The organism is Streptomyces sp. NPDC107517, assembly GCF_055582645.1.
On record NZ_JBVJPM010000002.1, the window covers coordinates 206,022 to 431,116 of the forward strand.

The window sequence follows — 225,095 nt, forward strand, 5'->3', positions numbered from 1 at the left end:
GAGAAGTACGGCCTCGAAGGCGCCGTGTCCTTCGTCAAGGGCATCACCGACGCCGAACTCGTCGACCTCGTACGGTCGGCGGAGGTCGCCTGCGTGCCCTCCCTGTACGAGGGCTTCTCGCTGCCCGCGGCGGAGGCCATGGCCACCGGCACCCCCCTGGTCGCCACCACCGGCGGAGCGATCCCCGAGGTCGCCGGGCCCGACGGGGAGACCTGCCTCGCGGTGCCCACCGGCGACGCGGGCGCCCTGGCCGCCGCGCTCGGCAGACTCCTGGACGACCCGCGGCTGCGGGCGCGGCTCGGCGCAGCCGGACGCCAACGAGTACTGCGGAACTTCACCTGGGCCCGCGCGGCGCTCGGCACCGCCGAGCTCTACCGCGAGTCCATCGCCCGCTCGGCCGGCCGGACCACCGGCGCCGCGGCCACCACCCCTCTCGAACGTGCAGGATCCGACCGCGAAAGCAGGGCCACGTGCTGACCGTCGACTTCACCCGCTTCCCGCTCGCCGCAGGCGACCGCGTCCTCGACCTCGGCTGCGGAGCCGGGCGGCACGCGTTCGAGTGCTACCGGCGCGGGGCCCAGGTGGTCGCCCTCGACCAGAACGGCGAGGAGATCCGCGAGGTCGCCAAGTGGTTCGCCGCGATGAAGGAGGCGGGTGAGGCCCCCGCGGGCGCCACGGCCACCGCCATGGAGGGCGACGCCCTCAACCTCCCCTTCCCGGACGCCTCGTTCGACGTCGTGATCATCTCCGAGGTGATGGAGCACATCCCCGACGACAAGGGCGTGCTCGCCGAGATGGTCCGCGTCCTCAAGCCGGGCGGCCGCATCGCCGTGACCGTGCCCCGCTACGGCCCCGAGAAGATCTGCTGGACCCTCAGCGACGCCTACCACGAGGTCGAGGGCGGCCACATCCGCATCTACAAGGCGGACGAACTCCTCGGCAAGATGCGCGAGGCGGGCCTCAAGCCGTACGGCACCCACCACGCGCACGCCCTGCACGCGCCGTACTGGTGGCTGAAGTGCGCGTTCGGCGTCGACAACGACAAGGCGCTGCCCGTGCGGGCGTACCACAAGCTCCTGGTCTGGGACATCATGAAGAAGCCGGCGCTCACCCGGGTGACCGAGCAGCTCCTCAACCCGGTCGTCGGCAAGAGCTTCGTCGCGTACGCCACCAAGCCGCACCTGCCCAAGGCCGAGGCGTGACGAGCCCGGAGAAGACCGAACACCTCGTCCTGCCCGGCGTACTGACCGCGGAGCAGGCCGCCGCGACCGTCCGCGGGCTCCTCGCCGTGCAGCGCGAGGACGGCGCCATACCGTGGTTCCGCGGCCACCACCTCGACCCGTGGGACCACACCGAGGCCGCCATGGCCCTCGACGCGGCCGGCGAGCACGACGCCGCCGAGCGCGCCTACGACTGGCTCGCCCGCCACCAGAACGAGGACGGCTCGTGGTACGCGGCCTACGCCGACGGCGACGCCGGTGACATCACCGACCACGGCCGCGAGACGAACTTCGTCGCCTACGTCGCCGTGGGCGCCTGGCACCACTACCTCTCCACCGGCGACGACGCCTTCCTCGACCGCATCTGGCCCACCGTGTACGCGGCCATGGAGTTCGTCCTGCGGCTCCAGCAGCCCGGCGGGCAGATCGGCTGGAAGCGCGAGCCGGACGGGACACCCGTCGACGAGGCGCTCCTGACCGGCAGTTCGTCAGTGCACCACGCGCTGCGGTGCGCTCTCGCCATCGCCGAACAGCGCGAAGAGCCCCAGCCCGACTGGGAGTTGGCGGTCGGCAGCCTGCGGCACGCGATCCGCCGCCACCCCGAGCGGTTCCTCGACAAGGACCGCTACTCGATGGACTGGTACTACCCCGTCCTCGGCGGCGCCCTCACCGGCTCGGAGGCCGAGGAGCGCATCCAGGAGTCCTGGGACCGCTTCGTCGTCCCCGGGCTCGGCGTGCGCTGCGTCGTCCCCAACCCGTGGGTCACCGGCGGTGAGAGCGCCGAACTCGCCCTCGCCCTGTGGGCGGTGGGCGAGTCCGACCGCGCTCTGGAGATCCTCCAGTCGATCCAGCACCTGCGCGACCCGGAGTCGGGCCTGTACTGGACCGGCTACGTCTTCGACGACCGGGCGGTCTGGCCGAGGGAACTGACCGCGTGGACAGCCGGTTCGGTGCTGCTCGCCGTCGCCGCGCTCGGCGGTGACGAGGCCACCTGCTCGGTGTTCGGCGGCCGCCTCCCGGCGGGCTTCGAACCGGAGTGCTGCGAGGAGAGCCCCGCTCAGTAACGGCGCAGCCGGCCGGCGACGACGTGCCCGACGAACAGGTACACCACCGCCGCCAGGCCGTAGCCCGCGACCACCCGCGCCCATTCGTCGTCGAACGTGAACAGGTCGTGCGACCAGCCGGCGAGCCACCGGGCCGCGTCGTGGATGAACTGCACGAGATCGTTGCCGCGGTTGGCTTCCAGCAGGTACATCAGGATCCACAGGCCGAGGATGGCGGCCAGGATGTCTGCGACGACCATCACGATCGTCGCGGCTTGGTTGGTGCCTCGCGTTGCTTGGCTGGGAGACATGAAGCACTGGTTACCGTTCCACGGCGGGTGAAACCCGTACGGGCTCGCCCGGGTCGCGCAGCCGTAGGGGCCGGGGGACGCTGCCAGGGAGCAGAAGCACTGTGCCCTGGAGGTTTGTCGTGACCGGTTCCACCCTGCCCATACGCCGCGCTGTCGTGGCGCTCACCGTCAGCGCCGCGCTCCTCGTGGGCGGGACGGCGTGCAGCGGCAACGACACGACGAAGCCCAAGAAGTCGGCCACCGTGGCCGCGGATGTGGCGGAACCGACCCCCACCACCTCCGCCGAGAAGCAGAAGTTCGCCAAGACGCGCTTCGTCGCCAACGCGGGGCTCGCGGCCGGCGCGACCTACCAGTGGATCGTGAAGCCGTACCGCAAGGGCAAGTTCAAGAAGGGCGCCCATGGGCGCAAGCTCGCCCTCGTCAAGGCGGGTGTCGCGGGCGCGTTCGCGTACAACCGGTTGAAGGCGGCCTTGAAGAACGCGAAGGGCGACCCGCTCCTGTCCAAGGCCGTCGCGCCGCTCGCCGTGGGCATCGACAAGCTGAAGGACCTGCCGTCCAAGCTGCGCAAGGGCGACGGTGCCGCCGTCAACTCCTTCGACGATGTCATCAACTCGGTGAAGGACGCGGGCAAGAGCGCGGGCGCCGAGGTCAAGGACAAGGTGCCGTCGGCCAAGGAACTGTCCTCGGGCTCCTAGCGTCCGCCCTCCAACCCAGCTCCTCGGACTACGAGTTGAGCTCGGCCAGGACCCGCAGTGTGTGCGGGTCCGGAGCCAGGACGAGCAGGTCGGTGACCGGGCCCTTGCGCCACAGCTCAAGACGTTCGGCGATGCGCCCCCGCGGGCCGACCAGCGAGATCTCGTCGGCGAAGGCGTCCGGCACGGCCAGCACGGCCTCCTCGCGCCGTCCCGCGAGGAAGAGCTCCTGCACCCGGCGGGCCTCGTCCGCGTACCCCATGCGCGCCATCAGGTCGGCATGGAAGTTGCGCTTGGCGTGGCCCATGCCGCCGATGTAGAAGCCCAGCATCGCCTTCACCGGCAGCAGCCCCTCCGCGACGTCGTCGCAGACCGTGACGCGGGCCATCGGCGCGATCACGAAGCCCTCGGGGAGGTCCCTGAGGGAGGCCTCGTACGCGTCCGTGCGCGTAGGCGACCAGTACAGCGGGAGCCAGCCGTCCGCGATGCGGGTCGTCTGCGCGATGTTCTTCGGGCCCTCGGCGCCGAGCAGGATCGGCAGGCCGGCGCGCAGAGGATGCGTGATCGGCTTCAGCGGCTTGCCGAGGCCGGTGGCGTCCTCGCCGCGGTACGGGTGGGCGTGGAAGCGGCCGTCCGTCTCGACCGGGCCCTCGCGCCGCAGGACCTGCCGCACCACGTCCACGTACTCGCGGGTCGCCGTGAGCGGGGACTTCGGGAACGGCCGCCCGTACCAGCCCTCCACCACCTGCGGCCCCGACAGGCCGAGCCCCAGCATCATGCGGCCGCCGGACAGATGGTCGAGGGTGAGCGCGTGCATCGCCGTCGTCGTGGGGGAGCGGGCCGCCATCTGCGCGATCGCCGTGCCCAGGCGGATGCGCGAGGTGTGCGCCGCGATCCACGTCAGCGGCGTGAAAGCGTCGCTGCCCCAGGACTCGGCGGTCCACACCGAGTCGTAGCCCAACCGCTCGGCCTCCTGGGCGAGTTCGAGGTGGCGCGGGTCGGGACCGCGGCCCCAGTAGCCGAGCGCGAGTCCGAGTCGCATGGCCGCTCCCATTTCTGACGCACTGTCAGTTCGTGGTTCCGGGGCGACTGTACGACAACGGCCCCCCACCCGGAAGACGGGCGAGGGGCCGTGACGCGGAAGCCGGGGCGACGTCAGCCGCGCTGGATCCCGGTCGTGTCCTGGAGGACGCCGCGACGGCCGTCCTGCGTCTGGGCCACCAGGCCCGGGCCGCGCTGCTCGACGGCCAGGTACCACGTGCCGGGCGCCAGCTCGGCGATCGGCGTCGGGGAGCCGTCCTCGGCGTACAGCGGACGCGGCACCGGCACCGCGAACCAGAACGGCGAGAAGTCGCCGGCCGGGGCCTGTGCGGCGGCCTGCGGCGCGGGCGCCGCCGCCTGCTGCTGCGGCTGGGCGGCACCGTAGGGCTGACCCGGCTGACCGGGCTGGGCGCCGTAGGGCTGGCCCGGCTGCTGGGCACCCGGGTAGCCGTAGCCACCGGCGGGCTGCGCGCCGTACGGCTGCGGGGCCTGCGGACGCGGGGCGCCGACGAGGGCACCCTTCAGCGCGGGCACGAGCGGCGTCGCGACAGCGGCACCCGCGAGCACGAGAGCGGCGATCAGGCCGAGGATGATGCCGGTACCGGCACTCGGCCCGTTGTCCGTGGTGCTGCCGGCGTTGTTGAAGCCACCCGCCGGGTCGAAGATGTTCCCGAGCGCGCTCCACGCCGAGAAGACGGCGAGGGCGATGCCGAACTGGCCGAGGTCGAGACCTGCGACCTTCGGCACGGTGGGCAGCCCCCGGGCGACGACGATCAGCACCGCGGCGATGACGCCCGCGAGGAAGACGCTGAACAGGAGCGGCGCGCTCTCCCAGGCGTTCGGAAGGTCGGCGCTGCTGGAGATCCCGTCGATCGAATAGATGTCGAGGAACGAGGCGATGAACAGCAACACCGCTGCTCCGATCACCACGCCGTCGCCTCGAGTGAGGGAGCGGATATTCACTTCAGGTCCTTCGTCAGTCGTCCGGTCGTCGGCGGCGGAGGCGTCGCTGTCGCTGCTGTGCCGTGCGAAGCGCGGGGGTGGCCCCACATCGTAGGGAGACACTATCGTCCGTGCGGCGGGGGTGTCTGCCGAGATCCGCAGGGTGAGAACTACCCGCGCAGGAAACTCACGATTCCGTCAGACATGCCCTGCGCCGCCTTCTGCCGCCATGTGCCGCTCGTCAACAGGGCCGCGTCCTTCGCGTCACGCATGTTGCCGCACTCGATGAACACCTTCGGCACCGTCGAGAGGTTGAGGCCTCCCAGGTCCTTGCGCACGTCGAGGCCGGTGCCGCCGCCGATGTAGTTGGAGGGGGCCGAGCCCGTGGCGCGCAGGAAGTTGCCCGCGACGCGTTCGCCGAGATCGCGCGAGGGGCCCGCGATCGCGGTGGTGTCGGCGGAACCGGATTTCACGGATGCGGGAAGGATCACATGGAAGCCGCGGTTGCCCGCCGCGGAACCGTCGGCGTGCACGGAGATCACCGCGTCCGCGTGCGCCTTGTTGCCGATCCGGGCGCGCTCGTCCACGCACGGGCCCCAGGAGCGGTCGCCGTTCTGGGTCAACTCGACGGTGGCGCCCTGCTGTTGGAGCAGGGTGCGCAGTCGGCGCGAGACGTCGAGGGTGAACTGGGCCTCGGTGTAACCGGCGTTGGTCGACGTGCCCGTCGTATCGCATTCCTTGCGGTTCGTTCCGATGTCGACGAGCCGGTTGATCTCGGCGGTGTGCCGGAAGTTGCCCGGGTTGTGACCCGGGTCGATGACGACGACCTTGCCCTTGAGAGGGCCGGACCCGGCGGGCTCGGCCGGGGAGGCGGGCTGCTTCGACTTCGACGGGGTGGTGCTCGGCGACCTTTCGCCCTTCTTGCCGTCGTCGGACTTCGACGGGGAGGGGGACGGGGTGCCCGTCCCGGCCGTCGACGACTGGCTCGCGGCGGGCAGCGTCTTCGCGGGCTCGCCCTCGCCCGGGCCGCCCACCACCTGCCAGATCAGCCACCCGGCGAGAGCCGTGGGCACGAGCGCGGCGAGCGTCACGGTCAGCGGACCGCCGCTGAACCGGCGCGGCCGCCGGGGGCCGTCCCCGTCGCCGTCGAAGAAACCGTCGCTGTCCGGACCTACGTATGACACGTGAGTGAGCCTAGCGGTCGGAGCCTGTGGCCGGGTCCCGGACACAGGCTCCTGTCAGATCCCGGGGCCTGTTCGGCGCAGGACGCGCAGGGAGTCCGTGGCCGAGACCTCGGTGAACGCGCCGGATTCCAGAGCCCTGAGGTAGATGCGGTACGGGGCCTGGCCCGTCCACTCGTCGATCTTGACCGGGAACACGTCGTGGATGAGGAGCAGGCCGCCCTCGGCGACGTGCGGGGCCCAGCCCTCGTAGTCGGCTGTGGCGTGCTCGTCGGTGTGGCCGCCGTCGATGAAGACGAGGCCGAGCTTGCCGCCCCAGACGGCGGCCACCTGCGGGGAGCGGCCCACCAGGGCCACGACGTGGTCCTCCAGGCCGGCCGCGTGCAGCGTGCGCCGGAACGTGGGGAGGGTGTCCATGCGGCCGACGACCGGGTCGACGGTCTCCGGGTCGTGGTAGTCCCAGCCCGGCTGCTGCTCCTCGCTGCCGCGGTGGTGGTCCACGGTGAGCGCGCTCACGCCGGCCCCTCGGGCCGCGTCGGCGAGCAGGATCGTGGAGCGCCCGCAGTACGTGCCGACCTCCAGGAGCGGGAGCCCGAGCGTGGCGGCCTCGGCGGCGGCCGCGTGGAGCGCCAGCCCTTCGCCGAGCGGCATGAACCCCTTGGCGGCCTCGAAGGCGGCGAGGATCTCCGGCTTGGGTGCCGCGCTCATGGTGGTTCCCCTGTCCTAGGCATGTTGTACAAGGCCGCTCATGCTGCCGTACGCCCCCGCCGCCGGGTGCGGCGGGGGCGTACGGGGGGTGAGCCCGGGTCAGGGGCGATCGGGGGAGCCGCGGGTCAGCAGCTCTGCCAGAGGCGGGTCATGACGCGGACGCCGAACCGCAGGCCCTCCAGCGGGACGCGCTCGTCGACGCCGTGGAAGAGGCGGCCGTAGTCCAGGTCGTGCGGCAGCTTGAGGCCCTTGAAGCCGAAGCAGCGGATGTCCAGCTTGGTGAAGGCCTTGGCGTCGGTGCCGCCCGGGTTGCAGTACGGGACCGGGTGGCCGTCGGGGTCCTCGGCGCGCACGGCCTCGCACATGGCGGCGACGAGCGGGCCGTCGAACGTCGTCTCCATGGCGATGTCGTGGTTGACCCACTCGCGCCGCACGGACGGCAGGAGCAACTCGTCGATGGTGTCCACGAGTTCCTGCTCGTGGCCGGGCAGGAAGCGGCCGTCGACGCGGGCGGTGGCCCTGCCGGGGATGACGTTGGTCTGGTAGCCGGCCGTGAACATGGTGGGGTTCGCGGAGTTGCGGAGCACCACCTGCATGAAGTCGGCGACCGGGCCCAGCCTGGCGAGTTCGGCGTCGAGGTCCTCGGCCTCGAAGTCGATCTTCACGCCCTTGAGTGCGGCGGCCTCCGCCAGCAGCGCCCGTACGGGCTCGATCAGGCGGATCGGGAACGTGTGGCGGCCGATGCGGGTGAGGGACTCGGCCAGGTCGGTGACCGCGTTCTCGTCGTTGGGGGACGAGCCGTGGCCGGCGCGGCCGGTCGCCGTGAGCTCCATCCAGGCCATGCCGCGCTGGGCGTTCTCGATGGGGTAGAGGCGCTGGGTGTCGTCGATCGCGTACGAGAATCCGCCGCCCTCGCCGATCGCCTCGGTGACGCCCGCGAAGAGTTCCGGGTGGTGCTCGACGAGCCAGTGCGCGCCGAACCTGCCGCCCGCCTCCTCGTCGGCGAGGAACGCGAGGACGATCTCCCGCGAGGGGCGGGTGCCGGTGCGGGCGAAGTGGCGGGCGGTGGCCAGCATGACGGCCACCGTGTCCTTCATGTCGATCGCGCCGCGGCCCCACAGATAGCCGTCGCGGATCTCGCCGGAGAAGGGCGGCACCTGCCACTCGGCGGCGTCGGCGGGCACGACGTCGAGGTGGCCGTGCACGAGGAGGGCGCCGCGGGTGCTGTCCGCGCCGGGGATGCGGGCGATGACGTTCGCCCGGCCCGGCGCGCTCTCGACGAGGGTCGAGTCGATGCCGGCCTCGGCGAGGCGGGCCACGACCCAGTCGGCGCAGGCGCGCTCGTCGCTCGTCGGGTTGGACGTGTCGAAGCGGATCAGCTCCGCGCACAGCCCGACGACCTCGGCCTGGGCCTCCTCGGATGCGGGGGTCAGGGCGCTGGGGGTGTTCATGCCGCTCCCACGGGGGTCGCTTCGGGGGCGGCGGGGACGGTGGTGTCCTCGTCGTCCAGGGCGGAGGTGCCGTACGGCCGCACGAGGCCGAGGAGGCCGAGGACGGCGTACAGGACGAAGGCGGTGGCCAGCGAGTTGAGCGCCGGGATGCCGACCGTCACGTACTTGCCGACGCAGAACGCGGCGATCCAGATCACGATCGACAGGGGCACCCAGGTCGGTGAGGACGCGGGCAGCGTCCCGGCCTCGCGGGTCTCGTCGAGCGGCTTGCGCATGCGGCGTACGACCCAGTACTCGGCCACGATGATGCCGCCGATGGGCGGGATGGCGACGCCGAGCACGGACAGGAACTCAGTGAAGTGGGTCATGATCCCGACGGCCGAGAGCAGGGTGCCCGCGAGGCCGAGCGCGACGGTGACGGCGCCGCGGTGCAGGCGCTTGCCGAAGACGACCTGGAAGAAGTTGACGACGCCGAGCGAGGAGCCGTACAGGTTCCAGTCGTTGATCTTCGCGGTGGACATCAGGACCACGATCACACCGAAGGCCCCGGAGGTGGAGAGCACGATGTGCGACACCTCGCTGGACTTCACCAGGTGGCCGAGCAGCACGCCCGTGAGGCCGACGATGTACTCGGAGAGGATCATCGACGAGGCGCTCTGCAGGAAGACGTGCGAGCCCTTGCGGTTGTAGCGGGTCATCTCGGGGGAGACGATCGCGCCGGTCATGTAGCCGCCCGCGATGGCGGTGGCCGCGACGGCGAGCGGGATCGTCTGCCCCGGCGCCGGCGAGCTGATCAGGTCGCCGATGGAGTGGTCCATCAGGGCGTCCGTGACCGACCAGGCGACCATGGCGAAGAACAGCGGGGTGACGATCTTCGCGAAGAGCGCCATGTAGCGGAAGCCGAAGATGACCAGGACGGTGATGGCGAGGCCCGCGGCCACGCACCACATCCAGGACGGTCCGCCGACGAGCGCGGACACGCTGTTGCCGAAGATCGTGTTCTGCACCCCGAACCAGCCGACGAGGCTGACCGCGATGACGAAGCTGACCAGCGCGGAGCCGTTGCGGCCGAAGCCGATCCAGCGGGTGAGCATCGGGGTCGCGAGGCCCTCGCGCATGCCGGCCAGGCCGATCGCGAAGATCACCACTTCGAGGATGACCGCGCCGAGCGTGAAGGCGAGGAACGCGTTCCCGAACGTCATGCCGACGCCGATGGTGGCGCCCAGCGTGAACTGCGAGATGGAGCCCGACTGGGCGAGCCACTGGAGCAGCATCGTCCAGAAGCCGAGACGCTGGTCGCGCGGGACGCGGGTCAGCGAGTAGTCGTCGCTGCCGAGCCGCTTGGTCTCGGTGTCTGTGGCGGTCATGAGGACTCCCGGGGCTCACGGCTCTCATGGCCGAGGGTCTGAAGGTGGGACAGGGAGCCGTAGCGGCTCACGAGGTTGTCGAACTCGGCCTCGTCGTGGAAGTCGAGGCGCCCGCCCCCGTACGCCTTGGCCGTCTCGACGGCGAAGCGCGCGGCACTGGCGATGTCGGTCTCATGGCTCGCGCCGGTCTGGCAGCCGGGGACCGCGGCGGCCGAGGTGACCGCGAGGCCGACGACCGGAGCGGGGGTCGCCGTGGCCGGCTGGAGGATCGAATTGATGTGATGTGCACCGTTACCGTACGGCGTGATGTCCTGCGTGGTCACCGGGTATGTGACCAAGGGCTCACCCGTGACGACCGCGAGCAGCTCGCCGAGCGCCTCGCTGACCCGCAGGACCCACCCCTCCTTGACGGTGGGGGACAGGGCGAGGCCCTTGTGGTTGATGATCCGGTTGCCCTTGGTGGTGTCGATGGAGAGCACGGCCTCCATCTCGCCGGTGACCTCGTGCCGGTTCATCGTGGCGATGTCGACCGGGGAGTCCATGAAGGGGACCGGGTCGTGCGGGGCGGTGGGCGCGTCCGGGCAGATGTGCGTGGCGACGATGACGTCGCCCGGCAGCACGTCGCCCTTGCGGCGCATGTCGAGCAGCTTGGCCGCGGTGGCGAGCGCGGCGGCGGCGCCGTCCGCGTCGGAGACCAGGCCCGTCATCTCGGGCCGGGCGCCGACACCGCCGAGGCGGCCGACCACGCCGAGCGTGCGGGACGCGCCGCCGCTCGTACGCCCCGTGCTGCCCGGGATGCGTACCAGCAGGAAGTCGGTCGAGCCGCGCTCGCCGGTGACGGTGGTGACCTCGGCGCCGCAGCCACCGGGGCCCGCGACCGAGTCGAGGTACTCCACGGCGCGTTTGCCGTCGGCGTTCGGGTCGTCGAGGAGTTCGACGACATCAAGGACGTACTTCAGCATTGGGCGGCCTCTCTCGCTCCCGACACTCACTCCAGGTCGGGTGGTGCTGACAGCAGATTCGGGATCGGTTAGCGTTGTCGGCAACTGTTTCCCGTTATCTGCAATTCAGGTCTGAATGGTGAGATGCCTTGAGTGAGATCCCGTTGGACCGCAAGACGCCCGCGGGTGCGCTGCAGACCGTCGACCGCGCCCTGCTGGTGCTGCTCGCCTTCGAGCGGACGCGGCCCGACTGGGGCGTGACCGAGGTGGCGGCCGAGTTCGGCTGGGACACCTCGGTCGCCCAGCGGCTGCTCTCGACACTCGCGGGCCGCGGTTTCCTGGTCTCCGACCCGGCCACCCGGCGCTACCGCATCGGGCCCGCCGTGCTCCGCCTCGGCCGGCTCTGGGAGCGCTCGGGCTCGCTCGAACTGCTCGCCGCGCCCGTCCTGGAGGAACTGGGCCGGGCGACCGGCGACACCGTCCTGTTCTGTCTGCCGGACAGCTTCCACATGCGCTGTGTCGCGGCCGTCGAGGGCGAGTCCGGGCCGCTGCGCTACTACCCGCTGGTCGGAGAGCTGTACCCGGCGCACGCCGGAGCCACGGCCAAGTCGTTCTACGCGTTCCTGCCCGACGAGCAGCGCCACCGGCTCTTCCGGGGCCGCCCCATGGCCCGCTTCACCGACCGCACGGTCACCGACCCGGACGAGCTGGAGCGGGAGCTGGTGCAGGTGCGCGCCCAGGGGTACGCCTGGACGGTCGGTGAGTACGACGCCGGGATCGCGACGGTCGCCGTGCCGGTCTTCCTGGGCCGCGAGCCCTACGGAAGCCTCAGCCTCGGCGGCGCCAAGGAGCGTTTCGCGGACGGGCCCGAGGACCGGCTCGACGCCCTGCGCAAGGCCGCGAGCCTCCTGGAGAAGCGGCTCACGCACCCTCCGCAGCGCACGCGCAAACCGCGCGCGCCCCGGTCCTGAAGCCCGAAGTCCTGAAGCCCGAAGTCCTGCAGCCCTGAAGTCCCGAAGTCCTGAACCACCCCTGAGGAGTCACCCCCTTGAATCTGCTGCTGCTCTCCAACTCCACCCAGTACGGCCGCGGTTACCTCGCCCACGCCCTGGACACCGTCACCGGCTTCCTCCCCCCGAAGGCCCGTCTCGCGTTCGTGCCGTACGCGCTGGCGGACCACGACACGTACACGGACCGGGTGCGCGGCGCGCTCGAAGGCGCCGGGATCGGCGTGCGCGGTGTCCACGAGGGCGACGACCCGGTGGCCGAACTCGCCGCGGCCGACGCCGTGTTCATCGGGGGCGGGAACTCCTTCCGGCTGCTGAGCGCGCTCTACCGCACCGGCCTGCGCGACGCCCTGATCAAGGCGGTCGGCGGCGGCCTGCCCTACATGGGCGCGAGCGCCGGCACGAACATGGCGGCGCCCAGCCTGCGCACGAGCAACGACATGCCGATCGTGCAGCCCCCGTCGTTCGAGGCGCTCGGCCTCGTCCCGTTCCAGATCAACCCGCACTACCTGGACCCGGACCCGGCGTCCACGCACAAGGGCGAGACCCGCGAGGAGCGCCTCACGGAGTTCCTCGAGGAGAACGACGTGCCGGTGCTCGGCCTGCGCGAGGGGTCCTGGCTGCGGGTGAACGGCGAACGCGCCGCGGTTCAGGGCGAGCGTGCTGCCCGCCTCTTCACCCGCGACGCGTCCCCGAAGGAGCTGCCGGTCGGTTCCGATGTCTCCGAACTGCTCAGCTGTGAGCCGCGGTTCGACTCTCCTGCGCGATGAGCTCCAGGGCCAGGTCGACGTCGACCGGCCGGTCCTCGCCGTGGTGCGTCGCCGCGGAGGCCCGCGGCGCGTGCCCGGCGGCGGTGGCGGCCAGCACGTACGAGCCGCCGGCCGGGACCTCCAGGGCGTAACGGCCCGTGTGGTCGGTCAGCGCGGCGCCCGCCTGGCGGCCGCGCCGGTCGATGAGCGTGACCTTGGCCCGGGAGACCGGCAGGCCCGCCGCGTCGAGCACCTGGCCGCGGAAGCCTCCGAGGATCTCCTCGGCGCGCTCCAGTGCCGCGTCCTCCTCGCTGCTGGCGCGCAGCTGCGGCTTGGTCGCCTGGCGCTGCTTCGGCAGGAAGACGGCGAGCAGGACGCCCATGGCGACCGCGCCGGTGGCGATCAGGAACGAGATGCGGAAGCCGTGCATGGTGGGCACGGCCGCGCCGCCGACGTGGTTCGCCGTGTTGGCGAGGACCATGCCGATCACGGCGCTCGACACCGAGGTGCCGATGGACCGCATCAGGGTGTTGAGACCGTTGGCCGCACCCGTCTCGGACGCGTCGACGGCGCCGATGATCAGGGCGGGCAGCGAGGAGTAGGCGAGTCCGATGCCGGCGCCCACGACCACCGAGATGACGATGGTCTGCCAGGCGGCGCTCATCAGGCCGAGGCCGGCGCCGTAGCCGATCGCGATGATCAGCATGCCGAGGATCAGCGTGGTCTTCGGGCCGTACTTCGCCGACAGGCGGGCGTACACGGGGGCCGTGAACATCATCGTGAGGCCGAGCGGCGCCACGCACAGGCCCGCGACGACCATCGACCGGCCGAGGCCGTAGCCGGTCGCCTCCGGCAGCTGGAGGAGCTGCGGCAGGACGAGCGAGATCGCGTAGAACGCGACACCGACCATGATCGAGGCGAGGTTGGTGAGGAGCACCTCGCGCCGGGCCGTGGTGCGCAGGTCCACGAGCGGGGCCTTGAGCTTCAGCTCCAGCACGCCCCACAGCACGAGCACGACGAAGGCCGCGCCGAACAGGCCGAGCGTCATCGGGTCGGTCCAGCCCCAGTCACTGCCCTTGGTGATCGGCAGCAGGAAGAGGACGAGTCCGGCCGACAGGCCGAGCGCGCCGAGGACGTCGAAGCTGCCCTCGGCCTTGACGGAGCTCTCCGGGACGAAGATCAGGGTGAGCAGGATCGCGACGACACCGAGGCCCGCCGCGCCGAAGAAGAGGGCGTGCCAGTCGGCGTGCTGGGCCACGAGGGCCGCCAGCGGGAGCGCGAGTCCGCCGCCGACACCGATGGAGGAGCTCATCAGGGCCATCGCGGACCCGAGCTTCTCGCGCGGCAGCTCGTCGCGCATCAGGCCGATGCCGAGAGGGATGGCTCCCATGGCGAAGCCCTGGAGGGCGCGGCCCACGATCATCACGAGGAGATCGCTGGTGAAGCCCGCGACGAGCGAGCCGACGACCATGATCGCGAGGCTCGTGAGGAGCATCCGGCGCTTGCCGTAGAGGTCGCCGAGGCGGCCCATGATCGGAGTGGAGACGGCGCCCGCGAGGAGGGTCGAGGTCATGACCCAGGTCGCGTTGGAGGGGGCGGTGCCGAGCAGGACCGGGAGGTCCTTGATGACCGGAACGAGAAGTGTCTGCATCACCGCGACGGTGATACCGGCGAAGGCGAGTACGGGGACGACTCCGCGTATTCCGCGTTGCGCGGTCGGCCGTTGGGTCGTCTGCGTCATTACGTAGTGCCTCCGGAGGCAGAGAGTTCAGGCGTCGCGCGGCGGCGGGCTTCGCGCGTCGGGTACGTGAATCCGAACCCGTTACCTCGGGCGACTATTCCGACGGGTGTCGTACAAGGGGAAGTCTTGAAGGTCTTTACCTTTTGATTACATGCCTCGCTCGGTATCTGACCTTCCGTCAGATTGGAACGTGTTCTACCGTGCGCCGCATGGGCATCGCGATCACGCAGGAGCAAGAGGAGCTGTCGGACGCCGTGCGCGGCTGGCTCGCACGCGCCGTACCGCCCGAGGAAGTGCGCAAACTGCTCGACGCCCCCGCAGCCCCCGCGGGCCGCCCCGCCCACTGGGACGGACTCGCCGGACAGGGGCTGCTCGGCCTCCATCTGCCCGAGGAGTACGGCGGGGGCGGCGGCGACCTCGTCGACCTCGCGGTCGTCCTCGAAGAGGCGGGGCGGGCCGCGCTGCCCGGCCCCTTCGCGGCCAACGCCGCCGCCTCGCTGGTCCTGTGCCACGCGGGGGCCTTCGGCCTCGCCGCGTCCCTCGCCTCCGGCGACCGCATCGGCGCCGTCGCCCTCGGCACGGGAACGCTGACCGCCGTCACTGTGTCCGACGGGCTCGTCCTCGACGGGGTGGCGCCGCCCGTCCTGTCCGGGGGCGAGGCCGACCTGCTCCTCCTGGCCGCCGAGTCCGCGACCGGAACCGTCTGGGTCGCCGTCGACGCGGACACCGCGGGAATCGGCGTCCGCGTCCACGAGAGCGCCGACCCCACGCGCCCCACCGCGGAGATCACCGCCCGGGGCGCCCTGGTGCCGGCCCCCCGGATCCTCGCCGTCGACACGGCCACCGTGCGCGACCTCGCCTCCGTCGTCCTCGCGGCCGACGCGTGCGGCGTCGCGGCGTGGGCGCTGCACACGGCTGCCGAGTACGCGAAGGTGCGGGAGCAGTTCGGGCGGCCGATCGGACAGTTCCAGGGCGTCAAGCATCTGTGCGCGGACATGCTGGTCCGGGTCGAGCAGGCGCGGGCACTGGTGTGGGACGCGGCACGGGCGGCGGGCGAGGGCGTCCAGGCGTCGGACGGTGGCGCGGCGCGTGAGCTGGTCGCCGCTCTCGCCGCAGGGGCCGCGCTCGATGCCGCGTACTCCTGCGCCAAGGACTGTGTGCAGATCCTCGGCGGGATCGGGTTCACCTGGGAGCACGACGCGCATCTCTATCTGCGGCGGGCCGTCGTCGCACGGCAGCTGCTCGGCGCGGGGGACGCGCACCGGCTGCGGGCGGTGCGGCTCGCGGAGGGCGGGGCGCGGCGCGAGCTGCGCCTCGAGCTGCCCGCGGAGGCGGAGGTGTTCCGGGCGCGGGCCCGTGAGGCCGTCGAGGGGATGTCCGGCCTCGACCCGGCCGCCGCCCGCCGCGCCCTCGCGCCCACCGGGTACGCGGCGCCGCACCTGCCCGAGCCGTACGGCCTCGGCGCGGGCCCCCTCCAGCAGCTCGCCGTACAGCAGGAACTCGCCGCCGCGGGCGTCCGTGTCAGCGACCTAGGCATCGGGACCTGGGTCGTCCCCTCACTCCTCGCCTATGGCACCGAGGAGCAGCGGGACCGCTACCTCCTGCCCACCCTCCTGGGCGAGGTCATGTGGTGCCAGCTGTTCTCCGAACCCGGCGCCGGCTCCGACCTGGCCTCGCTGCGGACGAAGGCCGAGCGCACCGAGGACGGGCGCTGGCGCGTCAACGGGCAGAAGGTGTGGACGAGTGCCGCCCAGTGGGCCGACCGCGGGATCCTGCTCGCCCGCACCGACCCGGACGCCCCCAAGCACAAGGGCCTCACCTACTTCCTCGTCGACATGAAGCGGACCGAGGGCATCGACGTACGGCCCCTGAAGGAGATCACCGGGGACTCGCTCTTCAACGAGGTGTACTTCGACGACGTGCTGCTCCCCGAGGACGCCGTGGTGGGGCAGGTGGACGACGGCTGGCGCGTCGCCCGGAACACGCTCGGCAACGAACGGGTCCACATGGCCGACCAGTTGACCTTCGACACGGGCCTGGAGGCGCTGATCGCCCGCGCCGGAACGCTCGACGGCGCGTACCGGGCGCGGATCGGCGCGCTCGCCACGGAGGCGCACGCCCTGGCCTGCATCGGGCTGCGCACGACGATGCGGCAGGTGGCCGGCGCGGAGCCGGGCCCGGGGGCGTCCGTACGGAAGCTCGTGCAGACGCCGCACCAGCAGAAGGTCGCCGAACTCGCCCTGGAGCTGCTCGGTCCCGAGGGCGCCCTGGGGGAGGGAGCGGGGGAGCGGGCGCTGCACGGGTTCCTGATGTCGCGCTGCCTGACGATCGCCGGCGGCACGACGCAGGTGCAGCTGAACGTCGTGGCGGAACGGATCCTGGGGCTGCCTCGGGACTGAGGAGTGGGTGCACGGGGGGTCCGGGCTCGCCGGCGTCCGGGCCGCCCACGGGCCGTACGGTCGCCGCGTGGAGCTCGGACCACGGGCCGTATGGTCGCCGCGTGGAGCTCAGACACCTCTCAGGATTCGTCGCCGTCGCCGAGGAACTGCACTTCGGGCGGGCCGCCGAGCGGCTGCACATCGCGCAGTCGCCGCTCAGCCAGCAGATCAAGCTGCTCGAGCGGGATCTGGGCGTCAAGCTGTTCGACCGGACGACCCGGACCGTGCGGCTCACCGCGGCCGGGCACGCGCTGCTCGGGCCCGCCCGGCATCTGCTCGCCGAGGCGTCGGCGGTGCGCAGGACCGTGCAGGCCGCGCACCTCGGGGAGGTGGGGCGGGTCACCGTCGGGTTCGCCGGGGCGAGCAGCTACTCCGCGCTGCCGCTGCTCACCCGCGCCGTCAACTCCGAACTCCCCGGTATCGAGCTGGTGCTGGAGGGCCAGACCTACACCGGTGAGGCGCTCGGGAGGATCGCGGACGGGTCCCTCGACGTGGGGTTCGTGGCGCTCCCGGTGCGGCGCGGCATCACGGCGCGCGTCGTGCGGATGGAGCGGCTCGTGCTCGCGCTGCCCGACAGCCATCCGCTCGCCCGGCAGGACGAGGTCCACTTCGCCGAGCTGGCGCACGAGCCGTTCGTCACGTTCCCCGTCGCCCGTGGCTCGGCCGTGCGCGAGGCCATGGTGCAGGCCTGTCACGACGCCGGGTTCGCCCCGCGGATCGCCCAGGAGGCGCCGGACTCGTACAACATGCTCGCCCTCGTCGGCGCGGGTGTCGGGCTCGCCGTCGTCGTCGCGTCCGCGCGCGCCATCCATCTCGAACACGTCGTGTTCCGCCCGTTGGTCGGGGACGACGTGCCGGTGCTCCCCATCGCCCTCGGCTGGCGCACCGGAAACCGCTCGGCGCCCCTCCAGGCGGTCCTGCGCGTGGCGGAGGACGTCCTGCCGACGCCACCGGACGCCCCCGACGCCGGCGTGTGACGGCTCCTTTTCTGACGGATGACGTCTGACTGGAGCCCGGTATTGGTCTTGGACACATCCTAATGAGCGGGTGCAGAGTGATCCACGTCTCGCGACGGAGCGATGAGCGCCGGGCGTGGAGCGTGGACGGGCACCGGCCGCTCGGTGGCCCCGCCCCCTCCGGCCCGTCCCCTCCCAGCGGGATGCCGCTACGAGAGGACGCTCGTCATGCAGCACGACGCCCCAGTCCCCGGGGTCAGCGCAACCCAGGCCCGTGACGCCCGCCGCGCCGGTGTCACCGCCTTCGTCGGCACCACCATCGAGTGGTTCGACTTCTACATCTACGGCTCCGCATCCGCTCTGGTCCTCGGCAAGATCTTCTTCGCCGAGGCCTCGCCGGCCGTAGGTACTCTCGCCGCCTTCGCCACTTTCTGGGTCGGCTTCCTGGCCCGCCCCCTCGGCGGCCTGATCTTCGGCCACTTCGGCGACCGCTACGGCCGCAAGAAGGCCCTCGTCACCACGCTCACCATGATGGGCGCCGCCACCTTCTGCGTCGGGCTGCTCCCGGGCTACGCCCAGATAGGCGCCGCCGCGCCCGTCCTCCTCGTGCTGCTGCGCATGATCCAGGGCGTCGCGATGGGTGGCGAGTGGGGCGGCGCCGTCCTCATCGCCACCGAGTACGCCCCGCCCAGGCGCAAGCTTTTGTACGGGGCGTTCGCCCAGCAGGGCTCGCCCGTCGGCAACCTTCTCGCCACGCTCGCCTTCCTCGGCATCGCCCAGCTCCCCGACGCCGCCTTCGAGTCCTGGGGCTGGCGCGTCCCGTTCCTCTTCTCCGCCGTACTCGTCGCCGTCGGCCTGTTCATCCGCCTGCGGCTCGCCGAGACCCCCGAGATGGCCGCGGCCCTGGAGCGCAAGCAGACGTCCAAGCTGCCGATCAAGGACGTCCTGACCCGCTCGCCGATGCTGGTCCTGCTCGGTGTGCTCGCCGGCACGGCCGGGGTCGCCATCACCTACGTCAAGACGACCTTCGCCCTGTCCTGGGCCACCTCCGACCTCGGCTTCGACCGCACGTCGTTCCTGACCGTCATCTCGCTCGCGCTGGTCGTCCAGGTCGTCGTGCAGCCCTTCGGCGCGGTCCTCGCGAGCAAGTGGCCCGTGCGCAAGGCCGTGTTGTGGATGCTGCTGCCCGAATTCGTCGTGCTGCCACTGATGTTCGTCCTCGTCGGGACCGGGAACTTCTGGCTGGCAGTCCTCGGCATGGGCCTCGCCACCTTCCCGCACGCCATGTACTACGCGGCGCTCGCCGGCATCCTCGCCCGGGTCTTCCCCGTCGAGGTCCGCTACACCGGCATGTCCCTCTCGTACCAGCTGTGCACGACGCTGTTCGCCGGGACCGCGCCGATCGTCTCCCAGTACCTGCTCAACTCCACCGGCTCGATCTGGCCCGTCGTCGCGCTCGGCCTCGGCTACACCCTCGTGACCCTCGTCGGTGTCCTGCCGCTGCTCGCCCGTACCGCCGCTGCGCCGGAGCCGGCCGCCGTCACCACCCGCACCGCCTCCCACGCCTGACCCGGAGTGATCCCCCGATGAACTACGCCGACCGCGACCCCGCGCTGCGCCCCTTTCTCGACCGTGTCCTGTCCGCCGACGACCGGGCCCGTGTCGAGCCGCTCCTGACCGAACTCGGCGCGCTCGCGGCCGGCGACCTCGACCGACAGGCCGCGCTCGCCGACGCCAACCCGCCCCGCCTGGTCCAGTACGCGCCCGGCGGTGAACGCGTCGACGAGATCGCGTACCACCCGGCCCACGACCGCGCCGCCGCCATCGCCTACGAGGAGTTCGGGCTCGCCGCGATGTCGCACCGCCCCGGCGTCCACGGCTGGCCGTCCAAGGTCCCGCACACCGTCAAGTACGCCCTGTCCTACCTTTATGTGCAGTCCGAGTTCGGCATGGCCTGCCCGCTGTCCATGACGGACTCGGCCGCCCGCATCCTGCGCCTGTTCGACCCCGAGCGGTACGCGGCCGAGATCGCCGCGCTCTCCTCCACCGACCCGGAACTGCGGGCCACCGGCGCGATGTTCATGACGGAGAGGCAGGGCGGCACGGACGTCGGCCTGACGGAGACCGTGGCCACCGACCGGGGCGCGCACTGGACGCTCACCGGCAAGAAGTGGTTCGCCTCCAACCCGGGCGCCGACGTGATCCTCACCCTCGCTCGCGTCCCCGGCCAGGGCGACGGCACCCGCGGCCTCGGCATGTTCCTCGTCCCGCGCCTGCGCCCCGACGGCACCCGCAACGCGATCCGCATCGACCGCCTCAAGGACAAGCTCGGCTCGAAGTCCATCGCGAGCGGCGAGGTCACCCTCGAAGAGGCGTACGCGACGCCGGTCGGCCAACTCGCCGACGGATTCCGGCAGATGGCCGAGATGCTCAACGTCTCCCGCCTGTCCAACGCCATGCGCGCCACGGCCCTGATGCGCCGCGCCGTCCGCGAGTCCGTCGACCACACCCGCGTACGCCACGTCTTCGGCAAGCCGCTCTTCGAACAGCCCCTGATGCGGGCCACGCTCCTGCCGATGATCATCGACACGGAGGGGGCGCTCGCGCTCGTCCTGGAGGCGGCCGCCCGTCTGACGGCCGCCGACGAAGAGGCCGCCCGTGGTGAAGAAGGGGTGGCCCGCGAGCTCGTCCGCGTCCTCACCCCGCTCGCCAAGTACACCCTGTGCAAGCGCGCCCGGACCGTCACCGGTGAGGCCATGGAGATCCGCGGCGGCAACGGCTACATCGAGGACTGGGTCAACCCCCGGCTCGTGCGCGACGCGCACCTCGGCTCCATCTGGGAGGGCTCCTCGAACGTCATCGCGCTCGACGTGCTGCGCTGCATGCGCCGCCAGGGCGCCCACCGCACCCTCGCCGGCGCGTACGGCGGACGCGCCGAGACGCGGGACCGCTGGGAGCTGCTGCGCAGGAAGGGCGACGCGCTCCTCGAACTCCCCGCCGACGAACAGGAGATGAGGATCGGCCGGTACGCCGACGAGCTCACGCGCGCCGTCATGGAGACCCTCCTGTACGACCAGGCCTCCCACGAGGCGGAGGCCACGGGCAACGGCCGCGCGCTCCTCGTCGCCCGCACCTGCACCGCGCTCCTCGACGACCCGGACACCCCGCCCCGCGCCGCACTGGACCGCCTGGCCGAACTGGCCGAGGGTGGACAGGTCCCGCTCTCTTCGGCCGAGGAGACCCCGGCGGAGGAGAACACCGTGAAGGAGCCCGCCGCACATGCCTGAGCAGCCCCGCCCCGCCGCCCCGCTGGCCGGAATGAAGGTCGTGGACCTGTCCAAGATCCTCGCCGGGCCCTACGTCACGATGTCGCTCGCCGACCTCGGAGCCGACGTCATCAAGGTCGAGCACCCCGACGGCGGCGACCCGACGCGCGCCTGGGGCCCGCCGTTCAACGGCCCCGACGCGACCTACTACCTGGCCGCGAACCGCAACAAGCGCTCCGTCACCCTCGACCTCAAGTCTCCCGAGGGACAGGAGGCCGTCCACCGCATGCTCGCCGACGCGGACGTGATGGTGGAGAACTTCCGCCCCGGAAGCTCGCTCGCCCGCGTCTTCGACTACCGCGAACTCAGCGAGCGCTACCCCCGGCTGGTCATCCTCCACATCTCCGCGTTCGGCGACACGGGCCCGCTGCGCGACGAGCCCGGCTACGACATGGTGGCGCAGGCGTCGGCCGGCCTGATGTCCCTGACCGGCGAACCCGACGGGCCGCCCGTGAAGGCCGGTTACGCGATGGGTGACCTGGGCGCCGCCCTCTTCGGCCTCATCGGCGTCAACGCGGCACTCGTCGAACGCGAGCGCACGGGCATCGGCCAGTACGTCACGACCTCCCTGTACGAGTCCCAGCTCGCCCTGCACATCAACTGGGCGACCGGCTACTTCGCCACCGGGGAGCGCCCCACCCGCCTCGGCTCCGGCCACCCGAGCCTCGTCCCGTACCAGGCCTACCCGGCGTCCGACGGGCACTTCGTGATCGCCGTCGGCAGCGACGGCCTCTTCCGCAGGCTGAGCGAGGCGCTCGGCCACCCGGAGTGGGCCGACGACCCGCGCTTCGCCACCAACCGGGACCGTGTCACGCACCGCACGGCCCTCAACGCCAAGCTGGAGTCCGTCCTCGTCGACGACACCGTGGCCAACTGGTGCGCCCTGCTGAAGCCGCGCGGCGTCCCCGTCGCACCGATCCGCACCCTCGACGAGGTCTACGACTGCCCGCAGACCGAGGCGCTCGGCATGGTCCAGAAGGTCGACCACCCCGACGTGGGCCCGCTCCAGCAGGTCGCCTTCCCCGTCACCTTCCGCGGCGAGCGCCCGGCGGTGCGCACCGCCCCGCCCACCCTCGGCCTGCACAGCCGGGACATACTCACCGAACTCGGCTACGACGAGTCCGCCATCGACCGCCTGCTCGACCACCCTCAAGGAGCCTGATCATGCCGTTCGCCGCCCTCGACCCCGTCGACCCGCTGAACCTCGAAGCGCTCCTCACCGACGAGGAGCGGGCCGTGCGCGACACGGTCCGTCAGTACCTCGACGACAAGGTCGAGCCGCACATCGCCGAGTGGTTCGAGAGCGGGGAGCTGCCCGCCCTGCCCGAACTCGCCCGCGAATTCGGCAAGATGGGCCTGCTCGGCATGCACCTGGAGGGCTACGGGTGCGCGGGCATGTCCGCCCGCGCGTACGGCATCGCGTGCCGCGAGCTGGAGGCGACGGACTCGGGCCTGCGCTCCTTCGTGTCCGTGCAGGGTTCCCTGGCCATGTTCGCGATCCACCGCTTCGGCTCCGAGGAGCAGAAGCAGGAGTGGCTGCCGCGCATGGCGGCGGGCGAGGCCATCGGCTGCTTCGGTCTGACCGAGCCCGACCACGGCTCCGACCCGTCGTCCATGACGACGCGTGCGCGGCGTGACGGCGACGACTGGATCCTGGACGGCCGCAAGATGTGGATCACGAACGGCTCGGTCGCGGCCGTCGCCGTCGTCTGGGCGCAGACCGAGGACGGCGTGCGCGGCTTCGTCGTGCCCACCGACACCCCCGGCTTCTCGGCGCCGCTGATCAAGCACAAGATGTCGCTGCGGGCGAGCGTGACCAGCGAGCTGGTCCTCGACGGCGTACGCCTGCCCGCGTCCGCCCGGCTCCCCGAGGCGCGCGGCGTGGGCGCGCCGCTGACCTGCCTGAACGAGGCGCGCTACGGCATCGTGTGGGGCGTCACCGGCGCCGCGCGCTCGGCCTGGCAGGCGGCCGCCGACTACGCGGGCCAGCGCGAGCAGTTCGGCAAGCCGATCGCCGCGTTCCAGCTCACGCAGCAAAAGCTCGTCGACATGGCGCTCGAACTCCACAAGGCGACGCTGACGGCGCTGCGCCTGGCCGACCTGAAGGACTCGCCCGCCGGTGTCCACCCGGCGCAGATCAGCTTCGGCAAGCTGAACAACGTGCGTGAGGCCATCGAGATCTGCCGCACCGCCCGCACGATCCTCGGCGCCAACGGCATCTCGCTGGAGTACCCGGTGATCCGTCACGCCAACAACCTCGAGTCCGTGCTCACTTACGAGGGCACGACGGAGATGCACACACTGGCGCTCGGCCAGGCGCTCACGGGTCACGCGGCCTTCCGCTAGGCGCCCGGCCGTCCCGGAAGCCGGGGAAGCCCTTCCCTCGGCGGCCCGCTCCTGCCAGTATCTGACGACTCGTCAGATACTGGCAGGAGGCCGTTTCCATGGGCAAGGCGTACATAGTCGGCGTCGGGATGACCAGGTTCGAGAAGCCCGAGAGCCGCGACTGGCAGTACTGGGACATGGCGAAAGAGGCCGGGACCAAGGCCCTCGACGACGCCGGGATCTCTTACGAGGACGTGGAGCAGGTCCCCGTCGGCTACTGCTTCCAGGCCTCGACCGCCGGGCAGCGCGCGGTCTACGAACTCGGCCTGACCGGCGTCCCCGTCTACAACGTCAACAACAACTGCGCGACGGGTTCGAGCGCGCTGATGCTCGCCCGCCAGTTCGTCGAGGGCGGCCTCAACGACTGCGTGCTGGCGCTCGGCTTCGAGAAGATGCAGCGCGGCGCGCTCGGCGGGGGAGCCGACGGCGGCGACTTCAAGACCTCACCGGTCGCCCGGCACTACGGCATCATGGCCGCGAAGCACGGCTTCGAGATGTCCCCGCCCACCGCCCAGATCTTCGGCGACGCGGCCCGCGAGCACATGGAGAAGTACGGCACGACCGAGGCCCAGCTCGCCGCCGTCGGGGCCAAGAACCACCGGCACTCCGTGAACAACCCGTACGCCCAGTTCCAGGACCCGTACACCGTCGACGAGATCCTCGCCGCGAAGACCATCCACGCGCCGCTCACCAAGCTCCAGTGCTCGCCCACCTCGGACGGCGCGGCGGCGGCCGTCGTCGTGTCGGAGCGGTTCGTCGAACTCCACGACCTCGGCGACAAGGCCGTGGAGATCGCCGCGCAGGCCATGACGACCGACACGGGGGAGTCCTTCGCCTCCGGCTCCTGCATCGACGTCGTCGGACAGCCCATGTCACGCGCCGCCGCCACCCGCGTCTACGAGGCGTCCGGACTCGGCATCGAGGACGTCGACGTGATCGAGCTGCACGACTGCTTCTCCGTCAACGAACTGCTCACCTACGAGGCGCTCGGCATGTGCGCTCCGGGCGCCTCCGGCAAGCTCGTCGAGGAGGGTGCGACGACGTACGGCGGACGCTGGGTCGTGAACCCCTCCGGCGGCCTCATCTCCAAGGGCCACCCGCTCGGCGCGACCGGTATCGCGCAGGCGGCCGAGCTGACCTGGCAGCTGAGGGGCGAGGCCGGCGCGCGCCAGGTCGCGGACGCCCGCGTCGGACTCGCCCACAACATTGGACTCGGCGGCGCCGCCGTCGTGACCATGCTGCGCAGGTCCTAGTCCCGTCGTAGTCCCAGGGGACCAGTACCGGGTGCGCCGAAATCCTGATGTACGGACCGACAGCGGGCTGAGACCATGACACTCATGCTTGAAGCCCCTGCCGACATCGCGATATCCCGCGAGGCCGCGCCGCCCACCTGGCTCATTGTGGCGGCCGCCTGCGCCGGACAGTTCCTCGTCGTCCTCGACGTCTCCGTCGTCAACGTCGCCCTGCCGTCCATGCGCGCGGACCTGGGGCTCAGCGCCACCGGGCTGCAATGGGTGGTCAACGCCTACTCGATCGCGTTCGCCGGGTTCCTGCTGCTCGGCGGGCGGGCCGGCGACCTGTTCGGGCGCAAGCGGATGTTCCTCGTGGGGCTCGGGCTCTTCACGCTCGCCTCTCTCGTGGGCGGCCTCGCCCAGGAGGGCTGGCAGCTCCTCGCCGCCCGCGCCGTCCAGGGACTCGGCGCCGCGGTCCTCGCGCCGTCCACGCTCACCATCCTGACGTCCGCCGTCCCCGAGGGCGCCGCCCGCGCCCGGGCCATCGCGACCTGGACCGCCGTCGGCGCGGGCGGCGGCGCGGCCGGCGGCCTCGTCGGCGGCGTGCTCACCGAGGGCCTCGACTGGCGCTGGGTGCTGCTGATCAACGTCCCCCTGGGCGCCCTGGTGTTCATGGCCGCCGCCCGCTGGATCCAGGAGTCGAAGGCCGGCGGCGAGCGGCGCCTCGACCTGCCGGGCGCCGTCCTCGTCACGGCGGGCACCGCGACCCTCGCGTACGGGGTCGTGCAGACCGAGGCCGAGGGCTGGAGCTCCGCCGCGACCCTGGTGCCGCTCGGCGTCGCCCTCGCGCTGATCGTGACGTTCCTCGCCGTCGAGGCACGCACGCGGCTCCCGCTGATGCCGCTCGGCCTGTTCCGGGTCCGCGCGGTCGCGGCGGCCAACGCGGCGATGTTCGTGTGCGGGATGGGCAGCTTCGCGATGTGGTTCTTCATGACCCTGTACGCGCAGAACGTCCTCGGCTACACCCCGATCGAGGCCGGCCTCGCCCTCGTGCCCAGCTCGCTCGCCGTCGTCGCCGGATCCAAGATCGCCCCGCGCCTGATGCGCCGCGCCGGCGCGCGGGCCGTCGCCGTGTCCGGCGTCCTCATCACGGCCGCCGGGTTCACCTGGCAGTCGACGATGGGGCCGCACGGCGGTTACGTCACCGGGATCATGCTGCCGGGCATGGTGATGATGGCGGGCGCCGGACTCGCGATGACCCCCCTGGCCTCGCTCGCCACCTCGGGCGCCGCGCCCGGGGACGCCGGTCTGGTGTCCGGACTCGTCAACACCTCGCGGACGCTGGGCGGTTCGCTCGGCCTCGCGATCCTGTCCACCGTGGCGGCCGACCGCTCCGCCGGGGGAACCGGGCCCGAGGACCTCACCGACGGGTACGCGGCCGCGTTCCGGTGGGGTGCGGGAATCCTGCTGGTCGCGGTGGTGCTGCTGGTGACGTGGATGCCGCGCGCGAAGGAGGCCCGGCAGCCCGCGAGTTGAGAGGGCCACAGGCCGTCACAGCCACCCCTGCTGACGCGCCTCCCGCAACGCCTCCATGCGGTTACGGGTGCCTGTCTTGCCGATGGCCGAGGACAGATAGTTGCGCACGGTCGACTCCGACAGATGCAGCCTGCCCGCGATGTCGGAGACCGTCGCACCGTCCACCGACGCCTTCAGGACATCGCACTCGCGGGCCGTCAGCGGGTTTGGGCCCGCGCTCAGCGCCGCCGCCGCGAGCGCCGGGTCGATGACCGTCTCGCCGCGCAGGACCCGCCGGACGGCCTCCGCGAGATCCTCCACCGGCCCGTCCTTGACCAGGAATCCGGCCGCGCCCGCCTCCATCGCCCGGCGCAGATAGCCCGGCCTGCCGAACGTCGTCAGGATCAGGACCCGGCAGTCCGGGCACTCCTCGCGCAGGTCGGCCGCCGCGTCCAGACCGCTGCGGCCCGGCAGTTCGATGTCGAGCAGCGCCACATCGGGCCGCGTCTCCAGCGCCCTGTCGACGATCGCGTCACCCGTCGCCACCTGCGCGACGACCTCGATGTCCTCCTCCAGGCCGAGCAGCAGCGCGAGAGCGCCCCGCATCATGCCCTGGTCCTCGGCGAGGAGTACTCGTACGGACTTCGCGGGCCGGTGATCCCGGGGCATCTCGTTCACGGGCCCAGGGTAGAGCGCCCCGCACGCCGTCACCCGGCGCGTTCCGGCTCCAGCATCGCGTCCGCCTCCGCGCCGCCCGGCAGGACGGGGAGTTCCGCCGCGACCGTGAAGCCGCGCGCGGCCGGGCCCGCCTCCAGCGAGCCGCCCGCAGCGCCGAGCCGCTCGGCCAGGCCCCGCAGGCCAGTGCCGCCGATGCCGGGCTCCGGCGGCTCGGCGGCGGCGCCGCGCCCGTTGTCGTGGACCCTGAGCCGCACACGCTCCGGGGTGCCGTCGACGGAGATCTCGCAGCGCGCCGCCCCGCTGTGGCGCACCGCGTTCGTGACGGCCTCCCGCACCACCCAGCCGAGCAGCGCCTCCGTCTGCGCGGCGAGCGGTGGGCCCGACTGGCGCACGACGGGCTCGATCCCGGCCGCCGTGAGCGCCGAGCGGGCCCGGTCGAGCTCGGTGGTGAGACTGCCCTCGCGGTAGCCGGTGACGGCCTCACGGATCTCGGTCAGCGCCTGCCGGCCGACGGACTCGATGTCGGACACCTGCGTGAGCGCGGCGTCGAGGTCGCGGTGGGCGAGCCGGCGGGCCGCCTCCGACTTCACGACGATCACGGACAGCGTGTGCCCGAGCAGGTCGTGCAGATCGCGGGAGAACCGCAGCCGCTCCCGCTCCACCGCGCGGTGCGCCAACTCCTCGCGGGCGGCGCGCAGTTCACGTACGGCCTCGGCCAGGGAGAGGATCGCGGCGGTCACCATCGTGGACAGGAACGTGCCGTACGCGATGTTGAGCGCGTCCCAGCCCTCCTTGATTCCGCCGATGGTCCCGGCGAGCGCGCTCAGGCCGAGGGCGACCTGGCCGAGGCGGCGGCCCCGCACGACGGCGCCCGTCGCCAGACCGAGCAGCGGGAAGAACATCAGCCAGCTGCCGCCGTAGGTGATCGCGAGCCCGCAGGTGAGCAGGCCCATCGCGATCAGCGCCAGGAGCGTGTAGCGGGCCTCGCGCCGCCTCTTGTCGAATGCCTGGAACACGACCGAGATGTACAGGCTGTTGAAGACGAACAGGCCGATGCCGCCGATCCAGGGGTTGGCCGTCTTGCCCTGGAGGAGGTTCGAGAAGGCGCCGAGCCCCATCAGGAGCCAGGGCAGCAGCGCGAATCCGTTCGGCGGCGGACCCATGGGCCCGCCCTGAGGCGCCCCGCCGTTCTTCGCGTCCCTGTCCCGGGCCCGCCACTCCGCCTTCCAGACGTCCCGGTCCGCCTTCCACTCCCGGCGGGCGTCCCGCAGCTCGAACATCCGGCAGGTGACTCGGTGCTTCCAGGCCATGGATCCCCAGCTCCCCGTTCAGACGGTCCGCGCGGCCCTGCGGTACGACACCACAGCGTACGAACCGAAGGCCAGCAGCCAGGCGACGAGGACCGCGACAGCGGCGGCCGACGGCGCGTGACCGTCGGCGACGGCCGTGCCGAGCTGCGCGAACCGGTTCGTCGGCGTGTACGACGACACGGACCGCAGCCACCCGGGGAAGAGCGCGACCGGGAACCACAGGCCGCCGAGTACGGAGAGCCCCAGGTTGCACACCATGTTCGCGACACCCGTGGTCTGCGCGGTCAGCCGGTAGCCGTTGCCGAGCCCGAGCAGGGTGAAGGGGATCGAGCCGAGCCACAGCAGCAGCGCGATGACCGCCCACTGCCACACGTCCAGCCGCACCCCGTTGACCAGGCCGCCCGCGAGGAGCACCGCCGCGATCGACGGCAGCACCGTCACCGACCCCGTCAGGGCACGGCCCGCCACCACCTGGCGCGGCGTCATCGGGGTGACCCGCAGCTGCCGCAGCCACCCGATCGTCTTGTCCTCGGCGACCCCGCCGCCGGTGTTGAGGGCCGAGCCCACCGCGCCGTAGGCGGCCATGCCGACCATGGAGACCGTCCTCCACTCGGGGTCGTTCTCGCCGAGGTTGGTGAACAGCAGGTACATCAGCACCGGCATCCCGACGCCGAAGATCACGAACATGGTGTCGCGCAGGGTCCTGCGCACTTCGAGCCTGATGTAGTCGATCACCGAACCGTCTCCAGATCCGTGTCGGAACCACTGCCGGGACGGTGGTCCGAACCGCTGTCGGCAGCGCTGCCCGAGCGGCCGACCGAACCGCTCGTCAGCGCCATGAACGCGTCGTCGAGCGAGGCCGGGGCGACCTCGAGACCCCGGATCGCGTTCATTCCGGCCAGCGCGATCACCGTCGCGTCCGAGTCGTCCGTACGCAGCCTGGCCCGGTCCCCCCGGACCTCCACGGCCGTCACGCCCGGCAGCAGCGACAGGCCCTTTGTGCCGCGCCCGGCCAGGTCGAACGAGACGAGGCTGCCGCCCGCGGCCCGCTTCAGCTCCTCGCCGCTGCCGACCGCGACGACCTTGCCGTGGTCGATGACCACGATGCGGTCGGCGTGCGCGTCGGCCTCCTCCAGGTAGTGCGTGGAGAAGAGCACCGTGTGGCCACGCCGCGCGTAGGCCCGCATCGACTCCCAGAACGCGTGCCGTGCCTCCACGTCGAGGGCGGCCGTCGGTTCGTCGAGCACGAGCAGGGCCGGGTTTCCGGCCAGGGCCACGGCGAACCGCACCCGCTGGGTCTGGCCGCCGGACAGCTTGTCGACGCGCCGCTGCGCGAGCTCCTCGATGCCGGCCAGCGCGAGCGCGTCGGCGACGGGCATCGGCGCCGGGTAGCGGCCCGCCACGAAGGAGACCAGCTCACGGACCGTGACCCGGGGGACCGCGCGGCCCTCCTGGAGCATCGCGCCGACCTGCCCCGCGCGCACCGCCTCCTCCGGCGTGGTGCCGAAGAGCGAGACCGTGCCCTCGTCCGGGGTGTCGAGGCCCAGCAGGAGGGCGATCGTGGAGGACTTGCCCGCGCCGTTGCGGCCGAGCAGGGCGACGGTCTCGCCGCGCCGGATCTCCAGATCGACCCCGTCGACGGCGCGCACCGCGCCGAATGTCTTGACCGCCCCCGCGAAGGACACGGCCACCGGTGTCCCGTCTGTCGTCGTCATGGCAAGGACGCTACGGGCCGGGGGCCTTGCGCGGCAGATGCCGGTTGTACGGAGCCGGGCAGTACAAATGTCACGGCCGTCCGGCCCGGCCGCCCGCCGACCGGATCTGACATGGCGTCAGGAGTCTTCCCAACTGTCGTGGTCTTGGCTATACATGGGATCGCCGGACTGGAACGCGTTCTAGAACGGGCGCGTGGCGTTCCACCAGAGTTCCTCCGGCCCAGCAACGACCTCGGTGCGACCGACGGTGCGGACGGCCGCACCGAGGTCTTCCCCGCACAAGGAGTCTCTGTCTGATGCCGATCGACGCCGCCAAGGCCGTAGCCGCCGAACCCCGGTCCGGCGAGATCACCTGGGACCACAAGGACATCCAGCTCTACCACCTCGGCCTCGGCGCGGGCACCCCCGCCACCGACCCCGACGAGCTGCGCTACACCCTCGAGTCCCGGCTGCACGTCCTGCCCAGCTTCGCCACCGTCGCAGGCGCCGGAATGGGCGTCGTCGGCGGCCTCTCGGCGCCCGGCATCGAGGTCAACCTCGCCCACGTCCTGCACGGCGGCCAGAGCGTCGAACTGCACCGCCCCATCCCCGTGAAGGGCGGCGCGACCTCCACCTCACGCGTCGCCGCCGTCTACGACAAGGGCAAGGCCGCCATCCTCGTCCTGCGCACCGAGGTCGCCGACGCGGACGGTCCCCTGTGGACCAGCGACGCGCAGATCTTCGTCCGCGGCGAGGGCGGCTTCGGCGGCGACCGCGGACCCTCCGCCCGCGTCGAGGCACCCACCGGCGAACCCGACCGCACCGTCGACCGCCCCGTCCGCGAGGACCAGGCGCTCCTGTACCGGCTCTCCGGGGACTGGAACCCCCTGCACGCCGACCCGGAGTTCGCCAAGCTCGCCGGCTTCGACCGGCCCATCCTGCACGGCCTGTGCTCGTACGGCATGACGCTCAAGGCCGTCGTCGACACGCTCCTCGACGGCGATGTGTCCCGCGTGCGGTCCTACGCGACGCGGTTCACCGGGGTCGTCTTCCCGGGCGAGACGCTGCGGATGAGGATGTGGCGCTCCGAGGGCCGGATCCAGGTCACGGTCACCGCCGTCGAACGGGACGAGGCGCCCGTACTCGCCGACACCATCGTCGAACACGCCTGACCCCATCGGGACCCTTCGGGAGAGGAGCCGCACGCCATGCGCGCAGCCGTACTGCACGAGATAGGCCAGGACAAACTCGAGGTACTCGACGACGTCGAGGCGGTGGGCTTCGGCCCCGGCAAGGTGAAGATCAGGGTCAGGGCCACCGGCCTGTGCCACTCCGACGTGTCCGCGATGAACGGCGTGCTGCCGCAGCCCGCCCCCTTCATCCCCGGCCACGAGGGCGCGGGCGAGATCCTCGACGTCGGCGACGGAGTCACGAACGTCAAGCCCGGCGACCGCGTCCTGGTGTGCTGGCTCCCGGCCTGCGGCGCCTGTCCGGCGTGCAAGCGCGGCCAGACCCAGCTCTGCCTCGCCGGGTTCATGAACGCGGGCACCCCCAACTTCAAGCGCCCCGGCGGAGACGTCTTCGGCTTCGCGGGCACCGGCACCTTCACCGAGGAGGTCGTCGTCGACGCGGGCTGCGCCGTGCCCATCCCCGACGACGTGCCCTTCGACATCGCGGCCCTCATCGGCTGCGGCGTCACCACCGGGCTCGGCGCCGCCATCAACACCGCGGACGTGGCCGCCGGTTCGTCCGTCGCCGTCATCGGCTGCGGCGGCGTCGGCATCTCCGCGATCCAGGGCGCCCGGCTCAAGGGCGCCGCGCAGATCATCGCCGTGGACCCCGTCGAGTCGCGCCGCGAGGCCGCCCTCAAGTTCGGCGCCACCGAGGCCGTCGCGCCCGACGCCCTCGGCGACGCCAAGCAGCGCATCACCGCGGGCGAGGGCTTCGACTACGTCTTCGAGGTCGTCGGCAAGTCCGCCACGGCCCGCACCGCCTACGAGACGACGCGGCGCGGCGGCACCCTGTGCATCGTCGGCGCGGGCGCCCTCGACGACTTCCTCCAGCTCAACATGTTCGAGCTGTTCTTCGACGAGAAGAAGATCCTGCCGTCCATGTACGGCGGCGGCGACGTCCTGACCTCGTACGAGCGGGCCATCGCCCTGTGGCGGGCCGGCCGCATCGACCTGGAGAGCCTCATCACGCACCGCGTGCAGCTCGCCGAGATCAACGAAGCCCTCGACCAGATGCGGACGGGCACCGCGCTGCGCACCTGCATCGAAATCTGAGAGAGGACCCCGATCCCCGATGGCATCAGAGTCACTGCCGCTTCAGGGCCTGTCCGCGATCGTCACCGGCGCGGGCCGCGGCCTCGGCCGGGCGGAGGCGCTCGAACTGGCCAGGCTCGGCGCGAGCGTCGTCGTGAACGACTTCGGACAGCCGGGCCGCGACGGCTCCGGCAGCGCCGACGCCACCCCGGCCGAGGAGGTCGCCGCCGAGATCAGGGCCGCGGGCGGGCAGGCCGTCGCCCACCTCGGCGACGTCGCCGACCACGAACAGGCCCGCGCACTCGTCCAGTTGGCCGTCGACACGTACGGAAAACTCGACATCCTCGTCAACAACGCGGGCATCCTGCGCGACCGCATGATCTTCTCGATGAGCGAGGACGAGTGGGACTCGGTCATCCGCGTCCACCTCAAGGGCCACTTCAACACGAGCCACTTCGCGTCCGTCCACTGGCGCGCACGCTCCAAGGCGGCGGGCGCGCCGGTCTACGGCCGCATCGTCAACACCTCGTCCGAGGCGTTCCTCGCCGGCTCGGCCGGACAGCCCAACTACGCGGCGGCCAAGGGCGGCATCGTCGGCCTGACGACCTCCTCGGCCCTCGCCCTCGGCAAGTACGGCGTCACCGCCAACGTCATCTGCCCCCGCGCCCGCACCCGTATGACCGAGGACGTCTTCGCCGGCTTCGCGGAGCCCGGCGCCGGCGAACTCGACCCGCTGGCCCCCGAACACGTGGCTCCGCTCGTCGGCTACCTCGCGTCCCCGGCCGCCGGGAACGTCAACGGCCAGCTGCTCGTCGTGCACGGCGGCATGGTCGCCGTCGTCGAACGCCCCAAGGTCTCCGCCAAGTTCGACACCGAGAAGGACGCGTTCAGTTACGAGGAGCTGGACGCGCTGCTCACCCCGCACTACGCGGACCGGCCGCCGAACGAGACATTCGCCGCGGCCGAGGTGCTCGGCCTCAAACACGCCTGACCCCATGGCGGAGGGGCCCGGAACCATACGGTTCCGGGCCCCTCCGTCACGCCGTTTCAGCCCTGTTCGGACTGCACCTTGCGGTGCCGGCCGTGCGGCGCCGCGTTCTCGTCCCGCGAGGACACGCCACCACGGTGCCGGCCGGGACCGGCGGACCTGTCCGCCGCCTCCCTGGACTCCGCCGTGGTCATCTCCGCGTTCATCGTCTCGGCCATCGAACAACTCACCCCGTAACAAGATCCTTCAAACAGCCGGGCGAGTCTAACCGGCGGGTGCCGTCCTTGTCCCGGCGGCCGGCGCGCGTCGCATGAGACCGGCTAGAGGAGCCTCCTGCAGCGGGACCGGACGGGCCGCCGCGGGCGGCTCGGGCACCGTCCGCGGAACCTGTTCCCCCCCTTCCTCCACGGGTTCCGGCACCGACGTGCGCGCGATCCCGCAGGGCACCGACGCGGTGGCGTAAGGGAGTTGCAGCTCGCCTTCACGTGTCCAGGAGCCCGAGCCCGCCAGCCAGCCCTGTGGCGCCGGGAGTTGATGCATCTGGCGCTCGGCGGGCCGCCACAGACCCAGCCAGGTGCCCGCGGCGCCGTCGATCCGCAGCGCCACCGCACAGCTCTCCGGCATCAGTGTCTGACCCGGCTGGATCGCGAAGGGCGTCACCGCGCAGTCGGTCAGACGCAGGCACTCCGGGAAGCGAACCGGCAGCGTCGAGCCCAGCACGCCCCAGCCCAGGCGTTCTCGGCCCGGCGACGGCGCGTCCGAACGGATCAGGAGCAGCCCGCTGTCCGGATCGGCCAGCACCAGGCGGTCCGCGCTGGACTCCGCGATCTGGAGCAGCGGCGTGACCTCGCCGCCCCGCCCCAGGTCCACCGCGACCGTCTTGACGGGACCCCCGTCGAGGGACCGGTCGAGGGCCAGCATCCGGCCCGAGCGGTCCAGCCACACCCCGCCCGAACAGTGCCCCGGGATCTCGGCCACGAACTCGGGCCCGAACGCCCCGCCCGCGACCATCCACACGGCCGTCGACCGTTCGCCGACGGCGATGGCGTACGCGCATCTGCCGCCCGGCGCCGGCGGAAGCAGCGTCAACTCCCCACCGCTCACGGCACCGAGAGGCACCTCGCCCGTTCTCGGCCCCGTCGGATACAGCAGGGAGAAGGAGTGCCGGCCGTCCACCACACGCCGGATGAGCACGCGTCCGTCGCCCATCGGCGCGACCTCGGTCCCGGGCTCCTCCGGCTGATTCGCCGGCAACGGCACCGCGTACGGCTCGGGCCCGTCCAGCGTCCACCGCTCGGGAAACCAGGACGTACCGTCACACGCGAGCCGCGCGGCGTAGGCCCCGTCGGCGGTGATGACACAGGCGGGACGGGGGACGGGGGGAGCGAGGCCGGGGGCGCGCCCGGGTCGCGGGGAGCTGTCCGGGGCTTGGGCGTTCGCCGGTTCCGGGCGGGGGGTCGAGGGTTGCGCGGTCGCCGGTCCTGGGAGATGGGTCGAGGCTTGCGCGGTCGCCGGTCCTGCGCCGGGGTCCGGGGCCCGCCCGTACTCCGCTCCTGGGATGCCGTCCTGTCGGGGACCGGCGTTTTGGGCTTGCCCGTATTCCGGGGCGGGCTGGTTCTGGGGCGGGTCTCCGTACTCCGGGGCGGGCTCGCTCTCTGACGCACGCTCATAGTCCGGGACGGGGCCGCTCTCCGGCGCACGCTCGTACTCCGAGGCGCGCTCACGCTCCGGTGCCTGCCCGGGCTCCCGGTCCGGGGCCGCGCCCGGCTCGGGGTCCGGGTCCTGTCCGTTCTCCGGCTCGTGTCCGCTGTCCGGGGCCGGTCCGCGCGCCGGGCCCGGTCCGCTCTCCGGCTCCGTCGTGGGCTCGATCGCCAAGGCCGTCATGGGGATCACTCACCTCCGGTTCGTCCGAGCCGAAGCTAGTTTTCGCACGCGCTGCCGTGGCACTCGCGGCTCAGGCTTCACACCAAAGGGTGGCCATGTCCGTATCTGCCTGAAAAGGGTGGGTCGGATGTGCTGGCACACCCGGAAGTGTCTGATGTTAGGTTTGCCTAACCATATTTAGGCGGCCTGACGCCACGAAAGTTCGGAGCTGGAACACCCATGGTCCTGCGATCACGCCCTCGCACCCGCGGCACCGCCGCCGTAGCCCTCGCCGTGGCCGCCGCCCTGTCGCTCGCGGCCTGCGGGTCGGGCAACTCGGACTCCGGCTCCTCCGCCGGCTCCGGCAAGTCCGACAACGGCAGCGGCTCCAAGGCCGTCGCCCAGGGCGGCGAGGACTTCGCCAAGGCGGCCTCGCGGACCGCGAAGATGGGCACGACCGCCAAGGCCGGACAGTTCCCGCGCACCATCGAGCACGCCATGGGCAAGACCGAGCTCAAGGCGCGGCCCGAGCGGGTCGTCGTCCTCGACGTCGGCGAGCTCGACAACGTCGCGTCGCTCGGCGTCAAGCCCGTCGGCTACGCCCCCACCGAGGGCGACGACGGCGTCCCCTCCTACCTGAAGAAGGCGGCGGGCACCCCCAAGGACGTCGGCACGATCAACTCCCTCAACCTGGAGGCGATCGCCAATCTCCACCCCGACCTGATCCTCGGCAGCGAGCTGCGCGCCGCCAAGCTCTATCCGCAGCTCTCCAAGATCGCCCCGACGGTCTTCTCCATCCGCCCCGGCTTCACGTGGAAGGAGAACTACCTCCTCAACGCGTCGGCCCTCGACAAGACCGCCGAGGCCAAGGCGAACCTCGCCGCGTACGAGAAGAAGGCACAGAAGCTCGGCGAGGACATCGGCGAGAAGAAGCCCACCGTCACGATGCTGCGCTACATGCCCGGCATGATCCGCCTCTACGCGAAGGCGTCCTTCATCGGCACGATCCTCGACGACGCCGGCATCCCGCGCCCCAAGAACCAGCAGGTCGTGGACCTCGCCACCGAGATCAGCCCGGAGAAGATCGACCAGGCCGACGCCGACTGGATCTTCACCGGTGTCTACGGCGACGCGAAGAAGACCGACCGCGCCACCGCCGAGGGCAACCCGCTGTGGAAGAAGCTCGGCGCCGTGAAGAGCGGACAGGCCAAGGACGTCCCGGACGAGACCTGGTACCTGGGGCTCGGCGTCACGGCCGCGAACCAGGTCCTCGGCGACCTGCGCGGTTACCTCGTCAAGTAGTCCGCGGTTCACCACGCCAAGTAGCCGACTGTCCGTGGCCGGTAGCGGTACGTGAGCCCGTACCGCCCCCCGGCCGCGGCCGAATGTGCGCCAGGGCCGACGGGGCATGGAGGGAAGGTAGCCTTTTACCGTGCCCCGTCTGTCTGAAGTCATCGCCGCACTCGAGAAGCTGTGGCCCCCCGAGCGGGCCGAGTCGTGGGACGCGGTCGGCACCGTCGCCGGCGACCCCGACGCGGAGGTCTCCCGGGTCCTGTTCGCCGTGGACCCCGTCCAGGAGACCGTCGACGAGGCGGTGAAGCTGGGGGCAGACCTGCTGGTCACGCACCACCCGCTCTATCTGCGCGGCACGACGACCGTCGCCGCCACCACCTTCAAGGGCCGCGTCGTCCACACGCTGATCAAGAACGATGTCGCTCTGCACGTCGCGCACACCAACGCCGACCGTGCCGACCCGGGCGTCTCCGACGCGCTCGCGGGCGCCCTCGACCTCCGCGTCTCCGGCCCCCTCGTACCGGACCCGACCGACCCCGCGGGCCGCCGTGGTCTCGGCCGGATCTGCGAACTCGAACACCCCCTCACCCTGCGCGAACTCGTGGGCCTGGCGGCCGACCGGCTGCCCGCCACCGCGCAGGGCATCCGCGTCAGTGGCGACCTCGACGCGACGATCCGCACGATCGCCGTCAGCGGCGGCTCGGGCGACAGCCTCTTCGCCGACGTGCGCGCCGCGGGCGTCGACGCGTTCCTCACCGCGGACCTGCGCCACCACCCCGCGTCCGAGGCGCGCGAGCAGAGCCCGCTGGCGCTGCTCGACGCGGCCCACTGGGCCACCGAGCAGCCCTGGTGCGAGCTGGCCGCAGCCCAGCTCGACGAGATCTCCGACCGCAACGGATGGGGACTTCGCGTCCACGTCTCGACGACGGTCACCGACCCCTGGACCGCCCACGCGGCGTCCAACGCCACACCGATCCCAACTGGAGCCCCCAACTGAACGCCGCGCCCGCCGACCAGATCCGACTTCTCGACGTCCAGGCCCTGGACGTACGCCTGTCGCAGCTCGCGCACAAGCGCAAGTCGCTGCCCGAGCACGCCGAGATCGAGTCGCTGAACAAGGACCTCACGCAGCTGCGCGACCTGCACGTCGCCGCGCAGACGGAGGAGAGTGACTGCGCCCGCGAGCAGACCAAGGCCGAGCAGGACGTCGACCAGGTCCGCCAGCGCGCCGCCCGTGACCAGCAGCGCCTGGACTCCGGCGCCGTCACGTCCCCCAAGGACCTGGAGAACCTCCAGCGCGAGATCGCCTCGCTCGCCAAGCGCCAGGGCGACCTGGAGGACGTCGTCCTCGAGGTCATGGAGCGCCGCGAGTCCGCGCAGGAGCGCTTCGAGGAGCTGACCGGCCGGGTCGCCTCCGTCCAGGGCAAGATCGACGACGCGACGGCCCGCCGCGACGCCTCCTTCGAGGAGTTCGACGGCGAGACGGCCACGGTCACGAAGGAGCGCGGGATCGTCGCCGGCTCCGTCCCCGAGGACCTGCTGAAGCTCTACGACAAGCTGCGCGTCAAGGAGGGCGGCGTCGGTGCGGCCCGCCTCTACCAGCGCCGCTGCGAGGGCTGCCAGCTGGAGCTGAACATCACCGAGCTGAACGAGGTGCGGGCCGCGGCGCCCGACTCCGTGGTGCGCTGCGAGAACTGCCACCGGATCCTGGTGCGCACGTCCGAGTCCGGCCTGTAGGAGCCTTCGTGGTGCGGGAGTTCATCGTCGAGGCCGACGGCGGTTCCCGGGGTAACCCGGGGCCCGCGGGCTATGGCTCGGTCGTCATCGACGCGGCGACGGGGGAGACCCTGGCGGAGGCCGCCGAGTACATCGGCATCGCCACGAACAACGTCGCCGAGTACCGGGGGCTCGTCGCCGGCCTGCGCGCCGCGCACGCCCTCGACCCGCAGGCGTCGGTGCACGTCCGGATGGACTCCAAGCTCGTCGTCGAGCAGATGTCGGGCCGCTGGAAGATCAAGCACCCCGACATGCGGCCCCTCGCCGCACAGGCGGCCACGGTGCTGCCGGCGTCGCAGGTGACGTACGAGTGGATCCCGCGCGAGCGGAACAAGCACGCGGACCGGCTCGCCAACGAGGCGATGGACGCGGGCAAGCGAGGCAAGCAGTGGGAGCCCGCGCGCTCGACCGCCGAGCTCGATACACCGCGTCCCCAGACGGACCGGGGGGCTCCGCCCGGGGACGCGGCGGCCGGGGCAGCGAAGGCGCGGGCCGCGCTCGCGGGGACGCGGGGCACCGCGGACGCCCGGGCCGCGGGGAACGTGGCGGGCACCGCGTCCCAGGGCTGGTCGGCGGCCCCCGATCTCGGGGCGCCCGCCACCTTCGTGCTCCTGCGGCACGGCGAGACCGCGCTCACGCCCGAGAAGCGGTTCTCCGGATCCGGCGGCAGTGACCCCGAACTGTCGGCGGCCGGGCGCTCGCAGGCCGAGCGGGTCGCCGCCGCGCTCGCCGCGCGCGGCACCGTCCAGGCGATCGTGTCGTCGCCGCTCAAGCGGTGCCAGGAGACGGCGCGGACCGTCGCGGCCCGCCTCGGGCTCGACGTCCACATCGAAGAGGGCCTGCGCGAGACGGACTTCGGGGCGTGGGAGGGACTGACCTTCGGGGAGGTCCGCGAGCGCTACCCGGACGACATGAACGCCTGGCTGGCCTCGTCGAAGGCCGAACCGACCGGCGGCGGCGAGAGCTTCGCGGCGGTCGCCCGCCGGGTCGCCGCGACGCGGGACCGGCTCGTCGAGCGGTACGCGGGCCGCACGGTCCTCCTGGTCACGCACGTCACGCCGATCAAGACGTTCGTACGGCTCGCGCTCGGCGCGCCGCCGGATTCCCTGTTCCGGATGGAGCTCTCGGCGGCGTCGCTGTCGGCGGTCGCGTACTACGGGGACGGCAACGCGAGCGTGCGCCTGCTCAACGAGACGGCGCACCTGCGCTGACGTCCGCGCTGCGTGAGAGCCGCGCTGCTTGAGGCCCGTACTGCTTGAGGTCCGCGCTACTTGAGGCCGGCCGCTTCGCGGGCCAGCGTCTCGATCCGCGCCCAGTCCTTCGACGCCACCGCGTCCGCGGGAAGCATCCAACTGCCGCCCACACAGCCGACGTTCTTGAGTGCCAGGTACGAGGGCGCCGAGCTGAGGGAGACTCCGCCGGTCGGGCAGAACCGCGCCTGCGGCAGCGGACCGGCCAGCGACTTCAGATACGGCACACCGCCCGCGGCCTCCGCGGGGAAGAACTTCATCTCGCTCACTCCGCGCTCCAGGAGCGCCACGACCTCCGAGGTCGTGGAGACGCCCGGCAGGAACGGCACGCCGGACTTCTTCATCGCGTCGAGCAGTGCGTCCGTCCAGCCGGGGCTGACCAGGAAGCGCGCACCGGCGGCGACGGAGTCGGCGACGTTCTGCGGCGAGATGACCGTGCCCGCGCCGACGACGGCGTCCGGCACCTCGTCCGCGATGGCGCGGATCGCGTCGAGCGCGGCCGGTGTCCGCAGCGTCACCTCGATCGCCCGCAGGCCGCCCGCGACGAGCGCCCGTGCGAGGGGCACGGCGTCGGCGGCATCCTCCACGACGACGACGGGTACGACGGGGGCGAGATCGAGCACGGAGGAATCAGTCATGGGGCCATCCTGCCCCGCGTTGTGCAGCATGCGCAAAGGGCGTTGCGCATGCTGCAATGCATTGAGGTCGGCGCTCAGTGGATCTTGCTCAGTGGATCTGGGTCACCACGACGTCGAGCGCCCACGCCGTCCCCGCCTTCGCGGGCGCCTGCGCCTCCACCACATGACCGAGATCCCGCAGCGCCTCGACCAGCTCGGCCGGGCCCGCGGGCGTGGTTCCGGTCTCCAGGAGCGTGCGCACGATCCGGCCCTTCGTCGCCTTGTTGAAGTGCGACACGACCGAACGCTTCTCCACGCCGGTCACCGGATCCGTCTGCGCGTGCAGCACCCGCACCGTCGCGGTACGCCCCGCGACCTCCCCCTTCGGCTTCCACGCACTCGTGTACGCGGACGACCTCAGGTCGAGCACGAGCCCGTCCCCGGCCGCCTCCGGAAGGGCCTCGGCCATCGGCCTGCGCCAGTGTGCGCCGAGCGCCCCGAGCCCCGGCAGCTTCACGCCCATCGAGCAGCGGTACGAAGGAATCCGGTCGCTCACCCGCACCGCGCCCCACAGACCGGAGAAGACCAGCAGCGAACGCGTCGCCCGGCGCTTCGCCGCCGCGTCCAGGGTGGCGAGACCGAGCGCGTCGTAGAGGACGCCCGTGTAGATCTCACCGGCGGGCCGCGCGCCCGCGGTGCGCAGCTCCACGTTCTTCGCGATCTCGCCGCGCAGCCCCTCGCTGAGGCCGAGCACCTCGCGCGCCTTGTCCTCGTCGGCGGCACACAGCTCGACCAGCTCGTCGAGCACGGCCTGCCGCGCCCCGGCGAGCCCCGGCAGGGACAGCGACTCAGGCTTCAGCGGGGCGCCGCGGCCCGACGGGGCCTTGCCTTCGGACGGCGGCAGCAGCACGAGCACGATCGGACTCCTCGGGACAGTGATGCGGATCAGGGGGTGCGGCCCCAGCGAAAGCGTACGGAAGGGAAGGGGGTGCCGGGGAACGCGGGGCGCGGCCGATCATGGGGTGGCCAGGTCGTGGGGTGCCCGCGGTTGCGGGACGCCGGGGAGCGGGGGGCGGGGATCACGGGTGCCCGCGGACCATGTGGCGCCGCGGTCCTGGGGTGCCGGGGATCACGGTGCCCGCGGATCGCGGGGCACCGCGGTCAGGGGGCACCGCGGTCATGGGACGCCGGGTAGCGCGGGGCGCCGCGGTCACTGGGCGCCGCGCCCATGAAGTGCCGCGGTCCCGGCGCGCCGCGATCACCGGGTGCCGACACCCCCGCCCCGTCCTACGCTCGGTGCATGCCCCGCCGTCATCTCCGTGTGACCGGCGCAGCCGAGGCCGCGCTGCGTGCCGCGCTGTGTGAACTGCGTACGACCCTGGACGTCCCCGGGGCCTTCCCGGCCGACGCCCTCGCGGAGGCGGAGCGGGCCGCGGCTGCCCCGCACCCGCCGGAATCCGGCGGCAAGGACGCCATCGACATCCCCTTCTTCACGATCGACCCGCCGACCTCCGTCGACCTCGACCAGGCGATGCACCTCGCGCGCCGCGACGGCGGCTACCGGGTCCGCTACGCCATCGCCGACGTCGCCGCCTACGTCACCCCCGGCGGCCGGCTCGACACCGAGGCCCACCGCCGCGTCACCACGCTCTACTTCCCCGACGAGAAGGTCCCCCTGCACCCCACCGTGCTCGGCGAGGGCGCCGCCAGCCTGCTCCCCGGCCAGACCTGCCCCGCGGTCCTGTGGACGCTCGACCTCGACGCAGAGGGGCGCACCGTCGCCACCGACGTGGCCCGCACCACCGTCCGCAGCCGCGCGAAGCTCGACTACGAGGGCGTGCAGAAGGCCATCGACGACGGCACCGCCGAGGAACCCGTAGCGCTGCTGCGCGACATCGGGCGCCTGCGCGAACAGCTGGAGACCGAGCGCGGCGGCATCTCCCTCAACGTCCCGGAACAGGAGATCACCGAACGGGACGGCCGCTACGAGCTCGGCTACCGCGCCCCCCTGCCCGCCGACGGCTGGAACGCCCAGATCTCCCTGCTCACCGGCATGGCCGCCGCCGACCTCATGCTCGCCGCGGGCACCGGCATCCTGCGTACCCTGCCCGCCGCCCCCGACGGCGCCGTCGGCCGGCTGCACCGCACGGCCCGCGCCCTGCACATCGACTGGCCGCACCACGTCCCGTACGCCCGGCTCGTCCGTTCGCTCGACCCGAGGAAGCCGCACCACGCGGCCTTCCTCCAGGAGTGCACGACGCTCCTGCGCGGTGCCGGCTACACCGTGTTCAGCGGCGGCACGCTCCCCGACTTCACCGTCCACGCAGCCGTCGCCGCGCCCTACGCCCACTGCACGGCCCCGCTGCGCCGCCTCGCCGACCGCTACGCCTCGGAACTGTGCCTGGCGGCCTGCGCGGGCACCCCGCCCCCGGAGTGGGTGCTCGCCGCGCTGCCCGGCCTGCCGAAGGAGATGGCGGAGGGCACCCGACGGGCCAACGCCGTCGAGCGCGGCTGCGTCGACATCGTCGAGGCGGCGCTGCTCAAGGACCGGATCGGCGACGTCTTCGAGGCGTGCGTCGTCGACGTGAAGGACCACGAACCGGCCGTCGGGACCGTTCAGTTGGCCGATCCCGCGGTCGTCGCCCGCATCGAGGGCGGTACGGCTCCGCTGCCGCTGGGGGAGCGGCTGCGGGTGCGGCTGACGCAGGCCGACCCCGGGGCGGCGAAGGTTCAGTTCGCTCCCGCCTGAGCGCCGGGTAGCATGGTCGGCACGGCAGACGAGCCGGGCGGACGGCCGCGTGAGGACCCTTTCACCAGGGTTTTCCCGAGGAACGTCCGGGCTCCACAGGGCAAGGTGGTGGCTAACGGCCACCCGGGGTGACCCGCGGGACAGTGCCACAGAAAACAGACCGCCGGGGACCGCAAGGCCCTCGGTAAGGGTGAAACGGTGGTGTAAGAGACCACCAGCGCCTGAGGTGACTCAGGCGGCTAGGTAAACCCCACCTGGAGCAAGGTCAAAAGGAGTCACCTCCTCGCAAGAAGAGGCGGCTCTGCGCGGACGTTCGAGGGCTGCCCGCCCGAGTCCGCGGGTAGACCGCACGAGACCGGCGGCAACGCCGGTCCTAGATGGATGGCCGTCTCCTCGGCCGCCGCGAGGCGACCGAGTGACAAAACCCGGCGTACAGCCCGACTCGTCTGCCGTCAAGAGCCCCGACCGGCGCACATCTTGCCGGGGAGCGGCCGGTCGGCCCGTCCGGCCCGCCGTGAGGCCGCCGGCCGGCTCAGCGCATGGCTTAGGGGTGGCCGAGGGGCTACATCCCCATGAATCGTGGCACCTGCAGATTGTTTTCCCACGCACCTTTCCCGGTCGTCTCAGTAGATTGCTGCTGTCGCTCCAGCGGGTTCATACCTGCGGCTTTTACTCCTTCTTGGGGCGGCAGGGGTGGGGATCATGGAACAGCCGAAGGAGGCGGCAAGACCTGCCGTCAGCGTGGTGGGCTTGCGATGCCAGATCGACATCGATGTCGGAGGCGGGTACGGCTGGCGCCTGGTGGCTCCCAACGGCCGGCCCGTAGCGGTCTCCCACAGCGCCTTTGCGTCGCACGAACTGTGCCGCGAGGCGTTCACCGCACTGTGCCTGCGGCGCGACCGGCCGGCCGGCGGGATCCAGCACAGCGCGGACGGCGGTGGCTGGGTGTGGGCCGTGTGGGAGAGCACGGGGCAGCGGCTCGCCGCGTCCGCGCGAACCTACGAGCGGCATGCCACGTGCCGCACCTCGTTCGAGCGCTTCCGCGCCGTACTGCTCGAACTCGACCCGGAGCGGCCCGAGTTGTGGGGTGACTCATGAGCGGCTGATGTTGCCCCCGGGGCACCCCTCGTTCACCCTTCGGGATGGGCATGTCAATCAGGGGACCCGAGCGTCGAACTCGTGCCCGAGCTGACGATCCCTGATCCGAGCCTGCCCGCATCCGACCCGAGCCCGCCCGACGTGCGGGACGCCGACGCGCCCCGCCGCCTCTACGCCGACCCCGGCCTGCCCGACCGCGTCTTCCGCGGCGTGGCCCGGGGCGGCGGAACGCTCGTCCTCGGCATCATGCTGCTCGTCGGCGGGTTCCTGCTGTACCGGGCCTGGCTGGCGCTCGACAGAGCGGGCTGGAGCTTCCTGACGATCGCGGACTGGGCGCCGGACCAAGGCCGGTTCGGCATCGCCGCCGTCATCGTCGGCACCATTCTGATCGCGATCGTCGCGGTCTGTGTGGCCGTGCCGCTGGCCACCGGCGCCGCGCTCTACATCTCCGAGTACGCGCCGCCGAGGCTCAGGCAGACCCTCATCAGCACCGTCGACCTGATGGCCGCCGTGCCGAGTGTCGTGTACGGCCTGTGGGGGGTCTTCTTCCTCCAGGACAAGATCATCCCCACCGCCCGCTGGATCGCCACCTACTTCGGCTGGATCCCGGTCTTCTCCATCAAGGGCGCGAAGACCGACGACCCGCTGGCGCCGCCCAGCGTGTACACCTCCTCGACCTTCATCGCGGGGCTCGTCGTCGGCATGATGATCGCGCCCATCGTGTGCTCGATCATGCGCGAGGTCTTCTCGCAGACCCCGGCGGGCGAGAAGGAGGGCGCGTACGCGCTCGGCGCCACCCGCTGGGGCATGATCCGCAGCGTCGTCCTGCCGTTCGGCAAGGGCGGCATGATCGGCGGCACGATGCTCGGCCTCGGCCGCGCGCTCGGCGAGACCATCGCCGTCTACATGATCATTTCGCTGGTCTTCAACATCCAGTGGCACGTCCTGATGTCCGGCACCAGCTCCGTCTCCTCGCTCATCGCCCTGCGCTACGGCGAGGCCAGCGAGTTCGGCATGTCCGCCCTGATGGCCGCCGGCTTCGCGCTCTTCGTGATGACCCTGATCGTCAACTTCGCCGCCTCCACGATCGTCGCCCGCAGCCGTTCCGGCGCGTCCAGCGACGCCTGACGCGAAAGAGCCCGCTCATGACCGCAGCACCCGAAGCGCCCCCGGAGGCGCCTGCCTCGGAGCCGCCGCGCACCACCCTGCCCGGGCCGCCGCGCACCACCGACCCGGCGGGGGAGCGGCGCCGCGCGCTCGCGCCGCTGCGCGCCACCGATGTGTACGCGATGGCGGGTGCCCTGGCCGCGGGGCTCGCCCTGACCTGGCTGCTGTTCTCGTGGCTGCTGCCCTGGAACGGCGCGGTCGGCTTCGTCGTCGTCGCGTATCTCGTCTTCCTCGCCCTGTACGCGCTGCTGGTGTCCTTCGACGAGTCGGGACCCGCGGTCGTCGACCGGATCGCGGCGGCACTGGTGCGGTCGATGTGTCTGCTGCTCGTCACGATCCTGGTCTTCGTGGTCGCCTACGCCCTGTTCGAGGGCCGCAGGGCGTTCCCGCACCTCAACTTCTTCACGCAGGACATGTCGGACGCGGGCCCGCTCCAGCCACTGACCGTCGGCGGTGCGCTGCACGCCGCCGCGGGCACTCTCATCATGATCACCATCGCGCTCGTCGTGACCGTCCCCATCGGCCTGGTCTGCGCGGTGTTCCTGACCGAAGTGCCCGGCCCCTACGCCCGGTTCGTGCGCACCGTCGTCGAGGCGATGACCGCGCTGCCGTCGATCGTCGCGGGCCTGTTCATCTACGCGACGTTCATCCTCGCCCTGGGGTTCGAGCGCTCCGGGCTTGCGGCGGCGCTCGCGCTCGGCGTGATGATGCTGCCGATCATCATCCGTGCCGCGGATGTCGTGATCCGGCTGGTCCCCGGCACGCTGCGGGAGGCCTCGTACGCGATGGGGACGTCGCGGTGGCGGACCGTGTGGCATGTGGTCCTGCCCACCTGCCGGTCGGGGCTGACCACGGCGGTGATCCTCGGTACCGCGCGTGGCATCGGCGAGACGTCGCCGGTGCTCCTGACGGCCGGCTTCACCGCCGAGATGAACCTCGACCCGCTGCACGGGCCGATGGTGTCGCTGCCCCTCGCGACCTTCCAGTTCGTCAAGTCGCCCGAACCCAACATGGTTTCGCGCGGGTTCGGCACGGCCGCCCTGCTGATGGTGACGGTGCTCGCCCTGTTCGTCGTCGCGCGGATCCTCGGCGGCCGCGGCCCCGGTCAGCTCACCAGGGGCCAGGAGCACCGCCGGGTCAAGGCCTCGCGCCAGGACGCCCGGCGGTTCGCCGAGCGGGAGCGCCGGCGTGCCACGGCCCCCAGGACGCCTTCGGCCCCCGTCACCGCTTTCCGTGGCACGGGCCGTCTCCTCAAGTCCCGTACGCAATCAAGGAGTTCGACGTGAGACCCGCCAACCGTTTCCGGCTGGGGGCGACGCTGCTGTCAGTGTTGTGTGCCCTGCTCGCCGTCCTCGCAGTGCCGCCCGCACAGGCGGCGACCTACATCAAGATCACTGGCTCCGGTTCGACCTGGAGCTCCAACGCCCTGTTCCAGTGGACCCGCAACATCAAGAACAACATCGGGCTGACGGTGAACTTCACCGACAACGGCTCGTCGCAGGGCCGTGAGCAGTTCAAGCAGGGCATCGTCGACTTCGCCGTCTCCGAGATCCCGTACGGCCTGAAGGAGCAAGGCGTCACCGACATCCCGCCCAGGCGCGGCTACGCGTACATGCCGATCGTGGCCGGCGGCACGGCCTTCATGTACAACCTCAAGATCAACGGCAAGATGGTCACCAACCTGCGCCTGTCGGGCCCGGTGATCGCCAAGATCTTCACCGGGAAGATCACCCGCTGGAACGACCGGGCCATCAAGGCCGACAACCCGGGCCTCAATCTCCCCGCCCGCACGATCGTCCCGGTCGTCCGCTCCGACGGCTCAGGTACCAGCGCCCAGTTCACCACGTGGATGGCCAGGACGCAGTCGGGTGTCTGGAACGACTACTGCAGGGCCACGCAGCGCGGCAGCAACTGCGGCATGACCTCCAACTACCCGGTTCTGGGCGGTTCATCGATGATCTCCAAGAACGGCTCCCTCGGTGTGTCCGGGCATGTGCGGCAGCCGTCCGGTGAGGGCGCGATCACGTACGTCGAGTACTCGTACGCCATCAAGACCGGGTTCCCGGTGGCGAAGGTGCTCAACAGCTCGGGCTACTACGTCGAGCCGACGGCATCGAGCGTCGCGGTGGCTCTGACGAAGGCGGAGATCGACGACAGGAACCCGAACTCCGCGACGTATCTGACGCAGAAGCTCGACAAGGTCTACAGCTACGGGGACAAGCGCACGTACCCGCTGTCCAGCTACAGCTACATGATCCTGCCGACGAAGACGGAGAACGGATTCACCACCGCCAAGGGCAACTCCCTGGGAACGTTCGGCCGATACTTCCTCTGCGACGGTCAGGCGCAGGCCGACGAACTGGGCTATTCGCCGCTGCCGAAGAACCTCGTCGAGAAGGGGATGGACCAGCTCAAGCGGATCCCGGGCTCGCCGACGTCCAGCATCGACATCAACAGTTGCCGCAACCCCACGTTCTCCGGTGGTCGCAACACCCTTCTGGAGAACGCCCCTTACCCCAAGGACTGCGACAAGCAGGGCCCGAAGCAGTGTGCCGACGGCACAGCGGGCGCCAAGCAGACGAAGACCCAGGTGAACCCCGCCGCGCAGGGCACGTCGGGCGGCACGTCGGGCGCCGGCGGCACGGGCGCCACCGGCGGTTCCTCCGGCGGGACCGGCGGCGACGGCAAGGGCACGCCGAGCGCGCAGGCATCCGCAGCGGCGGCGGCCGGCGCGAGCGGTGGCGCGATCGACCCCGACACGGGGCTGCCCAGCAGCGGTGACGGCGCGGCGGCAGGCGGTGAGTCCTCGGTGTCCGCGACGCCGGTGAGCCTCGCCTCCAGTGCGTTCGGACTGCGCGGAGCGCTCATGGCGCTGTCGGCGGTCCTGCTTCTCGCGGTGGTCGTGGGGCCGCCGCTCACGGCCCGGGCGCTGGCCTCGCGGGCTCGGCGCAGGGGAGATGCGGCATGAAGCGGCGCGGATTCGGTACGTGGGTGCGGGGACGTACCCGTGGGGGTACGCGGCGGGTGGCGGCCGGGGTCGCCGCGCTGGCCGCGGCCCTGGTGCTGGCGCTGGTGCCGCTTCCGCAAGGGGCGCAGCAGGCGCGGGCGGCGGAGAGCCCGGAGGGGTCGGCGGTCACGCTGACCGGCACGAAGGGGGCGTACGACGACTTCTCCGCGCTGAAGGTGACCGTGCATCAGACGAAGGACATGCGGGCCCAGGGGGTTCGGGTCAGCTGGACGGGAGGGCCGCCCAATACCGCCGCCGCGAAGCCGTGGAACTTCATGTCGATCATGCAGTGCTGGGGCGACGACGCGGCGAGGGGGCCGGACCGGGAGCAGTGCGAGTACGGACGCTCGGCCGGTGTGCCCCCCGGCAATCTGCGCTCGATCATGCCCGGCGACCCGCGGGAGGACCTCGGGGCCTTGCCCACGGACGCGGTCACCCAGCAGCAGTTCGTCCCCTTCCGCCCGGTGGAGGGGGTGGGCGAGCCCACCACGAGCGCCCTGGACACGACGTACTTCACCACCGAGGACAGCAACGCTCAGCCCTGGGTGCCCGACCGTTCGGACGGGTCCGGCGACACCATCTTCCAGGTGACGACGTCGGCCGAGTCGGGACACATGGGCTGCGGCGCCCGCAAGGACGGGGCGGGAAAGATCCGGCCCTGCTGGCTGGTGGTCGTACCTCGGGGGGAGCACAACGCCGATGGGACCGTCCCTCAGAGCAATGACAACGCGTCGTCCTCCCTGGCGCAGTCACTGTGGGACCAGCGTCTGGTGTTCCGCCTCGACTTCCTGTCGGTGGGCGACAACTGTGCGGCCGACAAGGCCGAGCGTCCCCTCTTCGGCTCGGAACTGATCACGGATGCCGTGTCGTCCTGGCAGAGCGAACTGTGCAAGAGCGGAGACTTCCGGTTCAGGTTCACCCAGAAGGGAGAGGGGGAGGCGCGGGACGCCATCACCGCGCCGAAGGATGACGCCCCCGGGCTCGGCTTCACCGTTCAGCCGGTCGGGAGTGAGAACGGTGATCCGCCCGTTGTGCACGCGCCGGTGGCCGTCAGCGGCCTGACGGTCGGTCTGTACTGGAAGTACGACGGCCAGGACTCCCAGGGAAAGGCCCTGGTCAAGCAGGTGAGGGAGGTGCGACTCAACCAGCGCTTGCTGGCGAAGATCCTCACCCAGTCCTACCCGCGCAGCCTGCGCTATCTGACGGGAGGGCTCGGCGCGCCCGAGAGCGTCCAGGGGAATCCCGAGTCGCTCGCGCTCGACCCGGAGTTCCATGAACTCAATCCCGGTTTCTCCGACATGAGGGTCTTCTCGGGTTCCCCGTTCGGGCTTCTCGTGTCGACCGACATCTCCGATACGGCGACCATGGTGTGGCGCTACATCGCTCAGAACAAGGACGCGAGGGAGTTCTTGCAGGGGCGGCCCGACCCCTGGGGGATGAAGGTCAACTCGAACTATCCGCAGCTGAAGCTCGAGGACGGTACGACAGACTTCTTCCCGAAGGCCGACGACACCGTCACTCAAGCGGTGTGCGGTAACGGTACGTCGCTGCCGTATTCGGGGATCGACGTGGTGCCGTACGCCAACGACATGCACAGCGCCGCTCTCAAAGTGCGCCGTGGGTACGGTGGCGCTGCCTACTTCTGCCGCCAGGGGGATCAGGTCTACAAACTGGCCGGCGACCCTCCCGGCCCGAACGGCGTCCGAGAGTTCGGACTGGTCGACAACGCCTCGGCCAACCGCTATCTCCTCGACACCGCATCGCTGCCCAACGCCGACGGCGATTATGTGAAGCCCACGACGGACTCCCTGCTCAAGGCCGTACAGCAGATGCCCGACTCGTCCGTGAAGGGGGTCAAGGCCCCCGACCCGGCAAAGGCGAAGGGCGGGGCCTACCCCCTGACAGCCGTTGCCTACGCCGTGGCCAGGACCGACCAGGCCAAGGACGCCCGCCAGGACTACGCCAAGCTGATCCGTTACGCGGCCGGCGCCGGTCAGACGCCCGGCACGGCTCAGGGCGACCTTCCCCTTGGGTACGCCCCGTTGCCGCAGGCCATGCGCTCCCAGGCGCTCGACGCGGCCACGGCTCTGGAGAAGGGCATACCGAACCCGGATCCGGACGGCACCCCAGGCGCCGGAACCGGTTCCGGCGCCGGTTCCGGCGGCGGATCCGACTCGGAGAGCGGAGGGCTGAACGGCGGCTCGACCGCGGCGTCCTCCGGTGGCGGTGAATCGGCCGACCCGGACTCCTCGGACACGTCGTCCCCGTCCGCGGCGCCCCAGGATCCGGCCAAGGTGAACGTCGCCAAGTCGGGCGGCATCACGCCCGCCACGGTCCTCGGCCTCATCCGCTGGGTCCTGCTCGGTGTCCTCGTCGCCGGCGGTGTCGCGGCACTGGCGGGACCCGTGATGCTGCGGTTCTCGGCCCGCCGGGCGGCGGTGACGGGCGGCGCCGACTGATCCGACCGACCCGGAAAATGCGCGGCACGGTGCATTCCGTCTTCCCCCGCCGGGGCGCGCTTTCCGGCACTCTCCACCGAATTCCCTAGGTGTCACCTAGGAAATAATCCATTAACCCACCCTGCGACTGGAGTTGGTGGCCGGAGAGATCGCCGCACGGAATTGTTCTCACTGCCGGCCGACGGGTCGGCGGGAAAAGAATCCGGATTCTGCTTGCACGTCCATTGCGTACAACTCCCTTGATTCCGCGCCCTGCGGAGTCGCGAAATGCGCTGAGGAGAAACAAGTGAACGTCAAGTCCCGTGCCCGTCTTGGTGCCGTCGTCGGTGCCGCCGCCCTGGGCCTCGGCATTCTGACCGCCCCCTCCGCCACGGCCGACCCGGCCGCCGGTACCTTCCCGACGCTGGCCGGTGTCGGTTCGGACACCACGCAGGAGGTCATGAACGGCGTCGCCACGGGCGTCGGTGGCAACCTCATCGGTTCCTGGGACGCGGTCCCGCAGCCGTCGACCATCAAGACCCGCGCCAACGGCTGTGAGATCTCCCGCCCGAACGGTTCCTCGGCCGGTATCGACGCCCTGCGCGCCGACCTGGACGACACGAGCGTCGACTGCCTGGACTTCGCACGCTCCTCGCGTGGCATCGCTCAGACCGGCAACCGCCTGACCTGGATCCCGTTCGCCAAGGACGCGGTGACCTTCGCGACCCGCGAGGACAGCGCGATCAACAGCCTGGACCTGACCAAGGAGCAGCTGAAGAGCGTCTTCAACTGCACCACCACCAGCCTCAACGGCGTGACCCTGCACCCGATCCTGCCGCAGGCCAACTCCGGCACCCGTAGCTTCTTCCTCGGCCAGATCGAACTGCCCGAGGCGGAGGTCGGTTCCTGCGTCGGCACGATGCAGGAGCACGACGGCACGGCCCTCACCGGCGCCGGTGACATCGCTCCGTACTCGGTCGCGAAGTGGATCTCGCAGGTCACCGCGACCGTCCCGGACATCCACGGCGCCACGGTCCTGAACAAGGTCAGCGGTGCCGAGCCGATCGTCAACGACGCGCTCAACACGTCGTTCCCGTTCGCCCGTGACGTCTACAACGTCGTCCCGACCGCCGATGTGAACGTGGACGCCGACATCACCAGCGCGTTCGTCGGCAAGGGCTCCAAGGTCTGCCTGCAGACCGCGGAGATCACCAAGTACGGCTTCGGCCTCCTGGGCGACGCCTGCGGCGCCACGGCCATCAAGGGTGAGCGCTGATCAGCGCCCACCTGTAACCGCACCGAGCCGGGCGTCCCTCGGGCGCCCGGCCCCACGGTGTTTCTGCCGACGGTCCGCTCAGCGGACCCATCCATCACCCATCTCCTCCGGGGGGGACGAACGATGAACCGCCTGGCACCACTGAGATCACCCTCCGCACTCCTACTGAGCTGTGCCCTCCTGTTGTCCGCGCTCGCCGGCGTACTCGCCCTCTCCGGCCCGGCGCACGCCATCACTCCGGTCGGGAAATTCACGCTGACGCCCGACAACGGGAGCCTGACGGCCGCCCCCATCGCCGCGTCCGCGCAGACCGACTCCGGCTGCCCGGCCGAGGCGGGCCTGCAGGTGGACCCCATCATCTTCATGGTCAACCCCGACAATCCGGCGTTTCTGAGCGCCAAGAACCTCGGGCGGGCGGCAGCGAAGCCTGCGGCGCCCCAAGCGCCCTTCTCCGTGGACCTCGTGAAGGGGCCACTGGGCAGTACGCCGTCCCTGGAGACGGTCCTGCGCTCGTTCAAGCCGGAGGGCCCCCTCGACGGGAAGTACACCCTGGCCCTGCTCTGCCGGGGCGGCAGTGACGCGCCGGCCCACACGGCGACGATCCAGGTCACCGGCAGCACCTGGGCTCAGACCACCAGCCAGACGACACAGATCGCGCCGACCACACCTCCGACAGCCGTCAAGGGCACCACGTACAAGGTCACCGCGAACCTCCAGCCCCCCACTGCCGCCGGCTCCGTGGCCGTGGAGACCGGGGCCGCCGCGGACGGTCCCTGGACCCCCGCGGGCACGGCCACCGTGGCGAACGGCAAGGCGGACTTCGACATCACGGCCCCCGCCGCCGCGGGCCAGCAGCACATCCACTTCGTCTTCACCCCGGCGGATCCCGACGCGTTCAGCGGATCGGAGGTGTCCCGCATCGTCACGATCAACGACAGGGCCGACACCTCCAGCCCGCCCCCCACCTCGGACGACCCCACCGACGACCCCACCGAAGACCCCGACCTCGACGTGACCGACGCCGACGGCACGGCCCTCGACGCCAACCCGAACCTCGAGGCCGAGCAGGTCGTGAAGATCACGGCCCGCGGCTACTCCAAGGACGCCAAGGTCAAGGTCACTCTCGCCGACAGCGAGGCGAAGTTCACCGACGCCACCGCGGACGCGGACGGCACCGTCAAGGCCTACTCGTTCACCGTGCCGAAGGACATCGCCGACGGCGACCACGTCCTGACCCTCGCCGAGGACAAGGCGGACGGGCACAAGGTCGAGTTCCAGTTCAACACCGGTGACGTGCCGACGGACGAGCCCAGCGACACCGGCGGCCCGACCGACACCGCCTCCCCGACCGACGGCACCGACACGGGCGGGAGCACCGGCGGTGACACCGGCGGCTCCGGCACCTCGGGCGGCTCCGGCGGGTCCGGTGGCGGCGGTTCCATGGCCGCGACCGGCACGCAGGTGGGCGCCATCGGCCTGGGCGCGCTCGCCCTGGTCACCGGTGGTGCCGCGCTTGTCGTCCACGTACGCCGCAAGGGCCTGCTGGCCTTCGGCTCCGGCAGCGGCGGGCACACCCCGCAGCACTGACCGATCGCACGCCCCCCGGGCCGGGTCCGGAGGCGCCCGCCTCCGGACCCGGCCGGGCCCGTGCCCGTCCCGCGAGCCGCCCGCGTCCGACGACCGATCCGAGAGGCGCCAGCCATGTCCGTCCTCGCCCCGCCCGCGACCCCGCCGTCCCCTTCCGGCCCCGTCGAGCCGCCCGTCGAAACCCCACCCGGGCCGCCCGGCAAACCCCCTGCGCCCCCGCGCGGCCGGCCGCCGGCCCGCCCCGGACTCGCCCTCGCCGGAGCCGCGTTCTGCGTGCTCGCCGCCGTGCTGTTCGGGTTCGCCGCCAATCTCACGATCGTCGGGCACCTCAAGCACGCCCGCGACCAGCAGGTCGCGTACGCCGAGCTGCGCGACCAACTCGCCCAGGGCACCGCCCCCGTGGGGCAGCGCGGCTACGAGGGCAAGCTCCTCGGGCAGGGGGATCCGGTCGGGCTCCTGAGCATCCCCGTACTGGGGGTGAAGGAGGTCGTGGCCGAGGGCACGGCGTCGAGCACGCTCATGTCCGGACCCGGACACCGCCGCGACACCCCGCTGCCCGGGCAGGCGGGCACGAGCGTCATCATGGGCCGCCAGTGGGGGTACGGCTCCCCGTTCAACGCCCTGCACAACATCCCGGTCGGCACCGTCATCGAGATCACCACCGGGCAGGGCAAGGCCGGTTACCGGGTCACCGGGATCCGGCGCGCGGGCGACGAGCTGCCCGCCGTGCTCGGCCAGGGACAGGGCCGGCTCACGCTGATCACCGCGACCGGCGCCCCGTACACGCCCTCCGGGGTGCTGCGTGTCGACGCCACGCTGACCACGGACGTGCAGCCCAACCCGCCCCGCGAGATCACCTCCCAGTGGATCAGCCCGGCGGAGGAGGCACTCGGCACCGACGCGGACGCGTGGCTCGCGGTGTTCCTGTGGACGCAGGCCCTGCTGATCGCCGCGCTCGCCGCCGTGTGGCTGCACCGCGTCTGGGGCCGCTGGCAGACCTGGATCTGCGCGCTGCCGGTGCTCGGCGTCCTCGGTCTCGCCGACGCGGGCGCGCTCACCGCGCTGCTGCCCAACCTGCTGTGAACGCGCCCCGACACCCCCTTCACGTACCGGAGTTGAACCCATGACCGCCGAGACCAGCACCGAGCAGATGTCGGAGGCTGCCGACACCGTCGTCCAGCCGCGCATCATCCCCGGCCCCGCGTCCGGTCCCGCCACCCTCGAGGCCGAGGCCGTCTCCGCCTGGTTCGCCGACCACAAAGTCCTCGACCGGGTGTCGCTGACCATGCCCGCGCAAGGAGTCACCGCGCTCATCGGCCCCTCCGGCTGCGGCAAGTCGACCTTCCTGCGCATCCTCAACCGCATGCACGAGCTGATCGGTTCGGCCTCCCTCGCCGGGCGGGTGCTGCTCGACGGCGACGACATCTACGACCGGGGCCGCCGCATCACCCAGGCCCGCCGGAACATCGGCATGGTCTTCCAGAAGCCCAACCCCTTTCCCGCCATGTCCCTCTACGACAACGTCCTCGCCGGCCTCAAGCTCAACGCCATCAAGGCGAGCAAGGGCGCCCGCGACGACCTCGTGGAGGAGTGCCTGACGAAGGCCGGACTGTGGAAGGAGGTCAGGGACCGGCTGCGGCAGCCCGGCGGTGCGCTCTCCGGCGGTCAGCAGCAACGCCTGTGCATAGCAAGGTCGTTGGCCGTGCGTCCCCGGGTCCTGCTCATGGACGAGCCCTGCTCCGCGCTCGACCCGACCTCCACCCGCCGCATCGAGGAGACCATCCACGAGCTGAAGGAGGAGGTGACCATCGTCATCGTCACCCACAACATGCAGCAGGCCGCCCGCGTCTCCGACACCTGCGCCTTCTTCCTCGCCTCCCACGGCACGCCCGGCGTCATCGTCGAGCACGGCGACACCCACGCCATGTTCAACGCGCCCCAGGACGAACGGACTTCGGACTACGTGAACGGGCGGTTCGGGTGACTCGGCAAGGGTGGCCGGTCGCGGTGGCGGGGGTTCTCGTGGCGCTCGCCGCTGTTGCCGGCTGCGATCCGGGCAGGCCGCGCGCCACGCCCACCACGACGCGCACGGCGCAGGCTCCGGACGCGGTGCACGGCCGGCAGGCGCCGACCGTCACAGTCACGCCGCCGCGCGCCTTCGCGCCGCCCACCTCCGCCAAGCCCAAGTCGCCTTCCCGGACGCCGGGTCCGGCCACCGCCGACGCCCGCGTCCCCGGCCCCGACCTCTCCCGCCCGTCCCCGCAGGCGACAACGAAGCAGCCGTACCCCACCGCTTCCACCGCCAGGACCGGCTTCCCGGCACCGGCCCCCGGCCTCTCCGTCCTCACCATCGACGGCTGGGACGCGTACGTACGCCGCGGAGGTCAGGAAGAGGTCGACGCCTGCAGGGACGCCGTGCAGTGGGCGGGTCCCGACATCGGCCGGGAGGACGGCTACAACATGCACACCGTCGTCATCGTCGGCCACGACTACTGCCGCGGCTTCGACCGGTTCGCGCTGCTGAAGCCCGGCTCGCGCGTCACCCTGCGCACGACCCGCGGCTCATGGACGTACGAGGTGTACGCGAACCACGTGACACCCGGCCGCGGCGCCCCCGCCGCAGGCCTCTACTGGGGCGATCTGACGCTGCAGTCCTGCATCGGCCCCGACACCGGATTCAGCTACCTGAAGCGGGTGTGACCCACCGCCCGCCCCCTTGACGCCGATCCCTTACGGAGAACTGCCATGCCCCGCGTGCCCCAGCTCCCCAGACCTGTACGCCGCGTCGCCGTCCGGCTGCGCAGCCGGCGCGGGCTCGGCGCCACCGCCGTGGCCGCCGTCGCCACAGCCCTGCTCACGGCCTCGCAGGCGCCGGGGCTCACCCCGCACTCCCCGCCGCACGACACCCCGTCCGTACCCGGCGGCTTCGTGGACGACGACGCCCCGCTGCCGGACGTCCCGACCCAGGGCGACGACTCGTACCACGTCGAACTGCCGCCCCTGAAGGGCCTGTCCGTCGCCGACAAGCTGTGGGGCGACGGCGCCACCGACCCCACCCGGCAACGGATCTCCGCCGAGTCAGGGCTGCCCGCCAGTGTGTTCGCGGCGTACACCGGAGCCGAGACGGCCGTCGCCCGCACCGACCCGGGCTGCCACCTGAAGTGGGAACTGCTCGCCGGCATCGGCAAGGTCGAGTCGGGCAACGCCCGCGGCGGCGACGTCGACGCGAACGGCGACACCGTCACCCGCATCACCGGGCCCGCCCTCGACGGCAACGGCTTCGCGCTCATCCGCGACACCGAGGGCGGGGTGTGGGACGGCGACGCCGTCTACGACCGGGCCGTCGGGCCCATGCAGTTCCTGCCGGGCACGTGGAAGCGCTGGGGCGCCGACGGCAACGGCGACGGCGTCTCCGACCCCAACAACATCTACGACGCCGCACTCGGCGCCGGCCACTATCTGTGCGCGGGCAGCCGGGACCTGGGCACGGGCGCAGGCCTGGACCGGGCGATCCTCAGCTACAACTACTCGCGCGACTACCTCAACCTGGTGCTCGGCTGGATGGAGTTCTACCTGCGCGGCGTGCACGCCGTGCCCGACGGCAAGGGCGTCGTGCCGCGCAGCCCCGGCGCCGGCGGCTCCCGCCAGGCCACCGAGCCGGTCCCCGAGGGCGGCGTCGGACGGCCCGGATCCGGCGGCGGCGCACCCGGCGGGCCCGGCACCCCGGGCCACCCCGCACCGGCCGTCACCCCGCCTCCGGCCCCGGCCCCGTCGTCCTCCGGCCCCACGCGCCCCTCGCCCACGGCGCAGCCGACGCCGACCACCAGCGACGTCCCGCACCCTGGGGACACCGGCGCGGCCTCGCCGGACCCGACGCCCGGCGACAGCGACGACCCGACCGCCTCGCCCACCCCGGACTCCTCGCCGCCGGACACCGGCACCTGCCCCGACCCGACCGCGACCCCGTCGCCGACCGAGACCCCGTCGCCGGCCGAGACCCCCGAGCCGACCCCGACGGACACCGGCTGTCCCTCCCCGAGCCCGTCGGGCGACACCTCGCCGGACCCTGCCGTCACCGGCTGACCCGGAACGTGAAGAGACCGGCCGGCGCACACCCCGTCGGGTGGGCGCCGGCCGGCCGTGTGGCGCCCGCGCAAGGGGGGCAGGCGGGCCGCCGGGTGCCCTGGTGGAGTTCCGCTGGGGGGCAGCGGTCCTCGGACACCAGTTTCATAATGCGGCGTGGCGCGACGAGAGAGAAGACCGGTGCGCGTATGCCGCCCCAACTCCTGGTGAATCAGGGGCAAGTGCGGGACGGTGAGAACCCGGCAAGAGGCAGGATGCGTCCAGCCGGATCCGCCCGGCGTACAGCGCTCCTCGGCTGCCCGCCGGGTCACCGGTCCGCGCGCAACCGCTCACTCACCGCAACATGTGCGACGTACGCCCCGACGCCTCGTCGATCTCGCCGTGCGCCTTGGTCAGCATCTTCATCGCCAGCTCGTTGAGCGCCCTCGCTCCCGCGACCTCCTCGCCGACCCGCGGCTGGTTCGTGTCGGAGGGGTGGCGGCTCGCGTAGCCATGGGCCCGTACCTCGCTCCCGTCGGGGAGCCGGACGAGCGCGGCGGCACGCGTGCGATGTGTGTCTTCCTCGAATTCCAGCTCGACATGCCATCCGACAGTGGTCTGTGCCGACATCGGGATCACCTCCGGGACTGCTATTACCAGGGTGCGCCTGTCGGCCCCGCCCCGCACCACGTCCCGCCTGGGGCCGTCCGGGCCGCTCAGTCCTCCGGTTCCGGCGTCCACCCCGTTCCGGCCGCCCACGTCTCGGCGACCGCCACCACCAGGTCGACCACCGGGTCCTTCACATCGGCGTAGGTGCCGGTGTCGGAGACCCGGGAGGCGAGGGCGTACTTGAAGTGGGTGTAGGCCGGGACCGCCTCCGGGTGACTGCGGAACCAGTCGCGGAAGAGCAGGGCCAGGCGTTCGTTGGGGGAGCCGGCGAGCCGCACGTGCAGGTTGACCGGCTCGGCGTCCGTGCCGCGGCGGGACCAGAAGCGCTTGGCCCAGTGGGACGGTACGTCGTCCAGGCCCGCCGGGACATGGTCCCGGCGGTAGTGGCGGAGCCGGAAGCCGAGGTCGGTGAGGGGGCCCGCGAACGCGGCCTCCGCCTCGTCCAGGTCGGCGACGCTCACCTGGAGGTCGTAGACCGGCTTCGCCGCCATCCCCGGGATCGACGTGCCGCCGATGTGTTCCGCCCGCAGGGCCACCGGCCCGAGCGCGGCGCCGAGCTCGGCGCACAGCGCGCGGCCCCGCTCCGGCCAGAGCGCGTCGTACGGGACGACGAGGGGGGTCTGCGACTCGGGCAGCATCAGACGGCTTCCAGCGCGACGTGCGGCTCGGCCGGCAGGACCACGCGGATCGCGTCGCCGGGGCGCACCACGCCGCCGGTCCGCACCACGCTCATGATCCCGCCCTTGCGGACGATCGCCCCGTCCTCGTCGCGCCCGACGACCCGCTTGAGCAGCCCGTCCTGGAAGTGATCGATCTGCAGGCACGGGTTGCGCAGGCCCGTGACCTCGACGACCGCGCCGCCCTCGCCCAGCTGCAGGAGCGTGCCGGCGGGCAGCGCGAGCAGGTCGATGCCGGTCGTCGTGACGTTCTCCCCGAGGTCGCCCGGAGCGACGTCGTGGCCCTGCTCGGCGACCTCGGAGAACAGCTCCTCGTGGATGAGGTGGACCTGCCGCAGGTTCGGCTGCGTCGGGTCCTTCGCGACGCGGGAACGGTGCTTGACCGTGACGCCCGCGTGCACGTCGCCCTCGACGCCGAGCCCGGCGAGCAGCGTGATGCTCTCCCGGTTCGGCTTCGTGAAGGAGTACGTCTCGTTGCTGCTGACCGCGATGACCGTGCCGCCGTCGAACCTGCCCATGCCAGGGCCCCCGTTTCCGCGCCGGTGATCGGTGCCTCCGGCCGCCTGCTCCGCGATCCCGGCCGTCCGGACCGGGATCCGTACCGAGCCTAACCCCGCTCCTGCGGCACCATCGCGGCATGGCACGGCAAGAGACCGAGCAGTCCGTGATCACCGTCGTGGCCGCGGCCTTCGTCGAGAACGGGCGGCTGCTCGTGGTCGGCAAGAAGGCCGCTCCCGAGGTGTTTTGCCTGCCGGGTGGGAAACCGGAGCCGGGGGAGAGCCCCGAGCGGACGCTGCTGAGGGAGCTGGACGAGGAGCTCGGCGTCGTCCCGTACGGCCTCGAACCGCTCGCCGAGGTCGAGGACGTCGCCGCGCTCGAAGGGGTGCCGCTGCGGATGACGGTGTACGCCGCCACACTCGACCGCCGCCCGGAGCCCGCCGCCGAACTCGCCGGGATGCGCTGGACGGACGGCGAGGACTCCCCGGGCGTCCGCCTCGCCCCGGCGGTACGCCGTCAAGTGGTGCCATTGGTCAGGGAGTCGGGGCTGCTCGGCCGCTGAGCGCGGGGGCTTCGGCCGCGGCCCACGGCCCGGCGATCTGCTGCCGTTCAGCCGGACGCTCACGAGGTGAGCGACCTCTGCGCCACCCGGCGCAGATGCGCCGCGAGCACCTCCGGGGCGTCCGGGGTCAGCGTGCGCAGGGCGACCAGGGCCGTCACCACCACGTCGCAGAGTTCCGACTCGACGTCCTGCCAGGAGTGGCTCTCGCCCTTGCGCGGGTTCTGCCCCGTCGCACCGATGACCGCCTGGGCGACCTCACCGACCTCCTCCGACAGCTTCAGCACCCTCAGGAGCAGGGCCTCGTCCGCGGTGCGTCGATTGTGCGAGTCGAGCCAGGCGTGCAGCCCGTCGACGGTCTCCCACACGCTGTCGTACGTGGGCGGGGCGGGGTCGTGCCGGGCGCTGGGAGGCGTGGTGTCAGGCATGCCCGCAGCCTGCCACGGACGGGCTACTCGTCGGTGCTGTCCAGGGAAACCTCCTCCGGACCCGGCTGCGGACCCGGCCCGCGCACCCGCTTGCTGCGCGACGCCACGACCGCGAGCGCCGCGGCGGCGCTGCCCACGAGAGCGGCCGGGACCATCCAGTGCCGGTCCAGGGCGTGGCCGAGCGCCTGGTCGAGGGAGTAGCGGCCCGCGCCGGTCACCGCGAGTCCGGCCGCGACGAAGCCGAGGAAGGCCGGGTACTCGTAGCCGCCGCCCTGGGCGAAGAAGCCGTTGGGCGCGTGCACCGCGACGGCGCCGGCCATCGTGCCCGCGGCGGCGGCCCCGGCGACGGGCGTGGCGAGGCCGAGGGCGAGCAGGACGCCGCCGCCCGCCTCGCCGGCACCGGCGGCCAGGGCGCTCGCCTTCGGCGGGGCGAAGCCCATGGCCTCCATCCCGGCGGTCGTGGCGCGCAGGCCACCGCCGCCGAACCAGCCGAGCAGTTTCTGCGCTCCGTGCGCGGCGAGCACACCGCCCGTGCCCACGCGCAGCACGAGCAGTCCCAGGTCTGTGCGGTCCAGGCAAGGCTTGTGACAGGTCATGGTCCTACGGTCCGGCAGGCCGGGCCCCGGCACCCGGTGCGCGGGCCCGTTCGGGTGGCGTGTCCCGGGCCGCGGTGTGAGTCTGGGCCGGGGGCCCGGGCCCCGAGCGGCCGGGGTCCCGGACCGGCGACGAACGACCGGAAGGTCCGGCACCGTAGCGCCGGAAGGAGAGGCAGGAGACGGCGTCATGGCCATCCAGACAACGAAGCTCAGCGACCCGGCCGTCCGGGCCTTCGTCACCGCGGTGAACTCCCACGACCGGGAGGCATTCCGCGCCGCCCTCGCGCCCGGCGCGACGATGTCGGACGACGGGTCCGACCGGGACATCGACGAGTGGACCGGCCGCGAGATCTTCGAATCCAACGGGCACATGGAGATCGAGAAGGAGTCCGCGGGCGGCCTGGCCCTCACGGCCCTCTACCGCAACGACGCCTGGGGCGAGATGCGGACGAAGTGGCAGTTCGTCGTGGCGGGCGGCAAGGTGACCCGCTTCGAGACCGGCCAGGCGTAGCTCCCCGGTCAGCGCTCCCGGCCGGCCCTCGCGGTCAGCCGGGAATCCGCACCGCCGCGCCGCTCACCCGGACCCGCGGGTCGCCCTCGTGCAGTGTCACCGTCAGCTCGCCCGGGCGGCCCATGTCCTCCCCCTGGTGAAGGGTGAGGACCGCCTCGGAGGGGACGAGTCCGAGTGTGCGCGCGTACGCGCCGAACGCGGCCGCGGCGGCGCCCGTCGCCGGGTCCTCCACGACACCGCCGACCGGGAACGGGTCGCGGGCGTGGAAGACGAACTCCGAGGCGCGCCACACCAGTTGGACCGTGGTGAGGTCGAGGCGGTGCATCAGGGCCTCGAGGCGCGCGAAGTCGTAGGAGAGGTCCGCGAGCCGCGCGCGCGTGGCGGCCGCGAGGACGAGGTGGCGGGCGCCCGCGTAGGCGATGCGCGGCGGGAACGCCGGGTCGAGGTCGGTGGCCGGCCAGTCGAGCGCGGCGAGCGCCTCGGCCAGGTCGTCCGGCGCCACCTCGGTGATGTGCGGCGCGACGCTGGTGAGCGTCGCGCGCAGGGTGCCGTCGGCGTCCCGGGTGACGGTCACCGGCACCTCGCCGGCCTGCGTCGCGAAGACGTAGTCGCCGGGCCCGTGGATCTCGCCGAGCGCCACGGCCGTCGCCACCGTGGCGTGTCCGCAGAACGGGACCTCGGCCTTGGGGCTGAAGTAGCGCGCGGTGTACGAGCGCTGCGCGCTGCCGGGCGGCGGGGTGCTGTCGGACGCGGAGGCGCCGCCGGGCGCCGGTGTCAGGAACGCCGACTCGCTGTATCCGAGCCGCGCCGCGACGGCGAGCATCTCCTCGTCGTCGAGCGCATGCGCGTCGAGCACGACACCGGCGGGGTTGCCGCCCGCGGGGTCCGTGGTGAAGGCGGTGTAGCGCAGCACATCGGAGTCGGTGTTCATGGCAGGGGAGCGTAGCGCGGGCAGCCGCAGCGCGGCCCGGGTTCTCCTGCGGTCCCGTCGGCAGGTCCCCCCGCCCCCGGGCCGCGGCACGGCTGCCCGTCTTCCCCCTCGGAAGTGGCTCAGTGGCAGCTGATCCCGCCGGGCCCGTCGCCCCACGAGCAGGAGTCGAGCTGGGTGCCGCTCGGCTTGATGAGGCGGGCCTTGTCGCCGGTGTTGTTCCAGACGTACGAGCCCCGGCCCCAGTAGCGCACGCCGGAGGCGTTGGTGCCCTTGCCGGTGCGGACCTTGACGGTCTTGCCGGCGCCGATGTTGTAGCTGCCGAACGTGTACGTGTAGCCGGTGTTGTCCTTGAGCTTGTAGCCCTTGAGCTGGATCGCGGAACGGGTGTTGTTGTGGATGTTCACCCACTCCGCGTTCAGCGAGGAGTTCGACCGGTTGTCGCTGCCGGGGCTGTCGTACTGGATGTAGCCCAGGTGCAGACCGCCCTGGTGGGCGGCCGCGGAGGCCGGGGACGCGGCGAGCAGGGAGACCGACAGGACGCCGGCCGCCAGGGCGGCCGAGGCCGTGGAACGTATGCGCAAGGTGTGCTCCGAATGTGAAGTTCTCATGGAGAGATCCCGAGCATACGGGCCGCGCTGCCCTGAATTAGTGCGGTAGGTCCCATTCCGCTTGTGGAGATTCGTTTCTCAACCGCGCCCGACGTACGGCATGTTGGTCGCCAGGACCGTCGCGAACTGCACGTTCGCCTCCAGGGGCAGCTCGGCCATGTGCCGCACCGTGCGCGCCACGTCCGCGACATCCATCACCGGCTCCGGCGCCAGCGTTCCGTTCGCCTGGAGGGTCCCGGTCTGCATGCGCTCCGTCATGTCGGTCGCCGCGTTGCCGATGTCGATCTGGCCGCAGGCGATCCGGTACGGACGCCCGTCCAGGGACAGTGACTTCGTCAGCCCGGTCAGCGCGTGCTTCGTCGTCGTGTACGCGGTCGAGCGCGGCCGCGGCGTGTGCGCCGAGATGGAGCCGTTGTTGATGATCCGGCCGCCCTGCGGGTCCTGCTCCTTCATCTGCCGGAACGCCGCCTGGGCGCACAGGAACGCGCCGTTGAGGTTCGTGTCGACGACATGGCGCCAGGCGTCGTACTCCAGGTCCTCGACCGGGACCGCCGGCCCGAACGTGCCCGCGTTGTTGAAGAGCAGGTCGAGGCGGCCGAACCGGTCGCGTACGGCGGCGAAGAGCGCGGCCACGTCGTCGGGGCTGGAGACGTCGGTCCGTACGGGGAGCGACCTGGCCGCGGCCTCGGGCGCGAGGGCCGCCGTCGCGTCGAGCGTCTCGGTGCGGCGGCCCGCGAGGGCCACCCGCCAGCCCGCGCGCAGCAGTTCGACGGCTACGGCCCGGCCGATGCCGGAGCCCGCGCCGGTCACCACGGCGGTGGGTGCGGCGGTCGGTTCGTGCGGTTCCGGGGCGTTGTTCTGAGCGTTCATGGCCCCGGAGCGTACGGCAGGAGGGGTCATGCGGAGATCACTCATCCGCCATGTGGCGGCCGTGCGCATGACAGGCCACGGTCGTCCCCCGGCACTCCAATTTCCTCTGACAACAACCGTCAGGGGAGGGCCACATGACAGCCGAAGGACGCCAGCCGAGCCAGCACTCGCCCGAAATGCGCGCCGTGGCGGGCCACCTGGGCCGCCGCCGCTTCCTCACCGTCACGGGCGCCGCCGCCGCGCTCGCCTTCGCCACGAACCTGCCGGCCGCGGGCACCGCGAGCGCCGCCGAGTTCGACGCGCGGAAGATCACCGCCGACCCGTTCACGCTCGGCGTGGCCTCCGGCGACCCGCTGCCCGGCTCCGTCCTGCTGTGGACGCGACTGGCCCCCTCCCCGTACGAGGCGGACAGCGGTCTGCCCGCCCAGCGCATCGCCGTCGAGTGGGAGCTCGCGCACGACGAGCGCTTCCGGCGCGTCGTGCGGCGCGGCACGGCCACCGCGCACCCGGAGTTCCACCACTCCGTCCACGTCGAGGTCGAACACCTCGCGCCGGGCAGCGTCTACTACTACCGCTTCCGCACCGGCAAGTGGGTCAGCGGCACCGGCCGGACACGCACCGCGCCCTCCGCCCACGCCCGTACCTCGGCCCTCACGCTCGCCGCGGTCTCCTGCCAGGCCTACCACGACGGCTACTTCACGGCCTACAAGCACCTCGCCGCCGACGCCTCCGTGGACGTCGTCTTCCACCTCGGCGACTACCTCTACGAGTACGCCGTGAACTCCGCCGGCGGCGTCCGCGGCTACACGGGCGGCGACGTACTGCCCGCCCACTTCAACCGCGAGACCGTGACGCTGGAGGACTACCGGCTGCGGTACGCGCTCTACAAGTCCGACCCGGACCTGCGGGCCGCGCACGCCGCGCACCCCTTCGTCGTCACGTGGGACGACCACGAGACCGAGAACAACTACGCGGACGACATCGACGAGCAGGACGGCCCGCCCGCCGAGTTCCTGCTCCGCCGCGCCTCCGCGTACCGCGCCTACTGGGAGAACCAGCCCCTGCGCCGCCCGCAGCTCCCGCAGGGCCCCGACGCCCAGATGTACCGGCGCCTGATCTGGGGGAAGCTCGCCCAGTTCGACATCCTCGACACCCGCCAGTACCGCTCCAACCAGGCGTACGGCGACGGGTCCCACGTCCCCGGTCCCGAGTCGGACGACCCGGCGCGCACCATCACCGGCGCCACACAGGAGCGGTGGCTCATCGACGGCTGGCGCCGCTCGAACGCCCTGTGGAACGTCGTCCCGCAGCAGGTCACCTTCTCGCAGCGCAAGCTCGACCTGAACGCGGCCGCGAAGGTGTCCATGGACGCGTGGGACGGTTACCGCGCCTCGCGTCAACGCGTCCTCGCCGGGGCCAGGGCGGCCCGCGTCGAGAACCTGATGGTGCTCACCGGTGACGTGCACGTCGGCTACGCCTTCGACATCAAGGACGACTTCGACGACCCGTCGTCGAAGACCCTCGGCACGGAGATCGTCGCCACGTCCGTCAGCAGCGGCAAGGACGGCGCGGACAAGCCGGCGAACTGGGGCACGTACACCCAGGCCAACCCGCACCTGAAGTTCTACAACGGACGCCGCGGCTACGTGACGGTCGCCCTCGGCGAGCACGAGGCCCGAGCCGACTTCAAGACGGTTCCTGCGGTGACGACGCCGGGGGCCCCCGTCTCCACGGCGGCGTCGTTCGTCACGGCGGTGGGCAACCAGGGCCTGCGCCCGGCGTAACGGGGCCGGCTGCCCCGCGCCCCCTGATCGCTTTCCGGGGGCGCGGGAGTCGCTTCTCCGGCGCGGACAGCTGCCGTTCAAGCGCGCCCGGGGACCGCCTTCTCGGGGCGCCCGGGGACTGCTTTCCCGGGGCGCCCGGGGTCCGCCTTCCAGGGGGCGCAGGTATCTGTCTTCAGGGGCGCGGGGAACTGCGCGACCAGCCCCCACCGGACCGTCACCCGGCAGCGAAACCGCTACGCACCGGCCGGACGCCGCTACCCCTCCGACGGATACCGCACCCCGATCCGCTCCCGGACGGAGTCCAGCGTGCGCATCACCGCCAGGGAACCGGCGAGCGGCACGAGCGGCGACTCCGTGTCCCCGGCCCGCAGCCGGTGCATCACCTCACCCGCCTCGTGCCGGAGGCTGTCGCGAGGCCCGTCCCCCGCCTGAGCCGTGAACTCCTGCGGCTCCCGCCCGTCCCGGTGCAGCACGAACCGGTCCGGGTAGAAGAAGCCGTGCGGAATGTCGATACGGCCCTGGGAGCCGGTGATCGACGCGGTGACCGGGGTGCCCGCGTCGATCGAGCAGTCGAGCAGCGCGTGAGCACCGCTCTCCCACGAGAGCAGCATCCCCGTACGGAGATCGACGCCCTCGTCCGAGAGCACCGCTCTCGCAGTGACCTCCGACGGCTCACCGAGGATCAGGTGAGCGAAAGACACCGGGTACACGCCGAGATCGAGCAGCGCGCCCCCGCCCTGCGCCGGATCGCGCAGCCGGTGCGCGGGAGGGAAGGGTCCGGCCAGCCCGAAGTCGGCCCGCACCGTGCGGACTTCACCGACCGCGCCGTCGTCGACCAGCGCCTTCAGCCTCCTGATCAGCGGATGGCAGTACATCCACATGGCCTCCATCAGGAAGAGGCCGCGGCTGCGGGCGAGCGTCACCAGCTCCTCCGCCTCGCGCGAGTTCAGCGTGAACGCCTTCTCGCACAGGACCGCCCGTCCCGCCTCCAGGCACAGCCCGGCGGCCGCGCGGTGCGCCGAGTGCGGGGTCGCGACGTACACGACATCCACGTCCTCGTCCTCGGCGAGCGAGGACCAGTCCCCGTACGCCCGCGGGATCCCGAACCGCTCGGCGAACGCCTTCGCCGAGGCGTCGGAGCGGGACGCCACGGCGACGACCTCCGCGTCCGGCATGTCGAGAAGGTTCGCCGTGAAGGACGCGGCGATGCCCCCGGTCGCCAGGACGCCCCACCGCACACGCTCACGTTCCACCACTGAAGGCCCCCTGCCAGGTTCCGGCCACTGCCCCTGCCGGCACGTCACGAAATGTGGTCTCAACCAATGCACCTGAGCTGAGAGCATAGGTAATCGAATGAACGACCGGGAGGGGAACCGCATGCCGGACCACGGCCGCCAGCACACGTCCGCGCGCGAAGCGCAGCGCATACCCGAGGCGCCACCCGTCGCCGGCCCCACGCTCGCCGCCCGCCGCCGCACCGGCTTCCTGGTCACCCTCGTACTCGGCGGACTCACCGCCGTACCGCCGCTGTCCATGGACATGTACCTCCCGGCACTTCCGGAGGTCACCGGCGCCCTGCACACCTCGGCCGCCACCGCCCAGCTCACCCTCACCGCCTGCCTCACCGGCATGGCGCTCGGGCAGCTCGCGGTCGGCCCGATGAGCGACAAGTGGGGCCGCAGGCGCCCCCTCCTCATCGGCCTCCTTCTCTACATCGCCGCCACCGCGGTCTGCGCCCTCGCCCCCACGGCCCCGCTCCTCATCGGCTTCCGCCTGGTGCAGGGCCTCGCCGGGGCCGCCGGCATCGTGATCGCCCGGGCGGTCGTGCGCGACCTGTACGACGGCGTCGAGATGGCGCGCTTCTTCTCCACCCTCATGCTGATCTCCGGCGTCGCCCCGATCGTCGCGCCCCTCATCGGCGGCCAGGTCCTGCGGATCACGGACTGGCGCGGCATCTTCGTCGTCCTCACCGCCGTCGGCATCGCGCTGACCGCCCTCGTCTGGAAGGGCCTGCCCGAGACGCTCGCCCCCGAACGGCGGCACAGCGGCGGCACGGCCGAGGCACTGCGCACCATGCGCGGCCTCCTCGCCGACCGCGTCTTCACCGGCTACATGATCGCGGGCGGCTTCGTCTTCGCCGCCCTCTTCGCCTACATCAGCGCATCCCCGTTCGTGGTCCAGGAGATCTACGGCGCCTCGCCCCAGACCTTCAGCCTCCTGTTCGGCATCAACTCCGTCGGCCTGATCGCCGTGGGCCAGATCAACGGCAAGCTCCTCGTCGGCCGCGTCAGCCTCGACAAGGCGCTCGCCGTCGGCCTCGGCGTCATCACGCTCGCCTCCGCCGCGCTCCTGCTCATGGCGAGCGGCGTCTTCGGCGACGTGGGACTCGTACCGATCGCGGCGGGACTGTTCGTCCTCATGTCCGCGATGGGCCTCGGCATGCCCAACACCAACGCCCTCGCCCTGATGCGCACCCCGCACGCCGCGGGCTCCGCCTCCGCGCTCCTCGGCACCACCTCCTTCCTGGTCGGCGCCGTCGCCTCACCGCTCGTGGGCATCGCGGGAGAGGGCACCGCCGTCCCGATGGCCGTCGTCCAGCTGGCCTGCGCCCTGGCGGCCGTCGCATGCTTCTTGGGACTGTGCCGCCCCTGGCAGCGCGGGACCGGGCCGACGCGGGAGGCGGAGCACTGAGTACGCCAAGACTGCGCCCCGGCACCCCCGAACGCGCCGGGCTCGACCCCGACGGGCTGCGCCGCCTCGTCCAGGACGTGCGCGAACTGCCCCGAGGGGCGCGCCCCTGGTGCGCGGGCGCCGTCGTCCTCGCGGGCCGCGGCCCGGTAGTCGCCGCGCACGAGGCGGCGGGCTGGGCGACGCGGTACCTCGCCTACGACGAGACGGCCGACCGGGGCGTCGAGCTCCCGCCCGCGTCGCGCGTCCCCATGCGCCCCGACACCGTCTTCGACCTCGCCTCCCTCACCAAGCTCTTCACCACCGTCGCCGCGGTGCAGCAGCTGGAGCGCGGCACCCTCGGCATCGACGCCCGGGTGGGTGCCTACGTCCCCGAGTTCACCGCCGCCGCCGAGCACGACGTCACGATCCGCCAGCTCCTCACCCACACCTCGGGCCTGCGCCCCGAACTCCCGCTCTACGACTGCCCGGACGACGCGGCGCGCCTGACGGCCCTGCGCGCCGAGGCCCCGTCGTCCCCGCCCGGCGCCTACCTCTACTCCGACCTCAACATGCTGCTGCTCCAGCAGGTCCTGGAGCGCATCGCGCGGCGCCCCCTCGACGTCCTCGTGCGCGACGGCATCACCCGGCCCCTCGGCATGACGGCGACGGGCTTCGGCCCGCACCCCGGCGCCGCCGCCACCGAGGACCAGCGCCGGCCCTGGGCCAAGGCCGACCGGGGCCTGCTGCGCGGCATCGTCCACGACGAGAACGCCTGGGCGCTGGGCGGCGTCGCCGGTCACGCGGGCCTCTTCTCCACGGCGTACGACCTCGCGGTCCTGTGCCGCACCCTGCTCAACGGCGGCTCGTACGGCACCGCCCGCATCCTCGGCCCCGACCACGTCGAGCTGATGCTGACGGCGCCCGGCCTCGGCTTCCAGCTCGACCAGCCCTGGTTCATGGGCGAGCTCGCGGGCCGCGGCGCGGCCGGACACTGCGGCTTCACCGGCACCTCGCTCGTCCTCGACCGCGCCACGGACACGTTCCTGATCCTCCTCGCGAACACGGTCCACCCGCGCCGCAGGCCCCCGCAGAACGGGCCGCGCGCCTCGGCGGCGACGCGTCTCGCGCGGGCCGTGGGCGCGTAGGCGGCCCCCGCCGCGACCGTAGAATCAGGGGGTGAACGCCCCCCTGACCCCTTACTCGCCCGCCTCCCCGGCCGACACCCTGCGCGCGGCCCTCGCCGGGCTGCTCGACGGGCTGCCGCCCACGCAGGCGGCGCGCGCCGTCGAACGGCTGATCGCGAGCTACCGGGGGAGCACCCCGACGGACGCGCCGATCCTGCGGGACCGCGCCGACGTCGCCGCCTACGCCGCGTACCGGATGCCGGCCACCTTCGAGGCGGTCCGCTCGGCGCTCGGCGCGCTCGCCGACGCGGCGCCCGAGGGCTGGGCGCCCGGCAGTCAGGTCGACGTGGGCGGCGGGACGGGCGCCGCGGTCTGGGCCGCCGCCGACACCTGGGCCGGCGAGCGTCCGGTCACCGTCCTCGACTGGGCCGAGCCCGCGCTCGCCCTCGGACGTGAACTGGCCGGTTCCTGCGACCGGTTGACGTCCGCGCGGTGGCAGCGCTCCCGCATCGGAGCGGCGCTCACCATCGAGAGCACCGATCTGGTGACGGTCTCGTACGTCCTCAAGGAGCTGACCGCCGACGACCGCCGCGCCGTGGTCGACGCAGCGGCCGCCGCCGCGAGCCCCGACGGGGCCGTGGTCGTCGTCGAGCCCGGCACCCCCGACGGCTACGAGCGGATCATCGAGGCACGCCGGCGCCTGATCGACGCCGGATTCCACGTCGCCGCGCCCTGCCCCCACAGCGCGGCCTGCCCCATCGTGCCCGGCACCGACTGGTGCCACTTCTCGGCCCGGGTCAGCCGGTCGTCGCTGCACCGCCAGGTCAAGGGCGGATCGCTCGCGTACGAGGACGAGAAGTTCAGCTACGTGGCCGCGACCCGTTTCGCCCCCGAGCGCCCCGCGGCCCGGATCACCCGCCGCCCCCAGATCCGCAAGGGCCAGGTACTCCTGGACCTGTGCGAGGCGGAGGGCGCGCTGGGCCGCGAAACGGTGACGAAGCGGCACGGGCCCCTGTACCGGGCGGCCCGCGACGCCGACTGGGGCGACGCCTGGCCTCCGGCCCCGTAGGGGTGCCGCTCCCGCACCCGGCAGACAGGATCGGGCCCCGGGCTCCCGGCCGCGAAGCTCCGACGTGCGGCACCTGACCGCTGCCGCCCCCGCCCCCGCTGCCGCCCCCCCGTCACACCCCGCCCCGTCACGCCCCCCCCGCGCCGTCACGACCCCTCGCGGGTGACGCGTTCCTCCCTCAGCCTGCGCAGCAACTCCCGCTTCTGTGCTTGCGGGTCGAGCCCGCCGCCGACCCGGCCGTCGCGGCCGCCGCCGCGCAGGGTCTTGCGGGAGAGGTTGCTGCGGGTGCCGCCGACACCCAGCATGTTCCCGGATCCGCCTCGGCTCATCGTGGTCTCCCTTCGATCTTCGAACGGCGCTGTCCCGGGCGGGAGTTGAACCGCCCAGAGCGAGACGATGCGTCTCGCCAACGACGTCCACTGTCCGCGAGACGGATCGTCCAGTCAAGGGAATTGAGACGGTACGTCTCGCCTCGCCCGCTGATACATTCGAGCCATGGCCCAGAAGACCGCTCCCGACTCCAACCGCCGCAGCGAGCGCTCACGCCGCGCGATCTACGACGCCGCCCTCACTCTCGTCGCCGAGATCGGCTATCCCAAGACCACGATCGAGGGCATCGCCGCCCGCGCGGGCGTCGGCAAGCAGACGATCTACCGCTGGTGGTCCTCCAAGGCGGAGGTCCTCATGGAGGCCTTCATCGACCTCGGCGTCCAGGCGGCGGAGGCGGCCGGAGCGGGCGACTGGGCGGAGGCGGACGGCATCCCGGACACCGGCGACATCGAGACCGACCTCAAGGTGGTCCTGCGCGCCACCGTCGACGAGCTGCTCGACCCCCGCTACGACGCCCCGGCCCGCGCCCTCGCCGCCGAGGGCGTCGCCAACCCGGCCTTCGGCGAGGAGTTCGTCGGCCGCCTCCTGATGCCCTCGCTGGAGCTGTACGCGCGCCGCCTGCGCGCCGCCCAGGACGCCGGCCAGATCCGCGCCGACGTGGACCCGTACATCGCCCGTGACCTGTTCTCCGCGCCACTCGCCCAGCGCTGGCTCCAGGGCACGGGCCCCCTGGACCACGCCTACGCCGACGCCCTCGTCGAGTACGCCCTCTACGGACTCAGCCCCCGCTGACCCGCGCCCGCACGGCCGACGGGGTGCGGGCCAGCAGGCCCGGCGCGTCCGAGATCACGCCGTTGCAGCCCAGCCGCAGCACGCGGTCCCGCTGGCGCGGTGTGTCCACCGTGTGCGCCCACACCCGCGGGATCCCGGACCGCACGGCCCGTACGAGATCGGCGTCGCGCGCCTTGTAGTCCACGTCGAGCAGGTCGACGAACCGGGCCCAGCGCGCCGGGCGGTCCGTGCGCATCTGGACCCGCGAGCGCCACAGTTGCGACGTGAGGCCCATGTCGTGGGCGCGCAGGGCGACGGCCGGGTCGTTGGAGTTCACGAACACCGACCGGGTGAGGCCCCGGCGCCGGATCATCGCGGCGATCCCGCCCAGGCTCTTCGGGTCCTTCGCCTCCAGCATCAGCACGGTGCGGCCGCCGAGCCGGTCGAGGACCTCGGCGGCCGTCGGCAGCGGCTCCACGCGCCAGTGGCCCGGCAGCGAGGCTTTCGGACGCATCCGCACGCGCGCCCACTGCCGAGCGTCGATCCGGTTCACCGGGCCCGACGTGTCCGTCGTGCGGTCCAGGGTCGGGTCGTGCATGACCACGATCGTGCCGTCGCGAAGCATCCGGGTGTCGAAGTCGAGTACCTGCGCGGTGCCGCGCCCGAAGGCGGCCGTCAGGCCCGACATGCTGTTCTCCGGGACTTCCAGGGCGCCGCCGCGGTGAGCCGTGTAGACGATGCGCGGGAGGCTGTCGACGGTCAGGGGGCCGGTGCCCCACTCGACGGGGGAGATGGCCGGCGGGGCGAGAACCAGGAGCCCGCCGAGGCCCGTCAGCGCAGTCCGTGTGACCATGCCGACCACGGTAGGCGGGCAAATCCCAGTAAAGCCGGTAATGACACCCGATTATCTTCCGCGCCTCGTATCGCTCGGCATCGCCCCGGGTACCCCGGATGTGGACTGTGGCCACCCGCGGCGCAGGATGGTGCGACCATGGGACATGCTTCTCGGTACTACGGCGAGGTGAGGGGATTGATGGGCGCGGGGTACGGCCGCCGGTCCGGCGGACAGGGCAGGATCTCCCAGTGGCTGCGCGCCAGGCGTCCCAAGGAGGCCGAGGGCGACGACGGCCGCGAGGCCCTTCTCCTGGCCGCCGCGGACGCGGGACTGCCGCTCGCACCCGCCGCGTACCCGACCGACTACCGGTGTTCGTGCAGCCGCATCGGCTGTCCCACGCCCGGCAGGCACCCCGTCTCGTTCGCCTGGCAGACGCAGTCCACGACGGACCGCGGCCAGATCGAGCGCTGGGCCCGGCATCAGCCGCAGGCCAACTTCATCACCGCGACCGGTATGGTCCACGACGTCCTCGACGTCCCCCTGGAGGCCGGCAAGGAGGCCCTCGGACGCCTTCTCGCGGCCGGCATCGACGTGGGCCCCGTCGCCGAGTCCGGCGGCGACCGCATGCTCTTCTTCACCGCCACCCGCGGCACTCCCGAGGACGAGGACGAGTGGTGGCCCTGCGAGCTGGACTGCCACCCCGAGACGATGGACGAGCACCCCGGCCTGCGCTGGCACTGCCGCGGCTCGTACGTGCCCGTGCCGCCCGCCCGGCTCCCCGGTGACCTGACCGTCGACTGGCTGCGCGGCCTCGAACACCCGCTGCCGGACCCGCTCACCCTGCTCGAAGTCCTCACCGACGCCTGCGCACGCTACGTGGGCGAGGAAAAGGACTTCACGGCAGCCTGGCCCTCACGCGGCTGACGGGCGAGGGCCGGCCGCTCACGGAGAGCGTCAGCTGCCCTTGGCGCCCGTCAGTCCCTCGAGCCGCGTCAGTATCTCGACGTCACCGCCCTTGGCCGGGTCGACGGCGACCTGGTTCGAGATGCGCTCCAGCGTCAGCGACTGCTTGACGTCGCCCGTCATGAGCGCCTTCACGTTCTCGTTGTCGACCGTGATGCTCAGGCCCTTGGACGCCGTCTGCTTCTCGTAGTGGTGCGTGGCGAAGAACACGATCGCACCGCCGTCCGCGGTCCGCAGACCGACCGGCGCGTAGTCGCCCGACGTCATCGGCTCGTCGACGTACTGGCGGGCGAGACCCGGGCGGCTCGCGTTCTTCTCCCGCGTGGTCCGCCACAGCGACGTGTGCCGGCCCGGCGCGAAACCGTCGCCGCCGTCCTCCAGATACGTCGCGTACCGCCGGCTCATGTCCTGCGGCGCCACCGCGAGCCCCGCGGCGTCCGCCGTCACGGGCTGCGCCCAGCCGTCCTTGTCCTTCTTGAACTCGGGGACGTCACCGGGCGACATGAGCGTCAGATACGACACCTGCCACGGCCGGTTCACATCGTCGCGGGTGAAGACCAGCATCCACCGGAAGTCGCCGCCCCGGTTGGCCTTGGTGTTCGCGACGAACCAGCGGGGCCAGCCCGCCTTCTTCGGGATGGTGAACTCGGCGTCGGACAGTTCGAGCGCCGAGTGGTTCGGGTTGCCGTCGGGGTGATTGACGTGCCCGGCCTTCAGTTTGGCCGCGTCGATCGCGCCGAGCGCGCCCGTCACATGGTCCTCGTCGAGGGACCCGTCGTACGCCTTGTCGGCCGTGTTGTACGCGGCGGTGAAATCCTTCAGGGCGCGGGCGGCCTCGGCCTTGGTGGCCGCCGGGAGGACCTCCCGCTCCCCGTGCACCGTCACACACCCGCTCGCCGTCAGCGCCACGGCGGTCGCGAGGGCCACCGCCGTCACCGGCTTCCTGAGACCACGAGGCCTGCGGAGGAGCTTGCTCATCGGTTCTCTTCACCTTCCCCTTCCCGGGCCCGAACCCTATCGGGGAGGGGAGCGGCGCGAGCGTCCGGATCAGGCTTTGGCGGACTCGCGAGGAGACTGCGCCCCGGGCTTCGGCTTCCGGGACAGGAAACCGGCGGGCGCGAGGAACACCGCGAGCGTCGGGATCAAGTACAGGAGCCAGACGGCGACTTGGAGGACCGTCGGATCGGGCTGGAAGTTGAACACGCCCTTGAGGAGCGTGCCGTACCAGCTGTCCGGCGGAATCGTCTCGCTGATGTCGAACGCCTTGCTGGACAGACCGCCCAGGAACTGCGCCTCCTGAAGGTCGTGCACGCCGTACGCGAGGACGCCCGCCGCCACGATCACCAGCATGCCGCCGGTCCAGGTGAAGAACTTCGCCAGGTTGATCCGCAGGGCGCCGCGGTAGAACGCCCAGCCGAGAGCGACGGCGGTCAGCAGACCCAGCAGGACACCGATCAGGGGCCCGTGCGTGCCGTCGTTCGACGCGCGCACCGAAGCCCACACGAACAGGGCGGTCTCGAGTCCCTCACGGCCGACCGCGAGGAACGCCGTCGCCACCAGCGCCGCCGTACCCATCTGCAGCGCGGCGTCCAGCTTGCCGTGCAGCTCGGCCTTCAGATGCCGCGCCGTGCGCCGCATCCAGAAGACCATCCACGTCACCAGGCCCACGGCGACGATCGACAACGAACCGCCGAGCGCCTCCTGCGCCTCGAACGTCAGCTCCTGCGAGCCGAAGGTCAGCGCGAAACCGAAGCCGAGGGCCACCGCGACGGCGATGGCGATGCCGATCCAGATGGGACGCAGCGCGTCACGCCGCTCCGTCTTCACCAGATACGCGATGAGGATGCAGACGACGAGGCTGGCCTCGAGCCCTTCGCGCAGACCGATCAGATAGTTGCCGAACATCGTGTCCTCATGCCTCCTTGGAGAACAGCGCCCGGCCCCACCAGTCGCCGGAGTCCCGGACGCCCGACGGGACGGCGAAGACGGCCGAACCCACGTGCTGGATGTACTCGTTGAGCGCGTCGCTGCGCGACAGGTTGCGCTGCACGCGGATGAACCCCTTGCGCACGTCCTTCTGGTAGGCCAGGAAGAACAGGCCGGCCTCCAGACGGCCGAGGCCGTCCGTGCCGTCGGTGAAGGAGTAGCCGCGGCGCAGGATGGTCGCCCCCGCGTTGGAGTCGGGGTGCGCGAGCCGCACGTGCGCGTCCGGCTTCATGGCCTTCAGGAACGGCTCGTCGCGCTCCTTGGCCTTGCCGACCGGGGCGCCCTCGCCCTTGTCGCGGCCGAAGACGTCCTCCTGCTCCTGGAGCGACGTACGGTCCCACGTCTCGATGTTCATCCGGATGCGCCGCGCGACGAGGTACGAACCCCCGGTCATCCAGGCCGAGTCGGCGTCCGTGTCCTTGGAGCCGACCCACACGTGCTCGTCCAGGCGGGCGGTCTCGGTGCCGGCGATGTTGCGGGTGCCGTCCTTGAAGCCCATCAGGTTGCGCGGGGTCTGCGCGTCCGGGGTCGTCGACGAGGTCTTGCCGAAGCCGAGCTGGGACCAGCGGATGGCGACCTTGCCGAAGCCGATCCGGGCGAGGTTGCGGATGGCGTGCACGGCGATCTGCGGATCGTCGGCGCAGGCCTGGATGCACAGGTCGCCGTCACTGCGGGCCTTGTCGAGATTGTCGCCGGGGAACTTCGGCAGGTCGACCAGGGCCTCGGGCCGCCGGTCCGCGAGCCCGAACTTCTCGAAGAGGGAAGGGCCGAAGCCGATGGTGAGGGTGAGCCGGGACGGCTTGAGGCCGAGGGCCTCGCCCGTGTCGTCCGGCGGCGCCTCGGGCAGCCCTCCGTACGCGCCCTCGCCGACCGCGTGCCCCTCCGTCATGCGGGACGCGGCCTTCGTCCAGTCCTTCAGGAGCTGCACGAACTCGTCGCGGTCGTCGGTCTTCACGTCGAACGACGCGAAGTGCAGACGGTCCTGCACGGCGGTGGCGATTCCGGCCTGGTGCGCGCCGTGGAACGACACGGCGCCGCCCGAGTCGGCGACCGGCTGCGGATCGTCACCGGTCCGCGTCATGGCGACGGCGCCCCCCGCGGCGGCGGCACCGAGCGCGAGCCCGGCCCCGCCCACCGCGAGCAGTGAACGACGCGACGGCGTACGGGAGTTGTCCGATCCGACCGAGACGTCGGCGGTGGTGTCCGTCATCCCTGACCCCTTACCTGAGTACCCGGGAGGGCTACTTGACGACCGCGGCGGCGAGCTTGGACAGCGGCTCCGCGAGCGCGTTCACCGCGTCCGAGAGCTCCTTGCGGTCCGCCTTGCCGACCTTGTCGTAGGAGGTGAACTCGTAGGAGGTCTTGTCCTTGCGGTACTTGTCGAGCAGCGTGTCCAGGGCCGCGAACTGCTTGTCGAGCTCCTTCGTCAGTGCGGTGTCGTTCTCCGCGGCGACGGGCTTGAGCAGGTCGTACGCCTTCTCGGCACCTTCGACGTTGGCCTTGAAGTCGACGAGGTCGGTGTGCGAGTAGCGCTCCTCCTCGCCGGTGACCTTGCCGGTGGCGACCTCGTCGAGGAGCTCCTTGGCGCCGTTGGCCATGGAGGTCGGCGTGATGTCCGCCTTGCCGACGCGGGTCTGCCAGTCCTTGAGGTCCTTGTCGAGCTGCGTCGCCAGCTCCTTCTCCCGCGAGCCGATCTTCTTGTCCTGCCACAGCGCCTTCTCCAGGCGGTGCCAGCCGGTCCAGTCCGTCTTCGGGTCCTGCCCCTCCTCCAGGCCGTCCGCGCGGACGTCGACCTTCGGGTCGATGTCACCGAAGGACTCGGCGACGGGCTCGGTGCGCTCCCAGCCGATACGGGACGGGGCGTACGCGGCCTGCGCGGCCTTCAGATCACCCTTGCGCACGGCGTCCGTGAACGTCGTGACCTTGGGCAGCGTCTCGTCGGCCTGCTCCTGCGCGTACGTCCGGTAGGCGGCGACGGCCTTGTCCAGACGGGCGTCACGCTTGACGGCCTTGCCGCCGGTGACGGTCACCTTCTGCCGGATGCCGTCGCCCTTCATGCCGGGCTTGCAGGCGATCTCGTACGTGCCGGCCTTCACCTCGGCGGTGAGCTTCTGCTTGGTTCCGGGGCCGATGTTCTCGCGCTCACTGACGATCCGGTCGTCCGGGAACAGGACGTAGACCTCGGTGACCTTGGAGCCCTTGTTCTCTATGGAGAGCTCGACATGGCCGGCCGGGAACTCGCTCTTGGAGACGTCGCACTTGTCGTCCGTGGCGGTGACCTCGACGACGCGGTCGCCACCGGACTTGGCGTCGCTCTTCTCGGTGCAGCCCGTGACGGCGGCCAGGGTCGCCGCGGTGGCGGCGGCAGTGACAACAGTGAGTCGGACGGCTCGCATGCGGGCTCCAAGACGGTGAGGCACAGTGAGTGAGGCGAACCTAACTTAACCGAGGCTTACCTCAGTGCTACCCGGGGGTCCAGTGATTCAGCTCTCACGAAATGACACCGATCGCGCCCCGGACACGAGCGACCCATGGGCGACCCGTGAATCGGCAAACGAAAGGCAAAGAACCTCCCGCCCCCCTCCGAATGATTGACTGTCCAGGTGACGGACTACGACGTGCTCCGGGTCTTCTGCGGCCCCCATGGCGACCACGGCAACGAGCTGGGGGTCGTACGCGAAGGGAGCGACGTCCCGGACAGGGGTGACCGACAGGCACTGGCCGCGAAACTGGGCTTCAGCGAGACGGTGTTCGTGGACGACCCCGAGCGCGGCGTCATCGACATCTACGCACCGGCCACCCGCCTCCCCTTCGCCGGACACCCCTGCGTCGGCACCGCCTGGCTCCTGGACGTACCCGAACTGGTCACGCCCGCGGGCGTGGTGGGAACGCGGCTGGAGGGGGAGTTCACCTGGATCGAGGCGCGACCGGAGTGGGCACCGCCCCGAACGCTGCGCCAGTACGACTCGGCGGCAGAGGTGGATGGGCTCCGGGTTCCCCCGCCGGGGGAGTGGGTCTACGCCTGGGCGTGGGAGGACGTGGCGGCAGGAAAGGTGAGGGCCCGAGGGTTCCCGGGCAGGAACGACGGAATCGACGAGGACGAGGCGACGGGAGCGGCGGCGCTACTGCTCACGGCGCACCTGCACAGAGCCCTGAACATCACGCAGGGCAAGGGCTCTCAGATCCTCACGGCTCCCCAGCCGGAAGGCCTGATCGAGGTGGGCGGCAGGGTTCGCCTCGTCTGATCAGGCGGCGCTGCTGAATTCCTCGCCAAGAGCCTTGAAGACGGCGGTGTTGAGAGCGAACGCCCGCTTGCACTCGGCGACGATGCGCTGCTTCTCCAGCTCATCCACCCGAACGCCGTCCAGCAGGGCGCGATAACTGCGCTTGAAGGCGGCCGGGTTCGGAACCTGCTCGAACACATAGAACCGCACGCCATCACCCTTGCGGGCGAAACCCCAGTTCTTCTCGGCCTTGTCGCGGATGATCTGCCCGCCGGACAGATCCCCCAGGTACCGGGTGTAGTGATGGGCGACGTAGCCCCCCGGCCACTCCTGGGCACACTCGGCAACGCGCGAGGCGTAGGCCTGTGTGGCCGGCAGCGCGGAAACGCCGTCGCGCCAGCCGTCCCCCCGGAGATGGGCCAGATCCCGCTCGATGGCAGAAACCCGGAACAACTCGGGCTGTATGAAAGGCCCGGCGACGGTGGACCCCTCCAGTCGTCCCGCGGCCCCCTCCAGCGCCCGGTAGACGAACCACAGTTGCTCGGTGTAGCGGGCGTAGGCGTCGACGCCGAGGGCTCCGCCGAGAAGGTCGCTCATGAACGTGGTGCTCTCGGCCTCTGTGTGCTGCTCGTGAGAGGCGGTGCGGATCAGGGTGGAGAACGGCGTGTCCATGAGACCTCCAGATCGCTAAGTTTAGGCTTGCCTAACTTATCATTTTCCCGACGCTCTGTCGGTAAAAACGCTACCCCGATCGGCCGCCACGGCAACGCAAAAGGCCCGCCCCACCAACGGGACGGGCCTGCGGACGAATCCACGACGTCAGGGCAGAGTGAGAATCTCCGCACCGGTTTCGGTCACGACCAGGGTGTGCTCGAACTGAGCGGTCCGCTTGCGGTCCTTGGTCACGACGGTCCACCCGTCGTCCCACATGTCGTACTCATGGGTGCCGAGCGTCAGCATGGGCTCGATGGTGAAGGTCATCCCGGGCTGGATGACGGTGGTGGCGTGCGGGCTGTCGTAGTGCGGAATGATCAGGCCGGAGTGGAACGACGAGTTGATCCCGTGCCCGGTGAAGTCCCGCACGACGCCGTAACCGAAGCGCTTGGCGTACGACTCGATGACGCGGCCGATGATGTTGATCTGCCGCCCCGGCCGGACGGCCTTGATGGCGCGGTTGAGGGACTCACGGGTCCGCTCGACGAGAAGCCGGGACTCCTCGTCGACATCACCGACCAGATAGGTGGCGTTGTTGTCGCCGTGCACACCGCCGATGTAGGCGGTCACGTCGAGGTTGACGATGTCTCCGTCGTTCAGGACGGTGGAATCGGGGATCCCGTGGCAGATGACCTCGTTGACGGAGGTGCACAGCGACTTCGGGAAGTTGCGGTAGCCGAGGGTCGACGGGTACGCGCCGTGGTCGATCATGTACTCGTGCGCGATGCGGTCGAGTTCGTCCGTGGTCACGCCGGGCGCGATGGCCTTGGCGGCCTCCTCCATCGCCTGCGCGGCGATCCGGCCGGCGCGGCGCATGGCCTCGACCGTCTCCGGGGTCTGGGTCTCGGGACCGGTGTACGGCGTGGGCGCGGGCTTGCCCACGTACTCGGGACGCCGGATGTTTCCGGGTACGGAACGAGTGGGAGAGAGCTCCCCTGGTACGAGCAGCGACTGGCCAGACATGCCAGCGAGTGTATCGAGCGGCTGTGGGGGACCATGGTCATGGCGAGAGGAGCCGAGGATGGCCCTGTTCAAGAGGCGGACCGTCGGGAAGCCCGGCGAGTGGTACTACTGCCTGGAGCACCAGAAGGTCGAGGAGGGGCCCGAGTGCCCCAACAAGGACCGTTTCGGCCCGTACGCGTCGCGCGCCGAGGCGGAACACGCGATGGAGACGGCGCGTGAACGAAACCTCGAATGGGAGACGGACCCCAAGTGGCACGACGCCACGGCCAAGGACGAGGACGACAAGGCCTGACGGCCCCCGCCGTGTAGGAGACGCCGCGTAGGAGACGGGGAACAGGAGCCCACCGGGCGTCCCCCGCGTACGAGACAGTCCGGAGACAGCAAAGCCCCACCGGACGGCCAGGCGGCCGCGTACGAGACAGGGCCGGAGACGGCGATGCCCCACCGGGCGGGCAGTCGCGTACGAGACGGGAGGGGACGTGGGGGCATGTGCGCGCGGAGCCACCAGCACCACGTTCCGGCAACTAACTGGCTGACGTGCACCGATAGAACAGCGAGCACGTACATGCCCCCGCGGCCCCGCACCCAAAAACGCACCTGACGCGCCCGCACCCGCCGGCGCACCACCACCCCTCAAGCGCAGACCCCACCCCTCAAGCGCAGCCCCCACCCCTCAAGCGCAGCCCCCACCCCTCAAGCGCAGCCCCCACCCCTCAAGCGCAGCCCCCACCCCTCAAGCGCAGCCCCCCACCCCTACCACCCCGCAGGCGGCGGCGAGGTCAGGTGATCCGCGAGGCGGGACAGCCGATCACGGAAGCGCCGACGAGGCCCCCGCGCCGGGCCGCCGACGGGATTCTCGCCCGCGGCCGCGCTGACCAGGTGCTGCGCCGTGTCGAGGTCGAGATCGGGCCCAGGCGTGAGCGCCTCATGGGCCATGGCGTGCAGATCACGGTCACCCGAGTCGATGGCCAGAACCGTGGCCCCCGCCCGCCGGGCGTCATGCACCCGCTCCAGCAACGCCTCCCCCGGCGCCCCAGGCGCCACAACGAGCAGAGTCTCGCCCCGCCGAGCCGCCTCGATGCGCCCGAGCCCCACCGCGAGATGGGCCGGATCCCCGCCCCCCGCCCGGTGCCGCACGAGCGTGGGCGACAGCTCGGGCATCCCGGACCAGGCGGCCTCGTCCACAAGATGCGCCGCGAGATGCCACGGTTCGTACTCGGGCGTGCCGACGAGAAGCAGCCCGCCTCCATGCGGCACGACAGAGGTCCGCAGCGCACCCGCGAAGCGGCGCGCGGCCCCCAGCCACTCGGTTCCGGCGAGCACTTCCCGCAGCAGTGCGACCCGTACGGCGTCCATGCCTGCGCATACTGCCTCAACAGTTCACTCGTCAGACCGAGTTCACCGGGAATTCCCTCTGGGTGGGGAGGGATGGGGGGTGCTGACTGAGACGTCTGTTCCCTTCCGCGCGGGGCGTGAGGGATATGCGAGCTTCCGGATCCCCGCAGCTGTCACGGCACACTCCGGCGTGCTGCTCGCGTTCTGCGAGGGACGAGTGGGATCGAGTCAGGACCACGGGAACATCGACGTGGTCCTGAAGAGATCCACGGACGGCGGCCGCACCTGGGGCCCGCTCCAGGTGGTGGCGGCGAACGGCAACGACCTGGCGGGAAACCCGGCGCCGGTGGTCCTGGACACGGGACGGGTCCTGATCGTCCACGTGAGGAACGCGGCAGGGGCGACAGAGACGGCGATCAGGCGGGGCGAGGTCGAGCCCGAGGACGGACGCCGAGTCTGGGTGCAGCACAGCGACGACGAGGGCCTGACCTGGTCGGCACCCAGGGAGATCACGGCACAGGCGAAGGACAGGAACTGGCGCTGGTACGCCACGGGCCCGGGCCACGCGATCCAGACGCGCAGCGGGCGAGTGGTGGTACCGGCCAACCACTCCCTCCCGCCCGCCGGAGGCGACACCGGCACGGAGGGCAAGTACGACGGGGGCCACTGCCTGCTGAGCGACGACAGGGGCAGGACCTGGCGGCTCGGTTACGTGGACGACCACCCGGACGGCTATGTGAACGTGAACGAGACGACCGCGGTCGAACTGCCGGACGGGCGGCTGTACTTCAACGCCCGCAACGACTCGCCCGCGCCGGGCACGAGGGCGGACGCGACGTCGGAGGACGGCGGGGAGAGCCTGGTCAAGGCATTCCGCCCGCAGGCGGGCCTGGTGGGCCCGGTGGTGGAGGGCAGCCTGCTGAGGCTGGGGGAGGTGCTGCTGTTCGCGGGCCCGGCGGACCCCGGGTTCAGGGCGCTGATGAGCGTGCGGGCGAGCGAGGACGGAGGTGTGACCTGGCGGGTGGCCCACACGGTGGACGGCCTGCCGGCGGCCTACTCCGACCTGGTGCAGGCCGACCCCGAGACGGTCGGACTGCTCTACGAGACGGGAGACTTCAGCGCGTACGAGACGATCACGTTCAGGCGGGTCCCGGTCGCCGCGCTGCTGGGCCGTACGCCTGAGTAAGGTCACCGTATGACCTCTACGGACAGTGTGCAGAAGGCGCCCGCGAAGGACCCCTGGGACCTCCCCGACGTGTCGGGGCTGGTGGTAGGCGTGCTGGGAGGCACGGGCGACCAGGGCCGCGGGCTCGCCTACCGGCTGGCGAGGGCCGGCCAGAAGGTGATCATCGGATCCCGCGCGGCGGAGCGCGCGCAGGCGGCAGCGGACGGGCTGGGCCTGGGCGTCGAGGGCGCGGACAACGCGGAGTGTGCGCGCCGCAGCGACATCGTGATCGTGGCGGTGCCGTGGGAGGGCCACGGCAGGACGCTGGAATCGCTGCGCGAGGACCTCGCGGGCAAGCTCGTGGTCGACTGCGTCAACCCGCTGGGCTTCGACAAGAAGGGCGCGTACGCGCTGAAGCCCGAGGAGGGCAGCGCGGCGGAGCAGGCCGCGGCGCTGCTGCCGGACTCGCGGGTGACGGCGGCGTTCCACCACCTGTCGGCCGTGCTCCTCCAGGACGAGGCGATCGAGGAGATCGACACGGACGTGATGGTGCTGGGCGAGGAGCGGGCGGACACGGAGATCGTCCAGGCGCTGGCGGGCCGCATTCCGGGCATGCGGGGAGTCTTCGCGGGCCGGCTGCGCAACGCGCACCAGGTGGAGTCGCTGGTCGCGAACCTGATCTCGGTGAACCGCCGCTACAAGGCACACGCGGGCCTGCGGGTCACCGACGTCTGACCGGCGCGCGTCACCGCGGTGCGACCGTGGAAGGGCATGGGGGACACTGGGCGGCGTACAACTCTCCGTCCGACAGGAGCCGACCCTCATGCCCCGCCTCGCTCTGTACGCCCTGGTCGTCTGCGCCCTCGCTACGGCCGCAGCCGTGGTCGCCTTCGTGCAGGGCAGCCTGCTCGGCATCGTCTGGGTCCTGCTCGCGGGCCTCACCTCGAACATGGCCTGGTACTACGCGCGCCGGGCCAAGGCCGAGAAGCAGGCGAAGGCGGCGGTCGCGCCTACTGCGTGACGATGGGGATGTCAGGGGTGCCCTGCCAGAAGCGGTAGAACGCCTGACCCCAGTAGGTGTCCCACTCGGTGACACCGAGGGAGCGCATGATCGCGTCGATGGCGTCGAAGAACGCGTGGTTCACCTCCGGGATCCACAGGATGCCGAACACGGCGAGCAGCCCGAACGGAGCGAACGGCTCCACCTGCCGCCGGAAGCTCTGGGACAGCCACGGCTCGATGACGCCGTAGCCGTCCAGGCCGGGGATCGGCAGGAAGTTCAAGATCGCCGCGGTCACCTGGAGCAGGGCCAGGAAGCCGAGCGCGTAGCGGAACGTGTCCGGTACCCCGTTCAGCGTGTCCAGCCAGAACGGCGCCGTGCACACGACGGCGAACAGGACGTTGGCCAGCGGGCCCGCCGCCGAGATGAGGCTGTGCCGCCAGCGGCCCCGGATCCGGCCCCGCTCGATGAAGACGGCGCCGCCGGGCAGACCGATCCCGCCCATGATCACGAAGATGACGGGCAGCACGATGCTGAGCAGGGCGTGCGTGTACTTCAGCGGGTTCAGGGTCAGATAGCCCTTCGCGCCGATGGAGATGTCGCCGCTGTGCAGGGCCGTGCGCGCGTGGGCGTACTCGTGCAGACAGAGCGAGACGATCCAGGCGCCCGTCACGAACAGGAAGACGGCGATGCCGGGCTGCGTGGCGAAGTCCGTCCACACGGCCCAGCCGGCGACGGTGGTGACGGCGGCGATACCGAGGAAGACAGGGCTGATCCTGCGATCGCTGCGACGGGTGGCGGCGGTGGTCATGGAGGAGGGCTCCCGGGGTGCGTGTCGTGCGGCCTGGTGCGGTGCTGGGGCGACGGGCTGACGGTATCGGTGGTGCGGTGTCGGGGGAACGTGCCAGGGCGGTCCGCAGGTTCCGCGTCACCGGCGAGGACGCGTCCGTCGCCCCGCCCTGACGGGTATCTGCCCGACGCCGGACGACCCGCTCCGCACCCCGGACCGCCCTCCCGCCGAAACCCGGGCGCGGACCGGCGGCCGGTTTGGGGACAATGGGCCGGTGCGCTACCGCATTCTCGGCTCCACGCAGGCACTCCGCGACGACGGCACGGCCGTCCCCGTAGGCGGGGCGCGCCTGCGTGCCCTGCTGACCGTGCTCGCGCTGCGCCCCGGCCGTACCGTCCCTCCGCAGGTGCTCACCGACGAAGTCTGGGGCGCCGACCCGCCCGCGGACGCGTCCGGCGCGCTCCAGGCGCTCGTGGGCCGGCTGCGCAGGGCGATCGGCGCCGACGCGGTGCACTCGCTCGACGGCGGCTACCGGCTGGCCGCCACCGCCGAGGACATCGACCTGTTCCGCTTCGAGCGGCTCGTGAGGGACGGCGCACAGGCGCTGGCCGACGGCGACCCCGGCAAGTCGGCGGCCGTCCTCGACGACGCCCTCTCCCTGTGGCGCGGCCCCGCGCTGGCCGATCTGCCGGACCGCTCGGCGGACGCCGCCCGCTGGGAGGCGCTCCACCTCGAATCCCGGCGCACGCGGCTCTCCGCTTCGCTCGCGCTCGGCAGAGCCGAGTCCGTACTGCCCGAACTGACCGCGCTGTGCGACGCGCATCCGCTCGACGAGCCGCTCCAGGCGCTGCGGCTGCGCGCCCTGCGCGACGCCGGCCGCACCGCCGAGGCGCTGGCGGCCTACGAGGGGGTACGCGTCGAGCTCGCGGAGCGGCTGGGAACGGACCCGGGCCCGGAACTGCGCGCACTGCACGCCGACCTGCTGACGCCGCGCGCCTCCGCCCCCGCTCCCGCCGCCCCCGCCGAAAGACCCGCCGCCCCGGTCAGGGCACCCGCCCACACAGGCAACCTCCGCGCCCGGCTCACCTCCTTCGTGGGGCGCACCGGCGACATCGGGGCGATCCGTGAGGACCTCGGGCGGGTGCGGCTCGTGACGCTGCTCGGGCCCGGCGGCGCCGGGAAGACCCGGCTGTCCCAGGAGACCGCCGACAGCATGGATCTGCCGGACGGCGTATGGCTGGCCGAGCTCGCGCCCGTCGAGGACCCGGACGCCGTCCCGGAGGCCGTCGTCACGGCGCTCGGGGCCCGCGAGACCGTACTGCGCGGCGCCGGCGCCGAGGAGCTGCGGGTCGCGTCCGACCGGCACGGCGAGGATCCCCTCGTACGCCTCACCGAGCACTGCGCGCACCGCCGGATGCTGCTGATCCTCGACAACTGCGAGCACGTGATCGAGGCCGCCGCCCGCCTCGCCGAGGAGCTGCTCAGACAGTGCCCCGGCGTGACGGTTCTCGCCACGAGCCGCGAACCCCTCGGCGTACCGGGCGAGTTGCTGCACCCGGTGGAGCCGCTGCCGGAGCCGTTCGCCCTGCGCCTGTTCGGCGAGCGGGGCGCCGCCGTGCGGCCCGGGTTCCGGGTCGAGGACGACGAGCGGGCCGCCGCCGAGATCTGCCGGCGGCTCGACGGACTGCCCCTCGCCATCGAGCTCGCCGCGGCCCGGCTGCGGATGCTCACGCCTCGCCAGATCGCCGACCGGCTCGACGACCGCTTCCGCCTGCTCACCTCGGGCGCCCGCACCGTCCTGCCCCGCCAGCAGACGCTGCGGGCCGTCGTCGACTGGTCCTGGGACCTCCTCGACGAGGAGGAGCGGACCGTCCTGCGCCGGCTGTCGGTCTTCAGCGGCGGCTGCGACCTCGCCGCCGCCGAGGCGGTGTGCGGCCCCGGCGCCCTCGACGCGATCGGCTCGCTCGTGGACAAGTCCCTCGTCGTGGCGGCCCCTTGGGGCGGCGACGAGCCTGAGAGGGAAGGCGAGGCGGACGACGCACCCGCCGCTGACGACACCTGCGACCGGGCCGGCGCCATGCGCTACCGCCTCCTGGAGACCGTCGCCGAGTACGCGGGCGACCGGCTCGACGAGGCCGGTGACCGGGCGGACGCCGAGCGCGCGCACCTCACGTACTACCGCGAACTGGCCCGCACCACCGACCCGCAGCTGCGCGGCCACGGACAGCGCGCCGCCGCCGCCCGCCTGGAACGCGAATACGAGAACCTGCGCACCGCCCTGCGGCACGCCGTCGCCGCGCGGGACGAGCAGGAGACGCTCTCCCTGGTGCTCTCGCTGGCCTGGTTCTGGCAGATGCGCGACCTGCGCCTCGACGCCCGCAACTGGTCGCGCGAGGCCAGCGAGCTCGGCCCCGACCCGTTCACCCCGCCCGCCGACCCCGCGCCCCCGCTCTACGAGCGCTGCACCGACACCCCGCCGCCGCTCGGCCCCGAACTCCTCGTGGAGGCACGGCGCGGGGTGCATCTGCTCCGCCTCGCCTACATGGACATGGAGCTGGAGACCTGGCAGACCGAGGAGGGCGGCGCGAAGCTGCGCGCGATCGCGCAGGCGTACCGCCCGGGCCTCCCGCAGACCTGCCGCCCGCCGGGCAACCTCTGGTTCTACGCGGTGATGATGAGCGGCGACATGGAGGCGCTGTGGAACCTCGCCGACGTCACCGTGCAGACCTGCCGCGAACTCGGCTACACCTGGGAGCTCGCCCTCACCCTCCAGCTGCGGGCCAACATCCTCGCCAACCGCAGCGACTGGGCGGGCGACGCGGTCAGGGACGCGGACGAGTCCCTCGAACTGTTCACCCGGCTCGGCGACCAGTGGGGCGTCGCCGAGGCGCTGTCCGCGCGCGGCGAGGCCCATGAGCGCAGCGGCGCGTACGCCGCGGCGGCCGAGGACTACACCGCCGCCATCGAGGGCGCCGAACGCCTCGGCGCGCAGGCACAGGTGGCCATCCTGAACGCGCGGCTCGGGCAGGCCCTCATCGAGGGCGGTGACGGCGAGCGCGGCGAGGAACTGCTGCGCGGCATCCTCGACCCCGGCAGGCGCCACACGAACGAGGCCTGGCCCGCCGCCCGCATGTTCCTGTCCGGGCGGTACGGGTCCACCGGCCGCGTCGCCGAGGCGCGCGAGCAACTGCGGCTCCTCGAGGACGAGTTCAAGGCGACGAGCTTCGTCGTCTTCCGGGGATTCGTCGTCGGGATGTACGCCTGGCTCGACTCGCAGGACGGCCTCGCGGAGAAAGCCCTCGCCGGCGTCGTCGAGGCCCTGGAGCTGGCGACCGACCCGCTGGCCCTGGTGATCGCCCCGCACATGCCCGCCATGCATCTGGTGACCGGCGCCCGCGCCCTGAACCTGAGCGAAGACCCGGCCGACGCCCGCGACGCGGCCCGCCTCCTGGGCGCCGCCGACGGACAGCTGCCGTCCCGGCACGTGCGGTCCTACCTGGAGCGCGACGCCCACGCGTCCGCCGAGGCCGCGATCCGTGAGGTCATCGGCGACCGCGCGTACGAGGCCGCGTACGCCGAAGGCGGCGACCTGTCTCTCGACGAGGCCGCCGCCCTCCTGCGACGCGAACGCGGTTGAACCGTCTGTCCGGGTGAACGTCAGTTCTTGGTACGGAACTTGTGGATCGCGATCGGAGCCATCACGAGCGTGAGGACCGCGGACCAGATCACCGTCACCCACACGTCGTGCGCCACCGGGCCGCCCACCATCAGGCCGCGCGCGGAGTCCGCGAGCGAGGAGAGCGGGTTGTAGTCGGTGAAGGCCTGGAGCCAGCCCGGCATCGACTGAGTCGGCGCGAAGATCGACGAGCCGAACTGCAGCGGCATCAGGACCAGGAAGCCCATGCCCTGCACGGCCTGGGCACTCTTCATCACGACGCCCAGTACCAGGAAGATCCACATGATGGACGTGCCGAAGAGGGCGGTGAGGCCCACGGCGGCGAACAGGCCGGGCCAGTTCGTGATGTCGAAGCCCACCAGGAGGCCGACGATCATCATGATCGTCGTCGCGATGAGGAGCCGCATCAGCTCCACCACGATCTTGGCGAAGAGGACCGAGCCCTGACCGATCGGCAGAGTCCGGAAACGGTCCATGATGCCGTTCTGGAAGTCCTGGTTGAACCCCGTGCCCACCGCCATGGCGATGTTCATGCTCATCATCGCCATCATGCCCGGGACCACGTACTGCACGTACTGGTCCTGGCCGCCGCCGAGTGCCTGGCCGATGGAGCCGCCGAAGACGTACACGAACAGGAGCGTGAAGACGATCGGCATCAGGACCGCGTCGAACATCGACTCGGGGTCCTGGCGGATCCACAGCAGATTGCGGCGGACCAGCGCGCCGGTGTGACGGATGTGGGAGCGCAGGGAGATGCGCGAGTCGGCCTCGAGGTTCAGGGGAGGCGTCAGCGTGGTGGCGCTCATACGGCGGCCCCTTCGAGCTCGGAGGTACGGGTGTCGTCCTGCGGGGCACTGGCCTTCTGGCCGGTGATGGACAGGAACACCTCGTCCAGACTGGGCAGTTCGGTGGCGATCGAGCCGATCGTGATGCCGCGCGCGGTGACCGCGCCGACCACGGCGGTGAGCTGCTCGTCGCTGAGGATCGGGACCAGGACGGTGCCGGCCTCGGTGTCCACCGTCGACGTGGCGAGGCCCGTGAGGCCCATGTCGTCGAGGGCGGCGGCCAGCGGGCGCAGCTCCAGCGGGTCGGCCGGGCGGATGCGCAGGGTGCGGCCGCCGACCTTCGCCTTGAGCTCGTCGATGGCGCCGCCCGCGATGACCTTCCCGCGGTCGATGACCGTCAGCTCGTTGGCGAGCTGCTCGGCCTCCTCCATGTACTGGGTGGTGAGGAGCACCGTGACGCCGTCGTTGACCATGCGCTTGACCTCGGCCCACACCTCGTTGCGCGTGCGGGGGTCGAGGCCGGTCGTCGGCTCGTCCAGGTAGAGGACGGCCGGGCTGCCGATCATCGACGCGGCGAGGTCGAGCCTGCGGCGCATGCCGCCGGAGTACGTCTTCGCCGGGCGCGTGGCGGCCTCGGTGAGGGAGAACCGCTCCAGGAGCGCGTCGGCGCGGGAGCGGGACTCCTTGCGGGACAGGTCGAGGAGGCGGCCGATCATGTACAGGTTCTCGCGGCCGGAGAGCTTCTCGTCGACCGCGGCGTACTGGCCGGTGAGACCTATCACGCGGCGCAGCTGGCGGGGCTGCTTCGCCACGTCGTACCCGGCGACGAAGGCCGAGCCCGAGTCGGGGGTGACGAGGGTGGACAGGCAGCGGACCAGCGTGGTCTTGCCGGCGCCGTTCGGACCGAGCACGCCCATGACCGTGCCCTCGTGCACGTCCAGGTCCACGCCGTCCAGCGCCTTGGTCTCGCCGTAGTGCTTGACCAGCCCCCGCACGGTGACGGAGGCCGTCCGGCCACCGTCGTCACTGTGTGGGGGGTTCTTGTCGATTCGCGTCATGACGTACAAGGTGCCAGGTGCCACCGACAATCCACCGACAGGCGGCCGACAGCCCCGTGTACGGCACCTACAGAACGGCGACAGACGGGCAGTACGGGTAGTACGGGCAGTACGGGTAGTACGGGCAGTACGGGTAGTACGGGTAGTACGGGCAGTACGGGCTGTGCGGAAGGAGGGCGGAACGGCAGCAGCCCGCCGACGGGGGAAGATCGGCGAGCCGCTGTGGTGCCACTTTGGTTCAGGTGGTGGTCCGGGTCAGTGGACCGAGTGCTCCTCCTGGGGGAACGTTCCGCCGACCACGTCCTGTGCGAACGCCTTCGCCGCCTCGCCCATGACGCCGCGCAGATCCGCGTACTGCTTCACGAAGCGCGGCATCTTGCCGCCGGTGAGGCCGAGCATGTCGGTCCACACGAGGACCTGGGCGTCGCACTCGGGGCCCGCGCCGATGCCGACGGTCGGGATGTTCAGGGACCGGGTGACCTCGGCGGCCAGCTCGGCCGGGACCAGTTCGAGGACGACGGCGAACGCGCCGGCGTCCTGGGCGGCCTTGGCGTCACGCAGCAGTCGGTGCGCGTCCTCGTCGCCGCGGCCCTGGACGCGGTACCCCATGGTGTTCACAGACTGCGGTGTGAGGCCCAGGTGGGACATGACCGGGATGCCGGACTGCACGAGCAGCTCGGTCTGGGCCAGCGAGCGCTCGCCGCCCTCCAGCTTCACCGCGCCGACCCCGGCCTCCTTGACCAGGCGCGTCGCGGACCGCAGGGCCTGTACGGGGCCCTCCTGGTACGAGCCGAAGGGGAGGTCACCGACGATGAGGGCGCGCTTGGTGCCCCGTACGACGGCGGCCGAGAGCATCGTCATCTCGTCGAGGGTGACGGGCACGGTGGTCTCGTACCCGAGGTGACAGTTGCCCGCGGAGTCGCCGACGAGCATGACCGGGATGCCGGCCTCGTCGAAGACGGACGCGGTCATCGCGTCGTAGGCCGTGAGCATGGGCCACTTCTCGCCGCGTTCCTTGGCGAGCATGATGTCGCGCACCGTGATGCGCCGGTTGCTCTTGCCCCCGTACAGCGCCTTGTTGCCGCTGTTGCTGCTGTCGGGGTTGTTCTGGGCAGCCGAAAGCTGCGTCATCGCAACGGCTCCTTCTGTTGTCTCGAGGCGCCCTTACGGCGTCCCCGGATCCCCTCCATGGTGGCACCGCGTGCCGAGGAATGGCTAGGGGGGTGTGCGCCGGTCGGGTCACTCCGCGAGCGGGTCTCCCTTCTGGTTCGTAAAGTCTTCCTAAGGACTTCCAATACGAGACGGTCTCGTATCGAAACTGCCCCTAGGGTGAGTCCCATGACCACTCCTGCCGTTCCCGAATCGCCGCGCATACCGGAGGCTGTGCACCGCCGCCGATGGGCGATCCTCGGCGTGCTGATGCTCAGCCTGCTGATAGTCGTGCTCGACAACTCCATCCTGAACGTCGCGATCAAGACGATCTCGACCCCGCCCCCCGTGGGCCTCGGAGCCACACAGGGCGAGCTGGAGTGGGCCATCAACGCCTACACGCTGGTCTTCGCCGGCCTGCTCTTCACCGCGGGTCTGCTCGGTGACCGGCTCGGGCGCAAGAAGGTGCTCGTCGGCGGCCTCGTGGTGTTCGGCCTCGGCTCCGCCCTGGCCGCCGAGTCCGGCTCGCCGGTCCAGCTCATCATCTTCCGGGCGATCATGGGTATCGGCGCCGCCTTCGTGATGCCCGCGACGCTCGCCGTCCTCATGAACGTCTTCGAGCGCGACGAGCAGCCCAAGGCCATCGGCATCTGGGCGGGCGGCGTCGGCATCGCCATCGCCATCGGCCCCATCACCGGCGGCCTGCTCCTCGACCACTTCTGGTGGGGCTCGGTCTTCCTGGTCAACGTGCCGATCGTGATCATCGCGGTCGTTCTGATGCTGGCCCTCGTGCCGGACTCCCGCGACCCCAACCCCGGCCGTATCGACCTGGTGGGCGTCGGCCTCTCCGTCGTCGGACTCGTCCTGCTCGTCTACGGCATCATCAAGGGCGGCCAGCTCGCCGACTTCGCGGACCCCGTGGTCCTGTTGACCATCGCGGCCGGACTCGTCGTCCTCATCGGCTTCGTCCTGTACGAGAAGCGCAGCGACCACCCGTCCATCGACATCAAGTACTTCAAGAACAAGGTGTTCTCCGCGGCCATCGCCGCCATCGCGCTCGTCTTCTTCGCGCTGATGGGCGTCACCTTCTTCTCGGTCTTCTACACCCAGAGCGTGCGCGGCTACTCGCCGCTGCAGACCGGCCTCCTGATGCTGCCGCTCGCCGCTGCCCAGCTGATCTTCGCGCCGCGCGCCCGGCTCGTCGTCGACCGCTTCGGAGTGCGCGCCACGACGACCGGCGGCCTGGTGATCCTCGCCGCGATGCTCGCCGCGTTCACGATCCTCGACGCGGACACGCCCATCTGGATCCTGGAAGTCGTCTTCTTCCTCATGGGTACGGGCATGGCGCACGTCATGACCCCCACCAGCGTCGTCATCATGCAGGCCCTGCCGCGCGAGAAGGCGGGCTCCGCGTCCGCCCTGAGCAACACGTTCCGGCAGGTCGGCGGCGCCCTGGGCATCGCCGTACTCGGTTCCGTGCTGTCCACCGCGTACCGCAGCGGCATCGAGGACAAGCTCGGCCTGCTGCCCGCCGGGCTGCGGCACACGGCGGGCGAGTCCATCGAGGCCACCCTCGGCGTGGCGGCGAAGCTCGGCCCGCGCGGCGACGCGCTGGTCGGCGCGGCCAATGACTCCTTCCTGCACGCCATGCACGTGACCGCCTTGTGCGGGTCCGGCATCGCGCTGGTCAGCGCCGTCGTCACCGTCCTGTTCCTGCCGGGGCGCCCGCCGAGGACCACGGCCCGGCAGAGCGAGGAGGAGACCGTCGGGGCGGGTCGCTGACCTGCACCCGTCGTGGCAGGGCAGCGACCGGCTGAGACAATCGCCGGTACGCAAGGCTGCGGGAAGGCGGAGAGGCGGAGTGGTCGTGGACGTGGATGCGGGGCGCGCGGTGCGGGGGCGCCCGCGCAGCGAGGCCGTCGAACGGGCCATCGTCGAGGGCGTCCTCAAGCTGATCGAGGACGGCGTCCCGCTCACCGAACTGTCCATCGAGCGGATCGCCCGCACCGCCGGCGTCGGCAAGGCGACCATCTACCGGCGCTGGTCCGGCAAGGAGGAGCTCTTCGTCGAGGTCCTGCGCATCATGGAGGAGCCCGACCCCGAGCTCCCGGGCACCTCCATGCGCGACGACCTGATCGGCCTCCTGGAGCACCTGCGCAGGCGCGGCGTCTCCCTGCGGTCCTCGGCCCTGCTGCACAACGTCTTCGCGCAGATGAAGAGCCTGCCGAAGCTCTGGGAGGCGTACCACGACACCGTGATCGAGCCGCGCCGCCGCGTCATGTTCGACGTGCTGCGGCGCGGCGTCGAGAACGGTGAGCTGCGCGCCGACGTCGACATAGAGCTCATCAACGACTTCATCGTCGGGCCGATGCTGCTGCGCACGATCATCCGGCCCGACGCGCCGCTCGCCGACGACCTCTCCGAGCAGATCGTCGACTGCGCACTCGCCGGGCTGCGGCCACAGGACTGAAGCCGCGGGGCCAGCGGACTGAATATGCGCGTTTCGTCACAGAGGCCCCATGCGTGCCGTCGATCCGGAACCCCGGGCGCCGCTGCGCTCGTCCTCGTGCCCGTACGGCCGTCGTGGACGGCGAGGAGGGCGCCGATCATCCCCTAGGGTTTCAGGGCGAGGTCGGTGTGCACGGCAGGGCAGTGAGGCGACGACGGTATGGCGCAGGGGTTCAGGACGGAAACGGGTGGCGGCGGCTCGGGGCACCAGCGTTCCAGAGACCCGCTGCGCCGCCTGACCGGCGGGTGGCGCGGTGACCGGGGGATCTGGCGGCGCGGGGTGGTCCTCGCGGCACTGGCCGTTCTGGTCGCGCTCGTCATGCTCTTCCACGCGCAGATCCCCAACACCCTCGGAAACCTGGGCTCCCTCACCGAGACCTTCCTTCCCTGGCTCGGTGTGTTCGTGCCCGTCCTGCTCGTCCTGGCCGTCGTGCGGAAGTCCGCGACGGCCCTGATCGCGGTCCTGGTCCCGGCCGTCGTCTGGCTCAACCTCTTCGGCGGGCTCCTCACCGACAAGACCGCCGGCGGTGGCGACCTCACCGTCGCCACCCACAACGTCAACGCGGAGAACCCCGACCCGACCGGCACCGCCGACGCGATCGCCGCCTCCGGGGCGCAGGTCGTCGCCCTGGAAGAGCTGACGGCCGACGCCGTTCCCGTCTACGAGAAGGCGCTCGCGCAGACGTATCCGTACCACTCCGTCGCCGGCACCGTCGGGCTGTGGAGCAAGTACCCGCTGAGCGGGACGCGGCCCGTCGACATCCAGCTCGGCTGGACGCGCGCCATGCGCACCACCGTCGCCACGCCCCAGGGCGACGTCGCCGTGTTCGTCGCGCACCTGCCGTCGGTCCGGGTCAAGATGCACGCCGGATTCACCGCCAGCCAGCGCGACACCTCCGCCGACGCGCTCGGCGAGGCCATCTCCGACGAGACGCTCGGGAAGGTCATCCTGCTGGGCGACCTCAACGGCACGATGAACGACCGTGCGCTGAACGGCGTGACGTCCCAGATGCGGTCCACACAGGGTGCCGCCGGCAGTGGGTTCGGGTTCAGCTGGCCGGCCTCGTTCCCCATGGCCCGTATCGACCAGATCATGGTCAAGGGTGTGGAGCCGGTCACGTCGTGGACCCTGCCCGAGACCGGCAGCGATCATCTGCCGATCGCGGCGAAGGTCGATCTCACCCGGTCCTGACGTCCGCGTTCGTTCCTCACACCCGTTGTTGACTCGGTGGAAACCGGGGCCTCACCTCACGGAATACTTGGCGCGGGAGAGTTTGTTCCGGACGTAAACTTACGGATTCCCGCGTCTCCCGCCCGTCTTCCCGTGGAAGGTCCCCTTTTTCATGCCCCTGGCCCTGCTCGCCCTCGCCGTGGGCGCCTTCGGCATCGGCACCACCGAGTTCGTGATGATGGGCCTCCTGCCCAACGTCGCCGACGATCTGCACATCTCCATCCCCTCCGCCGGTCACCTCGTCTCCGCGTACGCCCTCGGCGTCGTCATCGGCGCCCCGCTCCTCGCCGCCCTCACCGCGCGCATGCCCCGCCGACGCGTTCTCGTCGCGCTCATGGTGCTCTTCGTCGCCGGCAACGCCGTGTCCGCCGCCGCGCCCGACTATCACCTGCTCATGGCCGCGCGCTTCGTCAGCGGGCTGCCGCACGGCGCCTTCTTCGGCGTCGGCGCCGTCGTCGCCACCTCGCTCGTCGCGCCCGAGCGCAAGGCCCGCTCGGTGTCCCTGATGTTCCTCGGCCTCACCGTCGCCAACGTCATCGGCGTCCCCATCGCCACGCTCATGGGCCAGCAGCTCGGCTGGCGCGCCACGTTCCTCGCCGTCAGCGCCATCGGGCTCGTCGCGATCACCGCGCTCCTGCTCCTCGTCCCCGCCGACCACGGCCACGGCGAGAGCGGCGGGCTGCGCGGTGAGCTCAAGGCCCTCGGCTCCCTGCCCGTGTGGCTCTCCCTCGGCACCACCGTCGCCGGGTTCGGCGCGCTCTTCGCCGCGTACAGCTATGTGACGCCGATGCTCACCGGCACCGCCGGGTTCGCCGAGGCGAGCGTCACGCTGCTGCTCGCCCTGTTCGGCGTCGGCGCCACCGCGGGGAATCTGCTCGGCGGGCGGCTTGCCGATCGCTCCCTGCGCGGGACCCTGTTCGGGGGGCTGGTCTCGCTCGGTGTGGTCCTTGCCCTGTTCCCTGTCCTGATGCGGGCCGAGTGGAGCGCCGCGGTCGCTGTGGTGCTGCTCGGTACGGCCGCCTTCATCACCGGGTCGCCGCTCCAGCTCATGGTCATGGAGAAGGCCTCGGCCGCACCCTCCCTCGCCTCCTCCGCCAACCAGGCCGCCTTCAACCTCGCCAACGCCGGCGGCGCCTGGATCGGCGGGCTCGCCCTCGCCGCCGGGTTCGGGCTCACGTCCCCCGCGGTCGCCGGGGCCGCGCTCGCCGTCCTCGGGATCGGGGTGGCCGGGGTTGCCTACGGGGTCGACCTGCGTCGGTCCCGGCTCGTTGCCCCTTTTGCCACGGCGGGGCACGGGCTCCTCGTGGCCTCGCATCTGCCCGATGCCGCTTCTTCGGCTCCGGAAGCGGGGGAGCCCACCCGTCGCCGGTGATGCGACGGGTGGGCTCCGGGGTCCGGGCTCGGGGCCGGGGAGTTGGGGCTGCGGATCGAAGGGCTGCGATCGAAGGGCTGGGGATCGGAGGGCTGGAGGGCGGTGGCTGTTACGCCGACTCCCGCCAGCTGTTCGTGATGGGCAGGCGGCGGTCCTTGCCGAAGCCCTTTGCCGAGATCTTCGTGCCCGGCGGGTACTGGCGCCTCTTGTACTCCGCCGTGTCCACCATCCGCAGGGTCCTCGTCACCAGGTCCGCGTCGAACCCGGCCGCCACGATCGCGTCCGCGCCCCTGTCCCGGTCCACGTACATCGCCAGGATCGCGTCCAGCACCGGGTAGTCCGGCAGCGAGTCCGTGTCCACCTGGCCCGGGCGCAGCTCCGCGCTCGGCGGCTTCGTGATCGAGTTCTCCGGGATCGGGGGAGTCTGCCCGCGCTCGGCCGCCGCCCGGTTGCGCCACTCGGCCAGCCGGAAGACCGACGTCTTGTACACGTCCTTGATCGGGCCGTACGCGCCGACCGAGTCGCCGTACAGCGTCGAATAGCCCACCGCCAGCTCGGACTTGTTGCCCGGCGCGAGCACGATGTGGCCCTCCTGGTTGGACACCGCCATCAGCATCGTGCCGCGCAGCCTCGACTGCAGGTTCTCCTCCGCGAGGCCCGTCAGGCCCAGCGACCCCATGTACGCGTCGAACATCGGCTCGATCGGCACCGTACGGAAGTTGAGGCCCGTACGCTCGGCCAGCTCCGCCGCGTCGCCCTTCGAGTGGTCCGAGGAGTACTTCGACGGCATCGCGATGCCGTACACGTTCTGCGCGCCCAGCGCGTCGCACGCGATCGCCGCCGTCAGCGCCGAGTCGATGCCGCCCGACAGGCCGATCAGTACCGAGCGGAAGCCGTTCTTCGCGGCGTAGGCGCGCAGGCCCACGACCAGCGCCGAGTAGACCTCCTCGTCGTCGTCCAGGCGGTCCGCGTAGCCGCCGGTCAGCTCCGGCTCGTACGCCGGGACGTGGTCCTCGGAGATCGTCAGGTGGTCGATGCGCAGGCCGTCGTCGACCGTCCCCGTCGGGGCCTCCGGCTTCGCCGCCGGGAGGTCCAGGTCCAGGACCACGCAGCCCTCCGCGAACTGGGGTGCCCTGGCCACGACTTCGCCCGCCGCGTCCACCACGATCGAGTCGCCGTCGAAGACGAGCTCGTCCTGGCCGCCGATCGTGGCGACGTACGCCAGCGTGCAGCCCGCCTCCTGGGCGCGCCCCCGCACCAGGTCCAGGCGGGTGTCGTCCTTGTTCTGCTCGTACGGCGAGGCGTTGATCGAGATCAGGAGGCCGGCGCCGACGCTTCGGGTGGCCGGGACGCGGCCGCCGTCCTGCCAGAGGTCCTCGCAGATGGCGAGCGCCACGTCGATTCCGCGTACGCGGATCACGGGCATCGTGTCGCCCGGCACGAAGTAGCGGAACTCGTCGAAGACGCCGTAGTTCGGGAGGTGGTGCTTGGCGAATGTCAGGGCGACCCGGCCGTCGTGCAGGACCGCGGCGGCGTTCTGGGGGGCGCCCGCGGGCTGGCCGTACTTGGGCTGGGCCTTCTCCGAGCGGTCCAGATAGCCGACGATCACGGGGAGGTCGCCGTGGCCCTCGTCGGCGAGGCGCCTGGCCAGGGCGGTCAGTCCCCGGCGGGACGCCTCGACGAAGGACTCGCGCAGGGCGAGGTCCTCCACCGGGTAGCCGGTCAGGGCCATCTCGGGGAACGTGACCAGGTGCGCTCCCTGTTCGGCGGAGTGCTTGGTCCAGCGGATGATCGCCTCGGCGTTCCCGGCGAGATCTCCGACGGTCGAGTCGATCTGATTCAGAGCGAGACGTAGTTGAGGCACTAGGTCAGTTTAATCGTCTGACTGACGCGATGTCCTCTCGGGCCGGGGAGTGGAGGGGGTGGGTCCGGCTCGGTCTTCGGGGGTCGGCTTTCGGCGGCCGGTGTGTTGGTGGGTGCGGGTGCGGGTGCGGGTGCGGGTTTCGGGTTCGGTGTGGGTGTGGGTGTGGGTTCGGGCGCGGGCTCGGTGCGGGGGCGGCAGGTGCGTTTTTGGGTGCGGGGCCGCGGGGGCATGTACGTGCTCGCTGTTCTATCGGTGCACGTCAGCCAGTTGATTGCCGGTACGTGGTGCTGGTGGCTCCGCGCGCACATGCCCCCACGTCCCCTCCCGTTTCGTACGCGACTGGCCGCCCGGTGGGGCTTCGCCGTCTCCGGCGCTGTCTCGTATGCGGCCGACCGGTCGGTGGGACTGCGTGTCTTCGTACGGCGCTCAGTGGCGGTGGGGGCGGACGCTGTCTCTGATCACTATGTGCGTGCCCAGGAGGTGGCGTTGCTGGCCGGGGCGGGTCGTGCCTGTCAGGGCCAGTCTTACGGCCGTGCGGCCCATTTCCGCTGCCGGGATGTGCACCGTGGTGAGGCCGGGGGTGATGTCTTCTGCCACCGGGTCGTCGTTGTAGCCGACCACCGAGATGTCCTCGGGGACTCGTAGGCCCGCCTCCGCCAGTGCGCGGATCGCCGCTGCCGCCACGCGGTCGTCGCCCGCGAAGACCGCAGTGAAGTCCGGCTTGCCGTTGCACTTGTCCAGCAGATCGCGCATCGCCTCGTAGCCGTGGTGCTGGCCGAAGCCGATGCCGTGCAGGATCGCGTCCGAGCGGGGGACGCCGTGGTCGTCCAGGGCTCTGAGGTATCCCGTTACGCGGTCCTCGCCCGTGGTGTTGCCCGGCTGGTAGCCGATCATCGCGATCTTCCGGTGGCCGGCGCCCAGGAGGTGGCTCGTTATCGCGTGGGCGCCCGCGCCGTTGTCGTACTCCACCACGAGTGCGGGGACGTCGGGTGCCGGTGCCGGTCTGCCGCACAGGACCAGGCGCGAGCCCGCCGCCGCGAGTGCCTCCGCGTAGTGCGCCATCCGCTCGCGGTACTCGTCGTCCTCGATGACTCCGCCGACCAGAACCACGGCCTCCGCCGCCTGTTCCCGCATCATCTGGACCAGCGCCAGTTCGCGGGCCGGGTCGCCGCCCGTCGAGCAGACCAGGGTGAGTCTGTTGTGCTGGGCCGCTTCCATCTCCACGCCCTGCGCCACGGCCGCGTAGAACGAGCTGACCACGTCGAACATCAGGACCGCGATCGTCTTGCGTCCGGTGCCGGCGAGGGCTCGGGCGTGCGCGTTGACCACATAGTCCAGGTCCTTGACCGCTCTTTGGACCTTGGCGCGCGAAGCCGCCGACGTCGGGTAGTTGCCCGCCAGGACCCGCGAAACAGTCGCGACGGAGACGCCCGCGCGCGCGGCCACGTCACGGATGGTGACCCGCTCACCCACTGTTGTCTCTCCTCAACTTGCCTGTCCGGGGCGGGCGATGCCGCCCCGGACCATCATGGACGATGCCGTGGGTTCAGTGCGCCGCCTCGTACTCTTCGGCGAATTCCTCCAGCGCCTGCTGCCCGCCCTGGCTGAGCCACTTCTTGTATACGGCGTCCCAGTCGGAGACCTTCCGGCGGCCCGTGACCGTGGCCGTCACGCCGTCGCTGATGATCTGGTCGAGCGTCGCGCCCTGCTTGTTGTACGTGTCCGACTGCAGGCCCCAGCGGTCGTTCGGCACCATCATCGGGACGACCTTCTGCTGCCACGAGTGCAGGCGCTCGACGATCTCCCCGTAGCCCGGCGCGTACAGGACCTGGGGCGCGTCGCTGAGGTACACGAACGGCAGGTTCACCTTCGACTCGACCAGGCCGAGCGGTGTCGCTATCGGGTTGTTGTCCTTGTCCCGCTTGAAGTGTGTTCCCTCCAGGCCGAAGTGCACCAGCTCGTACTCCTCGGTCCCGAACGGTGAGGCCAGGTAGTCGAGGATCCGCAGCATCAGCTTGACGCGGTCCTTCGACGCCTTCTTGATCACCGTGTAGCCGAAGATGCCCTGCGACTGCTGGTAGCCCGGTGTGGCGCCTTCGGGGGTGTAGGGGATCAGCGCGTCCAGGTCGAAGGCGTTCTTGATGCCTTGTGCCGAGCCGGGGTAGGAGAGGAAGCCGTCCGTCATGGAGAGGACCGTGCCGTTCCAGAACTGCGTCTTCAGATCCACCTGCGAGACGGATGTCGCTTCCGGGTAGTACGCGCCGGCCTTGCGCAGGTTCGACATGAAGTCGAGTGCGGTCTTGAACTCGTCCGTGCTCGCGAAGAACGTCGCCTTGTCGTCCTTGATGCGCCACTGGTTCGGCGCCCCGTGCCACGTGGCGTGCGTCTTGAAGCCGAAGTACGCGGTTGCCGAGGATCCCAGCGCCCACTTCTTGGCCGTTGTCGCCTCCTTGGCCAGCGTGGCGAAGTCCTCGGCGGACATGCCCGGCCGGTAGCCCGCCTTCGTGAACGCCTGGCTGTTGAAGTACAGCGTGTCCTGCGGCTTCGGGCGCTCCACCGGGACTCCGAAGATCCGGCCCGAGATCCGGCCCATGCCCTGCCACGCGTACGTCGGGATGCCCGCCAGGTTCGGGTAGTCCTTCACCGCGTCGCCCGACAGGTACTCGGTGAGGTCCGCGCAGCGGGACTTCACGAACTGCGCCTCGCGCGGCAGTACGTAGCCGCCGCCGATGTTGATGATGTCCGGCAGGTCGTCGCCCACGAACAGCGTCGCCATCTTCGTGCGGAAGTCCGCGTCCGGGACCACGGTGAACTCGACGTCCACGCCCAGAGCTTCGTTGATCGCCGCCCACAGCTTGTTCTGCGCCGCCGGCTTCGGGGGCGTGCCGTAGGTGATGGAGAGGACCTTGATCTTCTCCTTGCCCGTACCGGGCTTCTCCGCGACGGCCTTGACCAGCTTCGCGGGGTACGTGGTGTAGCCCGCCTGGACGCCCTGCGCGGTGGCCGCCAGGTCCGGCTTCGCGCCGGTGGCGGGGGTGAACGTCGGCCACGCGGCCGCCTTCTTGCCCGCGTTGGAGACCGAACCGCCGCCACCCGAGTCGGTGGAGCAGGCGGTGAGGAAGGGCGGGGCGGCCAGGGCGGCGCCGCCGACGGCTATGGAACGCAGCAGGGTGCGACGAGACATCGAGGAACCGGACACGTGAGTGGACCCCTTCGGGAAGGTGGGCAACTGGCTAGCTCTTGACGGCGCCGGTGAGCACGCCCTTGGTGAAGTACTTCTGGAGGAACGGGTAGACGAGGAGGATCGGGACGGTGGCGATCACCAGGACCGCCATCTGCGTCGTCTGCGGGGCCGAGACCATGCCGGCCTCACTGAGGCCCGTGTCGGAGATCTGCGCGCCGCCGATCACGTAGGTGCGCAGGACCTGCGAGAGCGGCCAGTGGTCGGACTCCAGGTAGATCGAGGCGTTGAACCAGGCGTTCCAGTAGCTCACCGCGTAGAACAGGCCGACCACCGCCAGGGCCGCCTTGGACAGGGGGAGCACGATCCGCCAGAACACGGTCCAGTCGCCCGCCCCGTCCAGTCGCGCCGCCTCGTACAGCTCCTCCGGTATTCCCTGGAAGAAGCCTCGAAGGACCACCAGGTTGAAGACGTTGATCAGGACGGGGGCTATCAGGGCCGCGTACATGTTCTGCAGGCCCAGGCCCTTGACCAGGAGGAACGCCGGGATCATGCCCGGAGGGAAGAGGAACGTGAAGAGGATGACGAGGAGGACCGGCTTGCCTCCCAGCACTCCTGGGCGGCTGAGTGCGTAGGCCAGGAACGATGTGCATGCCAGGGACGCCAGGGTGCCTGTCAGCGTCACGCCGATGCTCACGCCCAGCGCCTTGGTGACGATCCCGCCGCTGAGGATGTTGCGGTACGCCCGCAAGGTCGGGTCCGTGGGCCACAGGACCCAGCCGCCGTTGGCCACCACCTCCTTGTTCGACGCCAGTGACGTGGAGATGATCACCAGGAACGGGATCAGGACCAGGGCCAGGACGACCGTTATCGCTACCGCTTTGGCTGCTTGGGTGACCGGTTTAGGGCTTTCCTTCCACGCCGGGCGCGTGGGGTTCCTGGTGTTCATGACTGTGGTCATTTGTAGATCCCCTGTTCGCCCAGCTTGTGCGCCACCCGGTTCGCCGTGAAGACGAGCACCGCGCCCACCACGCCCTTGAACAGGCCCGCCGCTGCCGCGTATCCGGTGTCCCCGCCGACAATTCCCTGCCAGAACACGAAGGTGTCCAGGACCTCGCCCACCTCGGGTCCCACCGACTGGCGCTGGAGCAGCATCTGTTCGAAGCCGACCGACAGGATGTCGCCGAGCCGCATGATCAGGAGCAGCACGATGATCGGGCGGATGGACGGCAGCGTGACGTGCCAGAAGCGCCGCCAGGGGCCCGCGCCGTCGATCGCCGCCGCCTCGTAGTGCTGCTCGTCGACCTGCATCAGCGCCGCGAGGAAGATGATCGTGCCCCAGCCGGCGTCCTTCCAGACCACCTCGGCGACCACCAGCGGGCGGTACGCGTCAGGGTTGCCGATGATGTCGACCGTGTGGATCCCCGAGTCGCCCAGGAACGAGTTCAACAAACCCGTGTCGGACAGGACTTGCTGGAACAGCGCCACCACGATCACCCAGGACAGGAAGTGCGGCAGGTAGACCACCGACTGCACGAAGCGGCGCAGGAGGTCCGACGTGAGGCTGTGGAGGAGGAGGGCGATCGCCAGGGGGACGGGGAAGAAGAAGGTCAGCTGGAGCACCGCTATGTAGAAGGTGTTCCACGTCGCGTGCCAGAAGTCGGCGTCGCCGAACATCCGGGTGAAGTTCTCGAAGCCCACCCAGGGGCTCGCCCAGAGGCCGTCGAACGGGACGTACTCCTTGAACGCCACGGCGTTGCCGACGAAGGCGCCGTAGTGGAACAGCAGGAAGTAGGCCACGCCCGGAAGCATGAGCAGCAGGAAGGTGCGGCTGCTCCGAAACCGTTTCCAGAAGCTGTTCTGTCTGGGTTTATACATCTTTGGCCCGCTGCCCGGGGTGCCGGGGGGCTTCACCGCCTCGGTCTCGGGCCTGTCCTTCGCCACCGTGGGCACGGAAACCCCTCCGTCGTTGGAACAAGGTGAGCGGGAATCTAAAACGGTTACTACGCCGGGTCAACCCCCTTGTCTCCGAGATCTATTGACCAGTCTTCAGGGTTGGGCCTAGCCTCCTGACATCTTGAGGTAACCGGTTACTACAGATCTGCAGCTGGAGGGTGGTAGCGCGTGGCAGCACACCGACCGATCGCGGCACTGGCCATGGACGCCGAGGTGCTCGACCGGGTCATCCCGTCGGACCTGCGGCAACGGCTCGGGCGGTGCGCCGACCTCGCGCCCGTTGCGCTGACCGGGCCGCTCGGCACCCCCGAGGCCCGCGCGGTCCTCTCCGGAGTCGAGGTGCTGATCACCGGCTGGGGCTGCCCGCAGCTCACCTCGGACGTCCTGGCGCACGCGCCCCGGCTCCGCGCCGTCGTGCACGCCGCCGGATCGGTCAAGCCCGTCGTCTCGGACGCCCTGTGGGAGCGGCCCGGCATCACCGTGTCCTCCGCCGCCGACGCCAACGCGGGCCCCGTCGTCGCCTTCACGCTCGCCGCGATCACCTTCGCCGCGAAGAAGGCACTGCCCGTCGCCGCCCGCTACTCCGGCGGCTGGCCCGGCTTCACCGCCCGCGAGGGCGCCGACGGCCGCGTCGTCGGGATCATCGGCGCCTCCCGCATCGGCCGGCGCGTGATTGCCGGGCTGCGCGCCTCGGATGCGGGGTATCGGATCCTGCTCACCGATCCCTACGTCGGTGAAGGCGAGGCCGCCGCGCTCGGCGTCGAACTCGTCGAGCTGTCCGAGCTCTGCAGGCGCAGCTCCATCGTGAGCGTGCACGCCCCTCAACTGCCCGAGACGCGTGGGTTGCTGGGGGAGGAGATGCTGAAACTTGTGGCTGACGGCGGTGTCGTTGTGAACACCGCTCGGGGGTCGCTCGTCGACACCGAGGCGCTCGCTCGTGAGTGCGCCTCGGGCCGGCTCGACGCGTTTCTCGATGTCACCGACCCCGAACCGCTGCCCGCCGGGCACCCGTTGCTCACCCTTCCCAACGTCCTGGTCACCCCGCACATGGCGGGCGCGCAGGGCAGCGAGGTGCGCCGGCTGGGGCTGTACGCGGTGGAGGAGGCCGAGCGGTTCGCGCGCGGTGAGGAGTTGCTCGGGCGGCTTTCGCGGGGGGATCTCTCGCGGCTCGCCTGAGGGGCGGCGGCCGGGGTGCCGGGAGTGGGGCGGGGGTGTCCGGGGCGGGGTGACCGGTTCCACCACGTCGGTCGTGGAGAGCAGCGGTGGCGCGTCCACCACGCTGTGGAGCAACAACGTCTTCTACAACCTCGGCACCGGCCGATACGGCGGCAAGCCCGCCGAACACACCTGGCGCAACAACGTCATGTACGGCAACCACCCGGCGTCCGAGCCCGCCGACCCCGGCAAGGTGACCGCCGACCCGCTCCTCGCCGACCCGGGCTCCGCCGATCCCGCGGGGTACAGGCTGAAGGCGGGTTCCCCGGCGCGCGGCGCCGGGCAGGTCACCACCGGCTCCGGCGGCAAGGACTACTTCGGCTCTCCCGTGCCCGTCGCCTGTCGTCCCGACATCGGCGCCCACCAGGTCTCCGCGTTCGACGCCGCCGCCTGTGCGGGCGGGACCGACCTGGTCGCCAACCCCGGCTTCGAGACGGGCGTCCCGCCCTGGGCGCCCTCGGGGGCCGTCGCGGCCGACACCGCGAATCCGCACGGGGGCGGCTCCAGCCTGCGTGTCTCGGGGACCCCGAGCACGGCCGAGCAGAAGATCACCGTCGCGCCGAACACCACGTACACGCTCTCCGGCTGGGGGCGCGTCGACGCGTACGACACCCAACTCGCCGTGGGAGTGAAGAACTTCGGCGGGGCCGAGACCCGGATTCCCGCCTTCAGCGCGTTCGGCTGGCGCACCGGCAGCACCACCTTCACCACGGGCGCCACCAATACCTCGACGACCCTCTACTGCTACACCCGCACCGGTAAGGGCAGCGGCTGGTGCGACGACCTGAGGGTCGTCAAGCAGTAGCGCGTGGCAGGGAAATGAGGGCGGCGCCCGTCCCGGGGATGTCCCGGGACGGGCGCCGCTCTTCTCGGGTCAGCGACGGCCGAAGGACGTCACATAGCCCGGCGCCGGCGAGCCGACACCCGTCACGTCGTCGTAGCCGCGGACCGCCTTGAGCGAGCTGTCCTTGCCGAGGCTGCGCACGGAGGTCAGCAGGCCGTCGGCCGCGTCGAACCCGTTCGCGTAGTCGACGCGGACCACCGCGAGGTCACGGCCGGTCGGCCGGTCCGTCACGTCGTGGTAGATCTTCGAGCCGGAGCGGTCGTAGATCGCCGGGTTGGCGAAGCCGAGCGCGTGCCCGCCGCGGGCCTCCTGGACCAGCGCCTGCACACCCGCGATGACGGGCGCCGCCAGCGACGTGCCGCCGATACGGTACTCGTCGTACTTGAGCGAGCCGTCGGGGAACGTCTGCGACTGGCCGACGAGGAAGCCGGTGTTCGGGTCGGCCACCGCGGAGATGTCCGGCACCGTACGCATCTTCTGCGAGCCGCCGTTGGCGCGCGCCAACGAGTTCGGGACGACACCCTTCTGGTAGGACGGCTGCTTCACCGTCTTGCTGGTGCCGCCGCCCGCACCCGAGGTGTACGCCCCGGGGAAGGCGTCCCAGCTCTTGCCGTCGGCCGACAGGTTGGCCTTCAGCGTGCCCCAGCCGGTCTCGAACTGGTACTTGTCGCCCTTGCCGACGGCCAGCGACGTACCGCCGACGGACGTCACCCACGCCGAGTTGGCGGGCACGTCCACCTGCTTCGTGCCGGTGTGTGCCACCTCGTCGCCGTTGTCGCCGGACGAGAAGTAGAAGCCGATGCCCTCGATCGCGCCGTACTGGAAGATCTGGTCGTACGCGGCGGCGAGGTCGGGCGTCTGGTTGGCCTCGATGTCGCCCCACGAGTTCGACACGATGTCGGCGAGGTGGCCGTCGACGATCTTGCCGAGCGAGTCGAGCAACGCGTCGTCGTAGCAGGACGCGGCGCCGACGTAGGTGATGTCGGCCGCGGGAGCCACGGCGTGCACGGCCTCGACGTCGAGGGTCTCCTCGCCGTACCAGCCGGACGCCCCGCACTCGTCGGTCTTCGTGTAGTCCGCGGGCAGGACCTGCTTCAACTGGCCGCTGCGGTAGGCCGCGTCACCGTTGCGCTTGGCGTAGGTGGCCGCGTCCTTGGCGATGGTCGGCGAGGCGTACGCGTCGGTGATCGCGACACGGACCCCCTTGCCGGTCTTCGTGCCGGCGCCGTAGGCCGCCCGCAGCTGCTTGCCGGTGTAGCCCTTCACGGCGTACGGGGCCTTCTGGCCGTACGCGGACGGCGCGGTGCTCGCCGTCTTCGAGCCGAAGTACGACGAGAAGGGGCCGGCGTTGTGGAACACGGCGTCCGGCGGCGGCAGCGTCTCGTCGTGGTCCGCCTTGTGCGGCGCGCTGTCCAGGCCGGTCACGGTGAGGACCGCGCCGTTCAGGGACGCGGGCACCGTCGCGGCGGCCGTGGGCGCGCGGTAGGTGTGCTTGCCCTTGGCGTAGTTGTGCAGCTGGGCGCCGAACGCCTTCTCGGCGGCGGCGACCTCGCCCGATACGGAGATGTAGTGCTTGCTGACGTCGGTCACGGTGAGGCCCGAGGACTCGAGCCACTTCGTGACCTCGGCTATCTGGGCCTTGGTCGCGCCGAAGCGGGCCTGCGCCTGCTTGGCGCTGAGGTACTTGCCGTACGAAGCCGACTGCGGGTCGGACACGGCCTTCGCGTACGCCGCGAGGCCCGCCGCGTCGCGCCCTGCGAGGTAGACGCGGGCGTGCACGGTGGAGCTGTTCGACGTGGCACCCTGATCGGCCTTGGCCGTGGCCCAGAGCGGCTTGGTGCCGGTCAGTGCGTCGCGGGCACCCGGGTTCGGGTCGGCCTGGGCGACGGGTGCTGCGATGGCGAGCGCGCCGGCGAGCAGTGGCAGTGTCGCTGCCAGGCTGAGCCCGGCGCGGGCCGCGGCACGGGTGGATCTCATACAACCCCCTGCGATGTGGTTCGTCGCGTGTGGCGACTGTGATGCGCGTGCACTGTTCGAGCTGCGCACGCAACTGATCACTGTTGCGCCGAACCGTTCATGCAAGGGGAATGGAAGCGCCAAGAAGAGCCCAAGGAACGCCATCCGAGGGCGATTTGGGGCGGTACGTAATCGGGGAGGGGGTTTCCCTCAGGTGTTCCTGAGGTTTTCCTTCCTACGACCGGTCTTTCAACATCCCCGCCATCAGGTCGATTTCCGACTTCTGCGAGGCGACCATGCCCGCGGCGAGCCGCTTCTCCACCCCGACCTCACAGCGCTCGACGCACCCCTCGGCCATGTGGACGCCGCCCTTGTGGTGCGCGGTCATCAGCTGGAGGTACAGCACCTCGGCCCGCTCGCCGTCCGCCTTGCGGAGCTCATCGAGCTGGGTGTTGGTGGCCATGCCCGGCATCAGTGCGCCGTCCTGCCCCGCCGGCATGTCGCCCATGCCCATCCAGGACATCGGCGGCTTCGTGGACACCTTGGGCAGCCCCCACAGGTCGAGCCAGCCGAGCAGCATGCCCCGCTGGTTGGCCTGCGTCTGCGCGATGTCGTAGGCGAGGCGGCGCACCTCCTCGTCCTTCGTGCGGTCGCGCACGATGTACGACATCTCGACGGCCTGCTGATGGTGGACCGCCATGTCCCGCGCGAACCCGGCGTCGGCGGACTCGGCGCCCGGCACCCGCACGGACGCCGAACCGCTGTCGTCCCCGTCCGCGACCGCGTACGTGACCGCCCCGCCCGCGACGAGCACCGCCGCCACGGCCGGCGCGATCCAGGCCGCGCGCCTCACTGGGACAGGCCGTTGGTGCAGGCGGCACCCGGCTCAGGGGTCTGCTTGCCCTGGACGAACGCCGAGAAGAACGAGGCCACGTCCGGGTCGGTGGCGCTCTTCACGGTCCGCTGGTGGCCCCAGGCGCTCAGCATGATCGGGTCCTTCTGGTCCTGGTCCGGGCTCATCAGCGAGTACGGCGTCTGGCGGACCTTCGCCGCGAGCTTCTGCACGTCACCCGGGTCGGCCTTGTCCGTGTACGTCACCCAGACCGCGCCGTGCTCCAGGGCGTGCACCGCGTTCTCGTTCGGGATCGCCTTCTTGTAGACGTCGCCGTTGCAGTTCATCCAGACCTGGTTGTGGTCCCCGCCCACCGGCGGCGTCATCGGGTACGTCACCTTCTTCGCGACGTGGTTGCGGGTCAGCTTCCCCGTCCAGGTCTTCACGCCGTCCGAGCCGGTCTTGAACGAACCGGCCGACGACTTCGCGTCCGCGCCGTCCTTCGGCGAGTCGTCCCCCTTCGTGACGGCCCACGCCCCGACGCCGGCGAGAGCGAGGACGACGACGCCGCTCACCGCGATGGTGAGGACACGGCCGCGGCGCTCGCGGGAGCGCTCGGCGCGGCGCATCTCCTCTATCCGGGCCTTGCGCGTCGCGGAGCCGGTGTTCTTGGCGGAACCCATGGTGAGTCCTTCTGGGAAAGGGACGGGACGGCTGAACGGGTCCGCTGATCGTAGTGGGGAGCGGGGGGCGGTTGCCATGCCGTGTAGCCGGTGCCGCGGACGGCAGGGACTATGGGACGAGGGGCCCCAGCAGGCACTATGGGCACGGAGTCGTATACATCTGCCGTTCGCGCGATGTTCGGGCCCGGGTCGACCAGTCGATCAAGGTCGGCAACGCGCACGAAACGGTGATGTGGTGGGATGCTCAGGAGCCTGCCGACGGTGTCCCGCAGGGCGCGGACGCAGGCGGCCTGACCAGCAAGGATGGGTGGAAGCGGAAGATGGACAAGCAGCAGGAATTCGTGCTCCGGACGCTCGAGGAGCGGGATATCCGGTTCGTCCGCCTGTGGTTCACGGATGTCCTCGGCTTCCTGAAGTCGGTGGCCGTGGCCCCGGCGGAGCTGGAGCAGGCCTTCGACGAGGGCATCGGCTTCGACGGCTCCGCGATCGAGGGCTTCGCCCGCGTGTACGAGTCGGACATGATCGCCAAGCCCGACCCGTCGACCTTCCAGGTGCTGCCCTGGCGCGCCGAGGCCCCCGGCACCGCGCGGATGTTCTGCGACATCCTGATGCCCGACGGCTCCCCGTCGTTCGCGGACCCGCGCTACGTGCTGAAGCGGGCCCTGGCCAAGACCTCCGACCTGGGCTTCACCTTCTACACGCACCCCGAGATCGAGTTCTTCCTCCTCAAGGACAAGCCGCTCGACGGGTCCCGCCCCACCCCGGCCGACAACTCCGGCTACTTCGACCACACCCCGCAGAACGTCGGCATGGACTTCCGCCGCCAGGCGATCACCATGCTCGAATCCATGGGCATCTCGGTCGAGTTCAGCCACCACGAGGGCGCCCCCGGCCAGCAGGAGATCGACCTGCGGTACGCCGACGCGCTGTCCACGGCCGACAACATCATGACGTTCCGCCTCGTCATGAAGCAGGTGGCGCTGGAGCAGGGCGTGCAGGCGACCTTCATGCCGAAGCCGTTCTCGGACCACCCCGGCTCCGGCATGCACACGCACCTGTCCCTCTTCGAGGGCGACCGCAACGCGTTCTACGAGTCCGGCTCCGAGTACCAGCTGTCCAAGGTCGGCCGCTCCTTCATCGCGGGCCTGCTCAAGCACGCCGCCGAGATCTCCGCCGTCACCAACCAGTGGGTCAACTCCTACAAGCGCATCTGGGGCGGCGGCGGCCGCACCGCCGGCGCCGGCGGCGAGGCGCCCTCGTACATCTGCTGGGGCCACAACAACCGCTCGGCCCTGATCCGCGTCCCGATGTACAAGCCCGGCAAGACCGGCTCCGCGCGCGTCGAGGTCCGCTCGATCGACTCGGGCGCGAACCCGTACCTGACGTACGCCGTGCTGCTCGCCGCCGGACTCAAGGGCATCGAGGAGGGCTACGAGCTCCCGCCGGGCGCCGACGACGACGTGTGGGCCCTGTCCGACGCCGAGCGCCGCGCCATGGGCATCGAGCCGCTCCCGCAGAACCTCGGCGAGGCGATCGCCCTCATGGAGCGCAGCGAACTCGTCGCCGAGACGCTGGGCGAGCACGTGTACGACTTCTTCCTGCGCAACAAGAAGCAGGAGTGGGAGGAGTACCGCTCCGAGGTCACCGCGTTCGAGCTGCGGAAGAACCTGCCGGTGCTGTAGGGCACTTGCGAGGGCTTCGGGCGAAGGGGCGGGACGCGTGACGCGTCTCGCCCCTTCGGCGTTGTGCCGGTCGATAACGTGATCGGTGAGCGAGAAGGGAGCGCATCATGGCCGAGCCGCTCAGGACCCTCGTCGACGGGGTCGAGGTCGAGGTGCCCAACAGCATCCCCGCCATCCGCGACGCCCTGCCGGAGGACCGGCGCGAGGAGTTCGACCGGGAGATCAACGCGGCCGGGGTGCACGAGATCCACGCCGTGATGCGGCACTGGATGCTGGAGGCCGTGCCCGACCCGGCCGCCGACGCCATCATGGACCGGCTCGCCCGCGAGGAAGCGGAGAGGGCCGGAGCCGCGTGAGCCAACGTCATCGCCGCCGCCACCGCATCTCGTACGCGCCGCCCGCCGACGACACCCTCGCGAAGATGGCGGGACCCGTGCCGTTCAGGGCGGAGCTGGAACGCACGCTCGGCGTCGACCCGTACGGGCACGGGTCCCTCCCCATCGGCCGGTGGGCGGACCGCAGGGAGGCGACCGTGCGCGGCGTCATCGTCCGGTACTACGTCTCCGGGTCGATCCTGGTGGTGACGGTGGTGCGGCTGATCCCGGAGCCGTGAGCCGGGTCAGCCCCGGTGCTGTTCGCGCAGCAGCTCGCGCAGCAGCTCGCGCAGCGGCTGCGTGGCGCGCTTGCGGTACTCCTGGATCGCCCAGCCTCCCCCAAGTTCTCGGCTTCGCTCGAACAGGGGACCCCCATCGTCCGGGTCGGCGAAGTACATGAACGTGCCGCCGTCGTCCGGGGCGTACGGCTGGGGCTCCGAGACGTCGAGGCCGCGCGCCGTCAGCTCCCCGTGGGCCGCCTTGATGTCCGCGACCACGAGCTGCAGACCGTGGTAAGTGCCGGGCTGCGGCGTGCCCGTGGGGTTCGGGACGCCCTCGGCGAGCGTCACCGAACAGCCGGAACCGGGCGGGGTGAGCTGGACGATCCGGACTCCAGGCATCACCTGGGTGGCGGGCACGTCTGCCACCTGTATGCGCGGTTCCGGATCGCGGCCCGTCACAGGTACGCCGGAGACACCGCGGCCTTCGTGAGGCGGTGCGGGGCTCCCGTGCCGTCCGCCGGGACGGTGTAGAGGTCCGCGCCGTAGTCGCCCGGCAGCGCGTACGTGAGCGTGTGCGCGTCGCTCCAGACCGCCTGGTCGTCCACGCTGCGCGTCTCCGCCAGGGGCGTCTCGCGGAGCGTGCGCAGGTCGAGTACGTACAGCCGCCAAGGGGCGTCCGCCGAAAGGCCCTTCACGCGCTTCTTGTACGCGACGCGGGTGCCGTCGGGGGAGAGGGACGGGCACTCGACGTTCTCGTGGACGGTGGTCAGCGTGCGGGTGCGCAGATCACCCCGTACGAGGTAGGTCTTGCCGTGCGTCGCGAGCGTCGCGTAGAAGTGGCGGTCGTCCGCCGCGAACGTGATGCCCCAGAAGTTGACGTCCGCCGCGCGGTAGGTCCGGCCGTCCTTGACGACCCGGAAGTCCTCGAGCGTCGGCGTGAGGTGACCCGTGCGGGTGTCCACGATCGCCGCCCGCGTCGAGAAGTTCGTGCCCGCGTAGCTGTCGCCGCCCACGAACACCGTCCACGCCGCGTACCGCCCGCTCGGCGAGACACGGGCGCGGGACGGGATGCCCGGCAGCGCGTAGTGGGCCTTCTCCTTGAGCTTCGAGTCCAGGACGCGCGCCGTGTACGTGTCCTGCATCGCGCCCCGCTCGGCCCGCAGACAGATGGCCGTGCCCGAAGAGGCGTAGAAGCGAAGGCACTTGACGCCCGACGCGGTGCGGGGCGAGTCCGGGCGGCCCGCCGGGACCGTGGTGAGCTCGTCGCGGTGGGGGCCCCACGCCATGTTGCGGAAGACGAGGCGGCGGGGAGCCTCGGCGGCCCCGGCCGGCAGGGTCACCCGGCCCGCAGTGACCCTCGGGCCGCCCGCGTGCGCCTCGTTCCTGCGGTCGGCGCGCGCCGCCGCGTGCAGGACCGAGGCCGTCGCGACGGCCGCCAGAGCGACGACCGCGGCGACGAGGACGAGCAGTCTGTTACGTGTCGTCATGCGGGTACTGCCTCCGCGGGGGTGGGGGTTTCGGGCCGGAAGGCGTACGCCACCGCCGCGCCCGCCGCCAGCGCCACCGTGGCCGCGCCCAGAGCCGTGCGGTCGCCCCACGCCGTCCAGGCGGCGCCGAAGCCGATCGAGCAGACGAAGCGCGCCAGCGCCTGGCCCGTCTGGACGACGGCGAGCCCCGACGAGCGCAGCTCCTGGGGGATGGCGGTGGAGGCGGCGGCCATCAGGACGCCGTCCGTCGCCGCGTAGAAGCAGCCGTGCAGCGCCAGGACCGCGTACGGCAGGGCGGAGCCGTGCCACGGCGAGAGCAACAGGCCGTACGCGGCGAGGAGCGCGGCGTGGCCGGCGAGGAACACGCGCCAGCTGCCGACGCGGTCCGCGAGCCGGCCCAGGGGCGCGGCCAGGAGCAGGAAGGCGGCCGCCGTGCCCAGGGGGAGCAGCGCGAACCACTGGTCGGGGACGCCGAGGCGGCGCTGGAGGAGCAGGTAGATGAAGGAGTCGCTGACCGTGGCGAGGCCGAGGAGCAGGGCGCAGACCGTGGTGCGGCGCACCTCGCGGCGGCGCAGGAGCGCCAGCGCGGACCGGAAGGTGGGGCGCGGGGGTGATGGGCGGCTGTGCTTGGCGGTCTCCTGTGCGGGTGCGGGTGCGGGTGCGGGTGCGGGTGCCGGGCGGCTGTCCTCGGCGGTCACCTGTTCGGCTTCGTGCCGGCGGGGGACGAAGAGCAGCAGGACCAGTACGCCCAGTGCCGCGACGCAGAAACTGACGGTGAAGACCGCGTCGTAGCCGTCCGTCGTCGCGCGCAGGATCAGGAAGGCCGCGAGAGGGCCGAGGAGGGCGCCCGTCGTGTCCATCGCCCGGTGCACGCCGAAGGCTCTGCCGCGGGTGGCCGGGGTGCTGCTCAGGGAGATCAGGGCGTCCCGCGGCGCCGTGCGCAGGCCCTTGCCCGTGCGGTCGGCCGCCAGGACCATGCCGATCGTGGGGAGGGTGGCGGCCAGCAGGAGCAGGGGTTTGCAGAGCGCCGAGAGTCCGTAGCCGAACAGGGCGACCGTTTTGTGGCGGCCGCCTCCCCGGTCCGCGAAGTGTCCGCCGACGAGACGGACCAGCGCCGAGAAGCCGTTGTAGACGCCGTCCAGGAGGCCGAAGCCGAGGGGCGAGAGGCCGAGTCCCGCGACGAGGTAGAGCGGCAGGACCGCCGTGACCATCTCGGACGAGACGTCGGTGATGAGGCTGACCGAGCCGAGGGCCAGGACCGTGGGGGCGATCGCGGTGCCGCGCCGCCCGGCCGGTGGCCGGGCGGCGGGTTCCGCGGACGCAGTGCCGGAGGTTCCCCCTGCGCGAGCGGAGTCGCGAGCTCGGGGGCGGCTGTCCGCTACGTACATGTCAGGACGTCCAGATGCCCGTGATGTCCTTGCCGGACGCCGCGTTGCCCGCGTGCGGGAGGCCGTGCATGTCCTCGATGGTGCGCAGGACGTCGTAGTGGTTGTAGGTGGTCGCCGAGGTGGCGCCCGGGGTGACCTGCTGGCCGTAGAGGACCGTCGGGATCTTGTTGCCGGCCAGGCGGTTGTCCTCGTCGAAGGTGACGACGAGGAGGCTGTTGTGCGCCTTCGCCCAGGTCGCGTAGGCGGACAGGTTGTTCTTCAGCCAGGTGTCACCGGTAGACACCGAGCAGTCGTGCATGTCGCTGCACAGGTCGGGGACCACGAAGGAGACCTGGGGGAGCGTCGAGTAGTCCGAGGGGAACTGCGCGAACGTCTTCGCCGTGGAGGTGGGGACGTTGCTGAACCCGAACCACGGGTTGTGCTTGCGGGCGTAGTCGCCGGACGAGCAGGTGGTCGAACCCTGGCTCGGCAGGCCCTCGTTGTAGCTGCCCCAGGTCTTGCCGGCGGCGATCAGCTCGGAGGCCAGGTTGGGCTGGGAGGAGAAGCCCGGCGTGTAGCAGCTGTCGTCCGTGATGCCCTGCGTGGCGCCCGAGAACAGCGCGAAGTAGTTCGGCTGGCTCGGGTGCGTCAGCGCGTACGACGCCGAGAGGCTCGCGCCGTTCGTCTTCAGGCTGTTGATGTACGGGGCGCTGGAGGAGCCGATCACCTGGTTGTAGGCGTGGTTCTCGAAGACCACGACCACGGTGTGGTCCGGGGTGGGAACGCCCGCCGCGGCCTGCGCGGACGAGCCGCCCACGCCGGACCAGAGCGCGACCGCGGTGGCGGTCAGGGCGAAGGCCGAAGCGAGCGCCGCGGTGCGGCCGCGTCGGAACAGTGATCTGCCGGGCACGTGAGACCTCCGGTGGGGGGAGAGACGGCGGCGGTGCGGCTAGAGCATGCACACGCCAAAATGCCCCCGTCCCACGCGCATGTGAAGAGGCGGTGAACCCTCAGCGCTCCGACAGCGGGGCCGGCGCCTGCTGCACCGTCCAGCCGTTGCCGTCCGGGTCGGCGAAGAACAGGAACGAGTTCCAGACGTCGCCGGGCCCGTCCTCCCAGCCCTCGGCCCCCACGTGCTGCACCGGGCTCACGTCCACGCCCCGCTCGAGCAGCTCGACCCGCGCCGCGTCGATGTCCGTCACGCACATCTGGACACCGGTCAGCGATCCCGGCCGCATCGCCCGCTGCCCCGGCGCGCCCGGCAGGCCCTGCTCCAGGGCGATCGAGCAGCGCGACCCGGGCGGCGTCAGCTGGACGATGCGGACGCCCTCCGTGACGACCTGGTCGACGTCGACCTTGAAGCCGACCCGGTTCTCGTAGAAGTCCTTCGCCCGGTCGACGTCCGACACGGGTACGACGATCACCTCGAGGGTCCAGTCCATGGGTGCGCCCTTTCCGGCTGCGGTTCTCGGCTGCGTTCTTCGACGTGGGGATGTGCCGGCCGCGCGAAGCGCCGACGCCCGTACGGCCGTACCGTGTACCCGCCGTACGCTCGGGCCAGGGGTTCCGTATGCGTCACGATCCGCCTCCCGCTCTCCCGATGCTCCCGTCAAAGGGCAGACCCCGCACGCGGGCGGAACTCACCGGCGAAGCCTTAGGCTCTGGACCAGTGCGTGATCGAACAGGAGGCCGTGCGATGTCGGTGCCGCAAGGGCGCAGGAGCAGTACGTTCACGCGGCTGCTGCGGCACGGTTTCACGGATCCCTCCGCCGCCGAGCGGCTCCTGGACGCGCCGGGCCTGTCGGCCGTGCGCTCCGACCCGATGCTTCTCGACGCCCTCGGCGCCACCGCCGACCCCGATCTGGCCCTCCTCGGTCTGGTCCGGCTCGTCGAGGCGCAGGCCGGCGACCCCGAGCGCCGGGAGCTCCTCGACACGCTCATCACGGCCAAGCCGCTGCGCGACCGGCTCCTCGGTGTCCTCGGCGCGTCCGAGGCGCTCGCCGACCATCTGGCCCGGCATCCGCTGGACTGGCAGGCCCTCGTCACCTACGAGCCGTCCGACCTGCACCCGGGTGTGGAGGAGTTCGAGCGGGGCCTCGCGGACGCCGTCGACCCGAACGCCCTGCGGGTCGGCTACCGGCGCTGCCTCCTGTCGATCGCCGCCCGTGACGTGTGCGGGACGACCGACGTCGCGCAGACCGCCGCCGAACTCGCCGACCTGGCCACGGCCACCCTGCGCGCGGCCCTCGCCATGGCGGAGGCGGACGCGCCCGGGGACGCCGCGCTGTGCCGGCTCGCCGTCATCGCGATGGGCAAGTGCGGCGGACACGAACTCAACTACGTGTCCGACGTGGACGTCATCTTCGTCGGCGAGGCCGTCGAGGGCGCCGACGAGGGCAAGGCGATCCAGGCCGCCACCCGGCTCGCCTCGCACATGATGCGGATCTGCTCCGACACGACCGTCGAGGGCACGATCTGGCCCGTCGACGCCAACCTGCGCCCCGAGGGGCGCAACGGCCCCCTCGTGCGGACGCTCTCCTCGCATCTCGCCTACTACCAGCGCTGGGCCAAGACCTGGGAGTTCCAGGCGCTGCTCAAGGCGCGGCCCGTCGCCGGCGACCTCGAACTCGGCGACGCGTACATCAGGACGCTCTCGCCCCTCGTCTGGCAGGCCGCCGAGCGCGAGAACTTCGTGCCCGACGTGCAGAAGATGCGCAAGCGCGTCGTCGAGAACATCCCCGCCGGCGAGGTCGACCGGGAGCTGAAGCTGGGGCCCGGCGGGCTCCGGGACGTCGAATTCGCCGTACAGCTCCTGCAGTTGGTGCACGGCAGGGCGGACCTCTCGCTGCGCAGCGGCACCACCCTGGACGCGCTGGCCGCACTCGCCGACGGCGGATACGTGGGGCGGGTCGACGCCGTCCAGCTCGACGACGCCTACCGCTTCCTGCGCACCCTCGAACACCGCATCCAGCTCTACCGGCTGAGGCGTACGCACCTGGTCCCCGAGGGCGACGCGGACCTGCGGCGCACCGGGCGCTCCATGGGCATGCGGACCGAGCCGATCACCGAACTCCACCGCGCCTGGCGCCGCCACACCTCGGTCGTGCGCCGTCTGCACGAGAAGCTCTTCTACCGGCCGCTGCTCGACGCCGTGGCCCAACTCGCCTCCGGCGAGACCAGGTTGAGCGCCGAGGCCGCGCGTGAACGGCTCGTCGCCCTCGGCTACCACGACCCGAGCGCCGCGCTGCGCCATCTGGAGGCGCTGGCCTCCGGCGTGACCCGCAAGGCGGCGATCCAGCGGACGCTGCTCCCGGTGCTCCTCGGCTGGTTCGCCGACTCCGCCGACCCGGACGCCGGACTGCTCAACTTCCGCAAGGTGTCCGACGCGCTCGGCAAGACGCCCTGGTACCTGCGGCTGCTGCGGGACGAGGGCGCGGCCGCGGAGAACCTCGCGCGCGTCCTCTCGGCCGGCCGGCTCGCGCCCGATCTGCTGATGCGCGCGCCGGAGGCCGTCGCCCTGCTCGGCGACCAGCAGGGCCTCGAACCGCGCGGGCACGCCCAGTTGGAGCAGGAGGTGCTCGCCGCGGTCGGCCGCGCGAGCGGCGCCGAGCAGGCCGTCGCCGCGGCCCGTGGTGTACGGCGGCGCGAGCTGTTCCGCACGTCGGCCGCCGACATCATCGCCTCGTACGGCACCGAGGACACACCTGCCGAGGCCGACCAGGGCGCGCTGGTGGACCGCGTCGGCGGGGCGGTCTCCGACATCACGGCCGCGACCCTCGCCGGGACGCTGCGGGCCGTCGTGCGCGAGGGATGGGGCGACGAGCTGCCCACCCGGTTCGCCGTCATCGCCATGGGGCGGTTCGGCGGGCACGAGCTCGGCTACGGGTCGGACGCCGATGTGCTGTTCGTGCACGAGCCGCGCGAGGGCGTAGGCGACCAGGAGGCGGCGAAGGCCGCGAACCGCGTCGTGTCCGAGATGCAGCGGCTGCTCGCCCTGCCGAGCGCGGATCCGCCGCTCCTCATCGACGCGGACCTGCGGCCCGAGGGCAAGACGGGGCCGCTCGTGCGCACCCTCAAGTCCTATGAGGCGTACTACCGCAGGTGGTCCCTGGTGTGGGAGTCGCAGGCACTCCTGCGGGCCGAACCGGTCGCGGGCGACCTGGACCTGGGGCGGCGCTTCATCGATCTCATCGACCCGCTGCGGTTCCCCGCGGAGGGCCTCGGCGAGGACGCCGTGCGTGAGATCCGGCGGCTCAAGGCGCGCATGGAGTCCGAGCGGCTGCCGCGCGGCGCCGATCCGACGCTGCACACGAAGCTGGGCCGCGGCGGGCTGTCCGACGTCGAGTGGACCGTCCAGCTCCTCCAGCTCCAGCACGGGTGGGCGGAGCCGGGGCTGCGCACGACCCGTACGCGGGAGGCGCTCGCCGCGGCGTGCGCGGCGGAGCTGATCCCGGGCGAGGAGGCGGCGATCCTCGACGAGGCGTGGATCCTCGCGTCCCGCGTGCGCGGCGCGGTCATGCTGGTCCGCGGCCGCCCGGGCGACACGTTCCCGTCCGACGGGCGCGAACTGGCGGCGGTGGGGCGGTACTTGGGTTACGACCCCGGCCACGTCGGCGACATGCTGGAGGACTACCGCCGCATGACGCGCCGGGCGCGCGCGGTGATGGAGGAGCGCTTCTACGGGGCGTAGGCCCGGAGGGCCATCGGGCGTGGGCCCGGAGGGTCACCCGGCCATCGCGGACACGTGGGCGAGGAACCCGGTCAGGGCCAGTTCGAAGGCCGCGTCGGCGCGGTCCGTGCCCATCGCGGCCAGGGCCGCCGCCAGGCGCGGCGTCGCCGTCTCGTCGGTCAGTTCCCACATCGCCTGCGGCGCCGCCATGTCCAGGGCGGAGCCCAGTACGACGTTCTCCAGGCCGATGATCACCGGCATCACGTCCGGCAGGGCGAACCCGGCGTCGAGCAGGAGCCCGGCCGCGAGCTCGTACTGGTCGAGGACGCGCTGGGCCCGCACGGGTGACGTGGTGAGCAGCGGGATCGCCTTGGGGTGGGCGGCGAAGGCGGCCCGGTAGGAGCGGGCCCAGTCCGCGAGCGCCCCGTCCCACGGCCGCTCGTCGCGGGCGAGCGTCGTGGGGTCGATCGCGGCGGCGACCCGCTCGCGCAGCAGCTCCACGATCCCGTCCCGGCCGTCCACATGGTGATACACGGATCCCGTCTGGACCCCGAGCCGCCTGGCGATCCGCGGCACGCTGAAGTCGCCCTGCTCGTCGACGAGTTCGAGTGCGGTCGTGGTGATCCGCTCCCTGTCCAGCAGCGGCTTGCTCGGCCGTCCCATCGCGCGCTCCCCGAATCTGAGGTCTTCCCGAATGCCCAGAGGGAGGCTACATTGCCGAAACCGAAAGCCTTTAGGTTTCGCTTCCCGGTCACCGGGACGACGCCTCCGGGACCCCCGTCCCCCGCTGCCAGAAGGGCTTCCTTCCCCATGCCCGTGACCTCACCGCAGACGCAGGACAGCGCGACCGCCACCGTCGCGGAACCCACCCTGCGCGCCGGCACCCTCGGCACCGCCGACATCGCCTTCTTCGTCGTCTCCGCCGCCGCCCCGCTCACCGTCATGGCGGGCGTCGCCCCGTTCGCCATCGCGCTCGGCGGCATCGGCGCCCCCGTCGGCTATCTCCTCGCCGGTCTGACGCTCGCCGTCTTCGCCGTCGGCTTCACCACGATGAGCCGCCACGTCCGCAGCGCGGGCGCCTTCTACGCGTACATCACACGCGGCCTCGGACGCTCCGTCGGCATCGGCGCCGCCCTGCTGGCCATGGTCGGCTACAACGGCATGGAGATCGGCGTCTACGGCCTGCTGGGCACCGCCACGCAGGACACCCTGCACGCCCTCTTCGGCATCGACATCCCCTGGCTGCCCGTGTCCCTCGCGGGGCTCGTGCTCATCTGGTACGGCGGTTTCCGGTCCATCGACTTCGGAGCCAAACTCCTCGGCGTCCTGCTCTGCGCCGAGACCGGCATCCTCGTCCTGCTCGCGGGCGGCGTGCTCCTCAAGGGCGGCGCGCACGGCCTGTCCGCCGCGTCCTTCGCGCCGGGCAACGTGCTCGTGCCCGGCACCGCCGCAGTACTCGCCTTCGCCTTCGCCGCGTTCACCGGCTTCGAGTCGACCGTCATCTACCGCCGTGAGGCCCGCGACCCCGGCCGCACGGTGCGCCGCGCGACCTACATCGCGGTCGCCTTCCTCGGCCTGTTCTACGCGTTCATCGTCTGGACCGTCATCCAGGCCTTCGGCGACGCCCACGTCGTCGAGGCGGCCGGCAGCGACCCGGCCGGCCTGTTCTTCTCCGCCATCACCACCTTCGTGGGCGGCTGGGCGGCCGACCTGATGCACATCCTCATCGTCACCAGCGTCCTCGCCTCGCTCCTCGCCTTCCACAACGCGATCAACCGCTACGGGCTCGCGCTCGCCGAGGAGGGCGTCCTGCCGAAGGCCTTCGGCACGGTCCACGCCAAGCACCGCTCCCCGTACGTCGCGGGCGTCGCGCAGACCGTGCTCGGCGCGGCCGTCGTCCTCGCCTTCTGGGCCGCGGGCGCCGACCCGTACGCGCAGCTGCTCCTGTGGGTGAACACCCCCGGCATGATCGGCCTGATGGCGCTCCAGCTGCTCGCCGCGATCGCCGTGCCGTTCTACTTCCGCCGCATCACCCACGAGGAGGGCGTGCTGCGCACGGTCGTCGCGCCGATCGCGGCGACGGTGCTCCTCAGCATCGCGATCGTGCTGGTCTGCACCCACCTCGACCTGTTCACGGGCGCGTCCTCCCTGGTCAACATGGTTCTCATGGCCGTGGCCCCCGCCGTCTTCGTCCTCGGCATCGCCCTCGCCCGCCGTCTGCGCCGCACCAAGCCCGACGTGTACGAACGCTTCGCGGCGGAGCCGTCCGCCGACGCCTAGGCACGTCCCTACGGAACACAGCCCCACCCCGAACGGAGTTCACCCCATGCCCGCAGCCGACCTCCTCCTCACCGGCGCCCGCGTCCGCACCCTCGACCCCGCGCACCCCGAGGCGACCGCCGTGGCCGTCCGCGACGGTCTGATCGCCGCCGTGGGCGCCACCGAGGACGTCGTACGCGACTGGAGCGGACCGGGCACGGAACGCGTCGACCTCACCGGCGCGACCCTCGTGCCCGGCCTGGTCGACGCGCACAGCCACCCGGTGTGGGGCCTGGAGATGGCGACCGGGACCGACCTGTCCGGCGTACGGAACCCGGACGAGCTGCGGGCTGCCCTGCGCTCGGCGCCCCGCGCCGACGGCTGGGTCGTGGCCTGGGGGCTCGACCACAACGCGTTCGGCGGCCGTCCCGTCGACCGCGCCCTGATCGAGGACGTACTCGACGGCGCGCCCGCCTTCGTCCGCCTCTACGACGGGCACTCCGCGCTGGCCAGCGGGGCCGCGCTCGCGGCGGCCGGGATCACCGGGCCGCGCGAGTTCGTCCAGCGCGCGAAGATCGTCTGTGACGCGGACGGCCGCCCGACCGGGCACCTGGTCGAGCACGCGGCGATGGACCTGATGCTCGCCGTCATGCCGAGGCCCTCGTTCGCCGAGCGCCGCGCCGGGCTGCTCGCCCTGCTGTCCGACATGGCAGCCACGGGCCTGACCGGAGCCCACGTCATGGACCTCGGCCACGGCGACGTACCGCAGCTGCTGGCCTCGGTCGAGGAGGAGGCCGTGCTGCCGCTGCGGCTGCGGCTCGCGCCCTGGTGCATGCCGGGCGTCGACCGGGCCGGCCTGGACGAGCTGATCGCCGTCCAGCGCGAGGCCGGGCGGCACTGGCGGGTCGGCGGGGTCAAGTTCTTCATGGACGGCACCGTCGAGGGCGGCACCGCGTGGCTGGAGCACGCGGACTGCCACGGCCAGGGCACCGACGCGTTCTGGCCGGACCCGAAGGCGTACGCGGACGCCGTGCGCCACCTGCACGCGGCGGGCGTCGGCACCGCGACCCACGCGATCGGGGACGCTGCCGTGCGGCACGTCCTGGACACCGTCGAGTCCCTGGGCGCGAGCGGCCGGGGCGTGCACCGGATCGAGCACATCGAGACGGTGCCCGACGACACGATCCCGCGGTTCGCCGCGCTCGGCGTCGCCGCGTCGATGCAGCCGCCGCACACCGCGTACACCCGCGGTGACCACGGCGACGAGTGGTCGAAGCGGCTCGGCGCGGACCGGGCCTCGCGCGCCTGGCGCATCCGGGACCTGCGGGACGCCGGCGCGGTTCTGGCACTGGGCTCGGACTGGCCGATCGCGCACTACGACGTGCGCCGGGTCCTGTCCATGGCTCGCGTCCCCGAGGGCGCCGCCGGGCCCGCGCAGGGGCTGACGGGGCTCATGGCGCTGGAGGGCTGCACGTCACACGCGGCGCTCGCCGCCGGTGAGGACGCCGGGCGTATCGCCCCCGGTCTGCGGGCCGACCTCACGGCGTTCGGCCTCGACCCGGTCGAGGCCCCGGCCGACGAGGTGGCGCAGGCGCCGGTCCGCCTGACGGCGGTCGGTGGTCACCTCACGTACCGGGGGGCGTGACCCCGGACGTGGCGGGCGCGGGCACGAGGCGCGGCATGGTGTGCGGGAGCGCCCCGTACCAGATCCGCGCCATCGTGAAGCCGAACGCGAGGCACACCATGCCGCCCACCGCGTCCAGCCAGAAGTGGTTCGCGGTCGAGACGATGACGACCAGGGTCAGTGCCGGGTACAGGAGTCCGAGGATCCGTACCCACGGCGCCGAGGCCAGGGCGAAGATCGTCAGGCCGCACCACAGGGACCAGCCGATGTGCATGGACGGCATCGCCGCGTACTGGTTCGACATGTGTTTCAGGTCGCCGGACGCCATCGAGCCCCAGGTGTGGTGGACCGCGACCGTGTCGACGAAGTGGCCGCCGTTCATCAGGCGGGGCGGGGCGAGCGGGTACAGGTAGTAGCCGACCAGGGCGACCGCCGTCGTCGCGAAGAGCGCGAGCCGGGCCGCCGCGTAGCGGCCGGGATGGTAGCGGAAGAGCCAGACGAGCACACTGAGCGTGACGATGAAGTGCAGTGTCGCGTAGTAGTAGTTCATGCCGACGATGAGCCATGTCACCGAATTCACGGCGTGGTTGACGTTCTCCTCGACGGCGATGGAGAGGTGGTGCTCCATCCGCCAGATCCAGTCGGCGTTGCTCAGGGCCTGCGAACGCTGCTCCGGAACGGCGTTGCGGATCAGGGAGTATGTCCAGTAGCTCACCGCGATCAGCAGGATCTCGAACCAGAGCCTGGGGCGACGCGGTGCGCGTATACGGCCCAGGAGTCCCCGCCCATCGCGGCGGTTGTCCGCCATGGGTGATGTGGTGGGCCCCTGCCGGCCTTCCAGTGTCGTCACGGTCGATTCACCCATAGGGACAGAGTCTGCCAGATTCTGTTCCCCCGCTCGATCATCCCCCGGGTGGGTCATTCGCGCATGCTCTACGTCCTGCGGAGGACTGATTACCTAGGGGCGCGGCAGGCGGTCCCCTGGGGCCGAAGCGGTTGAACCGCGGACCACCAGTTCGGGCATGAAGACGAATTCGCTGTGCGGCGCCGGCGTCCCGCCGATCTCCTCGAGGAGCGTGCGGACGGCGGCCTGGCCCATCGCCGGGACCGGCTTGCGCACCGTGGTCAGGGGCGGGTCGGTGAAGGCGATCAGCGGGGAGTCGTCGAAGCCGACCACCGAGACGTCGGACGGGACGTCGAGGCCTCGCTGCCGCGCCGCCCTGATGGCGCCGAGGGCCATCATGTCGCTGGCGCACACGACCGCCGTGCAGCCCCGGTCGATGAGCGCCGTGGCCGCCGCCTGCCCGCCCTCCAGCGTGTACAGCGAATGCTGCACCAGATCCCGCTCGATCTCCTCGGGGGGCAGGGGCAGGAGGTCCTGCATCGTGCGTACGAAGCCCTCGATCTTCCGCTGGACCGGCACGAACCGCTTCGGGCCCAGGGCGAGTCCGATCCTTGTATGACCCAGCGAGACGAGGTGGGTGACGGCGAGCTTCATCGCGGCCCGGTCGTCCGGGGAGATGAAAGGTGCCTGCACCTTCGGCGAGAACCCGTCCACCAGCACGAACGGCACGCCCTGCGCACGCAGTTGCTCGTAGCGCTGCATGTCCGCCGAGGTGTCGGCGTGCAGCCCGGAGACGAAGATGATGCCGGAGACGCCCCGGTCGACGAGCATCTCCGTGAGCTCGTCCTCGGTGGAGCCGCCGGGGGTCTGGGTGGCGAGGACCGGCGTGTAGCCCTGGCGGGTCAGGGCCTGGCCGATGACCTGGGCGAGCGCCGGGAATATGGGGTTCTCCAGCTCCGGCGTGATCAGGCCGACCAGTCCGGCGGAGCGCTGGCGCAGCCGCACGGGCCGCTCGTAGCCGAGGACGTCGAGCGCGGCGAGCACGGACTGGCGGGTGGCCGCGGCCACCCCCGGCTTGCCGTTGAGCACCCGGCTGACCGTCGCCTCGCTGACCCCCGCCTGCGCTGCGATGTCGGCCAGTCGCGCGGTCACGGGATGGGACTGTACCGGTCGCGTGCCGGACTGCCCACCGTCAACCGGTCGCCGCGTGCGGGCAGTTGAACGGCCCGCTGCGGACTGCTGCGTCATGGCGCTCCCTCGTGTGACTGGCATGTGGCTCGCGTGGGGCCCATGGGGTTCCGATGATCCCCGCGCCGGCCCGGTGTAGCAAGAGCTTGCAGATTCTTGCACAAGGCATCCATGGCTTGTCAGGCCCGGCGATGTGCCGGTTGCACCGGAGCGCAGGTCACGGACCGATAACCGACTGGATCTCCTTGCAATATTTTTCTGCAAGGTCTTTCGCCGTGCTTGCAACGCTGTTACGTTCACGTCGCCCGGCGGCGGCAACGGTGCGGTCGGCGAGTCGGCAGGGGTACGGACGGGACCGTCTCCCACCACTTCGGGCTTTCACCCTCTAGGAGATCTCATGCGGCGTGGCATAGCGGCCACCGCGCTGGTGGCGTCCCTCGCCCTCGCGGCGACGGCCTGCGGCGGAAGCGACAGCGGCAGTGACAAGGCGTCGGGGCCCGTCACCATCACGTGGTGGGACACGTCCAACGCCACCAACGAGGCGCCGACGTACAAGGCCCTGGTCAAGGAGTTCGAGAAGGCGAACTCCGGCATCAAGGTCAACTACGTCAACGTCCCCTTCGACCAGGCGCAGAACAAGTTCGACACCGCCGCGGGCTCCAAGGGCGCCCCCGACGTGCTGCGCGCCGAGGTCGGCTGGACGCCCGCCTTCGCGAAGAAGAGCTACCTCCTGCCCCTCGACGGCACCGAGGCCCTCGCCGAGAAGGACAAGTTCCAGCCGAGCCTGATCAAGCAGGCCCAGTTCGACGGCAAGACCTACGGCACGCCGCTGGTCACCGACACCCTGGCCCTCGTCTACAACAAGGACCTCTTCAAGAAGGCCGGCATCGACCTGCCGCCCGCCGACTGGGCCGACCTGAAGGCCGATGCGGCCAAGATCAAGTCGAAGACGGGCGTCGACGGCTACTGGGGCTCCACGCAGGGCTACTACTCGATGCCGTTCCTGTACGGCGAGGGCAGCGACACCGTCGACGCCACCGCGAAGAAGATCACCATCGGTTCGCCCGAGGCCAAGAAGGGCCTCACCACCTGGCAGGGCCTCTTCGACGGCAAGGGCCTGCACAAGGCCGACGCCACCGCCGACGCGTACGCCCACATCCAGGACGCGTTCGTGAACGGCAAGGTCGCCGCGATCATCCAGGGCCCGTGGGAGATCACCAACTTCTACAAGGGCTCCGCGTTCAAGGACAAGGAGAACCTGGGCATCGCGACCGTCCCGGCCGGCTCCACCGGCAAGGCGGGCGCCCCCACCGGCGGCCACAACCTCTCGGTCTACGCCGGCTCGGACAAGGCCCACCAGGAGGCCTCGCTCAAGTTCGTGAAGTGGATGACCTCCGCGGCCACGCAGGAGCAGATCGCCCTCAAGAACTCGACGCTGCCCACGCGCCAGGACGCGTACACCACGAAGGTCGTCACCGACCCGGGCATCGCCGGTTTCCAGAAGGTCCTCACCGCCGCGCAGCCGCGCCCCGAACTGCCCGAGTACAGCTCGCTGTGGGCCCCGCTCGACACCGAGTGGCCCAAGGTCGCCACCGGCAAGGAGTCCCTGGACAAGGGCATCGGCAACGCGCAGAACGCGTACGTGAAGCTGGTCCCCGACTTCAGCAAGTGACCCCTCTTCGACGGCTGCCGCCGGTTCCGCCCGCGAGGGGGCGGGCGGAACCGGCGGCGCCGCGCCGCACGCACTGAGCAGCCGACCCCCAGAAGGTGCCGAACCATGACAGTCGCCGTCGACAGCACGGCCGCCCAGACGCGCGGCGGCCGCGCGCCGCGCCCCGGCCCGCTCGAGCGCCTGCGGCGCTCGTACCAGAAACACTGGTACGCGTACGCGATGATCGCGCCGGTCGTCCTCGTGCTCGGGGTCCTCGTGATCTATCCCCTGGTACGCGGCTTCTACTTGACGCTCACCGACGCCGACAGCCTCAACTCGGCCCGCACGATCGGCGTCAACCACATCGACGCCACGTACCGGTTCATCGGGTTCGACAACTATGCCGACATCCTGTGGGGTCCGACCTCCTACGACCGGTTCTGGTCGCACTTCATCTGGACGATCGTGTGGACGGCGCTCTGCGTCGCCCTGCACTACGTCATCGGGCTCGGCCTCGCGATGCTCCTCAACCAGAAGATGCGCGGGCGCACCTTCTACCGGCTGCTGCTCATCCTGCCGTGGGCCGTACCGACGTTCGTCACCGTGTTCTCGTGGCGGATCATGCTGTCCGACTCGGGGATCATCAACTCCGTGCTCGGCTCACTGCATCTGCCGCAGCCGCAGTGGCTGGAGGACACCTTCTTCCAGCGCGCGGCCGCCATCCTGGTCAACACCTGGTGCGGCGTGCCGTTCATGATGGTGTCGCTGCTCGGCGGCCTCCAGTCGATCGACCCGGTGCTCTACGAGGCCGCGGAGATGGACGGCGCGAGCCCCTGGCAGCGCTTCTGGAACGTCACACTGCCCGGCCTCAGGTCGGTCAGTTCCACCGTCGTACTGCTCGGCGTCATCTGGACGTTCAACCAGTTCAACGTCGTCTTCCTGCTGTTCGGCAACACCGCGCCCGACGCCCAGATCCTCGTCACCTGGGCCTACTACCTGGGCTTCGGCCAGCAGCCGCGCGACTACGCCCAGTCCGCCGCGTACGGCGTGCTGCTCCTGTCGCTCCTCGCCGTCTTCACGTCCTTCTACTACCGCTGGCTGAACCGCAATGAGCAGCTCGCCTGACGCCGCAGGAGCCGCCCCCATGAGCACCACGACCGTCGACACCCCGGCGGCCGGCGCGCAGCCGGTCACCGAAGCCGTCCGCCCGCGCAGGATGCGCCGGCGCGGCGAGCGCAGCCGCCTCGCGACGTTCCTGTCGCACGGCGTGCTGAGCGTCGCGAGCCTGACAGCCCTCTTCCCGATCGCCTGGCTGGTCTATCTGTCGCTCGGCCCGGACAAGGACGACTACCTCCACCCCGGGCGCATCCTCGACAAGGCGACCTTCTCGAACTACTCGTTCGTCCTGGAGCACACCAACTTCTTCAAGTGGCTCCAGTCCACGCTGATCGTGTCCCTGGGCACGACGGTCGTGGGCGTCCTGTTCGCCGCCACCACCGGCTACGCCGTCTCGCGCATGCGCTTCCCCGGCCACCGCAAGCTGATGTGGATCCTGCTGCTCACGCAGGCGTTCCCGATCGCCGTCCTGATCGTGCCGATGTACGAGATCCTCGGCGACCTCGGCCTGATCGACACGTACGGCGGCCTCATCCTCGTGTACTGCTCGACCGCGGTGCCGTACTGCGCGTGGCTCCTCAAGGGCTACTTCGACACCATCCCGTACGAGATCGACGAGGCCGGCCGCATCGACGGGCTCTCACCGTTCGGCACCTTCGCCCGGCTGATCGTCCCGCTGGCCAAGCCGGGCCTCGCGGTCGCCGCGTTCTACAGCTTCATCACCGCGTTCGGTGAGGTCGCCTTCGCCTCCACGTTCATGCTCGACGACGAGAAGTACACCTTCGCCGTGGGCCTGCGCAGCTTCGTCAGCGAGCACGACGCGCAGTGGAACTACATGGCGGCGACCGCGGTGTTGATCGCCATTCCGGTGTCCGCGTTCTTCTACCTTGTCCAGAGGAACCTGGTCACCGGCCTCACGGCGGGCGGCACCAAGGGCTGAGTCCCGCCGCTTCGCCCGCCCGCACGCAAACCCCTGACGCAGCAAGGACACCATGAGTCAGCACACTGCCGACACGGCGCAGGCCGGCGCGGCCCCCGCCTCGACCTCCGTTCCCGCGCAGGCGTCCACCGGATGGTGGCGCGACGCGGTGATCTACCAGGTCTATCCGCGCAGCTTCGCCGACAGCAACGCCGACGGCATGGGCGACCTCGAAGGCATCCGCGCCCGGCTCCCGCACCTCAGAGCCCTCGGCGTGGACGCGGTGTGGCTCAGCCCGTTCTATGCGTCCCCGCAGGCGGACGCCGGCTACGACGTCGCCGACTACCGTGCCGTGGACCCCATGTTCGGCTCCCTCCTCGACGCGGACGCCGTGATCCGCGACGCGCACGGACTGGGCCTGCGCGTCATCGTCGACCTGGTGCCCAACCACTCGTCCGACCAGCACGAGTGGTTCAAGCGGGCACTCGCCGAAGGGCCCGGATCGCCGCTGCGCGAGCGCTACCACTTCCGGGCGGGCAAGGGTGCGAGCGGTGAACTGCCGCCCAACGACTGGGAGTCCATCTTCGGCGGCCCCGCCTGGACCCGCGTCGCCGACGGCGAGTGGTACCTCCACCTCTTCGCGCCCGAGCAGCCCGACCTCAACTGGGAACACCCCGCCGTCGGCGACGAGTTCCGCTCCATCCTGCGGTTCTGGCTCGACATGGGCGTCGACGGCTTCCGCATCGACGTCGCGCACGGCCTCGTCAAGGCCGAGGGCCTGCCCGACCTCGGCGCGCACGAACAGCTGAAGCTGCTCGGCAATGACGTCATGCCGTTCTTCGACCAGGACGGCGTGCACGACATCTACCGCGCCTGGCGTCTGATCCTCGACGAGTACGCGGGAATTGAACTGGGGACCGCAGGGCCTTCCGCGGACGGGCGGGGGCGGGAGACGGGCGGGCGCATCTTCGTCGCCGAGGCGTGGACCCCGACCGTCGAGCGCACCGCGAACTATGTACGCCCCGACGAGCTGCACCAGGCCTTCAACTTCCAGTACCTGTCCTCCTATTGGGAGGCGACGGAGCTGCGCGACATCATCGACCGCTCCCTCGACTCGATGCGTCCCGTCGGCGCCCCCGCCACCTGGGTCCTGTCCAACCACGACGTCACCCGGCACACCACGCGCTACGCCAACCCGCCCGGACTCGGTACCCAGCAGCGCGTCGCCGGCGACCCGGCGCTCGGCCTGCGCCGCGCCCGCGCCGCGACCCTGCTCATGCTGGCCCTGCCCGGCTCCGCCTACGTCTACCAGGGCGAGGAGCTCGGCCTGCCCGACGTCGTCGACCTGCCGGACGAGGTGCGCCAGGACCCCTCGTTCTTCCGCGCGGCCGGGCAGGACGGCTTCCGCGACGGATGCCGGGTGCCGATCCCGTGGACCGTCGACGGGCCCTCGTACGGCTTCGGGGCGGGCGGCTCGTGGCTGCCGCAGCCCGCGGGCTGGGGCGCGCTGAGCGTGGAGGCGCAGACCGGGGTGCCCGGCTCGACCCTGGAGATGTACCGCTCGGCGCTGGCCGTGCGGCGCGCGCACCCGGCGCTGGGCGCGGGTGACTGCGTCGAGTGGCTGAAGGCGCCCGAGGGTGTGCTCGCCTTCCGGCGGGAGCCGCGCGACGGCGGCGAGGCGTTCGTGTGCGTCGCGAACACGACGGGCGCCGCGGTGCGCATGACCGTGTCGGGCCGGGTCCTGCTGACCAGCTCGGCCGCCGACGACATCGAGAAGGGCGACGGTCACACGCTGGTCCCCGCCGACACGACCGTGTGGTGGACCGTCTGACGTTCTGAACCGCTCTCCCCGGCCCCCGCGCGGCCGGGGAGGGCATCCCCCCACAGCCCCCTGCGATTTGGCAGGGACACCTCATCGGCACACCGACGTGCAGGAGGAAACATGGCTATCAGATCGCGGGCGGCCGCTCTCGCCCTCGCGGCCGGCACCCTCATAGGAGCCGCCGGATCCGCCGGGACGGCCCAGGCGGCCCCGCCCGGCGCCAAGGACGTCACCGCCGTCCTCTTCGAGTGGCGGTTCGACTCGGTGGCGAAGGAGTGCACCGCCCGGCTCGGCCCCGCGGGCTACGGATACGTCCAGGTCTCGCCGCCCCAGGAGCACATCCAGGGCTCCCAGTGGTGGACCTCGTACCAGCCCGTCAGCTACAAGATCGCGGGCAGGCTCGGGGACCGTACGGCCTTCAAGAACATGGTCGACACCTGCCACGCGGCCGGCGTCAAGGTCGTCACGGACACCGTGATCAACCACATGGCGGCCGGATCGGGCACCGGCACCGGCGGCTCGGCGTACTCCAAGTACGACTACCCCGGCACCTACTCGGCCGCCGACATGGACAACTGCACCGCGCAGGTCAGCAACTACCAGGACCGGTTCAACGTCCAGGAATGCGAGCTCGTCGGCCTCGCCGACCTCGACACCGGTGAGGAGTACGTGCGCGGCCGCATCGCCGCGTACATGAACGACCTCCTCTCGCTCGGCGTCGACGGGTTCCGGATCGACGCCGCCAAGCACATCGCCGCCGCCGACCTCGCCGACATCAAGTCGCGGCTCAGCAACCCGAACGCCTACTGGAAGCAGGAGGCGATCTACGGAGCCGGCGAGGCGGTCTCGCCCAGCGAGTACCTCGGCACCGGCGACGTCCAGGAGTTCCGCTACGCCCGCGACCTCAAGCGCGTCTTCCAGAACGAGAACCTCGCCTACCTCAAGAACTACGGCGAGGGCTGGGGCTACATGGCCTCCGGGCAGTCCGCCGTCTTCGTCGACAACCACGACACCGAGCGCGGCGGCGACACCCTCAACTACAAGGACGGCGCCGACTACACCCTGGCGAACGTCTTCATGCTGGCCTGGCCCTACGGATCGCCGGACATCAACTCCGGCTACGAATGGACCGACAAGGACGCCGGACCGCCCAACGGCGGCACGGTGAACGCCTGCTGGCAGGACGGCTGGAAGTGCCAGCACGCCTGGCCCGAGATCCAGTCCATGGTCGCCTTCCGCAACGTCACCCGCGGCCAGTCCGTCACCGACTGGTGGGACGACGGCGCCGACGCGATCGCCTTCGGCCGCGGTGGCAGGGGCTACGTCGCGATCAACCACGAGTCCTCCGCGCTCACCCGCACCTACCAGACGTCGCTCGCCGCGGGCACGTATTGCGACGTGCAGAGCAACAAGACGGTGAGCGTGAACAGTTCGGGCCAGTTCACGGCGACGCTCGGGTCGAACACGGCCCTCGCCCTGTACGCCGGCAAGTCCGGCTGCTGACCCGGATCCCGGCCCCGCCCCTTTTTCGATCACCCCCCGTTCCGGCTGCCCGGCGCGTCCTCCCCGCTCGCGCCGGGCGGCCCTGTCCGCGCACCCCCGTGTCCCGCCCGTTGCCCTCCCGCCGAGGAGTTCCCGTGATACGCCCCGCCCTGCCGCGAAGAACAGCGGCCGTCCTCGCCGTCGCCCTGTGCGCGGCCCTGGCCCCGGCCCTGCCCCTGGCGGCGGCCGCCGAGAAGCCGCCCGCGCCCCCGTCCGACGCCCGGCTCGCCGCCGCGCCCGCGCGGCACGACCTCACGCGCGAGCAGTTCTACTTCGTCATGCCGGACCGCTTCGCGAACGGCGACACCTCCAACGACCGCGGCGGGCTGACCGGTTCACGCTCGGCCACCGGCTACGACCCCACGGACAAGGGCTTCTACCAGGGCGGCGACCTCAAGGGCCTGACCGAGCGGCTCGACTACATCAAGGGCCTCGGCACCACCGCCATCTGGCTCGCCCCGATCTTCAAGAACCGGCCCGTCCAGGGCGAGGGCAAGGACGCCTCAGCCGGCTACCACGGCTACTGGATCACCGACTTCACGCAGGTCGACCCGCACTTCGGCACCAACGCGGACCTCACGAAGCTGATCGCCCGCGCGCACGCCAAGGGCATGAAGGTCTTCTTCGACGTCATCACCAACCACACCGCCGACACCGTCGACTACGCCGAGAAGGAGTACGGCTACCGCCCCAAGGGCGCCTACCCCTACCTCGACACCCAGGGACGCCCCTTCGACGACCGGGACGGCGTGCGCAAGGTCGACGCCGACTCGTTCCCGTACACCCCGAAGAACACCGGGCAGAAGGTGCCCGCGTGGCTCAACGACCCGGCGATGTACCACAACCGGGGCGACTCCACCTTCGCCGGGGAGAGCGCCGAGTACGGCGACTTCGGCGGGCTCGACGACCTGTGGACCGAGCGGCCCGAGGTCGTCTCCGGCATGGAGAAGATCTACGAGCGGTGGGTGCGGGACTTCGACATCGACGGGTTCCGCATCGACACCGTCAAACACGTCGACCTGGACTTCTGGACCCAGTGGGCCACCGCCCTCGACGCGTACGCGAAGAAGCACGGCAGGCCCGACTTCTTCATGTTCGGCGAGGTGTACTCCGCCGACACCGACGTCACCTCCCCGTACGTCACCCGAGGCCGCCTCGACGCCACCCTCGACTTCCCCTTCCAGGACGCGGCCCGCGCCTACGCCTCCCAGGGCGCCTCCGCCGACCGGCTCGCCAAGGTCTTCGCCGACGACTACAAGTACGCCTCCGACAAGGCGAACGCGTACGAGCAGGTCACGTTCCTCGGCAACCACGACATGGGCCGCATCGGCTCCTTCCTCGAGGCCGACGACGCGAAGGCGTCCGACGCCGAACTCGTGCGCCGCGACAAGCTCGCCAACGCCGTGATGTTCCTGTCGCGCGGCAACCCCGTCGTCTACTACGGCGACGAGCAGGGCTTCACCGGCTCCGGCGGCGACAAGGACGCCCGGCAGACCATGTTCGCCTCCAAGGTCGACGACTACCTCGACGACGACGAACTGGGCACCGACCGCACCCACGCGGAGGACTCCTACGACACGAGCGCACCGCTCTACAAGGAGATCGCCGCACTCGGAAAGCTCCGCAAGGACAACCCGGCCCTGGCCGACGGCGTCCAGACCGAGCGCTACGCCAAGGGCTCCGTGTACGCCTTCTCGCGCACGGACGCGAAGACCGGCACCGAGTACGTCGTGGCGCTCAACAACGCCGCCGAGGCCGAGGACGCCACCTTCACGACGGGCTCGGCCGGCACCCGCTTCGAGGGCATCTACGGCACCGACAAGCCCGTGACCAGCGGCTCCGGCAAGGACATCACCGTCACCGTGCCGGCCGGGTCCGCCGTCGTCTACCGGGCCGCCAAGCCGCTGCCCGCCCCCGCCGCCAAGCCCTCGGTCACCCTCCACGCCCCCGCCGCCGGGGCCACCGGCACCGTGACCCTCCAGGCCGACACCGACGGCGGACAACTCAACCGCGTCGTCTTCGCCGCCCAGACAGGCAACGGCGCCTGGCACACCCTCGGCTCCGTCGACCACGCGCCGTACCGGATCACCCAGCACATCCCCGCGACCGTGGCCGCCGGAACGCCCCTGCGGTACAAAGCAGTTGTGGCCGACCGCGCCGGGCGCACCGCCAGTGACCTCACCGCGACGACGGCGGGGAAGGCGCCCGCGCCCGCGAAGCCCAGCGCCGTCGACCGCGCCTACGCCGTCGTCCACTACAGGCGGACCGACGGCGACTACGACGGCTGGCAGCTCAAGTCGCCTGCCGGAACAGGGGACTTCACAGGGCGTGACGCATACGGCGCCTTCGCCTGGGTGAAGCTCGCCGACGATGCCGGCTCCGGCAGCCTCACCTACACCGTCGAGAGGAACGGCACCGCCGACGGGCCGCAACGCACCGTCGACCTCGGCGAGACCGGCGAGGTCTGGGTCGAGCAGGGCAAGGACGGCCAGGCTGCGACCGCCCCCGACGGCACCTACCCGCCGCAGGACAAGACCAAGGCCGTCCTGCACTACCAGCGCGCCGACGGCGACTACGACGGCTGGGGGCTGCACACCTGGACCGGTGCCAAGAACCCCACCGACTGGTCCAAGCCGCTCGCGCCGGTGAAGAAGGACGCGTACGGCGTCACCTTCGAGGTGCCGCTCGCCGACGGCGCGACGTCACTGAGCTACATCCTCCACAAGGGCGACGAGAAGGACCTGCCCACCGACCAGTCCCTCGACATCGCCGCCAACGGCAACGAGGTGTGGCTGCTCGCCGGACAGCCCCGCCCCGTCCTGCCGCAGACCGGAGGAGCGCCCGACCTCGACCTCGCGAAGTCCGAGGCGCAGTGGATCGACCGCGACACGGTCGCCCTGCCGTCGGACGGTGCGGCGGCCCTGTCCGCCCAGCTCGTCTACGCCCGGGACGGCGGCATCACCGTCAAGGACGGAGCGCTCAGCAGCGAAGGGCGGTGGCTGCGCCTGAACAAGGCCGCGGGCGGGCTCACCGACGCCCAGCTCGCCCGCTTCCCGCAGCTGAAGAAGTACGACGCCTACACCGTCGACCCCCGCGACCGCGACCGGATCGGCGACGCCCTGAAGAGCCAGCTGATCCTCACCCGGCGCATCGCCAACGGCGCACTCGTCACGGCAACGGGCGTACAGACAGCGGGAGTGCTGGACGACCTGTACGCGCAGAAGGCCGGCAAGGCGGCACTCGGACCCGTCTTCACCAAGGACGCAGTCACGCTGTCCGTCTGGGCGCCCACCGCGCAGTCGGTGGCCCTCGACCTCGACGGGCGCTCCGTCGCCATGCGCCGTGACGACGCGACCGGCGTCTGGTCCGTGCGGGGCCCGCGTTCCTGGCAGGGAAAGCAGTACCGCTACGCCGTGAAGGTGTGGGCGCCCAGCGTCCGGAAGGTCGTCACGAACGAGGTCACCGACCCGTACTCCACCGCCCTCACCGCCGACTCGGAACGCAGCCTCGTCGTCGACCTCGACGCGAAGGACCTCGCCCCGTCCGGCTGGTCGGCGCTGAAGAAGCCGAAGGCCGTGCCGCTGCGCGACGCGCAGATCCAGGAACTCCACATCCGCGACTTCTCCGTCGAGGACCGCACCGCGAAACACCCCGGCACCTACCTCGCCTTCACCGACAAGGACAGCAAGGGCAGCGAGCACCTGCGCGAACTGGCGAAGGCCGGCACCTCGTACGTGCATCTCCTGCCCGCGTTCGACATCGCCACGATCCCCGAGAAGAAGTCCGAACAGACCGTCCCCGACTGCGACCTGGGCTCCTTCGGTGCCGCCTCGGAGCGGCAGCAGGAGTGCGTCGCCAAGAGCGCCGCCAAGGACGCCTACAACTGGGGCTACGACCCGTACCACTACACCGTCCCCGAAGGCTCCTACGCCAGTGACCCGGACGGCACCGCACGCACCGTCGAGTTCCGCCAGATGGTCGAGTCCCTGAACACGGACGGGCTGCGGGTCGTCATGGACGTCGTCTACAACCACACCGCCGCGAGCGGCCAGGCGAAGACATCGGTGCTCGACCGCATCGTGCCCGGCTACTACCAGCGCCTGCTGGCGGACGGCTCCGTCGCCACCTCCACGTGCTGCGCGAACACCGCCCCGGAGAACGCGATGATGGGCAAGCTCGTCGTCGACTCGATCGTCACCTGGGCCAAGGAGTACAAGGTCGACGGCTTCCGCTTCGACCTGATGGGACACCACCCCAAGGCCAACATCCTCGCCGTCAGGAAGGCCCTCGACGCGCTCACCGTCGAGAAGGACGGCGTCGACGGCAAGAAGATCATCCTCTACGGGGAGGGCTGGAACTTCGGCGAGGTCGCCGACGACGCCCGCTTCGTGCAGGCCACGCAGAAGAACATGGCGGGCACCGGCATCGCCACCTTCTCCGACCGCGCCCGTGACGCCGTGCGCGGCGGCAGCCCCTTCGACGCCGACCCCGGCGTCCAGGGCTTCGCCTCCGGCCTGTACACCGACCCCAACTCCTCGAAGGCGAACGGCACCGAGGCCGAGCAGAAGGCCCGCCTCCTGCACTACCAGGACCTGATCAAGGTCGGCCTGACGGGGAACCTCGCCGCCTACACCTTCACCGCCCACGACGGCCGCACGGTCAAGGGCGCGGACGTCGACTACAACGGCGCACCCGCCGGATACGCAGACGCCCCGGGCGACGCACTCGCTTACGCCGACGCCCACGACAACGAGTCCCTCTACGACGCGCTCACCTACAAACTGCCCGCCTCCACCGCCCCCGCGGACCGCTCGCGCATGCAGGTCCTCGCCCTCGCGACGGCCGCGCTCTCCCAGGGCCCCGCGCTCTCCCAGGCCGGCACCGACCTGCTGCGGTCCAAGTCCCTCGACCGCAACTCCTTCGACAGCGGCGACTGGTTCAACGCCATCCACTGGGACTGCCGCGACGGCAACGGCTTCGGGCGCGGACTGCCCCCGGCCGCCGACAACAAGGACAAGTGGCCCTACGCCACCCCCTTGCTGACCTCGGTGCCCGCCGCGAAGTGCGCGGACATCGAAGGGACGTCGGCGGCGTACCGGGACCTGCTGAAGATCCGCACCACGGAGCCGGCGTTCGGCCTGGCCACGGCCGGGCAGGTGCAGGAGAAGCTGTCCTTCCCGCTCTCCGGCAAGGACGAGACGCCCGGGGTGATCACCATGAGCCTCGGTGACCTCGTCGTCGTCTTCAACGCCACGCCGCGCACGCAGGAGCAGCGCGTGGGCGCGGTGGCGGGCACCTCGTACCGGCTGCATCCGGTGCAGGCGGCGGGCGCCGACTCCACGGTGAAGTCGGCCGCGTACGACGCCGGTTCGGGAACGTTCACGGTCCCGGCGCGCACGGTGGCGGTGTTCACGCGCTGACCGGAAGGAAAGCCGGACGCCCGGCACGGCAGGGGTCACCGCTCCTGTCGTGCCGGGCGTTCGCGTCAGGCGACCCGCTTCTCCATGAGCGTCACCGCGTACTTGCTGCCGCCCGCTCCCGGCTTGAACGGCTGCTCGCCCACCACCGCGTAGCCCGCGCGCTCGTAGTAGGCCCGCAGCCGGGGGTTCGTCGACACACAGTCCAGGCGGCACAGGTCACGGCCCGCGGCGGCGACCCGCTCCTCGGCGTGCGCGAGCAGCGCGCGGCCCGTACCGGCCGGAGCGCCGCGCCGCACCATGAGGCGGTGCACATAGCCGGCCTCGGGCGGCCGGGCACCCCACGCGGGCTCGTCGTCCCACCACAGCTCGTACGCGCCGACCGCTTCGGAAAGCGCGTCGCCGGCGAACCAGACCTCGCCCTCCTTGATCCGGAGGCGGAAGTGGTCCTCGGTCTTCTCACCGGGCCGCCACTGGTCGATGCCCTGCTCCACCATCCAGCGCGCCGCCCCGTCGTACAGGGCGACGAGCGCGGCGAGGTCGTCGGGTCCGTCGGCTGCCCTGCGGAACGTGAGTCGCGGCGTCATGGAGTCAGGATCCCGAAGGGGCGGGAACGGGCGCGAGCACGACGAGACGGGCGATGAGGTCGCCGAACGTCCCGTCGGCGGGCTCGTCCGCCAGGATGTGGCGCAGCAGGCCCGCCATCTCCTCGTCGTACGCGGCGCTCACCGCGGCGAGCGCCGCGAAGTCGTGCACGAGCTGCGCCTCCAGTTCACGGCGCGGGATGCGCCGCCCGTCCAGCCAGATGAGCGCCGTGGACTCGGCGAGCGAGATCCACGAGCGCACCACCAGCTCGAGGCGGGGCGGCGGGTCGGTGATGCCGAGGTGCGTCAGGATCTGGACGTACGCTGCCTGCCGGACCGAGTCGATGAGCGCGTTCGTCGTCGACGAGCCGACGGCGGGGCCGCCCCGCATCAGCGCCGAGAAGCCGGGCCCGTGCTCGTCCACGAAGTCGAAGAACCGGCCCATGACCCGGATGAGCCGGGCCCCGAGCGGACCTTCCTGCGGCTCCACGAAGCGCTGCCCGAGATCGTCAGCCGCGCGCCTCAACGCCGCCTCGTACAGACTGAGTTTGCCCGGGAAGTAGTGGTAGACCAGCGGCCGGGAAATGCCCGCGGCCGCGGCTATCTCGTCGATGGAGACGTCGTCGGGGGAGCGGTGGCTGAACAGTTCGAGTGCGACCCCGATCAACTGCTGCCGGCGCTCCTCGACTCCCATCCTGCGGCGCACCCCGGTTGTCATACGAACACCCTACCGAGCAATTCCGGACCCGTGCGGAGCCGGTCCGCGCGAGCCGGTCACAGGTCGAGCACGAGCCGCTCCCCGCGCGCCCGGGAGACACAGATCAGCATCGAGCCGTCACGCTCCGAGTCCGTGAGCAGCTCGTCCCTGTGGTCGATCTCGCCCCCCAGGACCCGCTGTTGGCACGTCCCGCAGAACCCCTGCTCGCAGGAGTACGGCACACTCGGCACCTCGGCGCGCACCGCCGCGAGCACCGAAGTGCCCGCCGGTACGGGGACGGTGCGGCCGGAGCGCCGCAGTTCGACCTCGAACGGCCCGTTGCCGTCGGCCGACGTGTGCGGCGCGAACCGTTCCAGATGCAGCTCGCAGTGGCCGGGAAGCGCCGCGGCCACGGCCTCCATCAGCCCCTGCGGCCCGCAGCAGTAGACCGCGGTGTCCGGTGCCGACCGTGCGAGCAGGCCCGCCAGATCGGGGCGCCCCTCCTCGTCCTCGGCGACGACGCGCACCCTGCCCCGCTCGCCGCCGAGCTTCTCCGCCTCCTCCAGGAACGGCATCGACGCGCGCGTGCGGCCCGCGTACAACAGCCGCCAGTCCGCGCCCCGGGCTTCGAGGGCCCGCAGCATCGGCAGGACCGGCGTGATGCCGATGCCGCCCGCGACGAACACGTACGACGGGGCGCCGGCGGTGAGGGGGAAGCGGTTGCGCGGGCCGCGCACCTCGACCTCCGACCCCTCCCGCAGCTGCTCGTGCACCTCGCGCGAGCCGCCCCTGCCGTCCTCGATGAGCCGCGTCGCCACGGTGTACGACGAAGTGTCCTCGGGGTCACCGCACAGCGAGTACTGCCGGACCAGCCCCGACGGCAGGACGAGGTCGAGATGCGCGCCCGGCTCCCAGGCGGGCAGGTCCTGCCCCTCGAGGCGCAGTTGGACGACACCGTCGGCGACCGACTCGTGCCGCGTGACGAGGAGCCGCAGGGCACGCGCGCGCGGACGGCCCGAGACCGGCTCGTCGAGCGCGGGCATCGGCCACAGCGGGGACGCCTGGATGCGGCGGCGCAGGGCGCGGCGCGCGAGCAGGGCGGAGCCGGTGACGAGCAGAACGGTACGCAGCCGTGGGGTGCGGAGGCGGGGCATGGTCAGACGGCTCCGTTCGAGGTCCGGGCCTGCGCCGCCGTCGCGGCGGGGGAGGTGGCCAGATAGGCGACCGCCTGCGCGGTGCTGCCCTCCTGGGAGGGGTGGTACGAGCGGCTGAGATAGCGCGGGACGGACTTCACCATGGCGCCCGTGGACGGCAGGACGCCCCGCTTCCCGCCCTGGTGGAACGCCTTGAACGACGCCTTGCCGTCGAGCACCGTCGGGTCGTTCTCCATGAAGAAGCGCGCCCCGCGCTGCCACAGGAACATCAGCGCCGAGAACGCGAGCGCCCAGGTCCGCACCCGGCGCCGGTAGCTGCCGTCGACGTGCTCGAACAGCTCGAAGGCGACCGAGCGGTGCTCGACCTCCTCCGCGCCGTGCCAGCGCAGCAGGTCCAGCATCGTGGGGTCCGCGCCCTTGCGGTCCAGCTCGTCCGCGTTGAGCACCCAGTCGCCGAGGAACGCCGTGTAGTGCTCGATCGCGGCGATGAGCGCGACCCGCTCCATCAGCCACCACTCGCGCGCCCGCCCCGGCGGCAGCGTCCGGTCACCGAGCAGCTTCTCGAAGAACCAGTCCACCTGCGCGGTGTACGGGGTCGGGTCGAGCCCCTGCTCCTTGAGGTGCGGCAGCACCTCGTCGTGGGCCTGGGAGTGCATGGCCTCCTGGCCGATGAACCCGATCACGTCCTCGCGGAGCCGGTCGTCGCGGATGTACGGCAGGACCTGCTTGTAGACGTGCACGAACCAGCGCTCTCCGGCGGGCAGCAGGAGATGCAGCACGTTGATCGTGTGCGTGGTGAACGGGTCGTCCGGGATCCAGTGCAGCGGGGTCCTGTCCCAGGAGAAGGAGACCCTGCGTGCCTTGAGCGCGACGCGCTCGTCAGCGACGGGCCGCGGAGCCCGGCTCTGCGTATTAGACATGGCGTCAATGTACTGACGGGTAGGGAGCGGGTACACCCCTCGTGCGCCGTTTTCTTTACGGAAGTGTCAGCAAGGGGTGTCCGCCGGGGCGCCGTGGGTTCAGCGCAGAGCGCCCACCTCGCGGCCCGTCGCCGTGTGGCCCGTCAGCTCCGTCCTGGCCCCCTGCCGGGTGGGAGCGGCGAGGACGTTGTCCGCGGCCCGGGCGCCGCCCGACGCAGCGATCGACGTGACCTGCTTGCTCGCGGCGGCCACCACGTACCAGGTGCCGCCCCGCGACTTCCACAGCACGCCCGCGAGGACCAGCGGGTCCCGGCTGCCGCAGGCCGGGGTCCCCTCCGACTTCGCGGCGACCGCCGCCGTCGTCCCGCCGGGCGCCGTGAACAGGGCCAGCGTCCGCGCTCCGCCGCCCCGCCAGGTGTCGGCCCGCGCACACGCCCAGTCCGCCGTGCCGCTGCCCTCGGGGAGCTGCTGGCGCGCGTACGCCCAGGAGTTGACGGTGCGCACGCCGTGCGAGCGCACGGAGGCGAGGGAGCACGCCGAGTGCCGCCAGTCGGCCGCGACCGCCTCGTGCGGTGCGCCGGGACGGCCCGCCGTGAGATGCGCGGGCACGAGCTCGCCGAGGTCGGTGGAGAGACGGGTGCCCGCGTCGTCCCGCAGGGCGAGCACGTTCCACGACGTGCAGTCGCGGGCGAGCGCGGGGCTGGCGAACGGGGCCGTCACGCCGTCGGGGCCGCGGCCGAGCGCCATCGGTGCCGCCGACGGACGCAGCAGGTTCCGCACGGTGGCGCTGCGCACCCAGGGCGCGGTCAGATAGCGGACGTTGCCGTCGGCCCGGTCCACGACCAGGGCGCCGGCCTCCGGGCCCGTGGCGCCGTCCGCCCGCGCGAAGTCGAGCGCGGCGCCGCTCGTGCCGTCCCCCGGCTCCGCGTACCGCACGATACGAAGACCGTCGTAGAACAGCACGATCCGCGCCTGGTCGACCTCGCCCGCGTACAGCAGCTGCGGGGGTCCGGGCGGGGCGCCGGCCTGGGTGCCCGGTGTCGCGGAGACCTGGACGGTGCCGCCGGGCCGCGCCCAGACCGCGAGGGCGCGCCGCAGCAGCGGCCGGTCGCCGGTCAGGGAGCCGCGCGCGGGCCACACCGAGAAGTCCGTACGGGCCGATGTCTGCCACGCCGTGGCCGGGACCCTCGTCAACTTGCCGGGATCCAGGGCGGCCAGGCCCGCCGGGTTCTGCGCGTACGAGGGCGCCGCGGCCCCCTCGGGGCCCCAGCCGCCGCCCGGCAGGCCGAGCAGGGCCCCGCACACCAGCGTCGCCGCGGCTGCCGCGATCGCGGCCTTCACATGCTGCCTGCGCCGCATCAGATCGGGCGGCCTGGCCTGGAGCGAGCACGGGTCGAACTCCGTCGACTCCAGGAGCGTGAGCGCGTCCTTCCCTGCCGGCAGGGTCACGCCGTCCGCCTCGGCGAGCGCCGCGTCCGGGTCCTCGGCGCCGGCCGCGCCCAGCATGTTCCGTACGGCGCTGTCGTCGAGCCGTTCGAGGCCGCGCAGGACGAAAGCGGCGCGGCCAGGGCCGCTGAGCGCGGACAGCGCCTGGTCCAGGGCCAGTTCATCGGCACCGCCCGAGCGCGGGAAGAGCCGCAGGCCCCACACCTGGGGAAGCAGCGGAGGCAGTTGGGAGCGCCGGGGCCAGGCCCTGCGCCGCAGCGGGCGGCCGGCGTCGAGCGCGGTGCGCAGGACCCGGAGCCGTACGAAGCCGTAGCCCGGATCACCGTTGCGCCCTTCGGCGGTGCGGGGCGCCGGGACGGCCGCGGCGTCGGCCGAGGTGCGGGCCCGCGGCAGGGCGCGCTGGGTCAGGGAGTGCGCCGTGAGCACCCGGCGGTTGCGGCCGAGGCTCGGCGGGAGCACCAGATAGGCGAGCCGGACGAGCCGCGGGTAGTGCTCGACGAGAGCGGCCTCGGCCTGCTCCACGTCGACGACCGGACCGGGACGGGGGACGACATCCTGTGACTGCACCTTCGACTGCACGTTCAGCTGAACGAGCGAATCGTCGGATGGTCACTTCACGGTGTCACCCCGGTTCCGGCTCCGGTTCGACCAGCAGGCGGGCGTAATTCGCCATCGACCTCTGGTACCGGGGCAGATGGGGCGCCAGCGCGCCGATCACGAGCGACAGGCCCTCGCGGTCGCGGCCCAGGCTGGACAGGCACAGCGCCAGCGTGGCGCGCACGGCGTCGTCCAACTCGTCGGAGGGCGCGTCGAGTTCGGGCGTGAGAAGGGCCACACCTTCCTCGGGCCGGCCGATGTTGCGCAGGGAGCTGGAGAGCTGGATCTTCGCGCGGCGGCCCCGGTAACCGGACAGGCCGAGCTTCAGGGCCTCCTGGTACAGCGGCACGGCCCGGTCCGAGTGGCCCGTGGAGTCGAAGGCGCAGGCGCGCTCGAAGGGGGCGACCGGGCTGTCGTCCGGCAGTTCGGCGACGAGGTCGTCGACGGCGGCGCGGAAGTCGCCCGCGGTGGACTCGTCGTAGCCGTCGATGCCCGCCCACACCGCGGCCAGGCGTGCTTCCCAGTCTTCGCTGCTCATCGGGTCACCTTGGCACGGATGTGCCCACGTGGCACAGGGGTTCCGCCGAGACCCCGCACCTGCGAGCTTCCGCGTCCCCCGCACCCCCGACCCCTCGCACCCCCGTGTCACCCGGCCGTCAGTCGCTGCCGGATCCGCTCCACCGCCTCGTCCGGCACCTCGAGCCCCTCGCGCACGTACGTCTCGAAGTCCCCGAACTGCACTGCCACCTCGTCCTGCGCGGCGTGCAGGTACGACGCCCGTACGCCGATCAGCGCGAGCGCGATCTCCGGGTCGCCGCCCTGCGCGGTGAACCCCTCGACGAGCGGCGCGAAGGCCTCCCGTACCGCCGAGTTGACCGACAGGTACTCCGTCTCCAGGGCCTCCTGGTCCGCGCCGAGGAGCGTCAGGACGACCGTCGCGGCCCAGCCGGTGCGGTCCTTGCCCGCGGTGCAGTGGAAGAGCAGCGGGCCCGCGTCGGGGTCGGCCAGTTCGGTCAGGAGCGTGCGGCAGGCGGCCCGCGCGGACTTCGTGGAGACGAGGGCGCGGTAGGTGTCGGCGAAGAGCGACTCGGCGCGCCCGCCGCCGAGCTTCTCGTCGGCGAGCGCCGGGTCGGACAGGACATGCTTGAGCTGCGCGGCGGCCGGTGCGGCCCCGGTCTGGGCGATCTTGTCGGCGAGCGCGTCCGCGACCAGGACATGGACGCCGTCGGGGACGTGGTCGGGGTAGGAGGCGCGCTCGGCATTGGTGCGGAAGTCGACGATCGTGCGGATGCCGAGCGCGGCGAACGCCGGATCGGTTGCGGGGTCGAGCCGGTCGAGCTGCCCGGACCGCAGGGCGAGGCCCGGGCGTACGGCGCGTCCGCCGGGCAGCGGGATCCCGCCGAGGTCACGGAGGTTGGCGACGGTGGTGGAGGGGATCGCGGGCATGGGCGGGACTCCCGAGGTCGCAGCCGTGACCGGATTCACGGCTTTTGTCCCGCCCATTGTGGCCCAGGCCCGCCGCTACCCGAGCCGCCAGCCCTCGAACTCCACGGTGCCGCGCGCCCCGCCGCCCCCGTTCGTCGCCGTCATGAACAGCCCCACGTCCTGCGCCGTCGCCGCCCCCGGCACCGTCACGGTCGCGACGGTCCGCCAGGTCGCCCCGTCGTCCGTCGAGCACTCACCCGTGTACGAGCCGCCGGACCGGGTCAGCCTCAGCGTCACCGGCGCCTTGATCCCGGTGATGCGCCGGTACGTGTCGAGCGTGCCGTCCCCGTTCGTGTCGTACGACAGCACGACCCCGTTGGACGGCGTCCCGGAGAGGTTCAGGAAGCCCGGGGAGCCGGGCGTCGCCAGGGAGTTGCGGACGATGAGGCCGGCCCGCGCCCACGGGCCGGTGGTGGTCTGCGCGGTCACTGTGACCTCGGCCGACGACCCGTCCGTGAAGGCGCCCTCGCGGTACGCCGAGCCGAACTCCGTGGTTCCCTTCCACAGGTCGGCGCCCGCCCCGTCGATCGCGTACCGGTCACCCAACTGCCCGAAGACGGCGGCATTGGTGGTGACGGTCCGCCAGGCGCCGTCGAGCGGCCCGGCCTCGAAGAGCGTCCCCGCGTGGACCGACGTCACCCGGCCCTCACCCTGCGGCCCGTACCGCACGGTGAGCTCGTACGGCAGCGGGCGCAGCGGCCGGTCCAGGGGCGTGCCGGGAGCGCTCGCCTGCCAGCGGACCGTGCCCGTGCCGGCGGGCGCGACGCTCGCCAGGGACGTGGAGCCCTCGGGCGCGGCATCGATGCCGGACAGCGTGAAGTCCACGCGCCCGGTCGCCCGCAGCCCGTTGACGTTGCGGAAGGCGGCCTGCACGCGCGCGTGCCCGCCGGGCGGGAACACGGTCGGCTGCGCGGTGACGGTCAGAGAGCCCTGGTAGGGAGCCCGCGCCAGCACGTCACGCACGCGCGCGGCCGTCCTGTACGCGTCCCCGACGGGCCGCAGCGGATAGTCCTTGCGCTCCGCGGTCCACGGCTCCTCGAACGCGAACCAGTCGACGGCCGCGGGCGCCGACCCCGTGGCCAGCGCGTCCTCCAGCGCGTCCAGCCACTTCTGCCAGCGCGGCACGTAGAAGTCGGACATCAGGCCGTGCCACTCGCGGTTGGCGTACTCGTGCAGGCTGCCCGGGTCGGACGTGGCGCGGTCGCCCCACACCGTGATGAGCACCTTCGCCGTGCGCTCGAACTCGGCGCGCTCGCCGTCGTTCGTCGCGAGCCGCCGGGCGTCGTCGATCCACGGCCCGAGCAGGAACGCCGGATGCGTCCCCGTCACGTCGTCGGACAGCCGCATCAGCTTCAGCCACAGCGTCGCCAGGCTCCGGAAGACGTCCCGGTCCTTCCTCGCGTACGCGGCCCGCAGCTGCGGCAGGAGCTGACGCGAGCGGTGAGCGAGCGCCTGCCGCGCCACGTCCACCAGGTCGTACTTGTACGCGGCGGAGCTCCGCCGCCCGCCGGCCACACCGAGCAGCCCGCTCAGGGCCGCGTCGAAGCGGCCCGGGTCGTAGGCCAGGGCGCGGGGCGCGTACTCGGCGGCCCGGTTCGCGGCCAGGTCGGGACGGGCACAGAACAGCGAGTCGTGCGCGTCGCTGCGCTCCACCGCCGTGTGCTGGTACGCGGTGTCGTGCAGGGCGCGCCAGGCGGCTCGCGCGTCCGCGTCCCGGCCTCCGTAACGGAAATCGGCGTACCCGGAGAACCAGGCCGCCCGGTCGACCTTGCCCTCGGTCCAGGCGAGTTCGGAGAACAGCTCGAAGGCGGCCGGGTCGCGGTCGGTGCCTTCCGGCATGAAGGCCGTGCCGGCGAGCGCGCTGCCCGGCTTGTCGCGCCACGCGAAGAACTTCTCGTTCCAGATGTGCGCGCGGGCGCCGATGGTGGTCCGCCCGCCGAAGTTCGGGATCGTGCCGAAGGCGTAGGGCGTGCCGCCCCAGTCCTTCTCCCGGTCGGTGACGGCCGTGAAGCGGTCGGAGACACCGTCGACGATCAGCATGCGCTTCTTGTCGATCGCGTCGACGAGCGCGGGCAGCGGGTTGGCCTCCCAGCCGAGAATCACCCACGTGGCTCCCGGGTGCGCCTTCTGCAGGGCCTTCTCGACGCCGCGCGCCGCGTCCGGCACGGGCACGTCACCGGCTGTGCCGCCCTCGTGCAGCAGGTCCATCTTGAAGTGCCCGGCCGCGCCGAACAGGTCCCGCTGATGTCCGTAGAAGGACCCGGCGACGTCGGCGAAGGACCGGGTGCGCGGGTCGAGCCAGTCGGGCCGGTCGAAGCCGTGCCAGGTGCCCTGCGCAACGACGTGCGCGTCGCCGCCGTTGCGCTCCACGAAACCGTGGGGGACGTGCCCGTAGTAGCCGGGGAACACGGGCGACATGCCGAGCTCGCGCAGCCTGTCCGTGATCCTGCGGCCCAGTTCGACGCGCTTCGCGATGAGTTCGGGCGAGAGCGGCCCGCCGTACCCCGACAGGTTCTGCAGGAGCCACCACGGCTGGTGCGTGGGCGCCGGCAGCCAGGCGCGCGACTCCGCGTCGCTGTACCCGAAGTCCTTCAGGACGCGCTCGTACACGGCCTCCGTGCCCGCGATGACGAGGACCTCGTTGCACCCGTGCAGCGCCAGGACGTCGATCATCCGCTCCCAGTACGACCAGTCCGCGTACGGCGCGGTGTAGCCGTCGTTCGTGTCGTTGAGGGCGAACCGGTGGGGGAGCGCGGTGGCTCTCTCCAGCGGGCGCGGGGGCGCCGGCAGGGTCTTCGGCAGGTCGAGCTGGCTGCCGTTCCACGCGATGTGCGCCCCGCAGACGTACTTGAGATACCAGTGAACTCCCGTGAGCAGCACGGCCGGTGTCGTGCCGGCCACCTCGATGCTCCCCCGCGTGCCCGTCACCCGGAACCGGTCGCGGCCGCCCTGTGGGGAGAGGAGCCTGAGACGGAACTGGTCCGCGTGACCCGGGAGCAGTCTGTTGAGTGCGGAGCGTACGGGAGCCGTATCGAAGGCAGGGCCCCCGGCGGCGTGAGCCGTGACGGGGAACCCCGCGGCGGCTCCCAGGCCGATGGCGCCGGCGGTGCCGAGGACGGAACGTCGCGACGGTGCGGTCATAGGTGTGCCCCCTGCGTCGGATGGTGCGGCGCACGGTAACCCTGTGACCCCCCTTGCTCAACGCTGTGTACGGAGCCGGCGCATTCGTGTCGCCGCACGGGACGGAAGGAAACGATGGGAATGACGCGACGCATGCGGCGCATATGGGTGACCGGGGCGGTGGTCTCGCTGGCGGTCCTGACCGGCTGCGGATCGAGCGCCGACGACGTGCCGAAGACCGCGACCGGCAGCCTGGAACAGCTCGCCGCCAAGGCGGAGTGCAGGCCCGACATCCAGACGGACGCCGACGAGCTGCGCCAGGCCACCTGCGGCGACGGCCCGGACCGCTACATCCTCGCGACCTTCGCCACCGACCGCGGCCAGGCCGAGTGGCTCGACCAGGCCGACGACTACGGCGGCACGTATCTGATCGGCCGCCGCTGGATCGCCGTGGGCGCCGACAAGGCGGTCACAGCGCTGCGCGGCCGGCTCGGCGGGACCGTGGAGAAGTCCTCCTCGCACCACTCGGGGAGTAGCGGTGGCGGGGGTCACGAGGAGGACGGGCACTCCGGGCACTGACGGTCACCGCGCGAGCCGACCGCGCAGCAGTCGACGGGGGGTCAGGCCGTCAGGTACAGCGCTGACCCCGGTTGATGCAGTTCGCGACGCGCTTCATCAGGCCCTCGTCGAAGACGTTGATGAAGTCGCCGTGGTCGGTCACGGGCTTGTGCAGCTGCTCGGGGAACGAGTCGACGGCGAAGCCGGGGCCGGGAGGGACGTCGTACACGATGCGCTGCTGCAGCTGCGGGATCGCCTGGAAGCCCTGCGGGCAGGCGCCGCCGGCAGGGTCGGCGAAGGCCACGTGCGTACGGTGGTTGGCGCTGTCGGTGTTGCGCCCGTCCCAGCAGCTCTGGAACTTGAACGACCGCACGACCTTGCTGCCCTCGGGGCAGATCGGGTATTTGTCCTTGAGCTGGCGGTCCTCGAAGCCGGTGCAGCTCCAGGACGCGTTCGCGTTCGCGTCGCCGTTGGTGAAGGCCTTGGCGTCACCGGTGATGATGCGCAGGAACCGCGGCATGGCGACGACCTTGCCGGCCGGATTTCCCACGAACTTCAGCGTGACCGAGGCAGGTGTCTGGATCTCGCCGACATTCTGGTCCTTGCCGCCGCCGTCGGCCTGCGCGTCGTTCTCGGCCTTTCCGTTCTGGAGGCGCAGAACAGGCCAGTAATAGGTCGACTTGTCGCCCTGATTGCGGCAGCTCGTGTCGCCATTCGCAAGATCGTCGTCACTGGCGAAAGCGTCGTTCGCCTGATTTCCCACGTAGTCGTGCATATGGTGCGCGCCATTGCTCACACCGGGCGCCACGATGACGTTGTCGGGATTGAACTTGCCGTTCTCGTTCCGCCCGCATTTCGTGGTGAACGTGCCACGGGAGGCGGCCCGCTGGTTGCGCGGCGCCTTGACGTTGGGCTGGACGGAGTTGATGTCGACGAAGTCGGAGGCGTCGGGGCCGTTGCCGTTCTGCTGACCGCCGCCCTGCCCGGCGTCCTGTCCGCCACCCGGCTGACCGCCGTCCCCTTGCTGACCGCCGTCTGCCTGGCCGCCGTCCGCGGGGGCGGACGGAGCGGCGGAGCCGGCCGGGGGGCTGCCGTCGGTGCCGGCCGACCTGGCCGTGCAGGCCGCGAGGTCCTTCATGCCCTCGGGGGCCGTGCCGCCGGCCCGGTTGATCTCCAGGCCGATCCGGTCGATGAGGGTCGAACGCCGCTCCTTCAACGGCTGCAGAATGCTGTTCTGTACGAACTCCGGATCCCGCGCCGCCGCGTCCCGCGAGGCCGCGAGGCGCTGATACGACTCGGTGATCTGGCTGTCCATCGTGGCCAGTTCGCCGTCGACCTCCGACCGCGCGGCGTCCGGTACGTCGGACAGCCCGTTGCCCACGTCGGGGCAGTCGATGGTGGCGACCTGCTGCTGTTGCTGCTGCGCGCCGTCGCCGCGCTGCGCCGGGTTCTCCTCGTGGGCGGACGCGTAGACGTTCACCGCGACCAGCCCTCCTCCACCCAGGAGCAGTGCGGCCGACGCGACCGTCATGCGCGTCGCGAGTGACGAGCGCCGTTTTCGTGATGTGCGTCCCATGGAGCTACGTACGCAACGCACGGGCCCCTTGTTCAAATAGAGCACCGGTGATTTCCCGTCGGAATCTCAACGGCCCTGATCCAGATAGGCGATGACGGCGAGAACCCGCCGGTTGTCGTCGTCCGACACCGGAAGTCCCAGCTTCAGAAAGATATTGGAGGTGTGTTTCGCGATCGCCCTTTCCGTGACGACGAGTTGGCCCGCGATGGCCGCATTCGACCGGCCCTGCGCCATGAGTTCCAGAACCTCCGTTTCGCGCGGTGTCAGACCGCCGAGCGGCGCGTCGGCGGCCCGCCGCGAGAGGAGTTGCTGGATCACCTGCGGGTCCATCGCGGTCCCGCCCGCGGCGACCCGGCGTACCGCGTCGATGAACTGGTCCGCGTCGAACACCCGGTCCTTCAGCAGATAGCCGATCCCGCCGTTCCCGTCCGCGAGCAGCTCGCGCGCGTACAGCTGCTCCACGTGCTGCGACAGGACGAGGACCGGCAGCCCCGGCCGTGCCCGCCGCGCGGCCAGCGCACACTGCAGCCCTTCGTCCGTGTGCGAGGGCGGCAGCCGTACGTCGACGATCGCCACGTCCGGCGCCGACTCGGCCAGTGCCTTGGTCAGTTCGGGCCCGCTCTCGACGGCCGCGGCGACCTCGAAGTCGTACGCCTCCAGCATCCGCACCAGGCCGTCGCGGAGCAGGAAGAGATCTTCGGCTAGGACAACGCGCAAGGAAGCTCCATCGTCACCATGGTCGGACCGCCCGCGGGGGAGCTGACGGCGAGGACGCCGTCGAATGTACCGAGCCGGCGCTCGATCCCGCTCAGCCCCGACCCCGCCCCGATCCTCGCCCCGCCCTTGCCGTTGTCGGTGACGGCGATCCGCAGCAGACCTGTCGCCCCGGTGTGGTGCACGTCGACCCGGACGCGGTCGGCCCTCGAGTGCTTGACGGCGTTCGTGAGGACCTCGCTGACGGCGAAGTACGCCGCCGACTCGACGGGCGCCTCGGCGCGGCCCGGCAGGTCCACGTCGACATCGGTGGCGACCGGCAGCCGCAGCGCGAGTGCCTTCACCGCGTCGCCGAGGCCGCGCTCGGCGAGGACCGGCGGATGGATGCCGCGGACCAGGTCGCGCAGCTCGGTGAGGGCGTCGGCGGAGGATCTGCGCGCCTGTGCGAGCAGTTCCTTGGCCTTCTGCGGGTTCTTCTCGATCAGCGCCTCGATCGTGCCGAGGTCCATGCCCATGGCGACGAGGCGGGCCTGCGCGCCGTCGTGCAGGTCGCGCTCGATGCGGCGCAGCTCCGCGGCCGAGGTGTCGACCGCGTCGCGCCGCGTCTGCGTCAACACCTCGACGCGGGCGGCCAGTTCGCCCTCGTCCGGGGCGAGGACGGCTCGCGTCAGCCGGAAGTGGGCGCGCAGCAGCACAGGGGTCGTGAAGTATCCGGCCACGAGAAGTGCGTTGGCGAGGCCGGCGGCCTGGAACGCGGAGCCCTGACCGCTGACGGGCACGAACCCGTACCACCAGCCGACGTACGTGCCGTCCGTGAAGACTCGCCACAGGCCGGCCGCGAGGGCGTATCCCTCCAGCGGATAGAAGAGGAGCGCGGCCGGCAGGAGCGCGGTCACGAACCCGGCCGTCATGTCGACGAACAGCCACAGCAGGTCCCGCCATGTCGCCGGGTCGCCGAGCATCAGCCGGCAGCGCTCCGCCTGCCCGACGAGCCCGGTCCGGACATCGGCGGGGAAGGGCCGGTACAGCGCCGGGACCCGGATCCCGTACCACTCGGCGGCGAGGACGCGCCGCCGGTTCGCCCAGGACCTGACCAGGGAGAGCACGGCAGGAGTGGTGAGCACGCCGACACCCAGGACGACGAACACGATCGACAGGACGGACAGGACGAAGAGGGTGAGCGACCCGGTGAACCCCGCAACCGCCAGGACGAGGCCACGCGCCCCCGCCACCAGGGCGCGGCGCGCCCGCCTGCCGAACGCACTCGACGCGCTCATCCCGCTCTCCGTCCACCGCCCGACCCGTACGCCCCCAGTCTCCCCGGACGGGGCCTTACGGGGCATGGGGCCGGGCACCCGTCCGGGGGTGTACCTGGCACCACCTCCAGGGCCCCTGGGTGTCAGCCCGCCAGGACCTTCGCCTCCGTCGCCGGGTCGAGGCCGAGCACCGGCCGGTCCGGGCGCTGCGGGGCCTTCCCGCCGATGGACTCCAGCCAGGCCCAGGTGTCGGCGACGGTCTCCTCGACGGGCCGGCAGCGCAGCCCGGCCGCGACCGCCTTCGCCACGTCGGCGCTGTGCAGCGCGGCATGCAGGTCGCCGCCCGGCGGCACCCACACCGGCAGCTGCATCCACGGCTCGACACCCGCCGCGGTGATCACCTCGGGAGCGGTCCAGCGCAGGTCGGCATCGCTCCCGGTGGCCCGGACGCAGGCGTCGAGCAGCCCGCCCATGGTGGTGTGCCCGGAAGGGCTGATCACGGTGTACGGGCCGCTCAGTCCGGCCTGTGCCGCGTCGAGGACCCAGGTGGCGAGGTCGCGTACGTCGATGTACTGGAGCGGCAGTTCGCGGGGGCCGGGTGCGAGCACGGGGCCGCTCCGCGCGATCCGCCCCAGCCACCACGGGAGCCGGCCGATGTTCTCGTACGGGCCGAGGATCAGCCCGCACCGCACGAGCAGCGCGCGCCCGGCGCCGAACGCCTCGACCGCCGCGAGCTCACCGCCCCGCTTGTCCCGCGCGTAGTCCGTCCGCTCCGCGTCGGGCGAGGCACCGTCGACGACCGGGGCGTCCTCGGTGTAGCCGGGCGGGGGCGCCCACGCGTACACGGACGAGGTCGACACGTACACGTAGCGGCCCGCGCGCCCTGCGAGCAGCCGGGCGGAGTCGCGGACCACGCGGGGCGCCGCCCCCCAGGTGTCCACGACGACGTCCCACTCGCCCTCACTGTCCGCGAGCGCGGCGAGCCCGCCGCCCGCGGTGCGGTCCCCGTGCAGGGACCGCACCCCTTCGGGCGCCGCGTGCTGCCCGCGGTGGAAGACCGTCACGTCCCAGGACCGGGCGACCGCGGCCTCCACCACCGCGCGCCCCACGAACTCCGTACCGCCGAGTACCAGAAGTTTCATACCGGTGACTCTGCCCGCTCGGGGGGCGTCGGGGAATCCGTTTCTGCCCGCGGGAGAACTGTTCGGCCGGGGACGGCCGACGGACGGCGCTCCGCTCGACGGTCAACGCGCGGACGGCGGGGCGTACTTGTAGCCGACCCGCCGCACCGTCTGGATCACCTGACGGTGCTCGGCCCCGAGCTTGCGCCGCAGCCGCGCGACATGGACGTCGACCGTCCGTCCGTCGCCCACGTGCCCGTAGCCCCACACCGTGGTCACGAGCTGATCGCGGGTGTGCACCCGGTGCGGATGCGCGACGAGGTGCGCGAGCAGCTCGAACTCCAGGTAGGTCAGGTCGAGTCGGCGCCCGTCGACCTGCGCGGTGCGCTGTGTGCCGTCGATGCGGACGAGCGCGTCGGCGGCGGTGTCGCCGTCCCGCGGCGCGGCTTCGGGTCGCCGCCCTGGCTCGTCGGGCACTGGGAGCAGCGGCTGCTGGTCGGCCGGTACGAGGACCAGGTAGCCGATCATCGGGGGCCGGCCCGGCAGCGTGGGCAGGGTGTGCGGGGGAGCGGGCAGCCAGGTCGCGCCCGGCGGCAGGAAGTCGGCGACATCGACCACCTCGTCCCGGTCGACGGCGCGCAGCCGGTGGCGGCCGGAGGCGACGGGGGAGGGGGCGGCGGTCACAGAGGAAGCGGTGGTGAAGGAACGGGTGTTCGCCATGAGTGGTCAACTCTTTCGCGCGAGGAGTCATCGAGATCGTCGAGAACTGCGAGGTCGCAGAAGGACCTACGTCGTGCGCGCGGACCGAACGCCGGGGTGAACCGGCTTTAGAGGGCCTGCGCGTTCTCCGCGCGGCAACACACCCGGTCGAAGTCGTGGTGCTGACGGGAAGGCCAGAAGGGCTCGAGGTCGTGGCGACCCGTCGCGGTGTTCTGGAAGCTGGCCATGGCCCCATTGAAGCAGACGGGTTCGCGGGGCAGGACCCCCCTCTCACCGGTCGGACGCCACCTTGGCGTGAACTTGACGTTCCGCGCGGCCCCCCGGCGGGCAGCGCGAAGGGCGCCCACCGGACCGGTGGGCGCCCTTCGGGAATCACGAGCCGCGGATCAGACCTGGCCGGCCTTCTCCAGAGCGGTGCAGCAGGTGTCGACCATCAGGCGCGTCACGACGTACGGGTCGACGTTCGCGTTCGGACGGCGGTCCTCGATGTAGCCCTTGCCGTCCTTCTCGACCTGCCACGGGATGCGGACCGAGGCACCGCGGTCGGAGACGCCGTAGCTGTACTCGTTCCACGGGGCGGTCTCGTGCAGACCCGTCAGACGGTCGTCGATGCCCGCGCCGTAGTTCTTGACGTGGTCCATCGGCTTCGAGCCCTCGCCGAGCGACTCGCACGCGGTGATGATCGCCTCGTAACCCTCGCGCATCGCCTTCGTGGAGAAGTTGGTGTGCGCGCCGGCGCCGTTCCAGTCGCCCTTGACCGGCTTCGGGTCGAGGGTCGCGGAGATGTTGAAGTCCTCGGCGGTGCGGTACAGCAGCCAGCGAGCCACCCACAGCTGGTCGGAGACCTCGAGCGGGGCGAGCGGGCCGACCTGGAACTCCCACTGGCCGGGCATGACCTCGGCGTTGATGCCGGAGATCCCGAGGCCCGCCTTGAGGCAGTTGTCCAGGTGCGCCTCGACGACGTCACGGCCGAAGATCTCGTCCGCGCCGACACCGCAGTAGTAGCCGCCCTGCGCGGCCGGGAAACCGCCCACGGGGAAGCCGAGCGGGCGCTCGCCCTCGAAGAACGTGTACTCCTGCTCGATGCCGAAGATCGACTCCTGCGCGGCGAACTGCTCCGCGACCTCGGCGAGCGCGGCACGCGTGTTGGACTCGTGCGGCGTCATGTCGATGTTCAGGACCTCGCACAGGACGAGGATGTCGCCGCCGCCGCGGATCGGGTCCGGGTAGGAGGCGACGGGACGCAGCACGCGGTCGGAGGCGTGGCCCTTGGCCTGGCTGGTGCTCGAACCGTCGAAGCCCCAGATCGGCAGCTCTTCGAGCGCCGGCGCGGAACCCGCGATTATCTTGGTCTTCGAACGGAGCTTGGCCGTCGGCTGGGTGCCGTCGATCCAGATGTACTCAGCCTTGAACGTCACGGGGCCACATCCTTCGGGTGGGTCTGTACGGCGCAGTCATGTGCGGGTGCGGCGCCTCGGTGTGCTGCTCCGCAGACTGTCAACAGGCGATTTCCCGTCCGTTGCCCGTATGTGAACCCCGTGTTACCCGGACCCTTCTGTGGCCGGAATCACGTTTCGCCGGACGGCCCCGGCCCGCGCACGTCATGGGGGCACGCACGCGGGCCGGGGCCGTGCGCCCGGTGGGCCTTGTGAGGTCAGCCCACCTTCTCTATACGTGCGTTGCGGATGAGGAATTTGCCCGGTTCGCGGACCTGCTCGAACGCCGCGTTGTTCAGCAGGACGCAGCTCCCGGAGACGGAGGTGACCTCGACGGACGTGGACTTGCCGTTGTCCAGGTTGGTGACCTTGAGCTTCGTCCCGGCGGGGAACTGCCCGCTGGACGCGGCGGGCGCGCCGCCCTCACCGGACAGCGTCACGGTCGAACCGGCACAGACCTGCTCACCGGCGACGTCCCCTCCGGCGTCACCGGCGCCGCCGGCCGCGTCCGTGGGATCGGGTTCGGCGGTGACGGTGTCCGGCGGCGCGGCGGTCACCGTCACCGTGCCGCCGCCCGCATCACCGGAACCGGCCCCGGCCGCATCATCGGAACCGGCCCCGGCCTGCGCTCCGTCCCCGGCCTCGCAGCCGGACGCCGCCTCCTTGCGCCGGATCTCCGCGATGACCGCTTCCCGGTTGGCGATGCGGGCCTCGGACTGCGCGTCCGGGGCGGCCCGCTGCCCGTCGATGAACTTCTGGTTGTTGGCGATCGCGGTCTCCAGGCCCTGGCAGACCTGGGCGTTCTGCGCGACCGGCGCCGCATTGCCCGTACTCGCGAGCGCGAACGCCGCGCCACCGGCGACGAGGGCCGCGCTCACCGCGAGCGCGGCCTTCTTCCGGGGGCCCATCCTTCTCCTGCGGGACATGTCCGCCTCCTGTCGTCGTTACGAACGTCGGTGCGCGCACCGTTACGTACGGGTAACTGGAGGGCGGAACTCAACTGCCCCAGAGGAAGCTCAAGTAACGTACGTCACACAGGAGTTGGTGCCACGGGATGAGGCCGTCGCGTCTCAGTGGCGCCCGAGCGCGTCCCGGACCGCGTCCTCACTGCGCGCCACCACGGCCGTACCGTCCTGCGCCGTGATGATCGGCCGCTGGATGAGCTTCGGGTGCGCGGAGAGGGCCGCGATCCACCGGTCGCGCGAACCCGCGTCCCGCGCCCAGTCCTTCAGGCCGAGCTCCTTCGCGTCGGCCTCCTGCGTCCGCGTGATGTCCCACGGCTCCAGCCCGAGCCGCTCCAGAACGGCGCGGATGTCGTCCTCGGACGGCACGTCCTCCAGGTAGCGCCGCACGGTGTAGTCGGCGCCCTCCGCGTCGAGCAGGGAGAGCGCGCTGCGGCACTTCGAACAGGCGGGGTTGATCCAGATTTCCATGGGGTCAAAGGTACGGGAAAGGCCGTCTGGTCAGCGGCTATTGTCAGTGCCCGGCAGTAGAATTGAGGCAGTGTTCGAGGGAGCGTCCGGGGCCGCGGAGGGCCTCGGAAGGTCTCCCTCCCGCGACAGGAGGATGTCTGTGCCCGCTGCCGCACCGATGCTGATCGACCTGCCCTGCAAGCCACTCGCGAAGAAGGCCCTGCCCGCGGGGCGGCCGCGTGACTGGTACATCACGCACAACCGCCGCCTCAAGGCCATGCGCCTCGCGATCGCCCTGCTCGACTCGGGCGTCTACCTCCCGGACCAGGCCCACAACCGGACGATACGGAGCACGGCGGAGCGCGTCGGAATCCATCCGCCGTCGGACACCACCTGCCACATGGTGCGCGCGCTGATGCGCTACAGCCGCTGACGACCAGGTGCGCCGCCCGACCGTTGTCCAGCTCGACGGACGGGCGGCGCACGGCAGTTCGCGCGCGCTGATGCGCTACAGCCGCTGACGACCAGGTGCGCCGCCCGACCGTTGTCCAGCTCGACGGACGGGCGGCGCACGGCAGTTCACTCACTTCCTGGCCGGGCCCGCTCCGGCCAGCTCCTTCTCCAGCGGCGTACGGAAGCGGGGGGTGACCCGCGCCTCGCCCACCCACTCCTGGAGCCTCGCCGCCTGCGCCTCGACGGCGGCCGCGCCCTCCCGGCCCACGTCCGCGAGCAGCCGCCACCGGACGGTGCCGTCCTTGCACTGCGCCCACCCGCCGGCGATCCGCCCGTCCCACCACACGGTGGGCCCGATGTTGCCCGCCCCGTCGAAGAGGGGCGCGCGCAGCTCCGGCGGCAGATACCAGTCGCGCTGCTGCCAGCCCATCGGGCTCGGGTCGAGACCGGGGAGCAGGGCCGCCCACGGCTCGGTGTCGGCTCCGACCGGCTCGACGGCGTCGGGGAGCACGAACCCGGCTCCCTCGTCCAGGTCCACCTCGACCGCCCCGACGGCCGCGAGCGCCCTGCGTACGTCGGTGACCTTCCATCCCGTCCACCACTTCAGGTCGGCCTCCGTGGCCGGGCCGCACGAGCCGAGCCAGTGCCGCAGCAGCTCCGACTGGGCTTCGGCCACGGGGAGTTCGGGGTGCGGGGGCATGAGCGCCCATCTGAACTGGCTGGACGTCCACGACCCGCGGGGCCGCCCGCGCACGACGCGCCCCTCCATGCCGAGGACCCGCAGCAGCCGCGTCGAGATCGACTGCCACGCCTCGTACTTCTTGCCCGGCGCGTACAGCAGCTGCGTACGCAACCTCGGCTCGTCCTCGGCGAGTTCCGCCGCGGTCGCCTCGCCGCGCGCCCCGATCGCCGCCAGCGTGCCCGCCTCGACGTCCGCGAGCCACGCCGCGTCGTGCTCGCTGCCCGCCTCCAGATGCCTGACGAAGGAGGCGCGCTCCCGCGCGGCGACCGCCACACCCGTCGACGCGTGCACCACGGCCGTGAGCGGGGCGGGGAACACGAACACCGTGTGCCGCATGCCGTGCATCCGTACCAGGGAGCGGTCCGTATACAGGGCGCGCTCCACGTCGGCGACCGTCTTCGACGGGTCCCGCAGGCGCGCGCCCACCGCCAGATACACGGTGGCCGGGTCCGTGCCGTGCAGCGCCACGAGCGACCCGGCGACCTCCTCGGCGGAGCCGGCCCGCGCGCCGGGCGCGAGCCGCTGCCCGGCCGCGAGCCTGGCCCGCCGCTCCGCCGCCCCGATGTGCCGCCGCCGACCACTCACAAGGACCTCCCAGGGCTGTTCGTCCGACCGTGTCCCCATCCTGCCCGGGCCCCGGGCCCGTTCACCTGTTTGCCGTACCCGGCATGCCGCCCGGGCCCCGGCCGCCTTCACTGAGGTGACGGCAGCGGAACGGGCACGGGAGGCGTGATGTCGGGACTTGGCATACGGGGCGCGGGGGCCGGGCTGCTCGTGGCGGCGGTGCTGCTCACGGCGGCCGGCTGCTCGGACAGCGGCACCAGCCCCTCCGGCGCGGTGTCCAAGGCCGCGTCCGCCGCGTCGTCCGCGGCGTCCCGGGGCGGTGACGTGGTCGCCTCCGCCACCGCGAAGGCGCAGGAAAAGCTGGACCGCGTCAAGGGCGGTGTGAACGCCAAGGGCGACATCGGCCTCGGTGACGTGGCGAAGGACGGCGACCGGATCACGGTCCCTGTCACGGCCACCAACAGCTCGGACTCCAAGGCGTCGTACGCGGTGCAGGTCAACTTCCGCGACAGCGGCGGCAACCTCCTCGACACGGTCGTGGTCACGGTCGACGACGTGGACAAGGGCAAGTCCAAGGAGGCGACGGCCCGCAGCAACCGCACCCTCACCGGCGACGTGAAAGCGGACGTCGGCAGAGCGCTACGGCACTAGCCGTGACCGCCCCCGCAGGCCGCGCGGACGGTGCCGCATGACCACCCCCCAGGCCCGGGCCGCCCTGGGCAAAGAGGCCCGCAAGCGCGCGTCACGCTCCTCGCACGGGGCGTGGATACCCGCCGCCGACCGCGCCGACCCCGTCGTCGTACTGGAACGGCAGGCGGCCGACCGCGTCGCCGAACTGCTGCCCATCCGGTACGGGCGGATGGCGGCCTCCCCGTTCGCGTTCCTGCGCGGCGCCGCCGCCGTCATGACCGGTGACCTGGCCACCCAGCGCGCCACCGGCCTCACCGTCCAACTCTGCGGTGACGCCCACCTGTTGAACTTCGGCCTGTTCGCCTCGCCGGAACGGTCCCTGCTCTTCGACGTCAACGACTTCGACGAGACCAGCCCGGGCCCCTTCGAATGGGACGTGAAGCGGCTGGCCGCGAGCGTGGCCGTCGCCGCCCGCGACAACGGGCACACCGACACCCAGGCCCTCGGATCGGCCCGCGCGGCCGCCACCGCGTACCGCACCTCGATGCGCCGGCTCTCCGGGATGGGCGAACTCGCCGTCTGGTACGAGCACATCGACGCGCACCAGCTGCTGCCCCTCATCCGCTCCGGCCGCAGCCGACGCCGCGTCCAGGCGACCCTCGCCCACGCCACCCGTCGCACCAGCCTCCACGCGCTGGGCAAGCTCACCGAGGTCGTCGACGGGCGCCGCCGCATCATCAGCGACCCGCCGCTCCTCGAACCGGCGAGCACCCCCGACACGGCCACGGTGCGCAAACTGTTCGGCGACTACCGCTCCACCCTCGCCGAGGAGCGCCGCCGGCTCCTCGACCGCTACCGCTTCGTCGAGGCCGCCCGCAAGGTCGTCGGCGTCGGCAGCGTCGGCACCCGCTGCTTCGTCGTGCTGCTCGAAGGGCGCGACGCCGACGACCCGCTGTTCCTCCAGATCAAGGAGGCCACCCGGTCCGTCATCGAGGAGTACCAGCCGCACGGCCCGTATGTGCACCCGGGCCATCGCGTCGTCGCGGGCCAGCGCCTGCTCCAGGCCTCCGGTGACATCTTCCTCGGCTGGATGACCGGCCCCCAGGGCCGCGCCTTCTACTGGCGTCAGCTGCGCGACATGAAGGGCTCCGCCGACGTCGCGGGCCTCGACCCCGACGACCTGTGCGCCTACGCCGAACTGTGCGGCACCGCACTGGCCCGCGCCCACGCCCGCTCGGGCGACCGTATCGCCATCTCCGGCTACCTCGGTCGCGCCGACGTCTTCGACCGCGCTGTGGCCGACTTCGCGCTGTGCTACGCCGACCAGAACGCCGCCGACCACACGGCTCTGCGCAAGGCGGCGTCGGAGGGCCTGATCACGATCGCCCCGGGCGTCTGAGAACGCCGGTACGGCCGCCCCCGGACGGGAGCGGCCGTACCCACAGGACCGAACGGATGCCTCAGACCCCCTGCGGGGCCCCCTGCGCCGCCGCTCCACCCTTGGCCGCCTTCAGCGCCGCCCGCAGATGCTCCTCGTCCTCGTTGCTCAGCGAGGTCTGGACGAGCTGACCGCCGAACGAGGCGATCTGGGGGATGACCTTGTCCGGGGCGGCCTGCTTCACCAGGACGAACAGCGCGGCGGCACCGGGCTGGAGGTTCTGGCTCAGCTCCTTCATGAAGTCGTCGTTGATGCCGGTGTCGATCGCGGCACCACCGGCGGCCCCGGCCGCGCCACCGACGGCCGCGCCGAGCAGCGGCACGAGGAAGAGCAGCCCGATGACGCCACCCCACAAGGCCCCGCCGGCCGCACCCGTCGCCGTGTGGTTCACGGCCTGATGCAGCTTGATCTTCCCGTCCTCGCGCCGCTCGACGACCACGATGTCCTCGAGTTCGACGAGGTGCTGCTTGGCCAGATCGAGCATTTTCTCGCGCACCTGATGGGCCGTGGCGAGGTCTTCGTAGGCGACGACGAACAGATTGCTCATGCGGCACTCCTCGGAAGTCTGTCCAATTTGGCCCGAGTTTATGACTGTTTGCTGTAGTGCGCAGAACGAAGCCGGCTCTTCCGCCGGGAGGCGACGGGCGCCAGGCTGCGGTCATCAACAGCAACGGACAAGGCCAGCGCCGCCGAGTGGCACTCGTGATGAGCGGCTCCGGACTCCTTCAGGCAGGGTTGCAGCGGCTCTTCACATCCGGCGTCGGCTGGGACGTCCTGTGGTCCGCGCTGATCGGAGCCGCCGCGGGAGCCGCGCTCGGCTTCCTGTTGCCCAAAGCCCTGTTCCCACCGCGAGCGGCGGAACGCACTCTCCCCCCGCCCCCGCCTCATCCCCCGCTTCCACCTCCGGACGTCCCGAACGCACAAGAAAGGGCCGCCATCCCTCATCGGGAACGGAGCCCTGAAGGTGCGAGCGACTGATCGCCCGAGGCGGCGCGGCAATGGTGCGGACGGCGAAGGCGACGGGGCCTCGCCCGTCGGGGCCGGCGTGGTGCCCACAGAAAGGCCGTCGGCCGTGCTCTTCCGGAAGCGGAAGAGCACGGCCGACGGCCCACAGACGGTCCAGGAGAGCGGAAGCCCGCTCTGACCTGTGGCGTTCTTAGATGTCGAAGTACAGCTCGAACTCGTGCGGGTGCGGGCGGAGCTGGATCGGGGCGATCTCGTTCGTGCGCTTGTAGTCGATCCACGTCTCGATCAGGTCGGGGGTGAAGACGCCGCCCGCCAGGAGGTACTCGTGGTCCGCCTCGAGGGCGTCGAGGACCGCGGGGAGCGAGGTGGGAACCTGCTGGACGTTCGCGTGCTCCTCGGGAGCCAGCTCGTACAGGTCCTTGTCGATCGGCTCGGCCGGCTCGATCTTGTTCTTCACGCCGTCGAGGCCGGCCATCAGGAGGGCCGAGAAGGCGAGGTACGGGTTCGAGGACGGGTCCGGCGCGCGGAACTCGACGCGCTTGGCCTTCGGGTTCGAGCCCGTGATCGGGATGCGCATCGCGGCGGAGCGGTTGCGCTGCGAGTAGACCATGTTGACCGGCGCCTCGAAGCCCGGGACCAGGCGGTGGTACGAGTTCACCGTCGGGTTCGTGAAGGCGAGCAGCGACGGGGCGTGCTTCAGGATGCCGCCGATGTAGTAGCGCGCGATGTCCGAGAGGCCCGCGTAGCCCTGCTCGTCGTAGAAGAGCGGGTCGCCGTTCGCCCACAGGGACTGGTGGACGTGCATGCCCGAGCCGTTGTCACCGAAGATCGGCTTCGGCATGAAGGTCGCGGTCTTGTTGTTGCGCCACGCGACGTTCTTCACGATGTACTTGAAGAGCATCAGGTCGTCGGCCGCGGCGAGCAGCGTGTTGAACTTGTAGTTGATCTCCGCCTGGCCGGCCGTGCCGACCTCGTGGTGCTGGCGCTCGACCTGGAGGCCGTTCTTGTCCAGCTCGAGGGAGATCTCCGCGCGCAGGTCGGCGAAGTGGTCGACCGGCGGGGTCGGGAAGTAGCCGCCCTTGTAGCGGACCTTGTAGCCGCGGTTGTTGTCCTCCGAGCCGGTGTTCCAGGCGCCGGCCTCGGAGTCGATGTGGTAGAAGCTCTCGTTCGACGACGTCTCGAAGCGGACCGAGTCGAAGACGTAGAACTCGGCCTCGGGGCCGAAGTACGCGGTGTCGGCGATGCCGGTGGAGGCCAGGTACGCCTCGGCCTTCTTCGCGACGTTGCGCGGGTCACGGGAGTACTGCTCGCCCGTGATCGGGTCGTGGATGAAGAAGTTGATGTTGACCGTCTTGTCGCGGCGGAAGGGGTCGACGCGCGCGGTGGACAGGTCGGCGCGGAGCGCCATGTCGGACTCGTGGATGGCCTGGAAGCCCCGGATCGAGGATCCGTCGAAGGCCAGCTCCTCGGCGGGGTCGAACGCCGCGGCCGGCACCGTGAAGTGCTGCATCACACCCGGCAGGTCGCAGAACCGGACGTCGACGAACTTGACGTCCTCGTCCGCGATGAACTTCTTGGCGTCATCGGCGTTCTGGAACATCCAACTCCTCCTACTCCCACCCGGGAGGGGCGGGGTTGCAGCTCGGTGGTGCGGCCAGTGCGGTGGCACACGCTGGGACCCGACCATAGGGACGGGGGATTTCTCAAGCATGACCCATTTGTTTCGCCGAAGTTAACCGAGGCGGGGGCCGTAGCGGGCCGGGTGGCCGAGCGCAGTACCTTGGACGGGTGGACAACAGGCAAGTAATCGGATCGTGGCTCTCCGGGCCGCGTGCGGCCGCTGAGGACGCGGGTGTCGAGTTCGGGTACCGCGGTGAGCAGCTGGGTCTGCCCGAGCAGGGGCCGGGCTCCATCGCCCGCCCCGGCCGGCGCATGGCCGCCCTCGCCGTCGACTGGGCCCTGTGCATGCTGATCGCATACGGGCTCCTCACACACGGCTACAACCAGGCGACGGGGAACTGGGCCCTCGGGATCTTCTTCGTCCTCGGCCTGCTCACCGTCGGCACGGTCGGCTTCACGCCGGGCAAGCGGATCATGGGGCTGCGCGTCGTCGCGCAGGACGGCTCCGGCCGCCTCGGCCTCGGCCGCGTCCTGGTCCGCACGCTGCTCCTGTGCGTCGCCGTCCCCGCCCTGATCTGGGACCGTGACGGCCGCGGCCTGCACGACCGCCTCGCCCACGCGGTCCAGGTCCGCGCCTGACGCCGGCCCCCGCCGCGACGCCCCGCTACGACGAAGAGGCCCCGGAACCGATCGGTTCCGGGGCCTCTTCGTCGTGAGTAGAAGGGTCAGCGAGCCTTGCCGCCACCGCGCGGCATCCGCATGCCCTTGGGCATCGGGCCCTTGGGGAGCGGCATGTTGCTCATCAGGTCGCCCATCGCCCGGAGGCGGTCGTTGGTCGTCGTGACCTGCGGGCCCGTGAGAACGCGGGGGAGCTTGAGCATCGTCGTGCGGAGCTTCTTGAGCGGCACCTGGCCCTCGCCGTTGCCGACGAGGATGTCGTTGACCGGCACGTCGGAGACGATGCGGGCCATCTTCCGCTTCTCGGCCGCCAGCAGCGTCTTCACCCGGTTCGGGTTGCCCTCGGCCACCAGGACGATGCCTGCCTTGCCGACCGCCCGGTGGACGACGTCCTGGCTGCGGTTCATCGCCACGGCCGGGGTCGTGGTCCAGCCACGGCCGATGTTGTCGAGTACCGCGGCAGCCGCGCCGGGCTGACCCTCCATCTGCCCGAAGGCTGCTCGCTCGGCACGGCGTCCGAAGACGATCGCCATCGCGAGGAAGGCGAGCAGGAAGCCGAGAATTCCGAGATATACCGGGTGACCGATCAAGAATCCGATCGCGAGGAACACGCCAAAGGTGACGATTCCCACAGCCGCGAGCACAAGGACGATCATCGGATCGGCCTTGCGGGTCATCTTAAAGGTCAGAGCGATCTGCTTGAGTCGCCCGGGGTTCGCAGCGTCCGCTGCGGTTTCCTTCCTCGCCATGCCTTGAAGTCTACGTGGCCGGGCAAGTGACTACGACGTGCGGGCGGCCACAGCCTTCTCGAGCACCCGCTGAGCTTCGACCCGGTCCTTGGCACGGCGACGGTCCTCGAGCACGGAGGTCCAGGCGTTGCGGCGCGCGGTGCGCTGTCCGCTGCTCATGAGCAGCGACTCGACCGCGCGCAGGGCGTCGGTGAAGGTCGGGATGGCGGTGGCGCGTACGGGCGCGGCCTGCATTGGGAGGTCCCCCTCGGGAGCGACTCTGGCGATGGGTACGTGGCGTGAGTACAGCGTCACTGTTTGGTGTTACCAGGGCATGACCGAAGGGTCAAACGCCCATGAAGCCTTGATGGGGGAGGGCCGAACGAGGACGCGGCCCTGACGGTGCCCCCCATCTGCGGGGACTGTCAGGGCCGCGTTCTCTCGGCCATTACTGGCCGGTAGCTGCTTGTGCGTGAATTCACACGGCTGGCGGGCCGTGCGGGTGCGAGTGGCTCAGACCGCCTGCGAGGCCACGTACGCGCCGCGCTTCTCGACCGCCATCTGGTAGAGGCGTCCGGCGCGGTACGAGGAGCGGACCAGCGGGCCGGACATGACGCCGGAGAAGCCGATCTGCTCGGCCTCCTCCTTCAGCTCCACGAACTCGGCCGGCTTCACCCAGCGCTCGACGGGGTGGTGCCGCGGCGTCGGGCGCAGGTACTGGGTGATGGTGATGAGCTCGGTGCCCGCCTCGTGCAGCTGGCGCAGCGCCTCGCTGACCTCGGCCCGCTCCTCGCCCATGCCCAGGATCAGGTTGGACTTGGTGACCAGGCCGGCCTCGCGGGCCTTCGTGATGACCTCGAGGGAGCGCTCGTACCGGAAGCCGGGGCGGATCCGCTTGAAGATGCGCGGCACCGTCTCGACGTTGTGCCCGAGAACCTCGGGGCGGGACGAGAAGACCTCGGCCAGCTGGTCCGGGTCGGCGTTGAAGTCGGGGATGAGCAGCTCGACCTTGGTGTAGCCCTCGGGGCGCTCCGCCGTCATGGCGTGGATCTGGCGCACGGTCTCCGCGTACAGCCAGGCGCCGCCGTCCTCCAGGTCGTCGCGCGCGACGCCGGTGATCGTGGCGTAGTTCAGGTCCATCGTGACGACGGACTCGCCGACGCGGCGGGGCTCGTCACGGTCCAGCGCCTCGGGCTTGCCCGTGTCGATCTGGCAGAAGTCGCAGCGCCGCGTGCACTGGTCGCCGCCGATGAGGAAGGTGGCCTCGCGGTCTTCCCAGCACTCGTAGATGTTCGGACAGCCTGCCTCCTGGCAGACCGTGTGCAGGCCCTCGCTCTTCACGAGGCCCTGCATCTTCGTGTACTCGGGACCCATTTTCGCCCGGGTCTTGATCCACTCGGGCTTGCGCTCGATGGGGGTCTGGCTGTTGCGGACCTCCAGGCGCAGCATCTTGCGTCCGTCGGGTGCGACTGCGGACACGACCGGCTCCCTACAGCTTTGATTCTTCGGCGTACCTCAGGGTACGCCCGTGGTCTTGATGGGCCTTACGTGTGGCCAACCTCTGGCCTTCGGGGTGCATTCCCGCTCAGGCGGTGGCCTTGTCGGGCTCCCGCTCGGTGGTCTTCTCGATGGCGCGCGGGGCGAGGGCCGCGTTCTCCAGGACGTCGCGCAGGTGGCGCTCCACGACGGGCAGCACCTCGTCGATCGTGACCTCGCGGCCGAGCTCGTACGAGAGCGAGGTGACGCCCGCGTCGCGGATGCCGCAGGGGATGATCTTGTCGAAGTTCGAGGTGTCCGGATTCACGTTCAGCGCGAAGCCGTGCATCGTGACGCCCTTGGCGACGCGGATGCCCATGGCGCAGATCTTGCGGTCCTCGCGGCGCTGGCCCGCGTTCGAGGGCGCGTACTCCGGGCCGTTGAGACGGGGGTCGAACTCGGAGTCGTTCACCCGGGGGTCGAAGTCCAGGGACAGGCCGCCGAGCCCGGGGTGCCCCTCGGCCGCGTCCTTGGCGTCTCCGAGCACCCACACGCCCGCCCGGCCCTCGACGCGGGAGGTCTCCACGCCGAACTCGGCGCAGACCGCGATCATCGCGTCTTCCAGGCGGCGCAGGTGCGCGACCACGTCCACGGGGCGCGGCAGCTTCTGGATCGGGTAGCCCACGAGCTGGCCCGGGCCGTGCCAGGTGATCTTGCCGCCCCGGTCCACGTCCACGACGGGGGTGCCGTCCAGCGGACGCTCCTCGGGCGCGGTGCGGCGGCCCGCGGTGTAGACCGGCGGGTGCTCGAGAAGCAGGCAGGTGTCGGGGGCCTCGTCGGCGAAACGGGCGGCGTGCACACGGCGCTGCTCGTCCCAGGCCTCCTGGTAGTCGACCGAGTCCGCTCCGAAACCCAAGCGGACGAACCGCAACTCATTCACGGTCAGTGCCTCCCTAGAACCTTCAGCGTGCACATATCGCGCCCCCAGCCACTGTACGGGCCGTCTCTTCTCGTCAGTTCTTCGGGCAATCGTCACACGATCGGATGAAGGGCTGTCGAAGGTCGCGATGGGGCCCGTGATGGCCGCTACATTCGCGCCGTCCTATGAGGGCTGCACCAAAAGCCCGGAAGGCAGGAGAACGCACAGCTGATGACGGAACGACCTCCGCAGCGCACGCCCAACCGCCAGCTAGCCGCGCTCATCGCGGAGGCGGGGTTCTCCAACGCCGGACTGGCCCGCCGAGTCGACCAGCTCGGCCTGGAGCACGGACTCGACCTGCGCTACGACAAGACATCCGTGACGCGCTGGCTGCGCGGCCAGCAGCCCCGCGGCACCACACCCGCACTGATCGCCGAGGTGTTCACCCGGCGCCTGGGACGCCGGCTCTCCGCCCAGGACCTGGGGCTCGACGCCTGCTCCCCGGTCTACGCGGGCCTGGAGTTCGCCGCCTCGCCCGAGGAGGCCGTGGACATCGTCAGCGGCCTGTGGCGCAAGGACTCGGGCAGCCATGCCGAGCTCCGCAAGATCGCTTTCACCCCGGCGGGGCTCGTCGTGCCGAGCCGGGACTGGCTGATCGGGCGGGCCGACGACCGCGTCGCCCACGGGGACCACGGCGGTCCCGGCGGCGCACGGATCCCCGCCCAGGGACGGGCTTCCGCCAAGCTCACGGCCGCGCTCGAACCGGGACCGCCCCCCGTGCCCCGCCAGCGCGGCCACGCCGAGCGCGGGCCCGGCCAGCGCGTCACCGCCGGAGACATCGCGGCCCTGCGCTCCGTCGGTGAACTCTTCCGCTCTCTCGACCAGGCGTACGGCGGAGGCCACGCCCGTCAGGCGCTCGTGCGCTACCTGGAGCACGAGGCCGAGCCGATGCTGCGGGGCACCTACGGGGAGCAGACCGGCCGGCGGCTCTTCGCGGCCACCGCAGATCTGACCCGGCTGGCCGGCTGGACCTCGTACGACATCGCCGCGCACGGGCTCGCGCAGCGGTACTTCGTGCAGGCGCTGCGGCTCTCGCAGGCGGCGGGGGACCGGACGTACGGGGCGTACGTCCTGGTCACGATGAGCCGGCAGGCCGTCTACCTCGGGCACGGGCGCGAGGCCGTCCAGCTGGCGCGGGTCGCGCAGCAGGGCGTGGGCTCCTCGGCGCCGCCCGCCGTGCAGGCGCTGCTGCACGCGGCCGAGGCGCGCGGGCACGGCGTGCTCGGCGAGGTGCGCGCGTGCACGGCGTCGCTGGTGCGGGCCGAGCGGACCCTGGAGGCGGTGCGGACCGGGGACGACGTGCCGCACTGGGCACGGTTCTTCGACGAGGCGCAGCTGGCCGACGAGTTCGGGCACTGCCACCGGGATCTCCAGCAGTACCGCGCGGCCGCCCAGCACGCGGAGCGCTCGCTCCAGCTGCGGGCGCCCGGCTTCGCGCGCAGCAGGCTGTTCTGCCGGGTGGTGCTCGCCTCCGCGCGGCTCGGGCTCGGCGAGCTGGACCAGGCGTGCACACTCGGCGCCGAGGCCGCGCAGGCCGCCTCCGAGATGCGCTCCGTGCGGGCGCACGAGTACGTGCGGGAGTTCGAGCGCCGCCTGGAGCCCTACCGCGACGCGGCCCCGGTACGCGGATACCGGGACCGCATCGCCGCCCTCAGCCACTGACGGGACGGGGTCGGGGCCGGCGCTTACTACCGGGTGTCCTGCCCGGACAGACCGGTGACCCGGTCGGCCGTCAACGGCTCGTCCCAGGTGGTGAGTTCGTCGAGGTCGCCGCGGAGGCTCGCCTTCTCCGTGCCGATCGAGCGCAGGGGCAGGGGGATCGACGCGTCGACCGTGCCGACCCGCTCCCCGTCGGCGTAGAGCGTGGTGTGACCCGGGGTCGCCACCCAGGTGAGCCGGGTCCAGCGGTCCAGCGGAAGCGTGTAGTCGAAGCTGAGGTCGGCCGAGCCGTACCGGGTGAAGCCGACCTTGCCCGTGCCGTACTGCATGAGCTTGAGCGCGCCCGCCTTCGAGCTGAGCAGGACCTGGTCCGCGGTGCGGGCCGTGGGGCGGACCTGCACCGACACCGTCCACGGCTCGGCGACGTCCAGGCCGCCGAAGCCGACGCCGTCCCGGTCCGAGTCGAAGCGCCACGCCTGCCCGCGCACGCCGTCGGCCACCGGTGCCGGGTTGTTGATGATGTACGACGTGCCCGGCAGGTCACCCGCCGTGTCCTCGGCGAGGATCGTGTTGCCGGGGCTGCCCGCGTACGTCCAGCCCTTCGGGTACGCGGCCGGGTCGAAGGTCCAGTGGTGGCTCGGCAGGCCGTCGTCCACCCGCGGCTTCACGGGCGTGGGTGTGATGCCGGGCGGGTCGCCGATGCGAGCCGCGCGGGCCCGGAAGTCGGCCAGGGTGTCAGGGGTCGCCGTGCCGTTCCAGGCGCGGTCCGCGAGGATCGCCCGGGCGCCGGCCATCGACTGCTCGAAGTACGCGTCGTCGGCCCAGAAGTTGTAGTCGGCCCAATTGGTCAGGCCGGAGCCGAGCATGTCGGGCGCCGTGCTGACGGTCCAGCTGTCGTACATCCAGGGCTCGTTCGGGTACAGGTGGTGGTAGTTGTTCGGGGTGTCGTAGAACGGGCCGATGGCGATCTCGTCGTGGCCCGGCACGGCGGGCTCGGCGCCCGTGCCCTCCCAGGTGAGGAAGACGACGGGGCCGTGGACGGTCTGCTGGGGCGCGGCCAGGTGCTCCGAGCCGTTGTAGACGGCGGTGCGCCTGCCGTGCGAGGCGATCACGTCGTCCAGGGTGTTGATGTACCGGTTGAGGAGGTCGCCGAGCGTCGACACATCGGGCGAGGCGGCCAAGTAGTCCTGCACGCGGGGGCAGTCGGCGAGCTGGCCCGGCACCTCCTCGCCGCCGATCGAGAACAGCGGCGCGTCGAACCAGCCGGCGAACTCGTCGACGATCTGCTTCGTCTTCGCCACCGCCTTCTCGCTGGTCATGTCGATGATCCAGTCGGGTGTGAGGTGCGAGTGCGTGTGCGCGGCCGTGCAGGGGTTCGTCCCCGAGCCGAAGCCGATGCCGAACGCGTCGCTGATCGCCGTCGCGTGGCCGGGAACCTCCAGGCCCGGCATCAGCTGTACGTGGCGCCGGGCCGCGAACGCCTTGAGGTGCTCGATGTCGGCGCGGCTGTAGCTGTGGCCGGGGTCCGCGAGGCCCGGGAACTTCGGGCTGTACAGGCGGAAGCCCTCCGACTCGGAGAGGTGCAGCATGAGCGTGTTCAGCTTCTGGTCGCCCATCCTGCGGATCAGGTTCTCCAGGTACGGGATCTTCCAGTACTTGCGGCCCGCGTCGAGGTGGACCATGCGGATCGCCTGTGTGGGGACGTCGGTGGCGCGGGCCCGGGGGAGCGTGCGGTGCTCGCCGTCCGTGGAGCGCAGGAGCTGGAGCAGAGTGCGGGTGCCGTAGAAGAGGCCGTGTGTGGAGGCGGCCCGGATGCGGACGGCGCCGTCCGAGCTGTCGAACCGGTAGCCCTCGGCGCCGAGTTCACGGTCGTCGGCGAGGCCGAGGACGATGTCGCCGGGCCCGGCGTGGGCCACGTCGCTCGCTACGTGCGGCTCGATGCCGGATACCTGATCGATTTCCGTGCGCAGCCGGGCGGCGAGCTGCTGCACGCTCTGGCGGGCGGGGCCGGGGAACTCGGCGCGGCCGGACGGCTCGGACGTCTCGGCGCGGGTGCGCGGGTCGACCAGGACGCGGGTGCGGTGGGTGATCGTGACGGTGCCGTCGAGGGACGTCCAGTCGGTGGGGCGGGGGACCACCGACGGCTGCCCGGCGAGCGGTTCGGGGGACCGCTCCTCCGGCTGGGCTGCTGACGACGGCACTACAGCTCCGATGAATCCGGTGGCAAGGGCTAGGACGAACAGCAGGGCTGACGCCGTTCTTCGCACGGTGGCCTCCAGGGGCAAGGGGGCGGACCTGGGGACCGTAAAGGGGAGTTGTTGTAGTGGCAAGAGTGCGCGTGAGGGGAAATGAGGGCGCCCGCCTCCGGAATGTGCCACGGAGACGGGCGCGTTGGGGGATCCGTAGAGGTCGGATGTGTGGTGACGGTGGCTGAGGGCTTCCTGTCGCTGGGCTGTCTCTTGGCTGTGGTGGGACGGTGCTCTGGCTGTGCAGTTCGGGGCGCACGTGTCGGCCGTGCGGTCGGTCAGGCCGCGGCCGGCACCATGCCCGCCGCCGGGGCCAGTTGGACGCCCAGGTCCGTGAGGATCGCGTGCGCGGCGCGGCGGCCCGAGTGGAGGGCGCCCTGCACCGTGCTCGTGCCGCGGTGGTCGCCGCACACATAGAGCCCGTGAAGAAGCCGCACCGGGCGGCGCAGGTCGTGCGGGGCCGGCATGGCGGGCACCGCCTCCGGGTCGTGGTGGACCGCGAGGGTCTCCCAGTCCGAGGTCGACGTGCCGTAGAGGGCTTCCAGTTGGGCCCGCAGCTCGCGCTCGGGCGGCGGGGGGCCGAGGACCGTGGAGGAGACCAGCGCGCGGCCGGCCGGGGCGCGCGTCGGGTCGACCTGGCTGATCACCGCGGAGTATGCGACGGGGCCGAGCCGGTCGGCGTCGAGGAGCAGCGCCGGGTCGGTGAGCGGCGGCTCGGGGACCGCGTGGTGGACGACCGTGACGGGGTGGAAGTCCGGTACCCGCAGCCCCGGGAGCAGCCCGGCCGCGGCGCGTGCACCCGTCGCCAGCAGTGTTGCCCGGCACCGGAGTTCACCGTGTTCCTCGGTCGTCACCGAATTCGCGGAGACGGCCCTGACGCGCACGCCGGTGCGGACCGTGCCCGGCGGGAGCCCGGCGGCGAGCAGCTCGGGCAGCGCGTCGGCGCCGCCCTCGGGGACGCAGAGGCGGCCGCGCGCGTAGGCGAGCAGGGCGAGGTCGGCGCACCGGCTCGACGAAGTCAGGTCCGGATCGCACAGGAGCGCCGACAGGAGGGGGCGCACAAACCCGTCGAGGGTGCGGGTCGGCAGTCCGCGGCCCATCAGGGCGTCGGCGGCGGGGAGTTCGGGGCGCGCGAGGAGACGGGGGACCGGTGTCCCGGCGAGGCGGGCCAGGGACCTGGCGAGCCGGGCGTGGTCGAGGGGGCTGCCGAGTGGGGCGGTCGGGCGCGGGCCCCTGGCGGCGGCGCGGGGACGGGGCACCCGGGGGGCGCTCGCGAGGGCGCGCGCCGTCGTGAGTGCGCCCATTGTGCGCCGTGCGGCCGGGAGTTCCCCGGCGCGATGGCGGCGGCCGCCGCTGTGCACGAGGACCCCGGGCGAGAAGGGGCGCAGGACGAGGGTGTCCAGGCCCGGGGCACGGCGCAGCTCGGGGTACGAGGTGCACAGGAGCCGGCCGATCCGGTCGAGCCGGAACCCGTCGACCTTCTCGGTGGACATGCGGCCGCCCACACAGGGGCCGACCTCCAGGACCAGGGTGGGAACGCCCGCCCTGGTCAGGCGGTGGGCGGCCAGGAGTCCCGCGACCCCGGCTCCCACGATGACGACGTCCGCGTGCTGTGCGGGCTCAGGCACGTGCGCCTCCCTGGCGGTTGTGCGGCTGGTGGGAGCCGTCGCACGTACCCCGGGCCGTCAGGCCGGCGCACGCAGGCGGGCTCCGAAGGCGTCCTACCCCCCGGCGAACCCGCGTACGGCTCCGAACACCCGGGCTGTACCCGAGTCCGTCGAGGGTAGGTCCGGGTCCCGGCCGGGGGAGTCGCGCGTAGCCCGGGCACGGTCGCACGGGGGGCGCCCGGGGCCGCCGGACGCGAGCCCGGCCCGCTCCCGGACGAAGCCCTACCGCCCCTGGAGCGCCGCCGCCCGCCGCCTGATCTCCGGGAATTCGGCCATCAGGGCCTGGCCCGGGCAGTACGTCTCGTACTCGTCCCGGTGCGCGGCGATGGCGTTGAACTCGGCCGTCTTGCCCTTGCGGTAGCGGCTGAGGCTGTTCGTCGAGGTGAGGCGGACGCGGGAGCGCGGGTCGATGTTCGCGAGGCCCAGCTTCCAGGCGGAGAGCGCCGCGATGGACTTCACCATGGAACGCGGCACCGGCGTGCCCGCGGTGAAGGTGCCGATGGCGGCGATGCCCGCCGTGCCCTGGTTGAAGCCCTGGGCGTGCGCCCCCACGACCGCCCTGTCGACGCCGCCCGCCCGGCCCTCGTAGATCGTGCCGCACTTGTCGACGAGGAAGTTGTAGCCGATGTCGTCCCAGTTCCGGCCGCCCGCCTGGCCCGCGTACAGATAGCGGATGATGCGGGGAGTGTCGGCGCAGTCGTAGTCGTTCGGCGAGTCCGTGTGGTGGATGAAGATCGCCGTGACGCGGTCGGCGTACCGGGCGGGCGGCCTGCTGTAGGCGGCATCCGCCACCCAGTCGGCTCGCGGCACGATCCCGGGCCGCGCGGCGGTGTGCGGCCGGCGCACCGGTACGCCGGACAGCGACAGTACCGGCGGCCGGCGCACCGGTGCGACGGCCGGCGGCAGCACCGACGTGGCCCGGCCGGCGTGGGCGAGGCCCGCCGCCCGGCCCGGCTTCGCCGCGGAACCGCCGTCCCCGGGCGCGGCGGTCACGGCACACATCAGCAGCAGGCCGAAGGCCGTGGCCGCAGGTACGCAGCACAACGTCATACGGAAGACGCGCATAAGTGACACTCTCCGCCGCGCGCCCGGGGTCCGCCCCGCAAGCTGCGCCACGCGAGTGATCGAGGGCCCCGCCGCAGGTCAGACCCGCCTTCGCCGCAGATCAGAAGTGCGTTCCGCCGTCGACCCTGACCTCGGTACCGGTGATGAACCCGCCGTCCTGCGAGCCGAGCATCGCGACGACGGACGCCACGCTCTCCGGCCCCGCGAAGCCCTGGCCTATCGCCGGCGCCAGCTTCATGAACAGGCTCATGTCGGCGTCCTCGGGCAGGCCGGGGCCGCTGCTCTGCCGGCTGGCGCCGGAGCCGTCGGTCATGCCGGAGGAGATGGACCCGGGCTGCACGGCCGTGAACCGGATGCCCTGCTTGCTGTACTCGCTCGCCAGGGCGTGCGTCATGGACTGGATGCCGCCCTTGCTCGCCGCGTACGCCGCCATGTAGGGGTGGGCGAACGTCGCCGACGTCGAGCTGAAGTTGATGACGGCGGCCCCGTCGCCGGCGAGGAGCGCCGGGATCGACTCGCGGATCATCAGGAACGTGCCCGCCAGGTTGATCTGGAGCACCTGGTTGAAGTCGGCGAGCGACGTCTTGTGGGTGTGCGAGGAGCGCAGGATGCCGGCCGCGTTCACCAGCACGTCCAGGCCGCCGAGCGCCTCGACGGCGGTGGCGACGCCCGCGCGCACGGAGGCCTCGTCGGCGACGTTCACGACGACCGTGGCCAGCCTGTCCGCGGTGCCCGCGGCGGTCGCCTTCTCGACGGTGTCCTCCAGGCCCGCCTCGCTGACGTCGGCGGCGACCGCGCGGGCGCCCTCGGCGAGGACCCGCAGCACGGTGGCCTGGCCGATGCCGGAGCCACCACCGGTGACGAGTACGTGACGGCCTTCGTAGCGGTTCAGGTTCGGGCTCATGTGCTGCTCCACTTCACTCTTCTCACGGTGATTCGCTGTCCACCGTACGCCCAGGTGGCATGTTTTGCCATAACGTCAGAACGTGCAGACTTGTTCCCGGACGCATAGGCTTCCCCGGTGAGCCCCACGAACGATCAGCGCAGTCCGCAGCCCTCCCTGACCGAGCGGCGCAAGGCCGCCACCCAGCTGGACATCGCCCGCGCCGCCGCCGAACTCTTCGCCGAGCGAGGCCCCGACGGCACGACGGCCGAGGACATCGCCCACCGGGCGGGCGTCGCGCTGCGCACCTTCTACCGCTACTTCCGGGGCAAGCAGGACGCGGTCGGCCCGCTCCTCGCCGCGGGCGGCGACGCCTGGCGCGCCCTCGTGGAGGACGCCGAACCCGGCACGGACCTGCGCGTCACCCTGGAGACGGCCGTCACCGCCACGCTCTCCGCCCCCGGCGACCACGGTCCCGAGCAGCTGGAGACGACCAGGGGACTGCTGCGCGCGGCCCAGGACGACGCCGCGCTGCGGGCCGTCTGGTACCGCGTCAACCAGGAGTCGGAGGAGCGCCTCGTGCCGGTCCTCACCCGGCTCGCGGGCGAGGAGGCGGACCCCCTCGACGTACGGCTCGCCGCCGCCGCGGCCACCGACGCCATCCGGATCGCCCTGGAGACCTGGGCCGCCACCGACGCCCCCGCGACGGGCGCGACCGGCTCCCCGGCGGTCCTCGCGCTCCGCTGCCTGCGGGAACTGACGGGCGGGATCAGCCTGTTGGCGGAAGGCCGGGGCGGGGCCCGATAGGAGCCGTCAGTCGTCCTCCGGATCGATCTCCGGCGCGAACACGAGCAGCGTCAGATCGTCCCGCACCGTTCCCGCGAACCGCACCACGTCCCGCCACAGCGCGTCCGTCAGCCCCGCCGGGTCCTCCGCGCTGAACCGGACCAGGCGCTCCGCGAGCGGATAGAAGGCACCGGACGAGTCCCGCGCCTCGATCAGACCGTCCGTCAGGCCGAGCAGCCGGTCGCCCGGCCGCAGCCGCACCGTGAGCTGCTCGAGCGGCGCGAGGCCCGCGATCCCGAGCCCGAGCGGCGCCCCCGACGACACCGGCAGCTCGATGACCTCCTGCCCGCGCAGGAGCAGCGGCCGCGGATGGCCGCACGAAACGGCCCGTACCACCGGGGAGTCGTCGGGGAACTCGAGGAGCAGCGCCGTCGCGAACAGCTCGGCGTGCTCCTCCTCGGCCGAGTCGACCACGAGCCTGCGGTCGAGGCGGGCCGCGACCCCCTCCAGGTCCGACTGGTCGAGCACGGCCTCACGGAACGCGCCGAGCAGACCCGCCACCGTGGCGACCGCGGACAGACCGTGGCCCTGCACATCACCGATCACGGCCCGTACCCCGGTCGGCCCCCTGCGCACGTCGAAGAGGTCACCGCCGACCAGCGTCCCGCGCTCCGCAGCCCGGTACAGGCCCGCGCAGCGCACCCTGCCGACCCGGTCACGCAGTGGCGGAAGCACGGCGAACTGGGCTGCCTCCGCGACCGTGCGCACGGTGACGAGCTGGTCGTCGCGCCGGCTGCGGACCCAGCCGATCAGCACGCTGAGCAGCGCCACGAAGGAGACCGTGAGGACGTCGCTGTTGCCGGGGTGCCCAAGGTTCATGAAGGGCACGTTCAGCAGGACGATCACGGTGCCGCCGAGCAGCGCCGTGGCGGCCGGGCCGTAGGTGAGGGCGGCCAGCGGCGGGATCGCCCCCAGCAGGAAACCGAGGTCCAGTTTCTCCTCGGAGGCCAGCTGGGCCGTGCACAGGGCGACGAGGAGAAAGAACGGCAGCCATCGCACCCAGCGCGGCGGCGGAGCCCCGCGCAGCCAGGCCCGCTCCTCGCCGTCCCGGCGACGCGACAACGCCCCGGTCATCGGCGGGCTCCTTCCCATGGACCCCTTCACGCTCCTACGGGAGGGCCGTCACCGCACGCCGGGCGGGTCCGTCAGAACTCCGGTGCCCGGCTCACAGGGACCGGCCCATCAGGATGTCGTCCACGTACGTCCCGTCGAGCAGGAACTCCTCCGGCAGGACGCCCTCGACCGTGAACCCCTCGGACTCGTACAGCGCCCGCGCCGGAGCGTTGTGCCCGAGCACCCGCAGCGTCATGCGGCGCGCGCCGGCGGTGCGGGCGTGCTCCACCGCGGCGCGGACCAGCGCCCGGCCGACCCCGGCGCCCCGCGCCTGCGCGGCGACCGCGAGGCCCTGGATCTGCCGGACATGGGTGTTGGCGGCGAGCGAGGTGGGATAGGCGATGCGTACGTAGCCCGCGAGCCGCCCGTCGAGCTCAGCGACCAGATGGTCCATCGGCCCGAACCGCTCCGAGAAGAACGGGTCGTACGGCGGCAGCGGCTTCGGCTGGACGGCGTGCAGCGTCGACCAGGCCGCGCGGTCGAGCCGGGCGAGCCCGTCCTCGTCGTCGAGCCGGGCGAGACGTATGTGCGGCTGTGACATGGGGGCCACTGTACGACCGGCCCACGACCGGCCGCCGCGCGTTTCACGCGGCAGGATGGACGCATGACGCAGAGCGCTTCCGCACCCGTACGACGCTCCCGGTTCGCCGTCGCCGGCGCCTCCGGACTCATCGGCTCGGCACTGACCCGGTCCCTGCGCGCGGACGGGCACGACGTCGTCCGCCTGGTCCGCAGGGCACCGGCTGCCGCGGACGAGGTCCGCTGGGACCCGGAGCGGGGGTCCGTCGACGCGGCCGGGCTCTCCGGGTGCGACGCCGTCCTCAACTTCGCCGCCGCGGGCGTGGGCGACCACCGCTGGACCGACGAGTACAAGCACAAGCTCCGCGACAGCCGGGTCCTCGGCACCGCGACGCTGGCCGAGGCCGTCGCCACGCTCGAACAGCCTCCGCGCGTCTTCGTCAACGGCAGCGCCGTCGGCTACTACGGCGACACCGGCACGCGCGCCGTCGACGAGAGCGCGCCGCCCGGGGACGGGTTCCTGCCGCAGCTGTGCGTGGAGTGGGAGGAGGCCGCGGCGCCCGCGCAAGAGGCCGGAATCCGCACGGTGTTCGCGCGCTCCGGGCTCGTCGTGTCCGGCGCCGGCGGGGCCTGGGCGCGGCTCTTCCCGCTGTTCCTCGCCGGTCTCGGCGGACGCATGGGCGACGGCAACCAGTACTGGTCGTACATCGCGCTCCACGACGAGATCGCGGCCCTGCGCCACGTCATCGACACGGAGGAGCTGTCCGGCCCGGTGAACCTCACCGCCCCGCACCCCGTCACGAACGGCGAGGTGACCGCCGCGATGGGGCGCGTGCTGCACCGCCCCACGCTGTTCACGGCGCCCGCCCCCGCCCTGCGCCTGGTCCTCGGCGAGATGGCGGGCGACGTCCTCGGCAGCACGCGGGCCGTGCCGACCCGGCTCCTGGAATCAGGTTTCACGTTCGCGTTCCCCGGCATCGAGGAGACGATCCGGGCCGCCAGGAAGTGAACCGGCCGAAGGCCTGCGACGCCTACGCCCCCTGCAACCCGAAGCGCTCCGAGAGCTTCGGGTACAGCCGCTGCAGCTCCGCCGTGTCCTCGAAGTCGAAAGGGGTTCCCTCCGGCTCCGCGGGCCCGGCCGGGATGCCGAGATCGGGCGCCACCGCCCCGGTCAGCTCCTCGTACGCCTCGTCAGCCGCGTAGCCGAGCTCCTCGCCGTCCCCGTCGATCTCCTCGTCGAAGTCCCCCAGGAGATCGGCGAGCGAGTCCGGCTCGTGCAGCGCGCCCTCGAAGACCTCCCGGCCCTGGCCGATCAGCCAGCAGCGGAAGTAGTCGAACGCGTCGTCGCTCGCGCCGCCGAGCAGTACCCACGCGGCGCCCCACAGATCCCAGCGGTAGGCGCGGTGGTAGCGGGACTCGAAGTGACGGGCGAAGTCGAGCACCGCGTCGGGGTCGGCCTGGAGCAGCCGGTCGACGAGCAGCTCGGCATGGTCCTCGGGGTCGCCCTCGGCGGCCTCGCGGGTGCTGTCCACGATCTCCCAGAACTCCGTCTCGTCCATCACGGGACAAGCATCTGCCTTGGGGGTCGGGCACGCACGCCGAGGTGCCGGAGCTGCGCCGTTTCGTTATGCGCGCACATGCCGACGGCGCGGCGCGCGGCGGCTCACCGGTAGCGGTCCGCCATCCGCCGTGCCGCTTGTGCGAAGCGATCACGCAGCGCGGCGGGAGCGACGACCTCCGCCTCGGGTCCGAGCCCGAACAACTGCCCGTACGCGACGTCCTCCGACTCGACCGGCAGAGTCACCGTCACCCACCCCTCCTCGTCGGGCTCGCCCGCCGACTCCCGCGCCGCGCGCACGGACGCGGGCTCGGTCGCGTACGGAAGCTGCCGCAGCCCCGCGGGGGACAGCCGCAGGACGACCTCCGCGCGCAGAATGGACCGCGCGAACTCCTCCGCCCGCTCCTCCCAGAACCCCGGCAGATCGAACTCCTCGTCCCGTACGAAACGCTCCCCGCCCGCCTCGACGCCGGTGAACCGGTCGATCCGGTACACCCGGTGGGTCCCGCCGCCGGTGACCCGGGCGCACAGATACCAGACACCGGCCTTCAGGACGAGCCCGTACGGCTCCAGCTCCCGCACCACCTCCCGCGCGCTCTCCGCCTCGTCACGCCGGTAGCGGGCGCGCACCACCCGGTCGTCCCACACCGCGTCCGCCACCGCCGGCAGCAGCTCGGGCGTCCGGGGCTCCTTGAACCAGCCCGGCGCGTCCAGATGGAACCGCTGCGCCGCCGTCCGCGAGGCGTCCCGCAGCGAGGGCAGCAGCGCCGCCGACACCTTCAGCCGCGCGGCCGACGCCGCGTCTTCCAAGCCCATCTCCCGCAGCGCGCCCGGCACTCCGGACAGGAACAGGGCCTCCGCCTCACCGCGCGCCAGACCCGTCAGCCGCGTGCGGTACCCGCCGATCAGCCGGTACCCGCCCGCCCTGCCCCGGTCCGCGTACACCGGCACGCCCGCCTCGGACAGCGCCTGCGCGTCCCGCGTCACGGTCCGCTCCGAGACCTCCAGCTCGCGCGCCAGCTCACCCGCCGTCATCGACGGCCGGGACTGGAGCAGCAACACCATCTTGATCAGGCGGGCAGCACGCATACGCCCATGATGCGGGCCTTCAGCGCGGGGTGTACGTGATGACCGCGAACGAGGCGCCCTGCGGATCGGCGAGCACCGCGAACCGGCCCGGCTCGATGGACGTCGGGTGCACCAGGATCCGCCCGCCGAGTTCCTTGCAGCGGGCCGCCGTCGCGTCGGTGTCTTCGACCGCGATGTACACCATCCAGTGCGCCGGCAGATCCTCGGGGAACGAGCCCGACGCCGTGTCGAGCATCCCGCCGAAGGGCTCGGTGTCGACGCTCCACTCGGTGTAGGTGCCGCCGCCCCCGTAGGGGTGCCGCTTCGCGCCCCAGCCCAGTACGGACTGGTAGAAGTCCATGGAGCCGTCCGGATCGCGGGTCAGGAGCTCGAACCAGCAGAAAGTCCCCGGCGCGTTCACCACGCCGAAGCCCGTGTTCGTGATCGGCTGCCACAGGCCGAACGCGGCCCCCGACGGGTCCTGGCAGACCGCGAGGACGCCGTCCTCCTCGATGGTCTGCGGACTCGTGACCACCGTGCCGCCGTTGCCCTTCACGCGCGCGATGACGGCGTCGACCCCGGCCGACTGGTAGTACGGCAGCCACGCCGACGGTTCCTTCGGGCTCGTGGTCGCGGCGACGCCGCCGACCGGCTCGCCGCCCGACCTGAAGATGCCGTAGCCCTCCGCCACTTCGCTGTGCCAGCCGAAGAGACCCTCGTAGAAGAGCCGGGCCGCGTCGCTGTCGGGCGTGGAGAGGTCCGCCCAGCAGGGTGCTGACGGGGTTTTGGAGATCTTCATGGACGTACATCTCCCCTGAACGGCGCCCCCCTGCGGACTCCTCCTCATTCACGCACGCGTGCCCCGCCCCGGCAATCGGGACGGGGCACGCATGACAAGGGACTACAGGCCGTAGCGCTCGCGCGCCTCCTTCACGGCCGAGGCCTTGACCTCGCCGCGGCGGGCGAGCTGGGCCAGGGCCGCGACGACGATCGACTGCGCGTCGATGCCGAAGTGGCGGCGGGCCGCCTCACGGGTGTCGGAGAGACCGAAGCCGTCCGCACCGAGCGAGGAGTAGTCCTGCTCGACCCACTGCGCGATCTGGTCCGGGACCTGACGCATGTAGTCGGAGACCGCGAGGACCGGGCCCTGGGCGCCGTCGAGCGCCTTACGGATGTACGGAGTGCGCTCCTCGCCGCGCAGGATCGCCTCGTCCGCCTCCAGGGCGTCGCGGCGCAGCTCGGTCCAGGAGGTCGCGGACCACACGTCGGCGGCAACGCCCCACTCCTCGGCGAGCAGCTTCTGCGCCTCGAGGGTCCAGTGGATCGCCGTGCCCGAGCCGAGCAGCTGGATGCGCGGGGCGTTGGCGGCCGCGACGTTCACCCCGGCCGACTCGGCGGTGTTGAAGCGGTACAGGCCCTTGAGGATGCCCTCGTCCACGCCCGCGGGCTTGGCCGGCTGCGGCATCGGCTCGTTGTAGACCGTCAGGTAGTAGAAGACGTCCCGGTCCTCGCCCGGGGCCGCCTCGCCGTACATGCGGCGCAGACCGTCCTTGACGATCGCGCCGATCTCGTAGGCGAACGCCGGGTCGTAGGACAGCGCGGCCGGGTTGGTCGCCGCGATGACCGGCGAGTGACCGTCCGCGTGCTGCAGACCCTCACCCGTCAGCGTCGTACGGCCCGCGGTCGCACCCACCAGGAAGCCGCGGCCCAGCTGGTCGCCGAGCTGCCACATCTGGTCGGCCGTGCGCTGCCAGCCGAACATCGAGTAGAAGATGTAGAAGGGGATCATCGCCTCGCCGTGCGTGGAGTACGCGCTGGCGGCGGCGATGAAGTCCGCCATGGAGCCGGCCTCGGTGATGCCCTCGTTGAGGATCTGGCCGTCCGTGGCTTCCTTGTAGTACATCAGCTGGTCGCGGTCGACCGGCTCGTACGTCTGTCCCTTGGGGGAGTAGATGCCGAGCGACGGGAACAGCGACTCCATGCCGAAGGTGCGCGCCTCGTCCGGGACGATCGGCACCCAGCGCTTGCCGGTCTCCTTGTCGCGTACGAGGTCCTTGACCAGGCGTACGAACGCCATGGTCGTCGCGACCGACTGCGAGCCGGAGCCCTTGTCGAAGGACGCGAACGCCTTGTCGGCCGGGGCCGGCAGCGGGGCGATCGCGTGGGTGCGGCGGGCCGGCGCGGGGCCGCCGAGGGCCGCGCGGCGCTCCTGGAGGTAGCGGACCTCGGGGGAGTCGGCGCCCGGGTGGCCGTAGGGGACCTGGCCGTCGACGAACTGGCTGTCGGAGATGGGCAGGTCAAGGAGGTCACGCATGTCCTTGAACTCGTCCACCGTCAGCTTCTTCATCTGGTGGTTGGCGTTCTTGGACTCGAAGCCCTTGCCCAGCGTGAAGCCCTTGACCGTCTGGACCAGGATCACGGTCGGCGCGCCCTCGTGCGACAGGGCCGCACGGTAGGCCGCGTACACCTTGCGGGGCTCGTGGCCGCCGCGCGAGACCTTGAAGCACTCGGCGATCTTGTCGTCCGTGAGCAGCCTGCCCAGCTCGACGAGCGCGGGCTCGGAGCCGAAGAAGTGCTCGCGGATGTAGGCGGCGTCGCGCGTCGCGTACGTCTGGAACTGGGCGTCCGGCACCTCGCGCAGCCGGCGCACGAGAGCGCCGGTCGTGTCGAGCTGGAACAGCTCGTCCCAGGCGGAGCCCCAGAGCGTCTTGATGACGTTCCAGCCGGCACCGCGGAACTGCGCCTCCAGCTCCTGGACCACGCGGAAGTTGGCGCGGACCGGGCCGTCGAGGCGCTGCAGGTTGCAGTTGATGACGAAGGTCAGGTTGTCCAGACCCTCACGCGAGGCGAGCGCCAGGGCCGCGGTGGCCTCGGGCTCGTCCATCTCGCCGTCACCGAGGAACGCCCACACGTGCGAGGCGGAGACGTCCTTGATCTTGCGGTTGGTGAGGTAGCGGTTGAACCGCGCCTGGTAGATCGCCGACAGCGGGCCGAGACCCATGGAGACCGTCGGGAACTCCCACAGCCAGGGCAGGCGCCGCGGGTGCGGATACGACGGCAGGCCGTCGCCGCCGGACTCCTGGCGGAAGTGGTCGAGCTGCTGCTCGCTCAGACGGCCGTCGAGGAAGGCACGGGCGTAGATGCCGGGGGAGGCGTGGCCCTGGATGTACAGCTGGTCACCGGAGCCGTCGCCCTCCTTCCCCTTGAAGAAGTGGTTGAAGCCGGTCTCGTAGAGCCAGGCCGCCGAGGCGAACGTGGCGATGTGGCCGCCGACGCCGTACTTGGAGCCACGGGTCACCATCGCGGCCGCGTTCCAGCGGTTCCACGCGGCGATCTTCAGTTCCAGCGCCTCGTCACCCTCGATCGCCGGCTCCGCGGCGGTCGGGATGGTGTTGACGTAGTCGGTCTCGAGGAGCTTCGGCAGCGCCAGGCCTGAGCCCTCGGCGCGCTCCAGCGTGCGGCGCATCAGGTACGCGGCACGGTGCGGCCCGGCCGCCTTGGTAACGGCGTCCAGGGAGGCCTGCCATTCGGCGGTCTCCTCGGGGTCGCGGTCCGGGAGCTGGTCGAGCTCGCTCGGCTGGATTGCGGAGGGGTCGGTCATTGCGCCGCCTTCCTGAGTCGGAGGGGGGTTCCCTTAGCGGAAAGGGTGGGGGTGCCCTAGGTCTTTGGCAGGACAGGGCGTGGGTCTCTGGTGGAGACCCGTCGGCGACTGTAACCCCCTGATCGATGATCGATCAAAGGGTTCAAGGAGAAAACTTCCTCAGACGGAGAAAGTGGGCATCCGGTGCCATTGAACGGGGCACCGGGTGCCTTGTTTTCGAAGGCGGAGCGGCGAATTCTCGCAGGTGGGAGGCGCGGCGCGGCGACGTCTGAGCGGGGTGTGGCTCAGGCGCGCGGGGCGCAGCCGAGCACGTGCGCCTTCACCAGCTCGGCGATCGCCGGATCCCGGCGCCGGAACGCGGCCACGAGCGCCTCGTGCTCCTCCGCGTACGACTGCTGGACGGTGCCGAGCCACCGGATCGACAGGGCCGTGAACACCTCGATGCCGAGGCCCTCCCAGGTGTGCAGCAGTACGGAGTTCCCCGCGGCACGCACCAGTTCGCGGTGGAAGGCGACCGTGTGCCGCACCTGGCCCGTCCCGTCGGCCTCCTGGTCGGCGCGGTAGAGGGCCGCCACATGGGGTTCGAGGGCCGAGCAGTCCTCGGCCAGCTTCCCGGCCGCGAGCTCCGCCGCGATGGCCTCGAGACCGGCCCTGACGGGGTAGCTCTCCTCCAGGTCGGCGGCCGTCAGATTCCGCACCCGTACGCCCTTGTTGGGGGCGGACTCGATCAGGCGCAGGCTCTCCAGCTCCCGCAGGGCCTCCCGCACGGGCGTCTGGCTGACCTCGAGCTCCGTCGCGATGCGACGCTCCACGATGCGCTCGCCCGGCTTCCAGCGCCCGCTGACGATCCCCTCGACGATGTGCTCGCGGATCTGTTCGCGCAGCGAGTGGACGACGGGCGCGGTCATGATGGCTCCTCCGGAGGGGGCAGGGACCCCAAGGTGCGTTGACCTCTAGACAATACGGCGGCGCCCCTGTCCGGAAGACCTCCGGACAGGGGCGTACACGCTGATGAGACGAGAGTTACAGGCCGAGCTCGACCTCGAACTCGCCGGCCTCCAGGATCGCCTTGACCGTGGTCAGGTAGCGGGCGGCGTCCGCGCCGTCCACCAGACGGTGGTCGTAGGAGAGCGACAGGTACGTCATGTCCCGGACGGCGATGGTCTCGCCGAGGTCCGGGTGGTTGATGACGACCGGACGCTTCACCGTGGCGCCGATGCCCAGGATCGCGGCCTGGTTCGGCGGCACGATGACGGTGTCGAAGAGCGCACCGCGCGAGCCCGTGTTGGAGATCGTGAAGGTCGCGCCGGACATGTCGTCCGGCGTGAGGCCGCCACCGCGGGCCTTGCCGGCCAGCTCGGCGGTCTTCTTCGAGATCCCGGCGATGTTCAGGTCGCCCGCGCCCTTGATGACCGGCGTCATCAGACCCTTCTCGGCGTCAACGGCGATGCCGATGTTCTCCGAGTCGAAGTACGTGATGGTGCCTTCGTCGTCGTTGATCCGGGCGTTGATGACCGGGTGGGCCTTCAGCGCCTGGGCGGCGGCCTTGACGAAGAACGGCATCGGGGAGAGCTTGACGCCCTCACGGGCCGCGAACGCGTCCTTCGCCTTGGCGCGCAGCTTCATCAGCTTGGTGATGTCGACCTCGACGACCGAGGTCAGCTGGGCCTGCGAGTGCAGCGCCTTCATCATGTTGTCGCCGATGACCTTGCGCATGCGGGTCATCTTGACCGTCTGGCCGCGGAGGGGGGAGACCTCCAGGGCCGGGGCCTTCGCGGCGGCCGGAGCAGCGGCGGCGGGGGCCGGGGCGGCCTTCGCGGCCTCGGCGGCCGCGATGACGTCCTGCTTGCGGATACGGCCGCCGACGCCGGTGCCCTTGACGGTGCCCAGGTCCACGCCGTTCTCCGACGCGAGCTTGCGCACCAGCGGGGTCACGTACGCGCCGTCGTCACCGGCGACCGCGGCGGGGGCCGGGGCGGCGGGGGCGACCGGAGCGGGAGCGGCGACCGGAGCCGGGACGGCCGGAGCGGCCGGAGCAGCCGGGGCAGCCGGGGCAGCCGGGGCGACCGGGGCCGGAGCGGCGACCGGGGCCGGGGCCGGAGCCGGGGCCGGGGCCGGGGCCGGAGCCGGGGCCGGGGCCGGGGCCGGAGCGGCAGCCGGGGCCGGGGCGGCCGGGGCCGGGGCGGCGGCCGGAGCGGCACCGGGAGCACCGATGACGGCCAGCTTGGCGCCGACCTCGGCGGTCTCGTCCTCGCCGACGGAGATCTCCAGGAGAACGCCGGCGACGGGGGAGGGGATCTCGGTGTCGACCTTGTCCGTGGAGACCTCGAGCAGGGGCTCGTCCTCCGCGACCTCCTCGCCGACCTCCTTCAGCCAGCGGGTGACGGTGCCCTCGGTGACGGACTCGCCGAGAGCGGGCAGCACGACGTCGGTGCCGGAAGCGGCACCGGCGGGGGCGGCCGGAGCGGCCGGGGCGGCGGCAGGGGCCGCGGGGGCCTCGGCGACGGGGGCCGGAGCGGCGGCCGGGGCCTCGGCAGCGGCCGGAGCCGGGGCGGCGGCGGGCGCGCCCGTGCCGTCGTCGATGACGGCCAGCTCGGAGCCGACCTCGACGGTCTCGTCCTCGGCGACCTTGATGGAGGCCAGGATGCCGGCGGCGGGCGAGGGGATCTCGGTGTCGACCTTGTCGGTCGAGACCTCGAGCAGCGGCTCGTCGACCTCGACGCGCTCGCCCTCGGCCTTCAGCCAGCGGGTGACGGTGCCCTCGGTGACACTCTCACCGAGCGCCGGAAGGGATACGGAAACCGACATGGTTTCTGTTGCTCCTTAGTGGGGTCTCCCCTGCTCGAGCGATGTTGAGAGCTTGGGGAAGTGCGGAAGTCTGTGGTCGGTCGTCGCGCCCAGGGGACGACAGGGACGACTGGGTCCAGCCTGCGGCCTGACCTAGTCGTGCGAGTGCAGCGGCTTGCCCGCGAGGGCCAGGTGGGCCTCTCCGAGTGCCTCGTTCTGCGTCGGGTGGGCGTGGATGAGCTGGGCGACCTCGGCGGGCAGCGCTTCCCAGTTGTAGATCAGCTGGGCTTCGCCGACCTGCTCGCCCATACGGTCACCGACCATGTGGACGCCGACCACAGCACCGTCCTTGACCTGGACGAGCTTGATCTCGCCCGCGGTCTTGAGGATCTTGGACTTGCCGTTGCCCGCCAGGTTGTACTTCAGAGCGACGACCTTGTCCGCACCGTAGATCTCCTTGGCCTTGGCCTCGGTGATACCCACGGAGGCGACCTCGGGGTGGCAGTACGTCACCTTCGGCACACCGTCGTAGTCGATCGGGACGGTCTTGAGACCGGCCAGACGCTCCGCCACCAGGATGCCCTCGGCGAAGCCGACGTGCGCGAGCTGGAGCGTCGGGACGAGGTCACCGACGGCCGAGACGGTCGGCACGTTGGTCTGCATGTACTCGTCGACCAGGACGTAGCCGCGGTCCATCGCGACGCCCTGCTCCTCGTAACCGAGACCGGCCGAGACCGGGCCGCGGCCGATGGCGACCAGGAGGACCTCGGCCTCGAAGGTCTTGCCGTCGGCGAGGGTCACGCGGACGCCGTCCTGCGTGTACTCGGCCTTCTCGAAGAAGGTGCCGAGGTTGAACTTGATGCCGCGCTTGCGGAACGCGCGCTCAAGAAGCTTGGAGCTGTTCTCGTCCTCGACCGGGACGAGGTGCTTGAGGCCCTCGACGACGGTGACGTCGGTGCCGAAGGACTTCCACGCGGAGGCGAACTCGACGCCGATGACGCCGCCGCCGAGGATGATCGCGGACTGCGGGACGCGGTTCAGCGTCAGCGCGTGGTCCGAGGAGATGATGCGGTTGCCGTCGATCTCCAGGCCCGGCAGAGACTTCGGCACGGAGCCGGTCGCGAGGAGCACGTGACGGCCCTGGACGCGCTGGCCGTTCACGTCCACGGAGGTCGGGGACGACAGGCGGCCCTCGCCCTCGATGTACGTCACCTTGCGGGAGGCGACGAGACCCTGCAGGCCCTTGTACAGGCCGGAGATCACGTCGTCCTTGTACTTGTGGACGCCCGCGATGTCGATGCCCTCGAAGGAGGTCTTGACGCCGAACTGGTCGGCCTCGCGCGCCTGGTCGGCGATCTCGCCGGCGTGCAGCAGGGCCTTCGTCGGGATGCAGCCGTTGTGCAGGCAGGTGCCCCCGAGCTTGTTCTTCTCGATCAGGGCGACGTCCAGGCCCAGCTGCGCTCCGCGCAGGGCCGCGGCGTAACCGCCACTGCCACCGCCGAGGATCACTAGGTCGAAAACAGTGCTGGCGTCGTTCGCCACGTCACGTCCTCCATGCATGTGCGCCGTACGCCGGTCTGCGGTGACCGGGCGGCGGCTGGTGTCCGGCCGCTTATGCTTCGGCCCTGTGGTGGGGGCCCTGTCCTGCCAAGGACCCATCCTCGCACTTGTCGACGGCGGACGGGACGCCGGGCCCGGGGGTGAGACGGCGGTTACACCTGAAACCCGGGTGACGGGGTCCGGGAGGCTGCGGATTTCGTTGAAAGCGAACAGCCCCCGGGCGCCTTCGCACCCGGGGGCCGTCGACCGTGCCGCTCTGCGTCAGCCGAGGTCACCGTCGGCCGTGCGCTCCGCGAGGCGCACCAGCGTACGGACCGCGGAACCGGTGCCGCCCTTGGGCGTGTAGCCGGACGCGCCGCCCTCGTTGAAGGCCGGGCCCGCGATGTCGAGGTGGGCCCACGTGATGCCCTCGCCGACGAACTCCTGGAGGAAGAGGCCGGCCACCAGGCCGCCGCCCATGCGCTCGCCCATGTTGGCGATGTCGGCGGTGGCGGAGTCCATGCCCTTGCGCAGGTCGGAGGGGAGCGGCATCGGCCAGGACGGCTCGCCGACCTCCTCGGCGACCTCGTGGATCGACGTACGGAAGGCTTCGTCGTTCGCCATGATGCCGAACGTGCGGTTGCCGAGCGCCAGCACCATCGCGCCGGTCAGCGTGGCCACGTCGACGATCGCGTCCGGGGTCTCCTCGGAGGCCTTGGCGATGGCGTCGGCCAGGACCAGGCGGCCCTCGGCGTCCGTGTTCAGGACCTCGACGGTCTTGCCGGAGTACATGCGAAGGACGTCGCCGGGGCGGGTGGCCGAGCCCGACGGCATGTTCTCGGCGAGCGCCAGCCAGCCGGTGACGTTCACGGCGAGACCGAGACGGGCCGCGGCGACGACGGCGGCGAACACGGCGGCGGCGCCGGCCATGTCGCACTTCATCGTCTCGTTGTGACCGGCCGGCTTGAGGGAGATGCCGCCCGAGTCGTACGTGATGCCCTTGCCGACGAAGGCGAGGTGCTTGTCCGCCTTCGACGACGTGTAGGAGAGCTTCACCAGGCGCGGCGGGGCCTCCGAGCCGGCGCCGACGCCGAGGATGCCGCCGAAGCCGCCCTTGACGAGCGCCTTCTCGTCGAGGACCTGCACCTTGATGCCGTGCTCCTTGGCCGCGGCCGAGGCGACGGCGGCGAAGGCCTCCGGGGTCAGGTCGTTCGGCGGGGTGTTGACCAGGTCGCGGGCGCGGTTGAGCTCCTCGGTCACGGCGAGGGCGCGCTCCACGGCGGCCTTGAACGCCTTGTCGCGGGGCTTGGCACCGAGCAGGGCGATCTCGCCGAGCGGCGCCTTGCCGTTCTTCTTGCCCTCCTGGGCCGACTCCTTGTAGGCGTCGAAGGAGTACACGCCGAGCAGCGCGCCCTCGGCGATCGCTCCCGCGTCACCCGGGTCCCCGACGGGCAGCGCGAACGCGGCCTTCTTCGCACCGGCCAGCACGCGGGCGGCGGCACCGGCGGCGCGGCGCAGGGCCTCCGCGTCGTACGACTCGTCCTTCTCCGGCACCGGGCCGAGACCGACGGCCAGGACGACCGGAGCCTTGAAGCCGGAGGGGGCGGGGAGCTTCGTCACCTCACCCTCACCGCCGGTGGCGCCGAGGGTCTCCAGGACGGCGGCGAGCTTGCCGTCGTAGGCCTTGTCCACGGCCTCCGCGCCGGGGGCGACGACGAGTCCTCCGGACTTGGAGGCGGCACCCTTCGCCACACCGACGACGATCGCGTCGGCACGCAGGCCGGACGCGGCGGCGGTGCTGAGAGTCAGAGCAGTCACGGTGGTGAGGTCCCTACTTTCATGGTGTCTGAACGAGTTCTGACGGGCCGTGGGGTGTATGGCCCCCAAGGGAGCCTACGCCCGTGGGCGCGAGGGTGCGCTTCGCGGTATGCGACAGCGGCCGTGTCAGCCGAAAGTGAGGACGACGAGGGCGGCGGTGGCGGCGGTCTCGGCGACGCCGCCGAAGACGTCGCCGGTCACCCCGCCGAAGCGGCGCACGCAGTGGCGCAGCAGGAGTTCGGCCGCGCAGCAGGCGAGGACGGCGGCCGCTGCGCCGCGAACGGCGCCGTACGGCGAGCCGGTGACGGCGCCCGCGGCCCCGGCGGCGCACACGGTGACGGCGGCGGCGAGCAGCGCCCCGCGCACGGGCACCGTTCCGGCGACGGCCGCGCCCAGGCCCTCGGGCCGGGCCGGCGGGACACCGGTGCGCGAGGCCAGCGTGAGCGCGAGCCGGGCGGTGAGTGCCGAGACGACGGCAGCGAGCGCGCCGCGGGCCCACGAATCCGCGTACAGCTCGGCGAGCGCGGCGACCTGGGCGAGGAGCGCGAGCACGAGCGTGATGACGCCGAACGGGCCGATGTCCGACTGCTTCATGATGCGCAGCGCGTCCTCGGCCGGCTTACCGCTGCCGAGGCCGTCGGCGGTGTCGGCGAGCCCGTCCAGGTGCAGTCCCCGGGTCAGCGCGGCCGGAACGCTCACGCTCGCCACGGCTGCGAGCAGCGGACCGGCGCCGAGCAGCGTCAGGAGTCCGCCGAGCGCGGCGGCGGCCAGGCCCACGACGAGCCCGGCGACGGGGGCGCAGAGCATTCCGGCGCGTGCCGCCTCGCGGTCCCAGCGGGTGACCTCGACCGGGAGCACGGTGAGGGTGCCGAAGGCGAAGCGGAGGCCGTCGGCCGGGGTTGCGGGCATCTGGGCAGGCTACCCGGGGGGCCCAGCACAGCGGGCGGCGCCCGGGCCCCGGCGGCAGGATGGCCGCATGGGTGACTGGTGGTACCGGAACATCGTCGAGCCGGGGAAGCTGCCACTGCTGCTCGCCCTCGCCGCGTTCCTGCTGACCTTCGCCGTGACCCGTACGATCACGCGCCTCATCCGCGCCGGGCGCGGGCCGTTCCGCAACGTCGCCCCGGGCGGCCTGCACATCCACCACGTGGTGCCCGGCGTGATCCTCACCGTCATCGGCGGGTTCGGCGCGGTCGGCAGCGGGCGGCACGGCGTCGCCGCCTCGATCTGCGGGGTGATCTTCGGGATCGGCGCGGGCCTGGTCCTCGACGAGTTCGCCCTGATCCTGCACCTCGCCGACGTCTACTGGACCGAGCAGGGCCGGCAGAGCGTCGAGGTGGTGGTCCTCGCTGCGGCGCTCGGGCTGCTCGTCCTCAGCGGCTTCTCGCCGCTCGGCGTGAACGACGTGACGGGACGAGAGGAGCAGGGGCGCGGCACCGCGATCCTCACGGTCCTGGTGAACCTCTTGTTCGTGGTGCTGGCCATGTTCAAGGGGAAGCCCCGGCTCGCGGTGGTGGGCGTACTCGTGCCGTTCGTCGCGCTGTTCGGGGCCATCAGGCTCGCGCGGCCCGGATCGGCGTGGGCGAAGCGCTGGTACCGGCGGCGCCCGAAGGCCAGGGCGAGATCGCGGCTGCGCGCCTACCGGCACGACCGGCGCTGGTCGAGGCTGAGCCGGGGCTTTCAGGACCTGATCGGCGGCACACCCGACCCGGGGCGCTCGACACCCCGGTGACGCACGGTGCCCAGCGCCCACCGCGCCACGGCGACCAGGGCGACCGCGCTGATCGCCGCCAGATGTTCCTTGCCCGCGAGGTTCGGCTTCACGGCCGCCTCGATCAGCATGAGGGCGACCACCACGGCCGCCGTGTACCGGGCGCCATAGCGCCAGCACACGTAGACGGCGAGGCCGACGACCGCCGCCGACGGGCCGTTGTCGACGATCCGCGCGTCGGAGGCGGGCAGGCCGAGCGGTCCGTCGGGGCCGACGGCGATGGCGAGGCGGGCGTAGAGGGTGCCGGCGAGTGTGGCGGCGTATCCGACGGCGAGCGTGACCCACCGGCCGAGGCAGATCTCCGCGATGCCGAACACGATCAGGATCTGTGCCAGGGCGCCCCACACGGGCAGGTCGAGCGCCGGCACGAAGAGGGACAGGGGGGTGCGCAGCAGGGACAGCCACAGCGGGTCCTCGGCCCGCACGGAGCCGATGTCCTGCACGAACCGGTAACCCCAGGACCGGTTCTGGAGGTGCTGGAACAGGGCCGTGAGGCAGACCGCGCCGAGCGTCATCGGCGCCGCCCGCCACTTCCCGGCGACGTGCCCCCGGCGCACCGTCGACCACAGCGGGCCCCACTCGGCGCGGGCCAGGGCGGCCGGGGATCTCACGGGCGCGGCTCCAGATGCCTGCGGTGCATCCAGTTCGGCAGGCCCGGCGCCTCCAGAAAGCCCTCGGCGCGTGCGGAGGCGAGGCCGATCCGCGGCAGGTCGGCGCTCTTCTCGAAGAGCAGGAAGCGGGGCTCCCAGATGGGCCGGTACTTCGCGTTGGCCCGGTAGAGGGATTCGATCTGCCACCACCGTGAGAAGAAGCTGAGCAGTGAGCGCCACAGGCGCAGCACCGGGCCGGCGCCGAGCCGCGAGCCACGTTCGAAGACGGACCGGAACATCGCGAAGTTGAGGGACACCTGTGTGATCCCGATCTCTTCGGCCCGCTGGAGCAGTTCGATGACCATGAACTCCATCAGCCCGTTCTCGGAGTCCCTGTCACGCCGCATCAGATCGAGCGAGAGGCCCTCGGGCCCCCACGGGACGAACGAGAGCACCGCCTTCAACTCGCCTTTCCCGTCCCTGCATTCGAGCATCACGCAGCGCCCGTCGCCCGGGTCGCCGAGCCGGCCGAGCGCCATCGAGAAGCCGCGCTCGGTCGCCCCGTCGCGCCAGTCGTCGGCGCGCTGGAGCAGGTACGTCATCTCGTCGGCGGGGATGTCCTCGTGGCGCCGGATCCGCACTTCGTAACCCGCGCGCCTGACCCGGTTGTAGGCCTGCCGGACGGTGCGCATGGCCCGCCCCTCCAGTGTGAACTCGCCTGTCTCGACGATGGCTTCGTCGCCGAGTTCGAGGGCGTCGAGGCCGTGCCGCGCGTAGATGGTGCCCGCCTCCTCGCTCGCGCCCATCACGGCCGGGATCCAGCCGTGTTCGCGCGCCTCCATGAGCCAGAGGTCGATCGCCCCGGGCCAGGCCTCGGGGTCGCCGATCGGATCGCCCGACGCGAGCGAGACCCCGCCGACGACGCGGTACGCGACGCCCGCCTTGCCGGTCGGCGACCACACGACGCTCTTCTCCCGGCGCAGCGCGAAGTAGCCGAGCGAGTCGCGGCCGCCGTCCTTGTCGAGCAGCGTGCGCAGCTTCGCCTCGTCGTCGGGGGTGATCGGGTCGACGGCCTTGCGGGAGCGGAACGCGGCGTACGCGACGGCGAACAGGAGGAGGGTGCTCAGGATGTTGATGACGACGTTGACCCAGTTCGGCGATGTGATGCCGGGGTAGCGGGACTCGTCGGTGGCGACCGAGATGAGGCGCAGGGTGCCGTAGCGCCAGCGCTCCAGGAACGTCGAGTAGTACCCGTCGTGCGCCTGGTTGGTGACGGTCACGAGGAACGTCGCGAACAGGGATGTCACGAGGAGTCCGCCGACCCCGACCGCGGCCGCGAGCTTCGGGTTCGAGCGGTCGCCCTTCGCGTAGAACTCCCGCCGCCCGAGCAGCAGCGCGGTGACGAACGCGGCGGTCAGGACGACCGAGATCCAGTTCTGCGCGTAGCGGCGCACCTCGGGGAAGAACATCACGAGGATGAAAAGCAGCAGGAACAGCCCGCTGAGTACGAGGTTGAGGATCCACGCGGCGCGCTTGCGGCGGCGCATCGTGATCGCCAGGAACCAGGTGAAGACCCCGGAGGCGAAGCCGGCCGTCAGCAGGTACGGGGTGAAGTAGTCGTCGGTGTTGTGCCGTTGCAGGTCCTGGCCGAGGGAGACCCAGACCGCGCTCAGGAAGTTGATGAACGTGACGACGCGCAGGTACCAGACGGTGAAGGCGGCCGCCCGTTTCGTGGTGGGGGTGGAGGCGCGGGCGCGGCGCGCGGGTGGAGAGGTCGTCTGTTCAGCTGCCATAAGCAGGGAGCATATGGGGCATTTCAGGCGATCTGGGTCGAGCATCGCCGGGACGTGAAACGGCGGGTCGCGGCAGGGCCGAAGCCTGCCGTGACCCGCCGTCAAGCAGCGTGCCGCGTGCCCTACTCGGTCGCGTCGGCCGCCTCCGGCTCCTCGGTGGCCGCCTCGGTGACCTGCGGTTCGTCGGCGGCCTGCGGGAGCTCCGCGGCCAGCGCCGCGGCGGCCTGCACCAGCGGCAGCGCGAGCAGCGCCCCCGCTCCCTCGCCCACCGTCACGCCCTGGTCGAGCAGCGGCTCCATCGCCATCCTGTCCAGCGCCTTCGCCTGCGCGGGCTCCCCGCTCGCCTGGCCGGCCAGCCACCAGTCCGGCGCCCGGAACGCGATCCGCTGCCCGACGAGCGCGCACGCCGCCGACACGACGCCGTCCAGGATCACCGGCGTACGCCGCACCGCGCTCTGCAGCAGGAAGCCGGTCGCGGCGGCGAGGTCCGCGCCGCCCACCGCGCCGAGCAGTGCCAGTTGGTCGCCGAGTACGGGCCTGGCCCGCCGCAGGGCGTCCCGCACGGCCGCGCACTTGCGCATCCACGCCAGGTCGTCGATCGGTGAGCCGCCGCGCCCGGTCACCACGGACGCGTCCGTCCCGCACAGCGCCGCGATCAGCGTCGCGGCCGCCGTCGTCCCGCCCACGCTGAGATCGCCGAGCACCACCAGGTCCGTGCCGGAGTCCGCCTCCTCGTCGGCGACGGCCATGCCCGCGCGGAACGCGGCCTCCGCCTCCTCGGGGGTCAGAGCGTCCTCGATGTCGATGCGCCCTGACGACCTGCGCACCCGGTGCCGTACGACCTCGGCGGGCAGCTCGTCGGGCTCGCAGTCCAGCGACATGTCGACGATCCGCACCGGAACGCCCAGGCGTCGCGCGAGGATCGCGGACGCGTTCCCGCCCTCGACGGCCTGGCGCACCAGTTCCGCGGCACTGCCCGCGGGCCGCGCCGACACCCCGAGTTGCGCGATCCCGTGGTCACCCGCGAACAGCACCACGCGCGGGCGCTCCAGCGGCTTGACCGGTACCGCGGCCTGGGCGGCGGACAGCCACTCGCCCAGCTCGTCGAGGCGGCCGAGCGCGCCGGGCGGCACCGCGAAGCGGGCGCGGCGTTCCTCGGCGTCGCGGCGCGTCCCGCCGTCGGGGCGCTCGATCAGATCGGTGAAGTCGTCGAGATTCAGCGAGCTCATTCGCCGAACAGTACCGGCCGTTCCCCGACACCGGGCATGACGTGGTGTTACGCCATGCGATGCATCGGATCCGCAGCGTCATTGCGGGTCTCTCCGTGATCCTTTACGTTCCAGGATGCCCCGGATTGTCGTATCGCCCCAGGGTGGTGTGGCGCCCCTCGGACCGTCCCACAGGAGTTCGTGATGACCCCCACGACCGAGGCCGTCGCCGAGCGGCGGCCCGCCTATCTCACCGAACTCGCCCAGGGCACCGACCGGTTCCACGAGCCGCGCAGGACCGACTGCCCCTGGTGCGGCTCCAGCCGGCTGCGCACCCGGCTGCGGACCACCGACCTCCTCCAGCACAAGCCCGGCAACTTCGTCGTCGACCAGTGCCGCGCCTGCTCCCACTCCTTCCAGAACCCGCGCCTGACCCCCGAGGGACTGGCCTTCTACTACCGGGACTTCTACGACGGGCTCAACGCCGGCCACTCCGCCAGACTCCTGAAGGCCCAGCACGCGGCGCGGCGCTCGGCCCGCCGTCACCGCGCCGCCGCCCGCACCCTGCCGGCCCTCGTCGAGCCGGAGAGCTGGCTGGACGTCGCCACCGGACAGGGCCACTTCCCGGCGGCCGCCAAGGAGGTCCACCCGTACACCGCCTTCGACGGGCTGGACGCCGGAGCCGCGGTCGAGGAGGGCCGCAGGGCCGGCCGCGTCGAGGAGGCCCACCGGGGCACCCTCACCGAACTCGCCCCCGCGCTCGCGGGACGCTACGACGCGCTGAGCATGTTCCACTACCTGGAGCACGCCACGGACCCGCGCGACGAACTCAAGGCCGCCCGCACCGTCCTGCGCCCCGGCGGCCATCTCCTCATCGAGGTCCCCGACCCCGAGAGCCGCTACGCGAAGCTGCTCGGCAAGTGGTGGGTGTCGTACTTCCAGCCCCAGCACCTGCACCTCATCCCGATGGACAACCTCCGCCGCGAGCTGGAGCGCCTCGGCTACACCGTCGTCGCGACCGACCGCCGCGAGGCGCACGTCCCGCTCGACCTCACCGCCGGGCTCGCCCTGTTCCTCGGCCACTGGCTGCCGGGCGCCGACGCCCCCTGGCGCAGCAAGGCCCCGACCCCGCTCCAGCGCGGGCTCCGCACGGCCCTGACGTACGCCGTCGTGCCGCTCGTCGCCGCGGCCTACGCGGCGGACCAGCTGCTCGCCCCGCTCGCGGGCCGCACCCGCTTCTCCAACGCCTACCGGATCGTCGCCCGCAAGAACACCGCAGGGCCCGGCAGAGACCGGCCCTGACCGAAGCTGCCCGAACCCCGACCGACCGCCCCGCGTCAGCCGCGCAGCACCAGCGCCTGCCCGGCCACCACGAGCAGTACCTGCTCGCACTCGGCCGCGAACGCCGTGTTCAGGCGCCCCAGTTCGTCCCGGTAGCGGCGGCCCGACGCCGTGGCCGGGACGATCCCGGAACCCACCTCGTTCGACACGGCGACCACCGTGCGCGAGGTGCCGCGCACGGCCTCCGTCAGCGCCGCGACCTTCTCCCGCAGCGCCCGCTCCCCGCCGCCCGCCCACTCGGCGTCGTCCCAGGCCCGCACCTCGTCCATGGCGTACGTCAGCCACAGCGACAGGCAGTCGATGAGCAGCGGAGGTCCGTCCTGCGCGAGGAGCGGCACGAGGTCGCAGGTCTCCGTCGTGTTCCAGGAGCCCGGGCGCCGCTCACGGTGCAGCGCCACCCGCTGCGACCACTCGGTGTCCCCGCCCCGCGTGCCGCCCGTCGCCACGTACAGCACGCCCGGGAACGCCTCCAGGCGCCGCTCGGCCTCGACCGACTTCCCCGACCTGGCCCCGCCGAGGACCAGCGTCCTGCGCGGCACGTCCGGCACGTCCTCGTACGCCCCCACGACGAGCGTCGTCCCGTCCGGCACGGCCCGCGCGCCCGCCGCCGCGAGACGGCGCGTCAGCTCGGGCCCCGGCGGCACGTCGTGGTCGATGTGGACCGCGAGCACATCGGTCGTCGCGCCGATCGCGCCCACGGCCCGCAGCCGCGCCGCCGCGTCGGGGCGGTCCACGATGTCGGCGAGCACCATCTCGTACGGCCGCTCGGCCTCCTCGAAGCCCGCGGGCGCCGCGCCCGGCGGCAGGTACAGCAGCCGTTCGCCGTCCGGCCCGGTCACCTCGTAGCCCGTGCCCGGCGCGTCCATCGGCAGGGCCCGCACGCGGTGCCCGGTCAGCAGCGCCAGCTCGCTCCCGTCCGGCACCCGGGCCGGCGTCACGAGCCCCGCCGGCACCTCGACGGGCGGCCCGTCGTGCGGATGCGAGAGCAGCACCTGCCGTACGCCGCTGAGGCTGTGCCCCGAGCGGGCGGCGGCGAACGCCGCTCCCGGGGTGAGGTCGAGCAGCAGCGTGCCGTCGATCAGGAGCGCGGTCGCGGCCCGCGCGCCACCCGGCCCGAGGGCGGTGGCGCAGGCCGCGCAGGGGCAGTCCGGGCGGGGCAGACCGGTGGGGGCGCCGGTGCCGAGCAGAGTGAGTTCCACGGGAAGATCCTCCCGCGCCACCGCGAGTGGCGCTCGCCCGGCTAGGCTTCCGGGCAGTAGTGAGACTGTGAGCTGGTCCGTTGACTCCCTGGAGGCTGACATGGCGGCGTGGACGTGGAGGTTCGAGAAGTCGGACGGGACGGAGGTCCAGCCGGCGGTGCAGCCCGAGGAGTTCACGACTCAGGGCGACGCGGAGTCGTGGATCGGCGAGTACTGGAAGGCCCTCGCGGAAGGCGGCGCCGACCAGGTCACCCTCTTCGAGGACGACGCGGTGATCTACGGCCCGATGGGCCTGCACGCGGAGGACGCGCCGGCGTAGGTCCACAGCTGCGTCCGGAACGCCGGGAAGGGCGGCGACCCGCACCGGCCGTCCCGAAGGCGTCGCCTGTCGCGGCGGCTTCGGCTGCGGCGCGGGTCGCCGCCCTTCTGTCGTGCGCCGTCTCCCGATACGTCCGTCCTACATCTCGCCGAGCGTGACCTCGACCGTGTTCTCGGCCCCGTTCCTCACGTAGGTGACCGAGACCTTGTCGCCGGGCTTGTGGGCGGCGAGTTGCTCCGCGAGCGACACCATCGTGTTGATGTTCGCGTCGCCGACCTTGGTGATGACGTCCCCGGACCTGATTCCGGCCTTCTGCGCGGCCCCGCCGTCGTTGACGTCCACGACGGCGACCCCGTCCGGCTGGTAGGAGTCGCTGAGCACCGTACGGCCCGTGATGTCGAGCGCGGCCCGCCCCGAGTCCGTGACCTTGCCCTTCTTGACGACCTGGCCGGCGACCGTCGTGACCATGGACGAGGGGATCGCGAACCCGATGCCGGGCGCCGCGCCGCCGCCCATGTTGGGGTCCGTCGCGGCGACTGTCGGGATGCCGACGACCTGCCCGTCGAGATTGACGAGGGCGCCGCCACTGTTGCCCGGGTTGATCGCCGCGGACGTCTGCACCATGTTCCCGATGGTGGCGCCGGTCCCGCCGCCCGTGGGGTTCTCGCTGACGGTGCGCCCGGTCGCCGAGACGATGCCCTGCGTGACGCTGGAGGACAGGCCGAGCGGCGAGCCCATCGCCAGGGTGATCTGGCCGACCTCGACCTTGGACGAGTCCGCGAACTTCGCCGGCTCGAGCCCTTCGGGCACCTTGTCCAGCTTCATGACGGCGAGGTCCTGGGCGGGGTAGGCGTAGACGAGCGTCGCGGTCAGCTCTTTCTCGCTGTTGGACGTGGTCACCTTGAACGTCTTCTCGCCGCCGACCACGTGGGCGTTGGTGACGATGTGCCCCTTGTCGTCGTAGACGACCCCGGAGCCGAGCTCGGACGAGGCCTGGATCTGGACGACCGACGGCAGGACGTCCCTGATCACCTTCTGGTAGTCGGCCTGCAGAGCGTTGCCGGAGAGGGCCGCGGCCTGCTCCGTGGTGCCGGACGGCTTCGGCGACGGGCCGGTCGGGCCGGAGGAGTCGGAGCCGGAGCAGCCGCCCAGCAGGGCCACCGAGCAGACGACGGCGGTCAGCGGCAGCGCGATCCGCGGAACGCGGGCACACCCGCTGCGCGTGGCACGGGTACGCGTACGGGAACCGGAAAGAGAGCGGGCACGGGAACGGGCACGGAAAGGATCCATGCCCGGATTGTCACTGTCGTCCCGTTGTTCCTGCCTGCGGTGGACCGCCGAACAGGGGGCGCGCCGGGGCCGTCAGCCGCGCACGCCACACAGGTGCAGCAGCGCCGCCACCCGGCGGTACGGCTCCGTGCGGCCCGCCCGCTCCTCCGCCGCGAGCAGCGTGTGGAACTCGCCGGGAGGCGGCACGGGCGCGTCGTCCCCCGCCGTGTCCGTGAAGACCCGCACCCCGTACCAGGCGTGCAGCGGAGCCCCGATCCCGGCCAGCGTGGCGGTCAGCGGGCCGAGCCGGTCGGCTCGCACGTCGAGCCCGAGCCGGTTGCGGTACGAGGTCGTGTCGAAGGAGCCGAGCGCCGCCTGCCAGTCACCGGCGAGGCCGGGCCGCATGGCGAGCGCGTCACCGTTGCGCACGAGGAGCGAGAGCAGGCCGCCGGGGGCCAGCATCCGCGCCAGGCCCGCGAGCAGTGCGTCGGGGTCCTCCACGTACATCAGGACCCCGTGGCACAGAACCACGTCGAAGCTGCCGGGCAGGAAGTGCACCCCGGTCTCCCGGCCGTCGCCCTCCACGAGACGCACCCGGCCGCGGATGCCCTCGGGCTCCTGGGCGAGCGCGGCCCGTGCCGCGGCGACCATCCCGGGATCCTGCTCGACCCCGGTCACCTGATGTCCGGCACGGGCGAGGCGCAGGGCCTGCGTGCCCTGGCCCATGCCTACGTCGAGCACCCGCAGCCGCTGTCCCACGGGGTAGCGCGCGGCGAGCTGCTCGTCGAGCTGCCGCGCCACGAGCTCTTGGCGTACGACGTTGCGCAGACCGTCGAGCCTGCCGAGCCAGGAGGCTGCGGCGTCACCGGAGAAAGCCTCCGTGCTCAGGGCCGCTCCCCGCGCTTGACCTGGGGCTTGGGCAGACGGAGCCGGCGCATCTGGAGCGTGCGCATCAGGGCGTACGCGACGGCGCCCTTCTTGGGCTCGTTCGGGAACTTCTCGGCCAGGCGCTTCTTCAGGCGGAACGCGGTGACGACCGAGTCGAGCACGATCAGCACGATCACGATGAGCCAGAGCAGCAGCGCGATGTTCTGCAGGCTGGAGACCCGGATCATGGTCATCACGAGGATGACCACCGCCAGGGGCAGGAAGAACTCGGCGATGCAGAAGCGCGAGTCGACGAAGTCGCGCGCGAACTTTCGCACCGGACCCTTGTCGCGGGCGGGAAGATAACGCTCGTCACCGCTGGCGAGCGCCTGGCGCTGCCGCTCCATCGCGGTGCGGCGCTCGTCGCGCTGCCGCTTCGACGCCTCCTTGCGGGTCGTCGGCGTATTGGCCACGCTGCGGCGCTGGGTCTGGGCCTGGCTGCGCTTGGGCGTGGGGCGGCCCTTGGGGGCCTGCGGGTCACGGGGCTGCGTGGAGTCGGTCACCGGCGCCTTGGCGCCCTGGGCCTTCTCGTCCTTGGATCGGCTACGGAACACAAAAGCCAAGGGTACGTGGTGCGGGCGCATGGACGTCGGGCGAGTGGGGAACGATCCGGCAACACCCTGCGTCACTGTTGCTGAGCGTTCCCGGCAGCTGCACCGCGTGCTCGTCGAACCGGCCACCCCGGGGGGACACCTACTCCCTGCGCCGGAGCGGGACCGTACGCAGTCGTCCTTGGGGATGAGCGCATCCGCACCTGAACAGTGCGGTAATAGAGGCAGGACCCGTACTGTGGGTTCTGTCGCAGTGCTGGTGCTGGACGTCTGCTGGATCTGTCAGAAGGGGGCGCGCGAAGCCCATGAGCGGTGTCATGAAGCGTATGGGGATGATCTTCCGCGCGAAGGCGAACAAGGCCCTTGACCGGGCCGAGGACCCGCGCGAGACCCTCGATTACTCGTACCAGAAGCAGCTGGAGCTGCTCCAGAAGGTGCGCCGCGGTGTGGCCGACGTGGCGACGTCGCGCAAGCGCCTTGAGCTGCAGCTCAATCAGCTCCAGAATCAGTCGTCCAAGCTGGAGGACCAGGGCCGCAAGGCGCTCGCGCTCGGCCGCGAGGACCTGGCCCGCGAGGCGCTCTCGCGTCGGGCCGCCCTCCAGCAGCAGGTCACCGACCTGGAGACGCAGCACCAGACCCTCCAGGGCGAGGAGGAGAAGCTCACCCTCGCGGCGCAGCGCCTCCAGGCCAAGGTCGACGCCTTCCGTACGAAGAAGGAGACGATCAAGGCGACCTACACGGCGGCCCAGGCGCAGACCCGGATCGGTGAGGCCTTCTCCGGCATCTCCGAGGAGATGGGCGACGTGGGCATGGCCATCCAGCGTGCCGAGGACAAGACGGCGCAGCTCCAGGCCCGGGCCGGCGCGATCGACGAGCTGCTTGCCTCCGGCGCCCTCGACGACCAGTCCGGCCTCGCCAAGGACGACATCCAGAGCGAGCTGGACCGCCTCTCCGGTGGTACGGATGTAGAGCTGGAACTCCAGCGGATGAAGGCCGAGCTGTCGGGCGGTTCCTCCTCGTCGCAGCAGGCCATCGAGGGCGGGCAGGGCCAGCAGTCGCCGACCCAGACGCCGCAGGACACCCCGCGCTTCGACAAGCAGTAGTCCCACGCAGAGGAGAGCGTCATGATCGTACGGGTCATGGGGGAGGGACAGGTGGAGCTGGCCGACAGCCACTTCGCCGAGCTCAACAAGCTCGACAACGAGCTCCTGGCCGAGATGGAGAACGGGGACGGTCCCGCTTTCCGCCGCACGCTCCACGCCCTGCTCGAAACGGTCCGCTCTCTGGGCACGCCTCTGCCCGACGCGTCCCTGGAACCCTCGGAACTCATCCTTCCGTCCCCGGACGCGACGCTTGAAGAGGTCAGGGAGATGCTGAGCGACGACGGTCTGATCCCTGGCTGAGCCGTCGCGCGCGGTGCGTGGCCTGCCGCGCGCACCGCATGTGGACGGGCGTGCCGCGTACGGACGAGGGGGCGATACCGTGACGCCGGTGACCCCCTTCGTACGCTGGGCCAGGACTCACCCCCGGGCCATGGACGCGGCCCTCGCGGCGGCGGTGCTGCTCGCCATGATCGCCGCCTCCTTCGCCGATCCGAACGGCGGCCGCGACGGCACCCCCACCTGGGGCACCCGCAGTCCCCAGCTCCTCAGCGTCGTCTTCATGGTCCTCGGCGCGGCCGCACTCGTCTTCCGGCGCCGCGCCCCCATGGCGGTCCTCGCGGCCACCTCCGCCGTCACCCTGGCCGAACTCGTCACCGGCGACCCGCGCGCACCCGTCTCGATGAGCGCCGTCGTCGCGCTCTACACCGTCGCCGCCACCACCGACCGCCCCACCACCTGGCGCGTCGGCCTCGCCACCATGACCGTCCTCACCGGCGCCGCCATGCTGGCGGGCCCTCTGCCCTGGTACGCGCAGGAGAACATCGGCGTCTTCGCCTGGACCGGCATGGCGGCCGCGGCCGGGGACGCCGTGCGCAGCCGGCGCGCGTTCGTCGACGCGATCCGCGAGCGGGCCGAGCGGGCCGAGCGCACCCGGGAGGAGGAGGCCCGGCGCCGCGTCGCAGAGGAGCGCCTGCGCATCGCCCGCGACCTGCACGACGTCGTCGCGCACCACATCGCCCTGGTCAACGTCCAGGCGGGCGTCGCCTCGCACGTCATGGACAAGCGCCCCGACCAGGCCAAGGAGGCCCTCTCGCACGTGCGCGAGGCGAGCCGCTCCGCGCTCAACGAACTCCGCGCCACCGTCGGCCTGTTGAGGCAGTCGGGCGACCCCGAGGCCCCGACCGAACCGGCGCCGGGACTCGACCGCCTCGACGACCTCGTCGGCACGTTCCGCAACGCGGGCCTGCCGGTCGACGTCACCTGCTCCGACCGCGCCACCGGCCTGCCGGCCGCCGTCGACCTGGCCGCCTACCGCATCGTCCAGGAGGCCCTCACCAATGTGCAGAAGCACGCGGGCGCCGAGGCCAAGGCGGAGGTCAGCGTCGTGCGCGTAGGCCCGAACATCGAGGTCACGATCCTCGACAACGGCCCCGGCACCGCGCAGCCCTCGCCCGACAGCGGCGGCCACGGCCTGCTCGGCATGCGCGAGCGCGTCGCCGCGGTCGCCGGCAGTCTGTCGGTGGGGCCGCGGTACGGGGGCGGGTTCCGCGTCCATGCGATCCTGCCCGTCCAGGCCCACGCCACCGCGGGCCGCGCCACGGACACGGGGGACGCTGGATGACCATTCGGGTACTGCTCGCCGACGACCAGGCACTGCTGCGCAGCGCCTTCCGCGTCCTCGTGGACTCCGAACCCGACATGCTCGTCGTCGGCGAGGCCTCCGACGGCGCGGAGGCCGTCCGCCTCGCCAAGTCCGAGAAGGCCGACGTCGTCCTGATGGACATCCGGATGCCCGGCACCGACGGACTCGCCGCGACCCGACTGATCAGCGCCGACCCCGAACTGGCGCACGTACGCGTCGTGATGCTCACGACCTTCGAGGTGGACGAGTACGTCGTGCAGTCGCTGCGCGCGGGCGCCTCCGGCTTCCTCGGCAAGGGCGCCGAACCCGAGGAGCTGCTCGGGGCGGTGCGGATCGCCGCCGCGGGCGAGGCGCTCCTGTCGCCCGTCGCGACCAAGGGCCTGATCGCCAAGTTCCTCGCGCAGGGCGAGGGGTACGGCGACTGGGAGGACGGCGCGCGCCCGGGCGGCGCCCACGGCGAACGCCTCGCCGCGCTCACCACCCGCGAACGCGAGGTCCTCGTCCAGGTCGCCGGCGGCCACTCGAACGACGAGATCGCGGAGCGCCTCCAGGTCAGCCCCCTCACGGTCAAAACCCATGTGAACCGCGCCATGGCCAAGCTCGGTGCCCGGGACCGAGCCCAACTCGTCGTAATCGCGTACGAATCGGGCCTGGTCCGTCCAAGGGTGGAGTGAGCCGGGGCCCCCGCGTACTACGGGCGCAGTATGCGGCGCATAAGAACGGGACCTGGGAGCGACGGAACCGCCCTCCGGCATGACTGAGGGTGTAGGGGGCCCCGCACATGTCTGCCGGCGCACCGCGTTCTCAGGATGCACAAGCGTCTGCCGGACGCCCGGGGCCCCTCCTGCCGCGCTCGCCACAGAGAGAGACCCACACCATGTCCTGGCTGTCGAGGTTCAGCCTCGCTCAACGGGCCCTGATCGGGCTGATGTCGATCATCGCGATCGTCTTCGGCGCCATCGCGATCCCCCAGCTCAAGCAGCAGCTGCTGCCCTCCATCGAACTGCCCATGGTGTCCGTCCTGGCCCCCTACCAGGGCGCGTCTCCCGACGTGGTCGAGAAGCAGGTCATCGAGCCGCTCGAGTCGACCATCGATGCGGTCGACGGCATCACCGGCATCACCTCCACGGCGAGCGAGGGCAACGCCGTGATCATGGCCCAGTTCGACTACGGCAACGGCTCCAAGCAGCTCGTCGCCGACGTCCAGCAGGCCGTGAACCGGGCCCGCGCCCAGCTCCCCGACGACGTCGACCCGCAGGTCGTCGCGGGCTCCACGGACGACATACCGACCGTGGTGCTCGCTGTCACGTCCGACAAGGACCAGCAGGCGCTCGCCGACCAGCTCGACAAGACCGTCGTCCCGTCCCTCAAGGACATCGACGGCGTCGGCCAGGTCACCGTCGACGGTGTGCGCGACCTCCAGGTCACCGTCACCCCCGACGACAAGAAGCTCGCCGCGGCCGGCGTCAGCCAGGCCGCGCTCGGCCAGTCCCTCCAGGCGGGCGGCGCGACCCTGCCCGCCGGCTCCTTCGACGAGGGCGGCAGCAACCGCACCGTCCAGGTCGGCGGCGGCTTCACCTCCCTGAAGCAGATCCAGGACCTGATGGTCACCGGCGAGGGCGTCAGGAAGCCCGTACGCCTCGGTGATGTCGCCGAGGTCGCGCAGCAGCCCGCCAAGGCCGACTCGATCACCCGCACCGACGGAAAGCCCAGCCTCGCGGTCATGGTCACCATGGACCACGACGGCAGCGCGGTCGCCATCTCCGACGCGGTCAAGGACAAGCTCCCCGACCTGCGCAAGGACCTCGGCACCGGTGCGAAGCTCACGGTCGTCAGCGACCAGGGACCGGCCGTCTCCAAGTCCATCGACGGCCTGACCACGGAGGGCGCGCTCGGCCTGCTCTTCGCGGTCCTCGTCATCCTCGTCTTCCTGGCGTCGATCCGCTCGACCCTGGTCACCGCGGTCTCGATCCCGCTCTCGGTCGTCCTGGCCCTGATCGTGCTCTGGACCCGCGACCTCTCGCTCAACATGCTCACGCTCGGCGCGCTGACCATCGCGATCGGCCGCGTCGTGGACGACTCCATCGTCGTCCTGGAGAACATCAAGCGGCACCTCGGCTACGGCGAGGAGCGCCAGGAGGCGATCCTCAAGGCGGTCCGCGAGGTCGCGGGCGCCGTCACGTCGTCCACCCTGACCACCGTCGCCGTCTTCCTGCCCATCGGCCTGGTGGGCGGCATGGTCGGCGAGCTGTTCGGCTCGTTCTCCCTGACGGTCACGGCGGCCCTGCTGGCCTCCCTGCTCGTCTCGCTCACGGTCGTGCCGGTCCTGTCGTACTGGTTCCTGCGCCCGCCCAAGGCGATCAAGGGTGTCGACCCGGAGGAGGCGCGCCGCAAGGCGGAGGAGAAGGAGGCGCGTTCCTGGCTCCAGCGGATCTACGTCCCGGTCCTGCGCTTCGCGACCCGTCGCCGCCTCACCAGCGTGCTCATCGCGGTCGTGGTCCTGGTCGGCACGTTCGGCATGGCCCCCATGCTGAAGACGAACTTCTTCGACCAGGGCGAGCAGGAAGTCCTGTCCATCAAGCAGGAGCTGAAGCCGGGCACCAGCCTGGCGGCGACCGACGCCTCGGCGAAGAAGGTCGAGAAGCTGCTCGCGGGCATCGACTCGGTCAAGGACTACCAGGTCACCATCGGCTCGTCCGGCTTCATGGCGGCCTTCGGCGGCGGTACCGACACCAACCAGGCGTCGTACCAGGTGACGCTGAAGGACAAGGCGTCGTTCGAGAAGACCCAGGACCGCATCGAGAAGGGTCTCGGGGAGCTCTCCGGGATCGGCCGGACCACCATCGCGGCCGGTGACGGCTTCGGCAGCCAGGACCTCAGCGTCGTGGTGAAGGCGGCCGACGGCCAGGTCCTGCGCAAGGCGGCCGACGAGGTCCGCGACGAGGTCGCCGAGCTCGACGACGTCACGGACGTCACCAGTGACCTGTCGCAGTCGGTCCCGCGCATCTCGGTCAGGGCCAACTCCAAGGCCGCGGCCGCCGGGTTCAACGACACCACGCTCGGCGCGGCCGTCGCCCAGGCCGTGCGCGGCACCACCAGCGGCAAGGCGATCCTCGACGACACCGAGCGCGACGTCGTCGTGAAGTCGGCGAAGCCCGCCACCACCATGGACGAGCTCAAGAAGCTCCCCATGGGCCCCCGCGGTCTGAAGCTCGGCGACATCGCCACGGTGAAGCTGGTCGACGGGCCGGTCTCCATGACCCGGATCGACGGCGCCCGCGCCGCGACGATCACGGCCAGGCCGACCGGTGACAACACCGGCGCGGTCAGCGCCGACCTCCAGACGAAGATCAAGGCACTGAAGCTGCCCGCGGGCGCGAAGGCCACGATCGGCGGCGTCACGTCCGACCAGGACGACGCGTTCAAGAACCTCGGCCTCGCGATGCTGGCCGCGATCGCGATCGTGTTCATGCTCCTGGTCGCCACGTTCCGCTCGCTGGCGCAGCCGCTGATCCTGCTGGTCTCGATCCCGTTCGCGGCGACCGGCGCGATCGGCCTGCTCATCGCCACCGGCACCCCGATGGGTGTCCCGGCGATGATCGGCATGCTGATGCTCATCGGCATCGTGGTCACCAACGCGATCGTCCTGATCGACCTGATCAACCAGTACCGCAAGGAGGGCTACGGCACGATCGAGGCGGTCATCGAGGGCGGCCGCCACCGTCTGCGCCCGATCCTCATGACGGCCCTGGCGACGATCTTCGCCCTGCTCCCGATGGCGCTCGGCGTCACCGGCGAGGGCGGCTTCATCGCCCAGCCGCTCGCGGTGGTGGTGATCGGCGGTCTGATCACGTCGACGCTCCTGACGCTCCTCCTCGTCCCGACGCTCTACGCGATGCTGGAGCTCCGCAAGGAGCGGCGCCGCAAGAAGCGCGAGGCGAAGCGGGCGAAGAAGGCCGGCGTGCCGGCCGAGCAGGAGTCCGCGCAGGCTTCACAGGCCGAGTCCGGCGAGCCGGAGCCGGCCCAGGTCTGACGCACCCGGCGCAACGCCCGGAGCCCGGGTCCCACCGTCGAGTGGGACCCGGGCTCCGGGCTTTCTCGTGCTTGTGGCGCCTACGGCAGCGCCAGCATCCGCTCCAGCGCCTGCTTGGCGAACTGCTCCGTCTCGCGGTCGACCTCGATCCGGTTGACCAGGTTGCCCTCGGCCAGCGACTCCAGGGTCCACACCAGGTGCGGCAGGTCGATGCGGTTCATCGTCGAGCAGAAGCAGACCGTCTTGTCGAGGAAGACGATCTCCTTGTCGGGGTGCGCGTTGGCGAGGCGCCGCACCAGGTTGAGCTCGGTGCCGATCGCCCACTTCGACCCGGCCGGAGCCGCGTCGAGGGCCTTGATGATGTACTCCGTCGAGCCGACCTCGTCCGCCGCGGCGACGACCTCGTGCTTGCACTCGGGGTGCACCAGGACCCGTACGCCGGGGATCCGCTCGCGGACGTCGTTGACCGAGTCGATCGAGAAGCGCCCGTGCACCGAGCAGTGCCCGCGCCACAGGATCATCTTCGCGTTCCGCAGCTCCTCGGCGGTCAGGCCGCCGTTCGGCTTGTGCGGGTTGTACAGGACGCAGTCCTCCAGGGACATGCCCATGTCCCGTACGGCGGTGTTGCGGCCCAGGTGCTGGTCCGGCAGGAACAGCACCTTTGTTGAATTGGGCTCCCCCTGCTCGAAGGCCCAGTCAAGCGCCCTCTTCGCGTTCGACGAGGTGCAGATGGTGCCGCCGTGCTTGCCGGTGAACGCCTTGATGTCCGCCGAGGAGTTCATGTACGAGACCGGCACGACCTGCTCGGCGATGCCCGCCTCGGTCAGCACGTCCCAGCACTCGGCGACCTGCTCGGCGGTGGCCATGTCGGCCATGGAGCACCCGGCGGCCAGGTCCGGCAGGACCACCTTCTGGTCGTCGCCGGTGAGGATGTCGGCGGACTCGGCCATGAAGTGCACGCCGCAGAAGACGATGTACTCGGCCTCCGGCCGGGCGGCCGCGTCGCGGGCGAGCTTGAAGGAGTCGCCGGTGACGTCCGCGAACTGGATGACCTCGTCGCGCTGGTAGTGGTGGCCGAGCACGAAGACCTTGTCCCCGAGCCTCTCCTTGGCCGCGCGGGCGCGCTCCACCAGGTCCGGGTCGGACGGGGAGGGCAGGTCTCCAGGGCACTCCACGCCGCGCTCGCTCCGCGGGTCGGCCTCGCGGCCGAGCAGCAGGAGAGCCAGCGGAGTCGGCTGAACATCCAGGTCAACGGTGGTCTGGGCCGTGGTCACGTCACGCACCCTTTCTTGTTATGACATTCGTGCGGCGAGGCTTCTCGTCGAAATGACGCTATCTATCATAACTGCTTCACGTCAGAATGACGATGGCCATCGTGTCGATGTGACGCAATCCGCGTGGACCGGCCCGTGCCCCCCGCGCGCCGGGTGTGCGAGCATGAAAGGGCAAGGAAGCCGAACTCGCCGCGAGGCGAAACACGAGCGCCAGGGCCGGAATGAAACCGCGGCCCCGCCGGTTGGAACGTCGGCAAGCAGTCTCCGTACAACCCTGGAGAGAAGCAGATGTCCGTATCGGACGAGACCACCACCGTGAGCGACGGCATCCTCCTGTCCGACGCCGCCGCGGCCAAGGTCAAGGCCCTCCTTGACCAGGAAGGGCGCGACGACCTGGCGCTGCGCGTCGCCGTACAGCCCGGAGGCTGCTCCGGCCTGCGTTACCAGCTCTTCTTCGACGAGCGCTCCCTCGACGGGGACGTCGTGAAGGACTTCGGTGGCGTCAAGGTCGTCACCGACCGCATGAGCGCCCCGTACCTGGGCGGCGCCTCCGTCGACTTCGTCGACACCATCGAGAAGCAGGGCTTCACGATCGACAACCCGAACGCCACGGGCTCCTGCGCCTGCGGTGACTCGTTCAGCTGAGCCTGAACCCGTACACACACGAAGCGGCGGTTCCCTGCTCGAGGGGGAACCGCCGCTTCGTGCTTCGCTGCGACGTCAGCTCTGCGGCGCCGGCTCCTGCCCGCGCCCGCCGTCCGCGTGCGGCACCGCCCTGTCGTTCGAGTCCACGACCTTGCGGCCGTCGAGCGGCTCGTTCAGCGTCACCGGCAGCGCGTAGAACTTCGCCATCGCGATGCAGACCGTGCCCTTCTTCAGCGTCTCCGTGATCTTCAGGGCGACCTTGCCGTCCCGCTCCGTCGCCGAGGCCGTGTAGGTGCTGCACACGCCGCCCGTGAAGTGCGCCGTCAGCGTCCGCCCGTCCCCGGTGTAGCCGTCGGGGCGCACATCGCGGGTGTCGGTCCCCGGGTCGCCGGGCTTCACGCTCGGCCGCGGGCTCGGCCTGCCGGTCGGCCCCTGCGCCTGCGGCGACGTCAGGAACTTCGGGTCCACCGCCGGATGCGTCACGGTGAAGGCAGCCTGCCCGCCCTGCGGCTTCACCTGGAACAGCCACGACGGTACGAGGATCTGCCGCCCGTGCGTGAACTGCGCCGCGAGCCCGAACGTCGCGCCCGTGACATGGACGGGCTCCGCCGCGGGCAGCCTCGTCGGCGCCTTGCACGGCGCCTCGTCCCGCTCCTTCACCGGCACCGGGCTCGCGCAGCCGCCGATACCGACGCGACCGGCCCCGACAGCCGCGGAGTTGAGCAGATCGAGCGTCTTCTGCGCGCTGATCACGGGATACGTGTCACCCTTGGCCGGCTTCTTCAACTGGCCGCTGCCACCCACCACTTGACCGTCCGAGCCGACCTGGACGCCCGTGGTCCAGCCGTACGTGGGCAGGCCGCCCACGCGGGGCTCCGCGTTCACCACCCGTATCGCGCCCATCAGTTGGCGCGCGTCGAGCTTCGCGTCGTCCTGGCCGAGCGCCTTGAGGACCGGAGCGGCCGCCTTCTTCGCGGCCTCCTCGCTCACGGCGTCCTTGGTGCTGCCGTTCCCCGGCGCCTCGGTGCACTTGGCGGGGCTCGCGCACTTGTGGCCCGCGGACGGTGCGTAGCGCGCGTACGTCCAGGCGCCGGGGGCTCGCTCGGTCACCTGGAGCGAGGGGCCCGAGCCGTCCTCGGCCGGGCCCACCTTCCAGGCGCCGTTCTCCAGGCGCGGGGTGCCCTGCGCGTCCAGCGTCCTGGCGAGCGCGGCGACATCGGCCGCGGTCACCTTGCCCTCGGTCCGGTAGACGGGGGCGTCGCCGGGGCCCGTGGGGAGCTTGCCGTCGGCCCGGTAACGGGTGCCGTTCGGGTCGGGCTCACCCGGCGCGATCCCCGAGGTGGAGTCCGTACCGCCCTCCCGGTAGCCGTCCAGGGCCAGCGGCGGGGGAGGGGAGTCGTCGCCCGCCGCCGGGGTGCCGCCGCCATCGGCCGAGGTCGCCGCGACATACGCGCCACCGCCACCGACGAGGAGTACCGCTGCCGCGACCGAGGCGACGGCCAGCCGCGACCGCCCCCGGTGTCGATCCTGCGTCTGCTCGGTGCTCACCGCATCGCTCCTTAGCTACCGCGTCGTACGCCGTATCCCCTTTACGGGGGACAGCGATGGGACGCGGCGGGGGAGTGTGTGGTTCCCTCCTCGCTCCCCCGCGGACCGCGCGAGCGCGCCTCCGGTCCTCTAGTCCCCGTACTCGGACATCGAGTCGATGAGCCGCGCGGACTTGGAAGGCACGACGACGCCGTGGGGGAGGGAGGGCTTGACGGGCGCCTGCTTGCTCTCGGCGGGGGCGGCCGTCCAGCGCGGGGCCATTCGGGCGCAGTCGCCGCGCAGGGAAGCGAGGCCGCCTTCGAGGTCGAGCGGCGCGGACGCGGTGCGGACCTTGAGGTTCGTCATAAAGGAACGCTATGCAGGTCCGGGCCCGCGAAGAAAGCCCTACTATTGGGTAATTTTGCCGCTTCAGTCGGACGGGCGCGACCCGGTAGCGTAAAGCGTCAACCCCCTCCGCTCAGGAAGACGTGACCACGCCGTGCGTATCGCAGTCACCGGTTCCATCGCCACCGACCACCTCATGACCTTCCCCGGCCGCTTCGCCGACCAGCTGGTCGCGGATCAGCTGCACACGGTCTCCCTCTCCTTCCTCGTCGACAACCTCGACGTCCGCCGGGGCGGTGTCGGCGCGAACATCGCGTTCGGCATGGGGCAGCTCGGCACGGACCCGATCCTGGTCGGCGCCGCGGGCTCCGACTTCGACGAGTACCGCGCCTGGCTCGACCGGCACGGCGTGGACACCGCCTCCGTGCGCATCTCCGAGGTCCTGCACACGGCCCGCTTCGTCTGCACCACGGACGCCGACCACAACCAGATCGGCTCCTTCTACACGGGCGCCATGAGCGAGGCCCGCCTCATCGAGCTGCAGTCCGTCGCCGAGCGCGTCGGCGGCCTCGACCTGGTCCTGATCGGCGCGGACGACCCGGAGGGCATGCTCCGTCACACGGAGGAGTGCCGCTCGCGCTCCATCCCGTTCGCCGCGGACTTCTCGCAGCAGATCGCCCGGATGAGCGGCGACGAGATCCGCACGCTCCTGGACGGCGCCACGTACCTCTTCTCGAACGAGTACGAGAAGGGCCTCATCGAGAGCAAGACCGGCTGGACCGACGAGGAGATCCTCGGCAAGGTCGGCCACCGTGTCACGACCCTCGGCTCGCGCGGCGTCCGCATCGAGGGCGTCGGCCAGGACCCGATCGAGGTCGGCTGCGCCGAGGAGGAGGCCAAGGTCGACCCGACGGGCGTCGGCGACGCGTTCCGCGCGGGCTTCCTGTCCGGCCTGGCCTGGGGTGTCGGCCATGAGCGCGCCGCCCAGGTCGGCTGCATGCTCGCCACGCTGGTCATCGAGACCCTCGGCACGCAGGAGTACCAGCTGCGCCGCGGCCACTTCATGGACCGCTTCACCAAGGCGTACGGCCACGAGGCGGCGGCCGAGGTCAGGGAGTACCTGAAGTAGTCCCGTCAGGAGAGCCGGCGGACCACATAGGCGGTACCGCGCTCCGCCGGCTCCTCCCCGACGTACTGCTGGCTCCGCATCTCGCACCACGCCGGGATGTCGAGCCGCGCCGCCTCGTCGTCGGAGAGCACGGTCACCGTCCCGCCCACCGGGACGTCACCGATCACCTTCGCCAGCTCGATGACGGGGATCGGGCACCGCTTCCCGAGCGCGTCGACCACCAGTGAGGGCGCGCTCGCCGGCGCGGGGGCGAGCGCGGTCACGGCCGTCGCCCCGAGCCGCTCGCGTACCGCAGCGACCGTCCCCGGCAGCACCTCGAGGAACCGCTCGACGTCGCCCTCGGCCGTCCCGAGCGGCAGCGACACCCGTACGTTCCCCTCGCTCAGCACCCCCATCGCCTTGAGCACATGGCTCGGCGTCAGCGTGCTGCTCGTGCACGACGATCCGGACGAAACAGAAAAACCGGCCCGGTCCAGCTCGTGCAGCAGAGTCTCTCCGTCGACATAGAGACAGGAGAAGGTGACCACGTGGGGCAGCCGCCGCACCGGGTCGCCCACCACCTCGACATCGGGCACGAGTCCCGGGACGCGCGCCCGGATCCGCTCCGTCAACTCCCGCAGCCGCGCGTCCTCCTCGGCGGCCTCGGCCCGCACCGCCCGCAGCGAGGCCGCCGCCGCCACGACGGCCGGAATGTTCTCGAAGCCGGCCGCCCGCCCCGACTCCCGTTCGTCCGCCGGACCTTGGGGCGCGAACCGCACCCCCTTGCGCACGACGAGCAGCCCGACGCCCGCCGGGCCGCCCCACTTGTGCGCGCTGCCCGCGAGCAGCGACCAGTCACCCTCGACCGGCCCCCACGCCAGCGACTGCGCCGCGTCCACGAGCAGCGGCACCCCGGCGGCCCGGCAGGCCGCGGAGACCTCGGCCACCGGCTGCACCGTCCCCACCTCGTGGTTGGCGGACTGGAGACAGGCGAGCGCCGTGTCCTGCCTGAGTGCTTCGGCGTACGCGGCGGGGGAGACGGAACCGGCCCGGTCCACGCCCACCTCGGTCACCGAACCGCCGTCCGCCTCCAGCGCTGCGGCCGAATGGAGTACCGAGGAGTGCTCGACCGCGGAAACCACCAGGTGCCGGCCGGCACGCCGACGTCCCGCGAGCGCGCCGGAGATCCCGGAGTGCACCGCACGCGTCCCCGAAGGGGTGAAAACAAGCTCGTCCGGGCGGCAGCCCACGGCATCGGCGGCGGCCTCACGGGCGGCGTCGAGCAGCAGCCGGGCCCGCCTCCCCTCGCGGTAGAGCCGGGCGGGGTCGGCCCACCCCTCGTCGAGCGAGGCGAGCAGCGCCTGCCGGGCCACGGGGTGCAGGGGAGCGGAGGAGGCAGCGTCGAAGTAGGACACACCGCAACGGTAAAGCCCCGGGTGACCGTGGCCTCCCGTAAGGGGTGAGGGGAGGGGAGGGGGTGACCGGGACCCGGAGCGCGCACCCGCCGGAGGGCCCGCGCCCGTCACCCACCGGACATCCCCCCGATCCCCCGTCAGATCCCCCCGGAACAGCAAGTTCCACCCCTTCTGAGTGACCCGCGGCGCGTTAGGCACCCTCCCCGCGCGACCCCAAATAGCGTCCAGTAGGGTTTGGTCCGCATAAACATCCAAACCCCTGCCCGTGTGCCAGGGCGGCGAGCGACCAGCGAGACGGCCGTAGCCAACCAGCGCGGGCGAGACTCTCGGGAAGGCGCTACGTGAGTCCCAACGGCTCCGACCGCTCGTCGCGGCGCCCGATGCGGCGGAAGCTGCCGCAGGTGCTGACTGCGGGCCTGATCCTGGTAACCGCTACTGGTTGCACATACAAGGACTTCCCTCGTCTTGGTATGCCGACCCCGGTTACGGAAGAAGGCCCCAGGATCCTCTCCCTCTGGCAGGGCTCGTGGGCGGCAGCGCTCGCCACGGGTGTCCTTGTCTGGGGCCTGATCCTGTGGAGCATCATCTTCCACCGGCGCAGCCGCACCAAGATCGAGGTACCTACGCAGACGCGGTACAACATGCCTCTCGAGGCGCTGTACACGGTGGTACCTCTCATCATCGTCTCGGTCCTCTTCTACTTCACGGCACGAGACGAGTCGAAGCTCCTCAACCTCGACGACAAGCCGGCCCACACGATCAACGTGGTCGGCTATCAGTGGAGCTGGGGCTTCAACTACGTCGAGAACGTGCCCGGCTCCACGGGTGACGCGAAGACCTCGAAGGAACTGGCCGGTATTCCGGACCGCTTCATCGAGGACTTCCCGGCGAACGCCGGCGGCGTCTACGACGCCGGTACGCCGGCATCGGTGAACCCGCAGACGAAGAACCCCGGCCCCACCCTCTGGCTCCCCAAGGGTGAGAAGGTCCGGTTCGTCCTCACCTCGCGCGACGTCATCCACGACTTCTGGGTGGTGCCGTTCCTGATGAAGCAGGACGTCATTCCGGGCCACACCAACGCCTTCGAGGTGACTCCTAACCGGGAGGGCACCTTCCTGGGCAAGTGCGCCGAGCTCTGCGGCGTCGACCACTCGCGCATGCTGTTCAACGTGAAGGTCGTCTCTCCTGAGCGCTACCAGCAGCACCTCAAGGACCTCGTGAAGAAGGGGCAGACCGGTTACATCCCGTCCGGCATCGCGCAGACGAGCCACGAGAAGAACCGGGAGACGAACAACCTGTGAGCATCCTCAACGAACCTCAGGGTGCCGCCGCAGCTGACGACTCGTACGAGAACGAGCTGCCGGTCAGGCGCAAGCAGCCGGGGAATGTCGTCGTCAAGTGGCTGACCACCACTGACCACAAGACGATCGGCACGCTCTACCTGGTCACGTCGTTCGCGTTCTTCTGCATCGGCGGACTCATGGCGCTCTTCATGCGCGCCGAACTCGCTCGTCCCGGCAACCAGATCATGTCGAACGAGCAGTTCAACCAGGCGTTCACGATGCACGGCACGATCATGCTGCTGATGTTCGCGACGCCGCTGTTCGCCGGTTTCACGAACTGGATCATGCCGCTGCAGATCGGCGCGCCCGACGTGGCGTTCCCGCGGCTGAACATGTTCGCCTACTGGCTCTACCTGTTCGGCTCGACCATCGCCGTCGGCGGCTTCCTCACCCCGCAGGGTGCGGCCGACTTCGGCTGGTTCGCCTACTCCCCGCTGTCGGACGCAGTCCGCAGCCCGGGCATCGGCGCCGACATGTGGATCATGGGTCTGGCCTTCTCCGGCTTCGGCACGATCCTCGGCGCGGTCAACTTCATCACCACGATCATCTGCATGCGCGCTCCCGGCATGACGATGTTCCGCATGCCGATCTTCGTGTGGAACGTGCTGCTGACCGCCGTCCTGGTCCTGCTCGCCTTCCCGGTCCTGGCGGCCGCACTGTTCGCCCTGGAGGCGGACCGAAAATTCGGCGCCCATGTGTTCGACGCGACCAACGGCGGAGCGTTGCTCTGGCAACACCTCTTCTGGTTCTTCGGGCATCCAGAGGTGTACATCATCGCGCTGCCATTCTTCGGAATCATTTCCGAAGTGATCCCGGTGTTCTCGAGGAAGCCGATGTTCGGCTACTCGGGCCTGATCGGCGCGACCATCGCGATCGCGGGTCTCTCCGTGACCGTGTGGGCGCACCACATGTACGTCACCGGTGGCGTGCTGTTGCCGTTCTTCTCCTTCATGACGTTCCTCATCGCCGTACCGACCGGCGTGAAGTTCTTCAACTGGATCGGCACGATGTGGAAGGGCTCACTGTCCTTCGAGACACCGATGCTCTGGACGATCGGCTTCCTGATCACCTTCGTCTTCGGTGGTCTGACCGGCGTCATCCTGGCGGCCCCGCCGCTGGACTTCCACGTCTCGGACTCGTACTTCGTCGTCGCGCACTTCCACTACGTCGTCTTCGGCACCGTGGTGTTCGCGATGTTCGCCGGATTCCACTTCTGGTGGCCGAAGTTCACGGGCAAGATGCTCGACGAGCGGCTCGGCAAGATCACGTTCTGGACGCTGTTCATCGGCTTCCACGGCACGTTCCTGGTGCAGCACTGGCTGGGCGTCGAGGGCATGCCGCGTCGTTACGCGGACTACCTCGCGGCCGACGGCTTCACCGCGCTGAACACGATCTCGACGATCTCCTCGTTCCTGCTCGGTCTGTCGATCCTGCCGTTCTTCTACAACGTGTGGAAGACCGCCAAGTACGGCAAGAAGGTCGAGGTCGACGACCCGTGGGGCTACGGCCGTTCGCTCGAATGGGCGACGTCCTGCCCGCCGCCGCGGCACAACTTCCTCACCCTGCCGCGCATTCGCAGTGAATCGCCGGCGTTCGACCTGCACTACCCGGAGATCGCCGCGATGGACCAGCTCCAGAACGGCGGCCACGGGGACAAGGCTCTCTCTGGTGGCAAGGAGGCCGGCAAGTGAAGGTCCAAGGCAAGATGTTCATCTGGCTGAGCCTCTTCGTGCTCGCCACGGCGATCGTCTACGGCGTGTGGTCGAAGGAGCCCGCCGGAACCACGGCGCTCTTCCTGGCCTTCGGCCTGTGCATCATGGTCGGCTACTACCTGGCCTTCACGGCCCGGCGGCTCGACACCGGTGCGCAGGACAACAAGGAGGCCGAGGTCGCGGACGACGCCGGTGAGGTGGGCTTCTTCAGCCCGCACAGCTGGCAGCCGCTCGCTCTGGCCATCGGCGGTGCGCTCGGCTTCATGGGCGTCGTCTTCGGCTGGTGGCTGCTGTACTTCTCGGCCCCGCTCATCGGCATCGGCCTGTGGGGCTGGGTCTTCGAGTACTACCGCGGCGAGAACCGGACCCAGTAGGGCCCGATCGACGCCGAAAGGGCCCGGATACTCCGTGAGGAGTGTCCGGGCCCTTTCCTTTGCCTTGCCCCGTCCCGGCCGTGCCACGGACGGCCCAATCGACGCGCCGCAGGCGGCGAGGGTTCATACCGTGTTGCTCATGAACAACTCACCGAGAATTCGCATGGTAATGGGCTGCACTCTGCTGGTGACCGCACTCGGTGCGAGCGTCACGGGCTGCAGCGGCTCCAGTCACCCGCTCTCCGCCAAGCCGTACGACGCGGCGGGCGAGATCAGCTTCAGCGGGGGGTCCGGGAACAAGAAGGCCGACCCGGACAAGCCCATAGAGATCACCTCGGACGACGACGAGGCACGGATAACCGATGTCACGGCCACGGACGAGATAGGCCGCTATGTCGTGGGCGAACTGTCCGCCGACGGCACCAGGTGGCACAGCACCGCCCCGCTCGCCGCCGACGCCCACTACACGGTGCAGGTGAGCACCGAGGACGACGAGGGCGCGCCCGGCCGCAAGGTCCTCACCTTCGACACGGGGCACCCGAACAAGAACAAGTCCCTGAAGGTCACCTTCGGCCCCGAGGCCGGCAAGTACGGCGTCGGGCAGCCCGTCACCGCCGAACTCAGCGCCGCCGTCAAGGACAAGGCCGCACGGGCCGTCGTGGAACGGGCCCTGAAGGTCGACTCGCAGCCCGCCGTGGCGGGCTCCTGGACGTGGGTGGACGACAAGACGCTGCACTACCGCCCCGAGGAGTACTGGCCCGCAGGGGCCACCGTGGAGGCCCACAGCACCCTCGACGGCATCAAGGTCACCGACCGCCTCCGGGGCGGCGCCTCCAAGCCGCTTCGCCTCACCATCGGCGACCGAATAGAGGCCGTGACCGACGCCGGCACTCACTCGATGACGGTCTACCGCAACGGCCGAGTGATCAACACCATCCCCGTCACCACCGGCAAGCCTGGCTTCGAGACCCGCAACGGCGTCAAGGTCGTACTCGGCAAGGAACGCTTCGTACGGATGCGCAGCACCAGCATCGGCATCGCCGAGGGCTCGTCGGACTCGTACGACATGCCCGTGTACTTCGCCACCCGGGTGACCTGGAGCGGTGAATACGTGCACGCCGCGCCCTGGTCCGCGGGCTCGCAGGGGTACGCCAACGTCAGCCACGGCTGCACCGGCATGAGCACCAGCAACGCCGAGTGGTTCTTCAACACCGTCCGCGTCGGCGACGTCGTGAAGGTCATCAACAGCAACGGCGCGCAGATGGACCCGTTCGGCAACGGCTTCGGCGACTGGAACCTCAGCTGGAAGAACTGGGAGAAGGGCAGCGCCGTCCAGGCGGTCTCGACGGACGGCGGCCACAGCACGGTCCAGGCGGCCCGGCTGAGCCCCGAGATGTGAGACTTCCGACCCCCGGACACACACGGACGGGGCGGCCCGCAGCAGCCCTGCGGGCCGCCCCGTCGGCGTACGGAGGCGCCCTACGCCTCCACGGCGCGCCGGGAGCGCAGCAGGGAGGCCAGCGCACCCGCGAACTCCACCGGCTCGACCGGCAGCGTCACGGCGGCCTCGGCGCGGCTCCAGGTGGCCAGCCAGGCGTCCTGCGGGCGGCCCATCAGGAGCAGCACCGGCGGGCAGTGGAAGATCTCGTCCTTGATCTGCCGGCAGACGCCCATGCCGCCCGCGGGAACGGCCTCGCCGTCCAGGACGCAGACGTCGATGCCGCCGCGGTCCAGCTCCTTGAGGACCGCCGGGAGCGTGGCGCACTCGACGAACTCGATCTCGGGGGCGTCGGCGGCGGGCCGGCGCCCGGTCGCGAGGCGGACCTGTTCGCGGGTGCTTGCGTTGTCGCTGTAGACCAGGACCGTCGCGGTCGACTGCATCGTTCCTCCGAGACTTCGGCGTCTTTGACTCATCAAGGTGGGGAAGCGTTGCGCGGAGCCTACTCCTCCCGACACCCCGTCAACACCGGTTCGGACACCGCCCCGATGGGCCATACGGGCTGGACACACCCCACAGACACTCCGAACGGCACCCCCCGGGGTGAGCGCGAGATAAGCGACCGACATAATGTCGGTCGTGGCGACAGCAACGACAGTAGAAACCGGGCACGCGCACCCGTCGGTCAATCGGCCGAACCTCACCAGCGTCGGAACCATCATCTGGCTGAGTTCCGAGCTGATGTTCTTCGCGGCCCTCTTCGCGATGTACTTCACCCTGCGATCGGTGACCGGGCCAGATCACTGGAAGGAAATGGCCGAGTCGCTGAACGTTCCGTTCTCAGCGACGAACACCACGATCCTGGTGCTCTCCTCACTGACCTGCCAGCTCGGCGTGTTCGCCGCCGAGCGCGGGGACGTGAAGAAGCTCAGGACATGGTTCATCGTCACCTTCATCATGGGTGCGATCTTCATCGGCGGTCAGATCTTCGAGTACACCGAGCTGGTCACGAAGGACGGTCTCTCGCTGTCCTCCGACCCGTACGGCTCGGTGTTCTACCTGACGACTGGCTTCCATGGACTGCACGTGACAGGCGGCCTCATCGCCTTCCTGTTCGTCCTCGGCCGCACCTACGCGGCCAGGAAGTTCACCCATGAGCAGGCGACCGCAGCCATCGTCGTGTCCTATTACTGGCACTTCGTCGATGTCGTCTGGATCGGCCTTTTCGCCACGATCTACTTGATCAAGTAGCCGGCACGTCGTCCCGACGTACCGACTCGTCCAGCAAGCACCGACGCAGAAGATCCTGACACCGGGGTAATCCGTGAAAAAGCTCTCCGCACGACGACGCCATCCGCTGGCGGCGGTCGTCGTCCTACTCCTCGCGCTGGCGGCCACCGGGGGGCTGTACGCCGCGTTCGCACCCGCGAGCAAGGCGCAGGCCGACGAAACCGCCCAGTCCCTCGCCATCGACGAGGGCAAGAAGCTCTACGCCGTTGGCTGCGCCAGCTGCCACGGCACCGGCGGTCAGGGATCCAGTGACGGTCCGCCGCTGACGGGCGTGGGCGCCGCGGCCGTCGACTTCCAGGTCGGCACCGGGCGCATGCCCGCGCAGCAGCCCGGCGCGCAGATCCCGAAGAAGAAGGTCATCTACTCGCAGGCCGAGATCGACCAGCTCGCGGCGTACGTCGCCTCGCTCGGTGCCGGTCCGACCGTCCCGACGAAGAACCAGGTCAGCCCGGAGGGTGCGGACATCGCCAACGGTGGCGAGCTGTTCCGTACCAACTGCGCGCAGTGCCACAACTTCACCGGTGAGGGCGGCGCACTGACGCACGGCAAGTTCGCGCCGAGCCTGGAGGGCGTGAGCCCGAAGCACATCTACGAGGCCATGCAGACGGGCCCGCAGAACATGCCGTCCTTCCCCGACACCACGATGCCGGAGAAGAACAAGAAGGACATCATCGCGTACATCAACGCGGTCAACGGAGACGAGACCGAGAGCCCCGGCGGGCTGACGCTGGGCGGGCTCGGCCCGTTCACTGAAGGCCTGTTCGCCTGGGTCTTCGGTCTCGGCGCGCTGGTCGCCGTCGCCGTCTGGGTCGCCGCTCGGACCGCAAAGGCCAAGAAGTCATGAGTAGTCAAGAGATTCCAGAAGAGAACCTGCCCAGCGCGCAGGACGCCGACCAGTCGCACGGCTCGGTCGCGGTGAAGGAAGACCCCTTCGCCAACCCGGGGCTGCCGCCCCACGAGCACCGGATCCAGGACATCGACGAGCGGGCCGCCAAGCGCTCCGAGCGCGTGGTCGCCTTCCTGTTCACGCTCTCGATGCTCTCCACGGTCGCCTTCATCGCCGCGTTCGTGACGATCAAGGCCGACAAGAGCGTCTACATCTGGCCGATCGGGCACATCAGCGCGCTGAACTTCGCGCTCGGCATGACGCTCGGCCTGGCGCTGTTCTGCATCGGCGCGGGCGCGGTCCACTGGGCCCGCACCCTGATGTCCGACGTGGAGGTCGCCGACGACCGTCACGCGATCTCGGCCGAGCCCGAGGTCAAGGCGAAGGTCCTGGCGGACTTCAAGCAGGGCGCCAAGGAGTCGCAGTTCGGCCGGCGCAAGCTGATCCGCAACACGCTCTTCGGCGCGGTCGCGATGGTCCCGCTCTCCGGCATCGTCCTTCTCCGTGACCTCGGTCCGCTGCCGGAGGACAAGCTCCGGCACACCGCGTGGAAGAAGGGCAAGCTCCTCGTCAACATGAACACGAACGAGCCGCTGCGTCCTTCGGACATCGTGGTCGGCTCGCTCACCTTCGCCAAGCCCGAGGGCGTGGAGCAGCACGACGAGGACTTCCAGCAGGTCATGGCCAAGGCCGCCCTGATGCTGGTCCGGATCCAGCCGGACGAGATCAAGGACAAGCAAGAGCTCGAGTGGGGTCACGAGGGCGTGGTCGCGTACTCGAAGGTCTGCACCCACGTGGGCTGCCCGATCTCCCTGTACGAGCAGCAGACGCACCACGTGCTCTGCCCCTGTCACCAGTCCACCTTCGACCTCTCCGACGGCGCCCGCGTCATCTTCGGTCCCGCCGGCCACGCGCTCCCGCAGCTGCGTATCGGCGTGAACGACGAGGGTTACCTGCAGGCGCTCGGCGACTTCGCAGAGCCCGTCGGTCCTGCCTTCTGGGAGCGCGGATGAGTACTACGACGACCAACGACGCGTCCTCGCGCGAGAAGGCGCCCGCCGGTGAGCGGGTGGCCGACTGGGCAGACGGCCGCCTGGGGATCTACTCCCTGGCCAAGGCCAACATGCGCAAGATCTTCCCGGACCACTGGTCCTTCATGCTCGGTGAGATCTGCCTCTACAGCTTCATCATCATCATCCTCACGGGTGTGTACCTGACGCTGTTCTTCCACCCGTCGATGAACGAGGTGGTGTACCACGGCAGCTACGTCCCGCTGCAGGGACAGCTGATGTCCGAGGCGTTCAACTCGACCATGCACATCTCCTTCGAGGTGCGCGGTGGTCTGCTGATCCGGCAGATCCACCACTGGGCGGCGCTGATCTTCCTCGCGGGCATGTTCGTGCACATGATGCGCGTGTTCTTCACGGGTGCGTTCCGCAAGCCGCGTGAGGTCAACTGGGTCTTCGGCTTCCTGCTGTTCGTCCTCGGCATGTTCACCGGCTTCACCGGTTACTCGCTCCCGGACGACCTGCTCTCCGGCACCGGTGTCCGCTTCATGGAGGGCGCGGTCCTGTCCGTGCCGATCGTCGGCACGTACCTCTCGTTCTTCCTCTTCGGCGGCGAGTTCCCGGGCGGCGACTTCGTCGCACGGTTCTACTCGGTCCACATCCTGCTGCTGCCGGGCATCATGCTCGGTCTCGTGGTCGCTCACCTGATCCTGGTCTTCTACCACAAGCACACGCAGTTCGCGGGCCCCGGAAAGACGAACAAGAACGTCGTCGGCATGCCGCTGCTCCCGGTCTACATGGCCAAGGCGGGTGGCTTCTTCTTCCTGGTCTTCGGTGTCATCGCGGTCGTCGCCGCGATCGCGTCCGTCAACCCGATCTGGGCCATGGGCCCGTACCGGGTCGACCAGGTCTCCACCGGTGCGCAGCCCGACTGGTACATGGGCTTCTCCGAGGGCCTGATCCGCTTCATGCCGGGCTGGGAGATCAACCTCTGGGGTCACACGCTCGTCCTGGGTGTGTTCATCCCGCTGATGATCTTCCCGCTGGTCCTGGTCGTGATCGCGGTCTACCCGTTCCTCGAGTCCTGGATCACCGGCGACAAGCGCGAGCACCACATCCTGGACCGCCCGCGCAACGTCCCGACCCGGACCGCGTTCGGTGTCGCCTGGATCAGCTGGTACTTCGTCCTGCTTCTCGGTGGTGGTAACGACCTCTGGGCCACGCACTTCCACCTGTCGATCAACGCGATCACCTGGTTCGTGCGCATCGGGTTCTTCGTCGTGCCCGTGCTGGCCTTCCTCGTCACCAAGCGGATCTGCCTCGGCCTCCAGCGCCGCGACAAGGACAAGGTGCTGCACGGACGCGAGTCCGGCCTCATCAAGCGCCTGCCGCACGGTGAGTTCATCGAGGTCCACGAGCCGCTCGGGCCCGACGCCCTGCACACCCTCACCGCGCACGAGCAGTACGCGCCGCTCGAGGTCGGCCCGACGGTCGACGAGAACGGTGTGGAGCGCAAGGTGTCCGGTACGCAGAAGCTGCGGGCCAAGCTCTCCGACGGGATGTACGGCGAGGAGAGCCAGATCCCCAAGCCGACTGTCGAGGAGTACAAGGAGATCACCAGCGGCCACGGCCACCACTGATCACCTGACCTGACCTCCCCCACTCTCGGCTTCGCTCGAGCGGGGGGACCCCCATGGTCGCCACGGTGAGAGCCCCGTCCAGGCACTGGACGGGGCTCTTTGCCGCTCTCCGGGCTGGATAGGGTGGCCTTGTTCCCATACACACGAAGAACCAGGAGCGGCAGATGAATGCTGTGACCCCCGCAGGAGGCAATACCGCGGCGGGCCGTTCCTGGCCCCAGATCCTGAACGGCCTGCTCGAAGGGCACGACCAGAGCGCCGACGACACCGCCTGGGCCATGGACCGCATCATGCGGGGCGAGGCCACGGACGCGCAGATCGCCGGCTTCGCCGTGGCCATGCGCGCCAAGGGTGAGACCGTCGAGGAGATCTCCGGCCTCGTACGGGCCATGTACGACCACGCCAACGTGATCGAGGTCCCGGGCGACACGGTCGACATCGTCGGCACGGGCGGCGACGGCGCCAAGACGGTCAACATCTCGACGATGTCGGCGATCGTCATCGCCGGTACGGGCGCCAAGGTCGTCAAGCACGGCAACCGCGCCGCCTCGTCGGCGTCCGGCGCCTCGGACGTCCTGGAGAAGCTCGGCGTGAATCTGGAGCTGCCGCTGAAGCGCGTGGCCGAGGTCGCGGAAGAGGCCGGGATCACGTTCTGTTTCGCCGTGAAGTTCCACCCGGCGCTGCGGCACGTCGCGGCGGCGCGCGGCCAGCTGGGCATCCGCACGACGTTCAACGTGCTCGGTCCGCTGACCAACCCCGCCCAGGTGCGGGCCCAGGCCGTCGGGGTCGCCGACGCGCGGATGGCGCCCATCGTGGCCGGTGTCTTCGCCGAGCGCGGCCACTCGTCCCTCGTCTTCCGCGGCGACGACGGCCTGGACGAGCTGACGACGACGGCGACCTCGCGGATCTGGGTGGTCCGGGACGGCGCAGTGCGCGAGGAGGCCTTCGACCCGCGGGACGTCGGCATCGACCTGGTGCCGGTGTCCGCGCTGCGGGGCGCCGACGCGTCGTACAACGCGGAGGTGGCCCGCCGTCTGCTGGACGGTGAGAGGGGCCCGGTACGGGACGCGGTCCTCCTGAACTCGGCGGCGGCGCTCGTGGCTCTCACGCCCGGTGAGGGCCCTCTGACCGACCAGATCCGGGCCGGCATGGACCGCGCCGCGGAGTCGATCGACTCGGGCTCGGCGAAGCGGACGCTGGAGCGCTGGGTGGCGGCCAGCAACGCGTAAAAGTGCAGGACAGAAGTGGTGGGCAGGCACCGGTCGGTGCCTGCCCACCACGCTCCGTCCGGGATGCGGACACGCTGTTGCGACGAAGCGATCAGCTGGCATACTTCTCGGCAGGTCATGAGTGACAGCGATTAGGCCCCGGCTCGCTGTCCGGCAACCCTCCGTCCGTGGCGGGGTGCCCCGGGTGAAGACCAGGCAGTGCACAGCAAGGTGCTCTGCAAGCGCGGACCCCTGCACACCCTGGGGTCCTGGTCCTCAAGGGAGCAGTCTCGTGAGCAAGCGAATGCGATAGGGCATCTCCGCCCCACCTCCGCACACCCTTTTTCCTTTCTGCCGCTCTGTCGAGCCATCGGCTCCGGCGCGGTCAATTCGCTTGTCTCTCACGGGAGTTCGCCATGTCTGTCTCCACCGCTGCCGCCGACCAGTCGCTTTGTACCCCCCTGCCGGTTCTGGGCCGGGATGTCACCGTTCCGCTCGTCACCGGGGGCGAGGTCAGCTACGCGGCCCTCGACTACGCGGCCAGCGCCCCGGCGCTCCAGCGGGTCTGGGACGACGTGGCGGCCTACGCGCCGTACTACGGCAGCGTGCACCGCGGCGCCGGGTACCTGTCGCAGCTGTCGACCGACCTCTTCGAGAACTCCCGCGTGACCGTCGCCGAGTTCCTCGGCTGCCGCGCGGACGACCAGGTGATCTTCACCCGGTCGACCACCGACTCGCTCAACCTGCTCGCCGCGGTCCTCCCCGCCGACTGCGAGGTCTTCGTCTTCGAGACCGAGCACCACGCCTCGCTCCTGCCGTGGCGGGACGCCCGGGTGACCTACCTGAACGCGCCGCGCACGCCCGGCGAGGCCGTCCAGACCCTGGAGCGCGCCCTCGCCGACCGCGACCCGTACGGCCCCGCCCTGGTGTGCGTCACGGGTGCCTCGAACGTCACCGGCGAGCTGTGGCCCGTCCGTGAACTCGCGGCCGCGGCCCACGCGCACGGCGCCCGCATCGTCCTCGACGCCGCGCAGCTCGCCCCGCACCACCCCGTCGACATCCAGGACCTCGACGTCGACTGGGTCGCCTTCTCCGGGCACAAGCTGTACGCGCCCTTCGGCTCCGGAGTCCTCGCGGGCCGCGCCGACTGGCTCCAGGGCTCCGAGCCCTACCTCGCCGGCGGCGGCGCCTCCCGCAAGGTCGCGCGGCGCGCCGACGGCGGTGTGGACGTCGAGTGGCACGACAGCGCCGCCCGCCACGAGGCCGGTTCGCCGAACGTCATCGGCGTGTACTCCATCGCCTCCGCCTGCAAGGCGCTCACCGAGGCGGGCTTCGACTCGCTCGTCGCCCGCGAGCAGTATCTGATCGGCAAGGTCCGCGACGGTCTCGCCGCCGTGCCCGAGGTGAAGGTGCTCTCGCTGTTCGGCGACGACGCCCCGCGCGTCGGCGTCATCTCGTTCGTCGTCGACGGCTGGAACAGCTCGCACTTCGCGGCCGCGCTCTCCGCCGAGTACGGCATCGGCGTGCGCGACGGCCTCTTCTGCGCCCACCCCCTCGTGCGCACCCTACTGGGCAGCGACCCGCAGTCGCAGGGGGAGTGCGGGGCGCCCGAGGCAGCGCCCGGCGAGAAGTCCCTCAACGCGATCCGCGTCAGCTTCGGCGCCGGCACCCCGGACGAGCACGTCGAGCGCTTCGTCCGCGCCGTCACCGAGCTGGTCCGCGACGGCGCTCGCTGGAACTACCGCACGGAGGACGGGCGTTGCGTCCCGGCGG

General features: G+C 71.4%; 199 protein-coding genes, 1 other RNA gene and 1 riboswitch (2 of these 201 cut by a window edge). Of the genes, 94 read left to right on the forward strand and 106 right to left on the reverse strand.

What is annotated here, in order from left to right; genetic code table 11:
* The 3 genes in view from ACZ67T_RS04670 to ACZ67T_RS04680 are tightly spaced (each overlapping or abutting the next) and all read left to right on the forward strand, a layout consistent with a single transcriptional unit that may run on beyond the window.
* Nucleotides 1-477, forward strand: partial view of a glycosyltransferase family 4 protein gene (locus ACZ67T_RS04670; RefSeq protein ID WP_469981543.1) — the end only. It extends 918 nt beyond the left edge of the window; the window shows 477 of its 1,395 coding nt (coding positions 919-1,395); its start codon lies off the left edge, out of view; the stop codon is at nucleotides 475-477.
* Nucleotides 471-1,202, forward strand: coding sequence for a class I SAM-dependent methyltransferase (locus ACZ67T_RS04675; RefSeq protein WP_469981544.1), 732 nt, complete (start codon nucleotides 471-473; stop codon nucleotides 1,200-1,202). The genes ACZ67T_RS04670 and ACZ67T_RS04675 overlap by 7 nt, the downstream gene beginning before the upstream one ends.
* On the forward strand, nucleotides 1,199-2,284 hold the full coding sequence (locus tag ACZ67T_RS04680) for a prenyltransferase/squalene oxidase repeat-containing protein (protein WP_469981545.1): 1,086 nt from the start codon (nucleotides 1,199-1,201) through the stop codon (nucleotides 2,282-2,284). Before ACZ67T_RS04675 ends, ACZ67T_RS04680 begins: the two co-directional genes overlap by 4 nt.
* Here ACZ67T_RS04680 and ACZ67T_RS04685 read toward each other — a convergent pair.
* On the reverse strand, nucleotides 2,278-2,574 hold the full coding sequence (locus ACZ67T_RS04685) for a hypothetical protein (protein WP_376263101.1): 297 nt from the start codon (nucleotides 2,572-2,574) through the stop codon (nucleotides 2,278-2,280). The genes ACZ67T_RS04680 and ACZ67T_RS04685 overlap by 7 nt on opposite strands.
* A gap of 119 nt (nucleotides 2,575-2,693) precedes the next feature.
* Between ACZ67T_RS04685 and ACZ67T_RS04690 the strand changes: the two genes are divergently transcribed.
* Nucleotides 2,694-3,269 (forward strand): hypothetical protein, encoded by a 576-nt coding sequence (locus ACZ67T_RS04690; RefSeq protein ID WP_469981546.1) that lies wholly within the window; start codon nucleotides 2,694-2,696, stop codon nucleotides 3,267-3,269.
* A 28-nt stretch (nucleotides 3,270-3,297) separates the two neighbouring features.
* Here the strand turns inward: ACZ67T_RS04690 and ACZ67T_RS04695 are convergent, their stop codons facing one another.
* From ACZ67T_RS04695 to ACZ67T_RS04725, 7 genes are all read right to left on the reverse strand, one after another.
* Nucleotides 3,298-4,308: an LLM class F420-dependent oxidoreductase gene (locus ACZ67T_RS04695; RefSeq protein WP_469981547.1), complete on the reverse strand. Its 1,011-nt coding sequence runs from the start codon at nucleotides 4,306-4,308 to the stop codon at nucleotides 3,298-3,300.
* Nucleotides 4,309-4,421: 113 nt separating this feature from the next.
* Nucleotides 4,422-5,270, reverse strand: coding sequence for a hypothetical protein (locus tag ACZ67T_RS04700; RefSeq protein WP_469981548.1), 849 nt, complete (start codon nucleotides 5,268-5,270; stop codon nucleotides 4,422-4,424).
* A gap of 149 nt (nucleotides 5,271-5,419) precedes the next feature.
* Nucleotides 5,420-6,433, reverse strand: a complete 1,014-nt coding sequence (locus tag ACZ67T_RS04705) for an N-acetylmuramoyl-L-alanine amidase (RefSeq protein ID WP_469981549.1) — start codon at nucleotides 6,431-6,433, stop codon at nucleotides 5,420-5,422.
* A gap of 54 nt (nucleotides 6,434-6,487) precedes the next feature.
* Nucleotides 6,488-7,138 carry a class I SAM-dependent methyltransferase gene (locus ACZ67T_RS04710; protein ID WP_469981550.1) on the reverse strand — a complete coding sequence of 217 codons (651 nt, stop codon included), beginning with the start codon at nucleotides 7,136-7,138 and terminating at the stop codon, nucleotides 6,488-6,490.
* Nucleotides 7,139-7,263: 125 nt separating this feature from the next.
* On the reverse strand, nucleotides 7,264-8,589 hold the full coding sequence (locus ACZ67T_RS04715) for a M20/M25/M40 family metallo-hydrolase (protein WP_469981551.1): 1,326 nt from the start codon (nucleotides 8,587-8,589) through the stop codon (nucleotides 7,264-7,266).
* Nucleotides 8,586-9,956 (reverse strand): cytosine permease, encoded by a 1,371-nt coding sequence (locus ACZ67T_RS04720; protein WP_469981552.1) that lies wholly within the window; start codon nucleotides 9,954-9,956, stop codon nucleotides 8,586-8,588. The genes ACZ67T_RS04715 and ACZ67T_RS04720 overlap by 4 nt, the downstream gene beginning before the upstream one ends.
* Nucleotides 9,953-10,918 (reverse strand): DUF1177 domain-containing protein, encoded by a 966-nt coding sequence (locus tag ACZ67T_RS04725; RefSeq protein ID WP_469981553.1) that lies wholly within the window; start codon nucleotides 10,916-10,918, stop codon nucleotides 9,953-9,955. The genes ACZ67T_RS04720 and ACZ67T_RS04725 overlap by 4 nt, the downstream gene beginning before the upstream one ends.
* A gap of 128 nt (nucleotides 10,919-11,046) precedes the next feature.
* Between ACZ67T_RS04725 and ACZ67T_RS04730 the strand changes: the two genes are divergently transcribed.
* Nucleotides 11,047-11,868, forward strand: a complete 822-nt coding sequence (locus ACZ67T_RS04730) for an IclR family transcriptional regulator (RefSeq protein WP_469981554.1) — start codon at nucleotides 11,047-11,049, stop codon at nucleotides 11,866-11,868.
* Nucleotides 11,869-11,945: 77 nt separating this feature from the next.
* Nucleotides 11,946-12,674 carry a dipeptidase PepE gene (gene pepE, locus ACZ67T_RS04735; protein WP_116502342.1) on the forward strand — a complete coding sequence of 243 codons (729 nt, stop codon included), beginning with the start codon at nucleotides 11,946-11,948 and terminating at the stop codon, nucleotides 12,672-12,674.
* On the opposite strand, the gene ACZ67T_RS04740 is transcribed toward pepE, so the two are convergent.
* Nucleotides 12,637-14,394 (reverse strand): MFS transporter, encoded by a 1,758-nt coding sequence (locus ACZ67T_RS04740; RefSeq protein ID WP_469981555.1) that lies wholly within the window; start codon nucleotides 14,392-14,394, stop codon nucleotides 12,637-12,639. The genes pepE and ACZ67T_RS04740 overlap by 38 nt on opposite strands.
* A gap of 209 nt (nucleotides 14,395-14,603) precedes the next feature.
* On the opposite strand from ACZ67T_RS04740, the gene ACZ67T_RS04745 reads away from it, so the two are divergent.
* From ACZ67T_RS04745 to ACZ67T_RS04780, 8 genes are all read left to right on the forward strand, one after another.
* Nucleotides 14,604-16,793: an acyl-CoA dehydrogenase gene (locus ACZ67T_RS04745; protein ID WP_469981556.1), complete on the forward strand. Its 2,190-nt coding sequence runs from the start codon at nucleotides 14,604-14,606 to the stop codon at nucleotides 16,791-16,793.
* A gap of 101 nt (nucleotides 16,794-16,894) precedes the next feature.
* A complete protein-coding gene (locus ACZ67T_RS04750; RefSeq protein WP_469981557.1) occupies nucleotides 16,895-17,809 on the forward strand; it encodes a LysR family transcriptional regulator in 915 nt (304 codons plus the stop codon).
* 207 nt (nucleotides 17,810-18,016) lie between these two features.
* Nucleotides 18,017-19,357, forward strand: coding sequence for an MFS transporter (locus ACZ67T_RS04755; protein WP_469981558.1), 1,341 nt, complete (start codon nucleotides 18,017-18,019; stop codon nucleotides 19,355-19,357).
* Between the two features lie 17 nt (nucleotides 19,358-19,374).
* A complete protein-coding gene (locus tag ACZ67T_RS04760) occupies nucleotides 19,375-21,075 on the forward strand; it encodes an acyl-CoA dehydrogenase family protein (RefSeq protein WP_469981559.1) in 1,701 nt (566 codons plus the stop codon).
* Nucleotides 21,068-22,276 (forward strand): CaiB/BaiF CoA transferase family protein, encoded by a 1,209-nt coding sequence (locus tag ACZ67T_RS04765; RefSeq protein ID WP_469981560.1) that lies wholly within the window; start codon nucleotides 21,068-21,070, stop codon nucleotides 22,274-22,276. The genes ACZ67T_RS04760 and ACZ67T_RS04765 overlap by 8 nt, the downstream gene beginning before the upstream one ends.
* A gap of 2 nt (nucleotides 22,277-22,278) precedes the next feature.
* Nucleotides 22,279-23,460, forward strand: a complete 1,182-nt coding sequence (locus ACZ67T_RS04770) for an acyl-CoA dehydrogenase family protein (RefSeq protein WP_469981561.1) — start codon at nucleotides 22,279-22,281, stop codon at nucleotides 23,458-23,460.
* Between the two features lie 98 nt (nucleotides 23,461-23,558).
* Nucleotides 23,559-24,752, forward strand: a complete 1,194-nt coding sequence (locus tag ACZ67T_RS04775; protein WP_469981562.1) for a lipid-transfer protein — start codon at nucleotides 23,559-23,561, stop codon at nucleotides 24,750-24,752.
* Between the two features lie 75 nt (nucleotides 24,753-24,827).
* Nucleotides 24,828-26,267 (forward strand): MFS transporter, encoded by a 1,440-nt coding sequence (locus ACZ67T_RS04780; protein WP_469981563.1) that lies wholly within the window; start codon nucleotides 24,828-24,830, stop codon nucleotides 26,265-26,267.
* A gap of 15 nt (nucleotides 26,268-26,282) precedes the next feature.
* Here the strand turns inward: ACZ67T_RS04780 and ACZ67T_RS04785 are convergent, their stop codons facing one another.
* Genes ACZ67T_RS04785 through ACZ67T_RS04800 form a run of 4 tightly spaced genes read right to left on the reverse strand, consistent with a single transcriptional unit; the run spans nucleotide 26,283 to nucleotide 29,949 of the window.
* Entirely contained in the window at nucleotides 26,283-26,915 is a 633-nt protein-coding gene (locus tag ACZ67T_RS04785) for a response regulator (protein ID WP_469982252.1), read from the reverse strand.
* Between the two features lie 38 nt (nucleotides 26,916-26,953).
* Entirely contained in the window at nucleotides 26,954-28,234 is a 1,281-nt protein-coding gene (locus ACZ67T_RS04790; protein ID WP_469981564.1) for a sensor histidine kinase, read from the reverse strand.
* Nucleotides 28,235-28,252: 18 nt separating this feature from the next.
* Nucleotides 28,253-28,969 (reverse strand): ABC transporter permease, encoded by a 717-nt coding sequence (locus ACZ67T_RS04795; RefSeq protein ID WP_469981565.1) that lies wholly within the window; start codon nucleotides 28,967-28,969, stop codon nucleotides 28,253-28,255.
* Complete coding sequence (locus ACZ67T_RS04800) at nucleotides 28,966-29,949, reverse strand: ABC transporter ATP-binding protein (protein ID WP_469981566.1); 984 nt, start codon at nucleotides 29,947-29,949, stop codon at nucleotides 28,966-28,968. Before ACZ67T_RS04800 ends, ACZ67T_RS04795 begins: the two co-directional genes overlap by 4 nt.
* A gap of 296 nt (nucleotides 29,950-30,245) precedes the next feature.
* Between ACZ67T_RS04800 and ACZ67T_RS04805 the strand changes: the two genes are divergently transcribed.
* The 3 genes from ACZ67T_RS04805 to ACZ67T_RS04815 are packed head-to-tail and all read left to right on the forward strand — an operon-like array spanning nucleotide 30,246 to nucleotide 33,183.
* Complete coding sequence (locus ACZ67T_RS04805; RefSeq protein ID WP_469981567.1) at nucleotides 30,246-31,100, forward strand: MaoC/PaaZ C-terminal domain-containing protein; 855 nt, start codon at nucleotides 30,246-30,248, stop codon at nucleotides 31,098-31,100.
* A gap of 36 nt (nucleotides 31,101-31,136) precedes the next feature.
* Nucleotides 31,137-32,213, forward strand: coding sequence for a Zn-dependent alcohol dehydrogenase (locus tag ACZ67T_RS04810; RefSeq protein ID WP_469981568.1), 1,077 nt, complete (start codon nucleotides 31,137-31,139; stop codon nucleotides 32,211-32,213).
* A 19-nt stretch (nucleotides 32,214-32,232) separates the two neighbouring features.
* Nucleotides 32,233-33,183, forward strand: coding sequence for a 3-oxoacyl-ACP reductase (locus ACZ67T_RS04815; protein ID WP_469981569.1), 951 nt, complete (start codon nucleotides 32,233-32,235; stop codon nucleotides 33,181-33,183).
* Between the two features lie 56 nt (nucleotides 33,184-33,239).
* On the opposite strand, the gene ACZ67T_RS04820 is transcribed toward ACZ67T_RS04815, so the two are convergent.
* Both ACZ67T_RS04820 and ACZ67T_RS04825 read right to left on the reverse strand, forming a co-directional pair.
* Nucleotides 33,240-33,398: a hypothetical protein gene (locus ACZ67T_RS04820; protein ID WP_356272891.1), complete on the reverse strand. Its 159-nt coding sequence runs from the start codon at nucleotides 33,396-33,398 to the stop codon at nucleotides 33,240-33,242.
* 46 nt (nucleotides 33,399-33,444) lie between these two features.
* A complete protein-coding gene (locus tag ACZ67T_RS04825; protein WP_469982253.1) occupies nucleotides 33,445-34,740 on the reverse strand; it encodes a hypothetical protein in 1,296 nt (431 codons plus the stop codon).
* Nucleotides 34,741-35,283: 543 nt separating this feature from the next.
* On the opposite strand from ACZ67T_RS04825, the gene ACZ67T_RS04830 reads away from it, so the two are divergent.
* The 4 genes from ACZ67T_RS04830 to ACZ67T_RS04845 all read left to right on the forward strand — a co-directional run bounded on the left by ACZ67T_RS04830 (nucleotide 35,284) and on the right by ACZ67T_RS04845 (nucleotide 39,323).
* Nucleotides 35,284-36,345: an ABC transporter substrate-binding protein gene (locus ACZ67T_RS04830; protein ID WP_469981570.1), complete on the forward strand. Its 1,062-nt coding sequence runs from the start codon at nucleotides 35,284-35,286 to the stop codon at nucleotides 36,343-36,345.
* Nucleotides 36,346-36,475: 130 nt separating this feature from the next.
* Nucleotides 36,476-37,333 carry a Nif3-like dinuclear metal center hexameric protein gene (locus tag ACZ67T_RS04835; protein WP_469981571.1) on the forward strand — a complete coding sequence of 286 codons (858 nt, stop codon included), beginning with the start codon at nucleotides 36,476-36,478 and terminating at the stop codon, nucleotides 37,331-37,333.
* Nucleotides 37,330-38,073, forward strand: a complete 744-nt coding sequence (locus ACZ67T_RS04840; RefSeq protein WP_469982254.1) for a zinc ribbon domain-containing protein — start codon at nucleotides 37,330-37,332, stop codon at nucleotides 38,071-38,073. Before ACZ67T_RS04835 ends, ACZ67T_RS04840 begins: the two co-directional genes overlap by 4 nt.
* An 11-nt stretch (nucleotides 38,074-38,084) precedes the next feature.
* The gene (locus ACZ67T_RS04845) at nucleotides 38,085-39,323 is read left to right on the forward strand and encodes a bifunctional RNase H/acid phosphatase (RefSeq protein ID WP_469982255.1); all 1,239 of its coding nucleotides are present in this window, start codon (nucleotides 38,085-38,087) and stop codon (nucleotides 39,321-39,323) included.
* A gap of 56 nt (nucleotides 39,324-39,379) precedes the next feature.
* On the opposite strand, the gene eda is transcribed toward ACZ67T_RS04845, so the two are convergent.
* The gene (gene eda / locus ACZ67T_RS04850; RefSeq protein ID WP_469981572.1) at nucleotides 39,380-40,000 is read right to left on the reverse strand and encodes a bifunctional 4-hydroxy-2-oxoglutarate aldolase/2-dehydro-3-deoxy-phosphogluconate aldolase; all 621 of its coding nucleotides are present in this window, start codon (nucleotides 39,998-40,000) and stop codon (nucleotides 39,380-39,382) included.
* A gap of 88 nt (nucleotides 40,001-40,088) precedes the next feature.
* Nucleotides 40,089-40,895 (reverse strand): peroxide stress protein YaaA, encoded by an 807-nt coding sequence (yaaA, locus tag ACZ67T_RS04855; RefSeq protein ID WP_469981573.1) that lies wholly within the window; start codon nucleotides 40,893-40,895, stop codon nucleotides 40,089-40,091.
* Nucleotides 40,896-41,279: 384 nt separating this feature from the next.
* Here yaaA and ACZ67T_RS04860 point away from each other — a divergent pair, with 384 nt between their 5' ends.
* The 13 genes from ACZ67T_RS04860 to ACZ67T_RS04920 all read left to right on the forward strand — a co-directional run bounded on the left by ACZ67T_RS04860 (nucleotide 41,280) and on the right by ACZ67T_RS04920 (nucleotide 57,384).
* Entirely contained in the window at nucleotides 41,280-42,728 is a 1,449-nt protein-coding gene (locus ACZ67T_RS04860) for an RNB domain-containing ribonuclease (RefSeq protein ID WP_469981574.1), read from the forward strand.
* A 29-nt stretch (nucleotides 42,729-42,757) separates the two neighbouring features.
* Nucleotides 42,758-43,177: RNase P RNA component class A (gene rnpB, locus ACZ67T_RS04865), an RNA gene on the forward strand.
* A gap of 253 nt (nucleotides 43,178-43,430) precedes the next feature.
* Nucleotides 43,431-43,826 carry a hypothetical protein gene (locus tag ACZ67T_RS04870; protein WP_469981575.1) on the forward strand — a complete coding sequence of 132 codons (396 nt, stop codon included), beginning with the start codon at nucleotides 43,431-43,433 and terminating at the stop codon, nucleotides 43,824-43,826.
* Nucleotides 43,827-43,907: 81 nt separating this feature from the next.
* The gene (gene pstC, locus ACZ67T_RS04875; RefSeq protein ID WP_469981576.1) at nucleotides 43,908-44,954 is read left to right on the forward strand and encodes a phosphate ABC transporter permease subunit PstC; all 1,047 of its coding nucleotides are present in this window, start codon (nucleotides 43,908-43,910) and stop codon (nucleotides 44,952-44,954) included.
* Between the two features lie 17 nt (nucleotides 44,955-44,971).
* Nucleotides 44,972-46,279, forward strand: coding sequence for a phosphate ABC transporter permease PstA (gene pstA, locus ACZ67T_RS04880; RefSeq protein WP_469981577.1), 1,308 nt, complete (start codon nucleotides 44,972-44,974; stop codon nucleotides 46,277-46,279).
* On the forward strand, nucleotides 46,276-47,961 hold the full coding sequence (pstS, locus tag ACZ67T_RS04885) for a phosphate ABC transporter substrate-binding protein PstS (protein WP_469981578.1): 1,686 nt from the start codon (nucleotides 46,276-46,278) through the stop codon (nucleotides 47,959-47,961). Before pstA ends, pstS begins: the two co-directional genes overlap by 4 nt.
* The gene (locus ACZ67T_RS04890; protein WP_469981579.1) at nucleotides 47,958-50,459 is read left to right on the forward strand and encodes a hypothetical protein; all 2,502 of its coding nucleotides are present in this window, start codon (nucleotides 47,958-47,960) and stop codon (nucleotides 50,457-50,459) included. The genes pstS and ACZ67T_RS04890 overlap by 4 nt, the downstream gene beginning before the upstream one ends.
* A 286-nt stretch (nucleotides 50,460-50,745) precedes the next feature.
* Entirely contained in the window at nucleotides 50,746-51,714 is a 969-nt protein-coding gene (locus ACZ67T_RS04895) for a substrate-binding domain-containing protein (protein WP_469981580.1), read from the forward strand.
* Nucleotides 51,715-51,837: 123 nt separating this feature from the next.
* Nucleotides 51,838-53,301, forward strand: a complete 1,464-nt coding sequence (locus tag ACZ67T_RS04900; RefSeq protein WP_469981581.1) for a hypothetical protein — start codon at nucleotides 51,838-51,840, stop codon at nucleotides 53,299-53,301.
* A 114-nt stretch (nucleotides 53,302-53,415) separates the two neighbouring features.
* On the forward strand, nucleotides 53,416-54,384 hold the full coding sequence (locus tag ACZ67T_RS04905) for a sortase (protein WP_469981582.1): 969 nt from the start codon (nucleotides 53,416-53,418) through the stop codon (nucleotides 54,382-54,384).
* A gap of 40 nt (nucleotides 54,385-54,424) precedes the next feature.
* Nucleotides 54,425-55,285, forward strand: a complete 861-nt coding sequence (locus ACZ67T_RS04910) for a phosphate ABC transporter ATP-binding protein (RefSeq protein ID WP_469981583.1) — start codon at nucleotides 54,425-54,427, stop codon at nucleotides 55,283-55,285.
* A 23-nt stretch (nucleotides 55,286-55,308) separates the two neighbouring features.
* A complete protein-coding gene (locus tag ACZ67T_RS04915; protein WP_469981584.1) occupies nucleotides 55,309-56,001 on the forward strand; it encodes a sortase family protein in 693 nt (230 codons plus the stop codon).
* A 45-nt stretch (nucleotides 56,002-56,046) separates the two neighbouring features.
* Nucleotides 56,047-57,384, forward strand: coding sequence for a lytic transglycosylase domain-containing protein (locus ACZ67T_RS04920; RefSeq protein ID WP_469981585.1), 1,338 nt, complete (start codon nucleotides 56,047-56,049; stop codon nucleotides 57,382-57,384).
* A gap of 333 nt (nucleotides 57,385-57,717) precedes the next feature.
* Here the strand turns inward: ACZ67T_RS04920 and ACZ67T_RS04925 are convergent, their stop codons facing one another.
* From ACZ67T_RS04925 to ACZ67T_RS04935, 3 genes are all read right to left on the reverse strand, one after another.
* A complete protein-coding gene (locus tag ACZ67T_RS04925) occupies nucleotides 57,718-57,993 on the reverse strand; it encodes a DUF1876 domain-containing protein (RefSeq protein WP_469981586.1) in 276 nt (91 codons plus the stop codon).
* Nucleotides 57,994-58,079: 86 nt separating this feature from the next.
* Nucleotides 58,080-58,670, reverse strand: coding sequence for a GrpB family protein (locus ACZ67T_RS04930; protein ID WP_469981587.1), 591 nt, complete (start codon nucleotides 58,668-58,670; stop codon nucleotides 58,080-58,082).
* Nucleotides 58,670-59,227, reverse strand: a complete 558-nt coding sequence (locus ACZ67T_RS04935; RefSeq protein WP_469981588.1) for an MOSC domain-containing protein — start codon at nucleotides 59,225-59,227, stop codon at nucleotides 58,670-58,672. The genes ACZ67T_RS04930 and ACZ67T_RS04935 overlap by 1 nt, the downstream gene beginning before the upstream one ends.
* A gap of 119 nt (nucleotides 59,228-59,346) precedes the next feature.
* Between ACZ67T_RS04935 and ACZ67T_RS04940 the strand changes: the two genes are divergently transcribed.
* A complete protein-coding gene (locus ACZ67T_RS04940) occupies nucleotides 59,347-59,769 on the forward strand; it encodes an NUDIX hydrolase (RefSeq protein ID WP_469981589.1) in 423 nt (140 codons plus the stop codon).
* 59 nt (nucleotides 59,770-59,828) lie between these two features.
* Here the strand turns inward: ACZ67T_RS04940 and ACZ67T_RS04945 are convergent, their stop codons facing one another.
* Both ACZ67T_RS04945 and ACZ67T_RS04950 read right to left on the reverse strand, forming a co-directional pair.
* Entirely contained in the window at nucleotides 59,829-60,194 is a 366-nt protein-coding gene (locus ACZ67T_RS04945) for a MazG-like family protein (RefSeq protein WP_469981590.1), read from the reverse strand.
* Between the two features lie 23 nt (nucleotides 60,195-60,217).
* On the reverse strand, nucleotides 60,218-60,790 hold the full coding sequence (locus ACZ67T_RS04950; protein WP_469981591.1) for a DoxX family protein: 573 nt from the start codon (nucleotides 60,788-60,790) through the stop codon (nucleotides 60,218-60,220).
* 187 nt (nucleotides 60,791-60,977) lie between these two features.
* On the opposite strand from ACZ67T_RS04950, the gene ACZ67T_RS04955 reads away from it, so the two are divergent.
* A complete protein-coding gene (locus ACZ67T_RS04955; protein WP_469981592.1) occupies nucleotides 60,978-61,301 on the forward strand; it encodes a nuclear transport factor 2 family protein in 324 nt (107 codons plus the stop codon).
* Nucleotides 61,302-61,335: 34 nt separating this feature from the next.
* Here ACZ67T_RS04955 and ACZ67T_RS04960 read toward each other — a convergent pair whose 3' ends face one another.
* From ACZ67T_RS04960 to ACZ67T_RS04970, 3 genes are all read right to left on the reverse strand, one after another.
* Nucleotides 61,336-62,232 (reverse strand): PhzF family phenazine biosynthesis protein, encoded by an 897-nt coding sequence (locus tag ACZ67T_RS04960; RefSeq protein ID WP_469981593.1) that lies wholly within the window; start codon nucleotides 62,230-62,232, stop codon nucleotides 61,336-61,338.
* A gap of 119 nt (nucleotides 62,233-62,351) precedes the next feature.
* Nucleotides 62,352-62,813, reverse strand: a complete 462-nt coding sequence (locus tag ACZ67T_RS04965) for a lamin tail domain-containing protein (RefSeq protein WP_266564871.1) — start codon at nucleotides 62,811-62,813, stop codon at nucleotides 62,352-62,354.
* A 105-nt stretch (nucleotides 62,814-62,918) separates the two neighbouring features.
* On the reverse strand, nucleotides 62,919-63,710 hold the full coding sequence (locus tag ACZ67T_RS04970) for an SDR family oxidoreductase (RefSeq protein ID WP_469981594.1): 792 nt from the start codon (nucleotides 63,708-63,710) through the stop codon (nucleotides 62,919-62,921).
* 134 nt (nucleotides 63,711-63,844) lie between these two features.
* Between ACZ67T_RS04970 and ACZ67T_RS04975 the strand changes: the two genes are divergently transcribed.
* Nucleotides 63,845-65,494, forward strand: a complete 1,650-nt coding sequence (locus ACZ67T_RS04975; protein WP_469981595.1) for an alkaline phosphatase D family protein — start codon at nucleotides 63,845-63,847, stop codon at nucleotides 65,492-65,494.
* Nucleotides 65,495-65,748: 254 nt separating this feature from the next.
* Here ACZ67T_RS04975 and ACZ67T_RS04980 read toward each other — a convergent pair whose 3' ends face one another.
* Complete coding sequence (locus tag ACZ67T_RS04980; RefSeq protein WP_469981596.1) at nucleotides 65,749-66,747, reverse strand: Gfo/Idh/MocA family protein; 999 nt, start codon at nucleotides 66,745-66,747, stop codon at nucleotides 65,749-65,751.
* Between the two features lie 124 nt (nucleotides 66,748-66,871).
* Between ACZ67T_RS04980 and ACZ67T_RS04985 the strand changes: the two genes are divergently transcribed.
* Genes ACZ67T_RS04985 through ACZ67T_RS04995 form a run of 3 tightly spaced genes read left to right on the forward strand, consistent with a single transcriptional unit; the run spans nucleotide 66,872 to nucleotide 70,357 of the window.
* Nucleotides 66,872-68,185 carry a multidrug effflux MFS transporter gene (locus ACZ67T_RS04985; protein ID WP_469981597.1) on the forward strand — a complete coding sequence of 438 codons (1,314 nt, stop codon included), beginning with the start codon at nucleotides 66,872-66,874 and terminating at the stop codon, nucleotides 68,183-68,185.
* Nucleotides 68,119-69,309: a serine hydrolase domain-containing protein gene (locus ACZ67T_RS04990; RefSeq protein ID WP_469981598.1), complete on the forward strand. Its 1,191-nt coding sequence runs from the start codon at nucleotides 68,119-68,121 to the stop codon at nucleotides 69,307-69,309. Before ACZ67T_RS04985 ends, ACZ67T_RS04990 begins: the two co-directional genes overlap by 67 nt.
* A 31-nt stretch (nucleotides 69,310-69,340) precedes the next feature.
* A complete protein-coding gene (locus ACZ67T_RS04995; RefSeq protein WP_469981599.1) occupies nucleotides 69,341-70,357 on the forward strand; it encodes a small ribosomal subunit Rsm22 family protein in 1,017 nt (338 codons plus the stop codon).
* A 146-nt stretch (nucleotides 70,358-70,503) separates the two neighbouring features.
* Here the strand turns inward: ACZ67T_RS04995 and ACZ67T_RS05000 are convergent, their stop codons facing one another.
* Entirely contained in the window at nucleotides 70,504-70,686 is a 183-nt protein-coding gene (locus ACZ67T_RS05000; RefSeq protein WP_469981600.1) for a DUF6243 family protein, read from the reverse strand.
* A 166-nt stretch (nucleotides 70,687-70,852) separates the two neighbouring features.
* Here ACZ67T_RS05000 and ACZ67T_RS05005 point away from each other — a divergent pair, with 166 nt between their 5' ends.
* Nucleotides 70,853-71,479 (forward strand): TetR/AcrR family transcriptional regulator, encoded by a 627-nt coding sequence (locus tag ACZ67T_RS05005; RefSeq protein WP_469981601.1) that lies wholly within the window; start codon nucleotides 70,853-70,855, stop codon nucleotides 71,477-71,479.
* Here ACZ67T_RS05005 and ACZ67T_RS05010 read toward each other — a convergent pair.
* Nucleotides 71,466-72,311, reverse strand: coding sequence for a glycerophosphodiester phosphodiesterase (locus ACZ67T_RS05010; protein WP_469981602.1), 846 nt, complete (start codon nucleotides 72,309-72,311; stop codon nucleotides 71,466-71,468). The genes ACZ67T_RS05005 and ACZ67T_RS05010 overlap by 14 nt on opposite strands.
* Nucleotides 72,312-72,491: 180 nt before the next feature.
* Here ACZ67T_RS05010 and ACZ67T_RS05015 point away from each other — a divergent pair, with 180 nt between their 5' ends.
* The gene (locus tag ACZ67T_RS05015; RefSeq protein WP_469982256.1) at nucleotides 72,492-73,217 is read left to right on the forward strand and encodes a bifunctional DNA primase/polymerase; all 726 of its coding nucleotides are present in this window, start codon (nucleotides 72,492-72,494) and stop codon (nucleotides 73,215-73,217) included.
* Between the two features lie 30 nt (nucleotides 73,218-73,247).
* Here ACZ67T_RS05015 and ACZ67T_RS05020 read toward each other — a convergent pair whose 3' ends face one another.
* The 4 genes from ACZ67T_RS05020 to efeO form a co-directional block, all read right to left on the reverse strand.
* Nucleotides 73,248-74,234, reverse strand: a complete 987-nt coding sequence (locus ACZ67T_RS05020; RefSeq protein WP_469981603.1) for an SCO2278 family lipoprotein — start codon at nucleotides 74,232-74,234, stop codon at nucleotides 73,248-73,250.
* A 69-nt stretch (nucleotides 74,235-74,303) separates the two neighbouring features.
* Entirely contained in the window at nucleotides 74,304-75,161 is an 858-nt protein-coding gene (gene efeU / locus ACZ67T_RS05025) for an iron uptake transporter permease EfeU (RefSeq protein WP_469981604.1), read from the reverse strand.
* 7 nt (nucleotides 75,162-75,168) lie between these two features.
* Nucleotides 75,169-76,452 (reverse strand): iron uptake transporter deferrochelatase/peroxidase subunit, encoded by a 1,284-nt coding sequence (efeB, locus tag ACZ67T_RS05030; protein WP_469981605.1) that lies wholly within the window; start codon nucleotides 76,450-76,452, stop codon nucleotides 75,169-75,171.
* A gap of 31 nt (nucleotides 76,453-76,483) precedes the next feature.
* Nucleotides 76,484-77,638, reverse strand: coding sequence for an iron uptake system protein EfeO (gene efeO, locus ACZ67T_RS05035; RefSeq protein ID WP_469981606.1), 1,155 nt, complete (start codon nucleotides 77,636-77,638; stop codon nucleotides 76,484-76,486).
* A gap of 207 nt (nucleotides 77,639-77,845) precedes the next feature.
* On the opposite strand from efeO, the gene ACZ67T_RS05040 reads away from it, so the two are divergent.
* On the forward strand, nucleotides 77,846-78,487 hold the full coding sequence (locus tag ACZ67T_RS05040) for a PhzF family phenazine biosynthesis protein (protein ID WP_469981607.1): 642 nt from the start codon (nucleotides 77,846-77,848) through the stop codon (nucleotides 78,485-78,487).
* On the opposite strand, the gene ACZ67T_RS05045 is transcribed toward ACZ67T_RS05040, so the two are convergent.
* Both ACZ67T_RS05045 and map read right to left on the reverse strand, forming a co-directional pair.
* Entirely contained in the window at nucleotides 78,488-79,138 is a 651-nt protein-coding gene (locus ACZ67T_RS05045; protein ID WP_469981608.1) for a biliverdin-producing heme oxygenase, read from the reverse strand.
* Nucleotides 79,139-79,285: 147 nt separating this feature from the next.
* Nucleotides 79,286-80,143 carry a type I methionyl aminopeptidase gene (gene map / locus ACZ67T_RS05050; RefSeq protein WP_469981609.1) on the reverse strand — a complete coding sequence of 286 codons (858 nt, stop codon included), beginning with the start codon at nucleotides 80,141-80,143 and terminating at the stop codon, nucleotides 79,286-79,288.
* Between the two features lie 58 nt (nucleotides 80,144-80,201).
* Here map and ACZ67T_RS05055 point away from each other — a divergent pair, with 58 nt between their 5' ends.
* Nucleotides 80,202-80,435 (forward strand): hypothetical protein, encoded by a 234-nt coding sequence (locus tag ACZ67T_RS05055; protein WP_469981610.1) that lies wholly within the window; start codon nucleotides 80,202-80,204, stop codon nucleotides 80,433-80,435.
* A gap of 461 nt (nucleotides 80,436-80,896) precedes the next feature.
* Here the strand turns inward: ACZ67T_RS05055 and ACZ67T_RS05060 are convergent, their stop codons facing one another.
* Nucleotides 80,897-81,499 carry a hypothetical protein gene (locus ACZ67T_RS05060; RefSeq protein ID WP_469981611.1) on the reverse strand — a complete coding sequence of 201 codons (603 nt, stop codon included), beginning with the start codon at nucleotides 81,497-81,499 and terminating at the stop codon, nucleotides 80,897-80,899.
* A gap of 82 nt (nucleotides 81,500-81,581) precedes the next feature.
* Between ACZ67T_RS05060 and ACZ67T_RS05065 the strand changes: the two genes are divergently transcribed.
* The 3 genes from ACZ67T_RS05065 to ACZ67T_RS05075 all read left to right on the forward strand — a co-directional run bounded on the left by ACZ67T_RS05065 (nucleotide 81,582) and on the right by ACZ67T_RS05075 (nucleotide 83,664).
* Entirely contained in the window at nucleotides 81,582-82,664 is a 1,083-nt protein-coding gene (locus ACZ67T_RS05065) for a sialidase family protein (RefSeq protein WP_469982258.1), read from the forward strand.
* 9 nt (nucleotides 82,665-82,673) lie between these two features.
* Nucleotides 82,674-83,378, forward strand: coding sequence for an NADPH-dependent F420 reductase (npdG, locus tag ACZ67T_RS05070; protein WP_469981612.1), 705 nt, complete (start codon nucleotides 82,674-82,676; stop codon nucleotides 83,376-83,378).
* An 88-nt stretch (nucleotides 83,379-83,466) separates the two neighbouring features.
* Nucleotides 83,467-83,664, forward strand: a complete 198-nt coding sequence (locus tag ACZ67T_RS05075) for a hypothetical protein (protein ID WP_469981613.1) — start codon at nucleotides 83,467-83,469, stop codon at nucleotides 83,662-83,664.
* Here ACZ67T_RS05075 and ACZ67T_RS05080 read toward each other — a convergent pair.
* Nucleotides 83,654-84,454 carry a site-2 protease family protein gene (locus ACZ67T_RS05080; protein ID WP_469981614.1) on the reverse strand — a complete coding sequence of 267 codons (801 nt, stop codon included), beginning with the start codon at nucleotides 84,452-84,454 and terminating at the stop codon, nucleotides 83,654-83,656. The genes ACZ67T_RS05075 and ACZ67T_RS05080 overlap by 11 nt on opposite strands.
* Before the next feature lie 253 nt (nucleotides 84,455-84,707).
* On the opposite strand from ACZ67T_RS05080, the gene ACZ67T_RS05085 reads away from it, so the two are divergent.
* Nucleotides 84,708-88,070: an AfsR/SARP family transcriptional regulator gene (locus tag ACZ67T_RS05085; protein WP_469981615.1), complete on the forward strand. Its 3,363-nt coding sequence runs from the start codon at nucleotides 84,708-84,710 to the stop codon at nucleotides 88,068-88,070.
* 20 nt (nucleotides 88,071-88,090) lie between these two features.
* On the opposite strand, the gene ACZ67T_RS05090 is transcribed toward ACZ67T_RS05085, so the two are convergent.
* The 4 genes from ACZ67T_RS05090 to panB form a co-directional block, all read right to left on the reverse strand.
* A complete protein-coding gene (locus tag ACZ67T_RS05090; protein WP_100592061.1) occupies nucleotides 88,091-88,915 on the reverse strand; it encodes an ABC transporter permease in 825 nt (274 codons plus the stop codon).
* Entirely contained in the window at nucleotides 88,912-89,952 is a 1,041-nt protein-coding gene (locus ACZ67T_RS05095; protein ID WP_469981616.1) for an ATP-binding cassette domain-containing protein, read from the reverse strand. The genes ACZ67T_RS05090 and ACZ67T_RS05095 overlap by 4 nt, the downstream gene beginning before the upstream one ends.
* A gap of 67 nt (nucleotides 89,953-90,019) precedes the next feature.
* Nucleotides 90,020-90,184, reverse strand: a complete 165-nt coding sequence (locus tag ACZ67T_RS05100) for a hypothetical protein (protein ID WP_469981617.1) — start codon at nucleotides 90,182-90,184, stop codon at nucleotides 90,020-90,022.
* 23 nt (nucleotides 90,185-90,207) lie between these two features.
* Nucleotides 90,208-91,083 carry a 3-methyl-2-oxobutanoate hydroxymethyltransferase gene (gene panB / locus ACZ67T_RS05105; protein ID WP_469981618.1) on the reverse strand — a complete coding sequence of 292 codons (876 nt, stop codon included), beginning with the start codon at nucleotides 91,081-91,083 and terminating at the stop codon, nucleotides 90,208-90,210.
* A 207-nt stretch (nucleotides 91,084-91,290) separates the two neighbouring features.
* Here panB and ACZ67T_RS05110 point away from each other — a divergent pair, with 207 nt between their 5' ends.
* The 4 genes from ACZ67T_RS05110 (at nucleotide 91,291) to ACZ67T_RS05125 (ending at nucleotide 96,212) form a co-directional block, all read left to right on the forward strand.
* A complete protein-coding gene (locus ACZ67T_RS05110; RefSeq protein WP_469981619.1) occupies nucleotides 91,291-92,883 on the forward strand; it encodes an MFS transporter in 1,593 nt (530 codons plus the stop codon).
* Between the two features lie 79 nt (nucleotides 92,884-92,962).
* Entirely contained in the window at nucleotides 92,963-93,571 is a 609-nt protein-coding gene (locus tag ACZ67T_RS05115; protein WP_469981620.1) for a TetR/AcrR family transcriptional regulator, read from the forward strand.
* Nucleotides 93,572-93,769: 198 nt separating this feature from the next.
* A complete protein-coding gene (locus tag ACZ67T_RS05120) occupies nucleotides 93,770-94,801 on the forward strand; it encodes an endonuclease/exonuclease/phosphatase family protein (protein WP_469981621.1) in 1,032 nt (343 codons plus the stop codon).
* 151 nt (nucleotides 94,802-94,952) lie between these two features.
* Nucleotides 94,953-96,212 carry an MFS transporter gene (locus tag ACZ67T_RS05125; RefSeq protein ID WP_469981622.1) on the forward strand — a complete coding sequence of 420 codons (1,260 nt, stop codon included), beginning with the start codon at nucleotides 94,953-94,955 and terminating at the stop codon, nucleotides 96,210-96,212.
* Between the two features lie 109 nt (nucleotides 96,213-96,321).
* Here the strand turns inward: ACZ67T_RS05125 and ACZ67T_RS05130 are convergent, their stop codons facing one another.
* The 5 genes from ACZ67T_RS05130 to ACZ67T_RS05150 all read right to left on the reverse strand — a co-directional run bounded on the left by ACZ67T_RS05130 (nucleotide 96,322) and on the right by ACZ67T_RS05150 (nucleotide 103,069).
* Nucleotides 96,322-98,076, reverse strand: a complete 1,755-nt coding sequence (locus ACZ67T_RS05130; RefSeq protein ID WP_469981623.1) for an NAD+ synthase — start codon at nucleotides 98,074-98,076, stop codon at nucleotides 96,322-96,324.
* Between the two features lie 426 nt (nucleotides 98,077-98,502).
* Nucleotides 98,503-99,549, reverse strand: coding sequence for a LacI family DNA-binding transcriptional regulator (locus ACZ67T_RS05135; protein ID WP_469981624.1), 1,047 nt, complete (start codon nucleotides 99,547-99,549; stop codon nucleotides 98,503-98,505).
* Between the two features lie 73 nt (nucleotides 99,550-99,622).
* Nucleotides 99,623-101,260 (reverse strand): type 2 periplasmic-binding domain-containing protein, encoded by a 1,638-nt coding sequence (locus ACZ67T_RS05140; protein ID WP_469981625.1) that lies wholly within the window; start codon nucleotides 101,258-101,260, stop codon nucleotides 99,623-99,625.
* Between the two features lie 49 nt (nucleotides 101,261-101,309).
* A complete protein-coding gene (locus tag ACZ67T_RS05145; RefSeq protein WP_469981626.1) occupies nucleotides 101,310-102,218 on the reverse strand; it encodes a carbohydrate ABC transporter permease in 909 nt (302 codons plus the stop codon).
* Nucleotides 102,215-103,069 carry an ABC transporter permease gene (locus tag ACZ67T_RS05150; protein ID WP_469982260.1) on the reverse strand — a complete coding sequence of 285 codons (855 nt, stop codon included), beginning with the start codon at nucleotides 103,067-103,069 and terminating at the stop codon, nucleotides 102,215-102,217. Before ACZ67T_RS05150 ends, ACZ67T_RS05145 begins: the two co-directional genes overlap by 4 nt.
* A 345-nt stretch (nucleotides 103,070-103,414) precedes the next feature.
* On the opposite strand from ACZ67T_RS05150, the gene ACZ67T_RS05155 reads away from it, so the two are divergent.
* Both ACZ67T_RS05155 and ACZ67T_RS05160 read left to right on the forward strand, forming a co-directional pair.
* Nucleotides 103,415-104,389, forward strand: coding sequence for a hydroxyacid dehydrogenase (locus tag ACZ67T_RS05155; protein ID WP_469982261.1), 975 nt, complete (start codon nucleotides 103,415-103,417; stop codon nucleotides 104,387-104,389).
* A gap of 49 nt (nucleotides 104,390-104,438) precedes the next feature.
* Complete coding sequence (locus ACZ67T_RS05160) at nucleotides 104,439-105,233, forward strand: carbohydrate binding domain-containing protein (RefSeq protein WP_469981627.1); 795 nt, start codon at nucleotides 104,439-104,441, stop codon at nucleotides 105,231-105,233.
* A 69-nt stretch (nucleotides 105,234-105,302) separates the two neighbouring features.
* Here ACZ67T_RS05160 and ACZ67T_RS05165 read toward each other — a convergent pair whose 3' ends face one another.
* The 3 genes from ACZ67T_RS05165 to ACZ67T_RS05175 form a co-directional block, all read right to left on the reverse strand.
* A complete protein-coding gene (locus ACZ67T_RS05165) occupies nucleotides 105,303-107,249 on the reverse strand; it encodes a S53 family peptidase (RefSeq protein ID WP_469981628.1) in 1,947 nt (648 codons plus the stop codon).
* Nucleotides 107,250-107,463: 214 nt separating this feature from the next.
* Nucleotides 107,464-108,081 (reverse strand): DUF305 domain-containing protein, encoded by a 618-nt coding sequence (locus tag ACZ67T_RS05170; RefSeq protein ID WP_469981629.1) that lies wholly within the window; start codon nucleotides 108,079-108,081, stop codon nucleotides 107,464-107,466.
* Complete coding sequence (locus tag ACZ67T_RS05175; protein WP_469981630.1) at nucleotides 108,078-108,743, reverse strand: DUF3105 domain-containing protein; 666 nt, start codon at nucleotides 108,741-108,743, stop codon at nucleotides 108,078-108,080. Before ACZ67T_RS05175 ends, ACZ67T_RS05170 begins: the two co-directional genes overlap by 4 nt.
* Nucleotides 108,744-109,063: 320 nt before the next feature.
* Between ACZ67T_RS05175 and ACZ67T_RS05180 the strand changes: the two genes are divergently transcribed.
* The 3 genes from ACZ67T_RS05180 to ACZ67T_RS05190 all read left to right on the forward strand — a co-directional run bounded on the left by ACZ67T_RS05180 (nucleotide 109,064) and on the right by ACZ67T_RS05190 (nucleotide 111,038).
* On the forward strand, nucleotides 109,064-110,425 hold the full coding sequence (locus ACZ67T_RS05180; RefSeq protein WP_116503685.1) for a glutamine synthetase family protein: 1,362 nt from the start codon (nucleotides 109,064-109,066) through the stop codon (nucleotides 110,423-110,425).
* 107 nt (nucleotides 110,426-110,532) lie between these two features.
* Complete coding sequence (locus ACZ67T_RS05185; RefSeq protein ID WP_469981631.1) at nucleotides 110,533-110,781, forward strand: hypothetical protein; 249 nt, start codon at nucleotides 110,533-110,535, stop codon at nucleotides 110,779-110,781.
* A gap of 65 nt (nucleotides 110,782-110,846) precedes the next feature.
* Complete coding sequence (locus tag ACZ67T_RS05190; RefSeq protein WP_100592578.1) at nucleotides 110,847-111,038, forward strand: hypothetical protein; 192 nt, start codon at nucleotides 110,847-110,849, stop codon at nucleotides 111,036-111,038.
* Between the two features lie 6 nt (nucleotides 111,039-111,044).
* On the opposite strand, the gene ACZ67T_RS05195 is transcribed toward ACZ67T_RS05190, so the two are convergent.
* From ACZ67T_RS05195 to ACZ67T_RS05215, 5 genes are all read right to left on the reverse strand, one after another.
* Nucleotides 111,045-111,419, reverse strand: a complete 375-nt coding sequence (locus tag ACZ67T_RS05195; RefSeq protein WP_469982263.1) for a VOC family protein — start codon at nucleotides 111,417-111,419, stop codon at nucleotides 111,045-111,047.
* Nucleotides 111,420-111,475: 56 nt separating this feature from the next.
* The gene (locus ACZ67T_RS05200; protein WP_469981632.1) at nucleotides 111,476-112,507 is read right to left on the reverse strand and encodes a TolB family protein; all 1,032 of its coding nucleotides are present in this window, start codon (nucleotides 112,505-112,507) and stop codon (nucleotides 111,476-111,478) included.
* Complete coding sequence (locus tag ACZ67T_RS05205) at nucleotides 112,504-113,895, reverse strand: MFS transporter (protein ID WP_469981633.1); 1,392 nt, start codon at nucleotides 113,893-113,895, stop codon at nucleotides 112,504-112,506. The genes ACZ67T_RS05200 and ACZ67T_RS05205 overlap by 4 nt, the downstream gene beginning before the upstream one ends.
* A gap of 1 nt (nucleotide 113,896) precedes the next feature.
* A complete protein-coding gene (locus ACZ67T_RS05210) occupies nucleotides 113,897-114,784 on the reverse strand; it encodes an alkaline phosphatase family protein (protein ID WP_326776076.1) in 888 nt (295 codons plus the stop codon).
* Nucleotides 114,785-114,884: 100 nt separating this feature from the next.
* On the reverse strand, nucleotides 114,885-115,316 hold the full coding sequence (locus ACZ67T_RS05215) for a VOC family protein (protein WP_469981634.1): 432 nt from the start codon (nucleotides 115,314-115,316) through the stop codon (nucleotides 114,885-114,887).
* A 254-nt stretch (nucleotides 115,317-115,570) separates the two neighbouring features.
* Here ACZ67T_RS05215 and ACZ67T_RS05220 point away from each other — a divergent pair, with 254 nt between their 5' ends.
* Nucleotides 115,571-118,564, forward strand: a complete 2,994-nt coding sequence (locus tag ACZ67T_RS05220) for a bifunctional [glutamine synthetase] adenylyltransferase/[glutamine synthetase]-adenylyl-L-tyrosine phosphorylase (protein WP_469981635.1) — start codon at nucleotides 115,571-115,573, stop codon at nucleotides 118,562-118,564.
* 33 nt (nucleotides 118,565-118,597) lie between these two features.
* Here ACZ67T_RS05220 and ACZ67T_RS05225 read toward each other — a convergent pair whose 3' ends face one another.
* Nucleotides 118,598-119,206 carry a TetR/AcrR family transcriptional regulator C-terminal domain-containing protein gene (locus ACZ67T_RS05225; protein WP_469981636.1) on the reverse strand — a complete coding sequence of 203 codons (609 nt, stop codon included), beginning with the start codon at nucleotides 119,204-119,206 and terminating at the stop codon, nucleotides 118,598-118,600.
* 147 nt (nucleotides 119,207-119,353) lie between these two features.
* On the opposite strand from ACZ67T_RS05225, the gene ACZ67T_RS05230 reads away from it, so the two are divergent.
* Entirely contained in the window at nucleotides 119,354-120,823 is a 1,470-nt protein-coding gene (locus ACZ67T_RS05230; protein ID WP_469981637.1) for an APC family permease, read from the forward strand.
* 46 nt (nucleotides 120,824-120,869) lie between these two features.
* Nucleotides 120,870-122,447, forward strand: a complete 1,578-nt coding sequence (locus ACZ67T_RS05235; RefSeq protein WP_469981638.1) for an amidohydrolase — start codon at nucleotides 120,870-120,872, stop codon at nucleotides 122,445-122,447.
* Here the strand turns inward: ACZ67T_RS05235 and ACZ67T_RS05240 are convergent.
* Together ACZ67T_RS05240 and ACZ67T_RS05245 are read right to left on the reverse strand one after the other, a co-directional pair.
* Nucleotides 122,428-123,291: a phosphatase PAP2 family protein gene (locus ACZ67T_RS05240; RefSeq protein ID WP_469981639.1), complete on the reverse strand. Its 864-nt coding sequence runs from the start codon at nucleotides 123,289-123,291 to the stop codon at nucleotides 122,428-122,430. The genes ACZ67T_RS05235 and ACZ67T_RS05240 overlap by 20 nt on opposite strands.
* A gap of 93 nt (nucleotides 123,292-123,384) precedes the next feature.
* Complete coding sequence (locus ACZ67T_RS05245; protein ID WP_469981640.1) at nucleotides 123,385-124,422, reverse strand: LacI family DNA-binding transcriptional regulator; 1,038 nt, start codon at nucleotides 124,420-124,422, stop codon at nucleotides 123,385-123,387.
* Between the two features lie 433 nt (nucleotides 124,423-124,855).
* Between ACZ67T_RS05245 and ACZ67T_RS05250 the strand changes: the two genes are divergently transcribed.
* The 6 genes from ACZ67T_RS05250 (at nucleotide 124,856) to pulA (ending at nucleotide 136,928) form a co-directional block, all read left to right on the forward strand.
* Complete coding sequence (locus ACZ67T_RS05250) at nucleotides 124,856-126,130, forward strand: extracellular solute-binding protein (protein ID WP_469981641.1); 1,275 nt, start codon at nucleotides 124,856-124,858, stop codon at nucleotides 126,128-126,130.
* Nucleotides 126,131-126,235: 105 nt separating this feature from the next.
* Nucleotides 126,236-127,234 (forward strand): carbohydrate ABC transporter permease, encoded by a 999-nt coding sequence (locus tag ACZ67T_RS05255; protein WP_469981642.1) that lies wholly within the window; start codon nucleotides 126,236-126,238, stop codon nucleotides 127,232-127,234.
* A 19-nt stretch (nucleotides 127,235-127,253) separates the two neighbouring features.
* Nucleotides 127,254-128,165: a sugar ABC transporter permease gene (locus tag ACZ67T_RS05260; protein ID WP_469981643.1), complete on the forward strand. Its 912-nt coding sequence runs from the start codon at nucleotides 127,254-127,256 to the stop codon at nucleotides 128,163-128,165.
* Nucleotides 128,166-128,217: 52 nt separating this feature from the next.
* Nucleotides 128,218-129,975 (forward strand): glycoside hydrolase family 13 protein, encoded by a 1,758-nt coding sequence (locus tag ACZ67T_RS05265; RefSeq protein ID WP_469981644.1) that lies wholly within the window; start codon nucleotides 128,218-128,220, stop codon nucleotides 129,973-129,975.
* 111 nt (nucleotides 129,976-130,086) lie between these two features.
* Complete coding sequence (locus ACZ67T_RS05270) at nucleotides 130,087-131,469, forward strand: alpha-amylase (RefSeq protein ID WP_469981645.1); 1,383 nt, start codon at nucleotides 130,087-130,089, stop codon at nucleotides 131,467-131,469.
* Between the two features lie 134 nt (nucleotides 131,470-131,603).
* On the forward strand, nucleotides 131,604-136,928 hold the full coding sequence (gene pulA / locus ACZ67T_RS05275) for a pullulanase-type alpha-1,6-glucosidase (protein ID WP_469981646.1): 5,325 nt from the start codon (nucleotides 131,604-131,606) through the stop codon (nucleotides 136,926-136,928).
* A gap of 65 nt (nucleotides 136,929-136,993) precedes the next feature.
* Here pulA and ACZ67T_RS05280 read toward each other — a convergent pair whose 3' ends face one another.
* The 8 genes from ACZ67T_RS05280 to ACZ67T_RS05315 form a co-directional block, all read right to left on the reverse strand.
* Entirely contained in the window at nucleotides 136,994-137,512 is a 519-nt protein-coding gene (locus ACZ67T_RS05280) for a GNAT family N-acetyltransferase (RefSeq protein ID WP_469981647.1), read from the reverse strand.
* Nucleotides 137,513-137,516: 4 nt separating this feature from the next.
* Nucleotides 137,517-138,227 carry a TetR/AcrR family transcriptional regulator gene (locus ACZ67T_RS05285; RefSeq protein WP_469981648.1) on the reverse strand — a complete coding sequence of 237 codons (711 nt, stop codon included), beginning with the start codon at nucleotides 138,225-138,227 and terminating at the stop codon, nucleotides 137,517-137,519.
* A 56-nt stretch (nucleotides 138,228-138,283) separates the two neighbouring features.
* Entirely contained in the window at nucleotides 138,284-139,360 is a 1,077-nt protein-coding gene (locus tag ACZ67T_RS05290; RefSeq protein WP_469981649.1) for a PDR/VanB family oxidoreductase, read from the reverse strand.
* A gap of 2 nt (nucleotides 139,361-139,362) precedes the next feature.
* Nucleotides 139,363-140,280: a metal-dependent hydrolase gene (locus ACZ67T_RS05295; RefSeq protein WP_469981650.1), complete on the reverse strand. Its 918-nt coding sequence runs from the start codon at nucleotides 140,278-140,280 to the stop codon at nucleotides 139,363-139,365.
* A 99-nt stretch (nucleotides 140,281-140,379) separates the two neighbouring features.
* Complete coding sequence (locus ACZ67T_RS05300; protein ID WP_469981651.1) at nucleotides 140,380-142,293, reverse strand: hypothetical protein; 1,914 nt, start codon at nucleotides 142,291-142,293, stop codon at nucleotides 140,380-140,382.
* A 55-nt stretch (nucleotides 142,294-142,348) separates the two neighbouring features.
* Complete coding sequence (locus ACZ67T_RS05305; protein WP_469981652.1) at nucleotides 142,349-142,861, reverse strand: tetratricopeptide repeat protein; 513 nt, start codon at nucleotides 142,859-142,861, stop codon at nucleotides 142,349-142,351.
* A gap of 107 nt (nucleotides 142,862-142,968) precedes the next feature.
* Nucleotides 142,969-143,769 (reverse strand): tyrosine-protein phosphatase, encoded by an 801-nt coding sequence (locus tag ACZ67T_RS05310; protein WP_469981653.1) that lies wholly within the window; start codon nucleotides 143,767-143,769, stop codon nucleotides 142,969-142,971.
* A gap of 75 nt (nucleotides 143,770-143,844) precedes the next feature.
* Entirely contained in the window at nucleotides 143,845-146,949 is a 3,105-nt protein-coding gene (locus ACZ67T_RS05315) for an alpha-N-acetylglucosaminidase (protein ID WP_469981654.1), read from the reverse strand.
* 114 nt (nucleotides 146,950-147,063) lie between these two features.
* Between ACZ67T_RS05315 and ACZ67T_RS05320 the strand changes: the two genes are divergently transcribed.
* Nucleotides 147,064-147,507 (forward strand): hypothetical protein, encoded by a 444-nt coding sequence (locus ACZ67T_RS05320; RefSeq protein WP_469981655.1) that lies wholly within the window; start codon nucleotides 147,064-147,066, stop codon nucleotides 147,505-147,507.
* A 49-nt stretch (nucleotides 147,508-147,556) separates the two neighbouring features.
* Here the strand turns inward: ACZ67T_RS05320 and ACZ67T_RS05325 are convergent, their stop codons facing one another.
* The 8 genes from ACZ67T_RS05325 to ACZ67T_RS05360 all read right to left on the reverse strand — a co-directional run bounded on the left by ACZ67T_RS05325 (nucleotide 147,557) and on the right by ACZ67T_RS05360 (nucleotide 155,742).
* Nucleotides 147,557-149,062: a DUF1996 domain-containing protein gene (locus ACZ67T_RS05325; protein WP_469981656.1), complete on the reverse strand. Its 1,506-nt coding sequence runs from the start codon at nucleotides 149,060-149,062 to the stop codon at nucleotides 147,557-147,559.
* A 66-nt stretch (nucleotides 149,063-149,128) separates the two neighbouring features.
* Nucleotides 149,129-149,779, reverse strand: coding sequence for a response regulator transcription factor (locus ACZ67T_RS05330; RefSeq protein WP_469981657.1), 651 nt, complete (start codon nucleotides 149,777-149,779; stop codon nucleotides 149,129-149,131).
* Nucleotides 149,764-151,053: a sensor histidine kinase gene (locus ACZ67T_RS05335; protein WP_469981658.1), complete on the reverse strand. Its 1,290-nt coding sequence runs from the start codon at nucleotides 151,051-151,053 to the stop codon at nucleotides 149,764-149,766. The genes ACZ67T_RS05330 and ACZ67T_RS05335 overlap by 16 nt, the downstream gene beginning before the upstream one ends.
* A gap of 122 nt (nucleotides 151,054-151,175) precedes the next feature.
* Nucleotides 151,176-152,174: an NAD-dependent epimerase/dehydratase family protein gene (locus ACZ67T_RS05340; RefSeq protein WP_469981659.1), complete on the reverse strand. Its 999-nt coding sequence runs from the start codon at nucleotides 152,172-152,174 to the stop codon at nucleotides 151,176-151,178.
* 102 nt (nucleotides 152,175-152,276) lie between these two features.
* Nucleotides 152,277-152,873 (reverse strand): winged helix-turn-helix domain-containing protein, encoded by a 597-nt coding sequence (locus ACZ67T_RS05345; RefSeq protein WP_469981660.1) that lies wholly within the window; start codon nucleotides 152,871-152,873, stop codon nucleotides 152,277-152,279.
* 386 nt (nucleotides 152,874-153,259) lie between these two features.
* Nucleotides 153,260-154,291, reverse strand: a complete 1,032-nt coding sequence (glnII, locus tag ACZ67T_RS05350) for a glutamine synthetase (RefSeq protein WP_469981661.1) — start codon at nucleotides 154,289-154,291, stop codon at nucleotides 153,260-153,262.
* Between the two features lie 236 nt (nucleotides 154,292-154,527).
* Nucleotides 154,528-155,235 (reverse strand): RlpA-like double-psi beta-barrel domain-containing protein, encoded by a 708-nt coding sequence (locus ACZ67T_RS05355; protein WP_469981662.1) that lies wholly within the window; start codon nucleotides 155,233-155,235, stop codon nucleotides 154,528-154,530.
* A 144-nt stretch (nucleotides 155,236-155,379) separates the two neighbouring features.
* Entirely contained in the window at nucleotides 155,380-155,742 is a 363-nt protein-coding gene (locus ACZ67T_RS05360; protein WP_469981663.1) for an arsenate reductase family protein, read from the reverse strand.
* Nucleotides 155,743-155,875: 133 nt separating this feature from the next.
* On the opposite strand from ACZ67T_RS05360, the gene ACZ67T_RS05365 reads away from it, so the two are divergent.
* Nucleotides 155,876-156,154, forward strand: a complete 279-nt coding sequence (locus ACZ67T_RS05365; protein ID WP_469981664.1) for a hypothetical protein — start codon at nucleotides 155,876-155,878, stop codon at nucleotides 156,152-156,154.
* Between the two features lie 150 nt (nucleotides 156,155-156,304).
* On the opposite strand, the gene ACZ67T_RS05370 is transcribed toward ACZ67T_RS05365, so the two are convergent.
* Nucleotides 156,305-157,540, reverse strand: a complete 1,236-nt coding sequence (locus ACZ67T_RS05370; protein ID WP_469981665.1) for a winged helix DNA-binding domain-containing protein — start codon at nucleotides 157,538-157,540, stop codon at nucleotides 156,305-156,307.
* Between the two features lie 108 nt (nucleotides 157,541-157,648).
* On the opposite strand from ACZ67T_RS05370, the gene ACZ67T_RS05375 reads away from it, so the two are divergent.
* Nucleotides 157,649-158,131 carry an FxLYD domain-containing protein gene (locus tag ACZ67T_RS05375; protein WP_469981666.1) on the forward strand — a complete coding sequence of 161 codons (483 nt, stop codon included), beginning with the start codon at nucleotides 157,649-157,651 and terminating at the stop codon, nucleotides 158,129-158,131.
* A 37-nt stretch (nucleotides 158,132-158,168) separates the two neighbouring features.
* A complete protein-coding gene (locus tag ACZ67T_RS05380) occupies nucleotides 158,169-159,509 on the forward strand; it encodes a DUF2252 domain-containing protein (protein ID WP_469981667.1) in 1,341 nt (446 codons plus the stop codon).
* 61 nt (nucleotides 159,510-159,570) lie between these two features.
* Here ACZ67T_RS05380 and ACZ67T_RS05385 read toward each other — a convergent pair whose 3' ends face one another.
* Together ACZ67T_RS05385 and glnA are read right to left on the reverse strand one after the other, a co-directional pair.
* A complete protein-coding gene (locus ACZ67T_RS05385) occupies nucleotides 159,571-160,095 on the reverse strand; it encodes a DUF1269 domain-containing protein (RefSeq protein ID WP_469981668.1) in 525 nt (174 codons plus the stop codon).
* 609 nt (nucleotides 160,096-160,704) lie between these two features.
* The gene (gene glnA, locus ACZ67T_RS05390; RefSeq protein ID WP_469981669.1) at nucleotides 160,705-162,114 is read right to left on the reverse strand and encodes a type I glutamate--ammonia ligase; all 1,410 of its coding nucleotides are present in this window, start codon (nucleotides 162,112-162,114) and stop codon (nucleotides 160,705-160,707) included.
* A 188-nt stretch (nucleotides 162,115-162,302) separates the two neighbouring features.
* On the opposite strand from glnA, the gene ACZ67T_RS05395 reads away from it, so the two are divergent.
* Complete coding sequence (locus ACZ67T_RS05395) at nucleotides 162,303-162,773, forward strand: RDD family protein (RefSeq protein WP_469981670.1); 471 nt, start codon at nucleotides 162,303-162,305, stop codon at nucleotides 162,771-162,773.
* An 86-nt stretch (nucleotides 162,774-162,859) separates the two neighbouring features.
* On the opposite strand, the gene ACZ67T_RS05400 is transcribed toward ACZ67T_RS05395, so the two are convergent.
* The 4 genes from ACZ67T_RS05400 to lipB all read right to left on the reverse strand — a co-directional run bounded on the left by ACZ67T_RS05400 (nucleotide 162,860) and on the right by lipB (nucleotide 165,956).
* The gene (locus ACZ67T_RS05400; RefSeq protein ID WP_399968505.1) at nucleotides 162,860-163,561 is read right to left on the reverse strand and encodes a DUF4191 domain-containing protein; all 702 of its coding nucleotides are present in this window, start codon (nucleotides 163,559-163,561) and stop codon (nucleotides 162,860-162,862) included.
* Between the two features lie 30 nt (nucleotides 163,562-163,591).
* Entirely contained in the window at nucleotides 163,592-163,795 is a 204-nt protein-coding gene (locus tag ACZ67T_RS05405) for an SCO2195 family GlnR-regulated protein (RefSeq protein ID WP_326713343.1), read from the reverse strand.
* A gap of 258 nt (nucleotides 163,796-164,053) precedes the next feature.
* The gene (locus tag ACZ67T_RS05410) at nucleotides 164,054-165,019 is read right to left on the reverse strand and encodes a lipoyl synthase (RefSeq protein WP_469981671.1); all 966 of its coding nucleotides are present in this window, start codon (nucleotides 165,017-165,019) and stop codon (nucleotides 164,054-164,056) included.
* A 106-nt stretch (nucleotides 165,020-165,125) separates the two neighbouring features.
* Complete coding sequence (lipB, locus tag ACZ67T_RS05415) at nucleotides 165,126-165,956, reverse strand: lipoyl(octanoyl) transferase LipB (RefSeq protein WP_469981672.1); 831 nt, start codon at nucleotides 165,954-165,956, stop codon at nucleotides 165,126-165,128.
* A gap of 210 nt (nucleotides 165,957-166,166) precedes the next feature.
* Between lipB and ACZ67T_RS05420 the strand changes: the two genes are divergently transcribed.
* Complete coding sequence (locus ACZ67T_RS05420) at nucleotides 166,167-167,657, forward strand: regulator (RefSeq protein ID WP_469981673.1); 1,491 nt, start codon at nucleotides 166,167-166,169, stop codon at nucleotides 167,655-167,657.
* A 26-nt stretch (nucleotides 167,658-167,683) separates the two neighbouring features.
* Here the strand turns inward: ACZ67T_RS05420 and ACZ67T_RS05425 are convergent, their stop codons facing one another.
* The 4 genes from ACZ67T_RS05425 to ACZ67T_RS05440 form a co-directional block, all read right to left on the reverse strand.
* Entirely contained in the window at nucleotides 167,684-169,855 is a 2,172-nt protein-coding gene (locus ACZ67T_RS05425; RefSeq protein ID WP_469981674.1) for a family 20 glycosylhydrolase, read from the reverse strand.
* A gap of 323 nt (nucleotides 169,856-170,178) precedes the next feature.
* Nucleotides 170,179-171,528 (reverse strand): NAD(P)/FAD-dependent oxidoreductase, encoded by a 1,350-nt coding sequence (locus tag ACZ67T_RS05430; protein WP_469981675.1) that lies wholly within the window; start codon nucleotides 171,526-171,528, stop codon nucleotides 170,179-170,181.
* Between the two features lie 261 nt (nucleotides 171,529-171,789).
* Nucleotides 171,790-172,632 carry a peptidoglycan recognition protein family protein gene (locus ACZ67T_RS05435; protein ID WP_469981676.1) on the reverse strand — a complete coding sequence of 281 codons (843 nt, stop codon included), beginning with the start codon at nucleotides 172,630-172,632 and terminating at the stop codon, nucleotides 171,790-171,792.
* A gap of 100 nt (nucleotides 172,633-172,732) precedes the next feature.
* Nucleotides 172,733-173,536 (reverse strand): SDR family NAD(P)-dependent oxidoreductase, encoded by an 804-nt coding sequence (locus ACZ67T_RS05440; RefSeq protein WP_469981677.1) that lies wholly within the window; start codon nucleotides 173,534-173,536, stop codon nucleotides 172,733-172,735.
* A 117-nt stretch (nucleotides 173,537-173,653) separates the two neighbouring features.
* Between ACZ67T_RS05440 and ACZ67T_RS05445 the strand changes: the two genes are divergently transcribed.
* Nucleotides 173,654-174,322 (forward strand): TetR/AcrR family transcriptional regulator, encoded by a 669-nt coding sequence (locus tag ACZ67T_RS05445; protein WP_469981678.1) that lies wholly within the window; start codon nucleotides 173,654-173,656, stop codon nucleotides 174,320-174,322.
* A gap of 6 nt (nucleotides 174,323-174,328) precedes the next feature.
* On the opposite strand, the gene ACZ67T_RS05450 is transcribed toward ACZ67T_RS05445, so the two are convergent.
* Entirely contained in the window at nucleotides 174,329-175,435 is a 1,107-nt protein-coding gene (locus ACZ67T_RS05450; protein ID WP_469981679.1) for a PP2C family protein-serine/threonine phosphatase, read from the reverse strand.
* Between the two features lie 91 nt (nucleotides 175,436-175,526).
* Nucleotides 175,527-176,015 carry a GNAT family N-acetyltransferase gene (locus ACZ67T_RS05455; RefSeq protein WP_469981680.1) on the reverse strand — a complete coding sequence of 163 codons (489 nt, stop codon included), beginning with the start codon at nucleotides 176,013-176,015 and terminating at the stop codon, nucleotides 175,527-175,529.
* Nucleotides 176,016-176,078: 63 nt separating this feature from the next.
* On the opposite strand from ACZ67T_RS05455, the gene ACZ67T_RS05460 reads away from it, so the two are divergent.
* The gene (locus tag ACZ67T_RS05460; RefSeq protein WP_469981681.1) at nucleotides 176,079-177,002 is read left to right on the forward strand and encodes a TIGR01777 family oxidoreductase; all 924 of its coding nucleotides are present in this window, start codon (nucleotides 176,079-176,081) and stop codon (nucleotides 177,000-177,002) included.
* Nucleotides 177,003-177,024: 22 nt separating this feature from the next.
* On the opposite strand, the gene ACZ67T_RS05465 is transcribed toward ACZ67T_RS05460, so the two are convergent.
* From ACZ67T_RS05465 to ACZ67T_RS05505, 9 genes are all read right to left on the reverse strand, one after another.
* A complete protein-coding gene (locus ACZ67T_RS05465; protein ID WP_469982264.1) occupies nucleotides 177,025-177,552 on the reverse strand; it encodes a DUF4240 domain-containing protein in 528 nt (175 codons plus the stop codon).
* A gap of 104 nt (nucleotides 177,553-177,656) precedes the next feature.
* A complete protein-coding gene (locus ACZ67T_RS05470) occupies nucleotides 177,657-178,640 on the reverse strand; it encodes a helix-turn-helix transcriptional regulator (protein ID WP_469981682.1) in 984 nt (327 codons plus the stop codon).
* A gap of 19 nt (nucleotides 178,641-178,659) precedes the next feature.
* Nucleotides 178,660-179,418, reverse strand: coding sequence for a VOC family protein (locus ACZ67T_RS05475; protein WP_469981683.1), 759 nt, complete (start codon nucleotides 179,416-179,418; stop codon nucleotides 178,660-178,662).
* Nucleotides 179,419-179,520: 102 nt separating this feature from the next.
* Nucleotides 179,521-182,220 (reverse strand): pyruvate dehydrogenase (acetyl-transferring), homodimeric type, encoded by a 2,700-nt coding sequence (gene aceE / locus ACZ67T_RS05480; protein ID WP_469981684.1) that lies wholly within the window; start codon nucleotides 182,218-182,220, stop codon nucleotides 179,521-179,523.
* 284 nt (nucleotides 182,221-182,504) lie between these two features.
* A complete protein-coding gene (locus ACZ67T_RS05485) occupies nucleotides 182,505-183,128 on the reverse strand; it encodes a GntR family transcriptional regulator (protein ID WP_100592131.1) in 624 nt (207 codons plus the stop codon).
* 115 nt (nucleotides 183,129-183,243) lie between these two features.
* Nucleotides 183,244-185,028, reverse strand: coding sequence for a 2-oxoglutarate dehydrogenase, E2 component, dihydrolipoamide succinyltransferase (gene sucB / locus ACZ67T_RS05490; protein ID WP_469981685.1), 1,785 nt, complete (start codon nucleotides 185,026-185,028; stop codon nucleotides 183,244-183,246).
* Between the two features lie 132 nt (nucleotides 185,029-185,160).
* Nucleotides 185,161-186,549, reverse strand: coding sequence for a dihydrolipoyl dehydrogenase (lpdA, locus tag ACZ67T_RS05495; protein ID WP_469981686.1), 1,389 nt, complete (start codon nucleotides 186,547-186,549; stop codon nucleotides 185,161-185,163).
* A 279-nt stretch (nucleotides 186,550-186,828) separates the two neighbouring features.
* Nucleotides 186,829-188,364, reverse strand: a complete 1,536-nt coding sequence (locus ACZ67T_RS05500; protein WP_469981687.1) for a leucyl aminopeptidase — start codon at nucleotides 188,362-188,364, stop codon at nucleotides 186,829-186,831.
* 126 nt (nucleotides 188,365-188,490) lie between these two features.
* The gene (locus ACZ67T_RS05505; RefSeq protein WP_469981688.1) at nucleotides 188,491-189,273 is read right to left on the reverse strand and encodes an adenosylcobinamide-GDP ribazoletransferase; all 783 of its coding nucleotides are present in this window, start codon (nucleotides 189,271-189,273) and stop codon (nucleotides 188,491-188,493) included.
* A 67-nt stretch (nucleotides 189,274-189,340) separates the two neighbouring features.
* On the opposite strand from ACZ67T_RS05505, the gene ACZ67T_RS05510 reads away from it, so the two are divergent.
* Entirely contained in the window at nucleotides 189,341-190,096 is a 756-nt protein-coding gene (locus tag ACZ67T_RS05510) for a hypothetical protein (RefSeq protein WP_469981689.1), read from the forward strand.
* On the opposite strand, the gene ACZ67T_RS05515 is transcribed toward ACZ67T_RS05510, so the two are convergent.
* From ACZ67T_RS05515 to cobT, 3 genes are all read right to left on the reverse strand, one after another.
* A complete protein-coding gene (locus ACZ67T_RS05515; protein WP_469981690.1) occupies nucleotides 190,045-190,746 on the reverse strand; it encodes a hypothetical protein in 702 nt (233 codons plus the stop codon). The genes ACZ67T_RS05510 and ACZ67T_RS05515 overlap by 52 nt on opposite strands.
* Complete coding sequence (locus tag ACZ67T_RS05520; RefSeq protein ID WP_469981691.1) at nucleotides 190,743-192,518, reverse strand: phosphatidylglycerol lysyltransferase domain-containing protein; 1,776 nt, start codon at nucleotides 192,516-192,518, stop codon at nucleotides 190,743-190,745. Before ACZ67T_RS05520 ends, ACZ67T_RS05515 begins: the two co-directional genes overlap by 4 nt.
* A 122-nt stretch (nucleotides 192,519-192,640) precedes the next feature.
* The gene (gene cobT / locus ACZ67T_RS05525) at nucleotides 192,641-193,747 is read right to left on the reverse strand and encodes a nicotinate-nucleotide--dimethylbenzimidazole phosphoribosyltransferase (RefSeq protein ID WP_469981692.1); all 1,107 of its coding nucleotides are present in this window, start codon (nucleotides 193,745-193,747) and stop codon (nucleotides 192,641-192,643) included.
* Between the two features lie 183 nt (nucleotides 193,748-193,930).
* On the opposite strand from cobT, the gene ACZ67T_RS05530 reads away from it, so the two are divergent.
* Nucleotides 193,931-195,028, forward strand: a complete 1,098-nt coding sequence (locus ACZ67T_RS05530; RefSeq protein ID WP_469981693.1) for a class I SAM-dependent methyltransferase — start codon at nucleotides 193,931-193,933, stop codon at nucleotides 195,026-195,028.
* Nucleotides 195,029-195,063: 35 nt separating this feature from the next.
* On the opposite strand, the gene ACZ67T_RS05535 is transcribed toward ACZ67T_RS05530, so the two are convergent.
* The gene (locus tag ACZ67T_RS05535) at nucleotides 195,064-196,266 is read right to left on the reverse strand and encodes a bifunctional adenosylcobinamide kinase/adenosylcobinamide-phosphate guanylyltransferase (protein ID WP_469981694.1); all 1,203 of its coding nucleotides are present in this window, start codon (nucleotides 196,264-196,266) and stop codon (nucleotides 195,064-195,066) included.
* A 100-nt stretch (nucleotides 196,267-196,366) separates the two neighbouring features.
* Between ACZ67T_RS05535 and ACZ67T_RS05540 the strand changes: the two genes are divergently transcribed.
* A complete protein-coding gene (locus tag ACZ67T_RS05540) occupies nucleotides 196,367-196,585 on the forward strand; it encodes a hypothetical protein (RefSeq protein WP_100592141.1) in 219 nt (72 codons plus the stop codon).
* Nucleotides 196,586-196,723: 138 nt separating this feature from the next.
* Here ACZ67T_RS05540 and ACZ67T_RS05545 read toward each other — a convergent pair whose 3' ends face one another.
* The 3 genes from ACZ67T_RS05545 to ACZ67T_RS05555 all read right to left on the reverse strand — a co-directional run bounded on the left by ACZ67T_RS05545 (nucleotide 196,724) and on the right by ACZ67T_RS05555 (nucleotide 199,365).
* The gene (locus ACZ67T_RS05545; RefSeq protein ID WP_469982266.1) at nucleotides 196,724-197,767 is read right to left on the reverse strand and encodes a S1C family serine protease; all 1,044 of its coding nucleotides are present in this window, start codon (nucleotides 197,765-197,767) and stop codon (nucleotides 196,724-196,726) included.
* A 180-nt stretch (nucleotides 197,768-197,947) separates the two neighbouring features.
* Nucleotides 197,948-198,655 (reverse strand): class I SAM-dependent methyltransferase, encoded by a 708-nt coding sequence (locus tag ACZ67T_RS05550; RefSeq protein WP_469981695.1) that lies wholly within the window; start codon nucleotides 198,653-198,655, stop codon nucleotides 197,948-197,950.
* Between the two features lie 83 nt (nucleotides 198,656-198,738).
* Nucleotides 198,739-199,365, reverse strand: a complete 627-nt coding sequence (locus ACZ67T_RS05555; protein ID WP_469981696.1) for a DUF3043 domain-containing protein — start codon at nucleotides 199,363-199,365, stop codon at nucleotides 198,739-198,741.
* A 272-nt stretch (nucleotides 199,366-199,637) separates the two neighbouring features.
* Here ACZ67T_RS05555 and ACZ67T_RS05560 point away from each other — a divergent pair, with 272 nt between their 5' ends.
* The 5 genes from ACZ67T_RS05560 (at nucleotide 199,638) to ACZ67T_RS05580 (ending at nucleotide 206,110) form a co-directional block, all read left to right on the forward strand.
* Nucleotides 199,638-200,435 carry a PspA/IM30 family protein gene (locus ACZ67T_RS05560; protein WP_266669760.1) on the forward strand — a complete coding sequence of 266 codons (798 nt, stop codon included), beginning with the start codon at nucleotides 199,638-199,640 and terminating at the stop codon, nucleotides 200,433-200,435.
* 21 nt (nucleotides 200,436-200,456) lie between these two features.
* Complete coding sequence (gene pspAA / locus ACZ67T_RS05565) at nucleotides 200,457-200,735, forward strand: PspA-associated protein PspAA (protein WP_469981697.1); 279 nt, start codon at nucleotides 200,457-200,459, stop codon at nucleotides 200,733-200,735.
* A gap of 88 nt (nucleotides 200,736-200,823) precedes the next feature.
* Nucleotides 200,824-202,056, forward strand: coding sequence for a sensor histidine kinase (locus ACZ67T_RS05570; RefSeq protein WP_469981698.1), 1,233 nt, complete (start codon nucleotides 200,824-200,826; stop codon nucleotides 202,054-202,056).
* Entirely contained in the window at nucleotides 202,053-202,751 is a 699-nt protein-coding gene (locus tag ACZ67T_RS05575) for a response regulator (protein ID WP_100592148.1), read from the forward strand. The genes ACZ67T_RS05570 and ACZ67T_RS05575 overlap by 4 nt, the downstream gene beginning before the upstream one ends.
* Nucleotides 202,752-202,954: 203 nt before the next feature.
* Nucleotides 202,955-206,110 carry an efflux RND transporter permease subunit gene (locus tag ACZ67T_RS05580; RefSeq protein WP_469981699.1) on the forward strand — a complete coding sequence of 1,052 codons (3,156 nt, stop codon included), beginning with the start codon at nucleotides 202,955-202,957 and terminating at the stop codon, nucleotides 206,108-206,110.
* A gap of 80 nt (nucleotides 206,111-206,190) precedes the next feature.
* Here ACZ67T_RS05580 and nadA read toward each other — a convergent pair whose 3' ends face one another.
* The gene (nadA, locus tag ACZ67T_RS05585) at nucleotides 206,191-207,393 is read right to left on the reverse strand and encodes a quinolinate synthase NadA (protein WP_383092541.1); all 1,203 of its coding nucleotides are present in this window, start codon (nucleotides 207,391-207,393) and stop codon (nucleotides 206,191-206,193) included.
* 279 nt (nucleotides 207,394-207,672) lie between these two features.
* Between nadA and ACZ67T_RS05590 the strand changes: the two genes are divergently transcribed.
* On the forward strand, nucleotides 207,673-208,029 hold the full coding sequence (locus ACZ67T_RS05590) for an iron-sulfur cluster assembly accessory protein (RefSeq protein ID WP_100592151.1): 357 nt from the start codon (nucleotides 207,673-207,675) through the stop codon (nucleotides 208,027-208,029).
* Between the two features lie 75 nt (nucleotides 208,030-208,104).
* Here ACZ67T_RS05590 and ACZ67T_RS05595 read toward each other — a convergent pair whose 3' ends face one another.
* A complete protein-coding gene (locus ACZ67T_RS05595; protein WP_469981700.1) occupies nucleotides 208,105-209,577 on the reverse strand; it encodes a hypothetical protein in 1,473 nt (490 codons plus the stop codon).
* Nucleotides 209,578-209,706: 129 nt separating this feature from the next.
* Nucleotides 209,707-209,922, reverse strand: coding sequence for a hypothetical protein (locus ACZ67T_RS05600; RefSeq protein WP_469981701.1), 216 nt, complete (start codon nucleotides 209,920-209,922; stop codon nucleotides 209,707-209,709).
* A gap of 133 nt (nucleotides 209,923-210,055) precedes the next feature.
* On the opposite strand from ACZ67T_RS05600, the gene ACZ67T_RS05605 reads away from it, so the two are divergent.
* The gene (locus ACZ67T_RS05605; protein ID WP_469981702.1) at nucleotides 210,056-211,030 is read left to right on the forward strand and encodes a carbohydrate kinase family protein; all 975 of its coding nucleotides are present in this window, start codon (nucleotides 210,056-210,058) and stop codon (nucleotides 211,028-211,030) included.
* A 5-nt stretch (nucleotides 211,031-211,035) separates the two neighbouring features.
* Here the strand turns inward: ACZ67T_RS05605 and ACZ67T_RS05610 are convergent, their stop codons facing one another.
* Nucleotides 211,036-212,424 (reverse strand): aminotransferase class V-fold PLP-dependent enzyme, encoded by a 1,389-nt coding sequence (locus ACZ67T_RS05610; protein ID WP_469981703.1) that lies wholly within the window; start codon nucleotides 212,422-212,424, stop codon nucleotides 211,036-211,038.
* A 341-nt stretch (nucleotides 212,425-212,765) separates the two neighbouring features.
* Between ACZ67T_RS05610 and ctaC the strand changes: the two genes are divergently transcribed.
* The 4 genes from ctaC (at nucleotide 212,766) to ACZ67T_RS05630 (ending at nucleotide 217,252) form a co-directional block, all read left to right on the forward strand.
* A complete protein-coding gene (gene ctaC, locus ACZ67T_RS05615; protein WP_469981704.1) occupies nucleotides 212,766-213,725 on the forward strand; it encodes an aa3-type cytochrome oxidase subunit II in 960 nt (319 codons plus the stop codon).
* Nucleotides 213,722-215,458, forward strand: a complete 1,737-nt coding sequence (ctaD, locus tag ACZ67T_RS05620; protein ID WP_469981705.1) for an aa3-type cytochrome oxidase subunit I — start codon at nucleotides 213,722-213,724, stop codon at nucleotides 215,456-215,458. The genes ctaC and ctaD overlap by 4 nt, the downstream gene beginning before the upstream one ends.
* Nucleotides 215,455-215,853: a cytochrome c oxidase subunit 4 gene (locus tag ACZ67T_RS05625; RefSeq protein WP_389552602.1), complete on the forward strand. Its 399-nt coding sequence runs from the start codon at nucleotides 215,455-215,457 to the stop codon at nucleotides 215,851-215,853. The genes ctaD and ACZ67T_RS05625 overlap by 4 nt, the downstream gene beginning before the upstream one ends.
* 139 nt (nucleotides 215,854-215,992) lie before the next feature.
* Nucleotides 215,993-217,252 (forward strand): L,D-transpeptidase, encoded by a 1,260-nt coding sequence (locus tag ACZ67T_RS05630; protein ID WP_469981706.1) that lies wholly within the window; start codon nucleotides 215,993-215,995, stop codon nucleotides 217,250-217,252.
* An 80-nt stretch (nucleotides 217,253-217,332) separates the two neighbouring features.
* Here the strand turns inward: ACZ67T_RS05630 and ACZ67T_RS05635 are convergent, their stop codons facing one another.
* The gene (locus tag ACZ67T_RS05635) at nucleotides 217,333-217,734 is read right to left on the reverse strand and encodes a hypothetical protein (protein WP_469981707.1); all 402 of its coding nucleotides are present in this window, start codon (nucleotides 217,732-217,734) and stop codon (nucleotides 217,333-217,335) included.
* A gap of 187 nt (nucleotides 217,735-217,921) precedes the next feature.
* On the opposite strand from ACZ67T_RS05635, the gene ctaE reads away from it, so the two are divergent.
* From ctaE to ACZ67T_RS05665, 6 genes are all read left to right on the forward strand, one after another.
* Entirely contained in the window at nucleotides 217,922-218,542 is a 621-nt protein-coding gene (gene ctaE, locus ACZ67T_RS05640; protein WP_329574025.1) for an aa3-type cytochrome oxidase subunit III, read from the forward strand.
* A 73-nt stretch (nucleotides 218,543-218,615) separates the two neighbouring features.
* Nucleotides 218,616-219,425 (forward strand): cytochrome bc1 complex diheme cytochrome c subunit, encoded by an 810-nt coding sequence (qcrC, locus tag ACZ67T_RS05645; RefSeq protein ID WP_469981708.1) that lies wholly within the window; start codon nucleotides 218,616-218,618, stop codon nucleotides 219,423-219,425.
* Nucleotides 219,422-220,480, forward strand: a complete 1,059-nt coding sequence (gene qcrA / locus ACZ67T_RS05650; RefSeq protein ID WP_469981709.1) for a cytochrome bc1 complex Rieske iron-sulfur subunit — start codon at nucleotides 219,422-219,424, stop codon at nucleotides 220,478-220,480. Before qcrC ends, qcrA begins: the two co-directional genes overlap by 4 nt.
* The gene (gene qcrB / locus ACZ67T_RS05655) at nucleotides 220,477-222,114 is read left to right on the forward strand and encodes a cytochrome bc1 complex cytochrome b subunit (protein WP_469981710.1); all 1,638 of its coding nucleotides are present in this window, start codon (nucleotides 220,477-220,479) and stop codon (nucleotides 222,112-222,114) included. Before qcrA ends, qcrB begins: the two co-directional genes overlap by 4 nt.
* Nucleotides 222,115-222,278: 164 nt before the next feature.
* The gene (gene trpD, locus ACZ67T_RS05660; RefSeq protein WP_469981711.1) at nucleotides 222,279-223,343 is read left to right on the forward strand and encodes an anthranilate phosphoribosyltransferase; all 1,065 of its coding nucleotides are present in this window, start codon (nucleotides 222,279-222,281) and stop codon (nucleotides 223,341-223,343) included.
* A gap of 113 nt (nucleotides 223,344-223,456) precedes the next feature.
* Nucleotides 223,457-223,573: riboswitch (SAM riboswitch) on the forward strand.
* A 165-nt stretch (nucleotides 223,574-223,738) separates the two neighbouring features.
* Nucleotides 223,739-225,095, forward strand: the 5' portion of a protein-coding gene (locus ACZ67T_RS05665) for an aminotransferase class V-fold PLP-dependent enzyme (RefSeq protein WP_469981712.1). Its footprint extends 5 nt past the window's final position; the window shows 1,357 of its 1,362 coding nt (coding positions 1-1,357); the start codon lies at nucleotides 223,739-223,741; its stop codon lies beyond the right edge, outside the window.

Excerpts from the sequence above, each read along its gene's own strand:
- ACZ67T_RS04685 (WP_376263101.1), bottom strand. The coding sequence starts at position 2,574 with ATGTCTCCCAGCCAAGCAACGCGAGGCACCAACCAAGCCGCGACGATC.
- ACZ67T_RS04695 (WP_469981547.1), bottom strand. The coding sequence starts at position 4,308 with ATGCGACTCGGACTCGCGCTCGGCTACTGGGGCCGCGGTCCCGACCCG.
- ACZ67T_RS04710 (WP_469981550.1), bottom strand. The coding sequence starts at position 7,138 with ATGAGCGCGGCACCCAAGCCGGAGATCCTCGCCGCCTTCGAGGCCGCC.
- ACZ67T_RS04715 (WP_469981551.1), bottom strand. The coding sequence starts at position 8,589 with ATGAACACCCCCAGCGCCCTGACCCCCGCATCCGAGGAGGCCCAGGCC.
- ACZ67T_RS04720 (WP_469981552.1), bottom strand. The coding sequence starts at position 9,956 with ATGACCGCCACAGACACCGAGACCAAGCGGCTCGGCAGCGACGACTAC.
- ACZ67T_RS04725 (WP_469981553.1), bottom strand. The coding sequence starts at position 10,918 with ATGCTGAAGTACGTCCTTGATGTCGTCGAACTCCTCGACGACCCGAAC.
- ACZ67T_RS04740 (WP_469981555.1), bottom strand. The coding sequence starts at position 14,394 with ATGACGCAGACGACCCAACGGCCGACCGCGCAACGCGGAATACGCGGA.
- ACZ67T_RS04745 (WP_469981556.1), top strand. The coding sequence starts at position 14,604 with ATGGGCATCGCGATCACGCAGGAGCAAGAGGAGCTGTCGGACGCCGTG.
- ACZ67T_RS04755 (WP_469981558.1), top strand. The coding sequence starts at position 18,017 with ATGCAGCACGACGCCCCAGTCCCCGGGGTCAGCGCAACCCAGGCCCGT.
- ACZ67T_RS04760 (WP_469981559.1), top strand. The coding sequence starts at position 19,375 with ATGAACTACGCCGACCGCGACCCCGCGCTGCGCCCCTTTCTCGACCGT.
- ACZ67T_RS04765 (WP_469981560.1), top strand. The coding sequence starts at position 21,068 with ATGCCTGAGCAGCCCCGCCCCGCCGCCCCGCTGGCCGGAATGAAGGTC.
- ACZ67T_RS04770 (WP_469981561.1), top strand. The coding sequence starts at position 22,279 with ATGCCGTTCGCCGCCCTCGACCCCGTCGACCCGCTGAACCTCGAAGCG.
- ACZ67T_RS04775 (WP_469981562.1), top strand. The coding sequence starts at position 23,559 with ATGGGCAAGGCGTACATAGTCGGCGTCGGGATGACCAGGTTCGAGAAG.
- ACZ67T_RS04780 (WP_469981563.1), top strand. The coding sequence starts at position 24,828 with ATGACACTCATGCTTGAAGCCCCTGCCGACATCGCGATATCCCGCGAG.
- ACZ67T_RS04785 (WP_469982252.1), bottom strand. The coding sequence starts at position 26,915 with ATGCCCCGGGATCACCGGCCCGCGAAGTCCGTACGAGTACTCCTCGCC.
- ACZ67T_RS04790 (WP_469981564.1), bottom strand. The coding sequence starts at position 28,234 with ATGGCCTGGAAGCACCGAGTCACCTGCCGGATGTTCGAGCTGCGGGAC.
- ACZ67T_RS04800 (WP_469981566.1), bottom strand. The coding sequence starts at position 29,949 with ATGACGACGACAGACGGGACACCGGTGGCCGTGTCCTTCGCGGGGGCG.
- ACZ67T_RS04805 (WP_469981567.1), top strand. The coding sequence starts at position 30,246 with ATGCCGATCGACGCCGCCAAGGCCGTAGCCGCCGAACCCCGGTCCGGC.
- ACZ67T_RS04810 (WP_469981568.1), top strand. The coding sequence starts at position 31,137 with ATGCGCGCAGCCGTACTGCACGAGATAGGCCAGGACAAACTCGAGGTA.
- ACZ67T_RS04815 (WP_469981569.1), top strand. The coding sequence starts at position 32,233 with ATGGCATCAGAGTCACTGCCGCTTCAGGGCCTGTCCGCGATCGTCACC.
- ACZ67T_RS04820 (WP_356272891.1), bottom strand. The coding sequence starts at position 33,398 with ATGGCCGAGACGATGAACGCGGAGATGACCACGGCGGAGTCCAGGGAG.
- ACZ67T_RS04830 (WP_469981570.1), top strand. The coding sequence starts at position 35,284 with ATGGTCCTGCGATCACGCCCTCGCACCCGCGGCACCGCCGCCGTAGCC.
- eda (WP_469981572.1), bottom strand. The coding sequence starts at position 40,000 with ATGACTGATTCCTCCGTGCTCGATCTCGCCCCCGTCGTACCCGTCGTC.
- ACZ67T_RS04860 (WP_469981574.1), top strand. The coding sequence starts at position 41,280 with ATGCCCCGCCGTCATCTCCGTGTGACCGGCGCAGCCGAGGCCGCGCTG.
- ACZ67T_RS04870 (WP_469981575.1), top strand. The coding sequence starts at position 43,431 with ATGGAACAGCCGAAGGAGGCGGCAAGACCTGCCGTCAGCGTGGTGGGC.
- pstA (WP_469981577.1), top strand. The coding sequence starts at position 44,972 with ATGACCGCAGCACCCGAAGCGCCCCCGGAGGCGCCTGCCTCGGAGCCG.
- ACZ67T_RS04890 (WP_469981579.1), top strand. The coding sequence starts at position 47,958 with ATGAAGCGGCGCGGATTCGGTACGTGGGTGCGGGGACGTACCCGTGGG.
- ACZ67T_RS04900 (WP_469981581.1), top strand. The coding sequence starts at position 51,838 with ATGAACCGCCTGGCACCACTGAGATCACCCTCCGCACTCCTACTGAGC.
- ACZ67T_RS04905 (WP_469981582.1), top strand. The coding sequence starts at position 53,416 with ATGTCCGTCCTCGCCCCGCCCGCGACCCCGCCGTCCCCTTCCGGCCCC.
- ACZ67T_RS04910 (WP_469981583.1), top strand. The coding sequence starts at position 54,425 with ATGACCGCCGAGACCAGCACCGAGCAGATGTCGGAGGCTGCCGACACC.
- ACZ67T_RS04920 (WP_469981585.1), top strand. The coding sequence starts at position 56,047 with ATGCCCCGCGTGCCCCAGCTCCCCAGACCTGTACGCCGCGTCGCCGTC.
- ACZ67T_RS04925 (WP_469981586.1), bottom strand. The coding sequence starts at position 57,993 with ATGTCGGCACAGACCACTGTCGGATGGCATGTCGAGCTGGAATTCGAG.
- ACZ67T_RS04930 (WP_469981587.1), bottom strand. The coding sequence starts at position 58,670 with ATGCTGCCCGAGTCGCAGACCCCCCTCGTCGTCCCGTACGACGCGCTC.
- ACZ67T_RS04935 (WP_469981588.1), bottom strand. The coding sequence starts at position 59,227 with ATGGGCAGGTTCGACGGCGGCACGGTCATCGCGGTCAGCAGCAACGAG.
- ACZ67T_RS04940 (WP_469981589.1), top strand. The coding sequence starts at position 59,347 with ATGGCACGGCAAGAGACCGAGCAGTCCGTGATCACCGTCGTGGCCGCG.
- ACZ67T_RS04945 (WP_469981590.1), bottom strand. The coding sequence starts at position 60,194 with ATGCCTGACACCACGCCTCCCAGCGCCCGGCACGACCCCGCCCCGCCC.
- ACZ67T_RS04950 (WP_469981591.1), bottom strand. The coding sequence starts at position 60,790 with ATGACCTGTCACAAGCCTTGCCTGGACCGCACAGACCTGGGACTGCTC.
- ACZ67T_RS04955 (WP_469981592.1), top strand. The coding sequence starts at position 60,978 with ATGGCCATCCAGACAACGAAGCTCAGCGACCCGGCCGTCCGGGCCTTC.
- ACZ67T_RS04960 (WP_469981593.1), bottom strand. The coding sequence starts at position 62,232 with ATGAACACCGACTCCGATGTGCTGCGCTACACCGCCTTCACCACGGAC.
- ACZ67T_RS04970 (WP_469981594.1), bottom strand. The coding sequence starts at position 63,710 with ATGAACGCTCAGAACAACGCCCCGGAACCGCACGAACCGACCGCCGCA.
- ACZ67T_RS04975 (WP_469981595.1), top strand. The coding sequence starts at position 63,845 with ATGACAGCCGAAGGACGCCAGCCGAGCCAGCACTCGCCCGAAATGCGC.
- ACZ67T_RS04985 (WP_469981597.1), top strand. The coding sequence starts at position 66,872 with ATGCCGGACCACGGCCGCCAGCACACGTCCGCGCGCGAAGCGCAGCGC.
- ACZ67T_RS04990 (WP_469981598.1), top strand. The coding sequence starts at position 68,119 with ATGCTTCTTGGGACTGTGCCGCCCCTGGCAGCGCGGGACCGGGCCGAC.
- ACZ67T_RS05000 (WP_469981600.1), bottom strand. The coding sequence starts at position 70,686 with ATGAGCCGAGGCGGATCCGGGAACATGCTGGGTGTCGGCGGCACCCGC.
- ACZ67T_RS05005 (WP_469981601.1), top strand. The coding sequence starts at position 70,853 with ATGGCCCAGAAGACCGCTCCCGACTCCAACCGCCGCAGCGAGCGCTCA.
- ACZ67T_RS05010 (WP_469981602.1), bottom strand. The coding sequence starts at position 72,311 with ATGGTCACACGGACTGCGCTGACGGGCCTCGGCGGGCTCCTGGTTCTC.
- ACZ67T_RS05015 (WP_469982256.1), top strand. The coding sequence starts at position 72,492 with ATGGGCGCGGGGTACGGCCGCCGGTCCGGCGGACAGGGCAGGATCTCC.
- ACZ67T_RS05020 (WP_469981603.1), bottom strand. The coding sequence starts at position 74,234 with ATGAGCAAGCTCCTCCGCAGGCCTCGTGGTCTCAGGAAGCCGGTGACG.
- efeU (WP_469981604.1), bottom strand. The coding sequence starts at position 75,161 with ATGTTCGGCAACTATCTGATCGGTCTGCGCGAAGGGCTCGAGGCCAGC.
- efeB (WP_469981605.1), bottom strand. The coding sequence starts at position 76,452 with ATGACGGACACCACCGCCGACGTCTCGGTCGGATCGGACAACTCCCGT.
- efeO (WP_469981606.1), bottom strand. The coding sequence starts at position 77,638 with ATGCGAGCCGTCCGACTCACTGTTGTCACTGCCGCCGCCACCGCGGCG.
- ACZ67T_RS05045 (WP_469981608.1), bottom strand. The coding sequence starts at position 79,138 with ATGGACACGCCGTTCTCCACCCTGATCCGCACCGCCTCTCACGAGCAG.
- map (WP_469981609.1), bottom strand. The coding sequence starts at position 80,143 with ATGTCTGGCCAGTCGCTGCTCGTACCAGGGGAGCTCTCTCCCACTCGT.
- ACZ67T_RS05055 (WP_469981610.1), top strand. The coding sequence starts at position 80,202 with ATGGCCCTGTTCAAGAGGCGGACCGTCGGGAAGCCCGGCGAGTGGTAC.
- ACZ67T_RS05060 (WP_469981611.1), bottom strand. The coding sequence starts at position 81,499 with ATGGACGCCGTACGGGTCGCACTGCTGCGGGAAGTGCTCGCCGGAACC.
- npdG (WP_469981612.1), top strand. The coding sequence starts at position 82,674 with ATGACCTCTACGGACAGTGTGCAGAAGGCGCCCGCGAAGGACCCCTGG.
- ACZ67T_RS05075 (WP_469981613.1), top strand. The coding sequence starts at position 83,467 with ATGCCCCGCCTCGCTCTGTACGCCCTGGTCGTCTGCGCCCTCGCTACG.
- ACZ67T_RS05080 (WP_469981614.1), bottom strand. The coding sequence starts at position 84,454 with ATGACCACCGCCGCCACCCGTCGCAGCGATCGCAGGATCAGCCCTGTC.
- ACZ67T_RS05090 (WP_100592061.1), bottom strand. The coding sequence starts at position 88,915 with ATGAGCGCCACCACGCTGACGCCTCCCCTGAACCTCGAGGCCGACTCG.
- ACZ67T_RS05095 (WP_469981616.1), bottom strand. The coding sequence starts at position 89,952 with ATGACGCGAATCGACAAGAACCCCCCACACAGTGACGACGGTGGCCGG.
- panB (WP_469981618.1), bottom strand. The coding sequence starts at position 91,083 with ATGACGCAGCTTTCGGCTGCCCAGAACAACCCCGACAGCAGCAACAGC.
- ACZ67T_RS05110 (WP_469981619.1), top strand. The coding sequence starts at position 91,291 with ATGACCACTCCTGCCGTTCCCGAATCGCCGCGCATACCGGAGGCTGTG.
- ACZ67T_RS05120 (WP_469981621.1), top strand. The coding sequence starts at position 93,770 with ATGGCGCAGGGGTTCAGGACGGAAACGGGTGGCGGCGGCTCGGGGCAC.
- ACZ67T_RS05125 (WP_469981622.1), top strand. The coding sequence starts at position 94,953 with ATGCCCCTGGCCCTGCTCGCCCTCGCCGTGGGCGCCTTCGGCATCGGC.
- ACZ67T_RS05140 (WP_469981625.1), bottom strand. The coding sequence starts at position 101,260 with ATGTCTCGTCGCACCCTGCTGCGTTCCATAGCCGTCGGCGGCGCCGCC.
- ACZ67T_RS05145 (WP_469981626.1), bottom strand. The coding sequence starts at position 102,218 with ATGACCACAGTCATGAACACCAGGAACCCCACGCGCCCGGCGTGGAAG.
- ACZ67T_RS05150 (WP_469982260.1), bottom strand. The coding sequence starts at position 103,069 with ATGCTTCCGGGCGTGGCCTACTTCCTGCTGTTCCACTACGGCGCCTTC.
- ACZ67T_RS05155 (WP_469982261.1), top strand. The coding sequence starts at position 103,415 with ATGGACGCCGAGGTGCTCGACCGGGTCATCCCGTCGGACCTGCGGCAA.
- ACZ67T_RS05165 (WP_469981628.1), bottom strand. The coding sequence starts at position 107,249 with ATGAGATCCACCCGTGCCGCGGCCCGCGCCGGGCTCAGCCTGGCAGCG.
- ACZ67T_RS05175 (WP_469981630.1), bottom strand. The coding sequence starts at position 108,743 with ATGGGTTCCGCCAAGAACACCGGCTCCGCGACGCGCAAGGCCCGGATA.
- ACZ67T_RS05180 (WP_116503685.1), top strand. The coding sequence starts at position 109,064 with ATGGACAAGCAGCAGGAATTCGTGCTCCGGACGCTCGAGGAGCGGGAT.
- ACZ67T_RS05185 (WP_469981631.1), top strand. The coding sequence starts at position 110,533 with ATGGCCGAGCCGCTCAGGACCCTCGTCGACGGGGTCGAGGTCGAGGTG.
- ACZ67T_RS05190 (WP_100592578.1), top strand. The coding sequence starts at position 110,847 with ATGGCGGGACCCGTGCCGTTCAGGGCGGAGCTGGAACGCACGCTCGGC.
- ACZ67T_RS05195 (WP_469982263.1), bottom strand. The coding sequence starts at position 111,419 with ATGCCTGGAGTCCGGATCGTCCAGCTCACCCCGCCCGGTTCCGGCTGT.
- ACZ67T_RS05200 (WP_469981632.1), bottom strand. The coding sequence starts at position 112,507 with ATGACGACACGTAACAGACTGCTCGTCCTCGTCGCCGCGGTCGTCGCT.
- ACZ67T_RS05205 (WP_469981633.1), bottom strand. The coding sequence starts at position 113,895 with ATGTACGTAGCGGACAGCCGCCCCCGAGCTCGCGACTCCGCTCGCGCA.
- ACZ67T_RS05215 (WP_469981634.1), bottom strand. The coding sequence starts at position 115,316 with ATGGACTGGACCCTCGAGGTGATCGTCGTACCCGTGTCGGACGTCGAC.
- ACZ67T_RS05220 (WP_469981635.1), top strand. The coding sequence starts at position 115,571 with ATGTCGGTGCCGCAAGGGCGCAGGAGCAGTACGTTCACGCGGCTGCTG.
- ACZ67T_RS05225 (WP_469981636.1), bottom strand. The coding sequence starts at position 119,206 with ATGGGACGGCCGAGCAAGCCGCTGCTGGACAGGGAGCGGATCACCACG.
- ACZ67T_RS05230 (WP_469981637.1), top strand. The coding sequence starts at position 119,354 with ATGCCCGTGACCTCACCGCAGACGCAGGACAGCGCGACCGCCACCGTC.
- ACZ67T_RS05235 (WP_469981638.1), top strand. The coding sequence starts at position 120,870 with ATGCCCGCAGCCGACCTCCTCCTCACCGGCGCCCGCGTCCGCACCCTC.
- ACZ67T_RS05240 (WP_469981639.1), bottom strand. The coding sequence starts at position 123,291 with ATGGGTGAATCGACCGTGACGACACTGGAAGGCCGGCAGGGGCCCACC.
- ACZ67T_RS05250 (WP_469981641.1), top strand. The coding sequence starts at position 124,856 with ATGCGGCGTGGCATAGCGGCCACCGCGCTGGTGGCGTCCCTCGCCCTC.
- ACZ67T_RS05255 (WP_469981642.1), top strand. The coding sequence starts at position 126,236 with ATGACAGTCGCCGTCGACAGCACGGCCGCCCAGACGCGCGGCGGCCGC.
- ACZ67T_RS05260 (WP_469981643.1), top strand. The coding sequence starts at position 127,254 with ATGAGCACCACGACCGTCGACACCCCGGCGGCCGGCGCGCAGCCGGTC.
- ACZ67T_RS05265 (WP_469981644.1), top strand. The coding sequence starts at position 128,218 with ATGAGTCAGCACACTGCCGACACGGCGCAGGCCGGCGCGGCCCCCGCC.
- ACZ67T_RS05270 (WP_469981645.1), top strand. The coding sequence starts at position 130,087 with ATGGCTATCAGATCGCGGGCGGCCGCTCTCGCCCTCGCGGCCGGCACC.
- ACZ67T_RS05280 (WP_469981647.1), bottom strand. The coding sequence starts at position 137,512 with ATGACGCCGCGACTCACGTTCCGCAGGGCAGCCGACGGACCCGACGAC.
- ACZ67T_RS05285 (WP_469981648.1), bottom strand. The coding sequence starts at position 138,227 with ATGACAACCGGGGTGCGCCGCAGGATGGGAGTCGAGGAGCGCCGGCAG.
- ACZ67T_RS05290 (WP_469981649.1), bottom strand. The coding sequence starts at position 139,360 with ATGCCCCGCCTCCGCACCCCACGGCTGCGTACCGTTCTGCTCGTCACC.
- ACZ67T_RS05295 (WP_469981650.1), bottom strand. The coding sequence starts at position 140,280 with ATGTCTAATACGCAGAGCCGGGCTCCGCGGCCCGTCGCTGACGAGCGC.
- ACZ67T_RS05305 (WP_469981652.1), bottom strand. The coding sequence starts at position 142,861 with ATGAGCAGCGAAGACTGGGAAGCACGCCTGGCCGCGGTGTGGGCGGGC.
- ACZ67T_RS05310 (WP_469981653.1), bottom strand. The coding sequence starts at position 143,769 with ATGCCCGCGATCCCCTCCACCACCGTCGCCAACCTCCGTGACCTCGGC.
- ACZ67T_RS05315 (WP_469981654.1), bottom strand. The coding sequence starts at position 146,949 with ATGACCGCACCGTCGCGACGTTCCGTCCTCGGCACCGCCGGCGCCATC.
- ACZ67T_RS05320 (WP_469981655.1), top strand. The coding sequence starts at position 147,064 with ATGGGAATGACGCGACGCATGCGGCGCATATGGGTGACCGGGGCGGTG.
- ACZ67T_RS05325 (WP_469981656.1), bottom strand. The coding sequence starts at position 149,062 with ATGGGACGCACATCACGAAAACGGCGCTCGTCACTCGCGACGCGCATG.
- ACZ67T_RS05335 (WP_469981658.1), bottom strand. The coding sequence starts at position 151,053 with ATGAGCGCGTCGAGTGCGTTCGGCAGGCGGGCGCGCCGCGCCCTGGTG.
- ACZ67T_RS05340 (WP_469981659.1), bottom strand. The coding sequence starts at position 152,174 with ATGAAACTTCTGGTACTCGGCGGTACGGAGTTCGTGGGGCGCGCGGTG.
- ACZ67T_RS05345 (WP_469981660.1), bottom strand. The coding sequence starts at position 152,873 with ATGGCGAACACCCGTTCCTTCACCACCGCTTCCTCTGTGACCGCCGCC.
- ACZ67T_RS05355 (WP_469981662.1), bottom strand. The coding sequence starts at position 155,235 with ATGTCCCGCAGGAGAAGGATGGGCCCCCGGAAGAAGGCCGCGCTCGCG.
- ACZ67T_RS05360 (WP_469981663.1), bottom strand. The coding sequence starts at position 155,742 with ATGGAAATCTGGATCAACCCCGCCTGTTCGAAGTGCCGCAGCGCGCTC.
- ACZ67T_RS05365 (WP_469981664.1), top strand. The coding sequence starts at position 155,876 with ATGTCTGTGCCCGCTGCCGCACCGATGCTGATCGACCTGCCCTGCAAG.
- ACZ67T_RS05370 (WP_469981665.1), bottom strand. The coding sequence starts at position 157,540 with ATGGGGACACGGTCGGACGAACAGCCCTGGGAGGTCCTTGTGAGTGGT.
- ACZ67T_RS05375 (WP_469981666.1), top strand. The coding sequence starts at position 157,649 with ATGTCGGGACTTGGCATACGGGGCGCGGGGGCCGGGCTGCTCGTGGCG.
- ACZ67T_RS05380 (WP_469981667.1), top strand. The coding sequence starts at position 158,169 with ATGACCACCCCCCAGGCCCGGGCCGCCCTGGGCAAAGAGGCCCGCAAG.
- ACZ67T_RS05385 (WP_469981668.1), bottom strand. The coding sequence starts at position 160,095 with ATGAGCAATCTGTTCGTCGTCGCCTACGAAGACCTCGCCACGGCCCAT.
- glnA (WP_469981669.1), bottom strand. The coding sequence starts at position 162,114 with ATGTTCCAGAACGCCGATGACGCCAAGAAGTTCATCGCGGACGAGGAC.
- ACZ67T_RS05400 (WP_399968505.1), bottom strand. The coding sequence starts at position 163,561 with ATGGCGAGGAAGGAAACCGCAGCGGACGCTGCGAACCCCGGGCGACTC.
- ACZ67T_RS05405 (WP_326713343.1), bottom strand. The coding sequence starts at position 163,795 with ATGCAGGCCGCGCCCGTACGCGCCACCGCCATCCCGACCTTCACCGAC.
- ACZ67T_RS05420 (WP_469981673.1), top strand. The coding sequence starts at position 166,167 with ATGACGGAACGACCTCCGCAGCGCACGCCCAACCGCCAGCTAGCCGCG.
- ACZ67T_RS05435 (WP_469981676.1), bottom strand. The coding sequence starts at position 172,632 with ATGCGCGTCTTCCGTATGACGTTGTGCTGCGTACCTGCGGCCACGGCC.
- ACZ67T_RS05440 (WP_469981677.1), bottom strand. The coding sequence starts at position 173,536 with ATGAGCCCGAACCTGAACCGCTACGAAGGCCGTCACGTACTCGTCACC.
- ACZ67T_RS05450 (WP_469981679.1), bottom strand. The coding sequence starts at position 175,435 with ATGACCGGGGCGTTGTCGCGTCGCCGGGACGGCGAGGAGCGGGCCTGG.
- ACZ67T_RS05455 (WP_469981680.1), bottom strand. The coding sequence starts at position 176,015 with ATGTCACAGCCGCACATACGTCTCGCCCGGCTCGACGACGAGGACGGG.
- ACZ67T_RS05460 (WP_469981681.1), top strand. The coding sequence starts at position 176,079 with ATGACGCAGAGCGCTTCCGCACCCGTACGACGCTCCCGGTTCGCCGTC.
- ACZ67T_RS05465 (WP_469982264.1), bottom strand. The coding sequence starts at position 177,552 with ATGGACGAGACGGAGTTCTGGGAGATCGTGGACAGCACCCGCGAGGCC.
- ACZ67T_RS05470 (WP_469981682.1), bottom strand. The coding sequence starts at position 178,640 with ATGCGTGCTGCCCGCCTGATCAAGATGGTGTTGCTGCTCCAGTCCCGG.
- ACZ67T_RS05475 (WP_469981683.1), bottom strand. The coding sequence starts at position 179,418 with ATGAAGATCTCCAAAACCCCGTCAGCACCCTGCTGGGCGGACCTCTCC.
- aceE (WP_469981684.1), bottom strand. The coding sequence starts at position 182,220 with ATGACCGACCCCTCCGCAATCCAGCCGAGCGAGCTCGACCAGCTCCCG.
- ACZ67T_RS05485 (WP_100592131.1), bottom strand. The coding sequence starts at position 183,128 with ATGACCGCGCCCGTCGTCCACTCGCTGCGCGAACAGATCCGCGAGCAC.
- sucB (WP_469981685.1), bottom strand. The coding sequence starts at position 185,028 with ATGTCGGTTTCCGTATCCCTTCCGGCGCTCGGTGAGAGTGTCACCGAG.
- ACZ67T_RS05505 (WP_469981688.1), bottom strand. The coding sequence starts at position 189,273 with ATGCCCGCAACCCCGGCCGACGGCCTCCGCTTCGCCTTCGGCACCCTC.
- ACZ67T_RS05510 (WP_469981689.1), top strand. The coding sequence starts at position 189,341 with ATGGGTGACTGGTGGTACCGGAACATCGTCGAGCCGGGGAAGCTGCCA.
- ACZ67T_RS05520 (WP_469981691.1), bottom strand. The coding sequence starts at position 192,518 with ATGGCAGCTGAACAGACGACCTCTCCACCCGCGCGCCGCGCCCGCGCC.
- cobT (WP_469981692.1), bottom strand. The coding sequence starts at position 193,747 with ATGAGCTCGCTGAATCTCGACGACTTCACCGATCTGATCGAGCGCCCC.
- ACZ67T_RS05530 (WP_469981693.1), top strand. The coding sequence starts at position 193,931 with ATGACCCCCACGACCGAGGCCGTCGCCGAGCGGCGGCCCGCCTATCTC.
- ACZ67T_RS05540 (WP_100592141.1), top strand. The coding sequence starts at position 196,367 with ATGGCGGCGTGGACGTGGAGGTTCGAGAAGTCGGACGGGACGGAGGTC.
- ACZ67T_RS05555 (WP_469981696.1), bottom strand. The coding sequence starts at position 199,365 with ATGCGCCCGCACCACGTACCCTTGGCTTTTGTGTTCCGTAGCCGATCC.
- ACZ67T_RS05560 (WP_266669760.1), top strand. The coding sequence starts at position 199,638 with ATGAGCGGTGTCATGAAGCGTATGGGGATGATCTTCCGCGCGAAGGCG.
- pspAA (WP_469981697.1), top strand. The coding sequence starts at position 200,457 with ATGATCGTACGGGTCATGGGGGAGGGACAGGTGGAGCTGGCCGACAGC.
- ACZ67T_RS05575 (WP_100592148.1), top strand. The coding sequence starts at position 202,053 with ATGACCATTCGGGTACTGCTCGCCGACGACCAGGCACTGCTGCGCAGC.
- ACZ67T_RS05580 (WP_469981699.1), top strand. The coding sequence starts at position 202,955 with ATGTCCTGGCTGTCGAGGTTCAGCCTCGCTCAACGGGCCCTGATCGGG.
- ACZ67T_RS05590 (WP_100592151.1), top strand. The coding sequence starts at position 207,673 with ATGTCCGTATCGGACGAGACCACCACCGTGAGCGACGGCATCCTCCTG.
- ACZ67T_RS05600 (WP_469981701.1), bottom strand. The coding sequence starts at position 209,922 with ATGACGAACCTCAAGGTCCGCACCGCGTCCGCGCCGCTCGACCTCGAA.
- ACZ67T_RS05630 (WP_469981706.1), top strand. The coding sequence starts at position 215,993 with ATGAACAACTCACCGAGAATTCGCATGGTAATGGGCTGCACTCTGCTG.
- ACZ67T_RS05635 (WP_469981707.1), bottom strand. The coding sequence starts at position 217,734 with ATGCAGTCGACCGCGACGGTCCTGGTCTACAGCGACAACGCAAGCACC.
- ctaE (WP_329574025.1), top strand. The coding sequence starts at position 217,922 with ATGTCGGTCGTGGCGACAGCAACGACAGTAGAAACCGGGCACGCGCAC.
- qcrA (WP_469981709.1), top strand. The coding sequence starts at position 219,422 with ATGAGTAGTCAAGAGATTCCAGAAGAGAACCTGCCCAGCGCGCAGGAC.
- qcrB (WP_469981710.1), top strand. The coding sequence starts at position 220,477 with ATGAGTACTACGACGACCAACGACGCGTCCTCGCGCGAGAAGGCGCCC.
- trpD (WP_469981711.1), top strand. The coding sequence starts at position 222,279 with ATGAATGCTGTGACCCCCGCAGGAGGCAATACCGCGGCGGGCCGTTCC.